We start from the raw sequence: 229,926 nt of genomic DNA, 5'->3' as shown, positions 1-229,926 counted from the left end.
CGCAAAGCTGGCGGTGTCGACAGTGGCTGGTGCCTCGAACAGTTCGATCAGGCGTTGACGCTCGGCCTCGGCCAGGCTTGGGTGGAACAGCAGCTGGCTGTGCTGTTGCTGGTGATCGCTGATCAGCGCCCAGGCATACAGGCCAAGGCTGGCATCGGCCAGGCCCAGATCGTCGACGGCAACGCTGGGCAGGTGCTCCAGGCGTCGGCCGAAATCGTAGCTCAAATAACCGATCAGACCACCGGCAAACGGTAATTCGACGCCATCGGGTACCTGCGCCCGGCCCAGTTGCGTCAGGCTGTCACGCAGGCGCTGCAGGTAAGCGCTGCCGCTTTCATCCACCGTCGGTGCCAGGGTCTGCAGCGGCCAGGCGCTGAGCAGGTCAAAGCGACCGCGTTCGGCCGTCGGTCGGGCGCTGTCGAGCAGCACGGCTCCGGGCGCCTTGCGGATGCGCGCAAAGTAGGCCGCGGGATCGGCCTGGTAGGGCAGGGGGTGGAGCGTACAGGTCGGCATGCAAGTAACAGCTATGAATGCGGGGAGGCGATTGTAGTCCTCTGTAGGAAATGCTCCTAGCGCTGACTACGACATTGAGTCTCCAGCCTGCGCCAGCCGGACCGGCTGACGCAGACAGGATGTGCACTCAGCTCGGCACGTGGCCGAACAGCTCCTGGGCGAAGCGTACGCGTTCTTCGACGCTCTCCTGGCGGCCGTCTTTGGCCAGTTGCTCCAGGTGCGCCTCCACCGCGTGGGTGCGCAGGGTCAGGCCGCAGTCGTTGGCGATCTGGATGTTCAGGCCGGGGCGGGCGTTGAGCTCGAGGATCAACGGGCCCTTGTCCTGGTCCAGGACCATGTCGACCCCGATGTAACCCAGGCCGCACAGCTCGTAGCAGCCGGCGGCAAGCTTCATGAAGCCGTCCCAGTTCGGCAGTTGCACGCCGTCCACCGCGTTGGTGGTGTCCGGGTGCTTGCTGATGATGTTGTTCAGCCAGGTGCCGCGCAGGGTCACGCCAGTGGCCAGGTCGACGCCGACACCGATGGCGCCCTGGTGCAGGTTGGCCTTGCCGCCGGACTGGCGGGTCGGCAGGCGCAGCATGGCCATTACCGGGTAGCCCATCAGCACGATGATACGGATGTCCGGCACGCCTTCGTAGCTGATGCTCTTGAAGATCTGGTCCGGGGTGACCCGGTACTCGATCAGCGCGCGGTCGCGGTGGCCGCCCAGGGAGTACAGGCCGGTGAGGATGCTGGAGATCTGGTGCTCGATTTCCTCGTGGCTGATGATCTTGCCCGAGACCGTGCGATAACGGTCTTCGAAGCGATCGGCAACCACCAGGATGCCGTCACCACCGGCACCCTGGGCAGGCTTGACGACAAAGTCGCTGCGCCCGCCGATGATTTCCCCGAGCTTGTCGATCTCTTTCTCGGTGGAGATGATCCCGTACATTTCCGGCACATGGATGCCGGCCCGGATCGCACGCTCCTTGGTGATGATCTTGTCGTCGACGATCGGGTACAAATGGCGCTTGTTGTACTTGAGGACGTAGTCCGCATTGCGCCGGTTGATACCCATGATGCCCCGGGCCTCCAGGGCTTTCCAGGTTTTCCAGAGACCGAACATCAGGCGTCAGCCTTCACGAAAGCCTTGAAGCGCACCAGCTCCGTCAGGCGGTAGCCGCGGTAGCGACCCATTGCCAGCATGAAGCCCACCAGAATCAACAGTACCGCCGGGAAGGTGAAGACGAAGTACACCAGCTCCGGCACGCTCATCAGCAGGTGTGCCAGGGAGGCGGCGAACAGGGTGCCGATCGCCACTTTCATGGCATGGCCACCGCCGCGTTCTTCCCAGGTGATCGACAGGCGTTCGATGGTCATGGTCAGGATCACCATCGGGAACAGCGCTACCGACAGGCCGCGTTCCAGGCCCAGCTTGTGGCTGAACAGGCTGATGGCGGCAATCAGCACCACGACGAAGGTCAGGACCACCGACAGGCGCGGCAGCATCTGCAATTTAAGGTGCTCGAGGTAGGAGCGTAGCGACAGGCCGAGCGCGGTGATCACCGTGAACAGGATGATGCCGAAGCCCAGCTGGGTTTCGCGGAAGGCCAGGGCGATCAGCACCGGGGTGAAGGTACCCAGGGTCTGGATGCCGATCAGGTTGCGCAGCACCAGGATCACCAGTACGCCGATCGGGATCATCACCATGATCATGAAGGTCTGCTGGGTCTGCAGCGGCAGACCGTACAGCGAGTATTCGAGGAAGTCGGCGTCGGTGTTCTCGTCGGTCAGCTTGGCCAGGCGAATGGCGTTCATTTCGCTGTTGTTGAGGCTGAAGCTGACGTTGGCTTTCTTGCCGCCATCGACGGTGATCAGGTTGTCATCACCGGTCCACCACAGCAGGCGGTCGGCCGGCAGGCCTTGCTCGCCGGTGTCCGGGTTGAAGTACAGCCAGTCGGTGCCGTTGAAGCTGCGCAGCCACAGTTCAGGGGTTTGCGGCTGGTCGGCGACCAGGCGGATGGTGTGCACCTTCTCGACCGGTACGTGGGCGATCGACAGCAGCAGGTCGATGACCTTGGCCTTGTTCAGCGACGAGGTGTCGCCGGCCAGCAGCAGCTTGACGTTGTCGTCGTTGAGGTTGTTGACCCGCTTGATGGTTTCGCCGACGAAGGTCTCGACGTCAGCCGAATGCTGGCGGATTGGCGCCATCAGGGCTTCGGCGGCGACTTTTTCCGGGCCTTCGACCGCCAGGCTGTCGCGGAAGGTCGGGCCCTTGATCTTGGCCTTTTCGGTGCTATAGCGCTTGGTCAGCACCAGGCGGTAGTAGAGGGTCTGGTTGCCGTTGGCGCGGCGTGCCGACCAGGTCACCTTGCGGTTGCCGTCGACGCGGTTGACGCTGACGCCGTAGTTATTGGAGATGAAGCTCTCGTTGAGGCTCACGTAGTCGCGGCTCAGCGGGGGGACGAACATCTGGACCTTGACCGGGTCCTTGGGGCTGGCGACGAACTCGACCTTGGCGTCGATGTTCCACAGGTCATCGGTTTCATCCTCGGTCACCGGAATGCCGAGAAAGAAGATCTGATAGGCCGTGACCAGGATGCCCAGTAGCACCAGGACGGTAATCAGGACTTTCAGATGGAGGGTAAGAGAGCGCATCAGGATTACTCTGCGGTATGAGCGTCAGTGGCGCAGGCGGGTTTGCCGGCAGCGTATTTAAGGCTTGGGTCGACCAGCGCGTCGAAGTGCTTGAGGGCCTCGGAGCCGATCAGCAGCGGATACTGGAACGCGCTGCGGTCGGTCAGGTTCACTTCGATGCTGCGCAGGGCCGTACCCATGCAGATGTTCATGGCAATCACCGGGCGGGCGGTATAGGCCTTGCCTTCGTCCGGGTCGTAGTCACCGGCGCGTCGCTTGATCTTGCTGACGCGGGCCAGTGGTCGTTCTATCGGATGCGAGTGGGCAGCGTCAATTGCCAGGTAGAAGCGCACCCAGGACTCACCGTTGCGCTTGAAGCGCTTGATGTCGCGGGCACTGAGCGAGGCGGTCTTGGCCCCGGTGTCGAGTTTGGCCGCCACTTCCAGGTCGATATCGGCCAGGCGGGCGTATTCATTAAGGCCGTACACGGTCTTTTCCGCAGCCTGGCCCAGGGCCGGCAACAGACAGAGGCTGAACAACAGGGGGAGGGGCGTAAGTCTCATAAATCCTGGCGCGGTGCTGTGCGATGTTCGGGTCAAGGCCACTGGCAGTACTGCGCAAGCTTCCTCGTTTACCTGCCACCTGCATAAACAGATGACAGACACACTATTCGTGCCCCGTCGGGAGGCGCGGCATTCTATCACGCTGGTGTGCTGGCGCCAGCGGCTGCACTCAGACAACAACCGGGACCTTGAAGTTCGTTCTTAGACGATTGTCGACAATATTCATTTTGTCTTTGACTATGGGTGTCTATTTGGCTAGTTTTGCCCTCATTGATTTATGAGGTGTCAACAATATGCTGGACACAGCCCAAGCCCCCGGCACAGTGGCAGACGACAGCGAAACCCTCTCGGAAAACGTCTTCCGGCGTATCCAGGCGGCCATCGTCAAAGGCGAGATCGCCCCCGGCAGCAAGATCTCCGAGCCTGAGCTGGCGCGCACCTACGGCATCAGCCGCGGGCCGCTGCGCGAGGCGATCCATCGCCTGGAAGGCCAGCGCCTGCTGGTGCGCGTGCCGCATGTCGGGGCGCGGGTGGTGTCGCTCAGCCATGCCGAACTGATCGAACTGTACGAAATCCGCGAGTCCCTCGAAGGCATGGCCTGCCGCCTGGCCGCCGAGCGTATGAGCGTAGCCGAGATCGACGAGCTGCGCCGGGTGCTCGACACCCACGAGCGCGACGCCACCTTCCAGGCCGGCCTTGGCTATTACCAGCAGGAAGGCGATTTCGACTTCCATTACCGGATCATCCAGGGCAGCGGCAACCGCACCCTGGTGCAGATGCTCTGCGGCGAGCTGTATCAACTGGTGCGCATGTACCGCATCCAGTTCTCCGCCACGCCCAACCGGCCACGCCAGGCGTTCGCCGAACACCACCGGATTCTCGATGCCATCGCCGACCGTGACGGTGAACTGGCCGAGCTCTTGATGCGCCGCCACATCGGCGCCTCCAAACGCAACATCGAGCGTCACTATCTGGACGCTTCCAGCCCACGAGGTGAGTCATGAGTCAGAAAAGCAGTCCCGGCCAGCGCTTTCGCGATGCAGTTGCCGCCGAACACCCGCTGCAGGTGGTCGGTGCCATCAACGCCAACCACGCGCTGCTGGCCCAGCGCGCCGGTTTCAAGGCCATCTACCTGTCCGGTGGCGGCGTGGCCGCAGGCTCCCTGGGCCTGCCTGACCTGGGCATCAGTGGCCTGGATGACGTACTGACCGACGTACGGCGCATCACCGACGTCTGCGACCTGCCGCTGCTGGTGGACGTGGATACCGGTTTTGGTTCCTCGGCGTTCAACGTCGCGCGTACCGTCAAGTCGATGATCAAGTTCGGCGCCGCGGCCATTCATATCGAAGACCAGGTCGGCGCCAAGCGTTGCGGCCACCGCCCGAACAAGGAGATCGTCTCCCAGCAGGAGATGGTCGACCGCATCAAGGCCGCGGTTGACGCCCGTACTGACGACAGTTTCGTGATCATGGCGCGTACCGACGCCCTGGCCGTCGAAGGCCTGGAAGCGGCCCTGGACCGCGCCGCTGCCTGCATCGAAGCTGGTGCCGACATGGTCTTCCCGGAAGCCATCACCGAGCTTTCGATGTACAAGACCTTCGCCGACCGGGTCAAAGCCCCGATCCTGGCCAACATCACCGAGTTCGGTGCCACGCCGCTGTACACCACCGAAGAACTGGCGTCGGTCGATGTCTCGCTGGTGCTCTACCCGCTGTCGGCCTTCCGCGCCATGAACAAGGCTGCCGAAAACGTCTACACCGCGCTGCGTCGCGACGGCACGCAGAAGAACGTCATCGATACCATGCAGACGCGCATGGAGCTGTACGACGCCATCAACTACCACGTGTTCGAGCAGAAGCTCGATGCACTGTTCGCCCAGAAAAAGGGCTGAGGTCCTCTGTAGGCGCGGGCTTGCCCCGCGATCAGCCTGAGATTCCATAACAAATTCAAGAAAGGAGAAAGACAATGGCCGAAGCAAAAGTACTCAGTGGTGCCGGCCTGCGTGGTCAAGTGGCCGGGCAAACCGCACTGTCGACCGTGGGCCAGGCCGGTGCCGGCCTGACCTATCGTGGTTACGACGTGCGCGACCTGGCCGAGCACGCGCTGTTTGAAGAAGTCGCCTACCTGCTGCTGTACGGTGAGCTGCCGAGCAAGGCGCAGCTGGCCCAGTACCAGCAAAAGCTGAAAACCCTGCGTGACCTGCCGCAGGCGCTCAAAGAAGTGCTTGAGCGCATCCCGGCAAGCGCCCACCCGATGGACGTGATGCGTACCGGTTGTTCGGTGCTCGGCACCCTGGAGCCGGAGCTGACCTTCGAGCAGCAGCACGACAAGACCGATCGCCTGCTGGCGCTGTTCCCGGCGGTAATGTGCTACTGGTACCGCTTCACCCACGATGGCGTGCGCATCGACTGCAGCAGCGATGAAGACACCATTGGCGGCCACTTCCTGCACCTGCTGCATGACAAGAAGCCGAGCGCGCTGCACGTCAAGGTGATGAACGTCTCGCTGATCCTCTACGCCGAGCACGAGTTCAACGCCTCGACCTTCACCGCCCGGGTTTGCGCCTCGACCCTGTCTGACCTGTACTCCTGCGTCACGGCCGCCATCGGCTCGCTGCGCGGCCCGCTGCACGGCGGCGCCAACGAAGCGGCGATGGAGCTGATCGAGCGCTTCCAGAGCCCGCAGGAAGCGGTGACCGAGCTGCTGCAGATGCTGGCGCGCAAGGACAAGATCATGGGCTTCGGCCATGCCATCTACAAAGAGTCCGACCCGCGTAACGAAGTGATCAAGGCCTGGTCGAAGAAGCTTGCCGATGAGGTGGGCGACACTGTGCTGTACCCGGTGTCCGAAGCCATCGACAAGACCATGTGGGAGCAGAAGAAGCTGTTCCCCAACGCCGACTTCTACCATGCCTCGGCGTACCACTTCATGGGCATCCCGACCAAGCTGTTCACCCCGATCTTCGTCTGCTCGCGCCTGACCGGCTGGGCGGCGCATGTATTCGAGCAGCGTGCCAACAACCGCATCATCCGCCCGAGCGCCGAGTACACCGGCGTCGAACAGCGCAAGTTCGTGCCAATCGAACAACGCTGAGACTAGGCCGAGCTGCAAGCTTGAAGCGCCAAGCTGCAAGTAACAGCAGGGATGTGCCCCGGCAGTAAATGCTGACGCACCACTCATCTGCTTTGCTTGCCGCTAGTGGCTTGGGGCTTGTAGCTGGCTTTCGACCTTACCGTGATTGAGTCCCTGTGCCATGAATAGTGAATTTCGCAAGAACCTGCCGGGCACTGGCCTGGATTATTTCGACGCCCGCGCGGCCGTCGATGCGATCAAGCCCGGCGCCTATGACCGTCTTCCTTATACCTCGCGCGTCCTGGCGGAAAACCTCGTGCGCCGCTGCGACCCGGCCAGCCTCAATGCCTCGCTGGGCCAGTTGATCGAGCGCAAGCGCGACCTCGACTTCCCCTGGTTCCCGGCCCGCGTGGTGTGCCACGACATTCTCGGCCAGACCGCGCTGGTGGACCTGGCCGGCCTGCGCGACGCCATCGCCGACGGTGGCGGTGACCCGGCCCAGGTCAACCCGGTGGTACCGGTGCAACTGATCGTCGACCACTCCCTGGCAGTGGAATGCGGTGGTTTCGACCCGCAGGCGTTCGAGAAGAACCGCGCCATCGAAGACCGCCGCAACGAAGACCGCTTCCACTTCATCAACTGGACCAAGAAGGCGTTCAAGAACGTCGACGTGATCCAGCCGGGCAACGGCATCATGCACCAGATCAACCTGGAGAAGATGTCGCCGGTGATTCACGCCGAGCGCGGCGTGGCCTACCCGGACACCTGCGTCGGCACCGACAGCCACACCCCGCACGTCGATGCCCTGGGCGTGATCGCCATCGGCGTCGGCGGCCTCGAAGCCGAGAACGTCATGCTCGGCCGCGCGTCGTGGATGCGCCTGCCGGAAATCGTCGGCGTCGAGCTCTCGGGCAAGCCGCAGCCGGGCATCACCGCCACCGACGTGGTACTGGCCCTGACCGAATTCCTGCGCAAGGAAAAAGTCGTTGGCGCCTACCTGGAATTCTACGGCGAAGGCGCCCGCGCCCTGACCCTGGGCGACCGTGCAACGATCTCCAACATGGCCCCGGAATACGGCGCCACCGCGGCGATGTTCTCCATCGACCAGCAGACCATCGACTACCTCAAGCTCACCGGCCGTGAAGACGCGCAGGTCAAGCTGGTGGAAACCTACGCCAAGGTCGCAGGCCTGTGGTCCGACAGCCTGGCCAATGCCGAGTACGAGCGGGTGCTGCGCTTCGACCTGTCCAGCGTGGTGCGCAACATGGCCGGGCCGTCCAACCCGCACGCCCGGGTCGCCACCAGCGACCTGGCGAGCAAGGGCATCGCCGGCCAGTGGGAGGAAGTGCCGGGGCAAATGCCCGATGGCGCGGTGATCATCGCCGCCATCACCAGCTGCACCAACACCAGCAACCCGCGCAACGTGATTGCCGCCGGTTTGCTCGCACGCAACGCCAACAAGCTTGGCCTGGTGCGCAAGCCGTGGGTGAAGTCGTCGCTGGCACCGGGCTCGAAAACCGTGGCCCTGTACCTGAAAGAGGCGGGCCTGGATGACGAGCTGGAGCAGCTCGGTTTTGGCATCGTCGCCTTTGCCTGCACCACCTGCAACGGCATGTCCGGCGCCCTTGATCCGGCCATCCAGCAAGAGATCATCGACCGCGACCTGTACGCCACCGCCGTGCTCTCGGGCAACCGCAACTTCGACGGCCGCATCCACCCGTACGCCAAGCAGGCGTTCCTGGCATCGCCGCCGCTGGTGGTGGCCTATGCGATTGCCGGCACCATCCGTTTCGACATCGAGAAAGACGTGCTGGGCGTGGTCGACGGCAAGGAAATCCGCCTGAAAGACATCTGGCCAAGCGACGAAGAGATCGACGCGGTGGTCAAGGCGGCGGTCAAGCCCGAGCAGTTCCGCCAGGTCTACATCCCGATGTTCGCCGTGCAGGAAGACACCGGGCCCAAGGTCACCCCGCTGTACGACTGGCGCCCGATGAGCACCTACATCCGTCGCCCGCCGTACTGGGAAGGCGCGCTGGCCGGCGAGCGCACGCTCAAGGGCATGCGTCCGTTGGCGGTGCTGCCGGATAACATCACCACCGACCACCTGTCGCCGTCCAACGCCATCATGCTCGACAGCGCCGCCGGTGAGTACCTGGCGAAAATGGGCTTGCCGGAGGAAGACTTCAACTCCTACGCAACGCACCGCGGCGACCACCTGACCGCGCAGCGCGCAACGTTCGCCAACCCGAAACTGTTCAACGAAATGGTCCAGGAAGGCGGTAAGGTCAAGCAGGGTTCGCTGGCGCGTATCGAGCCGGAAGGCAAGGTCACGCGCATGTGGGAGGCGATCGAAACCTACATGCAGCGCAAGCAGCCGCTGATCATCGTCGCCGGCGCCGACTACGGCCAGGGCTCGTCCCGTGACTGGGCGGCCAAGGGCGTGCGCCTGGCCGGTGTCGAGGCCATCGTGGCCGAGGGTTTCGAGCGTATCCACCGCACCAACCTGGTGGGCATGGGCGTGTTGCCGCTGGAGTTCAAGCCGGGCGCCAACCGCAAGACCCTGGGCATCGACGGCACCGAGACCTTCGACGTGCTCGGCGAGCGGACCCCGCGGGCGACCCTGACCCTGGTCATCACCCGGGCCAACGGTGAGCGCGTCGAGGTGCCGGTGACCTGCCGCCTGGATACCGCCGAAGAAGTGTCGATCTACGAAGCGGGCGGGGTGCTGCAGCGCTTTGCCCAGGACTTCCTTGAATCGGCGGCCGTTTGAGGTAGGGCCTCATCGCGGGTCAAGCCCGCTCCCACAGTTCAGTGGGAGCGGGCTTGACCCGCGATAGCTCCCCCAAAGCACTCACAGGACAACTCAACCATGGCTCACGTACCCCAGATCAAAATCCCCGCCACCTACATCCGTGGCGGCACCAGCAAGGGCGTGTTCTTCCGCCTCGACGACCTGCCCGAAAGCGCGCAGATCCCGGGCCCCGCCCGTGACGCGCTGCTGCTGCGGGTGATCGGCAGCCCCGACCCCTACGGCAAGCAGATCGACGGCATGGGCGGTGCGACGTCCAGCACCAGCAAAACCGTGATCCTTTCGCGCAGCATCAAACCCGAGCACGATGTCGACTACCTGTTCGGCCAGGTCTCGATCGACACCGCGTTCGTTGACTGGAGCGGCAACTGCGGCAACCTCTCGGCGGCAGTCGGCTCGTTCGCCATCAGCGCCGGCCTGGTCGACAGCAGCCGCATCCCGCACGACGGCGTGGCCGTGGTGCGCATCTGGCAGGCCAATATCGGCAAGACCATCATTGCTCACGTACCGATCACTCACGGCGAAGTCCAGGAAACCGGCGACTTCGAACTGGACGGCGTGACCTTCCCGGCCGCCGAGGTGCAGCTCGAATTCATGGACCCGGCCGCCGATGAAGACGGCGAGGGCGGCTCGATGTTCCCCACCGGCAACCTGGTCGACGACCTGGTGGTACCCGGTGTCGGTACGCTGAAGGCCACGCTGATCAATGCCGGCATCCCGACCATCTTCATCCAGGCCGAGGCCCTCGGTTACACCGGCACCGAGTTGCAGGACGCGATCAACAGCGACCCGCAAGCCCTGGCCCGGTTCGAGACCATCCGTGCCTATGGCGCGGTGCGCATGGGCCTGATCGAGCATGTCGACGAAGCCGCCAAGCGCCAGCACACCCCGAAAGTCGCCTTCGTCGCGCCACCGGCGGCTTATCAGTCATCCAGCGGTAAAGCCGTGGCCGCCGGCGACGTTGATCTATTGGTACGGGCACTGTCCATGGGCAAGTTGCACCACGCCATGATGGGCACCGCCGCGGTCGCCATCGGTACTGCCGCGGCAGTGCCCGGCACCCTGGTCAACCTCGCCGCCGGTGGTGGTGAGCGCAGCGCCGTACGTTTCGGTCACCCCTCGGGCACCCTGCGCGTTGGCGCCGAAGCCCGCCAGGTGAACGGCGAGTGGACTGTCACCAAAGCAATCATGAGCCGTAGCGCTCGCGTACTGATGGAGGGCTGGGTACGGGTACCCGGTGATGCCTTCTAACCAGTAGCGGCGCTTGGCTCCCTGTTACCGACGTCAACAGAGAGAAATGAAATGAGTGCCAACGTTGATCTGAACAACCGACCCGACTACGACCGGGTGCTGCAGGATATCGCTGACTATGTCCTGGAGTTCAAGGTCGAATCGCCGGAGGCGCTGGACACGGCGCGCAACTGCCTGATGGACACCCTGGGCTGTGGCCTGCTGGCGTTGCGCTTCCCGGAGTGCACCAAGCACCTGGGGCCGCTGGTGGAGGGGAGCGTGGTGCCGTTCGGCGCGCGGGTGCCGGGTACCAGCTACCGCCTGGACCCGGTGAAAGCGGCCTGGGACATCGGTTGCATCGTCCGTTGGCTCGACTACAACGACACCTGGCTGGCCGCCGAGTGGGGGCATCCCTCGGACAACCTCGGCGGTATCCTGGCCGTGGCCGATCACCTGTCGCAAAAACGTGTGGCCAATGGCGAAGCGCCCTTGAGCATGCGCGTGGTGCTTGAGGCGATGATCATGGCCCATGAGATCCAGGGCGTGATTGCCTTGGAAAACTCCTTCAACCGCGTCGGCCTCGACCATGTGCTGCTGGTCAAGGTCGCCTCGACAGCCGTGTGCGCCAAACTCATGGGCGCCAATCGCGAACAGCTTCTTGCGGCGCTTTCCCATGCCTTTGTCGACGGCCAGGCCCTGCGAACCTACCGTCATGCGCCGAATGCCGGCTCGCGCAAGTCCTGGGCGGCGGGCGATGCTTCCAGCCGTGGCGTGCGCCTGGCCGATATCGCCCTGCGTGGCGAGATGGGTATTCCCGGGGTGCTGAGTGCGCCGCAGTGGGGCTTTTATGATGTGTTGTTCAGTCATACCAACAAGGATCTGGCGCTCAAGCCTGAAGACAAGCGCGCCTTCAGCCTGACGCAAAAATACGCCAGTTACGTGATGGAAAACGTGCTGTTCAAGATCAGCTTCCCTGCCGAATTCCATGCCCAGACCGCTTGCGAAGCGGCGGTGATCCTGCACCCGCAGGTGCGCAACCGTCTGCATGACATCGAGCGCATCGTCATTACCACCCATGAGTCGGCAATCCGCATCATCTCCAAGGTCGGCACCCTGGCCAATGCCGCCGACCGCGATCACTGCATCCAGTACATGACCGCCGTGCCGCTGATTTTCGGCAACCTGGTGGCCGAGCAGTACGAAGATGATTTCCATGCCGCGCACCCGATCATCGACCGCCTGCGCGAGAAGATGGAGATCGTCGAAGAGCCGCGCTTTACCCGTGAATACCTGGAGGCCGACAAGCGTTCGATCGCCAATGCCGTGCAGGTGTTTTTCAATGACGGTTCGAGCACCGAGCAGGTGGTGGTGGAGTACCCGATTGGCCATCGTCGCCGTCGGGCCGAGGGGATTCCATTGCTGGAAGAGAAGTTCAAGGCCAACCTGGCGACGCGTTTTACCGGGCAGCGCAGCGCCGAGATCTTTGCCTTGTGCAAAGAGCAGGCGGCGCTTGAGGCGACGGCGGTGCAGCGGTTTGTGGATTTGTTCGTGATCTGAGGGCCTCATCGCTGGCAAGCCAGCTCCCACAGTGGTCCTGTGCATACAGTACCTGTGGGAGCTGGCTTGCCAGCGATGCTTTTCAAAGGGCAATAAAAAGCCCCGCCAATTGGCGGGGCTTTTTTTCACGCTAAGTCAGCTTACGCTTGAACAACCGGGATCTTGGCGTTCGCAGCCGCTTCACGGAACTCGGCGATCTGGTCGAAGCTCAGGTAGCGGTAAACGTCGGCAGCCATGCTGTCGATGTTCTTCGCGTACTCCATGTACTCTTCGACGGTTGGCAGCTTGCCCAGGATCGAGGCAACAGCGGCCAGCTCGGCAGAGGCCAGGTAGACGTTGGCGCCATCGCCCAGACGGTTCGGGAAGTTACGGGTCGAAGTCGACACAACGGTCGAGTTCGCTGCAACACGTGCCTGGTTACCCATGCACAGCGAGCAGCCCGGCATTTCCATGCGCGCGCCAGCCTTGCCGTAGATGCCGTAGTAGCCTTCTTCGGTCAGCTGGTGAGCGTCCATCTTGGTTGGCGGCGACAGCCACAGACGGGTCGGGATCGAGCCTTTGACCTTGTCCAGCAGCTTGCCGGCAGCGCGGAAGTGACCGATGTTGGTCATGCACGAACCGATGAACACTTCGTCGATCTTCTCGCCCTGTACGGAGGAGAGCAGACGGGCGTCGTCCGGGTCGTTCGGGGCGCAGAGCACAGGCTCTTTGACGTCGGCCAGGTCGATCTCGATGATCTCGGCGTATTCGGCGTCCTTGTCGGCAGCCAGCAGCTGCGGGTTGGCCAGCCAGGCTTCCATCGCTTGCGCGCGGCGTTCCATGGTGCGGGCATCGCCGTAGCCTTCGCTGATCATCCAGCGCAGCAGGGTGATGTTCGACTTCAGGTACTCGGCAACGGCTTTTTCTGGCAGCTTGATGGTGCAACCGGCGGCCGAACGTTCAGCCGAGGCGTCGGACAGTTCGAACGCTTGCTCGACGGTCAGCTCGTCCAGGCCTTCGATTTCCAGGATGCGGCCGGAGAAGGCGTTGATCTTGCCTTTCTTCTCGACGGTCAGCAGGCCTTTCTGGATGCCGTAGTAAGGGATGGCGTGGACCAGGTCACGCAGGGTGATGCCGGGTTGCAGTTTGCCCTTGAAGCGCACCAGTACCGACTCCGGCATGTCCAGCGGCATGACGCCGGTGGCAGCGGCGAAGGCGACCAGGCCGGAACCGGCCGGGAACGAGATGCCGATCGGGAAGCGGGTGTGCGAGTCACCACCGGTACCGACGGTGTCCGGCAGCAGCATGCGGTTCAGCCAGCTGTGGATGATGCCGTCGCCTGGACGCAGGGACACGCCGCCACGGGTGCGGATGAAATCCGGCAGGGTGTGGTGGGTGGTGACGTCGATCGGCTTCGGATAGGCCGCGGTGTGGCAGAACGACTGCATGACCAGGTCGGCGGAGAAGCCCAGGCACGCCAGGTCTTTCAGCTCGTCACGGGTCATCGGGCCAGTGGTGTCCTGGGAGCCGACGGTGGTCATCTTCGGTTCGCAGTAGGTGCCTGGACGCACGCCTTTGCCTTCCGGCAGGCCGCAGGCCTTGCCGACCATCTTCTGGGCCAGGGTGTAGCCCTTGCCGGTGTCGACAGGTGCTTCAGGCAGCTTGAACAGGTTGGTTGGGCCCAGGCCCAGCTCGGCGCGGGCTTTCTCGGTCAGGCCACGGCCGACGATCAGCGGGATACGGCCGCCAGCGCGGACTTCGTCGAGCAGCACCGGGGTCTTCAGTTCGAAGGTGGTGATGACGTCTTCGCTGCCGTGCTTGCAGACTTTGCCCGCGTGCGGGTAGACGTCGATGACGTCACCCATGTTCAGGTTCGACACGTCGAACTCGATCGGCAGGGCGCCGGCGTCTTCCATGGTGTTGTAGAAGATCGGGGCGATTTTCGAGCCGAAGCAGAAGCCGCCAGCGCGCTTGTTCGGTACGTACGGGATGTCGTCGCCGAAGAACCACAGCACCGAGTTGGTCGCGGATTTACGCGAGGAACCGGTACCGACCACGTCACCGACGTAGGCCACCGGGAAGCCCTTGGCTTTGACTTCTTCGATCTGCTTGAGCGGGCCGATGGCGCCTTGTTGCTCAGGCACGATGCCGTCACGGGCCATTTTCAGCATGGCCAGGGCGTGCAGCGGGATGTCAGGGCGCGACCAGGCGTCCGGGGCAGGGGACAGATCGTCGGTGTTGGTTTCGCCAGGGACCTTGAACACGGTCAGGCTGTACTTGTCAGCGATGGCTGGCTTGCTGGTGAACCACTCACCGGCGGCCCAGGATTCCAGCACGGCCTTGGCGTGGGCATTGCCCGCCTTGGCTTTTTCGGCGACGTCGTGGAAGGCATCGAACATCAGCAGGGTGTGCTTGAGCTGTTCGGCGGCGACGGCGGCCAGTTCGGCGTTGTCCAGCAGCTCGACCATGGTGGCGATGTTGTAGCCGCCCTGCATGGTGCCCAGCAGCTCAACGGCGCGCTTCTTGTCGATCAGCGGCGAGTTGGCTTCGCCCTTGGCGATGGCGGAAAGGAAACCGGCCTTGACGTAGGCGGCTTCGTCCACTCCTGGTGGAACGCGGTTGGTGATCAGGTCGACGAGGACTGCTTCTTCGCCAGCAGGGGGATTCTTCAGCAGCTCGACCAGGCCTGCGGTTTGTTCGGCGTTAAGCGGCTGGGGCACGATACCCTGGGCGGCACGCTCTTCGATGTGTTTGCGGTAGGCTTCAAGCACAGTTATTACCCTCATCAGTGGTCCCAAATGGGTGTCCGGGACGCTCATCCAGAAATTCCGGCACCCGTGCGCAATACGGCTTCTTGGGCCGCGTAGCCAGGGTTGCAGGAAATCCTTACAGAAGCTGCTTTCAAAGTTTTACGCCTGTAGAACGGAGGCTGATGAGGGCTGGCGCGGGACATGCGCGAAGCGAATATCCCGGGCCAACGCCGTTCTACCGGATGAACTGTGCTCGTGACGCTTTGAAAACAGCTTCTAACGGACATTGCTGCCTTAAAAAGGCCGGGTGATTCTACGGTAAAAAGTCGATAAAGGTAAGGCGCGCTGGATGACTTTAGCGGGTGACCCTCGTTAGACAAAGGGCTAACATGGCAGCCTGTTCCACCGCCAAGCTGTCGATTTTTTCATGTCCAATCAGTCAATTAAAACGCCTTGCGTCGGCCTCTGTTCCACGGTTTACGGGGACTTGGTGTGCCGTGGCTGCAAGCGTTTTCACCATGAAGTGATCAACTGGAACGGCTACAACGAAGATGAAAAGCGAGCGGTGTGGCTGCGCCTGGAGCAATTGCTGGTGCAGGTCATGGTGGCCAAACTTGAAGTCTTTGATGCCACGCGCCTGCGCCAGCAACTGGAACAGCGCAAGATCCGCTTCGTGCCGCACCAGTCCGAATATTGCTGGGCGTATCAATTGATTGCCCGCGGGGCGCGGGTGATCCGTGAGCTGGACGCTTACGGCATGGTGTTGTTGCCGGAGTTTCGTGACTGGGAGCTGCCCGAGTTGCGCGATGCCATTGATCGGGAATTCTTCTTGCTGTCCGAAGCCCATTACCAGCGCTATATCGCGCCGGGGTTTCTCAAGGATGCCTTGGGCTAAAAGCCGGGGCTGCTTTGCAGCCCATCGCTGGCAAGCCAGCTCCCACAAGATCAGTGCATGCAGTCCCTGTGGGAGCTGGCTTGCCAGCGATGAGGCCCTCAGCCTCTGGCCAGTTCCGTCAGGTGCACCTTCACTTCCTCGGTCTTGAGCACCAGCACATCACACTCCAGCGCATCGAGCACCACTTCGGCGGTGTTGCCGATCAGCGCCCCGGAAATCCCGGTACGGGCCACTGTGCCAATCACCGTCACCACTGCACCGTACTTGCTCGCCGTAAAGGGAATCAGCACATCCGCGGGCCCTTCGGCCACATGCAGGCGCTCGTCCTTGATGTCGAACTCGGCCTGGAACGCTGCGCATTCCTCGCGGTACTTGCGCTCGATGGTGTCCTTGAGCTGGTACACCGGGTCTGCCGCTGACAGCATCGGCGACGGATGGGCGCTGATCACATGCAGCTCGCCCTTGGCCAGGCTGGCGATCGCGTAGCCATGATCGATGATGCTGGTGTGCAGCAGGCGATGGGCCTCGTCGTGGTTACCGACGTCCACGGCGGCAAGAATCACCCCGCCGGTCCAGGGCCGCTCGCTCTTGACCATCAGCACCGCGCACGGGCACTGGCGCAGCAGCTTCCAGTCGCTGGGGGTGAGCAGGGCGCGCTTGAGCGGGTTGTCCGGGCGATGCTCCTTGATCACCAGGTCGCAGCCTTCGGCCTGCTGCACATCGATGATCGACTCGTGCAGGGTGTCATGCCAGGCCTGCTCGTGGGTCACATTGTCATAGCCGTCATCATGCAGTTGGCTGGCCAGCAGACTGAGCAGGGCGCCATGGTCCTGTTTCTTGTCGCACATCAGCAGGTGCAGGCGCGCACCGGTGACGCCGGCGATCAGTTTGGCCCGGGTCAGCGCCTGGCTGTGGGCGTGCTCGGGATCCAGTACCACCAGGATGCTGCGTACTTCTTGCATGAGCGTGAACTCCCTTCATAAATGGCGGCCAATGCCTGACTATAGTCGGCGCCAACGGCAACGGGCGTTGATATGTATCAAGCATAGTTCACTGGTGATCGGCGCTACTGCCGGTATAATCGCCGGTCTTGCCGTTTGCCCTGCCTGTTTGTGAGCCTATGTCCCTTATTCCCGAAATCGAAGCCTTCCTTGGTTGCCCTACTCCTGACGCCTGGGTCCAGGCGGCGCTTGCCGACCAGGAAACCCTGCTGATCGATCACAAGAACTGCGAGTTCAAGGCCGCCAGCACTGCGCTGAGCCTGATGGCCAAGTACAACACGCACCTGGACCTGATCAACATGATGTCGCGCCTGGCCCGTGAAGAGCTGGTGCACCACGAGCAGGTGTTGCGCCTGATGAAGCGGCGCAAGATTGCCCTGCGCCCGTTGTCGGCCGGGCGCTATGCCTCGGGCCTGCGCCGGGTGGTGCGCACCCATGAGCCAGTGAAGCTGGTCGACACCCTGGTGGTCGGTGCCTTTATCGAAGCGCGCAGTTGCGAGCGCTTTGCCGCGCTGGTGCCGCACCTGGACGAAGAACTGGGCAAGTTCTACCACGGCCTGCTCAACAGCGAGGCACGGCATTATCAGGGTTATCTCAAGCTTGCCCATCAATACGGCGATGGCGCAGATATCGAGCGGGTGGTGGAGAAGGTCAGGGCGGTCGAGGCCGACCTGATCAGCAGCCCGGATGAAGAGTTCCGCTTTCATAGCGGCGTGCCGGTCTGATTAATCACTTCTTTTGAATGCCTGATCGCGGGGCAAGCCCGCTCCTACAGTGTGGGAGCGGGCTTGCCCCGCGATTGCCTTCTATCGACAAAATAATAAGCTAGCTAATTAATGCCTTGACGTTAGCTGCCTAAGCAGTAACATTATGTAACTTACTGCCTAAGCAGGTATCTGTGTCCATGCAGCACTACACCCCGGAAAACTTCCAGAACTGCACCCTCGGCATGCTTCTGGGCCGCACCGCGCTGGTCAAAGACCGCATCCTCGACAGCCATATGCAGCCCCATGGCGTGACCGCCGCGCAGTTCAAGGTGCTGATCATCGTCGCCCAGTACGGCGTCGACACCCCGGCCGAGCTGTGCCGCTACCTGTCGGTGGACAGCGGTTCGATGACGCGCATGCTCGACCGCCTCGAACAGAAAGACCTGATCGTGCGCCGCCGTTGCCCTGACGACCGTCGGCAGATTCGCCTGGGGCTGAGCGAGGAGGGCCAGAAACTGGCCGACCGCTTGCCAGAGATTGGCGCTGCAGCGATGAACGAACTGCTGGGCGTGCTCGATCCCGGCGAGCTGACCACCCTCGAAGCGATTCTGAGCAAGGTGCTGCTGGCCTCCGGCGACACTCTGGCGGCCATGCGCCTAGGCGCCAAGTAAGCGCCCATTTCACCCATTCACTCAGCCAAGGTATTAGCAATGGCCACTACTTCTTCTGCGCACGACACCACGCAGGACCTCAACAACCAGCGCAAGCGCAAGACCTGGCTGTTGGCCCTGGCGTTGCTGATCGTCGTCGCCGGCGCTGGCGTCTGGGCCTGGCACGAGCTTTACGGGCGCTGGAGCGAAGAGACCGACGATGCCTATGTCAACGGCAACGTGGTGGAGATCACCCCGCTGGTCACCGGCACCGTGGTCAGCATCGGCGCTGACGATGGCGACCTGGTCCACGAAGGCCAGATGCTGCTCGAATTCGACCCGAGCGATGCCGAGGTCGGCCTGCAGGCCGCCGAGGCAAAGCTTGCGCGTGCGGTGCGCCAGGTGCGTGGCCTGTACAGCAACGTCGATGGCAAGAAGGCCCAGGTGGCCGCGCGCCAGGCCGAGCTGAAAAAAGCTCAGGAGAACTTCAATCGGCGCCAAACCCTGGCCGCCGGTGGGGCGATCTCCAAGGAAGAACTGTCCCACGCCCGCGACGACCTGTCTTCGGCGCAAAGCGCCTTGAATGATGCTAAACAGCAACTCAACACCACCACCGCGCTGGTCGATGACACCGTGGTGTCGTCGCACCCCGAGGTGATGGCCGCCGCCGCTGAATTGCGCCAGGCCTATCTGAACCACGCCCGCACCACGCTGGTGGCGCCAGTCACAGGCTACGTGGCCAAGCGCACCGTGCAATTGGGCCAGCGCCTGCAGCCGGGTATCGCGACCATGGCGGTAATCCCCCTGGATCAACTGTGGATCGATGCCAACTTCAAGGAAACCCAGCTGCGCAACATGCGTATCGGCCAGCCGGTAGACATCGTTGCCGACCTGTATGGCAGTGAGGTGAAGTACAACGGCAGCATCGACAGCCTCGGCGCCGGGACCGGCAGCGCCTTTGCCCTGCTGCCGGCGCAGAACGCCACCGGCAACTGGATCAAGATCGTCCAGCGGGTACCGGTGCGTATTCATATCAATGCCGAGCAACTGGCCAAGCACCCGCTGCGCATCGGCCTGTCGACCCAGGTCGAGGTCGACCTGCACGACCAGAGCGGCCCGGTCCTGGCCCAGCAGCCGCCGCAGAAGGCTTCGTTCGCCACCCAGGTGTACGACCGTCAGTTGGTCGAGGCCGATACCCTGATCACCAAGCTGATCCATGACAACAGTGCAGGCTCCAGCAAGACGGCGCAGCGATGAGCGGCAATCAGGCTTCCTTTACGCCGCCGAGCCTGTTGTTGACCACCATCGGCCTGTCGCTGGCGACCTTCATGCAGGTGCTCGACACCACCATCGCCAACGTGGCGTTGCCGACCATTTCCGGCAACCTCGGCGTGAGCTCGGAGCAGGGCACCTGGGTCATCACCTCGTTCGCGGTGAGCAACGCCATTGCCTTGCCGCTGACCGGCTGGTTGAGCCGGCGCTTTGGCGAGGTCAAGCTGTTCATCTGGGCCACGCTGCTGTTCGTGCTGGCCTCGTTCCTGTGTGGCATCGCCCAGTCGATGCCCGAGCTGGTCGGCTTTCGCGTGCTTCAGGGCATCGTTGCCGGGCCGCTGTACCCGATGACCCAGACCCTGCTGATTGCGGTCTATCCGCCGGCCAAACGCGGCATGGCCCTGGCGCTATTGGCGATGGTCACGGTGGTGGCGCCGATTGCCGGGCCGATTCTGGGTGGCTGGATCACTGACAGCTACAGCTGGCCGTGGATCTTCTTCATCAATGTGCCGATCGGCCTGTTCGCCGCTGCCGTGGTGCGCCAGCAGATGCGCAGCCGCCCGGTCAGCACCAGCCGTCAGCCAATGGACTACATCGGCCTGCTGAGCCTGATCATCGGCGTCGGTGCCTTGCAGATCGTGCTCGACAAGGGCAATGACCTGGACTGGTTCGAGTCGAATTTCATCATCATCGGCAGCCTGATCTCGCTGGTGTTCCTGGCGGTGTTCATTATCTGGGAGCTGACCGACAAGCACCCGGTGGTCAACCTGCGCCTGTTTGTGCACCGCAACTTTCGCATCGGCACCATCGTGCTGGTCGGCGGCTATGCCGGGTTCTTCGGCATCAACCTGATCCTGCCGCAGTGGCTGCAGACGCAGATGGGCTACACCGCCACCTGGGCGGGCCTGGCGGTGGCACCCATCGGCTTGTTGCCGGTATTGATGTCGCCGTTTGTCGGCAAGTACGCACACAGGTTCGACCTGCGTTTGCTCGCCGGGCTGGCGTTCCTGGCGATTGGTACCAGTTGCTTCATGCGCGCCGGCTTTACCAACGAAGTGGACTTCCAGCACATCGCCCTGGTGCAACTGTTCATGGGCATCGGCGTGGCGCTGTTCTTCATGCCGACCTTGAGCATCCTGCTCTCCGACCTGCCGCCGCAGCAGATTGCCGACGGCTCGGGGCTGGCGACTTTCCTGCGGACCCTGGGCGGCAGTTTTGCCGCGTCGTTGACCACCTGGATCTGGATTCGCCGGGCGGACCAGCACCATGCCTACCTGAGCGAGAACATCAGCACCTTTGACCCGGCCACCCGTGAGGCGTTGAACCAGCTGGGCGGGGCGAGCGGGCAGTCGTATGCGCAGCTGGAGCGGATGCTCAGCAGCCAGGCGTACATGATGTCGACGGTGGATTACTTCACCCTGATGGGGTGGATTTTCGCTGGCCTGGTTCTGCTGGTATGGCTGGCCAAGCCGCCGTTCGCGGCCAAGGCCGGGCCGGCGTCGGCGGGGCACTGAAGAAAAGCATCGCTGGCAAGCCAGCTCCCACAGGTCAGGTGTTGTGCCTGTGGGAGCTGGCTTGCCAGCGATCGGGCCTATCAGGGAAAAGCAAAAGGCTGCAGTTGAAACCCTTGCTCATCCACCTGCAACGCCCAGCCTTGCCGGTCCCAATCGCCCAGCACGATACGCCGCGCCGGTTGATCGCCGACCACCAGCTTGTGAATCGCCGGTCGATGGGTATGGCCATGCACCAGGGTGCGCACGCCAAACTGCTGCATGATCCGTGGCACTTCCTCCGCGGTCACATCGACAATGTCGTTGGCCTTCATCCGCGTCTGCGCCCGGCTTTCGCTACGCAACTTGCGCGCAAGCTTCTGGCGGGTGCTCAGCGGCAGGTGCCGGAGAATCCACAGGCTTAGCGGGTTGCGCAGGTAACGGCGCATTTTCATGTAGGCCAGGTCGCGGGTGCACAGGCTGTCGCCGTGCATCAGCAACACCGGCTCACCACCCATCTCGACCACACTGGGGTCCGCCAGCAGGGTGCAGCCCGCGGCCTTGCAAAAAGCCTGGCCGAGCAGGAAGTCGCGGTTGCCGTGCATCAGGAAGACCTGCGTGCCGCTGTCGCTCAGGGCGCGCAGGGCCTGGCAGATCGAGGTCTGGAAGGGCGTCATGGCGTCGTCGCCGATCCATGCCTCGAAGAAGTCGCCGAGGATGTACAGCGCCTCGGCGTGCCGCGCACGACCGTCGAGCAGATCAACAAACGCCCGGGTAATGTCCGGGCGTTCTTCTTGCAGGTGCAGATCAGAGATCAGCAGTATCACTCAATGATCTCGGCTTTCTCGATGATCACGTCGTCCTTCGGCACGTCCTGGTGACCGGACTTGGAACCGGTGGCAACGGCTTCGATCTTGTCGACGATGTCCTGGCCTTCGGTCACTTTACCGAACACCGCGTAGCCCCAGCCCTGCACGTTCTTGCCGCTGTGGTTGAGGAAATCGTTGTTCGAGGCGTTGATGAAGAACTGCGCCGAGGCCGAATGCGGCTCCATGGTACGGGCCATGGCGATGCTGTACTTGTCGTTCTTCAGGCCGTTGTCAGCTTCGTTCTGGATGCTGGCGCGGGTTTTCTTCTGGCTCATGCCTGGCTCGAAACCGCCGCCCTGAATCATGAAGCCCTTGATCACACGGTGGAACACGGTGTTGTCGTAGTGGCCTTCTTTCACGTATTGAACGAAGTTCTCGACGGTTTTCGGGGCTTTTTCGGCATCCAGTTGCAGGACGATGTCGCCGTGGTTGGTGCTCAGTTTGACTTTGGACATGCTGAAATTCGCTCTTTTCAAGGCATTGGAAATTGTTCGCGCAGTATCGCGATACACACCTGACGTACAGTCTACAGCCCGCGATACGTGATTCGCGGCAGTTTTTTTGCATTCGCCGGCGAATATCGCGCCAGTTTGTCGGCGCGATGCTGTCGGCAGCTCGACCGCTTCGGCTATGATAAGCGCTTTGATTCAGTCGGCCTACCCAGGCCGTGCACCCCGTATTCAAGGATCCTATGAGCAAGCCCACTGCCGACACCGCTCCCAACGCCGCTGCCAAAGGCGCTCCCGCCATCCCTGCGAACTTCCTGCGTCCGATCGTGCAGGCAGACCTGGACTCGGGCAAGCACAGCAGCATCGTCACCCGTTTCCCGCCAGAGCCCAACGGTTACCTGCACATCGGTCATGCCAAGTCGATCTGTGTGAACTTCGGCCTGGCCCAGGAGTTCGGTGGGGCCTGTCACCTGCGTTTCGATGACACCAACCCGGCCAAAGAGGACCAGGAGTACATCGATGCGATCCAGAGCGACGTCAAGTGGCTGGGCTTCGAGTGGACCGGCCCGGTGCGCTACGCCTCGCAATACTTCGACCAGCTGCACGCCTGGGCGGTCGAGCTGATCAAGGCCGGCAAGGCCTACGTCTGCGACCTGACCCCGGAGCAGGCCAAGGAATACCGTGGCAACCTGACCACCCCAGGCAAGAACAGCCCGTTCCGCGAGCGTTCGGTCGAAGACAACCTCGACCTGTTCGCGCGCATGAAGGCCGGCGAGTTCAAGGACGGCGAGCGCGTCCTGCGGGCCAAGATCGACATGGCCTCGCCGAACATGAACCTGCGCGACCCGATCCTCTATCGCATCCGTCATGCCCACCACCACCAGACCGGTGACACCTGGTGCATCTACCCCAACTATGACTTCACCCACGGTCAGTCGGACGCCATCGAAGGCATCACCCACTCGATCTGCACCCTGGAGTTCGAAGGCCATCGCCCGCTGTACGAATGGTTCCTCGACAACCTGCCGGTGCCGGCCAAGCCGCGCCAGTACGAGTTCAGCCGCCTGAACCTGAACTACACCATCACCAGCAAGCGCAAGCTCAAGCAACTGGTCGACGAGCAGCACGTCCACGGTTGGGACGACCCGCGCATGTCGACCCTGTCGGGCTTCCGTCGCCGCGGTTACACCCCGGCCTCGATCCGCAATTTCTGCGAAATGATCGGTACCAACCGCTCTGACGGCGTGGTCGACATGTCGATGCTCGAATTCAGCATCCGCGACGACCTCGATCGCACCGCGCCCCGCGCCATGTGCGTGCTGCGCCCGCTGAAAGTAGTCATCACCAACTACCCCGAAGGCCAGGTCGAGAACCTCGAGCTGCCGCGCCACCCGAAAGAAGACATGGGCGTGCGCGCGCTGCCATTTGCCCGCGAGATCTACATCGATCGCGACGACTTCATGGAAGAGCCGCCAAAGGGCTACAAGCGCCTGGAGCCGGCCGGTGAAGTGCGCTTGCGCGGCAGCTACGTGATCCGCGCCGACGAGGCCATCAAGGATGCCGACGGCAACATCGTCGAACTGCGCTGCTCGTATGACCCGGACACCCTGGGCAAGAACCCCGAAGGCCGCAAGGTCAAGGGCGTGATCCACTGGGTGCCGGCCGCTGCCAGCGTCGAATGCGAAGTGCGCCTGTACGATCGCCTGTTCCGCTCGGCCAACCCCGAGAAGACCGAAGATGGCGGCAACTTCCTTGACAACATCAATCCTGATTCGCTGCAGGTGCTGACCGGTTGTCGTGCGGAACCTTCCCTGGGCCAGGCCCAGCCAGAAGACCGCTTCCAGTTCGAGCGCGAAGGCTATTTCTGCGCCGACCTGAAAGACTCCCAGCCGGGTCGCCCGGTGTTCAACCGCACCGTGACCCTGCGCGATTCGTGGGGCAGCTAAGGAACTCTCGTGCTTACCATCTACAACACGCTCAGCAAGACCAAGGAAGTCTTCAAACCGCTTGAAGGCAACAAGGTTCGGATGTACGTCTGCGGCATGACCGTCTACGACTTCTGCCACCTGGGCCACGGGCGCAGCATGGTCGCCTTTGACCTGGTGACCCGCTGGCTGCGTTACAGCGGCTACGACCTGACCTACGTGCGCAACATCACCGACATCGATGACAAGATCATCAACCGGGCCAACGACAACGGCGAATCCTTCGACGCCCTGACCGCCCGCATGATCGACGCGATGCACGAAGACGAGCGCCGCCTGAACATCCTGCCACCGGACCAGGAGCCGCGTGCCACCGACCATATCGCCGGCATGCACGCGATGATCCAGACCCTGATCGACAAGGGTTATGCCTACGCGCCGGGCAACGGCGACGTGTACTACCGGGTCGGCAAGTTCGTCGGCTACGGCAAGCTGTCGCGCAAGAAGATCGAAGACCTGCGCATCGGTGCCCGCATCGAGGTCGACGAAGCCAAGCAGGACCCGCTCGACTTCGTCCTCTGGAAGGGCGTCAAGCCGGGCGAGCCGAGCTGGGAGTCGCCGTGGGGCCCGGGCCGTCCGGGCTGGCACATCGAGTGCTCGGTGATGTCCACCTGCTGCCTGGGCGAGAGCTTCGACATCCACGGCGGTGGCAACGACCTGGAGTTCCCGCACCACGAGAACGAAATCGCCCAGAGCGAGGCCGCGACCGGCAAGCAGTACGCCAACTCATGGATGCATTGCGGCATGATTCGCATCAATGGCGAGAAGATGTCCAAGTCCTTGAACAACTTCTTCACCATTCGCGACGTGCTCGACAAGTATCACCCGGAGGTGGTGCGCTACCTGCTGGTGTCGAGCCACTACCGCAGCTCGATCAACTACTCCGAAGACAGCCTGCGCGAGTCCAAGGGTGCCCTGGAGCGCTTCTACCACGCCCTGCGTGGCCTGCCGCGGGTGGCGGCTGAAGGTGGCGAGGAGTACGTCGAGCGTTTCACCGTGGCGATGAACGACGACTTCGGCACCCCCGAAGCCTGCGCCGTGCTGTTCGACCTGGTGCGCGAGATCAACCGCCTGCGCGAGAGCGACCCACAGGCCGCTGCTGGCCTGGCCGGTCGTCTGCGCGAGCTGGGTGACTTGCTCGGTGTGCTGCAACTGGACGCCGATGACTTCCTGCGTGCCGGTGCCGAAGGCAAGGTTGATGCCGCCGAGGTTGAAGCCCTGATCCAGGCGCGCCTGCAAGCGCGCGCCGACAAGAACTGGGCCGAATCCGACCGCATCCGCGACCAGCTGACCGCCATGGGCGTGGTGCTGGAAGACGGCAAGGGCGGCACGACCTGGCGCTTGGCTGACTAAGCAATCGCGGGGCAAGCCCGCTCCCACAGAAGACTGCAATCCTCTGTGGGAGCGGGCTTGCCCCGCGATGAGCCCCTAACTGACGACACCCGTCCTGCAGTGCAACACCAGTTTCGCCCCACCCAGCTCACTCCCTCCCACCTCCAGCTCAAAGCCGTGCAGGTCGACGATCGCTGCAACGATCGACAAGCCCAGCCCGAACCCCGGGTGACGCTGGCCTTCTTCACTGCGATAAAAGCGCTTCAACACCGCCCCGCGTTCATCCTCGGGAATCCCCGGGCCGCTGTCGTGCACCTCGATATGCACACCCTTGGCATCGCTCAGTGCACGCATCAGCACCTGACCCTGCACCGGGGTGAACTTGATGGCATTGCCCACCAGGTTGGCCAGCGCCTCGAACAGCAACTCGCGGTCACCGTGCAGTGCCGGTAGTTGTTCAGGCATGTCCAGCGTCAGGTCAATCTCGCCGTCTTCGGCCAGCGGCAGGTAGAAGTCATGCAGCTCCTGCAGCAGCCCATGGGGATCAAGCTCGACGAAGCCGGCGCGGCGCTGGCGGTCTTCCAGCTCACTGATGCGCAGCAAGCCGCGAAAACGCGCCATCAAGGTATCGGTTTCGCCAATGGCCTGTTCCAGCGCCTCGGCCTGCGGTGAATCATCGCCGGCCTGCTGGCGAATCCGGTAGAGCTGGGCGCGCAGACGGGTCAGTGGGGTGCGCAGGTCGTGGGCGATGTTGTCACACACGCCTTTGACTTCATGCATCAGGCGCTCGATGCGGTCGAGCATGGCGTTGACGATGGCCGCCAGCATGTCCAGTTCGTCGCGCCGCGCCGACAGCGGCAGGCGCCGGGTCAGGTCGCCGGCGACGATCTGCTCGGCGCTGGCCTGGATCGCGCGGATCCGCTTGAGTGGCCGGCGGCGCAGCAGGTACCAGCCGGCGATGCCGGGGATGATGGTCAGCGACAGGCCCCAGAGCAGGGCATGAAGGATGATGCGGGTGACCACGAACAGCGAGCCGTTGTCGCGCACCAGCACCAGCCAGCGGCCATCGCGGACCTTGATCGCCACCGCGTCGCAGCTGTCGCGGGGCAGGTGCGGTTCGTCGGCATCCAGGCAGCGGCTCAGTTCATGAATCTTGCCGTCCAGGCCCAGCTCGGGCGGGATCTGGCGGATCTGCCCGCCGAGCGGATTGAACTGCCCATCGAACAGCCCATAGGCATCGAAGCTGCGCTCCTCGAACGCCTGGCTGGCAATCAGCGCGTCATCGAGTTGCTTGCCGCTCATGTGCGCGAACAGGTGCTGGCGCTGCAGCAAGGAATGGCGGGTGAGCTTGTTCAGGTAGCCCGAGACCTCGAAGTACAGCACCCCCATGAGGATGCTGCTCCAGGCCACGAACAGGAAGCTGTACAGCGCCAGCAGGCGGCTGGTGGACGAGCTCCAGCCCTTAGACGGGTTCGGCAATGGCATAGCCCGATCCCCGCACGGTGCGAATCAGCGGTGTCTGGCCAGCGGCGTCGATCTTCTTGCGCAAGCGTCCGATGTGCACGTCGATCAGGTTGGTGCCCGGGTCGAAGTGGTAGCCCCAGACTTCCTCGAAAATCATCATCCGGGTAATCACCTGGCCGGCGTGGCGCATGAGGAATTCCAGCAACTTGTACTCGGTGGGCAGCAGGTTGAGGGTCTGATCGCCGCGCTTGGCCTCGTGGCTGATCAGGTCCAGCTCAAGGTCGGCGACCTGCAGGCGGGTCTGTGCCAGGGGCACGCTGTTGCGCCGCAACAACACCTCGACGCGGGCGGCCATTTCATCGGACGCGAACGGCTTGGTCAGGTAGTCGTCACCGCCGGCGCGCAGGCCGCGGACCCGTTCGTCGACATCCGAGAGGGCGCTGATCATCAGGATCGGCGTGGCAATCTTCAGGGTGCGCAGGGTGGTGACGATAGTCAGGCCATCGACCTCCGGGAGCATCCGGTCCAGGGTGATCAGGTCGTAACCGCCGGCAATGGCCTTGGCCAGGCCTTCACGGCCGTTGTTGGCCCATTCCACTTCCAGGCCATGGCTGGAAAGCTCGGCGACGATCTCCTGGGCGGTGACAGCGTCGTCTTCGATAGTCAGTACGCGGGGCATGCTTTTACCTGGGCGGCGGGTAGAGACCTGATTGTGCCAAAGAATAGGCGGTGCCCGGGTTAAAGAAAAATTCATCTAGGGGAGAGGGGCACAATGGGCCGGCATGCACCGACCCCTGTGGGCGCCGGCCTTGCCGGCGATGGGCCGCAGCGCGGCCCCTATTGCAGGTCAGGCGACTTTCACAACCCAGCCCGCCGGGCCTTCGATGTCGCCGCTCTGGATGCCGGTCAGCTCGTTGTAGAGCTTCTGGGTGACCGGGCCGACTTCGCTTTCGCTGTAGAACACATGCAGCTTGTCGCCGTACTGGATGCCGCCGATTGGGGTGATCACCGCAGCGGTACCGCAAGCGCCAGCCTCGACGAAGCGGGCGAGGTTGTTGATTTCCACGTCGCCCTCGATGACCTTCAGGCCCAGGCGCGATTGCGCCAGTTCCATCAGCGACAGGCGGGTGATGCCTGGCAGTACCGAAGCCGATTTCGGCGTCACGAACTCGTTGTTGGCGGTGATGCCGAAGAAGTTGGCCGAGCCGACTTCCTCGATCTTGGTGTGGGTCAGCGGGTCAAGGTAGATGCAGTCGGCAAAGCCGGCTTGCTTGGCCTTGTAGCCCGGTTGCAGGCTGGCCGCGTAGTTGCCGCCCACCTTGGCAGCGCCGGTGCCTTGTGGCGCGGCGCGGTCGTAGTCGGAAATCAGGAACTTGTGCGGGGTCATGCCGCCCTTGAAGTACGAGCCGACCGGGATGGCGAAGATCGAGAAGATGAACTCCGGCGCGGTCCGCACGCCAATGTTGTCACCCACGCCGATGACGAACGGTCGCAGGTACAGCGCACCCTTGCCGTACGGCGGAATGAAACGCTCGTTGGCCTTGACCACCTGCTTGCAGGCGTCGATGAACTGTTCGGTCGGCACCTGCGGCATCAGCAGGCGGTCGCAGCTGCGCTGCATGCGCAGGGCGTTCTGGTCCGGGCGGAACAGGTTGATCGAGCCGTCCTTGCAGCGGTAGGCCTTCATCCCCTCGAAGCATTGCTGGCCATAATGCAGCGCGGTCGAGCCTTCGCTGATGTGCAGCTGGTTGTCTTCGGTCAGGGTGCCCTTGTCCCACTCGCCGTTACGGAAATAGGACAGGTAGCGCTTGTCGGTCTTGATGTAGTCGAAGCCCAGCTTGTCCCAGTTAATGCTTTCGTTACTCATGGCACCCTCGATTCGGTTGCAGATGCCTGCTGGAGCAGGCGGTTCTTATTGCGCACTCGGCCACGATAATACATCCCGTGCAGATCGGGAACGCCCAGTCATAGATTGGACCATGGTCGCAGTGAAAATCTTTGACGCTGCCTGTTGCAACAGGCGTTGACCGTTCCTCGGTCCGGGCGCATTATCGAAGTATGAAGCTTTGCCTGCTGACCTCGTCGCGTACCACTACCACCGCCATACGCGGGGCGGGTACGGCTGTTTAACCTTAAGGCAGCAGGTAATCCAAGGCCCCGCCAGCAATGGACGGGGCCTTGTCTTTTCTCCGTCCTGGCTGGCCAATCACGCAGAGATGAAGATGCAAGCAAAACGCGCACTGCTGGTCCTGGATATGCAAGTGGGCTTGTTCCATGGCCCCGAACAACCCTGGCAGGGTGATCGGGTACTGAACAAGGTCAACACCCTGATTGGCGCTGCCCACGCTGCCCAGGCGCCGGTTTTTGCGGTTCGCCACACCGGCCCGCAAGGGTCGCCGATCGCCGCAGGCAGCCCCGCGTGGCAGTTGCTGCCCGCGCTGGCGGTCGATCCTGCCCGCGACATCGTGTTCGATAAAACCCGCCCCAGTGCCTTCTTGGCCACCTCGCTGGCGGATCAGCTACGCGAGGCCGGCATTGATGAGCTGGTCATCGTCGGCCTCAAAACCCAGTACTGCGTTGACACCAACTGCCGGGTTGCCCGCGAGCTGGGCTTCAACGTGGTGCTGGTCAGCGATGCCCACACCTGCATGGACACCCCCGGCTTGTCGGCCGAGGCGATCATCGCCCACCACAACCTGACCCTGGGCGGCGCCTTTGCCCGCCTGCAATCAACCGCAGACGTGCAGTTCTGAGCCTTCGCCCAACTGCAGGTAGCCGTCCAGTGCCAGTTGCCGCAGGAGCACCTGGTCGTGGGACGCTACCAGCAAGGTCCCGCGATACTGGCGCAGCATGGCTTCCAGGGCGGCGAGGGAGGGCAGGTCGAGGTGGTTGCTCGGCTTGTCGAGCAGCAATTGCGCAGGTACAGAGCCATTCAGTCCAGGTGGTCAAACCTGCGACGCCTGAAGAATAGGCTGGAGCCAGCACCTGAGATGAGCAATGACACTAGCCAAATGTCCAGTTCGTACCAGTACTTGTCAGGAAATGCGAAGAGACCATATGTACCTGCCCCCCAAAGCGAAATCCCTAACCACTTTCTTATCGGGTAGGGTTTCAGGCAGTGGTCTATCGCTGATATCAGGATCATTGCGTAGCACATTTGTGTAATTACAGACATGGCGTATGTTCTGCTCAGGCCCAGAGGTCGGGATTGAATCGATGACGTCTGAAGAACAGCTCCAGCCCACCGACAACTGCAAAGAGTGAAACGAGTTGCAAGTCAAAGCCAAGCCAATGGCTTTCGGTCAGTGTCAATCTGCCAAGCAAGCCGCCACCCAAGAAAGCCAGGCCGAGCCATTTTCGTGGCCTGGACGGCTTGACCAGACGGTCTATCAGGATGAAAAGCGCCAGGACGAGGAGGAGTTGATTGAACTCTGACATGTTCTTTTCAGCCTTGATTCTCGATGATCATTGAGGAAGCTGAACGTTGGGGGCCGATGCCGCCACTGACCGACGCTTGAAGGCTGACGATTACATCTCCGGCATGGTGGGTGGGTATGCGGTTTTTAATGAAGTCACCTGCTTCGGTGTTTGTGGCTTTTCCAATCAATGGATTGATCAGCCAGCTGGCGAAGCCGGCAAAGGCCCCGGCTACAGTAGTGCTCACAGTTTGTCGCTGGCTGTTCAACCTATCAGCCTGCTGACGGCTCAGCGCTCGAGAAATAGCGACTTTCATCTCGCAGGCACGATTGCCGGCCTGCATTCTGTCGTAGAGCGCCACGAGCATTGTACTGACCTCGTAGTGCGCCCCCTTCGCTTCACTGATATGCAACTCGCGCAGCCGGGCGCGATGATTCGGCAGGACGACGAGCTGCGAGACGTGGAAAACGATGCCGAAGTTTCCGGCGTACTCATAGGTCTTTTCGATCTGCACAACAACCTTCCCTGTGTAATACGCGCCAGGCGCACCTTATCGACGTGCAGGGAAAGATGCCCAAATCAACTTCGGGCGTATGTCATATTACTCCGGCATGAAGGTAGGGCCGATCCTAAATTAGCGATCAGCCCCTGGAAAATCTCAGCCGGCCTGCTCAAGCCGACGGCGTTTGAGGAGCAGTCCCACACCCAGGATGACGGTGTATCGAAGATATTCGCTCATTCGTCCGGTTGAAACTTACGGCGTCCGATGATCAGGGTCATACCTGCCGAGAATACGAGCAAAGGCGCTAGGGGCAGATCCATTGCCTCCCAATAAGTGCCACCCGGTGTAAACAGTAAAGTAATGCCGGCAGCGCATAGGAAAAGTCCTAGCCATTTACGAATTAAATAGGGTTTTAGGCAATGATCCAGAAATGCAATGAGGATCAATGCGTAACATAGCTGCGTAACTTCAGACATGGTGTGTGCTCTGCTCAGGCATCTTCTTCGTGGCGGTTGCGCCTGAAAAACAACTCAAGTCCTCCGACAATTGCAAAAAGCGAAACCAGATGCAGGTCAAAATCGCCCCAGTAACTTTTTTCGCTCAGCGTGACGCTACCCAGCAGGCCGCCCAGCAATAACATCAGGCTTAACCATTTTCGCTCCACCGGCCCCTGTGATGCAGATGGCGATGAATTCGATATCCAGTGAACCTGCCCGGGCTGGAAGCAGGTAGCTGGTGATCATGCCGACGCCAAACAATACGACGCCACAGCGTTTTCTTAGCCGATAAGGCCTGAAGAAGAAATACAGGAGGTAAAATACAGCCAGAAGGATGGTGTATTGAAGATATTCACTCATTCGTCTGGTTGAAACTTGCGGCGTCCCTTGACTAGAGTCAAACCCGCGAAGAGTACGAACAAAGGGCCTTGTGGCAGATTCAACTCATGCCAATAGAGGCCGCCCGGCACAAACAGCAACGTAATGGCGGCCGTCACCAGCGCCAGCCCCAGCCATTTGCGGAGTAAATAGGGTTTCAGGCAATGATCCATAAATGCAATCAGGATCAGCGCGTAGCACAGTTGGGTAACGTCTGACATGGGCTGTACTCAAGCGTCCTCATCGAATCGGTTACGCCTGAAGAACAACTCCAAGCCACCAAGAATTGCAAAAAGTGCAATCAGGTGCAGGTCAATTCCGAGCCAGTAGATACCTTCCAACGTGAATCTACCAAGTAGGCCTCCCAGCAATAACGTCAGGCTTAGCCATTTTCGGAGTGTGCTGGATTTGAGCAGGCGCTCGATCACAACAAAGAGGAAGAAGGCGAGGAATAGTTGGCTGAATTCTGCCATGGCGTCTTCAGCCTTGATTCTTGATGATCATTGAGGAAGCCGATCGTTGGGGGCCGATACCCCCACTGACGGATGCCTGGATGCTGACAATTATGTCGCCGGAATGATAAATCGGCAGGTGTGGTTCGGTGAGAGAGGCAGCGGCGGATCCAACGAGGGATCCGAAAACAGGCGTTAGGAGCAGAGTGGCGGCGCCCCCAAAGTAACCTCCGATGACAGCGATAACGTCAATGCGCTGGCTGTTCAACCTATCAGCCTGCTGACGGCTCAGCGCTCGAGAAATAGCGACTTTCATCTCGCAGGCACGATTGCCGGCCTGCATTCTGTCGTAGAGCGCCACGAGCATTGTGTTGACCTCGTAGTGCGCCCCCTTCGCTTCACTGATATGCAACTCGCGCAGCCGGGCGCGATGATCCGGCAGGACGACGAGCTGCGAGACGTGGAAAACGATGCCGAAGTGACCGGCGTACTCATAGGTTCTTTGTATCTGCACAACAACCTTCCCTGTGTAATACAGACGCGCCACGCGCACCTCATCGACAAGCAGGGAAAGATGCCCAAAACAACTTTGGGTGTATGTCGTACCACTCCTACAAGACAGTAGGGCTGATCCCAAATTAGCGATCAGCCCCCTACAAAACCTCAGCCAACCTGCTCAAACCGACGGCGTTTGCGGAGCAGTCTCACTCAGGTCTTGATGATCATGGTCGAAATGGTTCGTTGCGGGCCGATCCCGCCATTGACTTGGGCGTCAATGCTGACCAGCACATCGCCGGCATGGTAGGTCGGCAGGATTTCATTGGCGTAGGTACGCACGGCGGCACCCACGGGCACACCTACAAAGGAGGAGGCCACGCTGGTAGTGGCGGCGGTGAAGGCCGAGGCGCAGGCGTTGACGACCGTGGTGCGCTGAGCGTTGAGGGTGTCGCCCTGTTGCCGGGTCAGCGGCTTGGAGATTGCGATCTTCATCACGCACGGCAGGTTCTTGGCCAGCATCTTGTCGTAGACCTCGACAACCTTGCTGTTAACCTCGTAGTGGGCGCTTTTCGCTTCGCCAAAATGCAGCTCGCGCAGGCGTCCGCGTTCGCTGTCGGTGAGGGTGATCTGCGAGACGTTGAAGACGATCCCGTGTTGGCCCATGTATTGGAAAGTCCCTTCGAACTTCATTGCACGCATCCTTTCGAGGCAAAGGCGGCGATTTTGTACAAGGATCGCCGTGGGTGCAAATCATTCCGTAAAGGTTGTGATCAACTCGTGGCTTCGAAGGCCGGGTGATAGCTGACCTGGGCCTGCGGCCACTGGCCGCTGTGGCTCAGGGCCTGGAAATACTCGGGTGGTACGCCCGGCAGCTGCAACTGCGGGTGCGCCTCGAAACCGAAGCGTGCGTAGTAGCCTGGATCGCCCAGCACCACGCAACCGTTGGCGCCCAATCCTTGCAGGGCCTGCAGCGCCGCGCGCATCAACTGGCTGCCGATGCCCTGGCCGTGGCGCTCGGGCGCCACCGAGATCGGGCCCAGGCCATACCAGCCGGTGCTGCCGTCAGACAGGGTCACCGGCGACAAGGCCACATGGCCGATGATGTGCCCGGCGACTTCAGCCACCAGCGACACCGACAATTGCTCGGCGCGGCGCAGGGCGTTGACGATGAAATGTTCGGTGTGGCTTGAGTGGGGTGCCTGCTCGAAGGCTGCAGCGGTCAGTTGTTCGGTGGCCAGGGCGTCGGCCGGGGTTTCGGGGCGCAGGATCATGGCGTTCTCGGGGTGTGGGTCAGTATTGGCAGCCAGGCGACGGGTGTCTTCGTCGATCAGTGCGCGCAGGTTCTGGGACAGTGGGCTGCTGCTGGTGTACTTGCGCCCGTAAGATTGCGCCACGCCGAACAGCTGCGCGGCATGCGCTTGCTTGATGCAGCAGACGCCAGCGACGCCGAGCTGAGCGGGTTGTAGCGGGGTATCGTGCATGGCGAAGTTTGCCAGCCAAAGCGTGGGGGCTGCAAATCGGGGGGGCAGCCTGCCTGAGTCGCCTGGTTTGCGACCGCTTCGCGGTCCATCGCCGGCAAGCCAGCCCCCACAAGGAATGGTGCATGCCGATCCAATGTGGGAGCCGGCTTGCCGGCGATGGGCCGCGTCAGCGGCCCCAGGGTTCACTTCACCGTCTGCAGGCGCAGATCATTGTAGTAGAAGGTGTTCTTGTCGATGCTGGCGCTGAAGAAGTAGCCGTAGTCTTCCAGGTAGAACAGGTGATTGACGCGTTTGTCCTCGTCACCCTGCACGCTGCAGTCCAGCGCCTTGGCGCTGCCGCTCAAGCTGGCGTTGAGGGTGCTGGCCGGCAGTTGCTGTTGCACCGTGCACTCGGTGATCTTCAGGTCCTTGCCGTACTGGCCGATCACGTTGTTGTTGGTCGCACCTTGCTGTGAATAGCTGAGCTTGCTGCCCACCGCCATGGTCTTCCAGTCGCCCTTGAAACTCAGGCTGGTCAGCGCACTGCTTTCGCTCATGCCGGTGAAGTCGGTCTTGCTCACCAGCGGGATCAATCCGCGCCAGGTGATCTTTTGCGCCTCATAGCCCTTGCCGCGCAGGATCACCATCAATTGCTGGCTATTGGCATCAACCGACAGGAACTGCTCCTCGCGCATGGGCGAGGTCTTGCCTTTTATGGTCGAGGTGCCGACGGCGTCCAGGTACGTGAGCGGCTGTGCCGGCTTGGGCAGTTGCAGGCGCTCGAGGGCGACCATCACCGATGGGCTGACCGGCGGCAACACGGCCGTGACGATCGGTGCCTTGAAGCGCGGGCTGAATGGCGCCAGTTGCGCGACTTTATCCGGCGTGGCGCAGGCCAGGGCGAACAGCGCCTGGTAGTCGGCGTTGCTGTCGGCCACAGGCTCGGGCTTGGGCAGTGACGGGACCATGCCGTCGGTGACCCGGTTGTTGGCATCGACATCGTAGCCGGCCAGCAGGGTGTAGGTACCGGCGCTGCAGTTGAAGCGGTGATGCTCACGCTTTTGCGCGTAGGGCGCGTTGTACGGCAGGTCGAGGAGGATGCTCGGCTGGTCGAAGGCAGCCCACAGGCTGACGTCGTTGCCCATTTTGTTGATGCTGTTGCGATCGACCAGCACCCATGGCTCACCATCTTCACCTTTAAGCTTGCGCCAGTCGGGCTTTGCTTGGGTCTTGCAGGCCCCGGCGAAGCTTGGGTTGTTCATCAGGATGGCATGGAAGCGATCAGGCATCGGCTGCGGCGGGGCGTAGCCGCTGGGGTTCTTGAAGTACGCGCGCTGGTCGGCATCCAGGTACATGATCGCCACGTTCGGCTCAGCGCAGGAGGCTTCGAGCTGGAAGCTGCGATCAGTCAAGCCGTTGTTGGCCGGTACGTTAACCTGGAAACTCAGCACATCGCCTTCACGAAACAGGCTGTAGGTCGACAGCGGCTGGGCGAGCATGGTGCCGATGTACTGGTCGAGGCTTTCCTTGGAGGGCGTCGCGCAGCCGGCGAGGACGGCGGCGGACAGGGCGGTGAGGATCAGGCGTTGCACAACAGTCTCCGGTGAGTCCATTCAGGATGGCAGCATTGTATCGAATCGTGCCGCCGGTGCCTTGGGCAATTCGCGTTTGTGCCGGGTCTTGTCGTAGGCATTGATGATGATGGCTGCGACCGCGTCATCGACGTTTTCACCCTGCAGGAAGGCATCGATCTGCCCGTAGCTGACACCATGTACCTGCTCGTCGGCCAGGCCCGGGCGCAGTTCTTCGAGGTCGGCGGTCGGCACCTTGTGCACCAGGTGTTCAGGTGCCCCCAGCGCGGCGGCAATGGCCCGCACCTGGCCCTTGCACAGTCCGCTCAGGGGGGCCAGGTCGCAGGCGCCGTCGCCGAATTTGGTGAAGAAGCCCATCACCGCTTCGGCGCCATGGTCGGTGCCGATCACCAGGCCATTGCGGGCGTTGGCCAGGGTGTACTGGGCCAGCATGCGCAGGCGCGCCTTGACGTTGCCGAGGACGAAATCCCGTTGCCCGTCAGCGAGCTCGGCCAGTTGCGGCAGTTGCCCGGCAAGGCCGTTGACGCCGTCTGCAATGTTCACCGTGATGCACTCATCGGCGCCGACAAAGGCCAGCGCCGCCTGGGCATCGGGCTCGTCATGCTGGGTGTTGTGCGGCAGGCGCATGGCGATGAAGCGATAGCCGCCGTCGGCTTGTTCGGCGCGCAATTGCTCGACCGCCAACTGCGCCAGGCGCCCGGCGGTTGACGAGTCGACGCCGCCGCTGATGCCCAGCACCAACACCTTCAAGCGCGCATCGAACAGGGTCTGCTTGATGAAATCGATGCGCTGGCGGATCTCGTTCTGTACTGCCGCGTTATCTGCGAAGGGCGCCACCACGCCCAGGGCCTTGGCAATCTCGATCTGACGACTGTTCATGTGCTTCTCCTTTACTGGCCTTCAACCTTGAACACGTGCTTGAGGTAGCTGACGAAGTTCTCGTCACGGCATTGGGTCTTGCCTGGGCTGTCGGAGATCTTCGCCACCGGCGCGCCGTTGCAGGCGGTCATCTTGATCACGATGTTCATCGGCTCAACGCCGGGAATGTCGCAGGTCAGGTTGGTGCCGATGCCGAAGCTGACGTTGATTCGTGGGCTGAGCTCGCGGTACAGGTGCAGGGTCTTGGCAAAGTTCAGGCCATCGGAGAACACCAGGGTCTTGCTCTTCGGGTCGATGCCGAGTTTCTCGTAGTGGGCGATGGCCTTGTTGGCCCACAGCAGCGGATCACCAGAGTCGTGGCGCAGGCCGTCGAACAGCTTGGCAAAGTACAGGTCGCAGTCCTTGAGGAAGGCATCCATGCCGATGCAGTCGGTCAGGGCGATACCCAGCAGGCCGCGGTATTCCTTGACCCAGCACTCCAGTGCCGCGACCTGGCTGTCGATCAGCCGCGGGCCCAGTTGCTGGTGGGCCATGAACCACTCGTGGGCCATGGTGCCGATCGGCTTGATGTCCAGTTCGCGCGCCAGGTGCACGTTGCTGGTGCCGACAAAACGCCCCGGGAAGTCCTGCTTGAGGGTGTGCACCACGTGCTCCTGGACCCGGTAGGAGAAGCGCCGACGGGTACCGAAATCAGCCAGTTGCAGGCCGGCCAGTTCCGCAGGCGACGCTTCGGCCTTGAGCCAGTCGAGTTTTTCGTACAGGCGCTCACCCACTTGTTCCATCACCACTTCACGGTAGCGGTAGCGGTTACGCACTTCGGAGACGATCGCCAGCAGCGGGATCTCGTAGAGGATCACGTGCAGCCAGGGCCCGCGCAGGCGGATCGCCAGTTGCCCGGCATCATCGACGCCAACGTGCACGTAGCGCAGGTTGAAGCGGAACAGGCTGAGGAAGCGGATGAAGTCCGGCTTGATGAAAGGAATGCGCCCCAGGTACGCCAGTTGGTCCTGAGTGATCGAGACCTCGGCCAGCTGTTCGATCTGGTAGCGGATCTCGGCCAGGTACGGGGTCAGGTCTTCACTGTTGCGGCAGCGAAATTCCCATTCAACCTCGGCGTTGGGGTAGTTGTGCAGCACCGCCTGCATCATGGTGATCTTGTAGAAGTCGGTGTCCAGCAGGTTCTGGATGATGCTTGGGCCGAAGACGCTCTCGCTCATGTTCATGCTCCCTTGAATGCGTTCAGTTGCTGGTCGAGGCTGGCGAGGTCGGCGCAGGCGATCACGCCCTGGCCGGTCATCTCGGCCATGGCCGCTGCGGCGCCCTGGGCGGAAATCGCCCGGCATGCCGGTTGGTAGATAAACACCTGAAACCCTGCGGCCTGCAGTTGCAGGGCGGTGTTCTTGACGCAGAAATCCAGGGCCAGGCCGCCAACGATCACCGCTTGCACGCCTTGCACCTTGAGGTACTCGATGACCCCGGTGGAGCGGCGGTTGGCCAGGTCGTGGTAGCAGGCGCCGTAGGGGTGCAGGTCGGGTTCGATGCCTTTCCAGACGAAGAAGTCGTAGTCGATCGGCGCGGGCAGGCCGGCCAGCAGCTCGAAGCCCGGCGTGCCCGGCACGCAGTGGCTGACCCAGGTCAGGTCGGCGTTGGCCATGTCCAGTGGCTGCAGCATCTCGGCGTGACTACCCACCACCCAGGCGGCTTTCGGCGTGTGGGCATCCTTGCTGCCGATGCGCAGGCTGGCGCGCTTGGCCATGGCGTTGAGTGCCGGGGCGATCTCGGCGCCGCCGGGGACTGGCAACTCGGAGGGGGCGTTGTCGGTGAAGCCGTTTTGGGCGTCGACATCGAAGCTGGCGATTTTCATGGGGTGGCTCCTGCACTGGGTGTGGACACATAATTCACTAGGTGTAATATGTATGTCAACCGCTTTTTCTTTTTCAGAAGCAACCACGGTGGATATAGTATGCATAGTGAAATATATGAGTCGGGCCCGGTGCGGTTTCGTCTGGCCGTGTACGGTGGTGCTTTCGACCCACCGCACCCCGGCCACCTGAGCGTGATCACCCGGGCGCTGGAGTGGGCCGATCAGGTGGTCGTGGTGCCCAGTTACCGGCATGCCTATGGCAAGCGCATGGTTGACTTCGACCTGCGTTGTCGTTGGTTGCAGCGGCTGATCGAGCGGCTCGGGAGCGAGCGGGTCAGTTGCTCGGCCGTGGAGCGTGAGCTGGGCGGCGAGGGCGGGGCGGTGTACAGCTATGACCTGCTGTGCGCGTTGAGCAAGCGCAGCGGTATTGCCCGCGCTGATATCGCCCTGGTCATCGGCGAGGATAACCAGGCCAATGTTGCTGGCTTTTATCGAGGCCAGGAACTGCTGGACGACTTCGGCCTGCTGGTGGCCGAGGAGCAACTGGGCGTGCACAGCTCGGCCATCCGCGCCGGCCTGCGCAATGGCCAGGCGTTGCCGGCAGCCTGGTGCCTGCCCGACATCGTTGAAGAGTTTGAGGTGTATAGGAGTCCACAGTGAGTGCTGCAGAAGTACTGGCCAGCGTCGACATCGTCGCGTTGCGCCTGAACCCCGAGAGCAAGCAGCTGGAAGTGCTGTTGTACCGGCGTGAGCGTGCGCCCCACGAAGGTGAATGGGCGCTGCCGGGGGTGATCGTCAACGGCCGCACCCCGGACAACACCCTGGCGGCGGCGGCTGACCGGGCGATGAGCGAAAAAGCCCGGATCCTGCCGCGTCACCTGGAGCAGGTGGGCACCGAAGGCAATGCCTTTCGCGACCCGCGTGGCTGGTCGATGAGCACCTACTACCTGGCCTTGCTTGGCCCGGACGTCGAGGCCGGCATTGAGCAGCTGTGCTTTGTCGAGGTCGCCAGCGTCATCGGGCGCAAGCGGGTGCTGCCGTTCGACCATAACCTGCTGGTGCAACTGGCGTGCGAGCGCCTGGCGTCCAAGGCGGTTTATACCAACCTGCCGCTGTACCTGGCGCCCGAGCGCTTCACCGTGCTCGATGCACTCAACGCCGTGCAGGCCTGCCTCGGTCACCCGGTCAACAACACCTCCCTGCGCAAGCGCCTGGAGCGCATGAAGGAGGAGGGCTGGATTCGCGACACCGGCGACAAGAATTTCCCGAAAATGGGCCGGCCCCAGCAACTGTTCGAACACACGCCGAAAGCCGAGACGCCCTTCGTGTTTGACCGTAGTCTGTTGCCCGAGCGCTCGGGCACCTGAGCAAAACATAAAAAGGACTGCACATGCCGAACCTGGAATGGCTTGAACACCACATGCAGCACTGCGACACCTTCGCCGAGCGGCTGTATCGGCAGTTCAGCTACGAGTACGCCGATATTTCGCTGGAAGCATGGCAGCGAGAGTTCGCCGAGGGCCAGCGCAACGGTGACTGGCAATGCCTGGTTGCGCTCGATCAAGGACGCTTGCTCGGTGGCGCTGCGCTGGCCCGCGATGACCTGCCCGGGCGCCCGGAGCTAGGGCCCTGGCTCGCTTGTGTGCTGGTCGAGCCGCAGGCTCGCGGGCAGGGTCTGGCGGAAAAACTGATTGAAGGGATTTGTCAGCGAGCCCGGGAGCGCGGCGTGGCCACCTTGTACCTGCACACCCATGACCAGAGCGCGTACTACGCCAAACGCGGCTGGAGCGTGCGCGAGCGGTTCGAGGCCTGGGGCAAGGAGCAGTGGTTGATGTCGCGGGAGTTGCTCGGCCAGTAGGCCCTCGGGGTTGCCTTGCAACCCATCGCTGGCAAGGCCAGCTCCCACAGGTTTGCCGCTGTTCTCAGGAAAGGTGCAGGGCCTGTGGGAGCTGGCTTGCCAGCGATGAGGCCTTCAAGTCAGCAGGTAGCGGCCCTGAGAGTCTTTAAGTGGTTGCGCAATCTTCAGCGCCTGCTCGACCGCCTTCAGCTCCCGACCTTCCAGCTTGCGCCGGCCAAACGAATAGAAAGCCCCGCCCGGGTCGACATGCGCCGAGAACAGCCCGACAACCTCATCGCCTGTCACCTCGAGTATCAGCTCCATATGCGCTTCGAACGGCGTGCAGGCATTCAGATAGGTCAGCCCATCGACCACCGCGCTGGCACTCCAGCAGGCTTCCTCCAGGGCAAAGATCTGTCCCACCTCGCCACCGACTTGCTGCAGTGCCCAGGCGCCCTGATCGCGGGGCAGGGACCTGAGCATTGGCAGTAGCCGCTCACTGCCAAGGATGTCGAGTTCATAGGTGTCGCCCATGCTGCTGAGCACGAGCGCAGTCAGCAAGTAGCTCAGGGCAATTTCCGAAGGCTGTTCGCTCCAGCCATTGACGGCAGACACCGGAGGGCACCAGAGCAGTTGCACGGTATCGCCAGCCTGCACCGTGTCGCGCTTGTCGAACCGCGCCCAGGCCTTTTCGCCGGCGTTGGGCACAATGGCCTGCAGGTCGATGGTCGCTGCGCTGTAGTCGAGGCCGGGCACATTGCACCAGCCTAGGGGCCAACAGGTTTTCAGTGTTGCAGGCATGGGATGGGTGTTCTGGTGTGCCAGGGGTAGTGCCGATGCTAATGAGTGGTTAGCATAGATGTCCACCTCGCAAGGATCGCAGATGAACCTCCTGAAAAAGCTACTCGACTCATTTAAACGACCAGCGCCCCAGGAAGATTCGCCAATCGCGCAAGCCGAAGATGCCAACCAGGCCGCGAGGCTTGCCGGTGAAGCCTGCCTGGATCGTCACTGGAGCAGCGTCGGTAGCGTGGAACGGGATGTCCTGGCCTACCTCATCAGCCCGAGTTTTTCCGGCGGCCCGCACTGGCCCTCGACCCGTCAGGCCTATCGGGTAGTGCGCCGTGGCGACTCAATTATCCTGGCGACCGAAGGCTTGTCCGACCCCTTCGATGATGCCCAGGGGCAAGGCAATGGTTTCGAGATGGAGTTGTTCGTCGAAACGCCGGACATCCCGGAACATGCCCGTGGACCTTTGGGCGAAGTCGACCCGTTCAAGCGCAGCTGGGCATTCGAGTTGATCGAGAACATCGCCCAAACCGTGGCCGATGCCGGTGGTATCACCCAGCAGTTGGCAAGGTACGGTGCGTTGTCCCTGGAACTGCCCGGCTTCAGCCAGTCGCACCACATCAGCGGCCAGCTCCCCGAGCATTTCGTGACCGAGGACGACTGCATCGGTGTGCTGCTGGGCGGCCCGGCGCCGGATTTCCCGACCCGTCTGGAGGGCATGCCGCTGTCGCCGGTGACCCTGGTGCCGGTGGTGTTGATCACCGCGGCCGAGCTTGAATACATCCGCGCAGGTGGCGGCGAGGCCCGTGGCGATCTGGTCAGCCGCTTGCAGGCGGCCGGTGTGGGGCATGTCAGCAGCCTGCAGCGCGCCAGCGTGGTGTGATGCAATAGCTGGAGTAATGATTTACGGCGCCACTAGAATATGTCGACGCATGCGCTACTTGGTTTCAGGTTTGGGGGGGCTGTTCTTGAGGAGCAGATCAATGAGAGCCATGGAGAGGCTTAGCATTTCTTCGACAAAAGTCAGCACTTCATTTTGGTGGTCTTCGGGGGCGTCGAACTGCAGGGCCGCGACCAAGGTCGAGTGTGCAGACGAGGTGGAAAGGCTGCGGTACTTGCTGTGATATAAGAATTCTAGGCCTGCTGTTTTCGACATCTCGTGCAAACTGGCGCCTTGATATTTTTCTTCCTTTGTGGCGGTTAAATAATCACTTAAATCACTTGCGTTTTCTTTGGTGAGGGTGCTGGAGGATAAGGCGTCGTTGTGTATTGCATCGGCCTGCTTTCTAAGCTCTTTACTTAAATTATTGATTAGTTTGTCCAGTGTTTCAGGTTTTTTTACCAAGGCCCCGAGGTGGAATAAGTTTTCCAAGGCGAGTCGTGTCGTGGCCATTGCCTCATTTTCAAAGCCTTCACGCATCAGCAGCAGGGCGGCATTACAATTGCTGATAAGTTGTTTCCAGAAGGCAATGATCAATTGCTCGGATCTTCCATTGAGTCGGCTGCTTGTAGTAGTTAAGAGCCTATTTGAGTCGCTAAGTAACTCGTTAATTTTTTTGGTGCGCTGCTCTTTTGTAAGGGGGGCGTGCTCAATGCTCATCTAAAGATCCTTGCAGGTAGCTGTTGAAATTTCTATCGTCCGTGATGGCTATATAGAGTAGTAAGTCGAAGGAATTTAACCAAATACCGCCCTCTGCCAATGCTCCTCGCTAACAATCGCAATCCCTCCCCCAGCCTCCCTGATCTCCACGGCCTTCTTGATCTTCGTACCATAACTACTGTGCAGCCATTGCTCGTTCCCGACACTCCCGACCACCAGGAAGTGCACCTTTTTGCTCACCGAGCCGCCAATCAAGCCTCCGCGATCTAGCACAAGGGCCTCACACTCCTTACGTGGCCCATAGGCCATGGCGCCAGTAAAAAGGTACACCCTATCTGGCCAGTCGAGGGCAGGTGCTGGATCATTAAGGGGGAGTGTGGTGGGCGCAGTAAAAGGGCGAGGACTATTACTGGGGGCACCGGTAAATTGCTGGAGTATCTCCAACAATTCCGTCGACTCGTCGGCATCCAGAATTCCATCGCTGAGCATATTGGCCAGGCGTCGGTAGAGCAGGTTGATCACTGGATCATCCAGGTGTGCCAGATGTTGCTCGATCCAGTTTTTTAGAAACTCAGCCTCTCGCTGGTTGATGGTGTTATCTGCAGTGAGCCCTGCGGCAATGCCGAGTAAGGCGTCCGCCGAGCGTCGGTCGATACGGGCCTGGTGGTAGAAACGACTGTTTTCGAATTCCTGATGCAAGTCGACCATGATGCAAGCTTCCTTACTCTTCGTTTTCAACCTGTGAGTTGTAGTATTTGCTTTGCTCGGGTGTGAAAGTCACGACCATCCCTGTACGGCTGCAGCTAATCGTCAGTTCCGCTGTGGTATCGATTTGCAGGTCGTCACCGCGTAAACCTTGCCAGTGAGCCAGATACTTGAGCGAGCCGAACTTCTCGAGTTTCTTCAAGGTGCGTTCGACACCACCTTTCCAGCCCAGCACGGGGAGCTCACCGGCGATGCAGCGCCGGGCAATGTCGGGATGTTTGAGGGCTCGTTCACGACCAGCCTCCCAGCAGCGGATCAGACCTTGGTCAGGGCCCTGCCAGGTATCGGACCAACCGAGAGTGGGGCGTAGAGCTGCGTGGATGGGGCGATGGACAATCGTGTTCATTTAGCCTCCCTGGCTGGTGATAGTCGTATTGAGTTACGCAGTCCTGCTGATTGGATGCTACTAAGTGGCCAGTATTGATGTCCAGCCCAGAGAGTCGGGGCTTGATAGTTCATCGTTGGGTAGGTCTTTGGAGGTTTGTGGGAGCTGGCCTTGCCAGCGATGGGCCGCACCTGCGGCCCCAAAACCAGGCACTTGCGTCCCCCTGGATTGTTACCTGGCTGCCTTGCGCTCCAAGGCTTGTGCCTCGATCCCATCAAGCAAGGCATCCACCAGTCCCTTGGCCATCTCGACCGAGTGCAGTGTCGCCCAAATCGTTCCACGGGCGTCGGCATCAACCTTGTCGCATGCCTGCATGCCAGTGTCATGGGCGCAACGCAAATACATCGACGCATGCACCAACGCGTCATGCGCCTCGATACCGGCGCGTACAGAAAACAACGGGGGATGACCTGCAGCACAAGCCCCGAAAGGCGTGTCGGCAGTGTGAGGAAGGGCGCCGGCTGGCGGTGGATCAGGAACGATCTTGATCATGCTGCATCTCCTATATCAGCCAGGAAACTGCCAGCATCCGCTTGCACACGAATGGGTGGCAGCTGTGCGCAGGTGTGCAAGACCGAGGATATAGGACCCGGCAGACCCGAAGGCCTCCCACGCACAGCCACCATAAAACTATTCCTCGGGCGCAAAGACGCGCCGGGAAGGTCTCAAGGTACTGATTGCTCCACATCGTTCGGGCTTGCACACCCGGTCGCTGAATTGGCAGCGACTGAAGGAGGGTAACGGGGTTGGGGTGGGTATTCAAGCGTGGTGTCGACCAGGGTTGATGCATTGTCTGTGGGAGCGGGCTTGACCCGCGATGTCGCCGTACAGCCAACACACCAGGCATTGCCTGAGATACGAGCGCTACGCGCTCGATCACTGGCAAGTCCAGCTCCCACAGGATTTGCGCTGCTCTCTAGATCAAGCACCCTGGCGGCGCATGGTCAGGATCGCCGCACCAAAGCAGATAAACGTCGAGCCCACCACCCGGCTGACCCACCTGGAAAACTCAGGCCGGGTCAGTACGCCCTTGGCCCGCGAGGCCAGGGCGGCATACAGGCTCAAGGAGGTCAGCGACAAGGCCATGAAAATCGCGGTGAGGATCAGGAACTGCGGCAGCAGCGCAGCGCTCTGGTCGATGAATTGCGGGAACAGGGCGGTAAAGAACATCGTTGCCTTGGGGTTGGTGGCGGCGGTGAGGAAGGCCGACTTGTACAGCTTCAAGCGCGATGGCTTGACCGCTGCCTGGCCCGCCGCAACGTCGCTCGCCAGCATCGGGCTCTTTTTCATCAGCTGCTTGGCACCGAGATAGAACAGGTAGCCGGCGCCAAGAATTTTCACTGCGTTGAACAGCCACTCGGAGCTGGCGAGCAGCGCGCCGAGGCCGAGCATGGCCGCCGCCGACAGGCAGAACAGCCCGCTGGCATTGCCCAACGAGGACCACACCGCATATCGCGGCCCATAGGCCAGGCTGTTGTTGATCGCCATCAAGGTGGCGGGTCCGGGGCTGGCGATGGCAATCGCGGCAACCAGGGTGAAGGCGAGAAGTGCGTGAAGATCCATTTTCAGGCTCTGGAGGGTTGGACAGGCGGTAAATGTAACAGGATCAGCGACCGTGCTGCTCGGCAAACCACTGCATTACCACCGCGCACGCCGGATGCCCAGCCCCTGCGGCCTGCAGGCACAACGAATAGACACCGCCGGTTTTCAGCGGCTGGCCGAACGGCATGGAACTGAGCGCCAGCCTTACCCGGCCGATGACTGACGCCGAGTTCAGTGCCATCGCCCGCCTGAGCACGCGGCTGTGGACCAAGCTCAAGTCCAATACCTGAAACCAGGGCGCTACCGCGCGCGGACTAATTTGTCGGGCCTGTCGCTCGTTCTCTAGAACGCCAGCGTACGCCACGCGCGTGACGGGCCCAATCAATCCAGGAGACAGGCAATGACATCCGTATTCGACCGCGACGACATCGTGTTCCAGGTAGTGGTCAACCACGAAGAGCAGTATTCCATCTGGCCCGACTACAAGGCGATCCCGGCGGGCTGGCGTAGCGTCGGCAAGAGCGGCCTGAAGCAGGAGTGCCTGGCATACATCGACGAAGTCTGGACCGACATGCGTCCGTTGAGCCTGCGCCAGAAGATGGCCGAAACCGCTGCGGCGCAGTAAGGGGCACCTGTGTCTGCATTGACCCTGTTGTGCCTGCCGTACTCGGGTGCCAGTGCCATGGTCTACAGCCGCTGGCGGCGCAAGCTGCCGGCCTGGCTGAACCTGCGCCCGGTGGAGCTGCCCGGGCGTGGCGCGCGCCTGGGCGAGGCGCTGTTGACCGACATGCAGGTGCTGGCGCGCCAGCTTGCCCATGAGCAGCGCCTGGCCGCCAGCCAGCCCTATGCCTTGCTCGGGCACAGCCTGGGGGCCTTGCTGGCCTTCGAGCTGGCCCACGAACTGCAGGCCCTGGGCTGCCCGCCACCGGTGGCACTGTTTGCCTGCGGCACGGCTGCGCCAACCCGCCGCGAAGATTACGACGGCGGCAACTGGCGCGAGCCCAAAAGCGATGAGGTACTGATCGACGAGCTGCGCACGCTGCAGGGTACACCGGAAGAGGTGCTGGCCAACCAGGAGCTGATGAGCCTGACCCTGCCGGTGCTGCGTGCCGATTTCATGCTGTGCGGGCGTTATGTGTATCGCCAGCGTGGGCCCTTGCGTTGCCCAGTGCATGTGTTGGGCGGGGAGGCCGACAAGGCCAGCGAAGCGCAATTGCTGGCCTGGCGCGAGGAAACGCTCGGCGACTTCTCGCTGGACATTTTCCCTGGCGGCCACTTCTTCATCCATGAGCATGAAGAGCGGGTGCTCGGCGTGCTCAGCGCCGCCCTGGAACCTCATCGCCTGTCGGCTTGAACATTGACGCAGCGACGGCGAATGGGCGAGCCTTGGGGTTTAGCCAGAGCACAGGTGCACGCGATGTTGATCAAGCCGAACCAGGCCAGCCTGCTGGTCATCGATGTTCAGGAAAAACTCATTGGCGCGGTGAGCGACCCGGCCGGCACCCTGGCGCGCACCCGCTGGTTGTTGGCGGCGACCGCTACCCTGGGCCTGCCAACGGTATTTTCCGAGCAGTATCCCAAGGGGCTGGGGCCGACCGTGGCGCAGCTCAAGGAGGCCTCGCCGGCGGCTCAGGTGGTCGAGAAGCTGCACTTCTCCTGCGTCGCTGCCCAGTGCCTGCCGGCATCGCTGCTGGCCCGCGAGCAGGTGATCGTCTGTGGCATGGAAACCCATATCTGCGTGCTGCAAACCGTGCTCGACCTGCTGGAACTGGGCAAGCAGGTATTCGTGGTCGAGGACGCCTGTGATTGTCGCGGCGCCCACAACCGCGATGCTGGCATTGCCCGCATGCGTGCCGCCGGGGCGCAGATCGTCACCCGCGAGATGGTCATTTTCGAGTTGCTCGGCAGCTCGGCCCACGAACAGTTCCGCGCTGTCAGCAAGACCTACATGGTTGGCGAGCAGCCGTGAGCGTCGGGCTCGGGCACTGGCCAGTGGTGTTGTGCGCGGCGCTGCATTAAAGTGCGCGCCACTTCATTGCTTACAGGATGTTCAGATGAAACCGCGTGCACTGCTGACTATCGGCTCGACCCTGACCCTGGTCTGCCTGCCGTTGTTCGCCCAGGCCCAGGCCACTGTCGCCCAGGTCTTCAACGGTGAAATGCTCGGCACCAACCTCAAGTACTTCGAGTCGGTCGCAGGCATCGCCCGCACCAGCTTAGGCGACAAGCACACCTACAAGGTGCAGGGCTGCGAGATCACTGCCGACGCTACCGGTGGCAGCATCAACGACCTGCGCCTGGAGCTGTCGCCGACCTGCAAGGCCGACCTCAGCTCGTTCATCGGCACCTTCGCCCCGCCAGCCAACCAGCCGCTGACCTTTGCCGCGCTGCATGAGTCTACCGGTGGCCCGCTGGAGTTCTATGCCGACTGCCTGGAAATGTGTGGCAACGCCGCCGATCCGTCGGTGTATGCCCTGTGGGAAGGGCCGCGTGCGGTCGGCTTCACCCAGGTCCTGGCCGAAGTCATGCTCACCGACGACGCGGCCATCGCTGCCTCGAACACATGGGCGGACGAGATGAAGAAGCACAAGGGCGAAGACTTTGTCATGGAAACCAAATACAACTGCGAACGCAGTTTCGACCCGGTCGCCTTGCAGAGCTTCAAACCGGTGGCGATCACCGCGGTGACCATCGGCACGCAACTGAGCAAACCAGGCTGCTGATTGCAGTCGTGCCCGACCGCCGCTACTGTGCAGCTGTTGCCAGATGTGGCGGGAGAGCCCATGCAAGTACCCGGTTGGCTGGTGGTTATCAGCGTGCTGTTAACGGTTCAGGGCTGCGTCACCCAGCGTGAAGCGCCTGAGCAGGCCCCGGCCAAGGTGCGCGCACAGATCGTGCGCCTGCTGCCGGCCAGCACCAAGGACCGTGAAGGCTGGGCGCGGGATATCCAGAGCGCCTTCGCCGCACAGAAGATCAGCGCCAGCAAGAGCAACCTGTGCGCGGTGCTGGCGGTCACCGAACAGGAATCGACCTTCCAGGCCGACCCGAAAGTGCCGGGCCTGGGCCGCATCGCCCGGCAAGAGATCGACCGCCGCGCGGCCAGCCTGCACATCCCCAAACTACTGATCGACGCCACCCTGCAAACCCGCTCGCCGACCGGCAAAACCTACGGCCAGCGCCTGGATGCGGTGCGAAGCGAAAAAGAACTCAGCGACCTGTTTGATCAATTGATCGGCGCCTTGCCCATGGGCAAGACCCTGCTCGGAGGTTTGAACCCGGTGCGTACCGGTGGGCCGATGCAGGTGAGCATCGACTTTGCCGAACAGCATGCCCAGGGCTACCCCTACACTTATGGCGGGACCATCCGCCAGGAAGTCTTCAGCCGCCGTGGCGGCCTGTATTTTGGCATCGCTCACCTGCTCGGCTACCCCACCCACTATGATCGCCCGCTCTATCGTTTTGGCGACTTCAATGCCGGCTGGTACGCCAGTCGCAACGCGGCGTTCCAGAGTGCCTTGAGCCGCGCCACGGGCGTGCAGCTGGCCCTGGACGGCGACCTGATCGCGCCGGGGGCGATCATGCCGGGTACCACCGAAAAGGCAGCAAGGCGCCTGGGGGTGAAGCTGGATTTGCGCAACGTCAGCATCCGCGACCAGCTGGAGAAGGGCGACAGCCTGGCGTTCGAAGACACCCGCTTGTACAAGGGTGTCTATGCCCTGGCCGATGGCACGGCGGGCAGGGCCGTGCCGCGGGCGCAGCTACCGGGCATTGAACTGAAGAGCCCGAAGATCACCCGCAAACTGACCACGGCCTGGTTTGCCAAGCGGGTGGATGAGCGCTATCAGCGCTGCATGAAACGTTGAGTCGGTGGTGAAGCAATCGCTGGCAAGCCAGCTCCCACAGGTCTTGCATACACCCTGAGAACACTGCAATACCTGTGGGAGCGGGCTTGACCCGCGATGAGGCCCTCAGCTGCTACCCGCCAGCAACGCCCCCACCACCTGCTCGACACTGGCCTTCAGCCCCGCCAGCGAATCCTGCGCATCGGTCTCCACCACCAGCAGTTTGGCCCCGGACGCGGCGATCACCTCGGCCACTTCCTTGCTTGGCTGCTTGTGATGCAGCACCAGCGCCACGTCCTGGCCCTTGAGTTCATCGCCCAGACGCTTGAGCGCCGCCGCATCCCACTGGTCATCGGCCACCTGCGGGTGATCGATCAGGTCCAGGTTCAAGCCGCTGACCAAGTAATCCAGGCGATCCGAGAGGTTGACCACGCTGAGGTTGTCCGCTTCGGCCAGCCGCGCTTCGCTGCCGGCGCTGAGCTCCAGCAGTTGGCGCTTGAGGGCCGCCAGGTTGCCCTGGATTTTCGGCTGGTCCGCCGGGCTCAAGCGCCCCAGGTCGTTGGCCAGGACATCGGCCATGCGCCCAAGGTTGCTCGGGTTGAGCCAGGGGTAGCCGGCAAAGGCATTGCTGCCCTGCACGGCGATGCCCGGCAGGGCGCCATCCACCGGGCGCGCGGCGTCGATTTCGACGATGCGGATATTGCTGCGCCGGGCCACCGGGTACAGCGGATCGTCGCTCCAGATCGAGCGCAGGCCGATCACCGCATCGGCGCCGCCGGCCGCTTTTTGCAGGCTGGCGCCACCACGGCCGCTGAAGTACGACGGTTGGCGCGAGGCCGGAATATTCGCTGGCGCTGCCCGTTGCAGTTTCACCGAGGTGCCGTCGAGCAGGGCGCTGGCCAGGCTGTGGGTCACCGGCAGCGACGCCAGGACGGTAACCCCGGCCGCTGCTTGCTTGGCCGCTGCCGGGGCGCTCTGGGCCAGGCTCAGGGTGGGCAGGCCGGCGAGCGCCAGGGCCAGGCACAGGTGCTGGAGTTTGAAGGTCATGCCGGGTTTCCTTGCAGGCGTGGAACAAGGCCGCGGGCGAGGGCGGCGAGGGCGAAGCAGCAGCCGGCGACGAGGATGATCGCCGCACCCGAAGGCACCGGCAGGTCGAAGACGATCGGCAGCAGAATGCCCACCAGGGTGCTCAGGGTGGCGATCAGCACCGAGGCCCAGAAAAAGCCCTTGAGCGACTGGCTGATCAGGCGCGCCGCGGCTGCCGGGATCACCAGCAGGGCGCCGACCAGGATCGCGCCGATGACTTTCACCGCTGCTACGGTGACCAGGGTCACCAGTACCACGAACAGGTAGTCCAGGCGTTTCACCGCGACGCCGCGTACCGCTGCCAGTTGCGGGTTGAAGCTGGCCAGCATGATGCGGTTGTACAACGGCAAGGCCAGGGCCAGCACCAGGCTGGCGACGATGCCGAGCACCAGCAGGTCCTGGCCACTGACGGTCAGCACCGAGCCGAACAGCACGTTCTCGAGGATATGAACGTTGATCTTGCCGGCCAGCATCAGCAGCAGGCTGGCGCCCAGGGCCAGCGACACCGAGAGGAACACGCCGATCAGGGTGTCGGGCGACAGCCCGGTGCGGTTGCGCAAAAAGTTCAGCAGGATGCCGAACAACAGGCAGTAGCCGAACAGGCTGCCATAGGGGCCGGTGTAGGGCTCGCCAAGCAAAATGCCGATGGCCACCCCAGTCAGCGCCGCATGGCCGACGGCTTCGGAGAAGAAGGCAAAGCGCTTGACCACCACCAGGGTGCCGAGGCCGCCGAGCACCGGGCCGATCATCAGGCCGGCGAGCAGGGCATTGACCACAAAGCCATAGGCCAGGGCTTCTGGCAGGTAACCGGCGGTAGCCCAGCCCTGGATCAGCAGGCGAAATTCTTCGTAGTTCATCAGGCGGTGCTCTCGCTGCGCGGGTGAATGGAGAACAGGCTGAGCAGGCGCTCCGGGGTCAGCGCCTGGGTTGGCGGCGCGTCGAACAGCACCCGGCGGCTGAGGCCGGTGACGCGGTCGGCCAGGCGCGCCACGGCTTGCAGGTCATGCTCGATCCACAGCACCGTGGTGCCGGCGGCGCGCCAGTCGTGCAGCAGGCGTTCGAATACCTGGATACCGGCTTCGTCCAGCGCCGACATCGGCTCGTCGAGCACCAGCAATTGCGGCGCCGGGATCAGCCCCTGGGCCAGCAGCACGCGCTGGCGCTCGCCACCGGAGAGGGCGCCCATGCGCCGCTTGCGCTTGTCGAGCATGCCGACCCGCTGCAGCGCGGCATCGATGGCCGGCGCCACCTTGCGTGACAGGCCAAGAAACGCCGGGCGACGCTGGCACATGGCGGCCATGAAGTCATCGACGGTCATCGGCAGGCCACGGTCGAACTCCAGGGCCTGGGGCACGTAGCCGATGATCTGCTCGTCGCCGGGCCAGGTCAGGGTCAACTGGCCCTGGTGCGGCATCTGCCCGAGCAGGGTCTTGATCAGCGAGCTCTTGCCACCGCCGTTGGGGCCGACCAGCGCATGCACGCTGCCGGCGGTGACGTTGAAGCTGACCTTGTCGAGGATCCGCGTGCGGCCCAGGGTCAGGTCGACCTCGGCAAAGGCGATGTCCGGCCCGCAGGCGCGGTTGAGCAGCGGCTGGGCCACGGTCATGCCTGGGACTCCTTGATCGCCCGCACCACGGTGTCGAGGTTGCGCTTCATCTCGACTTCGTACTTCTCCTTGCTGTAGTCGCCGTAGGAGATGTGCGTCAGTGGGTAGATCTTCACCCCCGATTCGCGCTGGATGGTTTCGACATAGGCCGAGGGGAAGTCCATCTCCGAGAAGATCACCTTCACGTCCAGGGCCTTGAGCTGGTCGATGGTCTTTTTCAGCTGGCTGGGGCTGGGTTCGATGCCGTGGGCCGGCTCCACCACTGCAGTGACTTCCAGGCCGAACTCGCGCACCAGGTAGTCGTAGGCGGCGTGGATGGTCGCCACGCGAAACTCCGCGCCCGGCGCTTCGGTGACCTGGGCCAGGGCTTCGGCGCGCAGCTTGCGCAGGCGCTTGGCATAGGCGCGGGCGTTCTGGCTGTAGTACTTGGCGTTGTCCGGGTCGAGCTTGCCCAGCTCGCGGGCGATGTTGTTCACCTGGGCGATGCTGGCGCTGATCGACAGGAAGGTGTGCGGGTTGACCACCTTGCCGGCGCCGCGCGCGGCCACGCCGGTAGCGGCCAGCAGCGGCACGTTGCTGTTGGATTCGATGGTGGTGATGTTGGGTTTTTCGCTGGCGGCGATCATCCGGTCGGCAAAATCATCATGGCCAACGCCGTTGAGCACGATCACGTCCAGGGTGCCGATGCGCTTGATGTCCTCGGCGCGCGGCTCGTAGGCGTGGGGGTTGAAGCCGGCCGGAATCAGCGGCACCACCTCGGCCTTGTCACCGACGATGTTGCTCACGTAGCTGTAGTACGGGTGCAGGGTGATGCCGATGCGCAGCGGCTTGCCGGTATCGGCCAGGGCCAGGGCGGGCAGGGCGCAGGCGAGGAACACACTGAGAAGGCGACGGGCGAGGGTGGCGCGAAACATGGGGCGTCCTTGTGTCAATGACGATGCTGGCGGGTGACGCCGGCGTCGTAGTGGGCGGCGATCTGTTGCCAGCCGGCGGCGATCAGGGCGGCCTGGCTGAAGTCGGCAGGCACGCTGGCGCTGGCGCTGCGCTGCAACCAGACGTCAGCGGCGCCGTCCTCGGCTTCGGGCACCAGCAGGAGGAAACTGCCGGCCACCTCGCGGGCCTGGCTCAGGCCCAGGTAGGCGCGCGGCGCCAGCAGCTGCCACTGGTGCTGGCCGCGGCTGGCGGCGCTGGCGTCGGCCACGAAGGGCGGGAAGCCTTCCTCGGCCAGGACCTCGACGGCCAGCAGTTGCGGCTCGTCTTCGCGGCGCGCCTGGATCTCGTCGAACGCCACCCGCAAGTCGGCGTACACCCCTTGTTCGGCGGCATTGAGGTCGCGGCGGGCATCCAGCTGATGGGCTTCGATGCTGACCTCGTCAAGGCGTTCGCCGCGCAGGGCAACGATGCCGGCGGCCACGGCCAGAATCAGCAGGCTGACCAGCAGCACGTAAAGGGTTTCATGCCCGGCGCCGGCCGGGCGCACTACCTGGACGCGGCTCATTGCTCGATATCTGCGTAGTCGATTTCCACCACGTGGCCGGGGCCGGCGTCGAACAGCACGTAGAACTCGCCGTCCGGGCGCTTGAAGGTCAGCTTCGAGTCATCGCCAAGCTTGCCGGGCACCAGGATCGATTCGTCATAGCCGATCACATCGAGGGTCACCCCCGGCGCGCCGCTGCCATCGGAAAAACCGCCGGTGCACTGGATCTGGCCGCCGTCGACGGCCTTGCATTCGCACATCGGGTTGTGTGCCAACGCCTGGCCGGCAGCGCCGAGCAGCAGCAAGGGCAGGAGCTGCTTACGAAATTTCATCATTTGCCTCCTTGTTTGTTCAGCCAGGCAACGGTAGCCGGCGAGGCCTTGCTCAACGGCACGGCGGCCTGGTGCATGCTGCCGTCCCAGCCTTCGAGGGTGATCCAGAGCTCGGCGTCCGCACGGGTCTTGAGCGGGATCGGCAGGCCGGTGCTCATGCGGTACGGGGTGCCGAAGAAGATCGTCCCGGCGGCGCGCAGGCTGCGCGGCTTGCCGATGCGCAGGTAAGCGGCCTTGACCTCGGCGATGCAGGCCTGGCACAGGGCGATATTGAACGCCTTGAAGTAACCGGCAGGGCCATCGGCGCGCGGTGCCTCGTCGCGCAATTCGGCCAGTTGCACGCTCCACGGGCCGACCTTGACCTCGCCGAGCTCACGCTCGCCCAGGCCGCTGTCACCGCGAAACATCGCGGCGTCGGCAAAATACTTGGGCATGAAGCCAAGCGGGATCAGCAACAGCAGGATGTTCAGGTGAAAGCGCCATTTGTGCCAGAAGCGGCTCAACGGGCTTTGCGGCATAACGGCTGCCTTGCTCATAGGCTCGCCTCCGTGACGGTATCGGTAGCGGTGGTGGCCTGCTTGCGCGGCTTGCGCTCGCGCTTGAGGGCAGCGGCGGTGGCCTGGGCGGTGCGCTTGGTCCAGATCAGCAGGCCGCTCAACACCATCATCGACAGCACCAGGCCGAAGAAGGCCCAGATCAGCTTGATGGTCAGGCCGCCGAAGTCACCGGTGTGCAGCGGTCGCATGGATTCGGTAACGAACTCCAGGGTCGAGCGGTCGTCGATCAGGAACTGCGACTCGATCTTGCTGTTGTACGGGTTGACGTTGACCGTCTGGAACATCAGCGGGTACCAGCCGCGCCCGCCCAGGTAGAGGTGGGCATAGGCGTTGCCGGGCAGGGAGATGAAGCTGACGTCCAGGCCGGCGATCTGCTCCTTGGCGATGCGCGTGGCGTCATCCAGGCTGATGCGCGGGGCAGGTGTGCCGGCTTCGGTGCGTGGCACGTCTTCGCGGGCAATCACTGGCACCACCGGCTCGGTGGAGATCGTGACGTGGTTGTCGGCCAGGATCGCCTGGATCAGGAACCAGGTGCCAGTGATGGAAATCACCGCAATGAACCAGATCGACCAGATGCCGCTCAGGCGGTGGAAGTCGCCCCAGAAGATCCGCGCGCCATGGTTAAAGCGCAATGTCGGCTTGAAGAAGCCCTTCCAGAACCGTTTATAGACCACAAGCCCGGTGACCAGCGAGGCCAGCATCGGCAGGCCGAGCAGCGACACCAGGTACCAGCCCCAGCTGTAGCCGTTGCTGAACGGCACCAGCCACCAGCCGTGCAAGGCACGGGTGAAGGCCTCAAAGTTGAACGATGGGCTCTTGCCCTGGATCGCCCCGGTGTAGGGGTTGACGTACAGGGTCGGCGCGCTGCCATCGGGGAAGGTCACCGCCGCGGTCAGTGCAAAGTGCGAACCATCCGGCTGGCTGATAAAGCGCACCGCCATGTCCGGTTCGGCCTTGTGCAGGGCATCGAGCACCTGCTGGAAGCTCAGCCGCTCGGCGTCGCCATCGGGCTTGCTGGCGCGCACATCGGGGTTGGCCAGCCAGACGATTTCCTGGCTGACCACCGCCAGGGTGCCGGTAACGCAGACGATCAGGACGAAGAACCAGATCGGCAGGGCAAGCCAGCTATGGACCAGGAACCACAGTCTGGATTTGGACTTTTTCGGTTTTTGGGACATTGCAGGTGTCTTTTCAGAGAAATTGAGGTCGAGCCGATGCTCAGCCTTGGGACTGCAATAGATAAGACGAACGAGAATCGTAAAACCCGCAGGGTTAGTTGAAAGCAAATGTTTCAGAGGCACCGGGGGATCTGGCCAGTTGCGCTTAATTTTCCTTCGCAGTCATCCGTTTTTCTTGAATTACCGGGCCTGCGGGCTCGTTGTTCCTCTGGATGGATGAAAGTCGATGAATGCCGAAGATGCTCGCAAGCTTGCCCGCCGATTCATAGAGTTGCCGCTGGAAAAGCGCCGGATCTTCCTCGAAAGCCTTCGCCGCGAGGGTGTCGACTTTGCCCAGTTTCCGATTCCGGCGCAGATTGCAACGGCCGATCAGGGAAGCCTTTCGTATGCGCAACAGCGCATGTGGTTGCTCTGGCAACTGGAGCCCGGCAGTGGCGCCTACAACCTGCCCAGCGCCGTGCGCCTCAACGGTGCCCTCAACATCCAGGCGCTGGAAGCGGCCTTCGCCGGCCTGCTGGCGCGTCACGAAACCCTGCGCACCGCGTTCATCCAGGGGGCGGATGACCTGCCGCAGCGGGTGCCGGTGACGCAGGCGCTGCAGATTGCCCGGCACGATGTCAGCGACCAGCCTGAAGACCAGCGCGAAGCCTGGGTACGGGCCGAAGCCGAGCGCCAGGCCCTGTTGCCGTTTGACCTGGCCCAGGGGCCACTGCTGCGGGTGAGCCTGGTGCGTATGGGCGAGCAGGCGCATGTGTTGCTGCTGGTCATGCACCACATCGTCGCCGACGGCTGGTCGATGAACGTGCTGATCGACGAATTCATTCGCCGTTACGACGCTGCCGACCGTGGCCAGGCGCTGGAACTGCCGGCCTTGCCGATTCAGTACAGTGACTATGCCCTGTGGCAGCGGCGCTGGCTGGAGGCGGGTGAGCAGGCCCGGCAACTGGACTACTGGCGCGCCCAGTTGGGTGATGAACACCCGGTGCTGGCGCTGGCGCTGGATTATCCGCGTCCGCCACGGCCCAGCCAGGTCGGCGCCCGTCATGAATTCAGTGTGCCGCCAGTGCTGGCCGAGCAACTGCGCGGCGCCGCCCGCCAGCACAACATCACCCTGTTCATGCTGTTGCTGGGCGGCTTCGGGCTCTTGCTGCAGCGCTACAGCGGCCAGGACGACATCCGCATTGGCGTGCCCATCGCCAATCGCAATCGCAGTGAGGTCGAGGGCCTGATCGGCTTCTTCGTCAACACCCAGGTGCTGCGCCTGCAGTTCGACCCCAGTGCCGCCGTCAGTACCTTGCTGCAACAGATCAAGGGCACGGCGCTGGGGGCGCAGGCCCATCAGGAATTGCCGTTCGAGCAATTGGTCGAGGGCCTGCGCGTAGAACGCGACAGTGGCCACAATCCGCTGTTCCAGGTGATGTACAACCATCAGCCGCAAGTCGCCGACCTGAGCGCCGTGCATAGCGCTGGCGGCCTGCAGTTGCAGGCGCTGGAGTGGACCAGCCGGACCACCCGCTTTGACCTCACCCTGGACACCTTCGAGCGCGGCGGGCAACTGCATGCGGCCTTCACCTACCGCAGTGAACTGTTCGCCCCGGCCACCATCGCGCGCATGGCCGAACACTGGCTGAACCTGCTGACGGCGATGGTCCAGGCGCCGCAGCTGGCGCTCGGCGAATTGCCGATGCTCTCGGCGCAGGCCCGCGAGGCGGTGCTCCAGCAGTCGGGCCCGAGCCCGACGGTGAGCGATGCGCGGTTGTGCATCCACCAGTTGATCGAGCGCCAAGCCGTTGCCTGGCCGCAGCGCACCGCGGTGACCTTTGCCGGGCGCAGCCTGAGCTATCAGCAGCTCAACGCCCGGGCCAACCAGCTGGCCCGCCATCTGCAGGCCCAGGGCGTAGGCCCGGATGTGCTGGTGGGGATTGCCGTTGAGCGCTCGCTGGAGATGATCGTCGGCCTGCTGGCCATCCTCAAGGCCGGTGGGGCCTATGTGCCGTTCGATCCGCAGTATCCGCGCGAGCGCCTGGCCTACCTGCTGCAAGACAGCCAGGTGAGCCTGCTGTTGACCCAGCAGGCCCTGCTTGAGCGCTTGCCGGCGCTGGACACGCTGCAGGTGCTGCTGCTCGATGGCGAGCAGGCATCGACCAGCGCATACCGTGACGATGACCTGCAGCTGGCGCTGGACCCCGAGCACCTGGCGTATGTGATTTACACCTCCGGCTCTACCGGACAGGCCAAAGGCGTGACCCTGGCCCATCGCTCGCTGGTCAACTATGTCCAGGGCATCTTGCAGACCCTGCCGCTGGCCGGGGCGCAAAGCATGGCGGTGGTCTCGACCATTGCGGCCGACCTGGGCCACACCACCCTGTTTGGCGCGCTGTGCTCCGGTTGCACCCTGCATGTGCTCGACCTTGACCTGACCCTGGATGCCGAGCGTTTTGCCGCCTACATGGCGCGCGAGCAGATTGATGTGCTGAAAATCGTCCCCTCGCATATCGAGGCGTTGCTCAGCGACAGCCACCGTGGTGCCGGGTTGCCGCGCCAATGCCTGGTGCTGGGCGGTGAAGCGGCCTCGCCGGCCTTGCTTGAACGCATTGCCGCCTGGGCGCCGGCGTGCCAGGTGATCAACCACTATGGCCCGACCGAGTCGACCGTGGGCGCGCTGACGGCGCCGATCGAGCCGAGCCCGGGCAGCGTCCCGGCGTTGGGCCGGCCATTACCGAACCTGTGCGCACGGGTGCTGGACGGCAACCTGCAGGTGCTGCCGGCGGGCGTCAATGGCGAGCTGTTGCTCGGCGGCGCCGGCCTGGCCCGCGGTTATCACCGGCGCCCAGGGCTGACCGCCGAACGTTTTGTTCCCGATCCCCATGGCCAGGCCGGGCAGCGCCTGTATCGCACCGGTGACCTGACCAGCTACCGCGACGACGGGCAGATTCGTTTCCACGGGCGTATAGACCATCAGGTGAAAATTCGCGGCTACCGCATCGAGCTCGATGAAATCAGCGCCTGCCTGCGGCGCCAGGTGGCGGTCAGGGACGCCGTCACCCGCCTGGCCACTGTCGGCGGCCAGGCGCAGATCGTCGCCTATCTGGTGCTGGACGAGTCCCAGGCCAACAGCGGCGAACATGCCTTTACCGCACAGCTGCAGCAGCGCCTGGGCGAGGTGCTGCCGGAGTACATGCTGCCGGCCCATTACGTCGTGCTGGCGGCGCTGCCGCTGACCTTGAACGGCAAGCTCGACTTGCGCGCCCTGGCGGCCATCGAGTTGCAGGCGCGGCAGGTGCCCTACCAGGCACCGCAGAACGCCGTGCAGGAACAGCTGGCACAGATCTGGGCACAGGTGCTGGAGGTCGAGCGGGTAGGGCTGCAGGACAATTTCTTCAACCTTGGCGGTCATTCGTTGCTGGCCACGCAGATTATTTCCCGGGTGCGCCGGCTACTGCAGGTCGATGTGCCGCTGCGCAGCCTGTTCGAGAGCGCAACGCTTGCCGAATTTGCCCGCCAGGTGCAACAGGCCGGCACCGCCAGCAGCCGCCCGGCGTTGCAGCGGGTGTCGCCAGGGCAGCCGTTGCCGGCGTCGTTCGCACAGCAGCGGCAGTGGTTGTTGTGGACCCTGGAACCGCAAAGCCAGGCATACCACACGCCGATTGTGGTGCAGTTGCGGGGGCAACTGGAGCGTACCGCCCTGGAGCAGACCTTTGCCGCCCTGGTGGCTCGGCACGAGGCCTTCCGCACCCGTTTCAGCCAGCAGCAAGGGACCCTGTACCAGATGGTCGACGCCGATGATCCGCTCATTGTGCGCTGGGAGCGCCTGGAACAGGCGGACAGCGCGCAGATCCAGGCCAGCGTCGGCGCCGAGATCGCCACGCTGTTTGACCTGGAGCGTGGCCCGCTGCTGCGGGTCAAGGTGCTGGAAGTGGCGGCCGAGCACTTCATCCTGGTGGTGACCCTGCACCACATCATCTCTGACGGTTGGTCGATGGGCGTGCTGGGGCGTGAGTTCGCCGCCCTGTATGGCGCCTTCCAGCGCCAGCAGCCGCTGAGCCTGGCACCGCTGGCGGTGCAGTACGGCGACTATGCGCACTGGCAGCGCCGCTGGCTCGAAGGCGGTGAGCTGGCGCGTCAGCTGGACTACTGGCGTGGGCAACTGGGCAGCGAGCACCCGGTGCTGGAGCTGGCCACCGACCATCCGCGCCAGGCCGGCCAGCACTACCGGGAAGGGCGGGTCGAGCTGCACTTGCCGGTGGAGCTCGAACAGCGCATCCGCCAGTTGGCACGGCGCAACAACCTGACCCTGTTCCAGGTGTTCATTGCTTCGTTTGCCCTGCTGCTGCAGCGCTACAGCGGCCAGGACGATATCCGCATCGGCATGCCGATCAGCAACCGCAACGCCGAAGAGCTCGAAGGCCTGGTGGGCTTCTTCGTCAATACCCTGGTGATGCGCCTGCCGTTGGCGGCGCAGGCTTCGGTCAATGCCCTGCTGGCGCAGGCGCGCGATACCGCGCTGGCAGCCCAGGCCCATCAGGACCTGCCGTTCGACAAATTGGTCGAGGCGCTCAACCCGCAGCGTAGCCTGCAGCACAACCCGTTGTTTCAGGTGATGTACAACCACCTCAACACCGTCGGTGCCGCAGCTGCGGGCAACAGCCTGCCGCACTTGAGCGCGCAGGAAATGCTGCTGCCTGGCGGCATGGCGCAGTTCGAGCTGACCCTGGAAACCCTGGAAACCGATCATGGCATCCAGGCGGCCTTCATCTATGCCGCCGAGCTGTTCAATGCCGCGACCATCGAAAGCATGGCCCGGCACTGGCAGAACCTGTTGCGGGCCATGGTCGAGCAGCCTGAGCAGGCCATCGGCCAACTGCGCGTGCAGGATGACCGGCAATGGCAGGCGTTGCTCGCCGGTGCCTGCGGCCAGGCGCCGGCAGTGCATGCCGAATCGCTGGTCGAGCTGTTTGCCGCGCGTGTGCAACAGCAGCCCGAGGCGCTGGCACTGATCGAGGGCGAGCAGCGCTTGAGCTATGCCGAGCTGGATCGGCGCAGCAATCAATTGGCCCGTCATCTGCGCGCCGCCGGGGTGGGCCCGGAGGTGCGCGTGGGGCTGCTCGCCGAGCGCGGCATGGCGCTGGTGACCGCGCTGCTGGCGATCTTCAAGGCGGGCGGTGCCTATGTGCCGCTGGACCCACAGTATCCGCCCGAGCGCTTGAACTACATGCTCGAGGACAGTGGCGTGCAGTTGCTGCTCGGCCATCGGCAACTGCTCGATGGCTTGAGGCTGGACAGCACCTGCCGGCACCTGGTGCTGGAAGACCCGCTGGGCAGTGGCTCGAGCGAGGCGCTGGAGCACGCGCAGGTCTCGGCGCAAAGCCTGGCCTATGTCATCTACACCTCCGGCTCGACCGGCCAGCCCAAGGGGGTGGCGGTCGAGCATGGCGCCCTGGCCATGCATTGCCAGGCAGCGGCAGCGCGTTATGCACTGAGCGCCGAAGATCGCCTGCTGCAGTTTGCCTCGGTGAGTTTCGATGCGGCCGCCGAGCAGATCTTCATGCCGCTGATCCAGGGTGCGGCGCTGCTGGTCGGCGACGTGACTCACTGGAGCTATGAAGCGCTGTTGGCCCAGGTTCAAGCGCATGGCTTGAGTGTCCTCGACCTGCCGCCCAGCTACCTTACCGGCATCATCGCGGCCGCCGCCCCGGGCAGCCCGGCGCTGAACGTGCGTGCCTGCATTCTCGGCGGGGAAGCCTGGAGCCAGCAGCAAGTGGCGGCGCTTGAGCACTTGCGCGGCGTGCAGCTGTACAACGCCTACGGCCCCACCGAGGCGCTGATCAGCCCGTTGATCTGGGCCTGCGAGCCCTCGGGTGAAGCGGCGCCGTATGCGCCGATCGGGACCCCGGTGGGGGCACGCTCGGCCTATCTGCTCGATGCCCAGCTCAACCCGGTGCCTGGGGGCGTGGTTGGCGAGCTTTATCTGGGGGGCGAGGGCTTGGCCCGTGGCTACCTGCAGCGCCCGGGGCTGACTGCGCAGCAGTTCGTGCCGGACCCGTTCGGGGCCTCCGGTGCGCGCCTGTACCGCAGCGGCGACCTGGGCCGTCAGCGCGCCGACGGGGTCATCGAGTACCTTGGCCGTATCGACCACCAAGTGAAGATTCGCGGCCTGCGCATCGAGCTGGGCGAGATCGAGGCGCGCCTGCGTGCGCACCGTCAGGTAAGTGCCGTGGCGGTACTTGCCCAGCCTGGCGCCCAGGGGCCGCAACTGGTGGCCTATGTCGTCGCGCCCGGGGCTGACCAGGGGTTGCAGGAGCTGCTCAAGGCGCACCTGCGCACCCGCCTGCCGGAGCACATGCTGCCGGTGCACTGGCTGCTGCTCGAGCAATTGCCGCTGAACGCCAACGGCAAGCTCGATCGCCAGGCCTTGCCGCTGCCGCAGGTAGCGGCACAGGCTGCGTTCCAGGCGCCGCGCAATGCCATGGAAAGGCAGCTGGCCGCCATTTGGGCCGAGGTGCTCAAGCGTGAACAGGTGGGCGTGCAGGACAACTTCTTCGAGCTGGGTGGCGATTCGATCATCTCCATCCAGGTGGTCAGCCGTGCCCGCCAGGCCGGCATCCACTTCAGCGCCAAAGCGCTGTTCCAGTACCAGACGGTCCAGGGTGTGGCCGCTGTCGCCCGGCGCGGCGAGGCACCCGCAGCGCTTGCCCGCGGCGAGGTCAGTGGCGAGCAGATCCTGCTGCCGATTCAGCAGGCGTTTTTCGCCGAGGCCATCGCCGAGCGCCAGCACTGGAACCAGTCGGTGTTGCTCGAGCCCCAGCAGCACCTGGACCCGCAACACCTGGAGCAGGCCTTGCAAGCCTTGGTCAAGCACCATGATGCACTGCGCTTGAGCTTTGTCGAATCAGCCGAGGGCTGGTCGGCGCACTATCGCCAGGCGCCGTTGCCCGGCTTGCTGGTTCAAGCCCGGGTGCAGGACAGCGCCGGGTTGACCCGCGTGTGCGATGAGCTCCAGCGCAGCCTCGACCTGGCCCAGGGGCCGTTGCTGCGCGGCCTGTTGGCGACCCTGGCCGATGGCAGTCAGCGACTGTTCCTGGCCATTCACCACCTGGTGGTGGACGGGGTGTCCTGGCGCATCCTGTTTGAAGACCTGCAGAGCGTTTACCGGCAATTGCACGCTGGCCAGGCCGTTGCATTGGCGGCACGCACCAGCGCCTATCAGGGCTGGGCCGAGCACCTGCAACGCCTGGCTGACAGCCCGCAACTGCGCGATGAACTGGCGTTCTGGCAGGCCCAGGGTCAAGGCGCAGGCGGGCCGTTGCCCGGCAGCCGATCGCTGGCGCCTGCGCTCAACCGCCATGCGCACACGCTGTACAGCCGCCTGGATGCGGCAACCACCCGCCAGTTACTGCAACAAGCGCCCCAGGCGTACCGGACCCAGGTCAACGACCTGCTGTTGACGGCGCTGGCGCAGGTGATCTGCCGCTGGACCGGTGAACCCAGCCTGCATATCCAGCTCGAAGGCCATGGCCGTGAAGAGCTGTTCGAAGGCCTGGACCTGAGCCGCACCGTGGGCTGGTTCACCAGCCTGTTCCCGTTGCGCCTGACGCCCCGGACCGAGGTGGGGGCGTCGCTCAAGGCAATCAAGGAACAACTGCGTGCGGTGCCGAACAAGGGCATCGGTTACGGCGTGCTGCGTTACCTCGCCGACCCGGCTACCCGCCAGCAACTGGCGGCATTGCCCGGCGCGCCGATCATCTTCAACTACCTGGGGCAGTTCGACGGCAGCTTTGCCGACGCTCAGGCCTTGCTGCGTCCGGCCGGCGACAGCGGTAGCCGCGACCAGAGCCCGGATGCGCCGCTGGGTGCGCCGTTGACCCTCAATGGCCAGGTCTATGAAGGCCGGTTGAGCCTGGGCTGGACCTTCAGTACCGAGGTATTCGAGCCTGCGTTGATCGCCCGTCTGGCCGAGGACTACAGCGCCGCCCTGCAAGCGCTGATCGAGCACTGCTGCGCCCCGCAACAGGGCGGCCTGACCCCCTCGGATGTGGCGCTGGCGGCCTTGGACCAGGCGCAACTCGACAGCCTGCCATTGGTGCCGGGCGAGATCGACGACCTCTATCCACTGTCGCCGATGCAGCAGGGCATGTTGTTCCATGCGCTGTATGCCCAAGGCAACGGGGACTACGTCAACCAGATGCAGGTCGAGGTGCGCGGGCTGGAGGTTGCCCGCTTCCGCCAGGCCTGGAAGCAGACCCTGCAGGCCCATGACATCCTGCGCAGCGGGTTTATCTGGCAGGGCGAACTGCCCCAGCCGCTGCAGTTTGTGCGCAAGCAGGTCGAGTTGCCTTTCGCCGAGTTCGACTGGCGCGGGCGTGCCGACCTGGACCAGGCGGTACAGGCCCTGGCGCGCAGTGACCGCGAGCAGGGGTTTGACCTGCAGCAGGCGCCGTTGCTGCGCCTGAGCCTGGTGCGCTGCGACAACGATCGTTACCAGTTCATCTACACCAACCACCATATCCTCATGGACGGCTGGAGCTATGCGCAGTTGCTCGGCGAGGTGCTCGAACGCTACCACGGCCATACCCCGTTGGCGGCGGCCGGGCGTTACCGTGACTACATTGCCTGGTTGCAGGCGCAAGACGCCGCGGCCAGCGCAGGGTTCTGGCAGCAGCACCTGGCCGGGCTGGAAGCGCCGACGCACCTGGCACCGGCATTGGCCGCCTATGGTCAGGTAAGCGAGGCGGGCGGGCGTGCCACCTATGCGCAGAGCCTCGACCGCTCAGGCACCGAGGCCCTGGTAAGCTTTGCCCGGGCCAGTAAAGTCACCGTCAACACCCTGGTGCAAGCGGCCTGGCTGTTGCTGCTGCAACGCTACACCGGCCAGGCCAGCGTAGCCTTCGGCGCCACGGTGGCCGGGCGCCCGGCCCAGGTGCCCGGCGCCGACCGGCAGATCGGCCTGTTCATCAACACCTTGCCGGTGATCGCCAACCCGCAGCCGTTCTTGACCGTTGGCCAGTGGCTGCAGCAAGTGCAGGCGTTGAGCCTGGCCATGGGTGAGCATGAAGCGACGCCGCTGTTCGAAATCCAGCGTTGGGCGGGGTTGGGCGGTGAGGCGTTGTTCGACAGCCTGCTGGTGTTCGAGAACTATCCGGTCGCCGAGGCCTTGCAGCGCCAGGCCGACAGCGGCCTGCAGTTCGGCCCGCTGCGCAGCCACGAGCAGACGCACTACCCGCTGGCCTTGGCTGTGGAACTGGGAGAGTCGCTGCACCTGGGCTTCGACTATGCCGCCGGCCAGTTCAGCGCGCAGGCGGTGCAGCGCCTGGCGGCGCATGTGCTCAACCTGTTGGAGCAGTTCATGGCTGGCAGCGATGTTCGCCTCGGCGAGATCGCCTTGCCGCTGGCCGCTGAACGTGCCCAGGCACATCAGCGCAACCTGCAGCAAGGGCCAGGCGATTACCCGCTGGTGCATCAGCGCATTGCCCAGTGGGCTGTGCAACAGCCGCAACAACCGGCGGTGCTGCAAGGCGAGCGGGTCCTGAGCTTCGCCGCGTTGGAGCGCCGTGCCAACCAACTGGCGCATGCCCTGGTCGCCCGTGGCGTAGGCCCGGAAGTACGGGTAGCGGTGGGCCTGGGCCGCGACGAAGCGATGCTGGTGGCGCTGCTGGCGGTGCTCAAGGCCGGTGGCGCCTATGTGCCACTGGATATCAATTACCCGGCCGAGCGCCTGGCCTACCTGCTCGAAGACAGTGCCGCGGCCTTGCTGCTCAGCGACTCCCGCCTGGCCTGGGAGGTGTCACTGCCGGCGCAGCTGGAGGTGCTGCTCCTGGACCGCCTGTGCCTGGACGACTGGCCGCAACAGGCGCCGGTGGTCGCGATCGAGCCGGACAACCTGGCCTACATCATCTACACCTCCGGCTCTACCGGTCAGCCCAAGGGCGTTGCCGTGGCCCACGGGCCGCTGGCCATGCACTGCGCGCGGATCGGCGAGCGCTACGGCATGAGCGCCAGCGATTGCGAGCTGCTGTTCATGTCGTTTGCCTTCGACGGCGCTCACGAACGCTGGCTGACCACCCTGACCCACGGCGGGCGCGTGCTGTTGCGTGACGACAGCCTGTGGACCCCGGAACAGACCTTTGAGGCGTTGCACCGCCACGGGGTGACGGTGGCGGCATTCCCGCCGGTGTACCTGCAGCAATTGGCCGAGCTGGCCGAGCGCCGCGGCAACCCGCCAGCGGTGCGCATCTATTGCTTTGGTGGCGACGCTGTGGCGCAGGCCAGTTTCGAACTGGCGCGGCGGGCGCTCAAACCCGAGTTCATCATCAATGGCTATGGCCCGACTGAAACCGTGGTCACCCCGCTGATCTGGAAAGCGGCGGCGAGCGACACCTGTGGTGCGGCGTACGCGCCGATTGGCAGCCGGGTCGGCGAGCGTAGCGTGCAGGTACTCGATGCTGCATTGAACCTGTTGCCCGATGGCCTGGCGGGTGAGTTGTACCTGGGGGGCTATGGGGTGGCGCGTGGCTACCTGAACCGTCCGGGGCTGACGGCTGAGCGTTTCGTGCCCGACCCGAGCGGCAGCATTGGCGGGCGCCTGTATCGTTCCGGCGATCTGGTGCGCCAGCGCGTCAGCGGCATCGTCGATTGCCTGGGGCGCATCGACCACCAGGTCAAGGTGCGCGGTTTCCGTATCGAACTGGGCGAAATCGAAGCCTGCCTGCAAGCCCAGCCAGGGGTTGCCGAGGCGGTGGTGGTGGCCCGTGACGGCGCCCATGGCAAGACCCTGGTCGGTTACCTGGTCGCCAGCCGCGACGGCCTGGCCGAGGCGCCTGCAACCTGGCTCAGCGCACTCAAGGCGCAGCTGCAAAGCCAGCTGCCGGCGTACATGGTGCCGAGCCAGCTGATGCAGCTCGAACAGTTGCCCGTGACCCCCAACGGCAAGCTTGACCGCAAGGCCTTGCCCGCACCCCAGGCGCTGCACGGCAGTGAAGCCTACCAGGCCCCGGCAAGCGACCTGCAACGCCGCCTGGCGACGATCTGGCAGCAGGTGCTCAAGGTCGAGCGGGTCGGTCTGCTGGATAACTTCTTCGAATTGGGCGGGCACTCGCTGCTGGCCACCCAGGCCACCGCCCAGGCGCAGTTGGAGCTTGGCGCGGACCTGGCCCTGGAGCTGATTTTCAAGGCCCGCAGCCTGGCGGAGTACGCCGAGGCCGTGGCCGCGTGCATGACATCGAATCGAGAGGAAGACCTGAGCGACATGTTTGACTTTCTCAACGAACTGGAGGCGAACTGACATGGCTGGAATGGACAATACGCAGCTGGTGCAGCGCTTCATCAAGCTGCCTGCGCAGCAGCGCCGGCTGTTCCTGGAAAAACTCGCCGGCAAGGGCATGAGCCTGGCGCAACTGCCGATCCCGGTCAGCCGCCTTGAACACGGCGACCTGCCGCTGTCCTACGCCCAGCAGCGCCAGTGGTTCCTCTGGCAACTGGACCGGCACAGCAGTGCCTACCATATTCCGGCCGCCTTGCACCTGCACGGCGCGCTCGACAGCCAGGCCCTGCAGCGCAGCCTCACGGCCCTGGTCGCGCGTCACGAAAGCCTGCGCACCACCTTCGAGCAACAGGCCGAGCACGCCGTCCAGCGGGTACAGGCACACGCCGAACTGGCGCTGGAGCTGCACAGTGTTGAGGCGCCGGCCCAGGCCCCGGCGCGCCAGGCGCTGATCGATGCTTTTGTCGACAGCACCCTGCAACAGCCCTTTGACCTGCAGCACGGGCCGCTGCTGCGTGCGCGCTTGCTGCGCCTGGACGAGCAGGAGCATGTGCTGGTGCTGGCGCTGCACCACATCGTCGCCGATGGCTGGTCGATGCAGGTGCTGGTGCAAGAACTGGTGGCGCTGTACCTGGGCTTCAGCCAGGGCCAGCCGGCCTCGCTGCCGGCGCTGCCGATCCAGTACGCCGACTATGCGCTGTGGCAGCGTTGCTGGATGGAGGCCGGCGAGCGCGAGCGGCAACTGGCGTACTGGACCGCACACCTGGGTGATGAGCAGGCCTTGCTGGAGCTGCCCCACGACCGCCCGCGCCCGGCACAAAGCAGCTACCGTGGCGGGCGCTGGCAGATTGACCTGCCGCCTGAATTGCTCAGTGGCCTGCGGCGTACCTGCCAGCGTGAAGGGGTGACCCTGTTCATGCTGCTGCTGGCATCGTTCCAACTGCTGCTGCACCGCTACAGCGGCCAGCAGCAGATCCGCGTCGGGGTGCCGGTGGCCAACCGCAACCGCGCCGAAACCAAGGGCTTGATCGGCTTTTTCGTCAACACCCAGGTGCTCAAGGCCGAGGTGCACGGGCGCGAGACGCTGAGCGCGTTCATGCAACAGGTCAAACACACCGCGCTCGCCGCCCAGGCCTACCAGGACCTGCCGTACGAGCAACTGGTCGAAGCCCTGCAGCCGGAGCGCAGCTTGAGCTTCAATCCGTTGTTCCAGGTGATGTTCAACCACCAGGTCGACGCCGGGCAGGGCGCCAGTGCTGCCGGGCTTGCCGGCAGTTTGCGCATCGAGGCGCTGAACTGGGACAGCCATGCCTCGCCCTTTGACCTCAACCTCGACACCTTCGAGGAGGGGGAGCGTCTGTGGGCATCGCTGACCTACGCCCTGGACCTGTTCGATGCAACTACCATCGAACGCATGGCCGGCCATTGGCAGGTGCTGTTGCAGGCGTTCGCCGGTGATACCCGGCAGCGCCTGGAGGCCATTGCCCTGGACGCCGAGCCCGCCTGCGCGCCGGGCCTGGCAGAGCAGGCGCCGGGTGAACTGCTGTTGCCGATGTTGCGTGCCCAACTGCAACGCCAGCCCGACGCGCTGGCGTTGATCGTCGCCGGGCAGTCGTACAGCCACGGCGAACTTGAGGCGCGCAGCAACCGCCTGGCCTGGCAACTGCGCGAGGCCGGCATTGGCGCGCAAAGCCTGGTGGGCCTGGTGCTGGAGCGCAGCCTGGAGATGGTCGTGGCGCAACTGGCGGTGCTCAAGGCCGGTGCGGCCTATGTGCCGCTGGCCCCGGATTACCCGCGCGAGCGCCTGCAGTACATGATCGACGACAGCGGCATGCAGCTGTTGCTCAGCCACGCCGCACTCAGCGCCCGCCTGGGGACACTGTCGGCGCCACGTACGCTGCTGCTCGACGAGCAGGCCCTGGGCGTACCGGCCAGCGACCCGGGAGCGCCCGCGCTGGTGCTGCACCCGCACAGCCTGGCCTATGTGATCTACACCTCCGGTTCCACCGGTCAGCCCAAAGGCGTTGCCATTCGCCACGGCGGCTTGGCCAACCACATGCAGTGGATGATGCGCGCCTATCCGCTGCAGGCCGATGACCGGGTGCTGCAAAAGACTGCCTGCAGTTTCGATGCCTCGGTCTGGGAGTTCTGGCTGCCGCTGCTGTGCGGCGCGCCGTTGGTGCTGGCACCGGCCGAGCTGAACGAGGACCTGACCCAGTTGTGGCCACTGGTGGCCGAGCAGCGCATCAGCGTGTTGCAACTGGCACCCTCGCTGCTGCAAGGGCTGCTCAGTTCGTTGCAGCCTGGGCAACTGGCGTCGCTGCGGCTGTTGTTCGTCGGCGGCGAGGCGCTCAAGGCCAGCCTGGTAAAACAGTTGGCGCAGCACTGGCAGGGCCGCGTGATCAACCTCTATGGCCCGACCGAATCGACCATCGATGCCAGCAGCCATGAGCTGACCGGGCAGGAGCCCGAGGACATCATCCGCATCGGCGCACCGATCAGCAACGTCAGTGCCCAGGTGCTGGACGCCAACCTGCTGCGCTGCCCACAGGGCGGCCTGGGTGAGCTGTACCTGGGAGGCGCCTCGCTGGCCAGCGGTTACCACCGCCGGCCCGGGCTGACCGCCGAGCGTTTCATCCCCGACCCTTACGGTGCCCCTGGCGCGCGCCTGTACCGCAGTGGCGACCTGGTGCGCCGCCGGGCGCAGGCTGAGCTGCATTATGTCGGGCGTATCGACCATCAGCTCAAGCTGCGCGGCCTGCGTATCGAACTGGGTGAAATCGAGGCCTGCCTGCAGGCCCAGGCCGGCGTGCGCGAAGCGGTGGTGCTGGCCCAGGAGGGGCCGCGCGGGCCGCAACTGGTCGGCTACGTGGTGGCCGAGGGAGAGGTCCAGGTGCACGCCCTGCGCGAAGCGCTCGCCGCTCGCCTGCCGGCGCACATGGTGCCGAGCCACCTGCTGCGGTTGGCGCAACTGCCCTTGACGGTCAACGGCAAACTGGATCGCAAGGCGTTGCCGCTGCCTGAAAACGAGGCGGGCAGCACAACCTTCAGCGCGCCTCAGGGCGATCTTGAGCAAGCTATCGCGCAGATCTGGGCGCAGGTGCTCAAGCGTGAACAGATCGGGCGTCAGGACAATTTCTTCGAACTGGGCGGTGACTCGATCGTCTCCATCCAGGTGGTCAGCCGCGCGCGTCAGGCCGGTATTCATTTCAGCCCCAAAGACCTGTTCCAGTACCAGACCGTGCAAAGCCTGGCCACGGTGGCCAGCTTCACCAGCCACGCGTTGCAGGTCGAGCAGGGCCCGGCCAGCGGCGAGCTGGCGTTGTTGCCGATTCAACGGCAGTTCTTCGACAGCCCGGTGGCCGAGCGTCATCACTGGAACCAGTCGGTGTTGCTGGCGCCGCGTCAGGTGCTTGAGCCACAACGCCTTGAACAGGCATTGCAGGTGCTGGTGGCGCATCACGATGCGCTGCGCCAACGCTTCGTGCACGGCCCACAGGGCTGGCGTGCCGATCACTGCGCGGCAGTCGGCGAGGGCCTGGTGTGGCAGCGTCGCGCCGCCTCGGCAGAGCAATTGCTGAGCCTGTGCGAGCAGGCCCAGCGCAGCCTCGACCTCGGTGCCGGGCCTTTGCTCCGGGCCTTGTTGGTGGATCTGGACGAGGGTGGCCAGCGCCTGCTGCTGGTGGTCCATCACCTGGTGGTCGACGGTGTTTCCTGGCGAATTCTGTTCGAAGACCTGCAAGCCGTTTATGCCCAACTGGCCGCTGGCCAGGCCGCGCAACTGCCGCCGCGCACCAGTGCCGTGCAGGCCTGGGCCGGGCGCTTGCAGCAGTACGCCAGCAGTGCCGACAGTGCTGGCGCCGCGGCGTACTGGACGGGCCTGAGCGCTAGCGCCGGCGAGGACCTGCCCTGCGACAACCGCAACGCCAGCTTGAGCAAGGATCAGGCCTGCAGTGTGCGCAGCCGTCTCGACGCACCGCACACGCGTGCCTTGCTGCAACAGGCACCGGCTGCCTACCGCACGCAGATCAACGACCTGCTGTTGACTGCCCTGGCGCAGGTGATCTGCCAGTGGAGCGGCCAGGCCTCGACCTGGGTCCAGCTTGAGGGGCATGGCCGCGAGGCGCTGTTCGAGGACATCGACCTGACCCGTACGGTCGGTTGGTTCACCACGGCGTTCCCGGCCTGCCTGACCCCAGGCAACAACATCGGCGCCTCGATCAAGGCGATCAAGGAGCAGTTGCGGGCGATCCCCAACAAGGGCCTGGATTTTGGCGTGCTGCACGCCTACGGCAGTGCCGAGCAGCGCCAGGCGCTGGCCCGCCTGCCGACGCCGCGCATTACCTTCAACTACCTGGGCCAGTTTGACGCCAGCTTCGATGACCCGCACGCCTTGTTCGCCCCGGCCAGTGAAGCGTCCGGGGCCGAGCAGGGCGACCAGGCACCGCTGGGTAACTGGTTGAGCATCAACGGCCAGGTGTATGGCGGTGAGCTGACCCTGGACTGGACCTTCAGCCAGGCCATGTTCGCCCCGGCCACGGTGCAGCGCCTGGCGGATGCCCTGAGCCAGCAACTGGTGCAACTGGTCGAGCATTGCCTGGCACCCGGCAACGGCGCGGTAACGCCGTCGGACTTCCCCCTGGCGGCACTCAGCCAGGCGCAGCTCGATCGCCTGCCATTGGCGCCAGGGCAGATGGCCGATATCTACCCGCTGTCGCCGATGCAGCAGGGCATGTTGTTCCACGCCCTGAATGCGCAAACCTGCGGTGACAACATCAATCAGCTGCGGGTGCAGGTCCAGGGCCTGGACGTCGAGCGTTTCCGTCACGCCTGGCAGGCCACGCTGGATGCCCATGACAGCCTGCGCAGCCAGTTTCACTGGCAAGGCGATTTCGCTGCGCCGGTGCAGGTGGTGGTGCGCGATGTGCCGCTGGCGTTTGCCAGCATCGACCTGCGCGGGGCACCGCACGGTGCCACGGCGCTGGACGACCTCGCGGCCCAGGAACGCAACGCCGGCTTTGCCCTCGACAGCGCGCCATTGCTGCGCCTGAGCCTGATCCGTCGCGACGAGCAGACGCATGAGATGATCTTCACCAGCCACCACATCCTGATGGACGGCTGGAGCAATGCACAGCTGCTGGCGGAGGTACTGCAGCGCTACGCCGGTGAAACAGTGGACGCGCCGATCGGCCGCTACCGCGACTACATCGGCTGGCTGCAGGGGCGCGACGGCGTTGCCTGCCAGGCGTTCTGGCGCCAGCAGTTGCAACACTTCGACGGCCCGACCCTGCTGAGCCAGGCCATCGCCCGCAAGCCCGCTCAGGCCGCAGTGGGCAGCGCTCAGCACCAGCAGGCCCTGAGCATCGGGCAGACCCAGCGCCTGCACGCATTTGCCAGGGCGCAGAAGGTCACCCTCAATACCCTGGTGCAGGGCGCCTGGTCATTGCTGCTGCAGCATTACAGCGGCCAGGACAATGTCACCTTCGGCGCCACCGTGTCCGGGCGTCCGGCCGAGCTCAAGGGCATCGAGCGGCAGATCGGCCTGTTCATCAACAGCCTGCCGGTCATCGGCGGCGCGCGGGCGCAGCAATCGTTGCAGCACTGGCTGCAGGCCCTGCAGGCGCACAACCTCAACCTGCGCGAGCAGGAGCATACGCCGCTGTACGAGATCCAGCGCTGGGCCGGGCACAGCGGTCAGCCGCTGTTCGATACCTTGCTGGTGTTCGAGAACTACCCGGTGGCCCAGGCCCTGGAGCAGGGTGCGCCGGCCGGCTTGCGCTTTGGCGAGGTGATCGGCCATGAGCAGAACGGCTTCCCGCTGACCCTGCTGGTGGATGCCGGCGAGCAGCTGAGCGTGACGTTCAAATACACCTGCGCCGATTTCGACGCCTCGGCGGTGCAGCGCCTGGGGGCGCAACTGCACCAACTGCTGCTGCAACTGGGCGACTGCCAGGGGCATGAGGCGGTCGCCAGCCTCAGCCTGTTCAGCGCCGAGGCGCGCGCTCAGCAGGTTGCCCAGGGCGCGGGAGAGCTGGCCGACTATCCGCTGCAGTGCAGCATCCAGCAGTTGATCGAGGCCCAGGTACAGCGCACGCCCCAGGCACCGGCCCTGGTGTATGGCGGACAGAGCCTGAGCTACGCCCAGCTCAATGCCCGCGCCAACCGCCTGGCCTGGGCGTTGATCGGCCAAGGGGTTGGGCCGGATGTGCTGGTGGGGATTGCCGCCGAGCGTTCGCTGGAGATGGTCATTGGCCTGCTGGCGATCCTCAAGGCCGGCGGCGCCTATGTGCCACTGGACCCGGACTACCCGCGCGAGCGCCTGGCGCATATGTTCGCGGACAGCGGCATCGAACTGCTGCTGACCCAGTCCTGGTTGCTCGATGGCCTGCCGCCGACCCCGGGGCTGCGCACGCTGCTGCTCGACCAGGCGCACACGGTCGCCAGCCGCGAAGACGATCCGCAGGTGGCGGTGCAGGGCGAGCACCTGGCCTATGTGATCTACACCTCCGGCTCCACCGGCAAACCCAAGGGGGCGGGCAACCGCCACAGTGCCCTGGTCAATCGCCTGTGCTGGATGCAGCAAGCCTATGGCCTGGATGCCAGCGACGCGGTGCTGCAGAAAACCCCGTTCAGTTTCGACGTGTCGGTCTGGGAGTTCTTCTGGCCGCTGATGACCGGCGCGCGCCTGGTGGTTGCCGCGCCGGGCGATCACCGCGACCCGGACCGCCTGATCGAGTTGATCGAGCGTGAGGGCATCAGCACCTTGCACTTCGTCCCGTCGATGCTCCAGGTGTTCCTCCAGGCACCGCAGGTTGCCTGCTGCACCGGCTTGTCGCGGATCATCTGCAGTGGCGAGGCGCTGCCGGTCGAAGCCCAGCAGCAGGTGTTCGCCAAGCTGCCGGCGGCCGCTCTGTTCAACCTCTACGGGCCGACCGAAGCGGCCATCGACGTGACCCACTGGCAGTGTGTCGATGACGGCCGTACCAGCGTGCCGATCGGCCACGCCATCGCCAACCTGCGCACCTACATCCTCGATGGCAACCTTGAGCCGGTTGCCGAGGGTGTGCTGGGCGAGCTGTACCTGGCCGGTGCCGGCCTGGCGCGCGGTTACCACCGTCGCCCGGGGCTGACCGCCGAGCGCTTCCCGCTCGACCCGTTCGTGCCAGGCCAGCGCATGTACCGCACCGGTGACCTGGCACGCTTTGGCGCCGACGGCGCAATCGAGTATGCCGGGCGTATCGACCATCAGGTCAAGATCCGCGGGCTGCGCATCGAGCTGGGGGAAATCGAGGCGCGGCTGCTGGAACACCCGGCGATACGCGAAGCGGTGGTGGTCGCCCGCGAGGCGGTCGGCGGCACGCAACTGGTGGCCTACCTGGTTGCCGAAGGCCAGGCCAGTGCCGAGGCCATCGCCGGCTTGCGCGAGTTCCTGCGTCAGGTCCTGCCTGAACATATGCTGCCCAGCCACCTGGTGGCCTTGAGTGAAATGCCGCTGAGCCCCAACGGCAAGCTCGACCGCCGGCAATTGCCCGCGCCGCCAAGCCTGAGCGCTCAGGCGCTGCATCGGGCACCGCAGTCGGCGCTGCAGCAGCAGGTGGCGGCGACCTGGCAAGCGGTGCTGGGCACGGAGCAGGTAGGCCTGGACGACAACTTCTTCCAGTTGGGCGGCCATTCGTTGATGGCCACCCAGGTGGTGATGCGCCTGCGCGACCAACTGGCCCTGGAGGTGCCGCTCAAGCTGCTGTTCGAAGCCGAGCACCTGGAGGCCTTCTGTGCCCAGGTCCAGGCCTTGCAGGACGCGCTTTCGCCGCTACAGGACGAGTTGACTAAATCCCTGGAGGCTCTCAAACGTCTATCTGCCGAAGATCTTGAGAAACTGCTTTCCTGACAAGGGGTCGTGGCGTGCAAAAGTTAATAGAGTCTGTGGGGGCGCTTTCCTCGAAAGAGCGCAAAGCGCTGGCTGTCCTGCTGAAACAGAAAGGGATCAACCTGTTCGGGATCGCTCCTGTGTTCCAGCGTGCCGAGGACGAGCCGCTCCTGCTTTCCTATGCCCAGCAACGCCAGTGGTTTCTCTGGCAGCTGGAGCCGCACAGCCCGGCGTACAACATCCCGCTGGCGATCCGCTTGCAGGGTCGCCTGGACGTTGGTGCCCTGCAGCGCAGCCTGGATGCGCTGGTTGCCCGCCACGAAAGCCTGCGCACGCTGTTCATCGAAACGCCGGACGGGGTCAGGCAGCAGATACAGGCGCCGTCTGGCCTGGCGCTGGCGCGCCAGACCTTGCCCGGCGCAGTGGAGGCCGAGGCCGGGATTCAGGCGTTTCTGGCCGGGCAGGGCGCTCAGGGTTTCGACCTGGCCCGTGGGCCGTTGCTGCGGGCCGCCTTGTTGCAGGTCGAACACGAGCAGCACGTCCTCAGCCTGGTCCAGCACCACATCATCTCCGACGCCTGGTCGTTGCAACTGATGGTCCAGGAGCTGATGCAAACCTATGCCGCCTACAGCCAGGGCCGGGAGCCAAGCCTGCCGGCCTTGCCGGTGCAATATGCCGATTACGCGTTGTGGCAACGGCAGTGGATGGACAACGGCGAACGCGAGCGTCAGTTGGCCTACTGGAGCGAGCAATTGCAGGGGCCGCTTGAAGTCCTGCAGTTGCCGCTCGACCGCCCGCGCCAGGCCGAACGCAGCTATGCCGGCGCCAGCCTGGATGCCGCGCTGGACGCCGGCCTGGGCGAGCAGCTCAAGGCCCTTGCCGCGCGCCAAGGGATGACGGTGTTCGTGCTGATGCTGGCGGCGTTCCAGGCCCTGCTGCAGCGCTTGAGCGGCCAGCAGGAGATCCGTGTCGGGGTGCCGATCGCCAACCGCGGGCGGCCTGAGACCGAGCGCCTGATTGGCTTCTTCGTCAACACCCAGGTGATGAAGGCACAGGTTTGCGGTGAGCAGCGCTTCAGCGAACTGCTTGCCCAGGTGCGCGAGGCGGCCCTGCAGGCCCAGACTTACCAGGACCTGCCCTTCGAGCAGTTGCTCGACGTGCTCAAGGCCGAACGCAGCCTGAGCCATTCGGCGTTGTTCCAGGTGATGTTCAATCATCAGCGCGAGGAGCCTGGCAGTGCCTCGCCAGCCCTGGCCGGTTTGCACATGACGCCACTGGTGCAACCGCTGACCACCAGCAAGTTCGACCTGACCCTCAATACCCTGGAGCATCCGGGCGGGATCGAGGCGACCTTTGTCTACGCCAGCGACCTGTTCGATGCCTGCAGCATCGAGGCCATTGCCGGGCAGTGGCGAGGGCTGTTGCAGGCCATCGTTGACGACGTCCAGGTGCGCATCGAGGACCTGCCGCTGCTGTCGGCCACTGAGCAGCAGCGCCTGGCCGCGCTTGGCCAGGGGCCGCAATGCAGGTTTGCCGCCAGCAGCGTGCTGGCGCTGTTCGAGCAGCAGTTGGCGGCCACGCCAGAGCGCCTGGCAACGGTGTGTGCGACGCAGCAATTGAGCTACGCCGAACTCGATCAGCAGGCCGGGCGCCTGGCCGCCCACCTGCGGGCATTGGGCGTGGGCCGCGAATCGCGGGTGGCGATTGCCCTGGAGCGCAGTTCGGCACTGGTCGTGGCGATCCTGGCGGTGTTCAAGGCCGGGGCCAGCTACTTGCCGCTGGACCCGCAAGCTGCTTCTGATCGCCTGCGCACGCTGCTTGAGGACAGTGGCGCCCAGGTGCTGCTCTGCGATTCGGCGGTGCAGGCCGACATGCCGCGGGTAGCGGGTCAGGTGCTGGTCTGTGTCGACCGCCCCGGCGCTGAAGCGCTCGCCAGTGGCGAACGGCTGCACACGCTGCCGCTGGCCGAGAGCTGCGCCTATGTCATCTACACCTCCGGCTCCACCGGGCAGCCCAAAGGGGTGATGGTCAGCCATGGCGCCCTGGCCAACTATGTCCAGGGCCTGTTGCAACGCCTGCCGCTGGAGCAGGCGCAGAGCATGGCGATGGTCTCCACGGTCGCCGCCGACCTCGGCCACACCGTGTTGTTCGGCGCGCTGTGCTCGGGGCGGACTCTGCATCTGTTCGACCCGCACACGGCGATGGACGCCCAGGCCATGGCCGGGGCCATGCAGCGCCAGCAGGTCGATGTGCTGAAGATTGTGCCTTCGCACCTGGCGGCGTTGATGGCCTCGGCCCAGGCCGCCGAGGTGTTGCCGCGCCGCCTGCTGGTGCTCGGTGGCGAAGCCTGTCCGCCGGCGCTGCTCGCGCGCGTGCGGCAACTGGCGCCGCAGTGCCGGGTGTTCAACCACTATGGGCCGACCGAATCCACTGTCGGTGTGCTCGCCGGGCCGCTCGAGGCCGCGCCGGTCAGCCTCGGCCAGCCCTTGGCCAATACCCGCGTGCGGGTGCTCGACCCCAGCCTGCAGGTGGTGGCGGACGGCGGCACGGGCGAGCTGTACATCGGTGGCCAAGGCCTGGCGCGCGGCTACCTCGGGCAACCGGGGCTGACCGCCGAGCGCTTTGTCCCCGACCCCTTCAGCAGCAACGGCGAGCGCTTGTACCGCAGTGGCGATGGCGTGCGCCTGAGCGCCGGACAGTGGCACTATCAGGGACGCATCGACGATCAACTGAAAGTTCGCGGTTTTCGCGTCGAGCCCGGCGAGGTCGCTGCGTGCCTGCGCAGCCTGGATGGCGTGGAGCAGGCGGTGGTCGTCGGCCACGCCAGTGAGCGCGGCCAGCAACTGCTCGGTTATGTGGTCAGCCGTATCGGCAGCACGGCCGAGGTGGCGGCCGCCTTGCTGGGCGAACTGCGCGCACGCTTGCCGGACTACATGGTCCCGGCGCAGTTGATCCTGCTGCAGCAGCTGCCCCTGACCGCCAACGGCAAGCTCGACCGCAAGGCGCTACCGGCGCCCGCCCAGCAGGCGGCGAGCGATGCCTACAGTGCACCGCAAGGCGAGCTGGAACAGCAACTGGCGGCAATCTGGGAGGACGTGCTCAAGGTCCCGCGGGTTGGCCGACAGGACAATTTCTTCGAGCTGGGCGGCGACTCGATCATCTCCATCCAGGTGGTCAGCCGCGCGCGTGAAGCGGGTATCCGCTTTACCCCCAAGGACCTGTTCCAGCACCAGAGCGTGCAACGCCTGGCCAGGGTTGCCAGTGCCGGTGCGGCCCAGGCGCCCAGTGCGAGCGGGCCGGTCGAGGGCCGTCTGACCCTGCTGCCGATCCAGCAGATGTTCTTCGAGAACGAGGTGGTCGACCGTCATCACTGGAACCAGTCGGTGCTGCTTGCCCCGCGCACGCCGTTGTCCGCGCCGGCCCTGGCGGCGGCCTTGCAGGCCTTGCTGAGGCAACACGATGCCTTGCGCCTGCGCTTTAGCCAGACACCTGACGGCTGGCTCGCCGAGCACCACCCCGGCGCGGGCGCTGACGAGCTGTTGTGGCAGCGCAACACCTGCCTTGAGCAGCTGCCGGCGATCTGCGAGCAGGCCCAGCGCAGCCTCGACCTGGCCCATGGGCCGTTGCTGCGGGCGGTGCTGTTGAGCCTCGAAGATGGCCAGCAGCGCTTGCTGCTGGTGGTGCACCACCTGGTGGTCGATGGCGTTTCCTGGCGCATCCTGCTGGAAGACCTGCAGAGCGCCTACGGGCAATTGGCCGCCGGCCAGGCTTTGAGCCTGCCGGGCAAAACCTGTTCGGCCCAACACTGGGCCGAACGCCTGCAGGCGCGCGCGGGCAGCGCCGCGTTGCAGGCCGAACTCGGCTATTGGCAGGCGCAGGCGGCGGTTCACGACCTGCCGGTGCGCGATGCCCGTTGCCCGTTGTTGCAACGTGATGCCCGGACCGTCTACAGCCGTCTGGACAACGCCGCCACCCAGCGTTTGTTGCAACAGGCGCCCGCCGCGTACCGCACGCGCATCAACGAGCTGCTGCTGACTGCCCTGGCCCGGGTGATCTGCCGCTGGAGCGGGCAGCCAAGTACCCAGGTGGTACTGGAAGGCCATGGCCGCGAAGAGCTGTTTGCCGATCTCGACCTGACCCGCAGTGTCGGCTGGTTCACCAGCAAGTACCCACTGGCGCTGACGCCGGCGCCTGGCCTGGCCGAGGCGATCAAGGCGATCAAGGAGCAGGTCCGGGCGGTGCCCGATAACGGCATCGGCTATGGCCTGCTGCGTTACCTGGGCGATAGCACGGCGCGCCAGGCGCTGGGCCAGCGGCCGTTGCCGCGCATCACCTTCAACTACCTGGGGCAGTTCGACAACAGCTTCGACGGCCAGAGCGACGATGCGCTGTTTACCGTGGCCCGTGAAGCCTCGGGCAGCGAGCGCGCCGAGCTGGCCGAGCTGGGCAACTGGCTGACCCTCAATGGCCAGGTGTACCAAGGGCGGCTGAGCATCGGCTGGATCTTCAGCCCGCAGATGTTCGACAGCCAGGTCGTCGAAGGCTTGGCCGCCGACTATGCCAGCGAACTGCAGGCGCTGATCGAGCACTGTTGCCATGAGGCCAGCGGCGGCCTGACCCCGGCGGACTTCCCCCTGGCCGGGCTGACCCAGGCCCAGCTCGACGGCCTGCCGGTGCCGGCGCGCGAGGTGGCCGATATCTACCCGTTGTCGCCGATGCAACAGGGCATGCTGTTCCACTCCCTGGAAGCCGACGAGGCCGGCTTGTACATCAACCAGACCAGCGTCGCGGTGCAGGGGCTTGAGCTTGAGCGCTTCGTTGCGGCCTGGGACCTGGCAGTGGCCAACCACGACGTGTTGCGTAGCGGGTTCTGGAACGCCAGCCACCTGGCCCAACTGCTGCAGGTGGTGAGCAAGCAGGCGCCGTCCGTGGTGCGTGTGCTCGACTGGCGTGGCCAGGCGGTAGCCAGCGACGCCATCGAGATGCTGGTGCACGCCGATTGCCGCGAGGGCTTCGACCTGCTGCGCGCGCCGCTGATGCGGGTCACCCTGGTGCGCCTTGACGATCAGCGTTGCCACCTGATCTGGACCCGTCACCACATTCTCATGGACGGCTGGAGCAGCTCACGCCTGCTCGCAGAGGTGTTCCAGGCCTACCATGGGCGTCCGGTGCAAGTGCAAGGGCGCTACGGCGACTACATTGCCTGGCTGCAGCAACAGGATGACCAACAAGCCCTGGAGCAGTTCTGGCGCCAGCAGTTGCGCGACCTGGGCGAGGTCACCGAGCTTGCGGCCTGCACCTGGCCGCGCCCTGCGGCCCAGTTGCACGGCCACGATGCGCTCTACCTGGATTGGGATGCTGCCCGCACCCGCCAGTTGCGCAACGCCGCCCAGCAGTTGCGGGTCACCGCCAACACCCTGGTGCAGGCCGCCTGGTTGCTGCTGTTGCAGCGCTACACCGGCCAGCAGAGCGTCTGTTTCGGCGCGACGGTGGCCGGGCGCCCGGCCAGCCTGCCTCAGGCCGGCGAGATGCTCGGGCTGTTCATCAACACCTTGCCGATCCTGCAAAGCCTGCGGCCAGACCAGCGCGTCGGCGACTGGCTGGAGCAACTGCAGGCCTACAACCTGGACGTGCGTGACCACGAGCATGCATCGCTTGCCGACATCCAGCGCTGGGCCGGGCACAGTGGCCGCAGCCTGTTCGACAGCATCATCGTGTTCGAGAACTACCCGGTCGACGAGCGCCTGCGGGAGGTCGGCCAGGGCTCGTTGCAGTTTGGCGCCACCAGCGGTCGCGATGTCACCAACTACCCGATGGACCTGGCGGTCAATCTGGGCGAAACCCTGAGCATCGAGTTCCTCTACCTGCGCAACCGCTTCAGCGCCGACAGCGTGGTGCAGATCCGCGCCGGTTTCGAGACGCTGTTGCAAGCCTTGCTGGAGCAGCCGCAGGCGACCCTCGGCAGCCTGGCCATGCTCGATGCCGGCGGCCTGCAGGCGTTGGCCGCGGCCAACCCGGTGCTGCCAGCAGAGCCCCAGGCGCCGAGCCTGCTCGAGCGGGTCCAGGCCCATTCCGCAAGCCAGGGCGATGCGCCGGCGGTGGTCTGCGCCGGGCAGCAGTTGAGTTATGCCGAACTCGAAGCGCAGGCCAATGCCCTGGCGCACTGCCTGCGTGCCCAGGGCGTAGGGCCGGAAGTGCGCGTAGGGGTTGCGTTGAACCGTTCGGTGCAGATGATCGTGGCCCTGTACGCCGTGCACAAGACCGGCGCCGCCTACGTACCGCTGGATATCGACTACCCGCAGGAGCGCCTGCAATGGATCGTCGAAGACTCGGCCATGAAGGTACTGCTGACCCATAGCCGGGTGCTGGCGCGCCTGCCGCAGACCACTCAGGCGCAGGTGCTGAGCCTCGACACCCTGGCACTGGATCAGTACCCGCAAACAGCGCCGTCGGTGCACATCGAGGCAGAGCATCTGGCGTACCTGATCTACACCTCCGGGTCCACCGGCAAGCCCAAGGGCGTTGCCGTGGCGCGCGGGCCGCTGGCCATGCATTGCCAGGCGATCGGCGCGCTGTACCAGATGACCCCGGCAACCCGCGAACTGCTGTTCATGTCGTTCGCTTTCGACGGTGCCCAGGAGCGCTGGTGGTCGACGCTGTTGGCCGGCGGTTGCCTGGTGCTGCGTGACGACAGCCTGTGGACCGCCGAAGAAACCTGGGCGGTGCTGCATGAGCAAGGCATCAGCATTGCCTGCTTCCCGCCGGCCTACCTCAAGCAGATCGCCGAGTATGGCCAGGGCCAGGACAACCCGCCGCCGGTGGACATCTACTGCTTTGGCGGCGATGCCGTCGCCGAGGCCAACTTCGACCTGGTCCAGCGCACCCTGCGCCCGCGGATGATCACCAACGGCTATGGCCCGACCGAAACCGTGGTCACCCCGATGCTTTGGCGCGCCGCCGCCGGGGCCCGCTGCGAAGCGGCCTATGCGCCGATCGGCGAGCGTGTCGGCAACCGCAGCCTGTATGTCCTCGATGCCCAGCTCAACCCCTTGCCCGACGGCGTCGCCGGCGAGTTGTACATCGGCGGCGAAGGCTTGGCGCGCGGCTATCACCAGCGCCCGGGGCTGACCGCCGAGCGCTTCATTGCCAGCCCGTTCGAGGCCGGCGGGCGCCTGTACCGCTCCGGTGACCTGGTACGCCGCCGCGCCGACGGGGTGATCGACTACCTGGGACGCCTGGATCATCAGGTGAAGATTCGCGGCTTTCGCATCGAGCTGGGTGAAATCGAAGCCCGTCTGCGCGCTCAGGCCGGGGTGCGCGAGGCCGTGGTGGTGGCCCGCGACAGCGAGGCGGGCAAACGCCTGATCGCTTATGTGGTGGCCACGGCGCAGGGGCTGCAGGTCGAGCAGTTGCGCAGTGCCCTGCAGGGCGAACTGCCCGATTACATGGTGCCCGCGCAGATCCTTGAACTTCAGGCCATGCCGCTCAACCCCAGTGGCAAGCTCGATCGCCTGGCCTTGCCCGACCCGGACTTCAAGGGCAAGGCGTATGTCGCCCCGCGCAACGCCCTGGAACGCCTGCTGGCGGCTATCTGGGAGGAGGTGCTGGAGCTTGAACAGGTCGGTGCCACGGACAACTTCTTCGAGCTCGGCGGCGATTCGCTGCGCACCCTCAAGGTGTTGAGCAAGGTGCGCCAGCAAGCACCGGCCGGCTTTGAACTGAAGCTGCGCGACATGCTGGCCAAGCCAACCATCGCTCAGTTGTCGGGTTATGAGGAGCAGGCAGGCGAGCTTGACCCGGTGCTGGCGCTCAATGGCGCCACGCAGCCAGGCCCGGCGCTGTTCTGCCTGCACGCAGGCTTCGGCACGGTGTTCGACTACGAACCGTTGGCGCGGCGCCTGCAAGGACAGTGCAGGGTGTATGGCCTGCAATGCCGAATGCTCCTGGACCGTGACTGGGAGGATGACTCGCTGGAGTCGATGGCCATCGATTACGCCCAGTACATTCGCCAGAAACAGGCACAAGGTCCGTACCGTCTGTTGGGCTGGTCGCTGGGGGGCACCCTGGCGGTGCTGGTCGCCGCAGAGCTGGAAAAACAAGGGCAGACGGTGAGCTTCCTGGGCCTGGTCGACAGTTTTATTCCGCGGCGCGATCCGTTGGCGCAAGCGGATGACTGGCGTGACGACCTGCCGGCGTTTCTGGCCCAGACCGCCAATCTGCGGGTCGAACCTGGCCAACTGCCGAGTGACGAGCCTGACCAGGTGCAGCTCAGCGCCTTGTTGGCCGCGCTGCAGCCGGCTACGCCGGCCCAGGCCAGCCGCTTCGAAGCCGATGAACTGGCCCGTGCCTTCCAGGTGGGCTTGCGCCTGAAGGCCCTGTCCCGGCACGTGCAACCATTGCCGCGCAGCGCCTGTGCGGCACAGGTGTGGTGGCGCGCTGAACTGCCGGTTGAGCTGCTCGAGGCCTATGAAGCGAGCCTGCACGTGCAGGCCGCAGGGCAGCGTATCGACGCCGGTCACTACGACATCCTGGCCAACAGCGAGCTGCTTGCCCAGCTGCAGCGGCACGTGTTGCGGGCTGAAACGCTGGTCGATTGAACCCGGGGCGGGGCCGTCCGGCCCCGCCTTTTTTCCTATTATTCTGTCTGGATGCTTCCATGTCCTTGCACCCTGATCTTTCTGCCTTTCTGGAGCTTGCCGAGTTCGGTCGCCTGACCGGCAAAAGCCAGCCCCTGCACGCCTTGCCGCTGGCCAAGGCGCGTGCCGATTTCGAGGCCACTTCGCAGATCCTTGACCCCAACCCGCCGGGCGAGCTGCAGGTCAGCGCCCTGCAGTTGCCGACCCGCGACGGTAGCGAGATTGCCGCGCGGCTCTATCGCCGCAGCGCCAGCGCCGGTAAAGCCTTGCCGGTGATGCTCTATTTTCATGGCGGTGGCTATGTGGTCGGTAGCCTCGATTCCCATGATTCGGTGTGCCGCCGCCTGGCGCTCAGCGGTGAGTTCGCGGTGTTGGCCCCGGCCTACCGGCTGGCACCGGAACACCGTTTCCCAACTGCCGTGGAGGATGCCGCCGACAGCCTGGCAGCGCTCGTCGAGCAGGCCGGCGCCCTGCACCTGGACAGCGCTAAAGTGGTGCTGGCCGGTGACAGCGCCGGGGCGACCCTGGCCACGGTGCTGGCGGCGATGGCCGCGTCCGGGGCGTTGCCAGCGGCACTGCGGCCGGTGGCGCAATTGCTGTTCTATCCGGTGACCGACATCAGCCAGCTGCGGGCCTCCCATCAGCGTTATGCCGAAGGCTACCTGCTGGAGTCGGCCACCCTGGAGTGGTTTTACCAGCACTACGCGCGCACGCCAGTCGACCGTCTCGACTGGCGCGCCTCGCCGCTGCTTGGCAGCGCCATTGCCCAGGTGCCGGCCTACGTGGCGCTGGCCGGCTACGACCCGCTGCATGATGAAGGCCTGGCCTATGCCCAGTGGTTGCAGGCGGCGGGTACCGAGGTGACTTTGAGTGTCGAAGCCGGTCTGTCCCATGACTTCTTGCGCATGGGCGGCATCGTCGCCCAGGTGGAGCAGGTCTACGCACAGGCATCGGCCTGGCTTGGCCAGGTGCTCGAACGCTGAGGCCCGAACAGCAAAACGCCGCCCCGGCAAAGGTCGCTCCCAGGAGCCTGACCTTTGCCGGGGCGGCGTTTGTGTGCAGGACGATCAGAACTCGTACTTGGTGCTCACCAGGAAGCTGCGCGGTTCACCGTAGGAGCCGCTGTAGAAGTTGTCATCCAGGGAGCTGATGTACTTCTTGTCGAACAGGTTGTTGACGGTGGCAGTGGTCGACCACTTGGGCGTCAGCTGATAGCGGGCCATCAGGTTGAAGGTCGCGTAGTCGCCTTGCTTGGCCTTGGCCGGCGCACTCAGTTGCCAGGAGTCGACAGTAAAGTGAATGCCGCTCTGCCAGTTCATGCCACCACCGACGGTCAGGCGATCCAGCTCGCCGGGCAAGCGGTAGGTGGTCCAGAGTTTGAACAGGTCGGTCGGGACGATGGTCTTGACCCGCTCGCCGTCATGGTCCTTGACCACCGCATGGGTATAGCTGGCGGCGATGTTCCAGTCCGGCATGATCTCGCCGTTGACTTCCAGGTCGATGCCCTTGGTCTTGGTTTTTTCCGCCTTGTAGGCGGTGATCAGGTCGTTGCTGGGCAGGGTGCCGTCTGGGATCGCATCGTTGTCCAGCTTGACCTCGAACAGGGCCAGCGCGGTGTTCAGGCGGCCGCCGAAGTATTCGCTTTTCAGGCCGATCTCGTAGTTGTCGCCTTCACGTGGGTCGAGCAACTTGCCGTCGCGGGAGCGGTAGGGCTGCGGCTTGAAAATGCTGGTGTAGCTGGCATACACCGAGTGGATGTCGTTGAGGTCGTAGACCACGCCGGCATACGGGGTGACTTCGCCGCTGACCTTGACCGAGTCATCGGTATTGTTGCGCACCATTTTCGGGACGTTGTAGTGCAGCATGGCGTCGTACTTGTAGTTGCTGACCCGCGCCCCGAGGATCACCGAGAGGTCGTCGGTGGGCTTGAGGCGGGTGGCCAGGTAGGCGCCGTTCTGCCGCTGCTTGAGGTTGTCGTCTTCGCGGTTCATGGTGTAGGTCGGGTTGGGCGCATAGTTGTCCCAGGTCCAGATGTTCACCGGCTTGCCGCTGACGCCGTTGTCGCTGCCGCCATCGGCGGTCGGGTGGCCGAAACCGTTGCGGCGGTTTTCGTAGTCCTGGTAGTTGAAGCCGACCACCAGCTCGTGGGTGCGCCCGCCCAGCTCGAAGGGGCCGGACAGCATGATGTCGAGGCCGCGCTGTTCCTGGGTGTTGTCGCCCTTGGTGGCGGTGTATTTCAGGTCTTTGCCGGTGTCGGCATTGACGAAGCCGGTGGAGGTGCCGACGATGATCGAGTTGTAGTCGCGGGTGCCGTACAGCGAGTTGGCGGCGACCTTGAGGGTCCAGTCGTGGGCCAGTTTCTGTTCGATCGAGGCAAAGGCGTTGACTGTCTCCTGGCGGTTGGTGCTGTTGCGGCTGGCACCGTTGGCCGAGCGCTGCATGTGCACGCGGTTGCCCTTGTTGTCGACGATCGGCAGGCCGGTGGTGGAGAAGCCGCGCGGGTCGCTGTTGAGGTAATCGACGCCGACGGTGAGCAGGGTGCTGTCGGTCAGGTCGGCCTCGACGATCCCGTAGAGGATGGTCTTTTCCTGCTGCAGGTGGTCGGTAAAGCTGTTGCCTTGCTGGTAGGCGGCCACCGCGCGGCCGCGCAGCTTGCCGTTTTCGGTCAGCGGGCCGGAGACGTCCACTTCACTGCGGTACAGGTCCCAGGAGCCGAGGCCGCCGCTGACATAACCCTTGAAGGTGTCGGTGGGGCGCTTGCGCACCAGGTTGATGGTCCCGGACGGGTCACCGGCACCGGACATCAGGCCGGTGGCGCCGCGAACCACTTCAATCCGGTCATAGATGGCCATGTCCGACAGCGCCTGGGGCAGGGCCTGGCTGAAGGCGAAGGAAGTGGTGGGCAGGCCGTCGTACTGGTAGTTGTCGATGGCCAGGCCGCGCGAGTACACATACAAGCGGTCACTGCCCGGGCTCTGTACGTTGATGCCGGCCGTCTGTTCCAGCACCTGGCCGATGCTGCGCAGGTTCTGGTCGTCGATGCGCTGGCGGGTCATGACGCTGACCGACTGCGGCGTTTCGCGCAGGCTCAGGTTGAGCTTGGTGGCGGTGTTGGTCGAGCCTGTGGTGTAGGAACCTGTGCCTTCAGTGGTGCCCCCCAGCCCGGTGGCACCAATGGTCGTCGCCCCCAGTTCGACCGAGCTCGACGAGCCGCGGCCGGTGACGGTCAGGGTATCGCCCTGCAGGCTGTAGTTGAGGTTCGTGCCGCCGAGCAGGATACCAATCGCCGCTTCCGGCTGCAGGCGCCCTTGCACCGGCGCACCACGCAGGTTCATCACATCGTCAGGGCTGAACAACAGCTGCACGTTGGCCTGCTGGCCGAAGCTCTGCAAGGCGCTGGACAGCGGTTGCGCCGGAATGTCGAAGGCCACTTCCCGTGCCTGCACCTGGGCAGCCAGCGGCAGGGCCAGTGCCAGGCCGAGGGTGGTGGAAACAATGCGCGGTTTGAGCAGCCGGCGCATCATCAGCGCTTTGGCTAGAGGTGAAAGGGCGTGTGCTGGCATGGTGTGCTCTTGGCAGGGTGGCTACTTGATTGATAATGATTTCTATTACTGGGGATGAGACGTTCGTAGGCCCGCAAACCGGAAAATTATTTTCGGCCGCGGGCTTTTTCAGTGCGAAGGGATCAGGCCAGTTGCGGTTCGCTGACGACGCTGCCGGCGTTCATGCGCACCAGCTGGTCGGCGACGTCGAAGTAGCGATCGTCGTGGGAGATGACAATGATGGTCTTGCCCAGGCGTTTGAGGTCCGGGAGCAATTCGGTGTAGAAGATCCGCCGGAAGGTCGGGTCCTGGTCGGCGGCCCACTCGTCGAACACCAGTACCGGGCGTTCTTCGAGCCAGGCATTGAGCAGGGCCAGGCGTTTGCGTTGCCCGGTCGACAGGTCGGTGGTGCTGAACACCCCGTCGCGGACACTGACTTTGTGGTCGATTTCCAGGCGCCGCAGGTAGCGGTCGGCGTCGGCGGGAATCTGCGTGTCACCCTGGACCACATCGTCGAACAGGTAGTAGTCGGCAAAGATGGTGGTGAACAACTGCCGATAATCGTCGCGGGTTTCGGCCACCACCGGCGTGCCGTTGAGCACGATGCTGCCACCTTGTGGCGCGTACAGGCCCAGCAGCAACTTGATCAGGGTGGTCTTGCCGCAGCCGTTTTCACCGACGATGAAAATGATCTCGCCCTGTTCGATGCGCAGGTTCACCGGCCCCAGCCGGAACGGCTCGAAGCCCTCCACGCGGGGGAAGGTGTAGGTCACATCGGTCAGTTCCAGGCTGTTTACCGCAGGCGCTGGCGCGCCGTTGTCGCTGAGCAGCAGGTGAGCCTCGGGTGAGGAGAACTGCTGCGACAGTTCGGCGATGCGCCGAAACGCAATCTGCGCGCGGCTGACGATCGGCAAGGTGCTGACCAGGTGATCGAGCGGGCCTTTCATGTACAGCAGCACCAGCACGAAGCCGCTCATCGCCGCCTTGTTGTCGCTCGGCCATAACGACTGCATGGCCAGGGCCAGGCCGATGACCACGAAGAACAGCATCGAGCCGAAGCTCTTGGCGATCACGAAGGTGTTGATCGAGCGGATCTGCGTGGCGCAGATCCGTTCGGCGGTGCCCTGGATGCCCTGGACGAACATGCGCTGGCGCCGTGGGCGGTGGATGCGCAGTTCCTTGGCCCCTTCGGCGATGGCGTGGTAGTGCTTTTGCAGTTCGTCCTCGGCTTCACGCGCCGCTTCAAAGCCTTTCAGGCCGCGTGCGCGGGCGATGAATTGCACGGCGGTGCCCAGGGCAATGGCCAGCAGGATCAGCAGGAACATCGGCCACGACAGCATCGCCAGGTAGCCCAGGCAGCCGAGCACCACGGTCAGGGAAATCGCCAGCGGGGCAAAGGCGAAGGCAAAATCGCTGATGGTGTCGACGTCATGGGTGAGCACCGGAATCAAGCGGTGGCTGCGGTATCGCTCGATCTGGTCGATGGGCGCGGCGAGCACCTTCTCGCCCAGTGTCTTGCGCAGTTTGGCGATGATGTGCTGACCGACGTGGTTGGTGCCGATGTCGGAGCAGATGGTGCTGAGCAGCGCCAGCAGGCACAACCCGGCAAAACCCAGGACAACGCCCTGGGTCAGGCCGCTGTCGCTGTGCAGGGCGCTGTTGATGGTCGCCAGCAGCGTGGTGACGCTGATGCCGCCGACCATGCCCAGGGCGATGGACATCGCCACCAGCGGCCAGAACGGTTTGAGCAGGCCGAACAGGTCGCGAACGGCGCTGCGGGATGGACGGGTCATTGACGTCTCTCGCTTCAGGCGTTGATGAGGTCGGCGGCCAGCGGGCTCTCGCGCAGGGTGCGCGGCGTGTCCTGCGCGTGGTACAGCGCCTGGCTGATCTCGTCGGCGCGCGCCGGCAGTACTGACAGCAGGGTGTCGCTCAGGCCGTGGGAGGCCTCACAGAAACCTTGCAGGTAGATGCCCGCTTTCAGGCGTGGATCGCTCAGGGCGCGGTAATGGCGATCGACCTGGAAGTCCTGCAGGTACTCCTGCAGCGGCGCCAGCAGCTCGCGGTGCGAGCGGCGCTCGTAGCCGGTGGCCAGAATCACCGCGTCATACCGGTGGGTCTGATCCTTGCCGGTGGCGTGATCGCGCAGGGTCAGTTCGATGCCCTGGTCGGTGGCCGAGACCGCTTCCACTTCACGGCGGCAGAGTACCGAGTGGCGGAACTGGTGCGCGACTTTCTGCCGGTAGAGGATGCCGTAGATGCGCTCGATCAGGTCGACGTCAACCACCGAGTAGTTGGTGTTGTGGTATTGCTCGATGAGTTTTTCGCGGTCCTGGGGTTGTTGCTCGAACACAAGGTCCGTGTAGGCCGGGGCGAAGATCTCGTTGACGAACGGGCTGTCATCGGCAGGCTTGAGGGCCGAGGAGCGCAGGATCATGTCGACCTTCACCGACGGGAAGCTGTCGTTGAGGTCGATGAAGGCCTCGGCCGCGCTTTGTCCGGAGCCGATGATGGCGATGCGCATGGCCTGGCCCTGGGCGCACGGCAGCTGTTCGAGCGCCGCCAGGTACTGGGAGTGGTGGAACACCCGCGGGTCTTGCTTGAACGGTGCGAAAAGCTTGGGAATACGTGGCGAGCCACCGCTGCCGACCACCACCGAGCGGGTCAGGCGGCTGTGCTCGCGGCCCTGGCTGTCACGCGAGACCAGCTTGAGCAGGTCGATGGCGTCGCCGTTGAAGTGCGGCTCGATGCGCACCACTTCTTCACCGTAGACGGCCTGGTCGGCAAAGTGCTCGGCAACCCAGCGCAGGTAGTCGTTGAACTCCAGGCGGCAGGGATAGAAGGTGCCCAGGTTGATGAAGTCGACCAGGCGCCCTTGCTTGTGCAGGTAGTTGACGAAGCTGTAGGGGCTGGTGGGGTTGCGCAGCGAGACCAGGTCCTTGAGGAAGGAAATCTGCAGCTCGCTCTGGGTGGCCAGGGTGTTGCCGTGCCAGCGGTAGTCCTGCTGCTTGTCGATAAACAGTGCCTTGAGTGCCTGGCCGCTGCTTTGCGCGCGCTCCTGCAGGGCAATGGCCAGGGCCAGGTTGGAAGGGCCGAAGCCCACGCTGATCAGATCGTGGAGGGTATCGTGCGAAGTCGTCTGGCTCATGTCGTCGATTCCTTGAAGGAGAAATTCGGGGCGGGTGCGATGGCAAGCAGGCCCCGCTGCGGTCGATGGCAGCGGGGGATCTACCGTTTGAAACGAGTGGATAGACGGGGAATTTAGCGCGCGGCCCGGTGGCTTCCGGGCCATGCGCCAGGCATCAGAGTTCGCGGGCTACGCGCAGGCCAAGCCAGTCGCCGCGGATATCGGCCGGGCGATCATTGCGATTGCCGGAGCGGGAAAAGATCGGTGCCTCGCCCCAGTCGTTACCGCGAATGTGGCGGGTGGTGCAGCCAGGTTCCACCCAGGCGCTGCCGTCGCTGGGGGCGCCGACATAGTTTTCGTGCCAGCAGTCGGCAACCCACTCGTAGACATTGCCGTGCATGTCGTAGACGCCAAAGGCGTTGGCCGGGTAGCTGCCCACCGGCGAGCTGAAGCTGAAGCCGTCACGCGGGCCGTAGGTGTTGGCGTTGCGGGTGATCTGATAGTCGGCGCCAGGGTCCATGGCAAAGGGGAACGGCCCGCTGCTGCCGGCGCGGGCGGCGTATTCGCGCTCTGCCTCGCTGACCATGCGGTAGTGCTTGCCGGTCTTTTTCGACAGCCACTCAGTGTAGGCCTGGACATCGTGGTAGCTCATGCACACCGCCGGCTGGCGTGGCTTTTGTTCATAGCGCGGTGTGCTCGCCTTGCATTCGCGGCCGGGGCGGGTGTCGCCGTCGGCAATCACCACGCCGGACTCACGCAGGTAGGCGTCCCACTCGCCAGCGGTCACCTGAAAGCGGCTGATGGCGAAGGGTTTGGCGAACGTCACGGTGTGCAGCGGGCCTTCATCGGGCTGGCGCCCGACTTCGTCATCGGGGGTGCCCATCTGATAACTGCCGGCGGGTAGCACGACCATTTCCGGGCAGGCTGCCTTGCAATCGCGAAACACCGTACCCGGTGTCTGGGCGTTGGCGGCCTGGGCACTCGATAAGCCAAGTGCGGTGAGCAGGGCGGCCAGGGAGAGGCGGTACATCAAGGGTGCGGACATGAGCGAGCCTTTTCAGAGTTTCTTGATCAGGAGGGCCATGGCCCGGTCGATTTCCTGCTCGTTGTTGAGCAGCCCCGGGGCCATGCGCAGCACTGGGCCGGCGTCGCGGTCGACGGCGTCGACGACGATGCGGTTGCTGGTGAGGTAATTGGCCAGGGCGTCGGGGTCCTGGCCCTTGACCCGAATGAAGGTGAAGCCGGCCGAGTGTTCGCGGCTGAGCGGGGTCACCAGCTCGATGGCCTTGTGTTCGAGCAGGCGCTGCTTGAGGTAATCGTTGAGCTGGTGGATACGCGCCTGAACCTCGGCCTTGCCCAGTTGCAGGTGCAGTTCGAAGGCCTTGCCCAGTGCCCAGCGGTGCTCGAAGGCGTGGTAGCCGCCCGGGGTCATGATGGTGGCAAAGTCCTCATCCTCGGAGAACGTGGCAAAGGTTGGCACCAGGTTGCTCATCTGCTCGGAGGCGGCGCAGATGATCCCGGTGCCGCGCGGGCCGAACATCCACTTGTGGGTGCCGGAAATGAAATAGTCGCAGTTGAAATCGGCAAAGTTGGCGTCCTCCACGCCGAAGCCGTGCACGCCGTCCACCACGTAGAGAATGCGCCGGTCTTCGTCACGGTCGCGATTGTGCTGGCGCACCAGTTCGCCGATTTGGCCAATGGGCAATTTCACCCCGCTGCCGGAGTGCACCCAGGTCATGCCCAGCACCCGGGTGTTGGCGTTGATGGCCTGGTCGAGGGTGCTCAGCACCTGGTCGGTGGAAATCTCCCGTGGCTGCTGGAACAGCCGCAGCTTGCGCACCTGGGTGCCCTCATGACGCTGGCGGAACGCCAGGGCTTTGCGGGTCGCATAGTGTTCGTGCTCGGTGGTGAGAATTTCCTGGCCGGGGGCGACTTTGAGGCGGCCATAGATCATTCCCAGGCCTTCGGTGGTGCTGCCGGTCAGGGCGATCTGCCGCGGGCGTACCGCCAGGTAACGGGCTGCCCAGTCGCGCACCTCACCTTCGCGCTGCCATTCGATCTGGGTTTCCCAGTCAACCCAGTGCGCCGGGTTGCGGTCGATCTCGGCGCGGTAGTAGTCGATGGCCTCCTGCACCGGGCGCGGGTGGGCGGTGACCAGAAAGTTGGCGAAGTGCGCATAGGCCGGGTCCAGGGGAAACAGCTGGCGCAGGTTGTGCCATTTGTCCTTGCCGCTCAGTGGCGCCGGCGCGGCTGCCAGGGCCTGGGGCAACAGCGGCAGGCTGGCGGCGAGCAGGCCGGCCTGCTTGAGAAAGGTGCGACGGTCAGTCATGTCTAAAGCTGCCTGGATTCAAGGAGTAGAGGTGCTGGCAATGGGGCGGGCGGCTCGTTGCACCTGGTCCCAGACCCGCAGGAAATTGCCGCTCCAGAGCTTGGCGATGTCGGCTTCGGAGTAACCGCGGCTGAGCAGCTCGGCCGTCACGTTGCGGATCTCGCTGACATCCTTCCAGCCCTCCAGGCCGCCACCGTCGTTGAAGTCGGAACTGATACCGACATGGTCGATGCCCATCTTCTTCACCGCGTAGTCGATGGCGTCGCCGTAGTCCTTGAGGGTGGCCTTGGGTTCCTGCTCGACAATGTCGTACAAGCTGCCGGCGTACTCGCCAAAGCGTGCCTGCGGCCAGATGGCGATAACCGCATCGCCGGGCATCAGGGCATTGGCCAGCCCTTGCAGCGGTTGCAGGCCAAAGCGCGCGCGCAGGGTTTCGAGTTTGTCCAGGCTCGGCTTGCTCAGGGGCTTGAGGTAGGTGCCGAAAGCCACCACCTGCAGCACGCCGCCGCTGTCCTTGATCAGTTGCATTTCCTTGTCGCTGAGGTTGCGCGGGATGTCCACCAGTGCGCGCGGCGCCGAATGCGAGGCAACCATGGGCGTGCGGCTGAGGCGGGCGACGTCTTCCAGGGCCAGGGTCGACATCTGCGAGACATCGATGATTACCCCCAGGTCGTTCAGGCGCTTGACGGCTTGTTCGCCCAGCTCGGACAGGCCGCCCAGGGCATCGGGGGTGTCGTTGAAAAACGGCAGCGGTCGCGAGGAGTCGGCCCAGTCGTTGTTGGCCACATAGCTGAAGCCGAACATGCGCATGCCGCGCTTGGCCCACAGGTCCAGTTGCGACAGGTCGTGGCCCAGCGGGTAGGCGTTGAGCATGCTGATGAAAATGGCGAACTTGCCTTCGCCATTGAGGCGGCGCAGGTCATCCGGGGTATAGGCGATGCCGACCTGATTGGGGAAGTCGCGGACCATGTTGCTGATGATTTTGTAGCGCACTTCCTGCTGGTTGCGTGCTTCGTCGACAAACCCCGGGGTTGGCCGATGCGGGGCATTGGGGCCGTTCCACAGCTCCGGCCAGCCAAAGATGGTCAGCGCCGCGCCCGAGAGCCGGCCCTTGCCGGCCTTGACCAGGTCGAACTGGCCGGGACCGTCCTTGTCGAATTCGTTACCCTCGTTACCGAACTTGAGCGGCACGGTGATGTGGCTGTCGAACGTCAGCATGTGCTCATGCAGGGCATTGGCCTGCTCGACGATCGGGCGCGGGTAGCCGGCCGCCTGCTTGTAGTACAGGTAACCGGCTGCGGCCGCGCCCAGTGCCACCGCCAGGGCGAGCGGCAGGCCGATGTACAGGGCTTTGCGGGAACGGGTCTTGGTCTTGGTCATTGCCATCTCGACACTGGGCTGATCGGAACGGCTTGCCCGGTGCACTGGCGTGCCGGGGGCAAAGCACGGGTATCAGGAGGGACGAATGGCGCTTGGGCAAATTTATCCAGGCGCCGGTCTGGCTCAAGTTTCTGCGTGTACGGTCGATAGCCGGGCTAACCCCAATACCATCAGGATGATAGAAACATGGCAGGTTTTAGCGCCGTCTCAATCAACGGGACCCCTTTGAACAGCGGCATCGGCACAGGCATCACCATCACCGGGCAGGAAAAAACGGCCGGGTTGGAGGCGCAGGGTGCGGTCAACGTTGACATGTCCAAGGTGCGTGATAGCGGCAAGGCCGAAGAAGCCAAGGAAAGCGCCAGCGAGGGTGAAGAGCCGGCACACATCAAGCAAATGCGCGAGATGATCAAGAAGCTGCAAAAGCAATTGGCCGAGCAGCAGAAGCGTTTGCAGGAAGTCATGTCCAGGGACATGGAACCTACCCTCAAGGCTGCGGCCGTTACTGCCGCGCAGTCGGCGGTGGGCGCGACCATGGCGGCGATCGCAAGCGCCACGGCGGCACTGCTCAAGGCGCTGACCGAAGCCGGTGGCAGCAGTTCGGGCTCGCTGGTCAGTACCAACGCCTGAGCCATAAAAAGGGTTCTTCATGCGATCCCGGGGACGATGATTTTGGGGTTGGGGCGAGATGTTGAGGTTGTGGGCTTATCCATTCGTTGTGGTGCTGCGGCTGGCCCCTTCCGCCTTTACGGCGGCCTACTTTTCTCTTGGGAAGAAGTAGGCAAAACCGCTTGCTCCTGCATACGGCCCTACGCTGCGCTTCGGGTCCCCTCGCTACGGCGCCCTCCGGGGCATCGCGGCCTACGACTTGCTACGCAAAGTCTACGTCTCGCGTCTTCGGCTAACGCCGAAGGTGCTGCGCACTGCCCCTACAGGCACCTCCGCTCGGCCTCCTGAAGTCGCTTTTCGCGGCGCCTGGAAGTACGTGCATGAAGATCAAGATCAGCATCAAGATGAAGCAGGTCGGTCCTCGCTTCGGCGTCAGTTTGGCTACGCCATAATCTGCTTTCGCAGATACGTTAGTGCAGGCGCCGCCCGTAACTTCGCGACTTCAGGAGGCTGAGCGTAGGTGTCTGGAGGGGGCTGGTGCGCAGCACCCTTCGGCCCAAGCCGAAGTCGCGAGACGTAGACTTGGCGTAGCAAGTCGTAGGCCGCGATGCCCCTGGAAGGCACCGAAGCGAAGGAACCCGAAGCGCAGCGTAGGGCCGTATGCGGGAGCGAGCGGTTTTGGTTCCTTTTGCCAAGAACAAAAGGGACCCGCCGTAAAGGCGGAAGGGGCCAGCAGCGGCGCCACATAGAATGGATAAGCTCGCAGCCTCAACAACCCAAACCAACCCAAGGATCATAGCCCCCAGGCTCCCGTGAAGAACCACACAAAAGGGCCTGTACATACACAGGCCCTTTTCTGTTCAGTCAGCCAACTGACGGTCCTGGCTGCGCTCGGACTTGTAGCGCATGGCCACCGCCGGAGCCGGCTTGGTGCTGCCGGTCTCCAGCCACTGGCGCATGCGGCTGGCGTCGGCAAAGTGGGTGTACTTGCCGAAGGCATCGAGAATCACCATGGCCACCGGGCGGTTGTCCATCTTGGTCAACAGCACCAGGCAGTGGCCGGCATCATTGGTGAAGCCGGTCTTGGTCAGCTTGATGTCCCAATTGCTCTTGTTGACCAGGTGGTCGGTGTTGCGAAAGCCCAGGGTGTAGTTGGGCTTGCGAAACGCCACGGTCTGCTCGCGGGTAGTGCTCAACTGGCTCAGCAGCGGGTAGTTGCGCGCGGCCATCAGCAGCTTGCTGAGGTCACGGGCGGTGGACACGTTGTTGATCGACAGGCCAGTGGGTTCCACGTAGCGGGTATGGCTCATGCCTAGCACCTTGGCCTTGGCATTCATCGCCTTGATGAACGCGTTGTAGCCACCCGGGTAGTTGTGCGCCAGGGTCGAGGCGGCGCGGTTTTCCGATGACATCAGGGTGATCAGCAGCATGTCCTTGCGGTTGAGCTGGCTGCCCAGCTTGACCCGCGAGTACACCCCTTTCATTTCCTTGTTCTGGGCGATGGTGACCGTGAGCATCTCGTCCATGTTCTGCTTGGCGTCGAGCACCACCATGCCGGTCATCAGCTTGGTCACCGAGGCGATGGGGACAACCCGGTCGGGGTTGTTGGCGTAGAGCACCTTGTTGGTTTGCAGGTCGATCAGCAGGGCACTGCCAGAGGCCAGGCGCAATTTCGCCGGATCGCGTTGTTGCTGGGCCGGGGGTTGAGCAGCAGCGGTCGACGTGACAGTCGCAGTACCTGTGAGCAACAGGAGCAGGCTAAGAATCGAAAGGGAAGTTTTCACGTTGAGGCTCACTAAAAGTTGTTATGTCGTTGGCTGTGCAAGGGTTTTCCCCCAAAAAACCGCTGCATTCTGGAGTATGGCTCAGATCCTGTCGATTGCCCTGCATCCGTTGGACGGAACATGAAAAAGATTTAATCGTGTACCCATTTTGTACCCATTTAGCTGACTTTCCAGCTGGCTCAATTTCGATCAGTCATTAGCTGAAATCGATCAAGGTCCTGGAGACGGATGCCGGTGATTTCAGACTGACTCGGGTCGCGATATCCGATGATTTTCTTATGCTGATCGTCCATGGTGAATCCTCGGGTTGCGCGCCACGATATGATGCAGTAATGAACCGGACAGCAGGTACTGCTAGGCTCGCCACTCATGTGACTAACGATTTACATCACCAAAGGAATGGAAATGATCTTCGACTGGCACGCTGGCCCCATTACACGCACCACCCCGCTGGATAAAAACTACCGCAATACGCAGAAAGTCCGGCAGTTCCTCACCGGCGAATGCGGGGCGTCGTTCACGTTCGATTGAGCATTCATGGCCTGGATTAAAAGTGGCGAGCCCTTGACGATGGGTGAAGTGGCGGATGAGTGGACTCGCACTCACCGTTGATCTGAGGGGCACATTTCAGGGTCTCGTCAACCTTGTCATCATGCTGCCTGCTGCGTTGGCGGCTATCAGCGCCACTGCACAGGCAGCCAATGAGAACAGCGTAAAAGCGCCCATTACATGCAAGTAAGGAAGTACGTGATTCCATGCTCGAGCTACCCCCAAGAAAGCGGCAAATAGCCAGCCGCTCATAGAGAGAGCACCCAAAAGAGCAAGGCGAGTGCGGGCAGAGTTGTGTAGCAAGACAAAAGGAGTTTTTTGCAGCAGTGGGAAACCCATCCGGTGCAACAAAGCGCCATTGAGACTAAGCAGCGCGACAACGCTCACCTTGGCCCAGAGCTTTTGATTGAGCAGATACGCGCTCCCCTCATAGAGGTAACCCTGGAGCACCAGCAGCATGCCGCTTCCCCACAGTGCCAGTAATGCGAGCGTGACGATTTTTTGAGTCTCTTCAAGATACTCACGTTGCACCTGGCTCAACACATCCTTGCGCCAGCGCCATAGCTTTTGATCAGCCTGTAACACCCTCCCCAGAGCAATACAGGTGGCAATCAGATGACCATACACGAGTAGCATTTTGAGCATTACCTGGACCTTATTTTTATGTGGGCAATGCACTCCCTCGCACCCTTTATGTGAAACTAAATGATACATATTATTGCTTGCATCAACAAGTTGCCGGCCCAGCCGCCCATCTGGATCCGTTTGCTTTCAGCCAGCGCTTGCCAAGCTGACGGGGCTGGATCTACCCGTCAGCTTCTTTCTCTCGGTGCGCATTTGTTACAGTCGTGACCTTCTTTGGTCAACCGGACGACCTCTTCATGATCGCCAACATCGAGTTCACCAGCAGCCCCACCGAACAGCGCGGGCTGTACCGGTATCTGGCTGGATACTTTCAGCTTCCAGGCGCCGGCGTTTTACCGCACGCTCGGTTTTACGGTTTTTGGTGAGCTCGCCGACTATCCGCCGGGGCATACCCGCTACTTCATGCGAAAGCTGCTCTGAGACCGGTGAAAAACGATCATTGGCGGCCCAGAATCCGATCCATCACCCAGTCGGTCTTCAGCGCTTGTGCTGCGACTGCCGGGTGCCTGGCCGTACCGCGAATATGCGCATTCATGCCCAGTACGTGATGCCACTGGATATGCTCGGGGTTGGCGATCTGCAGGCTGAGCTGTTCGTCGGCGTCCAGGCGCACCGGGTACTCGTCGAACACTGAAAAACCGATCCGGCCTTTGCTGCCGATGATCTCGACACGGTCCTCGCGGCGGTCGGCGACGAAGTTCCAGCAGCCCGTGCCCAACGCGCCATTGGCGAAACGCCAGCTGGCAGCCACGGCGTCTTCGGCGGCATACAGGCCGGCCTGGCGGGCGCTGCAGCCGGTGACGTCGACGATGTCGCCGAGCAGGTACTGGAACAGGTCCAGGCCATGGCTGGCGAGGTCGGCGAAGTAACCGCCACCGGCAATCTGCGGATCGGTGCGCCAGTTGGCGCTGCCGTTGCGGTCGGCGTCGGTGGCTGGCTTGGTCAGGGTCCAGCTCAGGTGCCGGACCTCGCCAATGCGCTGGTCTTGCAGCCATTGGCGAACTTGCTGGAAGCGCGGCAATGAACGTCGGTAATAGGAGACGAACAGATGCCGCCCGGCGTCGACGAAGGCCTGTTGCATCTGCCGGCTGCTGGCGGCATTGAGCGACATCGGTTTCTCCACGCAGCAGTGCTTGCCGGCCGCTGCGACCTGCAGGCTGTAGGCGCAGTGGCTGTCGGGTGGGGTGGCAATGTACACCGCGTCGATCTGCGGGTCGGCAATCAACTGCGCCGCATCGCTGTAAACCTTGGCGATGCCATGGCGCGTGGCATAGTCCTGGGCGGCGGCGGGGCGCCGGCCCATCACCGCCACCAGCGCCGACCCCGGCGCCTTGTAGAAGGCCGGGCCACTCTTGCGTTCGGCAACGCTGCCGCAACCGATCATTCCCCAGTTGATTACCTTCATGACGACGTCCCTATTGCGTGCCTGTTCATTCAGCCTCGGGCGATGATAACAATCCCCGGCAAACGGATCGACCGCGCATAAAAAGCCCCGCCAAAGGGCGGGGCAAGGGGCTGTGCGGAGCAACGCACGATAAAACCTTGGCGGCCCTCAGGCCTGCAGGCCAGGGCCTTCCAGCCGGTCGGCGAGGGCCTGGGCGGCGGGCAGTGAGGTCAAGGGCCCGGAGATTGGTTCGCCATTGCGCACCAGATACCAGCAGGCCAGCAGGCCCAGCTCCCTGAGCGAGGCGGGGACAGCGCTGCCGATGACGGACATGATGTTGATAGGGGCCATGGGGGAGTCCTCCCGTGAATCATGGGCCTACCTTAACGGCCAGTGCGCAGCGGTTGAAATCAACGCGCTCGATAGTGATCATCAGCGGTATTTCTTCACCAGCGCGGCGGCCCGTAATACACCGGCGGCGGCCCATAGTAACGCTCGCGGTAATAGGGCGGCGGTACCGGCACGTAGCGCTCGACCACCGGGTACGGCTGGTAATAGACCGGTGGCGGTGGCTGCATGTAGACCGGAGGCGGCCCGTAGTACACCGGTTGGCGTTCGACATAGACCGTGCGGTCGCGGCCGCCGTAGAACGCCGAACCCACCACGGCACCGACCACCGCCGCTCCAATCAGCGGCGCCACCCGGTAATGGCCACCACCACCGCCATGGGCGGCTGCCTGCCCGCTGGCGGCCAGGGCACCAACCAGCAGGGCGATTATCGGAACATGACGGTTCATAGCCATTCCTCACAGAACGACCCCGACGCCGGGGATACTTATAAGACTGCGGGAATTGCGAAAATCACACAGCTTTTGAGTAAAGGTTATGTAAGCGCCGATCAGCGGTCGGCGGCGAACGTGGGCATAATGCCGGATCGCTCGAAGGGGAGAACTCAATGGCTGTTGTTCCAGGCAAAGACACCGTGCTGTGCATCTCGCTGGCCGGGCGTCCGGGCACTTTTGGTGTGCGTTTTCATAACCATCTGTATCAGCAGATGGGGCTGGATTATTACTACAAGGCCATGACCACCCAGGACCTGCCGGCGGCGGTCGGCGGCATTCGTGCCCTGGGCATTCGTGGCTGCGGTGTATCGATGCCGTACAAGGAAGCCTGCATGGCCCTGGTCGATGAAATCGACCCGTCGGCGGCGGCGATCGAGTCGATCAATACCATCGTCAACACCGACGGTCACCTCAAGGCCTACAACACCGATTACCTGGCCGTGCGCCGATTGCTCGAGCAGCACCAGGTCGACCCTTCTACCGCCTTCGCCTTGCGCGGCAGCGGCGGCATGGCCAAGGCGGTGGCCAGTGCCTTGCGTGATGCGGGCTTTACCCAGGGCATCATCGTCGCCCGCAATGAGCAGGCCGGGCGGCAGTTGGCCGACAGTTGCGGTTATCGCTGGCAGGCGACGCTGGGTGACCTGTGCCCGCCGATGCTGGTGAATGTCACGCCGATTGGCATGGCCGGTGGTGTCGAGGCCGACCAGCTGGCATTTACCCCCGAGGCAATTGCGGCGGCGCAGCGGGTGTTCGATGTGGTGGCGATGCCGGCGTTGACGCCATTGATCGTCGAGGCCCAGCGCTTGGGCAAACCGGTGATTACCGGGCTTGAGGTCATTGCCTTGCAGGCGCTGGAGCAGTTTGTGCTGTACACCGGGGTGCGGCCCACGGCGGAGCAGGTGGCGCGGGCGGTGGCGTTTGCCCGCGGGTAGCGCGTAGGCCCCATCGCCGGCAAGGCCGGCTCCCACAGTGGATCCGTGTACACCAAACCCTGCGGGAGCTGGTTTGCCACAATGGATCTGTTGGCACCGAACCCTGTGGGAGCTGGCTTTGCCAGCGATGGGCTGCAAAGCAGCCCCCCGGGTTTACTCGAACTGCGCCAAGCGCTCTTCCAGCGCCGCAATCCGCGCTTCCAGCGCTTCGATCCGCTCCAGTGACACCGCGCCACCGGCCGAGCGCTCCGGCCCTTGCTGGCGCGCCGCCAGAATCGCTTCAATCTCGGCCGGATCCCCCAGCGCATGGGTGTAACGATCCTCACGCTGCCCGGCCTGGCGCGGCAAGTGCAGGGCGAAACCGCGGGCGATCAAGCGTTCAAGCTGGTGCACGACCTGCTCGGCATCTTCGAACTCATGCATGCGGTTGCTGCGGGTCAGCAGTTCGTTAACGGTCTGCGGCCCGCGCAGGAACATCAGCCCGAGCAGGGTCACCTGCGCCGGCACCAGCTCCAGGGCCTTGTCCACGCGCTGCTCCCAGCGGTCGGCGCGGCTGCCCATCTGCAGGCGGGTCAGGCCCTGGCCTTCCAGTGCGCGCAGGGCCTGGCCGACCTGGCCCTGGCTGAGGTTCATCACCGGCTCCCGGCTGGTCTTCTGGTTGCAGGCCAGGACCAGGGCGTTGAGGGTCAGCGGGTAGGTTTCCGGGCTGGTGGCCTGTTTTTCGATCAGCGAACCGAGCACGCGGATTTCGCTGCTGCTGAAACGCGCGTCGGAAGAGGTTTGGTGTTCGGCGGACATGGCCCTGTCTCTATGCGAAGAAAGGCCTCTAGCCTAGGTGCGCAACAGGGTAAAACACAAGCAGCCGGTGCAGGACGCACCGGCTGCTGTTCAGGCTCAGGCGGCCTGGCGTTCCTCGGCCAGGCAGGCCGCGGCGGTAAACAAGACGTCGGTGGAGGAGTTCAGCGCGGTTTCCGCCGAGTCCTGAAGCACACCGATGATGAAGCCGACGGCCACCACCTGCATGGCGATCTCGCTAGGGATACCGAACAGGCTGCAGGCCAGCGGGATCAGCAGCAGCGAACCACCGGCCACACCCGAAGCGCCACAGGCGCAGACGGCGGCGACGACGCTGAGCAGGATCGCGGTCGGGATGTCGACGGCAATGCCCAGGGTGTGCACGGCGGCCAGGGTCAGCACGGTGATGGTGATTGCCGCACCGGCCATGTTGATGGTCGCGCCCAGCGGGATGGACACCGAGTAGGTGTCTTCGTGCAGGCCGAGTTTTTCGCTCAGGGCCATGTTCACCGGAATGTTGGCTGCCGAGCTGCGGGTAAAGAAGGCCGTGATGCCGCTTTCACGCAGGCACAGCAGCACCAGCGGGAAAGGGTTGCGGCGGATCTTCCAGAACACGATGATCGGGTTGATCACCAGCGCCACGAACAGCATGCAGCCGATCAGCACCGCCAGCAGGTGCAGGTAACCAAGCAGGGCGTCGAGCCCGGATTGTGCCAGGGTCGAGGCGACCAGGCCGAAAATCCCCAGCGGCGCGAAACGAATCACCACGCGCACGATCAAGGTCACCCCGTTGGACAGGTCGGCGACCACCGTCCGCGTGGTTTCCCCGGCATGCCGAATGGCCACGCCGAGGCCGATGGCCCAGGCCAGGATGCCGATGAAGTTGGCGTTCATCAGCGCGCTCACCGGGTTATCGACCACGCTCAGCAGCAGGCTTTGCAGCACTTCGGCGATACCGCCGGGTGCGCTCAGGGCGACGTCCGAGGTGTTCAGCGCGAGGCTTGAGGGGAAGGCCATGCTGGCAATTACCGCGACCACGGCAGCGGCGAAGGTGCCGAACAGGTACAACACCAGGATCGGACGAATATGGGTTTCAGTGCCGTGACGATGGTTGGCGATCGAGGCCATGACCAGGATGAACACCAGGACCGGCGCCACCGCCTTGAGGGCGGAGACGAAGACCTTGCCGACAAAACCGAGGCTTGCTGCGGTGGCGGGGGCGAACATGGCCAGGGCAATGCCGGCGACGAGGCCGATCATGATCTGGACCACCAGGCTGGTGCGGTTCAACAGGTTTAGAACAGGGGTCATGGCAGGTGTTTCTCTGTTTTGTTCAGGGGCGGCGGGCGAACCACGGCGCTGGAGCATGGGGCACCTGGCAGGGCAGGGCCGAGAAAAAGGGCGCGACTTTAGCACAGCAGGGCACATTTGGTATTTGCGCTGTGTCAGACGGTAGGACGGGCGTGTAGTATGCGCGCCCTTTACAAACGGCCTTGGCCGTTTTTGTTCAGCTGCGGAGTGTAGATGTTATTGCCCATCCTGTTGCTGGCTGCGGCCGGCTTCACTGTGTTGACCACCGAGTTTGTCATCGTCGGCCTGCTGCCGGGCATTGCCCGCGACCTTGAGGTCAGCGTGTCTCAGGCGGGCCTGCTGGTGACCCTGTTCGCCTTCACCGTGGCCTGCTTTGGCCCGTTCCTCACCGCCTGGGCGGCGCGATTCGAGCGCAAGCGGCTGTTTGTTGGCATTTTGCTGGTGTTCGCGGCGTCCAACGCCCTGGCAGCCATCGCTGACAACCTCTATGTGATGGGCGTGGCGCGCCTGATCCCGGCACTGGGTTTGCCGGTGTTCTGGGCCCTGGCCAGTGAGACGGCGGTGGATATCGTCGGCCCGGCCTATGCCGGCCGGGCCATCTCCAAGATCAGCTTTGGCGTGGTCTGCGCCACGGTGTTCGGCATTCCGGTCGGCACCCTGATCGGCGATGCCCTGGGGTGGCGCGCGGCCTTTGCGGTGCTGGCGCTGCTGGCCCTGGCCAAGGCCTTGCTGCTGTACGTCTACCTGCCGCGCACGCCCCGGCACAACCAGGCCACTTCACTGCTTGGCCAGTTCGGCATCCTGCGCAGCCGCCTGCTGCAAGGCCATGTGCTGCTCTCGGTGCTGGTGTTCAGCGGCATGTTCACCGCCTACACCTACCTGGCCGACATGCTCGAGCGCCTGGCCGGCTTTGACGGCGCGCTGGTCGGCTGGTGCCTGATGGGCTTTGGTGCGGTCGGCTTGATCGGCAACAGCCTGGGTGGTCGCGCGGTCGATCGGCATCCGTTGAAAGCCTCGGCTGCTTTCTGTGCCCTGATGATGGTCGGCATGATTGCCGTGGTCCCGGCGATCCATACGGTGTACGGGTTGGGCCTGGCGCTGGGGATCTGGGGCATGACCCAGGCGGCGCTGTTCCTGGTCAGCCATGTGCGGTTGATCAAGGCCGCGCCCCAGGCCCCGGCCTTTGCCGCATCGCTGAACATCGCCGGAGCCAACCTGGGCATCGGCCTGGGCGCGGTGATTGGCGGGCGGGTGATCGACACCCTGGGCCTGGCCAACCTCGGTTATGCCGCCGCCATCCTTATTGGCTTGTCGGTGCTGCTGGCGCTGGGGCTGACGAGCCCGCGCCTGCAGCCGGCTACCAATTGAACAACTGGCGCCGGGCGCCTTCGGTGATGGCGACGATGCCCGGGTGCTTGACCTTGCGCTCCACCGAGATGGCATAGAAGGATTCGTTGACCGCGTCGGTCTGGCCGATCAGTTCGACGCCATACTGCTTGCACACCTCGTCGGCAATCACGCTGGGGGCGATGAAAATGCCGCTGCCGGATTGGCCGAAAGCCTGCATCAAGGCGCTGTCGTCGAACTCGCCGACGATCCGCGGCTGCAGTTGCTGTTCGGCGAACCAGCGCAGCAGACGGCTGCGCACCACGGTTTCCTGGCCGGGGATCAGCAGCGGCGCGTGTTGCAGGCAGGCCGGGAAGGTACGCCCGTACTGTTCGGCCAGTGCGGGCGTGGCAAAAAAACTGATCCCGCATTCACCGAGCTTCTGGCTGTAGCCCTTGATGTCCAGGTGGCTGGGCATCGGGCTGTCGGAAATCACCAGGTCCAGGCGCTGGATCGCCAGGTCCGCCAGCAAGCGCTCGAGTTTGTCTTCACGGCAGCTCAGGCGCAGGGCGTCCTCCATGTCCATGGTCGGCGCCAGCAGGCGATAGACGATGGACTTGGGCACCACATCGGCCACGCCAACCCGGAACAGGATCTGCTGTTCATCCGGCCGGGCCCGCAGCATCGCCTCCAGCTCACCGCCAATCTGGAACATCTGTTCGGCGTAGGCCAGGGTTTGCCGGCCGCTCTCGGTCAGTTCCAGCTGGCGCCCGACCCGGCGAAACAACTCGATGCCATAGGTTTGTTCGAGCAGGGTGATCTGCCCGCTGATGGTTTGCGGGGTCAGGTTCAGTTGCTCGCAGGCGCGCACGATGCTGCCGGTCTTGGCCACCACCCAGAAGTAATGCAGTTGGCGGTAATTGAGCATGCCGATTCCCGATTCGTAAAAACCGAAGTATAACCGCTGAAAATACGAATTTTCCTGATGTATTCGTCTCTTTAGAATCCCTTGCCATCACGGTGCCCCTGAATGAGCACCGATCAATTGCACGGAGATCCACAGATGCTGCACGTCAAATCCATCGGTACACCCCTGGTGTTGCTGCTGGCCCTGCTGGCCATGAGCGGTTGCGAGCAGGCGGAAAAGTCCGCCCAGCAGATGCTCAACCAGGCGGCGGAGTCGGCCAAGGAGGCCATCGACAAAACCAACGAAGCCGCCCAGCAGGCCCTGAGCGAAGCCACCGGCTCCGAAGGCAGCGACAAGGCCGGCAAACCCGAGCGCGACGCCAGCGCCCAGGACATCTGACCCACCCCTTACCCCGATGCAGGATTTGATTCATGGAATACTTGTTGGAACTCGCTGCAAGCCCGACTGCCTGGGTCGCCCTGGCCACCCTGGTGGCCATGGAGATCGTCCTCGGTATCGACAACCTGATCTTCATCTCGATCCTGACCAACAAGTTGCCTGAGGCCTACCGCTCCAAGGCGCGGCGCATTGGTATCAGCATGGCGCTGGTGATGCGCCTGGGCCTGCTCAGCACCGTGGCCTGGATTGTCCAGCTCACCGAGCCGGTGGTCGATGTGTTCGGCCATACCTTCTCCTGGAAGGACATGATCCTCGTCGCCGGTGGCCTGTTCCTGCTGTGGAAAGCGACCAAGGAAATCCACGAGAGCGTCGACCCGCGTGCCCAGGCTGAAGCCAAGGCGTCTTCGACCATCACCCTGGGCTTTGCCGCAGCGATCGGTCAGATCCTGGTGCTGGACATCGTCTTCTCGATCGACAGCATCATCACCGCCGTGGGCATGACCGAGCACCTGCCGATCATGATCATCGCCGTGATCAGTGCCGTGATCGTGATGCTGGTGGCCGCCGACCCGCTGGCCAAGTTCATCAACGACAACCCGACCGTGGTAATGCTGGCCCTGGGCTTCTTGATCATGATCGGCATGACCCTGATCGCCGAAGGTTTCGGTGCTCACGTGCCTAAGGGTTATGTGTATGCGGCGATGGCCTTCTCGACGGCGATCGAAGTGCTGAACATCATGTCGCGCCGGGCGCGCTTGAAGCGCGAGGCTACTGAAGCTTAATAATTGCTGAAGTAGAAACTGTGGGAGCCGGCCTTGCCGGCGATGGGATCAGCGCGGTGCTTGTGACTGCGCGGTGTCCGCATCGCTGGCAAGCCAGCTCCCACAGTGCGTTATGCCAGCTATGAATCTAATGCGCCCCGGCATGCCGGCGACTACGCCGCACCGGCACCGCGTCTTTGCCTTCAGGCTGAATACGATGGTGCGGATGGTGACGCCGGGCGATGCGCAACACTCCCCAGAGCATGGCGGCAGCGACGCTCAACCAGGCGCCGACCAGCATCAGGATTGCCATTGTCAGGCTCATGTCTGCCTCCTCACGTCCGCGCCAAGGCAACAAGGCTCGCCACGCGGACACCTGTTCAGTCTAGCCCTTTGCATGTTGCAGGCTATTGACCGATGGTCTAGCCGCTTGGGCCGCTTTGTTCTAAGCCTGTGTCGGGCTATACCCCGGACGCTGGCCAGCCTATGATCAGCGCTCAGGGCCGGGCAGTGGCTGCCGGCCGTCATCGAGCGAGTGTTCATGCCTCCACTGACTTCCCTAATCGGCTTCACCCCACGGCGCCTGCTGGCCGCCTGCGCGGTGAGCCTGGCCCTGGCCGGTTGCGCCAGCCAGCCGCCGTCCCAGCTTAAAAGCCTGCCGCAACGGGTCGAGATCGGCTCGGTACCGTTCTACCGTGGCGAAGCCAACCAGAGTGCGTCGATGGCCTTGGCGGCATTGCTGTCGCAACAGGGCGTGCGTATCACCCCGGGGCTGCTCGACAAACCGTTGGGCCTGCCGCACAACATCGACAAGCTTGAAGACTCGATCCAGCGGGTTGGCCGCGAGTACGGCATGGTCGTTTATCCGCTCGACCCACGCCTGGACGCCTTGCTGGCGCAAGTGGCGGTGGGCAATCCGGTGTTGCTGCGTTTTCAGGAGGGTTCGGCGTTCTGGAGCGAGCCGCGCTATGCCTTGCTGGTCGGCTACGACCGCTACAAGCAGCGGGTGTTGTTGCGGGCGGGGACGAACCGGCGCCTGCTGATGGAATTCGATGACTTCGAATCAGCCTGGCAGAAGCAGGGGAGTTGGGCGGTGCTGCTCCAGCAACCGGGCCAGTTGCCTGCCCAGGTTGACCGTCAGCGCTGGCTGAAAGCGGCCAATGACCTGGCCCAGGCGGGCCAGGAACAAGCGGCCCGGCAGGCCGTCAGCGCCCTGGGGCAATGACGGCGCAGGCCGGGTCGGGCGGGGGAGCTTAGAAGCCCAGGCGGTCGCGCAGGCTGTAGTACCAGGCGCCCAGGGCGCTGAACGGCACGCGCAGCAGTTGGCCACCCGGGAACGGGTAGTGCGGCAGCTCGGCGAAGGCGTCGAAACGCTCGGCCTGGCCACGCAGGGCTTCGGCCAGCACCTTGCCCGCCAGGTGGGTGTAGGTGACGCCGTGGCCACTGCAACCCTGGGAGTAATAGATGTTGTCGCCCAGGCGGCCCACTTGCGGCAGGCGCGACAGGGTCAGCAGGAAGTTGCCGGTCCAGGCGTAGTCGATCTTCACGTCCTTGAGCTGCGGGAAAGCCTTGAGCATTTTCGGGCGGATGATCGCTTCGATGTTGGCCGGGTCACGGGCGCCGTACACCACGCCACCGCCGAAGATCAGGCGCTTGTCGCCGGTCAGGCGGTAGTAGTCGAGCAGGTAGTTGCAGTCTTCGACGCAGTAGTCTTGCGGCAGCAGGCTGCGCGCCAGGTCTTCGCCCAGTGGCTCAGTGGTGATCACCTGGGTGCCGCACGGCATCGACTTGGCCGCCAGTTCCGGCACCAGGCCGCCGAGGTAGGCGTTACCGGCAACGATGATGAACTTGGCGCGCACTTTACCTTGTGGGGTGTGCACCACCGGGTTGGCGCCGCGCTCGATGCGGATGGCGGGCGATTGTTCGTAGATCTTGCCGCCCAGCGACTCGACTGCGGCGGCTTCGCCCAGGGCCAGGTTCAGCGGGTGGATGTGGCCGCCGCTCATGTCGAGCATGCCGCCGATGTACTGGTCGCAGTCGACTACTTCACGGATGCGCTTCTGGTCCATCAGTTCCAGCTGGGTGTGGCCGAAGCGTTCCCACAGGCGCTTTTGCGATTCCAGGTGGCCCATCTGCTTGGCGGTCAGGGCGGCGAATACGCCACCGTCTTTGAGGTCGCACTGAATGTTGTATTTGGCCACGCGCTCACGGATGATGCGCCCGCCCTCGAACGCCATGTGGCCCAGCAGTTGCGCCTGCTTGGGGCCGACGGTACGTTCGATGACGTCGATGTCGCGGCTATAGCTGTTGACGATCTGGCCGCCGTTGCGGCCCGAGGCGCCGAAACCGACCTTGGCGGCTTCGAGCACGGTAACCTTGAAACCGCTCTCAAGCAGGAACAGGGCGCTGGACAAGCCGGTGTAGCCGGCACCGATCACGCAGACATCGGTCTGTACCTCTTCCTGCAGCGCCGGGCGCGGCGGAACCGGATTGGCCGATGCGGCGTAGTAGGACTGAGGGTAGGGGGTATTGGCCATGCTGCGAAACCTCTGTTTTATATTTTTTACGACTGTACCGATGCTATCAATAATAATAAACACCCGCTAGTCGTGTGTTGAAAATCCTTTACCCCGGGTTTTCGCAAATACTTTTGTTATTCAGTGGCTTAGCGTTAAAAAAAGAGTTGACACTGTTCGTCGATTGCGTAGAATGCGCCCCACAGCAGGCACATAGCTCAGTTGGTTAGAGCACCACCTTGACATGGTGGGGGTCGTTGGTTCGAGTCCAATTGTGCCTACCAAATCAAATCCGCCCCTGCTGGCGGTACACAAAAAAGGCGATCCGCAAGGGTCGCCTTTTTTGTTTCTGGGCAATTTTGCCTGGCAAAGCAAAGCTGCTGATTTTTTTATGAAATTTCGCTTTACGAAGGTTAAAGACCTGCGTATTATGCGCCCCACAGCAGGCACATAGCTCAGTTGGTTAGAGCACCACCTTGACATGGTGGGGGTCGTTGGTTCGAATCCAATTGTGCCTACCAAATAAATCCACACTGCTGTGTGGTAACAAAAAGGGCGATCCGCAAGGGTCGCCCTTTTTGCATTTCAGCTGTAGGAGCGGGCTTGCCCCGCGATAGGGCCCTAAAGGCCAGCCAAGAATGCTAAAATCCGCCGCTTGCATTCAGGAGATAGACGCGTGCGCAAAGTGGCGGTGGTAATGGCGGTGCTGGCTCTGGCCGGTTGCGAGAACGAAGTCGAAGGCGTGCACAAGCAGGTGGCCGAACACCTGCAGAACCCCAAGACAGCCAAGTTCGCCAACGTGCGAATCGACCAGCAAGGCACCATTTGCGGCCAGGTGCGCGGCAAAGACGACGCCGGCGCCTTTGTGCCGTACCGCAGCTACGTAGCCCTCAAGCAGGCCAGCGGCTATGAAATCATCATCGCCGAGCAGGGCAGCAACCTGCGTATCCGTGAGCAGTGCGGCGGTGCCGACCTGCAGCGCGCCGCCGATGCTGCGGCCGACCAGCCTGCGCCACAAGGCTGGGATGTCGAGATCGTCCAAGGTGCGAACATGGGCGCCCTGAGTGACATGACCGCACGCCTGATCGAAAAACAGATCCCGTCCTCGGTGGTCTACCGCAACGGCAAGCCGGTGGTGCTGCTCGGCCCTTATCCGGACAAGGCTCAAGCTGAGGCTCAGCAAGCCGATGTCATGGCGCGCCTGGGCACCGACTCGATCGTCATCCAGCACGACGCCCCGCGCTAGCCAGCGGCTTCAAGCGCCTCGTACACTGGCGGCTCATACGCAAGGAGAGCCGTCATGAGTGATTCATCCGCCGCCATTACCCTGCAGCGTTGTACCGAACAGCATGTCGAGGGCCTGACCGCGCTGTACAACGACCCGCGGGTGGCGCGCCAGGTGCTGCAGATGCCTTACCAGTCAGCAGAGATCTGGCGCAAGCGACTGAGCCTGGACAACGAACGGATGCTGTTTCTGGTGGCGCTGCACCAGGGCGAAGTCATCGGCAGTTGTTCGCTGGAACAATACGCCCGCATCCGCCGTGCCCACTGTGGCGGGATCGGCATGGGCGTGGCGCCCGCCTGGCAAGGCCAGGGTGTCGGCAGCCGGCTGCTTGAGGCGGTGCTGGAGGTGGCCGACAACTGGATGGGCCTGCAGCGGGTCGAGTTGACCGTGTACACCGACAATCAACCGGCGCTTGCCTTGTACAAGCGCTTCGGCTTTGCGGTGGAAGGTCAATTGATTGACTATGCTATGCGTGACGGTGAGTTGATCGATGTTTACAGCATGGCGCGTCTGCGACGACATCAATGCTGAGCAGGAGGGCCATATGTCTACGCTGGAGCGGGCCATTGCGGTGGCGGCGAGGGCACATGAGGGGCAGCACGACAAAGGCGGGGCAGCTTATATCCTGCATCCGTTGCGGGTGATGCTCAGGGTCTCGACGCCCGAGCAGCGCATTGTCGCGGTGCTCCACGACGTGCTCGAGGATTCGCCGATGACGCTCTCGGACCTGGCCCGCGAAGGCTTTGCCCTGAAGATTCTCGCTGCGGTGCAGGCGCTAAGCCGGCGCGATGACGAAAGCTACGAGGCGTTCGTTGTGCGTGTCGGTGATGATCCGCTGGCGCGTGTGGTCAAGCTGGCCGATCTTGCCGACAACAGCGACCTGTCGCGCATTGCCGTTCCCGGCCCCGACGACATCGCCCGTCTGGCCCGTTACCAGCAGGCCAGCGCCTACCTGCAGGCGCTGGCCTGAGCCTCAACCGCAAGCGCTGAGGTTCACCGGGCCGACGAACTCGTTGCCGTGGCCCATCACACAGGCCACCCGTTGGTTGCGCTGGCGTTCCCAGGGCTGCGGCGGGTAGGTCTTGTTCCAGGCTTCGTACAGCTGGCGGTCCTGTTTGGACAGCTTGAGGCTGTACTGCTTGCTCATATAGAAGTAGGTGCGCGCGATCATCCCGCGAATCGACGGCCGCGGCATGACCTTCTTGGCCTTGAAGTCCACCTGGGTCAGGCACGAACCGTATTGCCCGCGCTGCTCGGGCAGCCAGCCGAAGCTGAAGTTGCTGCGATCGCCATTGACCTCGCCAATGCTCGGCACCAGGTTGTGCAGGTCGGCCTCGGCGCGCTGGTAGACCTTGTCGTTGCGCGAGCAGTTCTTGCGCCCGCCGCTTTGCCAGCACTGGCGCTGATGGCCGATCTGCCAGGCGGGGACGATATGCTCCCATTCGATGCGCGAGGCGCGGTTGGCATTTTTGCGCGGCACATAACCGCAGGCCTGCAAATCGACCTTGTTACCGGTGTACTTGCAGCCGCAGTAGAACTCGGTGGACTGCGGAGCATACAGGCGCCAGGCGACCTTCTTGGCTTCGCTGAAGGTACGTGGTGCATCGGCGTGGGCGGTGGTGACACTGAACAACAGGCAAGCTACTGCAAAAAACGGAAATCTCATGCGCTTTCAATCTTCCTTCGGCACAACCCAGAAAATCTGCACGCCACCGTCGTCGCGGTAGGCGAGGGTGACGTTGTCGTTCTCGGCGATTTCCTCGAGCAGGGTCGCCCAGTCTTCAGGCGATTCGTGCTCCAGGCGGAAGATCAGCGCGGCGCGGGCTTTTTGCGCGGTGGGGGCGTTGATGATTTTCTGGATGCGGATGCCCAGTTGCTCGTAACTGCTGGCAGGGGAGGAAGTGGTGGCCACGAAGCGTTCCTTTTTTAGCTGTATGTGCATACAGTATTTTACTGTAAGCAATTTCGCAACAGCTCGTCGGTGAAAGAGCGCATGTGACCGCAAACCGCGCGGTTTGCTGCGGTCTGTTTAAAGTATTTTTTGCGAGGGTAGGGGAGGCAGGCTTGCCCGTCCTACAGGGCGGGCAAGCGCTTTGGGGGGACTGGATCAGTATTCCCAGAAGATCCGCTGCAGCTCTTTGCTGTCTTGGGTCTTGGTCAGGGCGACCATGGCCAGGATGCGGGCTTTTTGCGGGTTCAGGTCGTGAGCGACGACGTAGTCGTTCTTGTCGTCAGGCTGTTCGGCGTTGCGCAGCACGAAGCCGCCAGCATTGACGTGGGACGAGCGAATGATCTGCACGCCTTGTTTGCGCAGTTCCTGCAGGGTAGGCGCTACGCGGGACGATACCGAGCCATTGCCGGTGCCAGCGTGGATGATTGCCTTGGCGCCATTTTGTGCCAGCGACTTGTAGGCGGTATCAGTGACGTTGCCATAGCCGTAGGCGATGTCCACGGCAGGCAGGCTGCTGATTTTCTTGATGTCGAATTCCGAATCGGCGGTGTGACGCTTGGCCGGCAGGCGGAACCAGTAGGATTTACCTTCCACGACCATGCCCAGCGGGCCCCATTGGCTCTTGAAGGCTTCGGTCTTGATGTTCACGGCCTTGCTGACATCACGGCCCGACTGAATCTCGTCGTTCATGGTGACCAGCACGCCTTTGCCGCGCGAATCCTTGTTGCTGGCAACGGCCACGGCGTTGTACAGGTTGAGCATGCCGTCAGCCGACATGGCGGTACCTGGGCGCATGGAGCCGACCACGACGATTGGCTTGTCGGTTTTTTCGACCAGGTTGAGGAAGTAGGCGGTCTCTTCCAGGGTATCGGTACCGTGGGTGATGACGATGCCGTCGACGTCCTTGCTCTCGGCCAGTTCCGCAACGCGCTTGCCCAGTTGCAGCAGGTTTTCGTTGCTGATGCTTTCGGAAGCGATCTGCAGCACTTGTTCGCCGCGCACGTTAGCCAGGGTGGCCAGTTCCGGAACGCCGGCGATCAGCTTGTCGACACCGACTTTGGCGGCCTGGTAGGTCGCGCTGTTGGCGGTGCTGGCGCCGGCGCCGGCAATGGTGCCGCCGGTGGCGAGGATCACCACGTTGGCGAGTTTCTGTTGGTTTTCGACTTCCTTGGCGTTGACGCCTGCGGGCATTAACAGCAGCAGGGCCATAGCGCCCGGAACGAAGGAATTAAGCGCAGCTTTCATCGTTGATTTCTCTTCTGGCTGGAGTTTGCTGTGTAACGCGCTCAAGGGAGCAGGTTTCATACCAGAACTGCCGCTCGTCGGTTTTCATCTTGATTCTATTGATTTTCATGGGCTTAGAAGAGTCGGTGATGCGCGGACGGAGCATTTTCCTATTCGGAATTCCGAATATTGTGTACAAGAGGTGTTCGGTTTTCCGGTTGTTTTTAGGATAATTCCTACGAGCACTGACCAGGTGGTCTCCGGCAGCGAATTTGACAAAACCGGGTGACGTTCTCATAGTGAGTTAAAGCAAACGTTTGCGACCCGATAAAAATCATAAGATCCGGAGTAAACCCATGAAGCTGCCCTTTGCTGGACGCCTGCTGGCGCTCGCCGTTCTGTCCTCGCTGACCCTCGCCACCCCCTTTTCCCAAGCCCTGGCCGACGAAGCCAAGCCCAAAGTCGCGCTGGTGATGAAGTCGCTGGCCAACGAATTCTTCCTGACCATGGAAGACGGCGCCAAGGCCTACCAGAAAGACCACGCCACTGAATTCGAACTGGTATCCAACGGCATCAAGGACGAGACCGATGCCGGCAACCAGATCCGTATCGTCGAGCAGATGATCGTCTCCGGGGTCAATGCCCTGGTCATCGCCCCGGCCGACTCCAAGGCCCTGGTGCCGGTGGTGAAAAAGGCCATGGACGCTGGCATCACCGTGATCAACATCGACAACCGCCTCGACCCCGAGGTGCTCAAGAGCAAGAACCTCAGCGTGCCGTTCGTAGGCCCCGACAACCGCAAGGGCGCACGCCTGGTCGGTGAATACCTGGCCAAGCAGAAGCTCAAGGCCGGTGACCAGGTCGCCATCATCGAGGGCGTCTCGACCACCACCAACGCCCAGCAGCGCACCGCCGGCTTCAAGGATGCGATGCAAGCGGCGCAGATCAAGGTCGTCTCGGTGCAGTCGGGCGACTGGGAAATTGCCAAGGGCAATGCCGTCGCCGCCGCCATGCTCAACGCCAATCCTGACCTCAAAGCCCTGCTGGCCGGCAACGACAGCATGGCCCTCGGTGCGGTTTCCGCGGTGCGCGCAGCGGGCAAGGCCGGCCAGGTGCAGGTAGTCGGTTACGACAACATCAACGCCATCAAGCCGATGCTCAAGGATGGCCGCGTGCTCGCCACCGCCGACCAGTACGCCGCCAAGCAGGCAGTGTTCGGCATCGAGGCGGCACTGAAGATGCTCAAGGGCGAAAAAACCGACGTCGACGCCGACAACGTCATCCAGACGCCGGTCGAGCTGGTCACCCACTAAGTAGTCGCATGATGGGCGTCCGCCGTGCGGCGGGCGCCAGGAGAACAGGCAATGTCAGCGACTGCGGATGTCGTACTTTCAGTCAGCGCGATCGGCAAGACCTACGCCCAGCCGGTGCTCGGCGATATCGACCTGAGCCTGCGCCGGGGCGAAGTGCTGGCCCTGACTGGCGAAAATGGCGCGGGCAAGAGCACCCTGTCGAAGATCATCGGCGGCCTCGAAGTGCCCACCACCGGGCAGATGCTCTATCAGGGCCAGCCTTACCAACCGGGCAGCCGCGCCGCCGCCGAGCGGCTGGGCGTGCGCATGGTCATGCAGGAACTCAACCTGCTGCCAACCCTGACCGTGGCCGAGAACCTGTTTCTCGACAATTTGCCCGGGCGTGCCGGCTGGATCAACCGCAAGCGCCTGCGCCAGCTGGCGGTGGCGGCCATGGCCCAGGTCGGCCTGGACGCCATCGACCCGGATACCCCGGTCGGCGAGCTGGGCATCGGCCATCAGCAGATGGTCGAGATCGCCCGCAACCTGATCGGCGACTGCCATGTGCTGATCTTCGACGAGCCCACGGCGATGCTTACCGCCCGCGAGGTGGAGCTGCTGTTCAGCCAGATCGAGCGCTTGCAGCAGCGCGGCGTCGCCATCATTTATATCTCCCATCGCCTTGAAGAACTCAAGCGCATCGCCCAGCGCATTGCCGTGCTGCGCGATGGCAAGCTGGTGTGTGTCGAGCCGATGCAGCGTTACAACAGCGAGCAACTGGTCAACCTGATGGTCGGCCGCGAGCTGGGCGAACATATCGACCTGGGCGTGCGCAACATCGGCGCGCCGATCCTCAAGGTCAACGGCCTGACCCGCAGCGGCAAGGTCAAGGATGTCTCGTTCGAGGTGCGCAGCGGCGAGATTTTCGGTATCTCCGGCCTGATCGGTGCCGGGCGCACTGAGCTGCTGCGGCTGATCTACGGCGCCGACCGCGCCGACAGCGGCAGCATCGAGCTGGGCAGCCCGTTGCGCCCGGTGCGGGTCGACTCGCCTGTGGCTGCGGTGCGCCAGGGCATTGCCCTGATCACCGAAGACCGCAAGGGCGAAGGCCTGCTGTTGAGCCAGTCGATCAGTGCCAATATCGCCCTGGGCAACCTGCCGGCGATTTCCCGCGCGGGCGTGGTCGACAAAGGTGCCGAGCGCGAACTGGCCGAACGGCAGATCGCCGCCATGCGCATCCGCAGTTCCAGCCCCGAGCAGGTGGTCGGCGAGTTGTCGGGCGGCAACCAGCAGAAGGTGGTGATCGGCCGCTGGCTGGAGCGCGACTGTTCAGTGCTGCTGTTCGACGAACCGACCCGCGGCATCGACGTGGGCGCCAAGTTCGACATCTACGGCCTCTTGGCCGAACTGGCGCGCCAGGGCAAGGCGCTGGTGGTGGTGTCCAGCGACCTGCGCGAGCTGATGCTGATCTGCGACCGCATTGGCGTGCTCAGCGCCGGGCGCCTGATCGACACCTTCGAGCGCGACAGCTGGACCCAGGACCAATTACTGGCCGCGGCCTTTGCCGGCTATCAGAAACGTGATGCGTTGCTGCATGAAGCGGCGCCCAGGACAACCCCATGAAAACCACGCAACTGGACACCGCCGCCCCGAGCGCCAAGCGCAGCGGCACCTACTTTGGCCTGGGTACCTACCTGGGCCTGGCCGGCGCCTTGCTGGCGATGATCGTACTGTTCTCGTTTTTGAGTAGTCACTTTCTGTCGTATGCCACCTTCAGCACCCTGGCCAACCAGATTCCCGATCTGATGGTGCTGGCGGTGGGCATGACCTTCGTGCTGATCATCGGCGGCATCGACCTGTCGGTGGGCTCGGTGCTGGCCCTGGCCGGGTCGGCGGTCAGCGTGGCGATGCTCGGCTGGGGCTGGAGCGTGATGCCCGCGGCCCTGCTCGGCATGGCGGTGGCGGCGCTGGCCGGCAGCATCACCGGTTCGATCACCGTGGTCTGGCGCATCCCGTCGTTCATTGTTTCCCTCGGCGTGCTGGAAATGGCCCGGGGCATGGCCTATCAATTGACCGATTCGCGCACCGCCTACATCGGTGATGCCTTTGCCTGGCTGTCCAACCCCCTGGCCTTTGGCGTGTCGCCGTCGTTCCTGATTGCCTTGCTGGTAATCATCCTCGCCCAACTGGTACTCACGCGCACGGTGTTCGGCCGCTACCTGATCGGTATTGGCACCAACGAAGAAGCAGTGCGCCTGGCCGGTATCGATCCGCGCCCCTACAAGATCCTGGTGTTCTCGTTGATGGGCCTGCTCGCGGGCCTCGCCGCGCTGTTCCAGATTTCCCGCCTGGAGGCCGCCGACCCCAATGCCGGCTCCGGCTTGGAACTGCAGGTGATCGCCGCGGTGGTGATCGGCGGCACCAGCCTGATGGGCGGGCGCGGTTCGGTGATCAGCACCTTTTTCGGCGTGCTGATCATCTCGGTGCTGGCCGCAGGCCTGGCGCAGATCGGCGCCTCGGAACCGACCAAGCGCATCATCACCGGGGCGGTGATCGTCATCGCCGTGGTCCTCGACACTTACCGCAGCCGGCGCGCGCGCAGGCGGAACTGAAACAATGGCTACCATCAAAGATGTCGCGGCACTGGCGGGGATTTCCTACACCACCGTGTCCCATGTACTGAACAAGACCCGCCCGGTCAGTGAGCCGGTGCGCCTCAAGGTCGAGGCGGCCATTGCCGAGCTCGACTACGTGCCCAGCGCCGTGGCCCGCTCGCTCAAGGCGCGCAGCACCGCAACCATCGGCCTGCTGGTGCCCAACAGCGTCAACCCGTACTTCGCCGAACTGGCCCGGGGGATCGAGGACGGCTGCGAGCGCAACGGCTACTGCGTGATCCTCTGCAACTCCGACGACAACCCGCAAAAGCAGCGCAGCTATCTGCGCGTGCTGCTGGAAAAGCGCATTGACGGCCTGATCGTCGCCTCGGTCGGCGAAGACCGCGACCTGCTCGACAGCCTGGCCAGCGTGCGCACGCCGATGGTCATCGTCGACCGTGCCCTGGAGGGCGTGGCCGCCGACCTGGTACGCATCGACCATGAGCAGGGTGCTTACCTGGCCACCCGGCACCTGCTGGACCTGGGCCATCGCGACATCGCCTGCATCGGCGGCCCGGCCAGCACCAGCGTTGCCCAGTTGCGCCTGGCCGGTTTCCATCGGGCGCTGGCCGAGGCCGGCGTTACTCCACGTCAGGACTGGCTGCTGAGCAGCGATTTCACCAGCCTCGGCGGTTATGCTGCGGCGGCGCTGCTGCTCGAAGGCGAGCGGCCGACGGCGATCTTCGCTGGCAACGACATGATCGGCATCGGTGTATTGCGCGCCGCTGCCGAACGCAACATCTGCGTGCCCAGCGAGCTGTCGGTGATCGGCTTCGACGATATCCAGATCAGCCAGTACGTGTTCCCGGCGTTGACCACCGTCGGCCAGTCGATCCGCGAGCTCGGTGAAAACGCCGCCGAACTGCTGCTGCGGCGTATTGCCGAACCGCTGCGCGGCGCGCCGGAGCAGCGCATTGTCGCGCCGAGCATCGTCCTGCGTGAGTCGACTGCGCCGCGCCCCGACCTTTTCAATGATTACCGCTGAGAACGAGCCCGCACATGCACGCCAATGTAGTAGTGGTAGGTAGCCTGAACATGGACCTGGTAACGCGCGCCCAGCGCTTGCCGCGCGGCGGCGAAACCCTGGTGGGTGAAACCTTCGTCACGGTGCCCGGTGGCAAGGGGGCCAACCAGGCGGTGGCGGCGGCGCGCCTGGGGGCGCAGGTGGCGATGGTCGGCTGCGTCGGTGACGATGCCTATGGCCAGCAATTGCGTCAGGCCCTGGCCGATGAACAGATCGACTGCCAGGCGGTGGGCGTTGCTGCCGGTGTGTCCAGTGGCGTGGCGCTGATCGTGGTGGATGCCGCCAGCCAGAACGCCATCGTCATCATTGCCGGTGGTAACGGCCAGTTGCTGCCCGAGTCAGTGCAGCGTTTTGATGCCTTGCTGCAACACGCCGACGTGATCATCTGCCAGTTGGAAGTGCCCATGGCGACCGTCGCCTACACCCTTGAGCGGGGCAGGGCGCTGGGTAAAACCGTGATCCTCAATCCGGCGCCCGCCAGCGGCCCGCTGCCGGCCGAATGGTTTGCCAGCATTGACTACCTGATCCCCAATGAAAGCGAAGCCGAGGCCCTGAGCGGTGTGCCGGTCACTGACCTGGAAAGCGCCAAGGTTGCCGCCACGCGCTTGTTGGCATTGGGTGTGGGCAAGGTGATCGTTACCCTGGGGGCCCAGGGTGCGTTGTTTGCCGATGGCCAGGCGTTCAGGCATTTCTCCGCGCCGGTGGTGCAACCCGTGGACACCACGGCGGCCGGCGACACCTTTGTTGGCGGTTTCGCCGCGGCCCTGGCGCGCGGCGAAGAGGAGGGCGCAGCCATCGCCTTCGGCCAGCGCGCGGCGGCGCTGTCGGTCACCCGCGCCGGTGCGCAGCCTTCGATTCCACACCTTGCCGAGCTGCAGCCATGAAGAAGACTCCGTTGCTCAACATCGCCTTGTCGCGCCTGGTCGCCTCCCTTGGCCATGGTGACATCCTGCTGATCGGCGACGCCGGCCTGCCGGTGCCGCCGGGGGTGGAACTGATCGACCTGGCGTTGACGCCGGGTGTTCCTGATTTCGCCAGCACCCTGCGGGTGGTGCTGAGTGAAATGCAGGTCGAAAGCCACGTGCTGGCGAACGAAATCCTCCAGCATCAGCCGCCGGGCCTGGCAACGGTCGAACAGTTGGCGGCCCAGGGCGAGTTGGGCGCCCGGCGCTTGCTCAGCCATGACGAGTTCAAGCAGTTGAGCCGCAGTGCCCGCGCTATCGTACGCACCGGTGAGTGCCAGCCCTACAGCAACATCGCGCTGGTTGCCGGGGTGACCTTCTAGCGCTTTTCCCTCTGACCATAAGGACGTGTCTTATGTTGAGCTGTGCCAAACGATTGCTCCAAGGAGTACTGCTGATGTCCATGCTGTCGGCTGGCGCCCAAGCCGCGCCCATTGACCTGATTATTGATACCGACCCTGGCGCCGATGATGTGGTGGCGCTGTTCCTGGCCATGGCTTCGCCTGATGAGCTGAAAATCCGCGCCATCACCACCGTGGCGGGCAACGTGCGCCTGGAAAAGACCTCGCGCAATGCCCGCCTGGCCCGGGAGTGGGCCGGGCGCGAAGAGATTCCGGTGTATGCGGGGGCGCCCAGGCCGCTGCTGCGCACGCCGATCTACGCCGCCGACATCCACGGTGAAGAAGGTTTGCCCGGTGTCACGGTCAGCGAGCCGCAGAAGGGGCTGGCCAACGGCAATGCGGTGCGCTACCTGATCGACACCTTGAGCAGCGCCAAGCCGCACAGCATCACCGTGGCCATGCTCGGGCCGCAGACCAACCTGGCCCTGGCGCTGATCGAGGCGCCAGAAATCGTCAACGGCATCAAGGAAGTGGTGGTCATGGGCGGTGCCCACTTCAACGGCGGCAATATCACCCCGGTGGCCGAGTTCAACCTGTTCGCCGACCCCCATGCTGCCGAAGTGGTGCTCAAGAGTGGGGTCAAGCTGACCTACCTGCCGCTGGACGTCACCCACAAGGTGCTGACCAGTGAGGCCCGGCTGAAACAGATCGCCAGCCTGAACAATGCGGCCAGCAAGCGCGTGGTGGATATTCTCAACGCCTACGTCAAGGCCGACATGAAGCACTATGGCATCCCAGGTGGGCCGGTGCATGACACCACGGTAATCGCTTACCTGCTTAAGCCCGAACTGTTCACGGGGCGCCAGGTATTCATGCAGGTCGACAGCCGTGATGGGCCGACCTTTGGCCAGACCATCACTGACTGGTACGGGGCCTTGAAGCAGCCGGCGAACGTCACCTGGATCGCCGACGGCGATGCCCAGGGCTTTTTCGACCTGCTCAGTAGCCGCCTGGCGCGTCTGCCGTAGCCGTATGGGCGTAACGTTCGAAGACCTGGTCGATGTAGCTGCGTGCGCCGTCGTGGCCCAGGTCTTTGACCAGCAGGTCGACCGCGATCAGCATCAACTCCTCGGCGCTGGCCGGGCTGTAGGCGCTCTGGCCCTCGGGCCATTTGACCTTGATGTCGGCATCGATGGTGTGGCTTGTCATGATCAATCTCGAAAGAAAACTGCGCGCGCTGTCGGTTCAAATGCCGGGCCCTGGCGTTTGAAGGGGAGGCTGGCCTGCGCTCCGCCGATGTTTGCAGTAAATCATGGGCGCCACCTGCCGCGCACTGCGACTTAGGCATAAGCACAGGGTCGTGGCAAACTAACGGTGTTTTAGCTTGCCGGGACAGCGCAGTGCAGATCGATTTGACCAACCCCAACGACTTTACCCTCGACAACGTGCGGGCCCTGCTGGTGGCCGGAAATGGCGCGGTACACAATCAGCTGCGGGTCAGTCGCGCCGGCATTGCCTGGTTGTCCCAGGTCACCGGTGGCCGTGAGCTGGACGGCCTGGCCTTTCGTCTGGAAACCTGGGCTGCGGGCTCCGGTTGCGTCGGCCCGCAAGTGGCCGACGACGAGCGCTGGATACGGCAGGTGTACAACGCCCTGAAGAATAACTGGCCGAAACCTGCCAGTGATTACATCGATCTGTATTGAGATCGTGCAAAATCCGGTCACGATTGCACTTGGCCCTGAGCGCTCTGGCTCGGGCACAATGGCCCGGTTTTGCAACGAAAAACCAGGAGTGCTGTCACATAGGCAGCATTCAAGTATTTAAGGAGGATTCATGTTCCGCACGCGTGCATCATTGGCAAGCCTGTTGGCTGTCGCCGTACTGGCAGGTTGCAGCAGCACGGGTGGCTCTTCGTCGAAGGCCCCGGAAGACGTTGCCGCCAATACCGATGGCCGTTGCCAGGCCAGCGGCGCCGAGTTCGCCATCGGCAAGCCGGCCACCCCCGAGTTGCTCGAGCAGGCGCGCAAAGCCAGCGGCTCGCAACTGGCCCGTGTGCTCAAGCCTCACGACGTCATGACCCTGGAGTACCGCTCCGAGCGCCTGAACCTCAACGCCGACGAAAAAGGCGTGGTTACCCGCGTGAACTGCGGCTAACACGGTCTCTGTGGGAGCAACTGTCTGTGGTGGGAGCGGGCTTGCCCCGCGATGAGGCAGTGCGGCTGACACATCAGGTGGCGCCTGGATTACGGTCGCTTCGCGCCCGATCGCGGGGCAAGCCCGCTCCCACAGAGAAACGCCCTTCAGCCCCAAAATACAGGCACAAAAAAACCCGCCACAAGGACGGGTTTTTTTATTCGGTCAGATCTTACTCTGGACGAACTTGTGCAGCCTGCATGCCCTTCTGGCCTTTTTCGGCAACGAAGGAGACAGTCTGGCCTTCCTTCAGGCTTTTGAAACCGTCGGTTTCGATAGCCTTGAAGTGAACGAACAGGTCGTCGCCGCCACCTTGTGGAGTGATGAAGCCGAAGCCTTTCTCATCGTTGAACCATTTTACGGTGCCGGTTTGGCGATTAGACATGGGTGTATCTCCAGGAAACATGATTTTCAGTAGTGCGGTGTTGCCGAGGCCAACAGGGTGCACGCCGACCATCATAGTCTAATTATGGGCTTGTAGCCCCTTTTACCTTCGCAGAATGCTGATCTGGAGCAAATTAGCGATGGATAACTGGCGAAAGGCCCTATTTTTTCGGGCCGCAGACCGCTGCAATATTTTTTTGCGCGCGTTCCATTACCGCTGCATCTACGCCATCCTGCAAGGTATCCAGGTCCTTGATCTCCTTGTCGCTGAGATTTTTTTCGAGCACGTCTCCGGCGCATTTGCAGTGCTGTTCGGCTTTATCCTGTGCCAGGCCTTGCTTCTGCGCCTGCGTTACGCAGGTCGTCTGGTAGTTGGCGGGTAGCTTGCCAGCATGGGCTCCCAGCGGCAGCAGCAGGGCAGATGCAGTCGCCAGGGCCAGAAGAGACTGAAGTCGCATAACCAACACTCCTTGGGGTCGAGTCTCACAAGAGTAGGACGCTTCTCAAACTCTGAGCGGAAAAAATCCGCGCAAGTTCACCGCCAAGGCATATTTTCCGAATATTTCTGCCCAGCCGGTCAATCTGCCCGCAATCGCCCGAAAGCTTTGTGCTAGCATGCGTGGCTTGAGCTCGCCGCCGGCTTTTTCTTGCAGCTTGCGGCTTGCAGCTCCCAACTGTTTTTTTACTATTCCAGTCACTCTGGTTCGTTCCCTGGCAGGCCTTCGGGCTTCTGCCACTGTGAGGCAGGCTTTGCTTGTGCAAAGACAGGGGCGGATCGCGTACTGGCTCATCCCAACCCACGTGACCTTTGGTAGGGGTCACCACTAGGAGAGGAGGCGCCATGCCCATTATTACTCTTCCCGATGGCAGTCAACGTTCATTCGACAAGGCAGTTTCGGTTGCCGAAGTCGCCGCATCCATTGGTGCGGGCCTCGCTAAAGCCACCGTCGCCGGCAAGGTCGACGGCAAGCTGGTCGACGCCTGCGACCTGATCGAAAACGATGCCAGCCTGCAAATCATCACGCCCAAGGACGAAGAGGGGCTGGAGATCATCCGTCACTCGTGCGCCCACCTGGTCGGCCACGCGGTCAAGCAGCTGTACCCGACTGCGCGCATGGTCATCGGTCCGGTCATCGACGAAGGCTTCTATTACGACATCGCCTACGAGCGTCCTTTCACGCCCGAAGACATGGCGGCGATCGAGCAGCGCATGCAGCAGCTGATCGACACCGAATACGACGTCATCAAGAAGGTCACGCCGCGCGCCGAAGTGATCGACGTGTTCAAGGCCCGCGGCGAAGACTACAAGCTGCGCCTGGTCGAGGACATGCCGGATGAACAGGCCATGGGCCTGTACTACCACGAAGAATACGTCGACATGTGCCGCGGCCCGCACGTGCCGAACACCCGTTTCCTGAAATCCTTCAAGCTGACCAAGCTGTCCGGCGCCTACTGGCGCGGCGACGCTAAAAACGAGCAGCTGCAGCGCGTGTACGGCACCGCCTGGGCCGACAAGAAGCAGCTGGCTGCTTACATTCAGCGCATCGAAGAAGCCGAAAAACGCGACCACCGCAAGATCGGCAAGCGCCTGGGCCTGTTCCACCTCCAGGAAGAAGCGCCGGGCATGGTGTTCTGGCACCCGAACGGCTGGACCCTGTACCAGGTACTGGAACAGTACATGCGCAAGGTGCAGCGCGAGAACGGCTACCTGGAGATCAAGACTCCGCAGGTTGTTGACCGTTCGCTGTGGGAAAAGTCTGGCCACTGGGCCAACTACGCCGACAACATGTTCACCACCCAGTCGGAAAACCGCGACTACGCCATCAAGCCGATGAACTGCCCATGCCACGTGCAGGTGTTCAACCAGGGCCTGAAGAGCTACCGCGAGCTGCCGCTGCGTCTGGCCGAGTTCGGTGCCTGCCACCGTAACGAGCCGTCGGGTGCGCTGCACGGCATCATGCGTGTACGTGGCTTCACCCAGGACGACGCGCACATCTTCTGCACCGAAGAGCAGATGCAGTCCGAATCCGCCGCGTTCATCAAGCTGACCATGGATGTCTACGCCGACTTCGGCTTCAAGGACATCGAAATGAAGCTCTCGACCCGCCCTGAAAAGCGCGTCGGTTCCGATGAGCTGTGGGATCGCGCCGAAGCCGCACTGGCCGCCGCCCTCGACAGCGCCGGCCTGCCGTACGACCTGCAGCCGGGCGAAGGTGCCTTCTACGGGCCGAAGATCGAGTTCTCGCTGAAGGATTGCCTGGGTCGCGTGTGGCAGTGTGGTACCCTGCAGCTCGACTTCAACCTGCCGATCCGTCTGGGCGCCGAATTCGTCTCCGAAGACAACGGCCGCAAGCATCCGGTGATGCTGCACCGTGCAATCCTCGGTTCGTTCGAGCGTTTCGTCGGAATTCTCATCGAGCATTACGAAGGTGCATTCCCGGCCTGGCTCGCGCCAACCCAGGCGGTGATCATGAATATCACCGACAAGCAGGCCGAATTCGCCCAGAATGTTGAAAAAACTCTCAATGAAAGCGGGTTCCGTGCCAAGTCCGACTTGAGAAATGAGAAAATCGGCTTTAAAATCCGCGAGCATACTTTGCTCAAGGTCCCTTACCTTTTGGTTATAGGGGATCGCGAAGTCGAAACGCAAACCGTCGCTGTGCGTACTCGTGAAGGCGCTGACCTGGGCTCGATGCCCGTCGCTCAATTCGCTGAATTCCTCGCTCAAGCGGTTTCCCGGCGTGGTCGCCAAGAATCGGAGTAATTACTATTAAGCGTGAAATGAGAAACGATAAACGAGCTGCACCGAAGGCCCCGATCAACGAGAATATCTCGGCACGCGAGGTTCGGTTAATTGGCGCTGACGGCGAGCAGATTGGCATCGTCTCGATTGATGAAGCGCTTCGTATCGCTGAAGAAGCGAAGCTGGACCTGGTAGAGATCTCTGCCGACGCAGTACCGCCTGTCTGCAAAGTCATGGACTACGGCAAGCACCTCTTCGAAAAGAAGAAGCAAGCCAACGAGGCCAAGAAGAATCAGAAGCAGGTCCAGATTAAAGAAATCAAGTTTCGTCCAGGGACGGAGGAGGGGGATTACCAGGTAAAACTACGCAACCTGGTACGTTTCCTGAGTGATGGGGACAGGGCCAAGATTTCCTTGAGATTTCGCGGTCGTGAGATGGCCCACCAGGAGCTGGGTATGGAACTGTTGAAGCGGGTCGAAACTGACCTTTTGGAATACGGTTCCGTCGAACAGCATCCTAAGATGGAAGGACGCCAGCTGATCATGGTCATCGCACCCAAGAAAAAGAAATAACCACCAGGGCACGGCAGGCCTTGCGGTTATGTTTATCAACTGAATGCGGAGTATCCGAACATGCCAAAAATGAAAACCAAAAGCGGTGCAGCGAAGCGTTTCTTGAAAACCGCTTCGGGCTTCAAGCACAAGCACGCTTTCAAGAGCCACATCCTGACCAAAATGTCGACCAAGCGTAAGCGTCAACTGCGTGGTAGCAGCCTGCTGCACCCGTCGGACGTTGCAAAAGTCGAGCGCATGCTGCGCGTACGTTAATTTCGGTCAAAGATTAGAGGAAGTTACTCATGGCTCGTGTAAAGCGTGGCGTCATCGCTCGTAAGCGTCACAAGAAAATTCTGAAACTGGCTAAAGGCTACTACGGCGCTCGCTCGCGCGTATTCCGTGTTGCCAAGCAAGCGGTCATCAAGGCAGGCCAATACGCCTACCGCGACCGTCGTCAGAAAAAACGTCAGTTCCGCGCTCTGTGGATCGCTCGTATCAACGCTGGTGCGCGTATCAACGGTCTGTCCTACAGCCGCCTGATCGCTGGCCTGAAAAAAGCGTCGATCGAAATCGACCGCAAGGTTCTGGCCGATCTGGCAGTGAACGAAAAAGCGGCGTTTGCTGCGATTGTCGAGAAAGCTAAAGCCTCGCTGGCTTAAGTACCCCCGACAATCACCCGGTGTCATTTCCGGCACCTGGTGTTAAACGTCTTAATAGGGGAAGAGCCTGCGCTCTTCCCCTATTTCGTATCTGGAGTCTGTACATGGAAAACCTGGACGCGCTGGTCTCCCAAGCCCTGGAGGCCGTGGAACGCGCTGAAGACATCAATGCCCTGGAACAGATCCGGGTGCACTTCCTTGGCAAGAAAGGCGAACTGACCCAGGTGATGAAGACCCTGGGCAATCTGCCTGCCGAAGAGCGGCCAAAGGTTGGCGCGCTGATCAACGACGCCAAGGAACGCGTCACCGAGGTCCTCAACGCGTGCAAGGCGGCGTTTGAAGAGGCCGAGCTCAGCGCCCGTCTGGCTGCCGAGTGCATTGATGTAACCCTGCCGGGCCGTGGCCAGACCTCCGGTGGTCTGCATCCGATCACCCGTACCCTGGAACGCATCGAGCAGTTCTTCACCCACATCGGCTACGGCATCGCCGAAGGCCCTGAGGTCGAAGACGACTACCACAACTTCGAAGCGCTCAACATTCCCGGCCACCACCCGGCCCGGGCAATGCACGACACCTTCTATTTCAATGCCAACATGCTGCTGCGTACCCACACCTCGCCGGTGCAGGTGCGGACCATGGAGTCCACTCAGCCGCCAATCCGCATTGTCTGCCCGGGCCGCGTTTACCGCTGCGACTCGGACCTGACCCACTCGCCGATGTTCCACCAGGTCGAAGGCCTGCTGATCGATCGCGACATCAATTTTGCCGACCTCAAAGGCACCATCGAAGAATTCCTGCGGGTGTTCTTCGAAAAAGAACTGGCGGTGCGTTTCCGTCCGTCGTTCTTCCCCTTCACCGAGCCATCGGCTGAAGTCGATATCCAGTGCGTGATGTGCAGCGGCAAAGGCTGCCGTGTGTGCAAGCAAACTGGCTGGCTGGAAGTCATGGGCTGCGGCATGGTTCACCCCAACGTGCTGCGCATGTCGGGCATCGACCCCGAAGAGTTCCAGGGCTTTGCCTTCGGCATGGGCGCTGAGCGCCTGGCCATGCTGCGTTACGGCGTCAACGATTTGCGCCTGTTCTTCGACAACGACTTGCGGTTCCTTGCGCAATTTCGCTAGGTCGCGCACCCGTAACGAATCTTTCAGGAGAGCAGGATGAAATTCAGTGAAAAGTGGCTGCGCGGTTGGGTCAACCCGCAGGTATCCCGTGACGATCTGGTCGCCCGTCTGTCGATGGCCGGCCTTGAGGTCGACAGCGTCACCCCGGCCGCCGGCCAGTTCAGCGGCATCATTGTCGGTGAGGTGCTGAGCACCGAACAGCACCCCGATGCCGACAAGCTGCGCGTGTGCCAGGTCAGCAGTGGCAGCGAGACCTTCCAGGTAGTGTGCGGCGCGCCTAACGTGCGCCCTGGCCTGAAGATCCCCTTCGCCATGATCGGCGCCGAACTGCCGGGCGACTTCAAGATCAAGAAGGCCAAGCTGCGTGGCGTTGAATCCAACGGCATGCTCTGCTCGGCCGCCGAGCTGCAGATCAGCGAAGAAAACGACGGCCTGCTGGAGCTGGCTGCCGACGCCCCGGTTGGCGAAGACATTCGCGTGTACCTGGACCTGGACGACGCCAGCATCGAGATCGGCCTGACCCCGAACCGTGGCGACTGCCTGTCTGTAGCTGGCCTGGCGCGTGACGTGGGTGCCTTGTACGACGTACCGGTTGCCCGCCTGCAAGTGCCGGCCGTTGCCGCCGCCCACGACGAAGTGCGTCCGGTTGAAGTGCTGGCGCCAGCGGCCTGCCCACGCTACCTGGGCCGCGTTATCCGTAACGTCGACCTGTCCAGGCCGACTCCGCTGTGGATGGTCGAGCGTCTGCGTCGCTCCGACGTGCGCAGCATCGACGCTGCCGTCGACATCACCAACTACGTGATGCTCGAACTCGGCCAGCCGATGCACGCCTTCGATCTCGCCGAAATCAACGGCGGCATCCGCGTGCGCATGGCGGAAGAGGGCGAGAAGCTGGTATTGCTGGACGGCCAGGAAGTTACCCTGCGTCCCGACACCCTGGTGATCGCCGACCACAGCCGCGCCCTGGCCATTGCCGGCGTAATGGGTGGCGAGCACAGTGGCGTTGCCGCTGGCACCCGCGACCTCTTCCTCGAGAGCGCCTTCTTCGAGCCGATCTCCGTTGCTGGCAAGGCACGCTCCTACGGCCTGCACACCGATGCCTCGCACCGCTACGAGCGTGGCGTCGACTCGCAACTGGCGCGCGAAGCCATCGAGCGCGCAACCGCTCTGCTGCTGGAGATCGTTGGCGGCGAAGCGGGCCCGGTAATCGACGTGACCAGCGAAGCGCACCTGCCCAAGGTCGCACCGATCACCCTGCGCGCCGAGCGCCTGAGCCAGATGCTGGGCATGGAAATGGCCAGCGCCGACGTCGAGCAACTGCTCAACGGCCTGGGCCTGAAAACCACCGCCGGCGAAGGGCAGTGGCAGGTCGAAGTACCTAGCCATCGCTTCGACATCAGCCTGGAAGTCGACCTGATCGAAGAGCTGGCGCGCCTGTACGGCTACAACCGCCTGCCGGTACGTTACCCGCAAGCGCGCCTGGCCCCGCAGGCCAAGGCCGAAGCGCGTGGCGACCTGCCAGCGCTGCGCCGCCTGCTGGTGGCCCGTGGTTACCAGGAAGCCATCACCTACAGCTTCATCGACCCGAAACTGTTCGAACTGTTCAGCCCGGGCGTCGAGCCGCTGCTGCTGGCCAACCCGATCTCCAGCGACATGGCGGCCATGCGTGCCTCCCTGTGGCCGGGCCTGGTCAAGTCGCTGCAGCACAACCTCAACCGTCAGCAAGACCGTGTGCGCCTGTTCGAAAGCGGCCTGCGCTTCGTCGGCCAGCTGGGCGACCTCGAGCAGCAGCCAATGCTCGCCGGTGTCGTCTGCGGCAGCCGCCTGCCGGAAGGCTGGGCAAACGGTCGCGACAGCATCGACTTCTTCGACGTCAAGGCTGATGTCGAGGCGCTGCTGGGCTTCTCCGGCTCGCTGGCCGAGTTCAGCTTCGTGCCAGGCAAACACCCGGCGCTGCACCCGGGCCAGACGGCACGCATCGAGCGTGACGGTCGCGAAGTCGGCTACCTGGGTGCCATCCACCCTGAGCTGGCCAAGACCCTGGGCCTGGACCGTCCGGTGTACGTCTTCGAGCTGGTCCTGGGTGAAGTGGCCGAAGGCCGCCTGCCGAAGTTCAGCGAGCTGTCGAAATTCCCGGAAGTGCGTCGTGACCTGGCCTTGGTCGCAGGACGTGATGTTGCTTCGAGCTCGGTGCTTGAAGTAATTCGTGACAATGCAGGCGAATGGCTCACGGACCTCAGGCTGTTTGATGTTTATCAGGGTAAAGGCATTGATCCTGATAGAAAAAGCCTGGCCGTCGGCTTGACCTGGCAGCATCCATCGCGCACTCTTAATGATGAAGAGGTGAATACCGCGACGCAGAACATCCTCACCTCGCTCGAACAAAGGTTGAACACCACGTTAAGGAAATAGCGTATGGGTGCTCTGACGAAAGCTGAGATGGCCGAACGGCTGTACGAGGAGCTGGGCCTGAACAAACGCGAGGCCAAGGAATTGGTCGAGCTGTTCTTTGAGGAAATCAGGCACGCTCTTGAAGACAACGAGCAGGTCAAATTGTCCGGATTCGGCAATTTCGACCTGCGCGACAAGCGCCAGCGGCCGGGCCGTAACCCCAAAACCGGGGAAGAAATCCCGATCACGGCACGTCGGGTTGTCACCTTTCGTCCAGGGCAGAAGTTGAAAGCCCGAGTTGAGGCCTATGCTGGAACCAAGTCATAACGACGAGCTTCCGCCGATTCCAGGCAAACGCTACTTCACCATTGGTGAAGTGAGCGAGCTTTGCGCGGTAAAACCGCACGTGCTCCGCTACTGGGAGCAGGAATTCCCGCAACTCAACCCGGTAAAGCGCCGCGGTAACCGGCGGTACTATCAGCGCCAAGACGTGCTGATGATCCGCCAGATCCGCGCGCTGCTGTACGACCAAGGCTTCACCATCGGCGGGGCGCGCCTGCGCCTCTCTGGCGATGAAGCCAAGGACGACACCACCCAGTACAAGCAACTGATCCGGCAGATGATTGTCGAGTTGGAAGACGTCTTGGTGGTGCTGAAGAAGTAACCTTTATCGGGCCCTGAATTTTGGAAAAAATGCTTCCATAATTCAAAAGGTTAGGGTACATTCTTCAACGTTCTCAGCAACCAGGGGAACATGCTTCAAGCCCAGTCGGGGCGTAGCGCAGCCCGGTAGCGCACTTGCATGGGGTGCAAGGGGTCGAGTGTTCGAATCACTCCGTCCCGACCATTATTTACTGAGTAAAATCAGGCACTTAAGCCGGTTATCTAAACCGGCTTTTTTGTGTCCGCGCAAAACATGCGCAAAACTCGCGCAAAACTATCCGGCGAAATCGCCGATATCCAGGTCAGCTTCGACCTCGGACCACACCACATCTTCGTGCCCTTTCTGGTAGTTCCTGGTCATGCCTTCGGTAGCGTGGGCGCCTCTGCGGTGCTGGCCGAGCTGCCTGCGCTGCGTCAGCGCCTGCTCCGTGATCCAGACGCCGCCGTTGCCTTGGGCGGCCTGTCCACCGTTGGCCAATTGCTCGACTGGTACAGCGACCGCATGAGCCGCGACCGCTCGCTGTCGGCCAAGCGCAAGACCGGCGCCAAGTCGGCCATTGCGTGCCACCTGAAACCACGGCTGGCCGATCTGCCGATTCGGGCCGTGTCGGCACCTGAGTTGGACAAGCTGCTGATGTGGCCCGCGCAGGAGGTGTTGTCGCTGTCCTACGTGCGCCAACTGTTCGGCCTGCTGGTCGTCGCGTTCCGCCAGGCTCATAAGCTGGGACTGATCGATACCAACCCCATGGCCGCACTGAAGTTCGTCGACTTCACCAAGGCCCGGATCATGCCCAAGCCGGCCCGGCTGCGTGGCGTGCACCTGGTCGAGCTGGTGCCCATGCTGGCCGGCCTGTTCGACAGCGAACCCGGCGAGGCCATGCTTGCACTGATGATGCTGTGCCATGGCACCCGGGTGGGGGAGACCCGTCTGGCGCGCTGGTCCGATATCTCGATGGCCGACAGCGAGTGGTTCATTCCGGCCGAGCACACCAAGACCCGCACCGAGCACCGGCTGCCGCTGACTGCCCAGACTAAGGCCATGCTGAGCCGGTACCGCGCCGCCCAGACCGCCCAGGGCTATGAGGGCATCTACCTGTTCCCGTCGCGGCGTGGCCGGGCCCTGAGCGAGGGTCAGGCCAGTGCCGTGTTCAGTCGCCTGGGCCAGGGTGAGTGGACCAGCCATGACCTGCGCAAGGTCGCCCGCACTGCCTGGACTGACCTGGGCATCGACGGCCACATCGGCGAGATGCTGCTGAACCACTCGCTGGGCAAAATCGCCTCGACCTACATCAACACCCAGGCCCGGGAGCAGCGTCTGGCCGCACTGGAGAAGTGGCACGCCTGGTTAGATGAACGCGGATTCAACGCGGTTCACAACCTGACAGGCGCCCAATATGAAGATTCGCAAAACCCTGTGCAGCCCTTGAGCGACGTGGCCTGCAAGGCAATTCCGAAAATTGTTAATAGCGAGGTTTCAAAAGAATGATCAAGAGCCACGGACCGGCCTTTCGTAAGCAGGCGGTGGACCTGGCTCAGTGCCCGGCGTGCCGTGGCAGAGCCGTGATCAAGGGCGTGTTCCATGACCTGGCCTGCGTGCAGTGCAACGCCTCGGGTTGGGTGGTAGCTGCGACGGGGGAAGCGATGCCAGTGGATGAGCTAGTCACCCAATTGAGCCTGCGCCTGCAGGCCGCACAGCGACAGATTAACGAATTGAAACAACCTCGGGCCGTAGGGCCGGAGGCGATTTATCAGGAAGGCAACCGGCTGGGCGCCGGGGGCATTAATTACACAGGGGATTGAGATAATGATGATTCGAAAGCCAGCTGGTAGGCCGCTGGGAGATACAGAGTATTTGTTGGAGCAATGGGGGTGGTGGCGGATGGATGGAGCAGGATTGCCGAGCTGCATTTCACCGTCTTTTGCATTAATGCGGGAAGCTACGCCACAACCATCGGCGTGTAAGGACTATTGCATTACTGATGACTGGGCGATTGCCATTGACAGTGCAGTTGCCAAGCTATCTCGCCGGGATCAGCAGATGGGGGATGTATTATGGCTCTACTATGGAGCGAAATGGCCCATGGTGCGAGTTGGTAAGCACTACCACATAAGTGAGGGAAAGGCTCGGGAGCTGGTTCGTGCGGGCGCTGCATGGATTGACTGCGCTGTCGTAGATCTACGAGAGTCTGCGTAACTCTGACTCAGTTTAGCGGCATGTAGGGTACGTGATTGATACTGCTTCTCCATGTTTTGAGTGGTGGGAATGCTCGCTCATTATTGTTTTGCGCTATATGCAATATAGCAATTAACCTTAGCTCTTAATCGCTTGACAGTACAGGGATCTCACCTAGCATCTTCCTATATGGCTGAGTAGGTCCAGTGCATCTGGAGGAAGGTAGCATGGTGATCAAATTAATCCCCTGCGTCGCTATGCCAATCTTAATGGTGAGTTTCGCTTTGCATGCACAGACCATTTTTCCTAAAGATGATGATTTGCATGCTATTAAAGATGCATGTGGAGCCGGAAGCATTGAGTCTGTATCAGCAAAGACTCAAGTGGATGCAGCGATCAAAAACTGGAAGCAGGCATCTGTTGATGCGGAGGTGAAAGCCGCGAAACAGAATTTAACCGGTGCTCTTGGTAACTTGAAGGGTGACGAGCATGTCGAAGGTGTTTTTAAAGTATACGTAGCATGTTTGAAAGATACGATCCAGCAGTTTATGGATGATGCAAACAAAAAGGCTCCGGATGTCACTGCAGTTGGCAGTGCGACTATTGTTCGTAACGCATTTTCCTCAGACCAAGAGGCTGAAGACGAAGGATGTAAGCGTGCGACGAAGAATGCCATTGTAAATGCGAAAGATGAGTGCAGTACCAACGAGGTAAAAGTCATTGGGAAAGAGTGTCCTGCTGAAACAGGAGGTGTTAGGACGTACACCTCAAGGATAAATGTAAAGTGCGTGGGGAGTGATCATGTTGCGAGCGAGTCAAGTTAACATTGGGCTGATCTTCGCGTTATTGATTTTTTTTGTTTTTGCTGGCCAAGCGAATGCTAGTTGCCGGGTCGATGATATGGTTAGGCTCTATAAGCAGGGGAGCGGAAAAGCTGCTATTGGAGAGGCCTGTGAAGACGAAGTCGATGATGCGCCAAAGTGTGACTTTGATAAGGTTGTTTCGAAGGTGTTCAAAAAGCAGAGCGCATGGTCAATAGTAGATGATTGCAAGGAGTGTGAAAATCCCAAGTGTTTTACTCAGGTTGGTGAGTGTGACATGGTTCAGATGAAGAAGAACGCTAAGGAAGGAGATAGCTGCGGATGCTTTACTCCGGGTGGCGTCATTCCGGGAGATTTGGTCTGTGACTAATGTTTTTTTACGATTTAAAGAAATATCATTAGATAGTTTTCCGCGCGGAATAGATGTGTTTTCATAGCAGCGTGTATTGCTGTGAACGCAGCGAGACGCTTCCCAAAGCCCTGCCATTTGAGCAGGGCTTTTTCTTTTTTACTCCCTGCAACGGGAGGTATTGAGATGCCGAACATGCCTGAGAAGGATCCTGGCCTGTGGGCCGCTCTGATTGCCTGGGTGATCGCCCATCAGCCGCAGCTCTACGCTGCCGGTCTGTCAGTTGTCATCGCTGCGCTCCGCGTTGTATACGGCGGCGGAACTCGCCGACAGATGTTCTTGGAGGGCGCTTTGTGCGGCCTCATCACCCTGGCTCTGGTGCCGCTGCTCGAATGGTTGGGCTTACCTCAGGGCATGGCCACCTTCGCCGGCGGCGCCGTCGGCTTCATGGGGGTAGAGAAGCTGCGCGGCTACTCCGATCTATTCCTATCGCGCAAGGCTCAGGGGTAACGCATGCCTCTCCCAGACACAGGCAAAAAACCGAAGCCTTATGGCTACCGCTGGCAGCAGGCCCGCGAAGGCTGGTTACGCAGCCATCCGTTGTGCACTCGATGCCATAAAGAAGGTCTCGTAAAGCCCGCCACTGTTGTTGACCACATCAAGCCACACCGCGGTGATATGTCCCTGTTCTGGGATCGCAGCAATTGGCAATCGCTATGCACCAACTGCCACAGCTCCTACAAGCAGCGTTTGGAGAAGTCAGGGCGTGAGGTTGGCTGCGACGTCTGCGGTAGGCCGCTGGACCCACGGCACCACTGGAATCGCCCCTCCTGAGCCCTCACAGGCCCAGTCAAGCGCTCTTGCCAGGGGTAGGGGGGGTAAAAAGTTTTTGGCGAAGCCTTTCCTGACCGTTCGCCCCCCTCTTTGTGCAAAGCCGCGAAATGAAATGTTTTTTTTTGAGAGCAAAAAATGGCTGGGAGACGACCCACTCCGACGGAGCTGAAGCTTGTCAGAGGGAATCCTGGTAAGCGTCCGATCATCCAGCGCTTTCAGCAGGTCGTCACGCTTCACCAGGTAGTCATCACCAATGACAAAGGCCGTTAGCTTGTCAGGCCCCGCTAGCCGCTGGCCTGAATGCACCTCCATGGCGTATTGGGTCGCAGGATCCTCAACCGAAGAACTCCGCGAACTCGTCTTCTTTTGGCTCATCGTCTTTCACTTGGACCTTGGATCGAGCGGCCGGAGTCAGGCCGAACTCGACCAGGTAACTTTTAAAACGACGGTCGACGTCGGCCAGCATGGCAACTGCCGGGTTCGCCTTGAGTACCAGCTCACCTTGGGTGCTGGTGGTTTCGTAGGTGCGCCCCTGTGCATCGACCAGGTCGCGCAGGGCAAGAATTTCGGCGTAGCAATCACAGAGCCGCTCCAGCGCGAAGCCATCGGCTTCAGTGAGCACCCCCATGCGATCCAGCAGAACTGTGAGGCGTCCCCATGCGACCTGGCCTTCACTGCTCAAATGTCCTGGCGCGCTGGGGATACGCTTCGCAGGCTTGGGTTCGTTCTTGTTGAGCCGAGACTTCAAGCTCGACGTTACCTGGCGCTGGCCCGGCCAGGACACCGAAATCCCGGTGCGCCAGGGTGACTACTGCCAAGTGCGTATTGGTGATGACCTGGTGCTATCGGGCTGGATTTACAGCACACCGGTTAGCTACGACAGCAAGTCGGTCAATCGGGCCATTGCCGGCCGCTCGGTGACGTCTGATCTGGTCGACTGCTCGGCGATTAACAAGCCCGGACAATGGCGCGGGCAGAGCGTGCAAAAGATCGTCCAAGCCCTGGCCGAACCCTACGGGGTGCAGGTGCTGAGCCAGGCCGCCGAAACCACGAAGTTGGCCGATCACAGCATCGAGCCGGGAGAAACAGTGTTCGAGTCGATTGACCGCCTGTTGACGCTTTCCCGGCTGCTCTCGACCGACAATGCCCGCGGCCGATTGGTGATCATTCGTCCGGGGAGCGCCGGCCGCGCGGTTGACCGCCTGGAGCTGGGGCAAAACATCCTGACCGGCTCGGCCGCCCTGGACTTTTCCGGGGTGTTTTCTGAATACCGGGTGACGGGCCAGCGCTCGGGCACCGATGAGGAATTCGGCGAAAAGGCCTCGGAGGTGCGGGCGTCGGTCACTGATCCGCGCGCCACGCGTAAGCGGGTGCTGTTGATCCACGAAAGCGGCCAGATGACGCCGACGCTCGCCGAGGCGCGGGCCAACTGGGAGCGCGGCAACCGCATGGGCAAGGCGCTGACCCTGCAATACAAGGTGCAGGGGTGGCGGCAGTCCAACGGCGCGCTATGGCTGCCCAACATGGTCGTGCGGGTGGTCGATGGCCTGATCGGCATCGACCGCGACATGCTGATCAGCGAAATCGAATACAGCCTGGACGAGAATGGCACGGTAGCCAACATCACCGTAGGCCCGCCGGATGCCTTCGACCCCGAACCGAAAGACCCGCACAAAGCCCGCAAACTGAAGAAGGGCGGCAAGGCGGACAACTTCGAATACCTGATCCCCGCTGACTGGAAGCCTGGCACATGAGTGGATTTAAAAACTTCCTGGCCCGGGGCGTGCTGTCGCTGGTGAACGCCGGCAGCAAGATGCAGGGCCTGCAAATGCGGCTGACTGCTGATGAAGTGAAAGACGGCATGGAGCACTTCGAAACCTACGGCCTGACCTCAAATCCCCACCCTGGCGCGGAGGCCCTGGCGGCCTTTCTGAACGGCGACCGCTCGCATGGGGTGGTGATTAGTGTGTCCGACCGGCGCTTTCGCCTGCTGGGGCTCAAAAGCGGCGAGGTGGCGTTGTACACCGACGAAGGCGACTACCTGCACTTCAAGCGAGGTCGTGTGATCGAGGTCAGCACGCTGACCCTCAAGGTCAAGGCGGAAACGGCGGTCGAGTTCGACACGCCGGTCATTCGCACCACGGGACGCATCGAATCTGCCGGCGACCAGATCGCCGCCGGCGTGAGCACGTCCCTGCACGTTCACGAAGGCTCGGACAAAAAGCCGGTACCGGAGGGCTGACATGGCATTGCTCAATGACGACGCGTGCGAACCCGCACCGCCCTGGTGTTTGCCGACTTGTTCAAGCGCGTTGAGCAGCGAGCGGGAGACCTGGCGGCAGATGCTGATCAAAGCCGGAGCAGGGGAGTGACGTGTGAGCAGGCCTATGATGGACTCGGGGGATGATGCTAGGAGGGCAGCCTTCAGAGCGAAGTTGCGATTGCCAGGGCCAGCTGTTCATCGGTCATGTGCGGCTGGCCATAGGCCGAGTGGTAGTACCGAACTGCTTGCTCAAATTGAGCGCCACGAATCTCGCCATCTGAGCCGATGAACGCAAGCGCGTCAGCCTTTGCCGATTTCATATTCGCAGGGCCATAGACCGTTAGTGCAGTGGTTCCGCTAACAACAAGGAGGGGAACAATCGTCGTGATGAACATCGCTTTTTCGATTGGATCATTATTCTCGTGCGCCACAACTGTAGTGCTGGCCAATGCCAGTAAGATCACACCCAGTGTTTTCATTGAATCCATTCCTGACTACTTCCTACCATCTGGTTGAAGGGCGCAACCATAGCAGGGAAAAGGGAGGGCTGACACAAGAAGCCCGGGCTTGGAGGGGAGGCTTGTCAGTGATCAGCCGTTGTTTGCCGCATCACCACCAGTGGGCTTGGTCATGGCCCTATCAGTTCCGCTCCGCGATTCCTGACGTTGCCGAGGGCGGTGTTTACCTTAAACCACTCGAAGGCCTCGGCCGGCTCTCCCTGGTTGAGTGCCATCTGCTCAACCTGCTCGCTCGGCATTCCCGTCGCCATCCACTCCAATGCTCAAGCAACCCAGGCTAGCCTTCGCGATCACCTCGCTACGTCTGATCTCCGGCTGTCCGTCCTGCTCGCCGCCCCAGCCCAGGGTAGTGGCTGTGGGGTGCCAGCCACCACCGGTGTCGGCAGCGTGGTTCATGGAGTCGCGCGAGGCGAACTTGACCCAGCGGCTGCTCAACGAATTGTCGCCATTACCGATGCCGGTGACCAAGGATTGATTGCCCTGCGAGCGTGCCAGGCCTACGCACGAGGCATCGGGAAGTAAGCAGTAAAGAGACTGCTTTCGACCCAAAGCGGGCTTTCGCGAAGGGCAGCAATCGGCCAATAGCTGCCACAGATCAAAGGCTGGGCCAGGCCGATTAGCGTCCCTCTAGACACCTGCCTATTCGATTCAAATAGACCAAGTCGTCAAATAGTTGCTCACCAATGCAGAAGGCATCGGCGTGCCGTTCTTCAAGCACAAAACCGCATTTTTCTAACACACGACATGACCCGATATTTCCATCGGTAACGACGCCCTTGAGTGCATCCAAACAAAGAACATCTCGGGCATAGCTGATCACTGCTTGTAGAGATTCAGAACCATACCCTTTGCCTTGAAATTGCGGGAGCAACATATAGCCGACTTCAGCTGTCGAGCCGGTCGGCTCTGCCAGCTTCAGACCTGTCACACCGATAGCTTCCTGGATATGTGGATCGAACATGACAAGGCATAGCCAGTGCGTTGAGCCGGGCAACCACAGGGGCAGCCTTGACTCGAACCTTTCGCGGACTTCGGATTGAGTTTGTGTATCGCAGACGTATCGGGTGACACGCTGATCGCCGTGCAGCGCGAGGAACAGCGGCCAGTCATCTTCGATTATCTGCCTCATGTTTAAACGCTCACTGTGCAGCTCCACCGCGCCAATCTCCCTATCTAGTCGGCCCAAGAGGTAATCAATCAGTTTTTCGCCTGTTGATGATCGCTTTCTGCATGCCTTGAATGACGGCTATGGGTCGAAAGCAGCCGGTCATGAGTGACCGCTATCACCCGGAGCGGACCAAGTCAATGGAGCGCATCATCAACTGGTATCGGTTAGAATCCGCAGCTTATTTCAACAATGCTTGCTACAAACAAGGAAATTCCATGACAAGGATGGCTGCTGTTTTCACTTTACTGAGTTGCATGGCGTCGGCCTCGGCATTGGCGGCGTCTGATTGTCCGTTTCCGCAGGGAGTGCAGGCATCCATCGGTGCGTCGAAGGAAGCTATTGCGGCCAGGCAAGCGGGCGTTGCCAAGGATGATCTGCTCACCAGGATTTCCCCCACAGCCAACGGGCAGATGTCCAAGATGCTAAAGAGCATCGTCGACGAGGTTTACGATTATCCAGCACTGCTGCCCGAGGTGTATGCCGCCTTCCGGTTCGAGCACTGCTTTGTTTCGCAGCAGCACGCCGAACAGGTGGCGGCTATGAAGTTTGCCGATGCCTACCCGCTGCTGAAGAAATGCGAACAGCTCGACCCGGAAGGGGCTCGACCGCCTTGTGCAATGCGTGTAGTGCATACGTTGACCGGAATTCCCGAGTAAACGATCCGTTAATTTGCTCGCGGGAATGCATGCTGTGTTGCTGCGTCCTGAAATCGAGAGCGAGAGATCGTCTCCATCCTTGTCCGCATCGAATGTCCGCTTCTGGCCGGAAGGTGACACTGGTAGTCGTCGCTGATCTGATCGATCCGTAGCGAAACCCAGATGGTTGTAGACCTATACTGCTTTGACCAAATGATAGGAGCAGCAGAATGTGAAGAAGACCTTGGCGGGAGTTATTGAGGCTGGTGAGCCGTTGATTCGGCAGGCTATCGATGCACAGCGGCGCTACCAAGCTGCCCAGGACGCCGGTGAGCCAGCAAAGGAAATCGAGCGCCTGCGGCTGGAGGCTGAGTCGCTGTACCAGACAGTCACTGAGTACCAGCTGAGGTCGCTCGGCGGGCCTGCACGCTCACTACATTGAGCGTCATGCACGTCTGATGAGCGAGGACTCATAAGTAACTCATAACGAAGGACGCCTCGCTATTAGCCGTTCCAGGTCTTACACCCAAGTCATTCTTGTCTCCGTTCCGGTCATTCATTCCATGCATGGGAGCTCCCATAAGCCGCCGCTCGATAAATTGAGAACGGGGACTTGCGGAGGGCACGATGATATTGTGGCAGCGGGAACAAGCCTGTTCGCTATGAGGGAAAGAATGATTGAAACAGACCGGTTGAAGCTCAGGGATTGGCGAGAGGCGGATAAGCCCCTGCTGTGCGTAATCCATGCTGATCCTGAGGTAATGCAGTTCCTCGGGGGCACGAAGACTGCGTCTGAGACCTGCGATGTAGTTGACCAACTGACGCGGCTTTCTGAAGGCGGCGAGCCAACTTTCTGGGCTGCCGAACGTATCGATGATGGCTCGTTGATCGGCGCAGTTGGCCTGCATTGGCTCGGAGATGATTTTCCATTCGGTCCGGCTTTAGAGGTGGGTTGGCGACTTGGTCGCGACTATTGGGGCAAGGGTTATGCGACCGAAGCAGCTCGCGCGGCTCTCGATTATGCATTTAGCACCTTGGATGTGCCCCGCGTTTACGCTTTTACCGCATTGGCGAACAAGCGTTCTGAAATTGTAATGCAGCGGCTGGGGATGACGAGAGTTGAGGGCGGCGAATTCCTTCATCCCGATTATCCTCCGACCGACGCGAGCGCGATGCACATGCTGTATGTTGCCGAAAAGACGTTATGGATGTCGAATAGCTAGCATCACGGTGAGCGCAATGGAAAACCTCGCGGACAAGATTCAGCAGGCAGAGGCGTTCATGTGCGAGGTGCTTGCCGCTGTACGCCGGTATTACGAAGCGAAGGGCCTGCTTCCGCCGGATGAGGTCGAGCGCCTGCGGCTTGAGGCTGAATCGCTTTACCAAGCTGTCACCGAGTACCAGTTGCGGTCGCTTGGTGGGCCTGCGCGAACGCTGCATTAAGCGCTAACCCTTCGGCGGCATTGCACCCCAGGTGATCGGGCAGCCACCAATACGTCGATTCTTCAGTTCGGTGTTTTCTACAAGGGCATCGGACAACTCCCAGGTCATGCGCTCGATCCTAGTGTTCAGCTTGGTGATCTCGGCGGCCTGGGCCTGGTGGATGGCCACCAGCTTCTCGATGTTGTCCCGGGCCCGGTCGAGCTCATGCCGCAACTGCTCGCACTCGGCTTCGACCAGGCGCGCATGCTGGCGCAACATTTGAACAGGCGAGGGCATGCCCAGCGCGAAGCTGTCGTCTTCGATGATCACGGTGCAGGCCTATCGATACTGTTTGGATATACAGTAATCGAGGTAGGTTAATTCTGACCAGCCCAGGGTGACGAGCTGCAGGGGAGAGGGGATTGTGATTGGTCGGCAGGACGCCGGAGAAGGGTACTTTTGCTGTCTAATACTGCTGGCGTAAACGGCCTATTTGCTCGCCGAAAACCGTCGAAAATGGCGAATGCATATTAGACACCTGCAATGCATACGCCACGTATTTCAAGGCCTAGAGCTGATCTTTACCCATACTGCTGCAATAGCGAAAGGAGGATCAGCTAATCATGGGAATTTGCGTGTTAAGGAAAATCCACGCGGCATATGTGAAGCACCCCATTCCTGTGGCGAACGCTAGCAATCCCAGTAGACCTGCGCCCCACATTCCCCAATCCCACAACTTTGATGGGTCTCCTTCGTCGGGGTCGGGCTTCCCGTTCTTCCAGGCCTCCATCTGTCGACCGACGATTTCGCCAAAGACGTAGTCGCGCCCGAGGAGCAGGGTCAGTACTACTCCAAACAAGATTATTGCCGCAGTCAGGAATACCCAGGCGAGCTGAACGGGAATGACGGTGGTCACGGGAAAGACGACCTTCGCGGAAAAGAAATTTGCGCATACAGCCAGGGCGCCCCCGCTGAGAAGGAGCAAGGTTTTAACCAGGTCTTGAGCTCTAGCAACAACCTTTTCCTGTGATTCGTTATGCCGATCGATGTGGCTGTTCACATCCGTGTGGGGGGGCGTGCTCATGATTTAACCCTGATAATTTGTGGTGGCGTCCTATCATCTGATGGTACTGATTTAGGCCCAAAAACTGAACTGGCGACGGCGTTAGCCTGCGCAAAACCATCCGTCCAGACCGCGTGTTTCCGTTTGCAAAACCACGAAAAAACCGATGCTGTGGCGGTCAGGCTTTGGGTTGAATGTTAGTAAAATCAGAGACTTACTGTCCTTTCGCCCGCTGCATGGGGTGCAAGGGGTCGAGTGTTCGAATCACTCCGTCCCGACCATTATTTAGAACGACTAAGCCACCTTCGGGTGGCTTTGTTGTTTCTGGGGTAGGGCACTTTTGGTTGAATTGGCCTTGTTCAATATCCCGATCTTCTGCTCAGAATAGTTAGTGCTGGTCCTCGTGAAGCAGTGGCTCACATCGTATTTGTCGCCTCTATCAACTGGTAAGCCCGGCTTCCGAGTTGTGGCTGCTGGTGCTCCCGTTCTTGAGATTAACCTTAATGAAAGGCCTGAGGTGCTTGGGCATCAATGTGCCGGGGTAATCTGAACAGATATCGCAATCCATTGATTTTAAAGTGATATTTCTGTTTGTTTTTTCTTGTGGAATGCCATTTGGAATGCCGATAGGATTTGCTTGGTACCTTGGGGCGTCATGATGGGGGGCTATTGCTAAGTCGTTCCTTTACCACTTACCTGGAGATCGGACTGGCTGATACGCGTAGTGCGCGACAACAGACCAGGCCACTGATTCTCCAGGGGCATCGGTCGCACAACAGACAGGCCGAATGGTTGGCTACAGGGCCATGGTGATCGCGTTGCGTCAGATGTTGTTCACCTTTGTTCGCACTGTAGCTCCGCAAGGCGGAGTGGAGCGAATTCGATCTGGAACGGGCCGAATAGCGAATTCCGGCTGAGCGTATGAAGATGTGAGAGTCGCACATCGTCCCGTTCTCCAGGCAGATGGCCGAGTTGCTGTGTGAACTGAGCACCCATACAGGTGGTCATCGGCTATTTTTTCCGAACTATCGCAAGCCAAACGAATTCATGATCGCCACAACGCTGAATTGGGCACTTGGGCACATGGGCTTCAATGGTAAGGACAGCATAAGCTTTTCAGCCTATGGCTTTCGTGCGACAGCTTCGACCATGTTGAACGAAACGGGATATCGCGCAGCCGTGATCAATCGTCAGTTGGCACATGCCAAGAGAAACAAAGCTCGTGCAAACTAAAATCAGGCTGAATATAGTGAAGGACAACGCCAGATGATGAAGGCGTGGTCTGACGAAATTGATGCTTGAATTATGGTGGTGGATGATCCTGATTTGTTTTTTAAATAATTTTCTTTTATTGATATCGCAAGGCTGTTTACTGGATTTCTGACAGCCTTGCTAGTAATTAAGATGCTTCGGCAAGGTGTTTTTGGCGGAGAATGAATAGATCAAGCTGCCTGTGCAAAATTTAGCTGTCGATCAGTTGTTTCAGTCTTGTTGGGATGTAAATTCCTTTCTCTTCTTCCAGTTTGAGCAGTATCTCTAGCACTTGAGTTCGCTTCAGATCATGTTTGTCGGCTAGCTTGTCAAGGCGCTTAATGGCTTTGTCGGATAGGATGAAATTGTGTTGCTTTTTGCCAGTCATTTTGGCGCGATATTTATTTTGGCTCCATCGTTTCTTGATGGAGCTCATAAGTAGTGCTTTGTCTGATGCATTGATAAATGGTGAATCAAGTAAAATAATTAAATCGTCCTTATCTTGCGGTTGGCTTTGGAGATAGGTCAAGGGTGAGTGTTTGACTTTGATTATTTCCCATGCCGTATTCAGTTTTTCTTTCTCATCTGGGCCATCGAACCATTTAAATAGGTCGTCTGATTTTGTATGGGTTTCCCATTCGGATCTTATTTGGTTGATTGTTGCTGACTTTTGAATGTTGTCTGTTTGCCATGTGTCAATTGCTGCAATGGTTAGATCTCTGTCGGCTAGAATTTCGGGGCCGTTTGTGTAGGTTATTCCATTTTTTTCGGTCAGTTTTCTAATTATGAAAGCGTTCTGTCTTTTGTTGTTTGTTATCCACTGAAAGCTCTGCTCGGGCAAGAGGTTGGTGCTCTTTTGGTACTCGATTGATTGTTTTAGTCCTGGCTGGTTGATGATGACTTCCGCCATTCGATCACGCATGCCTGGGCTTCCTAATTCCCCTAGGTTTATATTTTGAAAGTTTTCCCTTATGAGAAACCATAGCCAGGTAGCAAATCGTCTGTCGGCATTGAGGCTATTAAATATCTTTTGAAGTTTATCGTTGAAACGGACTGCCATGTCTGTGGTTCGCCTGGTAGGTGGTGGAAGGATTGTAGTAAATCTCTAGTAGATCCATAGTGGAAAAATAGTCGATTTTTAGCTGTTTTTTAGCGAAATCCTATGGCTTTTCTAGAATAGAAAATTAGCTAATGTGTCAGTATACATGGGGTTTTAATGAGGTAAAGCTTGCTGTGAGAGGGGCCTTATTCTCCCAAAGCATGTGAGGCTGTCGGAGCCGCCTCTTGCAAGTGGAATGGGCTGCGGGCGGTGTTGGCTTCGGGGGGTGGTAGAAAGGTGCGCCTACAAATCAGGAGAGTGCTCGGTCGTTTATCTACTTACACAACTCCATTGGTTTGGTTGAGTTTGTACCTCGTTATTTTTCTGTGACTGCATAGTCGGGGTTGTGGGTGCAGGATCAAAAGTTGAAGTCTGTTTTTTCGGGTGGGCTGATCATCAAGTAAAGAATTACGAGGAAGCCAGATCTGATGAGTAAAATTAGGAGCTCATCATGAAAATAATTCGACTGCAGCAGGTGATGGAAATGACAGGCCTTGGGCGCTCGACGGTTTACAAGTATGTTTCCGGTAACTGGTTCCCGAAGCCGATCCCCTTGGGAGGGCGGAGTGTTGGGTGGCTGGAGAGTGAGGTTAAGGAATGGATCTTGGATCGAATTGAGGAGCGCGACACGCAAGGAATCGTTTCGGTTTGATCTTAAAGTTCTCTATGGTTTTAGATGAGGTGCTACGGCCAGGTTAGCTGGTCGTGGCAATTTTTTTCCAGAGTTTATTTTTGGAGTTTTGCATGGTTTTTATTGGATGTCTTCCCGGTGGTGATAGGCATTTTTCTTATTGGGTCTATCGGTATTGGTAGTATGCTTTATTATTTGTGTATCAGGTGTCATTGTGTTTGGGTATGTGTTAGTGATGAATTGCAGGAATCCGTGGGATGCCTGAATGATGTGCATCGCAGATGCGTCGTAAAAAACTACTCATTGCTAGAAGTTTATGAAACTAGCACCGGAGTGTTTGAAAATGCAGCGTCTTCCTCAAAACCGAAATCTGATTATTCATGATGCAAGCAGCTATTTGGGATTCCCTATTCAAGTCGATAAAGGGCCTTTTGTTCAACAGTATCTGGAAAGACTTCACAGTACTACAGAGAGGGCTGTTCAGCAGTATTCACGTGTTTTCGCATTTAGGGTTGATCTGAGGTTTCCTACAGGCGTTGATCTGCCTGAAAGCTATTACACGAATCAGGTAATTGATCGATTTGTTGAATCGTTTAAGGCCAAGATACGGCACAATCGTCGAATAGCACGAATGGAGAACAAGAGTGCGCATGACAGTAATGTGCGGTGCGTCTGGAGCAGGGAGGTGGGGCAGCATGGAAGACCCCACTATCACATGGCCTTCCTGCTGAACTTCGATGCGTTCAATGCCCTTGGAAAATTCGAGGCCGGAAGAGACAACATGTTCAATCGTCTTGAGGGGGCATGGGCCAGTGCCCTGGGACTACCAGTTGAAGCGGTCAGGGGGCTGGTCGAGATACCGACCAATCCAACCTACTGTCTACGTCGGAATGACCCGCAGAGCCAGGCTGACTTTTTCTACAGGACCAGCTACCTCTGCAAGGTAGCCACCAAGGTTTATGGGGATGGCCAGCATGGCTTCGGTGCGAGCCGGCTGTGACAGCCCTTTGCAATGCCTTTCGTGCTGATAACCAATAGCATCTGTACTCTCCTCGCTCAAAAGAGATTCAGGCGAGGGAGCAAGATCAGCGCTATCAGGCAACTCAGCAAGTGATCGAAGTCGCCCTCTACGTGGGTACCGTGCTTGATTGCTACGCCCGTACCTGTTTGGTCAGGATTGTATGAGGCCGATGAAGGCCTCGGTCAGTTGCCCAAACTGCAGAAAGCGTGGAGAGCGGCTTTACCCACGCCGTGCCAATGGATAAGGTGATGTATTTTGCATCATAGCAGGCGGTAGTATCCCAGGGATGGCCAATCTACAGTGTTCTCTGCGATCACGAATGCCGTTTCCAGCCCTGGACTTCGCACCTGTACTCAATTGAATTTAGTGCTTCGGGCTTTCGAAAGCGCGAAGCCCATAGGTGTTTGCTCATTCGTCGTCATCGGCTAGATGAAGACGGTGTTAAGGGGTTAAGAATGACTGCAATGGCGGAAGGCAGCAGCTACCGTGATATCCCGCAACCAGGTCAGCTTGTCGAAGTTAGACGCCGGCAGTGGGTGGTGGCTGAGGTGGACGCTTCCAAATTAGGCAGCGTGCAGCAGCACGCTGTCACGCTAGCTTCCATTGATGAGGATGCCCTAGGTGAAGAGCTCCAGGTGATTTGGGAAATTGAGCCAGGTGCGCATGTCATTGAGCGTGCTGGTTTGCCAGCCATCACCGGACAGGACGACTCCTGCACTCTGGAGGCTTTTCTCGATGCCGTGCGTTGGGGGGCTGCTACGAATGCTGATCGCGGCTTCCTCCAGGCACCGTTTCGCAGTGGTGTAAGTCTGCAAGACTTCCAGCTGGATCCCCTGGTTCGTGCAATCGACATGGCTCGCGTCAATCTGCTGATCGCCGACGATGTAGGTCTGGGCAAGACCATCGAAGCCGGCTTGGTCATTCAGGAAATGCTCCTGCGTCATCGTGCTCGAACTGTGCTGATCGTCTGCCCCGCGTCACTGCAAGAAAAGTGGCGTGTCGAGATGATGGAAAAGTTTGGTCTGGAATTTCGTATCGTCGACAGCACTTACATCAAGGAGATGCGGCGCGAGCGTGGAATACATGCTAATCCTTGGACCTCGTTCCCGCATCTGATCACGTCGATGGATTGGGCTAAGGCCGGTGATGGTTTGCGTGCATTCCGCGATATCCTGCCGACGCATGTCAGCTATCCGCGTAAGTTCGATATGTTGGTCGTCGACGAGGCGCACAACGTCGCGCCGTCAGCGAGCGCTCAATACGCGATCGAAAGCCAGCGTACTCGTTTCATCCGCACCATAGCCCCGCATTTTCAGCACCATCTGTTTCTGACTGCGACGCCACATAACGGCTACACCGAGTCCTTCACTTCGCTGTTGGAGCTGCTCGATGATCAGCGGTTCGCCCGCAATATCATGCCGGAGCAGAAGCAGCTGTCTCAGGTGATGATCCGCCGCCTCAAGAGCGAAATCACTGACAAGGACGGGAATCTGATTTACGCACAGCGCAAGCTCGAAGCATTGCCCGTCTACTACACCGCAAAAGAAAGAGAAGTCCATCGCAAGCTTCAAGAATTCTGTGCCAGCAGAGAATGCGCGGATGACGAGTTGGGTGGTGGGACCGGTGCGTCCTTCGTCAACCAACTGCTACGGAAACGCTTGTTCTCGTCGCCGGCTGCTTTCGCGTCGACCCTGGAAAAGCATGTCGCGACGCTGGAAAACGACGGAACTAGCAAAAGACGAACGGATTTGTCCGAGCGAATTTTGCTCAAGGCTATACAGCGTGCCGAAGAGGATTACGCCAACGACTCAGACGTCGAAATTGCGCAGCAAGAGGCTGTCGAGGAAGCCACGCGCTACTCACGCCCGTTGAACGCAGAGGAGCGTATCCTGCTCGATGAGCTCAGGCACTGGGCTCAGCAGGCGATGAATCAAGCCGACTCCAAGGCCAAAGCGTTGCTTGATTGGATCAATCGGCATTTGAAGACCGATGGATCCTGGAATGATAAACGAGTGATTCTCTTCACCGAGTACCGCACCACGCTCGACTGGCTACATCAGATTCTGGCGACTAATGATTTGGGTGGCGATCGCCTGATGATCTTGCATGGCGGCATGGATCACGACGATCGAGAACAAGTGAAGGCGGCATTCCAGGCCGCTCCAGACATTTCCCCCGTGCGCATCCTGCTGGCCACCGACGCTGCTTCCGAAGGTATCGACCTGCAGAACCACTGTAACTACCTCATTCACTTGGAAATCCCGTACAACCCCAACGTCATGGAGCAGCGCAACGGTCGTATCGACCGCCATGGCCAGCGTGAGAAAGAGGTGGTGATTTGGCATCCGGTCGATGCTCGGCAAGACCAGGATACTGTCGGTGGCCATCAGGACGATATCCTGCGCGCCTTGCGTAAGCTCGATTCCATGCGTGTCGATATGGGCAGCGTGAACCCCGTAATCGCACCGCAGATGTCTGGACTCATCGAAGGGGCGCTACGTGATCTGGATACCCGTTTGGCGGATGCGAGGATTGCCCAGACCCGCCGATTCGTCAGAGCTGAAAAAGACCTCGCTAACCGAATAGCGAAGCTACATGAGAAGTTGGTCGAGACTAGGGAGGACTTCCACCTCTCTCCTGAGCACATCCTGAAGGCGGTCGAAACCGGCTTGGCGTTGGCCGAGAAACCGGCTCTCAAGCCGCTGACGCTGGCGGGGATCGCGCCGGGTAAAGTCTTCGAGCTGCCGCCCCTAGGAGGTGCCTGGGAGCGGTGCCGCGAAGGGCTGGAGCATCCATTCACCGGCAAGTCACGCCCGGTGACATTCGATCATGAAGTCGCCAATGGGCGAGACGACCTGGTGCTCATCCATCTCAATCATCGTTTGGTGCAGATGTGTCTGCGTTTGCTGCGTGCCGAGGTTTGGGCGCAGGAAGACAACAAGCGCTTGCACCGAGTGACGGTGCGAGCGTTGCCTGACGATCATCTCGAGGCCCCGGCGGTTGTGGTCGTGTCGCGCTTGGTGATCACTGGCGGCAATCACCATCGTCTACATGAGGAACTGACGTTGGCTGGGGGCTATCTGCGCGAACAGGGCTTCAAGCGCGAAGAGGGCGTCGCCCGCGTACAGGGCTGGTTGGACGACGCGCAGCCGTGTCGGGTCGATGATTCGCTCTTTGTCATGTTGCGCTCTCGCTTCGCCACTGCGGAAGAGGCGATCCAGCAATCCCTCGGAGCACGTTCACGCAATCGTCTCGAATATTTGGGCAACACCCTGGAAACCCGCAAGAACAAAGAAAAAGAAGACATTTTCGCCGTGCTGGATGAGCTGGATAGCGCCATTCGCAGGGAGCTGGGTAAGGACGAGTTGCCTGAGCAGTTTTCTTTGTTCAGTGAAGATGAGCGCACCCAGGTTCGTCGTGACAACTCCGCCCTGCAAGCACGTCTCGCGCGGATTCCTGCGGAGCGGGAAGAGGAGGCCGGTGCCATCGAAGCTCGTTATGCCGAACCGCAGGATCGCACCTTCCCGGTAGCCGTCATTTTCATCGTACCTGTATCGCTAGCCCAGGGAGGCCGCGTATGAACCCCCTCGATATTCACGATGAATGGTTGTCGCTGATTGAGGTCTCCGGTCCTTTCCTCGCCACGCCGGTACTGAAACGAATCTTCTCCACTGGTCTACCTGCTGTCGAACCTCGCATTCGACAGTACCTGCGGCAAGCTTATGACGAATGGTGCGAGGCGCGTGACAACGACGATCCCAGATTCACCGAACTGCATCGCGCCTGGATTCACGAGGTGCTTGCCCGCGGCCTGGAATACGACGAGAACGATAGCGGTGAGCTTCTACTACGAGGTGAGCGTATTCCTTCTGAGCTGCGCGTCACTCTGCCGGAACATGGTGTCACTTTGGAACCTGACTATGCGTTGGTCTCAGGCTGCAAAAGTCAGCTGCTCGTGCAAATCTATTCTGCGGGCACGGATCTCCAGGCAGCACTGAAATTGGATGGCTGGTCCGCTAGTCCAGCCGAGCGCATGGAGCGGCTCTGCCGGGCCAGCGGCTGTCGCCTTGGTTTGGTCACCGATGGTGAGCGCTGGATGCTAGTCGATGCTCTTGTTGGCGCTGTTTCGACCTTCGCAAGTTGGTATGCACGCCTCTGGGGGCAGGAGCGGCTGACGCTGCAGGCCTTTCTCACCCTATTGGGTATCCGGCGCTTCTTCGGGCCAGACGATGAGTCCTTACCCTCAATGCTGGACGAGTCTCTTCAGTATCAGGAGGAGGTCACCGATGCCTTGGGTGAACAAGTCCGCCGGGCGGTCGAGGTGTTGATCCAGGCACTGGGTAAGGAAGACCGTGAACGGTCAGGAGCGCTGCTGCAAGGTGTCGAGCCGACCGAGCTCTACGAAGCGGGTCTGACCATCATGATGCGTCTGGTGTTCCTGCTGTCGGCCGAGGAGCGGGGGCTCTTGCTGATGGGAGAGGAGGCGTACGAAAGCAACTACGCCATCTCCACTCTGCGTATGCAGCTGCGCCAGGAAGCCGAGGAGGTGCTGGAGCGGCGCAACGATGCATGGTCACGGTTACTAGCGACATTTCGCGCAGTGTACGGCGGCATTGAGCATGAAATGCTGCGCCTTCCAGCGCTGGGTGGTTCGCTGTTCGACCCTGATCGTTTCCCTTTCCTCGAAGGGCGCTCTAAGGGCTCCGATTGGAAGATCGACTCCGCGCGACCACTACCGATAGATAACCGCACCGTGCTGCTCCTGCTGGAGGCGATCCAGCAGTACGAGGGGCGTACGCTTTCCTACCGAGCGCTGGACGTTGAGCAGATCGGTTACGTCTACGAAGGCTTGCTGGAGCGGACTGTCGTACGAACCGAACGGGTGACAGTGGAGCTGGCCGGTGGCAAGGGGGCAAAGAAGACCCTCTATGTTTTGGAGGAGCTCGAAGCTCTGCTCCAGCAGGGGGACGAGGTGTTGGCCGAGGCGCTCTCCGGTGCCGATGCGATCAAGCGTGGAGGAGGAGCGATCCGCAAGGATCTCGAGCGTTCGGTCGATGCTGTCCAGGCCAACCGTCTGCTCACCGCGTGCGCTGGAGACGAAGGCCTGCGTGATCGTACGCTGCCATTCATCAACCTGCTGCGTACCGATCCTTGGGGTTACCCGCTGATTTATCCTGAGGGGGCATTCATCGTCACCACGGGCAGCGATCGGCGCGAGACGGGAACGCACTACACGCCGAAATCGCTCACCGAAACCATTGTCGACGAGACGTTGACGCCGATCGTCTACACGGGGCCGTCAGAGGGAGCTCCACGTGAACAATGGGTGCTGAAACCACCCTCCGAACTGCTGAACCTGAAGATCTGCGATCCATCTATGGGCTCGGGCGCCTTCCTGGTGCAAGTCTGCCGCTGGTTGGCTGAGCGACTGATTGATGCATGGTCGAAAGTTGAAGGCAGTGGAAAAACAGTGAGTGTGGACGGCGAAGTTCTGGAAGCGCCGAATGCCAAGGACTCGTTGCCCTTGGATGCTGAGTCACGCACGGTGATCGCTCGCCGTCTTATCGCTGAACGTTGCCTATATGGCGTGGACATTAATCCGATGGCGGTGGAACTCGCCAAGCTCTCCATCTGGCTGGTTACGATGGCCAAGAACAGGCCGTTCGGTTTCCTAGACCACAACCTGCGTTGTGGCGATAGCTTGTTGGGTATCCACCGACTGGAGCAGCTAACCGAGCTTTCGATGAGGCCCGGCGGTAAAGGGCAGCAGCCTCTGTTTGGAAAGAACATCGAAAAGGCCGTCCAAGCAGCGATCGAACTACGCCAACGACTGCGCGAGATGCCGATACGCGACATTCATGATGTTGAGGCGATGGAGCGACTTGATGCTGACGCGCGTAGAAAACTGGAAGTAGCGGAAAACATTGCCAACGCATTCATCGGTGAGGTTCTCGCCTCCGATGGCAACGTATCTGCGCTAGCGAGTGGACTGGCATTTCTTGCCGTTCAGGCCGGAGAAGCCGTTGAAGGAGACACCGAGTCAACCCAATCCATCGCGACGCGTGCGGGAATCACCTTAGCCTCTGGTTTATCGATTGGAATGGCAGCCCGCCGCCCGTTCCACTGGCCATTGGAGTTCCCTGAAGTGTTCATGATTGGACGGCCAGGTTTTGATGCTTTCGTGGGGAACCCTCCGTTTTTGGGTAACCGCCTATGGAAGTCATCAATGGGCGAGAAGCTCCAGTGGCAGTGCCAGATGATTCTTGGTACATCGCCTGGAAAGATCGACCTGAGCATCGTCTTCCATAGGCGAGTCGTCGATCTGCTCTGCCCGAATGGCTGCTATGGCCTACTGGCAACGAGCAACATCGCTGAAGGAAGTGCGGTCGCCGTTGGACTCGGGGCCATCGTTCAGAGCGGCGACATCTATTTCTCCAGAAAAGGCATGCCTTGGCCTGGTACGGCCTCAGTCGTTGTCGCAGTAGTCTGTTTCTTCAAAGGGCGTTGGGCCGCTCCATGTGATTCAGAGGGGCATGCTTGCAAACGCATTGGTGCACGTTTGGAGCCTGAGGCTACGGATGTGTGGATACCTAAAGAGCTTCCTGATCCGCTATTCAGCTTCGAGGGGGTAAATAACAGTAAGGGGATGGCTTTTGTTCTCACCGCTGACTCCCCATGGTTCGAACGCCTAACGAACGAGCAGAATAGTCTTCTCCGGCCATACATCACCGGAGACGACATAACCAGTTATGCGCTTCGGATAACCGACCGATGGGCGCTGGACATCGCTGATAAAAAGCTAGAGGAGATTGAAGAGAACTGGCCAATTGCTTTCCAGTTTCTGATCCAGGAGGTTCAGCCAACCCGAACGCCAGAGACGTTGAAGAGTTATAAGGGACTCTATGGCCGCTGGTGGCAATTCTGGAACCATCGAGCTGATCTCATGCGCAAGCTGCGCAAACAGGGGCACTTCATTGCATTTGCCAAGGTCACCAAATACCCATTTTGCTTGATGGCACCTGCTGAATGGATCTACACAAACAAAATCCTGCTTATTGGTGCTGACAGAGATGACCTTTTCGTAATTTGCTTGAGCTCGTTCTTCCGAAATTGGCTCTATGCATTCTCCGTTCGTAGCTTGGGAGCAGACACCAATACGCTCACGCTTTCTATTCGAGAGGCTGTTTCGACTTTCGCCCTACCGAATGAGATGGTATCGCTTGCCGGTCGAGTCCATGCAACTCGTTTTCAAGACGTTCTCGTCGCGTGGAGCGATCAGAATCAGTGTGGTTTAACTGACGCACTGAACGCTGTGAACACGCCCAGCTGCAACGATCCAGCCATCTGTGAACTGCGCCAGATCATGGCTGCAATAGACGTCGAAGTTGCGCAGGCTTATGGCTGGGATGATCTTGATATTCCCTACGATTTCCGGGAGTTCAGTGGCGGTTCTGCAAGGGATTCGTGGCGCTGGGCGCTTTCGGAAGACCTAACAGCGGAGTTGATGCATCGGCTCACAGAGCTGAACCGACATCGCTTTGGTGAGCTCTCGCAAGCACCAGCGAATGCTCCCAGTCCAGCCAAACGAGGGCGTCGTTCGAAAGCTGCTTCATCCGTGCGCCTGGATGATTTGTTCGCCGGAGACAACGTATGAGCGACCAGCGTTACTCCGCCGACCTGATTTTCACGGTGCAAGACTTCGCAGAGTGCAGCTGGAAAAACGCTCTGGCCAATGAAGAGCGCGAAGGCTATGGAGGAAGAAAATGACGAATGAAGTCGTACCGAGGTTTGAGATGACCGTCGACCTCAACGTCCTTGAGCATCTCGGCATCAACCTCTACAGCAACATCGCCGCCGTTCTGACCGAAGCGGTGGCCAATGCATGGGACGCGGATGCATCGAGCGTGCAGATTCGCGTCGCTCCTAACAATGAGTGGATCGAGATCGAAGATGACGGCATCGGCATGTCTGTCGATGACCTGAACGGTAAGTACCTGCGCGTCGGCTATCGCCGCCGCGATGAGGATACGGAGCATGGATGCAAGACGGCGAAAGGGCGGCCTGTGATGGGGCGCAAGGGATTAGGCAAATTGTCTTTGTTCTCTATCGCCAACGTCATCGAAGTGCAGTCTGCCAAGGATGGGGATGCGCATGGCTTCCGCATGAGCGTGCCGGGCATCCAGCAGGCTGTGCAGGAAAAGCGCGCATATCACCCTGAGCGCCTGGAGAGCGGCACGCTCACGGCGACGCGAGGCACGAAAATCGTGTTGCGCGACATCAAGCGTCAGCGGCTTGGCAAAGGCGTCACTGCGTTACGGAAGCGTCTTGCCCGGCGTTTCTCGATCATTGGGCAAGCTCATGGCTTCGAGATCAAGATCGACGGCCAGCCCATCACGGCCGCTGATCGAGGCGACTTGCCCAAGGTCCAGTTCCTTTGGACGTTCGAGGGTTACGAGCCAGAAGCCAGTACGGTTTCCCATATCTTGGAGCGCGAATCGCTGCCAGCTCGGTTCGAGGCATGGGATCCGTCGTGGCGTGTGAGCGGTTGGCTTGGCACAGCACGTAAGCCCAAAGACCTCGACGACGATGAGGCGGGGAACCTGAATGGCATCGTAGTCTTCGCACGAGGCCGCTTGATCCAGGAAAACGTCATCGATCGACTGAATGACGGGAGGCTTTATACGAAGTACCTCACCGGTCAGATCGAGGCGGATTTTCTCGATGCGGATGATCGCCCTGATATTGCCACCAGCGACCGCCAGCGTGTGCAGGAAGATGATGAGCGTTACGTCCAGTTGATCGCTTTTCTCAAATCCCGCTTGGGGCAGCTCGAAAAACGCTGGAGCGAGTGGCGGAGAAAACACGAGGTCAAGGAGGCCCAAGAGACATCACCCGCCCTTGCAGAATGGCTGGAGTCTCTCCCCGCAGGTTACAGGAACAGTGCTGAAACGCTGATCTCCAAGCTGAGTGCTCTGCCGGTCGATGACGAGGATGACCGCAAACTCATGTATCGGCACGGCATCCTGGCATTCGAGCGAATGAAGCTGCGTGGGTCGACCGAGGAGTTCGTAACGAGCATCGAAAGTGCCGACAGGCTCTTGGCTGTGCTCGCTGACCGGGACTCTCTCGAAGCCTCGCTCTATCGGGACATCGTGAAATCCCGTCTGGATGCGATTCGAGACTTTCAAAACATCATCGACGAAGACGCGAAGGAGAGGGTGCTCCAGAAATACCTGTTCGACCATCTCTGGTTACTGGATCCCGCATGGGAGCGGGCCACGGGTAGTTCGATCATGGAGTCGCGCCTGATGACGGAGGGCGTGCTGATTGAAGACATGACCGAGAAAGAGCGCTTGGGCCGTGTCGATATCGCCTACCGCACCAATGCTGGCAAGCACGTCATCGTCGAACTGAAGAAGGTGGGTCGCAAGATGGGATTACTCGAGTTGGTCGAGCAGGGGCAGACCTATGTCGACAAACTGACGAAGATCTTGCGTGAGCAGAATCAGACCAGCCCGGATATCGAGGTGATCTTCGTGCTTGGGAAGACCGTAGCCGAAGAGGCGTCCAACCCGGACCGACTCAAGTCGTCAATGACATCGATCTCGCCAGGTAGTCGCATCGTTCATTACGACACCCTGATTCGTGGAGCGCAGGAAGGGTACTCGGCCTATATCAACCAGAGTAGGTCGCTCGACAAGCTGGAAGATATCGTGAATAGGATTTGAAGAGTGAGCATGGAAGAGATGCTGCAGAACAGCGCCCCAGAGGCATGGATAGTCGTCGATCGCGGCTTGATGCGTGACGCTCGTCTGGCCGACAAGGTCGTCTATCTAAAAGGAAGCCATCCCGCTTTGCGCGAGGGGGCCTGGGTACTGGTTTTGAACCCAGCCGGTGGCATCGTGCGTGTCGGCCATGTCTTGCGTATCCGAGTCGATGCGGAAGGCACTTGGCTGTACTTCGACAAGGTCAAGGCGGTCGAGCCAGTGGTAGGGATCGGCAGCATCGGTTTGCTGCCTCCGACCGCAGGCAGTGTCGTACGTGCACCCTGGACAGATTTCGCAGAGGCTATCCCTCGTGCGCTGGGTATCACTCTCGCCGACATTCCGCTGATCGAGAACGAGGCTTACGTTCGTGAGCTTTTACAGTTCGCGATCATGGACGACCTTCTAGGGCCAGCCGGTGGGCCGGAAGAGCTCATCGTCGATATGAGCGTTCGCGATCGGTACCTCGTCGGTAAGCTCGCGCCGATGGAAAACGCCGAACGCGGTGAGGATATGGCTCCCCCGGAAAAGAACGAGGAAGACGAGCCTGCTGATCTTCAGCCGAAGGCACAGTCGAGCAAAGTAGACTCTCCCCAAAAAACGGGTGGCGGAGACTCCGAAGCCGAGGAAGAGGTGGATACCGCTTCGAACCAGTCGCTCGCACCGTCGAGTTTGGGCTTCACTTTTTGCGTCGATGGCGATGCGGAAAGTCTTGAGGTGGTAGTGAGTTGGGGGCGCTACGAGCGCTTCGAGTCCGATGATACGGCTCATGCCAAGGTGGTCAAGAAGGTGGTCCGTGACGCCGAAGGCCGGGTGATCAAGACCACCGAGCAAGTTCTCAAAGCCAAAGTCTGGCGGCGTAAGCCCTCCGGTGGAACCTTCCAGCTGGCGCTGAAGGATGGAGTGATCTCTCCGGTCACCCCTGATTCTGCCTGCCCAGAAGTGATCATCCAGGGTACGGTGCGTTCACCCAACGAGAAGGGTGAACGATTGATCACGCTCTTCCTGGTGAATGGTCAAACGGAGCCTGATGAGAATCGCGATACCGCTTGGGTGTTCCAGCCAGAAATCCTCGTACGAGCCAATGACAAAAAATCGTTGAAAGATATATTCCGCCGCCGCCCAGCATTGGAAGCCGATGCTGGCGCTGCGGACGATGACGATTTACGCGAGCGCTTGGCGCTGGAGATGATCTATCGCGATCGGGTCGAGTTCGCAGTAGGGCACGGCGTTGCAGTGCATGCAGTGGCTGGTCCAGATGTGGCAAGGGCGGTGGAGCTGCGCACTGCGGTGATGCCGCAATACGAGGTGCCGGTCACCGAAACGCCGGGTTTGGATCCGCAGGATCGGCCAGCGATGCGCAGATTGGTCGACGAAGGTCTGCTGGACATGAAGCGACTGGCAGAGCTGGAGAAAGACCAGCTCGTCACTGCGCTCGGGATACTGACCGAGGACTATGCAGCATGGATCGAAGATCAGCGGGCGCGCACCGATAGGGATGTGGCGGGCTATGTGCAGCAGGCCGATGAGGCGCTTAGCCACTGCGAGTCGATCCTGATTCGTCTGCGCGAGGGCGTGGAGTTATTGGGTTCGGAGGAAAAAGCCTTGGCGGCTTTCCGCTTCGCTAACCGAGCGATGGCGATTCAGCGGGTCCATAGCGCGTTCGCGTTGCAGCGCCGTCGCGGGCGCGTTGTGGCGCTGACGGAGTTCGATGTGCCGAAGAACCGCTCTTGGCGCCCCTTCCAGTTGGCTTTCCTGCTGCTGTCCATTCCTGGGCTGACCGATCCTAAGCATACGGATCGCACTCAGCCTCTGCAGGCCTATGCGGATTTGCTCTGGTTCCCTACTGGAGGTGGTAAGACTGAGGCATACCTTGGGGTGGCTGCATTCACAATGGCGATCCGCCGTTTACAAGGGAATTTGGGGGGCTACGATTCGTCTCGCGGGCTCGCAGTGATCATGCGCTACACCCTGCGGTTGCTGACTTTGCAGCAGTTCCAGCGGGCTACCGCGTTGATCTGTGCGATGGAACATATTCGTCGGGAAGCATTGTCGGCAGGTGATAAGTCCCTTGGTGAGAGCGCATTCACCATCGGCCTTTGGGTCGGTAACAAGGTGACGCCTGGCACTACCGAGGATAGCCATAAGTTCATCGAGGCCATTCGTACCCCAGGGCGAAACCCCACTGGAATGGCTTCGCCGGCGCAGCTGACAGGTTGCCCATGGTGCGGAACCGAGATCGACCCGAAGAGGGATATCGAGGTCGACAAGATATCAGGGCGTACGACGATCTATTGCGGCGACAAGCTGAGCACCTGTGACTTCTCTCGTGGTCGTTCGAGCAAGCAGGTACACCCTGGTTTGCCGGTGATGGTCGTGGACGAGGAGATTTACCATCGCCCGCCGTCGATGATGATCGCCACGGTGGACAAGTTCGCCATGATGGCGTGGCGTGGGCAGGTACGGAACCTCTTCGGCCGGGTATCAAAGGAGTGTTCCCGCCATGGATTGCTTTGGCCAGGCTCGGATTGCAATACCGGTCATAGGGCTGTTGCCGGTAGGGCTGCTGCTTCGGTCAAGGCTATTTCTCCGGTGCGGCCTCCGGATCTGATCATCCAGGACGAGTTCCACCTGATCAGCGGTCCCTTGGGAACCATGGTGGGCCTCTACGAGAGCACGGTCGATGAGCTGTGCACGTGGCAGTTCGATGGCGATGCTATTCGGCCGAAGGTGATCGCCTCCACCGCTACAGTTCGCAAGGCGCAGCAGCAGGTCAACAACGTCTTCATGCGTCAGGTCTCGGTGTTCCCGCCCCATGGCTTAGACGTCGAGGACAACTTCTTCTCGGTGCAGCGGCCCATCGAGCAAAAGCCAGGACGGCGTTATCTGGGAATCTGCTCTCCGGGCAGCTCACGGCCGGCGATGTTGATCCGTGTCTACACGGCAGCGCTGACTGCCGCTCAAGCACTATTCGATCGATTCGGCAAAGCTGCCGATCCTTACATGACCATGGTGGGCTACTTCAACTCATTGCGCGAGCTGGGAGGCATGAAGCGTCTAGCCGAGGACGATGTGCAGACCCGTGCGTACCGTGTCCAAATGAGCATGGTGCAGCGGCCTGGCCTGGCCCAGCGCAGCGTCATGAATATCCGTGAACTGACTTCCCGGGTTTCCAACCAGGACATCCCCAAGTATCTCGATCAGCTCGAAGTGATGTTCAAGTCCGAATGGGATCCTGAGCTAGGTAGGTACGTGACCAAGTGGGAGGAGGGCGATGCACGTGCCATCGACATCGTTTTGGCGACCAACATGCTGTCGGTCGGCGTCGACGTCAATCGGTTGGGCATCATGGCCGTCAACGGTCAGCCGAAAGGAACGGCGGAATATATTCAGGCAACCAGTCGTGTCGGCCGACAATTCCCTGGGTTGGTCTGTACCGTACTGACATGGGCTCGCCCACGCGATCTTTCGCATTACGAGACCTTCGAGCATTACCACGCGACGTTCTACAAGCACGTCGAGGCGCAATCGGTCACTCCGTTCTCGCCGCGTGCGATGGATCGAGGTCTGACCGGGGCGATGCTGTCGCTGATCCGTGGCAAGAGCGATCGCTTCGCTCCGAACGAGGGGGCGCAGAGTCTCAAGCAACCTAATCAGGTGGAAATGCTGGATGCGATGAAGGTGCTCGAAACGCGTGCCGACAACATCGCGGAGGCCCCTGCGAAGAAGCTCGCTAGCGGCATGCTCAAGCAGCGGGCGGATCAGTGGGTGAATGAGGTGATGCAGGGCAATCGTATCTTGGCGTACGAGAAGCGTGGGCCTGAGAAGGATCTGACCTATGCCTTGATCAAGGCACCTGGAACGCATACGTGGGATAACTGGACGGTGCCCATGTCGATGCGCGAGGTCGAACCTGGCGTTCGCTTGGTCATGAACTCAGCGAAGATCAAAGACGATATTCAATGGAAGCCTCGCCCCGCGGCGGCTGATAAGGACGAATGAAGATGGCGCACGAAAAGACTCCCGTTGGCTCGGTACGGCCCAGCCAACTGCTATGGACCTATGGTCCAGGTGCCCTCATCGATTTGCCGAATCTGTCGGTCGTGACTTCAGGTATCGACATCTGGGAGAGGGATCGATGCAACCTGGTGATTGAAAATCGCCTGCTCGCCGCGGTGCAGAAAGCGCTTGGTCCTCAGGTCGAATCACTACGAATGCCGCCTATCAGCAAGAGCGAGTCGAATGACACGAGCTCTGCGGAGGCTAATGTCGGTGTGCCGGTAAGGCCGTTCCCTCGTTGGTTGCGCTGTGTGAAATGCGGGCTGCTCTCGCCTTACGACAGCGGGTTGTTCGAGTTGAAGGAAGGGTATCGCCGCCCTGAGGCGACTCGTTTCGTGCATCAGGGCTGTCGCGGTTCGAAGGGCGATCAGCCTGCGAAGGATGCCGATGCTGTTCCCGCACGTTTCCTTTTGGCTTGCAAGAATGGGCATCTGGATGATTTTCCTTGGCAGTGGTTCGTCCACAGCGGCCCCAACGATTGCAAAGGCACGCTGCGTTTCTTCGAGAGTGGCGCATCCCTTCAGACCGAGAACCTATGGGTCAAATGCGATACTTGCGGCGCGGCGCGGAACATGGCTCATGCCTTCGGACAGCTCGGTAAGGAGAACCTGCCGGGCTGTCGTGGACGGCATCCTCATTTGGATCAGTTCGATCCGGATTGCGATGCCGAGCCGCGGGCCGTCCTATTGGGGGCTACCAATAGCTGGTTTCCGGTCTCCTTGTCGGCGTTGGCGATACCTCAGGCAAAAGATGGTCTAGCGCAGCTATTGGAAGATGGTTGGAGCTTCTTCAGCGATCTGGAGTCGCTCGATGAGGTTCCTCTGACCATCAAGCTATTGAAAAAGACTGGCTCATTGCCTGGAATTGACCAATATTCCGCAGCAGCCATTTGGGCGGGCATCGAGGCTCACCGCTCAGCAGATGGCGAGAGTGTCACCGAGGCTGATATCAAAGGCCCCGAGTGGCGGGTGCTGATCGCCCCGGTGCCGGTGAATGACTATCCGCATTTCTTGTCCGAGGCAGTTGCCGTTCCTCAGGGCTACCAAGGCAAGATCGCCAGGGTATTGTTGTTGAAGCGTCTGCGCGAGGTGAACGCTTTGCTCGGCTTCACGCGAGTCGAGGCGCCTGACGACTCCGGTAGCGTTGGAGTTGGACCGATTCAGGCACCACTGTCACGTACGAAGCCCGATTGGGTCCCCGCGAATCAGGTGCACGGTGAGGGTATCTTCATTCAGTTCGACGAGCAGGCGATAGCTGAGTGGGAGCAGATAGCTGACGTGCAGGCCGCCGACATGAAATTGCGCGGGGGGCACAAAGGTTGGCGAAACTCCCGCCGTCTCTGTCCTCCGGAAGACGGTTATCCAGGTGCTCGTTACGTGATGCTGCACACTCTGGCGCATCTTCTGATCCGCGAGTTGGCGTTGGAGTGCGGATACAACGCAGCCAGTATCAGAGAGCGGATCTATGCCGAGTTGAATGAGGATGGCAACCAGTGCGGCTTCATCATCTACACAGCCGCTGCGGACTCCGATGGTACCTTGGGTGGATTGGTCGAGCTGGGCAAGCCCGAAAACTTGGAGCGCCTACTGGTTCAGGCTTTGCGGCGTGCGCGCATTTGCTCCTCTGACCCTCTGTGCGCGGAGCATGATCCCCGGAAAGACCGTAGTTTGCATGCAGCGGCATGCCATGCTTGCTCCTTTGTCGCGGAGACATCGTGCGAGCGTGGCAACCGTTATCTTGACCGGGCGATGGTCGTGCCGACTTTCGAGAATGCCAAAGCGGCATTCTTTCCGGATGCTTGAGATGCGAGAGCTACTCGCAGCGGTGTCCGAGTTGGTTTCCATAGTCTCCTATGACCGCGTAGCAGCTTTGGCGGCGAAGATCAGAGGAATGCAGGTCGCGAGGGCCGGTAATCTGAGGGTGGGGGCGCTGTCCGCGAAGGCCGACAACGCGCTCAGAGAGCTGGTCGATGGCTGGAAAGCGTCGACCATCAGTGGCGAGACGTTGGCTGCCATGCTCATGGCCGCTGCGCATGCGTTTCGTCATGCCGAGGGTCGGCAGAGGGTCGAGCTGGTGTGGACTGGGCCGACGACCGAACTCGTTCCTGCTCGGCGAACCGAGCAGGCTTTGATACAAGTGATCGATGCTGCTCAGCAGCGGTTGTTCATCACCAGTTACGTCGCTTACGACATAGAGTTGGTAGCTAGAGCTCTGAAGTCAGCGGCAGTGCGGGGTGTGAGGATCGAATTTCTGATGGAGCTCTCGAGCGCGCAGGGTGGCAAGGTTAGCATCGACCCTATCGGGAAGCTGAAGAAGATCGTTCCCGATGCGCTGTTTTACGTCTGGAAAGACAAAGATGCTGCTTTCGTCAATGGCAGCGTGCACGCGAAGGTCGCGGTGGCGGACGGGGCATATTGCTTCATCACCAGTGCCAATCTGACGGGGTATGCGATGGATCAGAATATGGAGGCTGGGGTATTGATATCTGGCGCTCCCTTACCCGAGCAACTTCATCGACATCTGGAGGCTTTGGCGATGACGGGAGTGGTCGTTCCTATCGATGGTCAGGGGGATGGCTAGTGTCGCGAAGCGACATCATGCGGGCGGTCAAGCGTGCCCATACAAAGCCAGAGATTATCGTGCGCCAAGCGTTGCATGCTCTTGGGCTCCGATTTCGTCTGCATCGTCGTGATCTTCCTGGTTCGCCGGACATAGTCCTGCCTAGACTCCGGACGGTAGACTTCGTGCATGGGTGTTTCTGGCACCGGCATCCTGCTTGTCGCTACGCGACCACACCTAAGAGCAGGCAGGAGTACTGGCTGCCCAAGTTCGAAGCGAATGTAGAGCGTGACGCGCGTAAGGAAGCCCAATTGCGAGAATTGGGCTGGCGTGTGGTGGTGATATGGGAGTGTGAAACGAAAAGCCTAGAGGCGTTGGAGGCACGACTCAGGCTTGAATTCGACGTTCCGCTTGGCGAGCCGCCTCATAAGCCCTAACGTGTTGTACAAGGCTTTCTCCGATCACTTCCCCCAGTCGCACCGGAACCGCATTTCCGATCATACGACCCACGGCTTTAAAGGTGATCCGTTCTGGTTCCATGAACGCGTAGTCCCTAGGAAAGGACTGTAGGATCGCTGCTTCACGCAGAGATAGCGCGCGAGCCTGCTCAGGGTGGCCGAAACGACCATTCCCGAAACCGTAGCAGAGGGTAGTCATCGTCGGGCTAGGGCGATCTGCGCGCATGCGTCCGTAGACGCTCGGATACGTTTTGCCGCTCGCTTTGCGATGACATTCGGCGACCAGCTCTGGCGGCCAATCTTTCCAGGTTCCGCCTGGCCTGGAGTGAATGATACGGCGCATGTTGATCGGGGTGAGTGTTGCTGCCCTGTGAAGTGGATCGTTCGGGTCGCATTCTCCGGCGGCTAGGCGAGGCAGTGCGCCGATGACGTCCTCGACATTGACCGGGGCGTTCAAGTGTGTAGGTGGGATGATGCTTATTGGCATCCCCAGTTTGGAGGCGAGCAGTACATGTCGGCGGCGCTGTTGCGGCAAACCGTAGTCGACGCAGGCTACGCGCCCATCCCATATTTCGTAATCTTGATCCCGGAGGCTCTGCACAAAGTCGTGGTAGACCTCGTGCTTGGTGACATCAGGGACGTTCTCCATGGTTACCAGGTGAGGCTCGGTTTCTTCGATGAGGCGGCTGAAATGATAGAGCAGCGGCCACTTGCGATCGTTGCGGGTATCTTTGCCTTGGTTGTAGGTCGAGAACGGCTGGCAGGGCGCGCAACCGGCCAGCAATCTGTATCGGCCAGGGCGATACCAGGCCAGCAGCTCTTCGGCCGTCACTTCCTTCACATCTTTGGTGACGAAGGCAGCCTGGTTGTTCTCTTGGTAGGCGTACGCACATTGGCCTTCGATGTCATACCCGGCATGTACCGTAATACCGGTGTTTCGCATGCCAGCGGTAAGGCCGCCAGCGCCACAGAAAAGGTCAACAGCATCGATCATGGGATTAGGCCCTCCTAACGGAAGGTATTCTAGCTGGAACTTGTATAAAGATCGAGCACGATAATTAGGTTAGTTGTAAGCGTCCGACGAACTCACCTTCCGAAGCTCTTATCCGAAACCATTCAAGGCTCAGGTCGTTCAGGAATACCTGCAACCCGGAGCATCCGTTTCCAGCGTCGCCATCCGTCACGGCATCAACGCCAACGTCATTCGCAAATGGATGCCTCTTTTCCGAGATCAGGTCGTAACCTCGGCGCCGGCATTCGTTCAAGTAACAGCTGCACCCAAACGATCAGCCGAAGCGTTGGCAATCATCAAGCTGTCTGTGGCCGGTCAAGCGATCATAGTGAAATGGTCCGCTTCAGATCCTGAAGGCTGCGCGCTTTTTATTCGGGCTGTTGCTTGATGATCCGCATCACGCTTACTTTTTGGGCGACGGAATGGGCTGTAATGCTCAAGTATCTATATAGAGGGCCGATAGGGACTAGCATCTACCCCCTGATGCCGCTACGCCGCAGTGCCACGCTTAGCACATTCATTTGTATTGCTTAGACGGCCACTGGCCGGCGCTTGTGCCGAAGCTCGCATGCTGCGGCCCCTTGATGATCGAACGAGGAAACCACAGTGACCCTGCAGTCCCCGGAAGCCCTACTTGAACACCTGAACAATGCCTTACGCCATCTACGTGGCGCCTGCACTGTCTTGGACAGTGATGACATTGACAGCAAGCTGTTGGCCGTGATGCGCCGTTTGCTGCTGGCCCAGGTACTGGGCGACACCTGGGTGGTGGCGGTGGGCGGCTCCCAAGGGGCGGGCAAAACCACGCTGATGGCCAGCCTGTACGGTTTGCTTGATACCGAGCAAAAGTGGCTTGAGGGCAACGAAGGGCGCGGTGAGAAAATGCCCGTATTGGTCCTCGAACAAGACGGCGTGAAGCAGGCGCAAGGCTTCGTGCGCCGCCTGGTGCAGAATGAGAGCGCAGCAGGCTACAGGCTGCAGGATGTGCAGGTTGAAGTGGCTGACTTTCAAAAGGCGATTAGCGACCCAAACGCTGAGGACCTGCTGCCGGTGCTGCGGGTGCCGCGGTGTTACTTCAACCGTGACAACCAGGCTTGGCTACTGCTGCCGGGCTACGAGCGACAGGACCGTGAAAACCGTGCCTGGCAAGAGCTGATGCGCCAGGCCATGATCGCCGCCGCCGGCTGCATTGTGGTCACTGACGAAACCCGCATGGCCAACCAACAGCAGGTCGAGATCGTCAAAGACATGCTGGCAGGTGAACTGGCCGGTGTGTACCCCTACGTGGTGGTTACCAAAACCGAGTCCAGCCAGGGCGATGACGCCAAGCGCCAGGAACTGCGCAACAGTGCACAGACCACGTTTCAAGTGGCGCCAGAGCGTGCCGAGACGCACATCATCCTCACCGGTACTGACGACTCCGATTACATTACGCAGTGGCTGCCGCAGCTTGAGCGCGCGCTGTACGGCCTCAACTTCACCGGGCAGGCCAACCGCCATCTGCAGATGAGTGACTTGTCCGAGTTGCTGGGCAAAGACCTTACGCGTGTGCTCGGCTTGATCAGTGGTAAGGCGCAGTTGTACTTCAACAATGACACCAGTTCCGAGGGTGCGCGGGTGCTGGAGCTGGTACTGAGCGAGTTCGACGATGCGGCGCAGGCCCTGCGTGAAGAGCACCTCAAACAGGTCAATGAAGTGGTGGGCCATGCGCTGGACCGTGCCAGCAAAAAACTCGACGAAGCTCTCAAGAACGACCACGAAGGTTTCAAGAACTGGCTATCAAACGTGTTCGACACCACCAGTGAAACCAGAATAAAAATGAAGGCGGTGGTCACCAACGCCTGGGCTGATGGCGCCGCACCACTGTTCACCCAGTATTCGGGGGAGTTAGAAAAACTGACGGCCAAACGCTTGGGCCGAGACGCCACAGTACCTGCCGCGGGGGCCGCAAAACCGTTGCTGGCGGCAGCGCCGTCACGTGCGCTGAAGCAGGTCGGCTATATGCACAGCTCTGGGGAAATGGTGCGTTTTAACGCGCTGACGCCTGACGCCACCCACGATGTTCGGCAACTGCTGAGTGATCCTGTGCAGGATAGCAATGCCGTCTCGCAGCCGTTCAGCAAGGCGCTGAGCAAAAGCGTGAAGCTGATCCCGGCACTCTCGCTGGAATACACCCGCCTGGTCTATGCGCTACCCGAGGTGGTAGGGCTCAAGGATGGCCTAGTGCTGGCCGATGCTGTACCGGCTGGCAATCTGGTTGAGGACGGCGTGCAAAGCCTAGGTGCAGGCGTTGAGCTGGGTAAAACCGCGATCAAGTCTTTGGCAGCAGTGATGGCGGTGGATGTGGTCAGCGATGGCAAGGCCGACATCCTCAACACCCTGCTTGGCAACACCCAGATCACCAGTGCTGACCCAGGCGCCACCCTGCCTATAGTACCGCCTTCGCCGCACCCGGCGGCGATTGCAGCGACTGCCGTCGTTGCTGCGGCGTACCTGACCACGGTTGCAGTGACGCGGCTACGTTCGTTCGAGAAAGCCGCCAGCGCCCAGGCGCACACCATGCTGCATGGTGTTCACGATGCCCATGTCGAGCACCTGCGTGTGCAGTTCGATCAGACTATGGCGGTGGCCCGGGCGCGCATCGTCGACTCGATACGCGCACGCTACAAGATGGACGAATCCTTGATGCTCAAGGATCGCCTAGCGTGCGCGCTAACCACGGTGAAATCACTGGCCGGCGACCTGCGCCATGACCTTGATGCCTCGGCCACCGGCCTGAACGTGCTCGCGGCCGGGCGCGGTGCTTGAGATGGCGCCTGAGCGCGCGCCCAACCTGGCTGTGGCGCACTGGCATGGCTTGAGAGTAGAGCATCCGCAGTGGGCCCTACGCGCTTATGCCCGGCTGGTGAGCACCCTTAGCCCGCAGGTGCAGCAGCGCTTGCAGGTCAAGGAGGCTGAGGCCGAGCCTTACGTGGTGGTGTTCGGCAAAACCCAGGTTGGCAAAACCACGCTGCTGCTCGACCTTATGGGGGTTGCCCCGACGCAGATGGCCAGGGTATCGACAGTGTTACGCGGTGGCCGCGAGGCCGGCCAGTCGGCGACAGCCACCACCATGGAGTACTGCCGCTCTGCCAGCGAGCAGTGGGGCCTGGGGTGCCAGGGCGAGCCTAAGTGGTTTGCCAGTGACCAGGCCATAGCTGAGGAACTGGGCGGTTTGCGTGCGCGCATGGAGGCCGGCCAGTTGCACACTGGCACTGCGCCCTGGGTAGTGCACATCCCACGGGGCTGCTTTGTGGCCGACGCTAAAGGTCCGGGGGTACGCATGCTCGACCTTCCGGGAGACAAACCGTCCAACGAGCAAGAGCAGCGGCACGTGCATCTGATGGCCAAAACCTACTTGCCGTTTGCAGACTTGATTCTGCTGGTGGGCCGCGGTGATGACTTAAGCTTTTTGCGTGCCGGCGAACTTGCGCTGCCGGGCATCGAAGACTGGCAGGCCATGCCCTACCGGTTTCGGATCGTGACCACCTACTCGTATTTTGCCAAATCGGCGAAGGACTTTTTGCGCGAGCACCCCGGTGCCGGCACAGCGCAGGTACGCCAACGGCTGTTAAACGAGGCACAACGTTTCGGCGCATTCAGCGAATCGGCGCGGCAGGAGCGGTTGTTCTTCCCGCTTGAGTTCGGCAATAGCTGGCAGAACACCGCCAAGGATGACCCCCTGCTGCACAAGCGCATGGCGCCCATCATTACTGGCCTGCGCGATGAGCTGCTGGCACAGATCCGCAGCAATACTACTCCCATGGGGCGCATGCTCGGCACGCTCCAGGCGCACATTAGCGTGCGCTACATTCAGCAGCAGAAAACCTGCGCGGTTGAGCAAGCGCTCAATGTGCTGGCTACTCGCCGGGACGCATCGGAAACCGAGGTAAAAAGCTGGGCAGTACTGAGTGCATCATCTACAGCGCATTTTAAGGAGATACGCGACGTCATGGGCACACAGCCATGCCAGCAAGGCATTGCGGCCATCGACGCAGCGGCCGAGGCCTTGCAGGAAGACCCTGAAGAACACTACTGGCCGAAAGCCGGTAGTGTAGAGGACGACCGTGAAACCCTTTACACGTTGATCAGGGACTACCGCCGGGTACTGGCAGCCCTGCGCTTGGAGGTTTCACCAAATAGCATCCCTCCCAACTTTTGGCGGCAGGTGCGCAAGCAGTTCAACGAACCGCCGACGCGCGCCATCGACAGTGCGCTGGATGCTGCCTTTGGGTGGGTGCGCGGCGTACTCAACGGCTATTGGTTCGACACCTACCTGTCATCTGACAATTACCAGAAGGACCGAAAGCGCGTACGTGCGGCCGGCGCCGAGGCCCTGGAGCTGTTGGTCGGTCTATGGAAAAACCAGTGGCTCGAAGCCCTTATGGGTACCGAGCGTGCATTTACTGAAGCCGCCAGGGCCGCTCAGGCCCAGGCCGCTGCGCACAAACAGGAAGCTGAGCGCGCACTGCAACGCCACCGCTTTATTACCCAGGCCATCGCCGAAAACGCCACAGAGCTTGAGCGTATTGCTCAGGATTCCAAGGATGATCTTGAGCGCTGCGAGCGCTACGTTGGGCTTCTGAAAGAGGAGTACGGCACTGAGCTTTGCCATCGCTACACCACGGCGCTGGCCGAGGTCGAGCCGGTCGATGCGTTGCTGGGGCTGTTGTCCTGCGTTGCGTTGCGCCATCAGTACGCTGAGCTCATGCAGGTGTGCGGACCCGCGGCAACCTGAGCCTGCCAACATTCACTGTTTTTTTAGAGTACCCATCGTGAGCGACCAAACCCAGGAAAAAGAAAATAGCCTTGCCGAGTTGATGGTCAGGATCTTAAAAGAGCCGCTCAAGCCGCTGGATGAGTCGGTCAAAGGCTTGAAGGGTGAGCTGGCCGACATCAAAGAAGAGATTGAACACACAAAAAACTCCGTCGTCAGCGGTGTTGTCGACGTGCTGAACAAGCACGAGCGCAACGCTAAAAACCGGGACGAAGAAACGCTGGAGGTCCTTCGCACCAGCCTCTCTGAGCAAGCACTGGCGTTGGCTGCTATGCCTGGGCTCGTGAGCGACGCGCTGGCGGGTACCGTAACCAGTCTGCACGAGCAGCTTAATAAGCAGCAGGCAAGCTTGGCCGCCATATTGGCACAGTGGCAAACCCATGCGAGCGCCGCCCATACTGAGCAGGCCGCGAGCATAAACACCGCCGTCGCCGGCATCAGCCAGCGCCTTGAACAGCAGCAAAAAAGCGCCCAGGCTGCGCAGCTAGCACTGCTCGGCGCCCTGAAGAGCGCTGCCGAGCACTCACAATCGGCCATGGCTAAAACCCAACAAGACGGCCAAACGCTGCGCGAGGCATTTGCCACCGCCCAAGCCGAGGTACTTGGCGCCTTGCACCAGCAGGCCGCGGTGTTCAGTACCCGCCTCGACCAGAGCCAGGCTAAGGTACGCCAGCTAACCGTCATCATCGGGGTGTTTTTCGGTTCGATGATAGCGTACGTAGTGTACGACCTGTTGGGCCGGGTCTAGCGGAGCGATCACGGCGTTGGATCGGTCGCGGTAGGGACGGCAGCTACCTGCAGCCCCCCGCACAAATCCGTACATGCGGAAGTACCGCATTAAGTGTAAGGGGCAGGTTCGGAAGGTGTGTTCACCGGCCCCTTACGGTTAGTTATCATATCGCGTGCTTGGGGTTAGCTTACAACGTGTACTTCTTAGCGCCTGAACCTGCTCCATATTCGGCCATGTGCTCTTGGGGTGGATGAGGGTTGTCAGGCGGAATGCCGCTGGATTGCGACAAAAAATAAACGATAGGAAGCCATCCCGATGGTCGCCCTGGCATCAGCCAAGGGCAGTCCATCGGACGGTGTGAGCTATAGGGGTTACAGGTAACCTCGTTCGGCCAACGACACACAACCTTCATGGCCAACCACCACATGATCCAATATGTGGGTGCCGACCATGTTCAGAGCATTCTTGAGGGTGGTGGTCAGGGTCCGATCGGCTTGGCTTGGTTCTGGGTCTCCGGAGGGGTGATTGTGCACCATAATTATGGCCGCAGCGTTGTGCTCCAAGGCGATCTTGACCACTTCTCGTGGGTACACGCTAGCCCCATCCAGCGTACCTCTGAACAGTTCTCTAAAACCTATGACCCGATGTTTGGAGTCGAGCAGCAGCAGGGCAAAGACTTCATGCTCGTGGTACTGCAGCAGTGTTTGCAGGTGACTGAAGACCTGCTTCGGCTCAGTCAAAGCCCGGCCTTTAGACAAACGGCTCATGGCCAGTTGTTGTGCCATCCGTAGGATGTCGGCCTCGGTGACGGGTGATTCCATGACGTAGGTGCCACTTGCCTCACCGGCTTTGAGCTTGTGATATTTCATGACGGCATTCCTGTACGAATGAGGGGTAGGCTGGAGAGGTTGAGCAGAGCGTTACTTAACGGAAGGCCTAATGCTGTGCACGGTAGCTTGAGCCTCCAGCTTCTGAGCCAGTGAGGGCTTTGAGGGTACTGTCGGTTGTGGCTCTGCGTTGTTGGGCTGTGTTTCATCAGCAGGGAAGAACTCCTCGACAATGGCGCCGGTGTCTTCCTCGCTGTCTTCAAAAGCGCCATTGTTAAAACCCTGCCGGGCTGCGCGATCTAAGGCGCTCTGGTCAAAGCCCGAGGCTTGCCGGGTTTCCCCCAGTTGCTTGGCGGCCAATAGGGCGTCCTCTAAACTCAGTCCACTGCGCACCGTGATATCGACGTAGAAGATCGGCGTGCCGTGGCTCTGACGGGTGGATTTGCCACGCAGACGCAGCTCCAACGGCAGGCAGGCCAGGCGATTGCCAGAGATGGCTTGCAGGTAATGCAGGCGCGCTGCCAGGGTGCGGATGCTGTTGAAGCCAGTGGTTCGGAAGACAAAACTGCCCAGTGGGGCGTCATCACCAATCATCACGTTCAGCCGGCCGTAAGGCTTGCAGGCATTGCCTTGGGCTAGTGGACAGTCATCGGGTGAAGGGCAGGGCAGCGATTGGATGCCGTCCTTGGTCAAACGCTTGCAAGTTTCACCATTGCCGACGCACAACGGCCTGCCGGTGGTACGGTCGAACAGACTGTAGTCCGCACGAAAGTTGAGGTCTGGTTCGTTGAACAACAAGCGGATCGGAATGCTGCGCAGCTTGCCGTCCTGGCCATTGCGCAGCTCCTCATTGAGTGGGTGCATCAGCCAGCCGTCGCGGCTCTGGACTTGTGAAGTGATGGTGAACTGATCGTCCTTCTCCGGCTGGCGCTTGCCGTTTTTCTCGACGACCTTGCCGATAGAAATGCGCCCGAGTACCGGCGGGGTGATGGCTAAACCTTTGAGCATGGCGGTTATCCTTGATCTGAAAATAAAAAAGCCACCGGGACGTGAGCGGTCCAGGTGGCTAGGGTAAGCGGGCTGTTTCAGCCGATCAGGAAGCGACGAGTGCCTACTTTGGTCCTGGGGTAGCGAGCTTGCAGGTAGGGCTTGTCTTTGAGCATCTGTTCGGTATCCAGACCAATGCTGTCCTTGGATCTCTTCCAGCTGATGTAGCCCTCGGCAAACTCTGCACGGGTGGCTTCCCCCATGGCCTGCTGCAGAACCTGCTTGAGCCGCGCTTCACGTGTCTCCTGCTGGGCAATGTTCTGGCGAACAGACTTGAGTTCCACGAAGGTGCTGGCCAGCTCTGTGTGCTGGCTGAAGTCCAGGGTTTGTCCGTTATCCTCGGGGTAGAGGCAGCGCAAAGCCGCTTCCGAAGATGCTGTGCCATCGGCCGGTGGCGGGGTGTCACTGACGACGTAATCCCAGAACAGTCGTTCCAGGTCAATCAGCCGCGCAATCAATGCCTCGTCGCGTGCGATGCGATGGATTTCCAGTTGGTGGCCACCGAGCAGCACCGCCACATCAGCAGCCTGCTTGCCAGTGACCGCGAGCTGGTGCATGACTTGCAATTGCACGTACTCGGGCACGCCTTCTTTCCAGAGGCGTGCCCCGTTTATGCCGGCCGTCTTGCATTCGAGGATTTGCACCTCTGGGGCGCCGATCACCTCGCGGTCGATATTGGCGAGCATCCAGGGCAGCGCCGGATCGGGATGCTGTAGCAGCGCGTTGATCCGTCGAACCTTGTGCTGGCTGCGCTTGCTGTAGTGCCAGGCCACGATGGGCTCCAGCACATTGCCCCAGTACAACGGGCTTTCCTCATCCTGAGGATCGGCCTTGGGCATGCTGGCATCGCGGCCAGTCTTCTCCAGCCACAGCTCCAGCTGCGACTTGTACGGATTAAGCCCCACCGCAGCGGCGGCGTCCGAACTGCCGATGCCCTGCTTGCGTATCTGCAGCCAGTCTTCGCGGGGCAGCTCTTTGGTGCTGACCAGGCGCAGGGCAGGGCGGGCTTTGCGGGTTCTGCCATTCAATGACGTTGCTTTCATCGTATTCACCTGCAGACATAAAAACGCCCGACCAGCACAAGGCTGACCGGGCGCAAGGGTTGATGTGAGTGAGAGTTAGGCGGCGAGTTGCAGCGCGGCATCCAGGGCGCGTTGCTTGATCTGCGCCCCCTGACCAAACCAGGCCGAGTCCAGGCGGTACTCGTTGCTGCGAGCACGGCGTTTGTGGTCAACATACTCGGTCACGGCATTGAGCAGGCCCCAGGCGGTGCCGCGTGCCGAGTCGAGCTGACTGCCACGACCACGCCCTTCGTACAACTCCTGCACCTTACGCAGGGCTCGCTCATTGGGCAGCACCTCCGGCAGAGCGCCGGTCGGTGTTGTTTCGCACAGCACGTTCATGAAGAAACCCAGTGCCTCATGCCATTGCACTTTGCGTTCAGCCAGTGCTCGCATGCGGTACATGAACTCATCCCATTGTGAGACGGCGATGCCGAGTTGCTTCTTCACCGCCTTGGGATCGAAGCGAGTGTTGTGTGGCACCTTGATCGCCCTGCTGGTGCCGTCCAGGGCGATGGTCAGGGTGTTGTTGCAGACCACGCGCACGGTGGTCGGCGTTGCTGTGGTGGCCAGGGTGCCGTCGCAGGATGTCGCCAGCAGCAAATAGCCGTTCACCTGGTCATTGCCCTTGAGTGCCGCGCCTTGCCCGGTACGCGCCAGCGCCCAGAACTTGCGTCCACCCTTGAGCACGCCAGCCGTTTCCAGCTCGTAACCGGAGGCCTCGGTGAGGTCGCGATAAAACTCCAACACTTCACGCGGCTGCACCGTGTGGTAGCGCTGGGAGACCACCGACAGCGGTGCTTTGGTGTCAGAACGGTAGAGCACTTTCTGTTCCGGGAAGGAGTGGATAGTGCCAAGGTGACCGGCAGTATCCGACTTGAAGTGCACTGTGCTTTCCTGAATCTGCCAGTCCATGCCGGCCTCACGTTGCCAGACCTCGATAGGCTGTTTACGAGGGAGTTGATTGCCCAGACCGTGCCACGGAGTAGTGCCGGCGTAGGCCATGGTTTCAATGAGATGAGCCATAGGAATGATTCCTTGCGAATGAGTTGGAATGAGCGTCCATTCATCAACCTCCGACGCGTGTTAACGACGGCTTAGTGGTTGACGCTGAAGCTGTAACCGCACTCCTGGCATTGGTAGTTGTGAAGCACCTTGTCATCGATCTGCTCCCCCAGCGTGGCACCGGCTATCCCGCCTGCCACTCCGCCAAACAGCCCACCGAGAAGAGCCCCAGCAATACCACCAATGGCGATTCCTACCGGCCCGCCGACAACACCAAGCACCGCACCGACTTCAGCACCCGATAGGGCGCCAGCGGCTCCACTGGCCGCACCGCCCGCGGCACCAATCAAGCCGCCTGCTTGTTTACCGATATTTTTAGTGATGACACGTCCAAAGTTACAGCTTGGGCAAGGGGTATACATGTGCAGATCCTCTCAAGTGATGAGCGTGCCGAGGTAGAAACTGGCACGCCAAATCCCCCTGCAGCAGTCGATACTGCGGGGCGTTCATTGAGGTGATATAGGTTTGAAATATTTTTGGATCCAATATCGATTAATCTAGCGCTTTTGACGTAACCGGATATTGGTCCCTCAGGCTTTGAGAAGGGCGAGTAAGGTTGATAACGAAATTATGAAGAACTGGGCCGCTGGCAATCATGAGCGAAAACTGCTCTAGGTGAGCCCAAGCACATGGGTCACCATCGGCAACCCTGTGAGGTAACGTAATGTCCGTAGCCCGCTTTCGCGAGGAACTGACGCTGGGTCAACGTATCGAGACGACTTTTTTATCTTGATTTTCTGTGATCGCTGACACCGACAGGTTGCCTGTAGCAGCTTCCTGAATATGGTTGCTCCACCACGCCATCAGAGGGCGTCTGCGTTCTATGTAATCTGCTCGGTTGTACGCGCTACGTACCTCGTCTTTATCGACGTGGGCAAGTGCAACCTCGATCAATTCAGGATCCCAGCCGTGCTCGTTGAGGATGGTGCTCGCCATAGAGCGCATGCCATGGCTTACCAAGCGCCCTTCGAAACCCATGCGCTTTAGCGCCATGTTAGCGGTCTGACTGTTGCAGTGCGTGCGGGGGTTCCGGTCTGCGGGGAACACAAATTCCCGATGTCCGCTGTATGGCTTGATCGCTTCCAGGAGCGCGAGAGCCTGCTCCGTGAGCGGGACAATGTGCGCGCGGCGCTTCTTCATGCGCTCCGCAGGAATCGTCCAGATCTTCTTCTCGATATCAATATCTGCCCAGCGGGTGGTTGCTGCCTCGACTGGCCGGGTTATGGTGTGGAGCTGCCACTCGATCAGGCAGCGGGTTGTTCTTTTTATGCTGGCATTGGCGATTGCCACCATGAGCTCTTTCAGCTCATCGGGGGGTAGAGCCGCCATGTTTTTCTTTTTCGGTTTCTTGAAGACGGAGCGGATACCGCTGAGCGGGTTCGCGTGAATCAGTCCCGAGTTGACCCCGTAGGTCATGATCTCGTTGAGCCGCTGCGTCAGTCGCTTCACGGTTTCAAGGCTACCCTTGGTTTCGAGTGGTCGGAGCAGATTGATGACTTGCGGTGCGCTGATGGCTGAGATCGGTGTGGAGCCCAAGTCCGGGAATATGTGCAATGTTAGCGAGCGCCAGATGTCCTCAGCGTAGGCCGGCGTCACAGCATCCTTCTTCAGTTCATACCAGGACGTCGCCACATTCTGAAGTGTGTGCTCAGTCGCAGCTTGTTTAGCTTGCAGCACAGCATCCCGTTTCTCTTTAGGGTCGATGCCGTGGGCAAGTGCTTCCCTCGCTTCAACGGAACCTTTGCGTGCTTGCGCCAACGAGACTTCGGGGAAGGTTCCCAGTCCCATGTTGATCCGCTTCTTCGTCACAGGGTGTCGGTAATTGAAGTTCCATAGCTTAGAGCCATTGCTTCTCACTCGCATTTGAAGTCCGCCGCCATCAAATAGGACGTAGTCCTTTTCAGCAGGCTTGGCAGATTTGACTTTGAGTTCAGAGAGACGGGTAGCTTGTGCGCACATTGGCATTCCAGACTTGATTTTGGCATTCCAAAAATTAGCACCTACGGGCTTGGAATGCCATTTGGAATGCCAAAAGGCGTAGCTGATCATGGACGTCCGTGGACGCCTATGGCCTTGAATGCCGCGTATTCTCTGGCTTTCAGGCACAAAAAAAGACGTCCGTGGACGTCTTTAGATGTTAATGTGGTGGAGCCGGGGGGATTTGAACCCCCGTCTCACCCTTGTTCAATATTGGTTTCCTCAGGGGCTGGTCGAGCACATTGAGTCCGAGATACTAAGCAAACCAACCATTGTCCCCTTGAAGCCTGAGATTCTATGGTTGCAGATCTTTTGCCTTGTCAATTGATTTTGATTGCGGGCAAAAAGGACCGTGTAGATCAATGGAGCGGAGTTTACTCGATCTGGAAAACGCCCCCTACGCAAAACTAAATCGCTTGCGGTGCTTCTCAAGGTAGTGGCGATTGCCCTCACTCAAGGTGGGAATCGATGTGTACTGGTCCAGTCCCAAAATCTTGTGTTCCTCCACTGCCAACTCGTCGCTGATCAGCAGTTGCCCATCCTCACCAAAAGAAATCAACCCACAGTCGAAGAGTCGATCAATGTGGGTGGCCAGCAGCAGTCCGTTGTCTGTATCCAGCCGGGCTTTGTTGTCGGCTAAGGCCCAAGCCTGAATGTGCGAGGCGACTAGTAGGTTGGGATTTTTTAGCCCGGTCAACGCACACTTTTTCTCCCAGCGTTTGAGCAGCCCTGTTCGAAACGCGCCTTGGCCAACTCGAGCCTTTACGAGCGCTTCTCGAGTCGTAACGGAAGGGCTTTTTCCTGGCGATCCGGCATCTATGAGCTGGTCTTCGTAGTCAGCAACAACCTCGGCTTGTTCCAACAAATATAGCGCAGCATCGGCAGGCAACTGCGCCATGTAGATCTGATTCACACTGCCTTTGTTGTTGAACAACGATGGCTCTGTGCGGGCATCGAATTGCGCCTGGTAGGTGGGTGCAATGTCGTCGCTGCGTAAGAGGTGCTTGAGGTCGGTGAGGGTGATATCGACTCGGTGCCCTTGGTTGCTCCACTCGTTGAATGAGCGAGTTGGAGGGCGTTCGGCTTGATAGGCATCGCCTTCGGCTTTAGCAATCGCACGTAGGTAGTTGTCGTGCTAACAGAAGATCAAGTCTCCGGCTTTAACTTTACCGACGTTGTCCCAGTGGCGACGGGTTTGTACCTTGCCGGCTTGTGTACGCGAACTCAGTGGGGCCCAGAGAAAATTGCCGGCCCTGGCCTCCTTGTGCGTTGTACCTAGGTTCACCCAGAAAAATTGCATCTCGCGTCCTTACAGGTCTGGCATATCGCCAGCAACCATACCGCGAGATCCTACGAAAATGAAGGATTGGTCCTACTTGTTGTTACCAAATTAAGCGCAGGAAGTAGGTCCTCTGGTCAAGTCCTGACCTTGTCCACCCTGTCTGCATCAGGCACGGAAATCGTTGGGGATCTTCGTGCCTGATGGAGCACTTAGCTAAAGGCGCAATTACAGGTGGAAATCGCCCGCAGCCTCCGGCTGGTACAGCACTTTCCTGATCCCGATCCGGCGGGTGCGGTCAGAAACTCGCCAGTCGATGGCGTCCCCCTCCTGATAGCCCAGGATGGCGGCGCCGATGTCGGAGCACACGGAGTACTTTCCGGCGCTGCTGTCCGCGTCTTCAGGGTAGACCAGGGCCACTTCGATCTCTTCGTCGTCCAGCTGCAGCAAGGCCCTGGAGTTCATCGTGACGACATTGCGCGCCACCTGCTGCGGCGTGACGACAATGGCGCGCTCAAGTTCATGTTCGAGTTCAACAACCGCCGGGCCTTGCTCGAGCGCGATCAGGCTCTCGAGCCTGGCCTTGTCGATTTCGGTGATGTAGATCTCAGTGGAGTCGGCCACGGCACCTTCGCGCAAGAACTGCAGATAGCGCGCCGCCGTCATGGAAAATGACTTCAATGTCGGCGTTTCGCTTTCAAGCAGAAAGCCGCTGCGCACAAAGGCTTTCAGCGAGCGGGAGTTGTCGGGGTGGATCTTGGCGATGAGCTTCTCGGCGCGCATGTCGAGAAAGGCCAGTTTCATGCCTTCACGGATCGTGCGGGCGCCAAGGTTTCGGCCCCATTTGTCGCTGTCTCCGATGACCAGGACGATCTCGCAATTCGGGCCGGTCTTGATGAGACGGACAAAGCCCACCGGGGCATCATGCCGGTCGTAGGCCATGAAGAATCGGCCGCCCCGGTTGAATAGATGGGTCAGGATCGGCAATTGGGTCCGATCGATAACTTGCTCGATGGAGCGGGAAACATGACGCGAATCGCTCAAGTAGCAGGTAACGCGCTCATCTTCCAACCAATCCATGAGCGTCAGTGCGTGTGCCCGAGTAATTTCCGGGCACAGCGAAATGAAAGGCTTGTTCATCTTCACCACAGTTATTTGGAAAGAATGAAAGCCCTTCATGGCTATGGCCATGACGGTTCTTTCGGCAACCGGCCATTTTATGGCAAAACATTAGTGAATGGCGAACGGCCTGAGCACTCTGGCAGGCTTTGGCCGTTCTTTTCGATGACCTTGCTGATGAACATCCGCCCCCATCAAATTCTTCAGAATTTCCTGATTCCCTGTAGTCCATTTCCCAATCATACTCCCACCGCCTTCAAGCCATTGCAGTGGTTCCTTCAGCGCTCTAGTCTCCGCCAGTCGTTGCTAATTCAACGACCGGTTTTGACAGACCGAATTCAAAGTGAATCCGCATGTGCACGCGTTATGGCGGCTGTACGTGGGGCACCTTCGTGTGCGCCGGGTTTTCCTTTGCTTTGCCGGTCTGTCAACCCGCGTATAGCTGCCACCTTTTGTTTGACAGCAGGCGTGTGGCGGCTCCCTAAAGCAAAGGAGTTCGCTATGTTAAAAATCGTCCCCGACCCACCCCTCAACCCCAACCAATCCCTCGAAGACCTCCTGGTCCAGACCTCCGAATACCTGGTCTGCGCCCTGACCATCGCCCAGCAAACCGTCCTGCTCCATCCCAGACCTCCCGGCCAGGTCCTCACCTTGGCGACCATGCACGAAATCGAACACGCCCGCGCTCTGGTCGAAGTGGCCTTGAGCAAGGTGCAGTCACGCCACTGAGCTGCCAATAAGCGGGCGCCCACGTTGCTGACGAAACCGCTCAGCAACGCGGGCTAGCGATTTCAGCAGGGAGACCTATCAATGGATGAGGATTTGAATCCAGCTACCACCTCTAAGACAGCCGGCATCGCTTCCTTCGGTAACGGCGAAAGTGGACACTCCACACAAAGACTGTTCCGCGTCGAACCCGGCCACAGTGCGGCGTTCGCTCTGGAGCAGTCGGCCGTGTTGATGGGCTGCGTGCATCGGCTGACCCTGCAGGCCGGGATCGAGCACGACGCTGCGTTGGTCTGGGCGGCGCATTACCTCAGCGGGATGGCCAAGGCGCTGGTGGAGGATGTGGCGCACGGAATGGGCGCTGAGCAGTAGTCAGTGGCTCAACGCTGAAGCGCTCCAGCGTGGCACTCCACCACGCTGGCCCCTCGCGCTCATCAAACAGTCGTATTGCCCGCCGGGCTCAGCACCACCTGCTGCTGCGTCGGCAACAGCTGCATCACATCGCAGAACAACGAGCGGCCTTGCCAGTCGTTGCGATCACCAATCACATATAGGCGCCGCTTGGCGCGGGTAGCGGCGACATTCAACAGGTTCGGCTCGGACACGGCCCAGTCGCGGGCGCCAGGGCTTTCGGTGTTGCCGCCCAGCACCAGGATGATCACCGCGGCTTCCTTGCCTTGCATGGTGTGGATGGTGCCGAAGACGATTTTGCGTGGCAAAAAGCTGCTCAGCCGTTGGCGCACATCCTGGAAGGGGGTGATCACGGCGATGCTGTCTTCAGGTACACCATCGGCCTTGAGGCTGGCCAACAGCTGTTTGAGGGCGATGCCTTCGTTGCGTACCCAGTTGCCGGAGGAGGGGCCGCTGGCCTGAATCCAGCCGGTCAACAGGCTGGCGCGGGTTTCTTTTTCTGCCGAGGGGGCGAGGGTGCCGTAGACCATGGCGTTGTCGTAGGCGATGCGGTTGGCCAGGGTGAACATCGGCCGGTCACAGCGACGATGCACCACCAGCGGCAAACCCACCCAGCACTTCTGGCCACGCGGGCCGGCCATTTTGCCCCAGTGGGTGGCTTGGTCTGCCAAGGTTTGTGCGGACTGGCGGTTGGGCAGCCAATGGGCATCGACCTGGTAGCGACAGCGCATGTGTTCCAGCACCGCGTCGGAGACGGTGACAATCGGTTTGAGCTGCAGCGGATCGCCCACCAGCACGGCCCGGCGTGCGCGCCACAAGGCGCCGACGGCGGCTTGCGGAGTGGCCTGGCCGGCTTCGTCGACCAGCAACCAGCCGATCTCGCCGCAACCGAGGCTGCCGAACGAGCGGGCAAAGGATGCGAAGGTGCTGCTGAGCACCGGGACGGCCATGAACAACGAAGCCCAGGCTGAACGCACGAGCTCGCGCGACACGCCCTGGTAGCGCCCGCCGGTGAGTACGCTGGTGATGAAGTACAGGTTGGCGGTCAGGCGTTTGGCTTCGATCTGGAAGAAGGTGCGGTGCAGGCTCAGGGCTTCGATGAACACCTTGGCGCGGGCTTGGCGCCAGTTTTCAAGGACCCAGGGCTCAAGCAGCTCGATGGCATCACCGCGGCCGATCTCGCCGGTGTCCAGCCAGGCCAACAGGTGCGCGGCCTGGCCTTCCTCGGCGAGGCGTCGGGCGTTGTCAATCTGCAAGGTGGCGTGCTGGTAGAGGGCGGCAAGCGCTTGCTCGTCGCTTGCCAGTTGCTTGTTCACTTCCATCACCTGTGCAACCAGGCGCTGCACCTGACGCTGGGCAGTGTCAAACGCGTCCTTGGCCAGGGCATGGCTGGCGTCGAGCAAGCGCTGCTGCGCCGACCAGGCGCGGTGGGACGCCCAGCAACTGCATAGGTTGGCCCAGAAGCCGGGCTTGGTTTTCAGGTGGGCTTGCAGGGCCTGGAGCTGGGTTTCGAGTGTGCTCCGTGCAGGCGTCAGGGTCTTGGTTTCCTGGGCACTTTGTTCGCTTTCCAGGCCTTGGCGTTTGGCCAAGTGGCCCAGGCGTTGCTGTTCCTTCTCGGCGATTCGGGTTTTGGCGCTGATCACTGCCTTGATCAGGTCGATGATCGCGCAGGCGCGGGCTCGCAGCGCTTGCTCGTTGCGCTTGGCTTCGTTGTACTGCTGCACGGCGGCCTGCCAGGTGCTTGGGCGTTCCTCGGGCGATACTGCGGCGCTCATCAACCAGCCAAGGAAGCCCTTTGGCACTTGCGCCGGCTCTGCAGCATCGGCCACAGGCGCTTCGTTGGCCTGTTCGTGCTCAGTGTTGTCAAGGTCTTCGTCCTGGGCCAGGGCATCGAGCTCCTCAAGGTCAACCTGGGCTGCGGCGTCTGCCATGGGCTTTGTCGGTTTGGCCGGCTGCTCACCATAAAAGAAGCGTTTGACGAACTGGGTGCGTTTGGCTTTGCTGCCCAGCGCGGCAGAAATCATGCCCCATGCCGGCTTGCCACTGGTGAGCTCACCGAGGTGACTGAAGTACTCCGCTTCGGGCAGCCACGAGGGGTCGATCTTGTCGCGTTGCGGCAGCTCCAAGGTGACATTCTCGACTGCACCGTTGTTGGAGGAGGCCACCACCATTTCGAAGCCGAACAACTCAGGCACCAGCCGGTAGGCTGCACGCTCGCGGCCACTGTCATTGGCCGTTTCGCGACCGTCCTTGACGAAGGCATCAGAGGCCCGGTTGAACGACGCCAGTACATCGGCGCGCTGAGTCACCACGGCGGCAATCAGGTCGCGCAGCAGGGTAGTTTTGCCGGTGCCAGGCGGGCCATTGACGCCCAGTACACCGGAGGCGTCAGACAGTGTCTGCAAGATGCTGTTGACCGCCACCTGTTGCGAGTGCACCAGACCCAGGTGCCGTTCCGCGGGCCAGCAGCCGGGGGCGTAGCGGGAAGGGGACAGGCGATCAATCAGCGCCAGGGAGGCTTGTGGAGTATCCAGGTGCAGGCGGTTACCGGCGTCATGTTGCTGAAGGTAGTGCGCCAACGGTTGGCTGATCGTGCCCCGGGCTACTGCCTCGGCCACATCGGCCAGGTCGCCCAGCAGGAAACTGTTGAGCGGATCGTCCTCCTGCTCGGGTTTCTTCGGGTCGATGGGGGCCGAGCGAAACCGGTGGCGTCGTTGGTTCAGGTCACCGAAAAAGCCATCGAGGCCGAGACTTTGGCGTACATAGTCAGTCATTCGCTCAAGGCTGTCGGCCGTTACCACGCCACCCAACAGCATATTGGCCTGCTCACGGGCGCGGTCCTGGGCGTCGTCGAAACCACGGGTCCAGTCTTCACCGGCGATGGCGCACCCCACGAACCAGGCCTCGCTGGAGAGCACCAGGCTGTCGGCAATCATTACCCCGTCGGCACTGAACTTCAGCGCAAACAGAGCCGACTCGCGGCGCTGCGGCTCCTTGTAACCCTGGTCGGCACCGTAGAGCGCTTCCAATTGCTTGGCGACATCGAGGTTGTCGTACAGGTGAGCATAGAGGGTGTGGCTCCAGACGCGTTTTTTCGGCAGCGTCTGCGTGCTCAATACACTGGCCGGCATCCAGGGCAGTACCCGGGCCGTGGCGGGGATGTCGTGGTAATAAGGCTGATAGTCGTCGTCGCGCTTTTTCAGCTTCGGGACCGATTGCGGTTGCAGCAGTTCAACCGCATGCCAGTACCGCACAATGCTTTGCTGGTTCATCAACGTCCTTGAGAGCAATAGCTGCTCGATTGTCCTGGCTGCCAATAGCATGGGCAGCGGGGTCACCGGCCATGTGGGGCCGGTCACCGTTGCATATCGTGAGGTCAGTCCTGCGCTTGGTCTTCAAGCAGGCGCAGCAACAGCGGCGCGATATCCAGGGTGCCTTTATCGTTAGCTTCCAGCAACTCCAGGTTCAGCAGCCAGTGCTTTTTCCCACGGCTCACTAGCTGAATCACCCCGAGGTCCTCAAGGATGGCAGCCAGGCGGCTCGACTCCGGCACCCGCTGTTGCCGGTTGATTGCATGGTAGTAAGCGGTACCGATGCCTTCTTCGCTGGTGCCGGCCGGCACACCGTCGGCACTGTTGGCCAGGGGGAACTTCCCGCGGCCGAACTGCCGCCACAGGTAGTTGAGGGTATCGTTGACCACCTGCAGCGGGTAGCGGGTGATGCTCTTGCCGTGGGTCTCGAAGCCCTGACCGGTCACGCGGTAGTGAAAAGGCTTGCGATGGCTGGGCGTCCAGCATTCGACCCATCCCGCTGTTGGCGCGGGCATCGCGCTTTGTCACTCATGCGGTTCTGGTACTGATGAGTGAAGGTGGCGTTGTCCAGGTTGGCGCTCATCCATGCAATGAAGGCATCGAGCAGGGGCTGGGCCATGGCGGTTTCCTTGTAGGGCGGCTTGGGCGTGCTGGGGGCGGGATTTTGGGCTAATCGTCCAGTAGTGGCAATGTAGTACTATCGGCAAAGGTTCGAACAAGGATGCCGACGATTGAAGTTCACTAGCAATATCGTGCCGCTGATAAAAACGCAGCTGCAAAACGACAAGGTCGATCTGAAGATTTTCTCGCCCTATCTGACCGGTTCGGCAGCGCTGGAGATTGCCCAACTGGGTAAAAGTGCCAAGGTCTATACGCTGGTCAATGTGCAGGTGCTTGCGTCGGGTGCCTCCAGTTACAGTGCCATCAAAGCCCTCCTGAAGAAAAAGATCCCGGTTTACTACCTGCCCAATCTTCACGCGAAGATGGTCGTCGCCAAGGACCGCTTTGTGACCTTGGGCAGCCAGAATTTTACCGAGGGCGGGGCGACTGCGAACCTTGAAACCAACGTTCGCGTTCGCGGGGTCAGCAAGGGCGTTGAGGCGCTGGTGGCGAAGATGGAGCGTAAGGCCACCTTGTTGACGCCGGGCTTTCTGGAGTCGGTTAACAATGCTGCGCAGGCGCTGGTTGGCAAATACGATGCGCTGCGCAAGCAGGCCGAAGAACTGGATCGCGACTTGATTGCTGCCGAGAAATCGCGCGCAAGTGCGCAACGCGGCGAGCGGGCAATCGATGCCGAGGTTCGCTCGGAGTTGGCCAAGCGGCCGCAGTCCAATCCCAGAAAGTGCACCATCGTTTCTCGCTACGATGAAAAAAACGCCAAGCTTCAACATTCGTTGAAAGGCGAAGAGCTGTTGAGCTGGTCCATCGGCAAGGCCCCCCACGAGCTCAAGCCTCAGCACCGCTATTTGTGTATATCCGGTGCCGGGAAGCTCGGCTGGGTCAGGGTGAACAGAACGGTGTACTCGTTCATCGAAAACCAGATCGATATGGAACGAGGCGAAATCAGAGGCCAGGTGCACTGGGAGGTTGGCGTTGATGCAACCGAGCAGGCGTGCAAGGCGAGGAGGGGCGGGTACAACTTGCGTGTGGCAGTTGCTGACCACCAGGGTAAGGAGCTGTGCCATGTGTTCATGCGCTACAACACCGAAGACCTTGATATCGATCCTGCCGTCTTGCTCAGAAGCACAGACACGCCCAAAGCGCCGATTGCCGAGCGACGCAAGGCAGCCGAATGGATCAACGCCAATACCGAGAGCTTCAAGGAGGATATCAAGCGGATTATCACGACACCGTTCAAGTTCCAGGAAAAACTGACCGGCGATCGAGCGGACAAGTTCTTCGGCGGTGATGGAACTTCGCACCTGCTCTGCCTGGTCGAACTGAGCTCAAACGTAGCGTTGCGGGTGATTGACCCGGTGGAAACAACGGCGGGGTAATACGTCTACAAGAGCCTCAATGGTTTCTTCCTACAAGGCATTGTTTTTATTCTTGTTTTGAGTGTGTAGGACGACATACCCGGCAAAAATACGCTTCTGAAACGTTGATTTTTAGCTGCTAAAACTAGGCCGCTCAAGCGCCTGCAACCTTCGGGTTTGCGGGCGCTTTCACGTTTCAGGAGACCCCATGAACGACTCAAGGATGAGCGGGCTTGGCGCGAGCCCGTCGCAGTACTTTGCGCGCCAGCGGATTGAGAGCCTGGTCAATGTGCCGAGGTTGTTCGCAGCGATCGACGCCGACCCCGGGATCGTCGGGGCAGGGGTGGTGTACATCGATGCGGACTACAACGTGGTGACGTTGCGGGCGTTTCGGCCGATTTGCAGTGTGTTGCCCAAGCGGGTGGTGTTGCAGGAGGTGAAGCGGTATTTGACGCCTGAGCAGTACGCCCTGGAATTGCAGCACAATGTTCGGCAAGCACGGATGGTGGAGGAAGTCGCGAATGCGAGATCTGCCTGCGGGAGTGCTATTTTCGGCGTTGTTGCGATTGTAAGTGGTGGTTTGATTGCCCCCTTTACCGGGCCGGTGGGGGTCACACTTTCTGTCATTGGGGCTGCTGCTGTAGTAGCTGGTGTTAGCCAGTGTGGTTTCGGCTTGTTCAGGGTTTATTCGGAGCGCCATCATCCTGAGAGAAACGATTGGCTCGATGAGCAGCTCTGGTACCAAGTGTTGACACCGCTTTTGGACGCTATTTCCTTTCTGGGGGCTGCGGCCTCGTTAACCAATGTGTTCCGATCCCTGCAGGTGCGCAAAATTGCTACAAAAAATAGCTGGTTCGATCTCGGCAGGGCTTTAAGCCGACAGCAACGCAGTGCCCTCATGAAAGAGGTTCTCTCCATCAAGCATCCATCATTGACGGCCAAGCAACTCAAGCTTCAGCAAAAACTCGGTGTATTACCAAAGCGATACACGCCCACTGAAATCAGGAACTCGACCATTGCCTCGATCAGGGATTCACTAGGCGCCGTTATAAGCGTTGCAGGTAGCAATGCAGTTCAAAGTATCGCTTTCAGTTTGGTAGAGGAGACGGAAGAATGATTAGCATCGATCAATTGCCGGCCTTTATACGTCGATACTATCCCGTGCTGTGGACCGGATTTTTCCTCGCAGTTATATCCCTCACCTGCGCATCCATTCGCGCTGGAGAGACCATCTTCGCAGGCAACCCCGCCGAGCCCGGATACATCGTCGCTTTTATCATGCTGGGCTCATTCACCCTCGGCATCGGCCAATTCGTCGTAATCCGCGGCTATTCAGCCGGGAACCGGGCAGTGGTTGGGCTGTTGCTCGTTTGCCTGATTACCGGCGTGGTGACCTATCCCTTTTCTCACGATGCACTCCTGGCAGTGGTTTCAGTGATCGCCCCCTTGTTGTCGTTGCTGGCGTATAACAGCCGCCGTTATCGGGAGATGAGCAAAACCCTGTCGGATATCCGGCGCAATCACTTCAAGTCTGTGTCTGGCAAACGATAAAATCGAACCCCACCCACAAAGGTTCACGGATGAATCACCAAGAAGAAATCAATGCCTGCCTACGACGCAATTTCCCGCTCCTGACCTTGAGCTGGTTGCTCGCGGTTGCTTCCCTCATGAGCCTGATGCTCGTGATTAACGGCACACACTCACTGAGCTCCATGAGTTCATCCGACATCCTGCGCAACGTGAAAAACGGCGTGGTTATACCGACCATGCTGCACCTCTTGCTGGTGTGGGGGAGCACTCGGTTGATCTGGTGGCTGGCGGCGTTGCTGGTGTGTTGCTTGCTGGTCACTTTGGGGTTGTATACCCAGCGCCCACCTGGCGTGATTTATTACCTGGCGCTTTTCAGTCCACTGGCTGGCCTGCTGGTGCTCAACGGCAAGGGTTATCGGCGGATATATGCAAGGTTCGTCGAGATCAGCAAGGCTCCGCGAACCAAGCGCTTGCCGGGGGAGCCTGTGGATGTGCTGCGGTATCCGGGGATGGCGGCATTCTTAAGGCGTTACATGGGCCGCTTCTGCGCTGCTTTTTTCTTGACCATGGCCTCCATTGCGCTGGCAACGGTGCAGGTGGAGTACGCCTATTTTGCCCAGCATCTCGAGAACATGGGGTATCTGGTGATTGTGATTCTGGTCGGGGCGGCTGTGTGTAGCTCAGGCGCTGGCCTGATCGCCAACGGTTTTGCCTGGGGAGTGTGGTGTCTCGTCGCGGTTGCGGTGACGAGTCTGCTCATGGCCATCGCAAGTGTTGCAGCCGGAATCCATCCGTTGTTTACAACTTCGTCAATTGCGCTGCCGTTGGTGGCGCTGGTTTTGCTGAACAGTCATCACCATCGGCAGTTTTGTAAGCGCTTTGCGGTGGTTCGTCGGTTGCGGTTGCGTAAGGCTGGCAGGTGATCAGGGCGGTGTGCGATTGGTGGCCTAGCGCATCTGGAACAGCTCTTGATGGAAGTCGTTCGGCTTCAGCCCATGGGCCACCAGGTCTTCGCGCAGGGACTGCCCCAGGTCCGCTGGCCCGCAGTACCAGATACTCGCTTCCTGCCAATCGGCAATTTCCTTGCGCAGGCGTTCGCCGCTCAGCCGGCCATCCTGGCCTGACACCAATAGGTGCAAGCGCACGCCCGCAGCCGCCACGTCGGCCCGCAAGTTATCGATGACGTCGGGCGAATACACGCTGCAGGGATGAAACAGGTCAATACGGTGTTGCCGGTCAGGCTCCAGCGCCAGCTGCTTTAACCGGGCCACAAAGGGTGTGATGCCAATGCCGGCACCGATCCAGATCTGCCGCGGCTTTTGGTCTTCGAAGGTGAAGCAACCGTAAGGGCCTTCTATCGTCACTCGGTCGCCTTCTTTCAGGCGCGTTGGCAGTCGGCGGGTGTGATCGCCCAGCCCTTTGGTAATAAAGCGCAGCTGCGCGGCCTGCGGTTCCCAGGCAGAGGCGATGGTGTAAGGGTGCGGCCCCTCGGACTCCGATGAGGTCACGAAGGCGAACTGTCCGGCCTGGTGCCCAGGCCAGCCCCCTTGCAGGGCGATATGGGTTTCCAGCAGGTTCGCCTCTGGGTAGTGGATCAGGGTCCGGATTTGGCCCTGGACCTTGCGCTGCTTGCCGATGCGCTTGAACAACGCCTGCAACGCCGCCAGCGTGCCGCCGATCAGCAGCAGGGCGGTAACGATGCCGATAGGTTGCAGCCAGTACTCGAACTTGAGCAGCACCACGGTGTGGAACACCAGCACCAGATAGAGTGCCGCCAGAACAGTGTGAGTCTTGGCAAACCAGTGGTACGGGAAACGCTTGATCAGGGCCAGTATGATCAGCACCCCGATGACGTAGAACGTCCATTCCCCAAGGGTTTCGGCCAGGCCGCGCTGGCTGCGCAGCGCCTGCTCGATTGCGCCCAGTTCTGGCGCCACACCGCCGCCCTTGGCCGGCTTGGTCAGCCAGCCCCAGCCGACGGCCCACTTGGTGCCCTTGGCCCAGACCCAGTGCACGCTACCGAACACCAGTGCGCTGATGCCGAGCCATTTGTGCAGGCGATACATCTTGTCCAGCCCGCCAAGCAGGGGCTCCGGACGGCGCGGGCGCACGGCGAGCATTATTGCCACGCTCATGGCCGCTATCGCGATCACGCCGGTGTATTGCACCAATACAGTACGCAGCGAGAAATAGCTCAGTGGGGTCGGCAGGAAGGTATCTGCCAGCGCCCATAGCACGGTTAACCCTATGAACAACGACCACAACGCTATCTTGATGCGCTTCAACTTGGCTCTCCACTGTGAATCCTGGAGACATTCTCAGCCTTCAGCGGGCAGGGTAGGGATGAACGTTCTGGTTAACCGGTTAAATGTTGATGCAGATCAACTGGTTGGGGAGTTAACGACAGGCTTGGTCAAGAACGTGACTCATTACGCCCTCGGCGAAGGTGCAGGGCACCCGTCGCCGGTGCTTTGCTGCGCCAAGGCAAGACTGATAGCATTCGGCCACTTTCTGCGGAGGCGGTGCTGTGGCGCGTTCTATTTCCGGGCGGTTGGGGTTGGCCCTGGTACTGGTGTTGGCGGCGTCCACGGCGTTGGCGGCCAATACGCCGTGCTCCGGGCGCAAGGGTGGGATTGCCGGCTGTGATGGCGACCTGTTTTTGTGCAATGACGGGTCGATCAGTGGTTCGAAGAAGAGCTGTACCGCGTACATGGGCGGCAGCGCCGCGCGGCCTTCGCTGCAGCCGCTGCGCGGGGCGAGCGAGGGCTGTGGTTGTGGCTCCGGGTCGTTTTGTACCGGGCCGCGGGGTGGGGTTTACTGCCTGACGCCCAGTGGCAAAAAGAGTTATCGGCGGCGGTGAGGGTGGTTGAATAGGCTGGGATTTTGGCTGGCTGTACCGGCCTCATCGCGGGTCAAGCCCGCTCCCACAGGTCGTATGCCAATCTTGGAAGTTGTGGGAGCGGGATTCAGGCAACGCTGAATGCGCTGGCTGTACTGGCCTCATCGCTGGCAAGCCAGCTCCCACAGGTCATGTGTCAACCGAGAGGGCGCCGTCGTACTTGTGGGAGCTGGACTTGCCAGCGATCGAGCGCAAAGCGGTCGCAGGCGCTATTGCCCCCGCCGCCCATGCTTGACCAGCAACTTCTCCAGCTTCTCCCACAACGCCGCCTCGGTACTGAACGCGACGTTGAAGCGCATCCACCCGGTCGCCTGTGAGTCGACCATGAACAACTGCCCAGGGCCGAGCATGATGCCTTGCGCCAGCGCGTCATCGACCAGCGCCGCGCTGTCGGCGATGGCCGGGTGGCGGGTCCACAGGTACATGCCTTCGTCACCTTCGATAAAACGCTCGAAACCCAGCCGGGTGAGGTGTTCGCTGACCTGCTGCTGCGCCTCGGCCAGGCGCTGGCGCAGGCGCTTGAGGTGTTTGCGCCAGCGCCCATCGGTGATGGCGGCGTACACCACCCGTTCCATCACCTGCGAGGTGGTCAGGCCGGAGCGCATTTTCAGTTGCAGCAGTTGCTGCATCAATGCCGGGTTGGCCAGCATGAAGCCGACCCGCACGTTCGGCGAGATGCTCTTCGAGTAGCTGCCGACGTACACCACCTGCTGCAAATGATCGAGGCTGGTCAGGCACGGCAGCGGCTCGTTGATCATGTCAGCGTAGAGGTTGTTCTCCACCAGGCGAAAGCTGTGGCGCGCCGCCAGTTGCAGCAGGCGGTGCAGTTGCGCCAGCGGCGTGCGCGAGGCGGTCGGGCTGTGCAGGTGCGGCTGGGTGAAGAACACCGTCGGGCGGTGGTGTTCGAGCAGGCGCTCCAGGTGGTCGAGGTCGTAGCCATTCGGGGTGCGCGGTACGCCCAGCAAGGTGGCGCCCTGAAAGCGCAGGATGCTCATCAGGTTGGGGTAGCCGGGGTCGTCCACCAGCACCACGTCACCGGGGCGCACCAGGGTACGCACGGCCAGGTCCAGGGCCTGGCTGGCGCCGTGGGTGAGCATCAGCTGGTTGGGGTTGGCGACGATGCGCAGGTCCTGCTGCAGGTTCTGCGCGGTCAGGGTGCGCAGCTCCAGCAGGCCCATGGGGTCGCCGTAACCGCTCAGTTCCAGCACGCTGCTGGCGACCTGGCGCATGCCCCGGCGCAGGCCGTCTTCGAACATCCAGTCGTTGGGCAGCCAGCCGCAACCGGGCTTGAACTCAAGCTGACGGCTTTCGAAGATCTGCTGCAGGTACCACTCGGAGTTGAATTCCGGCTTGCCCGGCGCCGGTTCCTTGGTCTGGTTTTCGATCAGCTCCACGGCCGCACGGTTGACGAAGAACCCGGCATTGCCACGGCTGACCAGCAAACCCTGGGCGACCAGGCGGTCGTAGGCCTCGACCACGGTGAAGGTGCTGACCGAGTAGGTGGCGGCGAAGGCGCGGATCGAGGGGACCTTGGCACCGGGTTTGAGGGTCTGGTTCTCGATCAACTCACGCAGCCCGTTGATGATCTGGTTGACCAGCGGGGGCGATGCGTCGGCTCGTAATTCAAGCATGGGGAAGCTGTGCCTTCAGGTGTGCGTAACGCCGGGCGCCTGCAGGAAATCGCGGTGTACTGCATCGGCGGCCTGTACAGTGCAGTGGATTTTTCATCGCGCTGTGCATGGCTCTATGTGTCGGACATTTTTACATTAGGGGTCTGTTACCGCTAGCTAAAGCACGTTGAAGCAGTATGAATAATCACAATGACACTGATGCTTTCACCCTTGGGCGCCGCCCAACCGCTCCTTGCGCACAGATGGCACTGATCCGCCATCGCGCCATTGCACCGTTCAATCCGACCAGAGGCACTCCGCTGGCCCCGTGAGCACCGTCGCCGACCCGGTCAACTGGGCCGGGCGATGTCGGCTGCCCGCACTTTCACACGTTTGAATGGGTGAGACCGCTGTAGCAGGCGGTCCCACGAGTTTCCTTGCATAAAAAGAACACGAGGTAGCTACTGATGGACGCAACATCCACTTCCACTTCCACTGCGAAGGTGGAGCACGAGAGCAAGCTCAGCGCTTCGCTCAAGTCTCGCCACCTGACCATGATGTCGATCGCCGGGGTCATCGGCGGCGCATTGTTCGTCGGCTCCGGCAGTGTGATTCACAGCGCCGGCCCCGCGGCCATTCTGGCCTACCTGGCTGGCGGCATCCTGGTGGTGCTGATCATGCGCATGCTCGGTGAAATGGCGACTTCGTCGCCCGACACCGGCTCGTTCTCCACCTATGCCGAGCGCGCCATCGGCCGCTGGGCGGGTTTCACCATCGGCTGGTTGTACTGGTGGTTCTGGGTCATTTTGATGGCCTGGGAAGCCTACGTCGCGGGCAAGATCCTGCACGGCTGGTTCCCCTCGGTCAGCGTCAACGTCTTCGTCCTGGCCACCACCCTGGTGCTGATCAGCGTCAACTTCTTCAACGTCAAGCACTACGGTGAGTTCGAGTTCTGGTTCGCCTTGATAAAGGTCGTGGCGATCATCTGTTTCCTTGTGGTGTGCGGGTTGGCGGTGGTCAACCTCTGGCCCACAGGCGAGGTCCATGGCCTGAGCAACCTCACCGCGCAAGGTTTCATGCCCAATGGCATTGAGACGGTGGTCGTCGCCATGCTCGGGGTGATGTTCGCCTTCCTCGGCGCGGAAATCGTCACCATCGCTGCCGCCGAGTCGAAGAACCCGTCCGAGCAGATCGTCAAGGCGACCAACTCGGTGGTCTGGCGGGTGTGCCTGTTTTACGTCGGCTCGATCTTCCTGATCGTCGCCCTGGTGCCGTGGAATGACCCGCTGATGGGCACCTCGGGCTATGGCTCGTACCGCCGGACCCTGGAGCTGCTGGGCATCCCGGGTGCCGAGTTGGTGATGAACTTCGTGGTCCTGACCTCGGTGAGCAGCTGCCTGATCTCCGCGCACTACACCGCGTCGCGCATGCTGTTCTCGCTGTCGACCCGTGGCGATGCGCCGTCGTTCTTCAAGATCACCCGTGCCGGTACCGGCGTGCCGGTGTTCTCGATCATCGGTTCCTGCTCGGTGGCGGTGTTCGTGGCGCTGATCAACTTCAGCGAAACCCTGCGCCCGAAAGACGTGCTCGATGTGCTGATGAACACCACCGGCATGATTGCCTTGCTGGTGTACCTGGTGATCGCCTTCTCGCAACTGAAGATGCGCCGCAAGCTGGAAGCCGAAGGCAAGCCGATCCGCCTGAAAATGTGGCTGTTCCCGTGGCTGACCTACCTGGTGATTGTGTTCATCATCGGCTGCCTGGTGACCATGGCCTTTGTGCCGGACTACCAGGTGCTGGTGTTCTCCACCGGTGCGGCGGCGATTGTCGTGGCCTTGATGGGCGCGGTGTTGCACGTGCGGGCGGCGAAAAAAGCCCTGTCCTGAAGCATCTGATCGCGGGTCAAGCCCGCTCCCACAAAATCTGTGGGAGCGGGCTTGACCCGCGATGAGGCCCGCAAACAACCCGCAAAATCTCCCCGGTCCTGTCCGCGCAGGACCTGCTCAGGGCGTTGCGCCGCCCTGGCGCTCGGCCACTGCACGCAAGGTGCGCAAGGAGATGGTCGGCGCATCGAGGACGAACTGGTTGGCCAGCCACGAGGGGATGTCCCCGGCCGGATCGGCCTGCAGTTCATAGGTCACTTCGGTGAGGTGTTCGCCTTTGGGCACCAGGGTCCAGAGCCCCTTGAGCTGGCGCACGCGGATCTGCCCCGGCACATGCTTGACCATGCCGGGCACCGCCTTGAGGTGACGCACCAGGCTACCGTCGTCGCGGCGCTCGCTGTGCACCAGGATCACCATGTCGCGGGTGCTGGCCGGCCAGGGCAGGGCGGTGGTCAGGTAGACCCAGGTGCGGTCGCCCTCGACCTTGAGCAGGCGCATGTCGGCGCAGCCATACAGCCATTTGCAGGCGACCCGCAGGTTTTCCTGCAAATCGCTCAGGGTGCGCACGCTGGCTTTGATCAGGGCAACGCCGCGAAACTGCTGGTACTGCGAACCTGGCACCTCGCTGAGGTAGACCTTGATACCGTCTTCGTCCTGGGCCAGATGCCAGCGTTCAGCGGCACCGGCCCAGGTGCTGAGGGTCAGCAGCAGGCACAGAACAAGGCGACGGCTCATGAACAGGCTCCAGCGGCTGGGCGACTGTTCAGAGCATAGTGCCTGGCATCAAATCCGGACGAGCCGGCCTTTGTGCTCAGGCGCCAAGCGGTCACCGCGGCCAAACAGCTTGTGGCGCAAGGTGCCGTCCTCATACGCGGTGCGGTAGCGGCCACGGCGCTGCAGCTCGGGCACCACCTGCTCGACCACCGCTTGCAGGTCGTCCGGTACCACTGCATAGGTGAGGTTGAAACCGTCGATACCGGTGCTGTCGAGCCAGTCTTCCAACTGGTCGGCAATGTGCGCGGGCGAGCCGAGCAAGACCGGGCCGCGGCCGCCGAGGCTGACGAACTCGGCGGCTTCGCGCACGGTCCAGCGCCGCTTCGGGTCGGCCTTGGTGAACACCGCCAGGGCGGTGCGGCCGGCGTCGTTGTCGATGTATTCGATCAACGAATCGGGGTCGACGCCTGCGAAATCGATGCCGGTCCAGCCCGACAGCAGGGTCAGCGCCGCCTCGACGTCCACGTACTGGCGGTACTCCTGCAGTTTGGCTTCGGCAGCCTGGCGATCTTCGCCAACAATCAACAGGGCCTGGGCGTAGATCAGCACGTCCTGTTCAGGCCGCCCGGCTTCACGGCTGGCCTTGCGAATCGCCTCGACGTAGCCGCGCAGCGCCGTTTGCGTGGGGGCGCTGATGAATACGCATTCGGCATGATCGGCGGCAAAGCGCAGGCCCCGTGGCGAAGCGCCGGCCTGGAACAGTACCGGCGTGCGCTGCGGCGAGGGCTGGCTGAGGTGAATGCCGGGCACCTGGAAGTGCTCGCCCTGGTGGTTGATCGGGTGCACCCGGGCCGGGTCGAGGAACTGGCCGCTGGCGCGATCCTGCACCAGCGCATCGTCGTCCCAGCTTTTTTCCCAGAGCTTGTACAGCACCTGCAGGTATTCTTCGGCCAGCTCATAGCGTTCGTCGTGGCCCAGTTGCCGGGCCAGGCCGAGGTTGCGTGCGGCGCTGTCGAGGTAGCCGGTGACGATGTTCCAGCCCACCCGGCCGGCGCTCAGGTGATCGAGCGTGGACATGCGCCGGGCGAAGGGATAGGGGTGCTCGTAGGTCAGTGAAAAGGTCACGCCAAAACCCAGGTGCTCGGTGACCCCGGCCATGGCCGGGACGATCAGCAGCGGGTCGTTGACCGGCACCTGCACGCCGCCGCGCAGGGCACCGTCGGCGCTGCCCTGGTACACGTCATAGATGCCCAGCACATCAGCGATGAACAGCGCATCGAACAGCCCGCGTTCGAGCAGGCGGGCAAGGTCGGTCCAGTAGTCCAGGCGATTGAAATCGACGCTGGTGTTGCGCGGATGGCGCCACAGCCCGGGGGACTGGTGGGTGGCGGCGTTCATGCTGAAGGCGTTGAAGCGGATGGTCTTGGACATGGGCTGTACTCAAGGCAGGACCGACACCGGGTAGACCGCGTCGGCCACCTTCAGCGGCTTGGGGATCAGGCCCAGGCCCTGGAAGGTGTCGGCAAGCTTCTGCTGCTCGGCGGTGATCTGCGCGTCGATGGCCACGGCGTTGTAGTTGCGCCGCTCGCTGGCCACCTGCAGCACGTCGGCGCCGATACCCAGTTGCGGCGCCAGCAGGGCGGCGACTTCGTCGGGCTGCTGGTTGGCCCAGCTGCTGACCTTGGCCAGCTCGCTGAAGAAGGTTTTCAGCAGCGCGCGGTTGTTGTCGGCAAAGGCCGCCGACGACAGGTAGAAGGTGCGGTTGTTGGACAGCCCGCTGCCGTCACGCAGGTTCTTCAGGCCCGGTTGTTTTTCCGCGGCGGCGAGGAAGGGGTCCCACAGGGTCACGGCCTGGACGCTACCCGACTGCAGTGCGGCCACGGCGTCGGCGGCGTTGTTGACGTAGGCCGGGGTGATGTCCTTGTAGCTCAGGCCGGCGTCCTGCAGGGCCACGGCCAGCAGGTACTGGGCGTTCCAGCCGCGGCCGGTGGCCACGCGCTGGCCCTTGAGGGCGGCGACGCTGGCGATCTTGTCCTGCTCGCGCACCACCAGGCCGATGCCTTTGGGGTAGGGCTGTTCGGCGGCCAGGTAGACCACCGGTTTGCCGGCGGCCTGGGCGAACACCGAGGGCGCGTCGGCGGCGTGGCCAAGGTCGATGGCGCCGGTGCTCAAGGCTTCGAGCAGTTGTGGGCCGGCGGCAAATTCGTACCAGCTGACGCTCACCCCTTGCGGTGCCAGGGCTTTTTCCAGGGCGCCGCTGCCTTTGAGGATGTTGATGCTGTTGAACTTCTGGTAGCCGATGCGCAGGGTCTTGCTCGCTTCGGCATGGGCCAGCGGGCCGGGCAGTAGCAGCGCGGCAAAGGCGGCAAACAGGCCGCCGGCGAGCAGGCGGCGCAGGGGGGAATGGGGCGTGTGCGACATGGGCGGACTCCTGGGATTCAAGGGCAAGGCATGCCCGAAAAAATAAGGAGCCCGCGCAGGCCCTTCAATTTGTTTATTCCAAATTGTTAGATTGTTTTGTTATTTTTATATCCTTTTGTTGTGGGAGCGGGCTTGCCCCGCGATAGCGGTCTGTCAGTCACATCGCAATCGCGGGGCAAGCCCGCTCCTACAGGGTTAAAACTGCCATTGCACGCCCAGCGAGTAGCCGGCCTGATTACCCTCGCTATGGGCAAAGCGGCTGTTCACTTCGGCAAACACGCCCAACTGCTCGGTGAACATCAACTGCGCACCCAATTGCGCACGGCCAAAGTCCTTGTCGACGCTGCCCATGTCGGCCACCCGCACGCGGCCGTCGGCATGGCTGGTCAGGTCGATTTCATCCAGGCGGCCATCGGCCAGTTCGCGCACCCAGCGCACGCTGGCGTAGGGTTGCAGGGCCATGTTCGCGCCCAGGCCGACGCTGCCATGCAGGCGCCAGCCGAGGCTGGCTTCGAGGGCGTCGTAGTTCTGCTGCTCGTAGCCCAGGGCGGTGCGCAGGTTGTCGTCTTCGCTGAAGTCGTCGATGCGGTAATGCATGTAGTCCAGGCCGGCGACCGGGCCGGTTTTCAAGGCGCCGAAGCTGAAGTCGTAGCCGCCGTCCACCCGTGCGCCCCAGAACCACGCCGAGGTGTCGCCGCTCAGGCGCTGGTCGAGCAACACCGGGCCATTGTTGGCCTGGATGTACACCGAACGCTTGCTATCGAAGCGGGTGTGCCCGGCGCTCAGCTCGCCGGCCAGCCATTGCGGGCCGCCGTCGTTGAGCAGGGCGAACAGCCCGGCTTGCCAGGCATCGCCTTCGATGCGTCCGCCATGCTCGAGCGAATCGCGGCTGCGCTGAAAGCTCAGGCTGGCACCGACGGTCAGGGCTTCGTTGAGGCGGTAGTCAGCGACGCCATAGACCCCCACCCGTTTCGACTCCGGGTTGCCCGGCGCATCGAAGCCGCTGTCGGGCGAGACTTCGCCTTCGACACCCACTTCACCGTCAACACTGCCGACCGCCCGTGACGCATCCAGCAGGCTCAGCCATCGGCGGTCATGCAGGCGGGTCAGGGCCTGGTGCTGGCGTTGCAACTGGTCTTCCATCTGCCGCGCCATGGCCCCGCCGGAAGCCGTGGAGGCGAGCAGGTCGGCGTTGGTCAGTTCCAGCACCAGGCGGGTCAGCAGCCGCGAGAAGTCGCGCAGGCGCTGGTCGATGCGCTCCTGGCCGAAAGCATGGGTCAGCACCTGCTGGTTGTCCTCGGCCGGGTCGTGCCAGGTCGAGCCGCCGGGGATCGCCGGGTTGCCGGTCTGCTCGTAGCCGTCCAGCTCACCCAGCTCCCAGTTGGTCGCCTCGATGAACAGCACCGGTACGTTGAGGCCCTTGAAGCTTTCGCCGTCGCTGCAGCAGCCGGTGCCGGCCGGGTACTCGGGGTTGAGGCCAGGGTTGGTGAACAGCGGGATGTTCATCTCCTGGGCGATGCGCAGCAACTGGTCGCGGTAGGCACCCAGGGCCGGGTTGGCGACGCTGTTGCTGGCGGCGTGGGCGTACATCTTGTCGCCGGTGATCAGGCTGTCGAGGTTGATCATGCCCAGCAGGTTGGCGCGCTGGCTGTCGCTCAATGACGCGACATAGGCACGCGAACCGCGCAGGCCTTCTTCCTCGGCACCAAAACCGACCACTTCCAGGCCGTTCTCCAGGGCCACACCGCCGAGGTTGCGGGCGATTTCGGTGAGCACCGCGGCGCCCGAGGCATTGTCGTCCAGGCCTTGCAGGGTGGGGCGGCCGAAATAGGTGTCGTAGTGGGCGCCGAGCACCACGTAAGTGCTGTTCTGGCCCGGGGCCGAAGCGATGACGTTCTGCGAGCTGCGGTTGCCGGCCCAGGTGAAGTCCTGGCGGCGGGTCTGGTAGCCGAAGCCCAGTTGCGATTGCATCAGTGCGGTAGCACCTTCGAAACTGGCGGTACCACGGTAACGCCCGGGGTAGTCGTTGATCAGACGGTCCAGGGTCTGCCCGGCAAACTCCCCATACTCATAGGCGCTGGCGCCTGACGACAACATTGCGCAACCCAGGCTTACAGCGACTGCTAACGGTTTGAACACGGCACTTTTCCTTATGTGTCGTTACGAAAGGCGCATCATAGGATGCGTCGCCTCGCAGTAAGCAGGATGTGTACCGTTTTGTGACTGATGTAGGAAATTAGCAGCATGAAGGTTCAGATAAAGCCCGCACTTGAGAGTGAAAAAGCCCACTTCGAGGCGATGCTTCCGGGGTATTTGCGCGAACTCGGAGTTGAAGGGGAATACCCTTATTTACCGCTCTACTGGCAGGAGCCAGGGCGTTTTGCCTACCTGCTGCTGGTTGAGGGCGACATCGCAGGGTTCGCCCTGGTTCGCCAGCAGCAAGAGCTCACGGAGTACGAATTGGCCGAGTTCTATGTCGCCAGTGACTATCGCTTGGCGGGGGTTGGCCATGCCGCCGCGCAGGCGTTGTTCGCGTTGCACAGCGGCCGATGGGAGCTATCGGTCTTGGCGGATAACCTCGCCGGCCTGCGCTTCTGGCCAAAGGTTCTGCCGGCGGGGGCACAGGTGCAAACCATTGAAACGCCCGAAGGGGTGCGATACCTCCAGTTCGAGTTTGTCAGTGTCTAGCTGCCCAGCGTTGCCAGTAACACCGCGATCGCCACCTGGCAGGCGTTGCCGAGTGTTCTTGCCACTGCCTGCGACAACAGGCCGCACCCCGTAAATACTGGGATACAGACGTACGGGGCGCTGCGCGCTGGAACCTGCGTCCACCGCCATGACAAAATGCGAAGGTTTCTCGACATGCCCTCTATCCAGGGGCTGGCACCTTCCCAAAAGGATGGTTACATGACTGATTTACTGACCCGGCGCCAGGTTGTTGCCGGGATCAGCCTGCTGGGCCTCGGCGCCCTTGCAGGTTGCGACCCCCGTTCCGGTGGCGCGCTGGACTTCAAATACGGCAAGGACATGAGCAACAAGATCCTCGGCCGTTCGTTCAAGCTCAAGGATACCCAAGGCAACGTCCGTACCCTGTCGAGTTTCTGGGGTTCGATGCCGATGGTGTTCTTCGGGTTCACCCAGTGCCCGGCGGTGTGCCCGACCACCCTGGCGCGCGCAGCGCAGATCAAGAAGCTGATGGGCCGCGACGCAGGCTTCTTGCAGGTGGTGTTCATCAGCCTCGACCCCGAGCGCGATACCCCCGAAGTGCTCGACGCCTACGTCAAGGCCTTCGATCCGTCGTTCGTGGCGCTGTCCGGCACCCTCGAAGAAACCGCGGCGGCAGCCCGGGAGTTCGGTGTGTTCTATGAGAAGGTGCCAGCCGGCGATACCTATACCATCTCGCACACCTCGACCAGCTACGTCTTCGATTCCCGCGGCCAGTTGCGCCTGGGGCTGTCCCATTCGCTCAATGCAAAAGAGTGCGCAGAAGACCTGCTCACTGTCATGGAGGTGTGTTAATGCTTCGCAACCCTGTCAAACGTACCCTGGCCGCGTTGGCCCTGATTGGCCTGGCCTTGCCGGCCGTGGCGCAAACCACCGTCAGCGACGCCTGGGCACGCGCCACCGTGGCGCACCAGCAGTCCAGCGGTGCCTTCATGACCCTCACCGCCAGCACCGACAGCAAGCTGATCAGCGTGGCCTCGCCGGTGGCCAAGATCGTGCAGGTGCACCAGATGACCATGGACAACGACGTGATGAAGATGGGCGAGGTCGACAGCGTCGCGCTGCCGGCCGGCAAGGCGGTGACCCTGGACCCCAACGGCTATCACGTGATGCTCATGCAACTGAACCAGCAGCTCAAGGAAGGCGAGCAGGTACCGCTGACCCTGGTGGTCGAGGATGCCAAGGGCGTCAAGCAGACCATTGAAGTCAAGGCGCCGGTGCGGGCGCTGAATGCTGAAGCCATGTCGGGCCACCAGCACATGCATTGATCGCCGCCACGCGGTCGACAACAAGCCAGGCTGCAGTCAAGGACGGCAGCCTGGCTTTTTTGTGCGTGGCGTCAAAATATTTAAAACGTAATAGTATTTAGTTCTCAATTACAAATCGTTACCATTTGCGCTTCTTTACAATCCTTACAAAAAAAGGAACGCATGGTGGCTCTTTCGCGCATTCACCCGGCCTCTCTCTCCGTGCTCAGCGTGCTGGTCGCTCCAGCGCTGCACGCCGAACCCCTGGCTATTCCGGCAACCTCGGTCAACAGCAACTATGAAGAACAGAGCTACAAGGCCAGCGAAAGCCGGAGTGCTCTGAAAATCGACGCGCCGCTGCGTGACATCCCGCAAACCGTCAACGTCGTGCCAGCGAGCGTGATCAAGGATCAGGGCGCGCAGTCGATGGAGGACGTGCTCAAGAACGTGCCGGGAATTGGCTTGTCCAACGGCGACGGCCAGCGCGACCAGGTGACGATTCGCGGTTTCAGTGCCATTGGCGACATGTATGTCGATGGCATGCGTGACGACGCCCTGTATTACCGCGATCTGTCCAATGTCGAGCGGGTCGAGGTGGTCAAGGGCCCGGCGGCCGTGCTCTATGGCCGCGGCTCCTCTGGCGGCCTGATCAACAGCGTGAGCAAGAAACCCACCTTCAGCCCGGTGCAGGAAGTGGGCGTCAGCTTCGACAGCGAGGGCAAGCGCCGTACCCAGTTCGATACCGGCTGGGCCGACCAGCAGCAGGGTGATAAGGCCTTTCGTCTGACCGGCGCCCTGGAAGACAGCGACACCTTCCGTGACGATGGCTACATCGACCGCAAGGCCCTGGCACCCTCGGCCTATTTCAAGCTGTCCGATGACCTGGAACTGAACCTGGGCGCGACCTACCTGTACGACAAGCGCCTGATCGACTTCGGCATTCCGGCCTTGGGCAACCGCCCGGTCGATGTCGACCGCGACAAGCGCTTCGGCGCCGCCGACCCGGATGACGATTACGCCCGCAGCGAGGTGTTTTCCTTCAGCGCCGGTGTCGACTACCGGATCAATGACAACTTCACCTTGAGCAATACCAGCCGTTACTACCACTACGACCTGGACCGCAACAACACCTTGGCGGACTCCAGTCCGACCCGCTTCGTCACCGCCGCCAATGGTGAACTGCTGGTCAAACTCAACCGCGGCAACGTGCAACGCAGTGAAGACGGCTGGTTCAACCAGACCGAGCTCAAGCAGCAGGCGCTGCTGGCCGGCATGAACCACAACCTGTTGTACGGTGTGGAGCTCGGCCGGCAGGTCAAGGACCAGAGCGTGTTCAGCCAGAACAACGTGGCCCAGGTCCCGGTGTTCCGTGACGGCCTGGTCGATGTGCCGTTCCAGGCCAACCGCCAGACCGCCAAGGGCACCACCACCCAGGACATCGCAGGTTTCTACGTACAGGACCTGATTGAGCTGGCGCCGCAGTGGAAGGCCCTGCTCGGGGTGCGTTACGACGTGTTTGACCAGGAGTACGCCGACGACCTGAGCGGCACCGAGCTGTCGCGCACCGACACCACCTGGAGCCCGCGCATCGGCCTGGTCTACCAGCCGGACGCGATCCAGTCCTACTACGTGTCGGTCAGCCGCTCCTACCAGCCGTCGTCGGAGGTCTTCGCCCTCAGTGCCGGCAACCAGGGCCTGGAACCGGAAGAGACCACCAACTACGAAATCGGCGCCAAGTGGGACTTGCTCGACAGCCGCCTGGCGGTGACCGCGGCCTTGTTCCGCCTGGAACGTACCAACATGAAAACCACCAACCCGGCCAACCCGGCGCAGTTGGTGCTGGCCGGTGAGCAGCGTACCGACGGTTTCGAAGCGACCGTGAGCGGGCAACTGACGGACAAGTGGCAAGTCTATGGCGGCTTTGCCTTCCTCGATGCCGAAATCATCAAGTCCACCAACCGCACCAATGGTGTGGCCAACGAAGGCCAGACCCCGACCCTGACCCCGCGCACCAGCGCCAACCTGTGGCTGGTACGCTCGTTGACCGAGCACTGGCGTGTGGGCATGGGCGCCAACTATGTGGATGAGCGTTACACCGCGCTGGACAACGTCGTGGTGATGCCGTCCTACACCACCGTGGACGCTGCACTGCTGTACAACCAGCCGAAGTGGGACATGGCCCTGCGCCTGCGTAACGTCTTTGACCGCGACTACTACTCCTCGGCCCACGGCTCAGTGGACCTGATCACCCCCGGGGCGCCTCGGACCCTGGAACTGAGCACCAACTACCGCTTCTGATACCCGTGCCGGGGCAACGCAGCAGCGGCTGCGTTGCCCCGTTTCAACGCTGGCGCCGCCGGCCGGTGAGCATCGACAGCGGCAGGTTTTCCTTCAGCCGCCAGCTCTCGAACAGCGCCGCGGCAATGTGCAGGCACACCAGCGCCAGCAGGGTGTCGGCCATCAACTCATGGATATCCCGCAGGCCGTCTTCACCCCAGAAGTAATAGATCTCTTCCATCATGAAGCCGCTGACTCCAAGGCCGGCCATCAGCAGCAACATCAGTACCATCACCAGGGCGCCCAACGGCGAATGCCCGAGGCGGTGGTAGTTTGCGCCGCGGTACAACGCCTGCAGATGCCACTTCAATCGCGTTGGCGTCGGCCAGAAGTCCGCCCAGCGCGCTGCCGGGCTGCCGATAAAGCCCCATACGCTACGTAGCAGCACGATCGCCAGGCCGTAATAGCCCAGCCAGCGGTGCCAGCCATCGCCTTCTTCGGTGAAAAAATAACCGCCGATAAACACCAGCACCAACGACCAGTGGCACACGCGCACCACCGGGTCCCAAAGGCGCAGGTTATCGCCGCTCACCTCAGTCGATCTCTTCTTTCACTTTTTTGCCGGTCACCGGATCGAAGTAGATCTCGACCTTCTTGCCTTCTTTGTTCTTGCCATAGATCTCGTAGCAGTTGCCGTCGGTGACCTTGAATTTCTTGATCTCATAGCCCTGTTTTTTCAGTTCTTCCTGGAAGTTGTTCTGGTCCTGCCATTGCACCTTGTCGGCGGTGCTGCATTCGGTCTTGGCCAGAACGGCGGGGCTTACGACGAGCAATGAGACCAGTAGAAGCTGACGCATGACGAGTCCTCGGGTTGTCGAAAGGGGCTGCCCGATTGAGCTTATGTCAGGGTTGGCGACTTCGCTAGCGCCTCGTCCAGCAGCTCGATCCAGTGCCGCACCGGCGTGCGTCCGGCGCCGTCGAGGTGGGTCTGGCAGCCGATATTGGCGGTGACGATCAGGTCCGGCTGGCCGCTTTCCAGGGCATCGAGCCTGTTGTCGCGCAGTTGCCTGGCCAACGCCGGCTGGGTCAGCGAATAGGTGCCGGCCGAGCCGCAGCACAGGTGGCCGTCGGGTACGTTGCTGAGGGTAAAGCCCAGGCGCGAGAGCAGGGCCTCGACGCTGCCGCCAAGCTTCTGCGCATGCTGCAAGGTGCACGGGCAGTGCACCGCCAGCACCAGGCTGCTGTGGCAGGCCAACGGCTCCAGGGGTTCGGCGCCGATGACCTCGACCAGGTCCCTGGCCAGTTCGCTGACCCGCCGAGCTTTGCCGGCGTACTGCGCATCGCCCTGCAACAGCGTGGCGTACTCCTTGACGAAGGCCCCGCAGCCGCTGGCCGTCTGCACGATGGCTTCGGCACCGGCCTCGATCGCCGGCCACCAGGCATCGATGTTGCGGCGGGCGCGCGCAAGGCCGCTGGCTTGTGCATCCAGGTGATAGTCGACAGCACCGCAGCAGCCGGCTAGCGGCGCCGGGGTGACGCTGATGCCCAGGCGATCGAGCACCCGTGCGGTGGCGGCGTTGGTGTTGGGCGACAGGCTCGGCTGCACGCAGCCTTCGAGCAGCAGTACGCGCCGGGCATGGCGGGGCTGTGGACGGGGTTGCGCGGGGGGCACCGAGCGCGGCAGCTTGGCCTTGAGCGGCGCCGGCAGCAGGCTGTCGATGCTGCGCCCCAGTTGCACCAGGCGCTTGAAGGCCTGCGGGTGGCTGGCCAGGCTGCGCAGGCCGCGGCGCAAGGCGCGTTGCAGGGGCGGGCGAGGCACGGCCTGATCGACCACGGCGCGGCCGATATCCAGCAGGTTGTGGTAATCGACCCCGGACGGGCAGGTGGTTTCGCAGTTGCGGCACGACAGGCAACGGTCCAGGTGCAGTTGGGTCTTGGCGCTGGCGGGGTGGCCTTCCAGCACCTGCTTGATCAGGTAGATCCGCCCGCGCGGGCCATCGAGCTCGTCGCCCAGCAATTGATAGGTCGGGCAGGTGGCATTGCAGAAGCCGCAGTGCACGCAGGTGCGCAGGATGCTCTCGGCTTCTTCGGCGCGGGCCAGGCGTTTGGCGGCATCGCTCAAAGTGGTTTGCATGGTTCAGACCTGTGCGTACATCCGCCCGGGGTTGAAGATCCCTTGCGGGTCGAGGCGCTGTTTGAGTTGCTGGTGGTAGCGCAGCAAGGCGCCGGGCAGCGGCTGGAACGGGCTGTCGCTGGCGCTGTAGCAGGTGGCATGGCCACCCAGGCGGCTGGCGGCGCTGCGAATGGTCTCGGCTGGCGCCGGGGATTTCAGCCAGCGCTGGGCACCGGCCCAGTCCAGCAGTTGCTCGCCGGGCAGTTCCAGCGCCGCGCTGTTGTTGGGCAAGGACAGGCGCCACAGCGGGCGCGGGTCGGCGAAAAAAGCCAGGCGGCGGTTGTTCAGGTCCTGCCACCAGCTGGCCTGGAAGTGCTCGCCGCCAAGCCGCTCGCGGGCGGCCTTGACCGAGCCTTCGCCACCCTCGAGGCGCAGGCGCAACACCGTGCCGTCATGGCAGGCGGCGCTGATCGGGATCGGTTGCTGGCCCCACTGCGCCAGTTTCAGCAGGGCCTGTTGCGGGTCGAGGTGCAGGGCGATGTGCGCTTCGCAGCGCGGTTTGGGCAGCACTTTCAGCGACACTTCGGTGATCAGCCCCAGGCAGCCGAAACTGCCGGCCATCAAGCGCGACAGGTCGTAACCGGCGACGTTCTTCATCACCTCGCCGCCAAAGCGCAGGTGCACGCCCAGGCCGCTGATCACCCGGGTACCGAGCACATAATCGCGCACCGAGCCCGCCCACGGCCGGCGTGGCCCGGACAACCCGGCGGCGACCATGCCGCCGAGGGTGGCACCGTCGGCGCTGTGCGGCGGCTCGCATGCCAGCATCTGCCCGGCGGCTTCCAGCGCCGCCGACAGCTCACCCAGGGGCGTACCGGCGCGGGCGGTGATCACCAGCTCGGTCGGGTCGTAGTTGACGATGCCGCGGTGGTCGCGGGTATCGAGCGTAACGCCTGCAACCGGGCGGCCGAGAAAGGCCTTGCTGGCGCCGCCACGGATCTGCAACGGCGTGCCTGCGGCGCGGGCCTGGTTGACCTGCTCCAGCAGTGCCTGGCTGGCATCGTTGTTGTGGGCCGGCATCAGAACCGCTCCAGGTCGGGGAAGGGCAACTGGCCGGCGTGCACGTGCAGAGCGCCGAACTCGGCGCAGCGGTGCAGGGTGGGGATGTTCTTGCCGGGGTTGAGCAGGCCATGGGGGTCGAAGGCCGCCTTGACCGCATGGAACAGGGTCAGCTCGTCGCTGCTGAACTGCGCGCACATCTGGTTGATCTTCTCGCGGCCCACGCCATGTTCGCCGGTGATGCTGCCGCCGACGCTCACGCACAGTTCGAGGATTTCCCCGCCAAAGGCTTCGGCCCGCTCCAGCTCGCCCGGCTGGTTGGCGTCGAACAGGATCAGTGGGTGCATGTTGCCGTCGCCGGCATGAAAGACGTTGGCCACCCGCAGGTCGTACTTGTGCGCAAGCGCAGCGATGCACTGCAGTACATGGGGCAGCTCGCGGCGCGGGATGGTGCCGTCCATGCAGTAGTAATCGGCCGAAATCCGCCCCACCGCCGGGAAGGCATTCTTGCGCCCGGCCCAGAATTTCACCCGCTCCACTTCGTCACGGGCCTGGCGCACCTCGGTGGCGCCGGCCTGCTCCAGCAGGGTACGCACGCGGTCGCAGTCGTCGTGCACATCGGCTTCGACGCCATCGAGTTCGCACAGCAAAATCGCTTCGGCCGCCACCGGGTAGCCGGCGTGAATGAAGTCTTCGGCGGCGCGGATGGCCAGATTGTCCATCATCTCCAGGCCTGCGGGAATGATCCCGGCGGCGATGATGTCGCCGACCGCACGGCCGGCCTTGGCCACCGAGTCGAAGGCCGCCAGCAGCACCTTGGCCACCTGCGGCTTGGGCAGCAGCTTGACCGTCACTTCGGTGATGATCCCGAGCATGCCTTCGGAGCCGGTGAACAGCGCCAGCAGGTCAAACCCGGGGGCGTCGAGGCTGTCGGCGCCGAGGGTCAGGCATTCGCCTTCGACGGTGAGGATCTCGACCTTGAGCAGGTTGTGCACGGTCAGGCCGTACTTCAGGCAATGCACGCCACCGGCATTCTCGGCGACGTTGCCGCCGATCGAGCAGGCGATCTGTGACGACGGGTCGGGCGCGTAGTACAGGCCAAAGGGCGCGGCGGCCTGGGAAATCGCCAGGTTGCGCACCCCGGGCTGCACCCGCGCGGTACGGGCGGCCGGGTCGATGGCGAGGATCTTGTTGAAGCGCGCCATCACCAGCAGCACGCCTTTTGCCAGCGGCAAGGCACCGCCCGACAGGCCGGTGCCGGCACCGCGCGCGACCACCGGCACCTTGCGCTCGAAACACAGTTTGAGGACGCCCTGGACCTGCGCGAGGGTATGCGGCAATACCACCAGCATCGGCGTGCAGCGGTAGGCCGAGAGGCCATCGCATTCGTAGGGCTTGAGGTCTTCCTCGGCGTGGAGGATATCGAGGTCGGGCAGTTGTGCCTGCAAGGCCTGCAGCAGCGCCGGTTTGTCGACTGCGGGCAGGGCGCCATCGACGCGTTCGTCGTAAAGGATATTCATTGACGGCTAATCACCGGTATCTGCCCGAACCTGCGGGAAATCAAAGATAGGAGCCGCGCCGGGCACCGGCGACCCTGGGTCTTGAAAGGATGACGCGCCTGCTGCCCGCCACTAGCCTCTGCGGGCTAGCGGAAACGGGGCAGTGGGCGTTCAACGCTCAGCGAGGTGAGGGTTTTTCTGACCAGCTGATCGTCGGCTTCGACGGCCTTGAGGGTGTCGCGGATCTTGCCGGCCACAGGCACATCACCCTGGCGGTCGATCCAGTCGGCAATCTCCTTGCACGCCGAAGCGAGCCGGGCCTGGCGCTGGTTGATCAGGTTAAGGGCGGTGGTGATCTCTTTATCGGACATGAGGGAATCCTCCATCTGCGCGAATAAAGTGTAGCAGCGCAGAAAAATCCTGCGCTGGGACCTCAGCCGGCCAGGCGCTCGCGCACGCGCATCAACGCATAGCCGAGCAGGTTCAGGCCTTGCCACTGGCGTGGGTCAGGCGCTTGCGGCGCCTTGGCGTCCAGGCCGATGCCCCAGATGCGGTCCACGGGGCTTGCCTCGACCAGCACCTGGCCGTCGGTGGACAGCAGAAACGTGCGCAGCCCCGGGTGCTGTTCGAACTTGAGCAGGTTGGCCTGCTCGACGATCGCCGAACGCTCGGCAACCCAGGCTGCCTCGTCGTACCCGGCAACTTCACGGCCGAGCTTCTTGGCCTCAGCGGGCGTGCGCGCGGCGAGGATTTTCTCCAGGGTGGCCTGGTCGTCGAACAGCCGCGCCTTGCCGGCCATCATGTAGTGCTCGGCGCTGGGGTAGTGCAGGTGCTGTTCCTTGAACCCGGCCTCGAACCACTGGCTGAAGCAGCTTTTGTCCGGCTTGCCCTCGACTTTTTGCCGGTGGCCCCAGAAGTACAGGTACTGCGGCGCAAGCCCCTGGTCGATAGCGGCGATCAGGCTGGCGTTGTCGAGGATGTTGGCCAGCGCGGCGGGCGTTGAAGTCATACGGAGTCTTCCATGAACGAATCGGGCCATGGTACTCCAGGCCTGCGCGGTTGTGACAGCCTCGGTGCTGACGTACTATCCTTGCCAGCAAGCGATACCCCGCATACTTATAAACCTTTCCTCAGCGCACACGCTTCACTCAGGCCCGACCGGCATGAGTGTCTGGCGCTGGGCGCGTTTTCGTCCCCGGCAACCGCAAACGACTCGGAGCAAGGCTTTACTCATGAATACATCCGTGGATGCGCGAACCGGCAGTTGGCTGAGTGTCATCGCCCTGGCCCTGGCGGCCTTCATTTTCAACACCACCGAATTCGTCCCGGTGGCGCTGCTCAGCGACATCGGCCGCAGCTTCGAGATGTCCACCGCCCAGGTCGGGCTGATGCTGACCATCTACGCCTGGGTGGTGGCCCTGGCCTCGCTGCCAATGATGCTGCTGACGCGCAACATCGAGCGGCGCACGTTGCTGATCATCGTCTTTGCCCTGTTCATCCTCAGCCACTTGCTCTCGGGGGTGGCGCAGAGCTTTGCCATGCTGCTGGTCAGCCGTATCGGCATCGCCCTGGCCCATGCGGTGTTCTGGGCCATTACCGCTTCGCTGGCAGTGCGCGTGGCGCCGCCGGGGCAACAGGCCAAGGCCCTGGGCTTGCTGGCCACTGGCACCACCCTGGCGATGGTCATGGGGATTCCACTGGGGCGGGTGGTCGGCGAGGCGCTGGGCTGGCGCACCACCTTCCTGGCGATTGCCGGGGTGGCGCTGGCGACCTTGCTGTGCCTGGTCAAATCCTTGCCGTTGCTGCCCAGCCAGAACTCCGGCTCGCTGCGCAGCGTGCCGGTGCTGTTCAAGCGCCCGGCGCTGGTCACCGTGTATGTGCTGGTGGCGCTGGTGATTGCCGCGCAGTTCACCGCTTACAGCTACATCGAGCCGTTCGCGTTGAATGTGGCGCAGATCGGCGCAGAGCTGACCACCGTGCTGCTGTTGCTGTTCGGCGGCGCCGGGGTGTTTGGGTCGGTGCTGTTCAGCCACTACAGCGAGCGCTTCCCGCAGGGCTTTCTGCTCGGTGCGATCGCCATGCTGGCGACCTGTCTGCTGCTGTTGTTGCCGTTGTCTGGCGATTTCAGCCTGCTGGGCACCTTGAGCGTGTTCTGGGGTGTTGCGATCATGTGCTTCAGCCTGGCGTTGCAGTCCAGGGTGCTGAGCCTGGCCTCGGACGCCACCGACGTGGCCATGGCCATGTTCTCCGGCATCTACAACATCGGCATTGGCGCCGGGGCCTTGATCGGCAGCCTGGTCAGCGTGCACATGGGCCTGGGCAACATCGGTTTTGTCGGGGGCGCGCTGGCCCTGGCAGGGTTGCTGTTGTGCGTGGTGACGACTTACCGTTTTGCCCGGGCTGAGGTGGCGTGACGAGGGGGCTGCTAGCTCCCACACGGACTGCGCGAAACCTGTGGGAGCTGGCTTGCCAGCGATCGAGCGCGCAGCGGTCGCCAAATGGTTTCCCTCAATCGCGAATCTTCAGCAGCCCATCGCACTTCAGGCAACGCACCTTCTTCAGCTTGTGCACTTCGCTAAAGCCGACCCGGCGTGACAGCGCGGTCCCGGCCTCGTCCTTGTACAGGTGCAGCATCGCCGCGTTGCACAGCGGGCAGCGCACCAGCATCGCCAGCGGGAAGCTCAGCAAGCACAGGCCGAGAATCACCAGAATGCAGGTCGCGGTAATGCTCTTCGGCATCCAGTCGAACACCGTCAGCGCCATCAGGGGCGCGCCGATATAGATGCTGAGATCATTGATGTAGATGTTCAGAAACGCCACGTGGCGGTAGTCGAGTTGCGGCATGTCAGTTCATCGCATCATGGGGCAGCAGGACGGTGTCGACCGCCATGTCCACCGGCAAGGTGACAATGGCAACCACCGGGCAGACGACGGTTACCCAGCAGAGCACAGTGGCGTAGGCGTCGTAGCCGGTCTGATTGTGCGAGGTCAGTAGCTCGACGTTGGTCTGGGTGCCTTTGTAGTAATCGTGGTTGTTGTAGCCACTGATGCCACGGGCGAGAAAGGTGCCGCAACTGGCCAGGGTCAGGGTCGAGGCCAGGAGCAAAAACGTGAAGATTCTAATGGTGCCATTCCTTAGCAGGTAGAGACGCGAGACAAGCGCGCATTCTCGCACATCACCACTAGTATCCGCGCAACCCGCGCGCGGCGAAGTAATCTTCCAGCACCTCTGGCCCGGCACCGACCTGGGCCAGTGCCACATAGCTGTCCGGGCGTATCAGGTACACGCCTTCTTGCTGCAACCCGGCCGCTTCATGAGCCTCGCGCCACTCGAACACCTCCAGCGGCATGCCGCGCTCGCTGCACCAGGCCACCAGGCTGCCGTTGGCGGCGCCATACACCTGTACCTGCCAGCACATCCGCGCCAGCCCGGCAAAGTTGTCGTGCCTGCCGTCGCTGACCCAGGGCATGCGTTCGCCGCCATGCACCTGACCGGCGCTGCCGACGCTCAAGGGCATGTCGCGATAGTTCAGGGTGATCTGCGACACCGTACGGAACAAAAATGCCCGCGCCGCCTTGAACGCCGCTACCCGCGGCAGCAGCAACGGCGCCAGGCGCGTACGCAGCAGGGCGGCCAGGCGGCCGTCGGCGGTGATGAAGTTGAACACCTGGTCGGTGGTCGACACCAGCCGCCGGGCGAAGGCGCTGCGCTCGATTTCATAGGTGCCGAGCAGGGCGTCGTTGGCGGTGCCTTGCAACACGGCTGCCAGCTTCCAGGCCAGGTTGATGGCATCGCCGATACCGGTGTTCATGCCCTGGCCACCGGCCGGGCTGTGCACGTGGGCCGCGTCACCGAGCAGGAAGGCGCGCTCGCGGCCAAACTGCTCGGCCACCCGGTGGTGCACGCGGTAGGTGGAGAACCAGTTGACCTGATGAATCTCGACCTTCAGGTGCTCCATGGCCCGCTTGCTGACGTCTTCGAAGCGCAGGTCCCGTGGGTGTTCGGCGCGCTCGTCGCGCACCGTGCCGATCAACCGCGCGCGGCCATTGCCAGCCAGTGGGAACACGGCGAGAAAATCTGCCTCGTCCAGGTCCACATGCAGCTCGCCATTGAAGGCCGGCCCCGCGCCGTCGACATCGGCAACATAAAATACTTGCTGGTAGGTGCCGCCGGGAAAGCCGATGCCCAGCACCTTGCGCACCGTCGAGCGGGCACCGTCGCAACCGGCCAGGTAGTCGGCGTGGCAAACGTGCTCCTCACCCTCGGCATTGCGTAGCCGGGCAGTGACGCCGTCGCTGTCCTGGCTGAAACCGAGCAGTTCGGTTTGCCGTTCGACTTCCACCGCAAAGCGCTGCAAGCGTTCGATCAGCAGCCGTTCATGCTGGTCCTGCGGGTAGATGTGCAGGAACGGGTAGGGCGTAAGGTCGGCGCCAATGGCACTGAACGGCAAGCGTGCGGCGGCTTCGCCCTTGACCCACAGGTTGGCCGCCGGCACCTGGTGACCCTGCTCGATGATCGCCTCGGTCAGGTCCAGCTGGCGATACAGCTCCAGGGTCCGGGCCTGTACCGCCAAGGCCCGGGAGGTGGTGCCGGGGGCGGCGGTCTTGTCGATGATCCGTACCTTGATGCCCAGCTTGCTCAGCCACAGCGCCAGCACCAACCCGGTGGGGCCGGCGCCGATAATCAGTACGTCACAGCGGTTCATCGCAGGCGCTCCTCAGCGCTGAGTGAACGCCAGGTTCAGGCCCAGGCCGGCAAAAGAGGCAGCAAAACTGCGGCGCAGCCAGTTCTGCACCCGCGGCGATTCAATCACCGCGCGGCGAAACAGGTTGGCCAGCAGACCGTACAACACAAACACCACGAAGGTCATGAGCATGAACACCGCGCTCAGGCTGAGCATCTGCCCGGTCACCGAGCCCCCCTCGGCACGGATGAACTGTGGCAGGAAGGCGAGGAAGAAAATCGTCAGTTTCGGGTTGAGGATGTTCAACAGGCAGGCCCGCAGGATCAGGCTGCCAGCGCTGCCGACTGCGGTGTTACGGTCGACTGCAAAGGCCGAGCGGTCGCGCCAGGTGGCGTAGGCCAGGTACAACAGGTAGGCGACACCCGCGAACTTCAGGCCCTGGAAGGCCAGGGCGCTGGTGTGCAGGATGGCCGACAGGCCAAGGATCGAGGCCAGCAGGTGCGGGATAATCCCCGCCGTGCAGCCCAGCGCTGTATAGAGGCTGGCGCGCTTGCCGGCCACCAGGGCGGTGGAGAGGGTCAGGATCACGCCGCTGCCGGGAATCAGCACGACGATCAATGAAGTAATGAGAAAATCCAGGCTCGGCATTGCGACAGGCTCCATCTTGTCAGGGTTGGTTGAAGACCTGTTTACAGGCGTCCACTGCTTAGTTCAAGTGTAAAGCCGCTGGCAGGATTTGCTCGCCGGTCGTCGGCGCCTGGCTGGTGAACCTGGGTTATCTGGATTATCCTTGATTAAAGGTATTCGATCTCATCATCAGGAGGTTCCATGAGCCGTGCTACGGATCAGCGTCCGGCGGTTAGCGCCCTGGCCGGGTCCCCCAAAGCCCTGCGCAAGCGCCTGAGCCACCAGCAAGCCGAGCAGGTGGTGGCCGTGGCCCTGGCCGATGCCAGCCCGGGGGAGGCCGATGCCATTGCCGCCACCTTCGCCAGCGTTGCCGAATTGGTCAAAAGCCTGATGGGCCGGCAACAGCAGCACACCCTCGAATCCATCGTCGAAGCCCTGGTACCCAAGGCGCCGCCAACGCCCAATGCGCTCAAAGAGGCGGCGATGCTGGCCCAGGCGCGCACCGCAGTGCTGGAGAGCGGCGATTGGCTGACCGCCGCGCAGATCGCCGGGCTGGCCGGCTTCAGCCTGAGCAACCCCAGCGCCCAGCCGAACAAGTGGAAGCGCGAAGGGGCGATCTTCGCCCTGCGCCACCATGGCGTGGATTATTTCCCGGCCTATGGCCTGGACGCCGCTTACCGGCCGCTCAAGGCCATGGCCCCGGTGCTTGCACGTTTTGCCCAGGCCAAGGACAGCTGGGGCCTGGCGTATTGGTTCATGTCGGCCAACAGCTTTCTCGGTGGCAAGCGCCCGCTCGATGTCATCAGCCGTGCCCCGGAGCAGGTGCTGGCCGCCGCCGACGACGAGCTGCAGGGCGTCGCCCATGGGTGATACACCGGCACCTGCCGGTGTATTGCAACTGTCGACCCTGACCTGGGCCCAGGGTACGCCGATCCATCGGCTGCACCTGGAGAGTTACGGCCCCGGCCAGTTCAACCCCGGGCTCAAGGGCAATGCCCGTTTCAGCCCGATCCGGGACGCCCGTGGCCAGCCGATCCCGACCTTGTACGGTGGCACCAGCTTCGACTGTGCGGCAATGGAAACGGTGTTCCACGACGTGCCCTTTGCCGCCGGGCTCAAGACCTTTGACAAGGGCAAGTTGCAGGGGCAGCTGCATTCGGTGCTGCGCAGCGCGCAGGACCTGCTGCTGGTGGACCTGGGCAGCAAGGCCCTGCGCAAGCTCGGGGTGCCGCGCAACCAGTTGATCGATACCGAGAAGGACCAGTACCCGCAGACCCGCTTGTGGGCCGAGGCGATTCACCGGCAGAGCCCTGAGGTGCAGGGCCTGTGCTGGACCTCACGGCAGGATGACAGTGCGCGGGCGATGATGCTGTTTGGCGATCGGCTGGCGGGCAAAATGCTCAAGCCCCAGGGCCAATCGCGCAGCGTGCTGCAGGACAGCGGGGCTTACGCCGAGCTGTTGCACCTGGCCGAGCAGATCGGTGTGCTGCTGGTCGCCGGGCGCATGGGTTGATTACTCGGCTTTGCCGCGCACGATGCGTCCGCCCTTGATCTCGTCGGCGTAGGCCTTGAGCTTGTCGGAGTCTTTGTACAGGCGGTTCATCAGGTGCAGCACGGCAACTACGTCAACGCCGTCGATGCGCTCGGCCAGTTTGCTGATTTCACCGGCGGTGCGTTCCAGGTTGCTGGCGACGGTTTTAAGGTCGCGCTTGAGTTCGGCGGAGGATTTCTTGATGCCCATGGGGAGTCTCTTGGTGGGGTCGTGCTTGTGAGAGGGCTGCTGTGCAGCCCATCGCTGGCAAGCCAGCTCCCACAGGGGCCGGTGTATGCACTCTGTGGGAGCTGGCTTGCCAGCGATGCTGTCAGCCGGGAAACAAGAACGGGCTGACACCACTGCGCCCATACCCCTCACGCTCCACTTCGGCGTCCAGCGCCAGGGAGGCCAGGTCATCGGCCAGCACTTCCTGGTCGCGGTCCTTTTCCGGGTACAACACTTTCAGGTAGCTGTGACAGTCGTTGCAGCTCTCGGCCTTGATCGGCGCATCCTGCCGTTCCAGCGACCAATAGTCCAGGGCGCCGGTGGCTTCGCAGTTGCTGCATTTTACCCGAACCATGTGCCAGCGGCTTTCGCACAGGCTGCAATGCAGGTAACGCAGCCCGGCCTGGGCGCCAGTCATGATCACGCTGGCCACCGGCGCGCTGGCGCATACCGGGCAATGCTGGCGCTGCTCGCCCAGGGAGGACTTGGCCGAGGCCGGCAGGGCGTTGGCCAGCTGGGTGAAGTACAACGACAGTGCGCTCCAGAGGAACAGCGCCTGGCCGCTGTCGACCTGGTCGTAGTCACCGGCGAGCAAGGCGCTGGCGAGGTCTTCCAGTTGCGCTGCCGAGTAGCCGCGCAAGAGCTCCAGGGTACCGCGAACCGTCGGGTTGGCATCGCTGTAGAGCGCATCGATCAAAGCACTGAGCAACTGCTGCCAGTAAGCGTCGCGTGGGTACTCGCGGCTCGCCAGCGGCGCCCGGCCGTTGGCCAGGCGTGCAGCCAGCCCGGATGCCAGCGCTTCAGGCAACGGCAGCGTTTCAAGCAGCTGTTGCTGAGCCTCGGCGATGCCGGCACAAAAGCCCAGGTAATCGCCCATGGCATGGCCGTCGGCCAACTGCCGCAGGCGCACCGCGCGTTGGCGGTAGCGGTCCTTGAGCGACGGCAGCAGCACCGCGACGATCTCGTTGACGCCACCGCTGGGCGTCTGCACCGGGGTCATCTGGATGCTGTTCATTTCTCGCTCCCGGCCTTGCTCTGCTTGCCGCTCAGTTGACGGTACCAGCGGTCATGGTGGGTCTTGGCCCAGCTGCGGCTGACGTAGCCGGTGACCATGCCACGGATCGAGCCCTTGACCCAGAATGCAAGATAAGCGTGACCGATGATCAGCAGAATCAGGCTGATGCCGGCCAGCGCATGCACCAGCAGGCCGATGCGGATGGTCGGGATGCTGAACAGCGGGGCGAAGTACGGCCGCCAGATCACCACGCCGCTGAGCAGCAACAGGCTGATCAGGCCCATGATTCCCCAGAACAGGATCTTCTGCCCGGCGTTGTACTTGCCGATGTTCAGCACCGGCTCATGCTTGCCGGCCAGTACCTGCTTGAGGTTCTTGAACCACTGCAGGTCTTCGCGCTCCGGCAGGTTGTAGCGCACGAAGCGCACGAACAGGAACATCAGCAGCAAGAACACCAGCACGCCGAAAAACGGGTGAAGGATGCGCGCCAGCTGCGGGGTGCCGAATACCGCATTGAGGCCGTTGAGTGACGGGAAGAACCACGACAGCCCCGACAGCGCCACGGCGAAGAAGCAGATCACCATGAACCAGTGGCTGGCACGCTCGATGAAGCGCGTGCGCAGGATCAGTTTGTCCTTGTTCATGCGTGGGTATCCTCTTCGATCTTCTGGTCCTGTTCGTCGACTTCATTGGGGCCGACGCCGATGTAGTGGAACAGGGTGCCGGCCAGGGTGGCGAAGAACGCCGCCGCGGCCACCGGTTTCATCCAGCCTTTCCAGCCCTGGATGGCATTGCTGATGCGCGGGTCGGTGGGCAGCTTGTGGTACAGCTGCGGTTTGTCGGCATGCTGCAGCACGTACACCACGTGGGTGCCGCCGACGCCCTGCGGGTCATAGATGCCGGCACCGGCAAAGCCGCGGCCCTGCAGCTCGGTGACCCGCTCGCTGGCCTGGTGCAGCATGTCCTGTTTGCTGCCGAAGTTGATCGCGCCGGTCGGGCAGGTCTTGACGCAGGCAGGCTCCTGGCCGACCGAGACGCGGTCGACACACAGCGTGCACTTGTAGGCCTTGTTGTCTTTCTGGCTGATGCGCGGCACATCGAACGGGCAGCCGGCGATGCAGTAGCCGCAGCCGATGCAGTGCTCGGACTGGAAATCCACGATGCCGTTGGCGTACTGGATGATCGCCCCCGGTTGCGGGCAGGCTTTCAGGCAGCCGGGGTCGGCGCAGTGCATGCAGCCGTCCTTGCGGATCAGCCACTCGAGCTTGCCGCTTTCGTCTTCGACTTCATCGAAGCGCATCAGCGTCCAGGTTTCGGCGGACAGGTCGGCCGGGTTGTCGTATACGCCAACGTTGTGGCCGACCTCATCACGCAGGTCGTTCCATTCGTTGCACGCCACTTGGCAAGCCTTGCAGCCGATGCAGATGCTCACGTCGATCAGCTTGGCCACTTCGGCCTGGTGATCGCGGGTGTGCGGCGCCGGGGTCAGCACATTGGTGGCCGAGCGGCGGACGATGTCTTGGGATTGCATGGACATGGTATTCGCCCTCAGACCTTTTCAATGTTCACGAGAAACGCCTTGTACTCCGGCGTATGGGTGTTCGACTCGCCGATGCCCGGGGTCAGGGTGTTGGCCAGAAAGCCCTTGCGCGTGCTGCCCTCGTAACCCCAGTGGCAGGGGATGCCGATGGTGTCGACATCCTGGCCGTCGACCGCCAGGCGGCGGATGCGCTTGGTCACCACGGCCTTGGCCTTGATGTAGCCACGCTTGGTGCTGACCTTGACCAGGTCACCCTGGACGATGCCTTTGTCGGCGGCCAGCTTCTCGCCGATCTCGATGAACTGCTCGGGCTGGACGATGGCGTTCAGCCGCGCGTGCTTGGTCCAGTGGCGGAACAACTCGGTGATCGAGTAGGTGGTCGCCACGTAGGGAAACTCTTCGCGCTTGCCCATGCGCTGGCGATCGCTTTCATACAGCCGCGCGGTCGGGCTGTAGGTCACGTTCGGGTGCAGCGGGTTGCTCGCCAGCGGGCTTTCGGTCGGTTCGTAGTGCTCGGGGAACGGCCCGTCGTTCATGGCGCCGACTGAGAACAGCCGGCCCAGGCCTTCAGGCAGCATGATGAACGGGTTGACCTTGCCCCCAGGGGCGGCGGTGACGGCAAAGTCGGGCACGTCGACACCGCTCCAGCGCACGCCGTCCCAGCCGATCAGCTTGCGTTTCGGGTCCCACGGCTTGCCCTGCGGGTCGGCCGAGGCGCGGTTGTAAAGAATGCGCCGGTTCTGCGGCCAGGCCCAGGCCCAGCCCGGGGTGCAACCCAGGCCGCTGTCGGCGTTGTCGCGACGGGCCATCTGGTTGCCTTGTTCGGTCCAGGAGCCGGCGAAGATCCAGTTGAAGCACTGGGTGCTGCCGTCGTCGCGCAGTTGCGAGAAGTCGCTGAGCAACTGGCCCTTGCGCAGGATCAGGTTGCCTTGCTCGTCGTGCAGATCGGCGAGGGCGCGGCCGTTGGATTCCTTGGCCACTTCTTCGGGCTTGGGGTCCAGCGGGTCGGCGTAGTCCCAGGCCATGTTGAGGATCGGTGCCGGGTTGGCGCCGCCTTCCTTTTCGTACAGCTCGCGGATCTTCAGGAACAGGTGGCCGAGGATCTTGCCGTCGTGCCAGGCCTCCCCGGGTGGCGCAGCGCCCGCCCAGTGCCATTGCAGCCAGCGTCCGGAGTTGACGATCGAGCCGTCTTCCTCGGCGAAGCACGAGGAGGGCAAGCGGAACACTTCGGTCTGGATCGCGGCGCTATCGACGTCATGCTGCTCGCCGTGGTTCTGCCAGAAGCTCGAGGTCTCGGTGGCCAGCGGGTCGATGATCACCAGGAACTTGAGCTTGGCCAGCGCCGCCTGGGCCTTGTTCTTGTCGGGGAACGCCGCCACCGGGTTGAAGCCCTGGGCGATGTAGCCGTTGACCTTGCCCTCGTACATGCGGTTGCTGAAGTTGAGCACGTCGTAGCTGTCGTCCCACTTGGGCAGCCAGTCGTAGCCCCAGTCGTTGTCCTTGGTGGCCTTGTCGCCCCAGAGGCTTTTCATCAGGCTGATGAAGAATTTCGGCGTGTGTTTGTAGTAGTTGACCTGGTCCTCCAGCAGCGCTGTCGGCGTCGTCTGCTTGAGGTAGGTGGCAAGCGTAGTCTGCTCGTCGGACGGCAGGTTCATGTAGCCGGGCAGGCGCAGCGACAGCAGGCCCAGGTCGGTGTAGCCCTGGATGTTGGAGTGGCCGCGCAGGGCGTTGACCCCGCCACCGGCCATGCCGATGTTGCCCAGCAGCAGCTGGATCATGCCCGAGCCACGGATCATCTGCGCGCCGTTGGTGTGGTGGGTCCAGCCCAGGGCGTAGAGGAAGGTCGCGGTCTTGTCCGGGGCAGAGGTTTCGCCAAGGATCGCGCAGATATTGAGGAAGTCGTCCTTGGGCGTACCGCAGACGTTGGTGACCATCTCCGGGGTGTAGCGGCTGACGTGGGCCTTGAGCAGGTTCCACACGCAGCGTGGGTGCTGCAGGGTCAGGTCGCGCTTGGCGTAGCCTTTTTCGTCGAGCTCGTAGGTCCAGGAACTGCGGTCGTAGCTGCGTTTTTTCGTGTCATAGCCACTGAACAGGCCGTCGTCGAAGTGGTAGTCCGCGCGCACGATCAGGCTGGCGTTGGTGTAGTGGCGCACGTACTCGTGCTGGATCTTGTCGTGGCTGATCAGGTAGTTGACCACGCCCATCAGGAAGGTCACGTCGGAGCCTGCGCGGATCGGCGAGTAGATGTCGGCCACCGCGGCGCTGCGGTTGAAGCGCGGGTCGACGACGATGACCTTGGCGCCGTTGCGGATCTTCGCCTCGATCACCCACTTGAAGCCCACCGGGTGCGCCTCGGCCGGGTTGCCGCCCATGATCAGCACGACGTTGGCGTTCTTGATGTCGACCCAGTTGTTGGTCATGGCGCCACGGCCAAAGGTCGGCGCCAGGGCCGAAACGGTCGGCGCGTGGCAGACCCGGGCCTGGCTGTCGGTGCCGAGGATGCCCAGGGCGCGGGTGAAGCGCTGGTCCAGCGAGCCGGTTTCGCTGCTGGCCGCCGACGAGCAGAGCATGCCGGTGCTGAGCCAGCGGTTGACCGTGGTGCCCTTGGCGTTCTTCTCGATGAAGTTGGCGTCGCGGTCGTCCTTCATCAGCCGGGCGATGCGCTCGATGGCGTGATCCCAGCTGATGCGCTGCCATTTGTCCGAGCCCGGCGCGCGGTATTCGGGGTAGAGCAGGCGCTGTTCGCTGTGCACGTAGTCGACCAGGCCGGCGCCCTTGGGGCACAGCGAGCCACGGCTGACCGGATGATCAGGGTCGCCTTCGATATGGAAGATGCGCGCCTTGGCGTTCTTGGCACCGTCGCCAAGGCTGTACATGAGAATCCCGCAACCGACCGAGCAATAGGTGCAGTTGTTGCGGGTTTCCTTGGCGCGCAGCAGCTTGTACTGGCGCGACTGGGTCGCCTGGGCCACGCCCGGGGCAAAGCCCAGGCTCGCACAGGTGGCGGTGGCGACGCCGGCGGTACAGAGCTTGAAAAACTGTCGTCTGCCAAGTCCCATGGGTATCTCCTCATTCTTATCGGCTGCACAAAGCTGCGGGCATAGGCATGCCCGGCAACAAGGCGTCGCAAGCGCGGTTGGCTGGGGTAAAAAGCACGGTGTGTCGCAAGTCCCTGTCTGTTGCAGGGTTTTGAGCGGACGTATGCGCGCTAGTGTATTCCCGTACGGAATGTGGGACTAATCGACCTTGTTGATAGGTCTATCGACGGGATCTATCAAGGCTTGGAGCATGATCAACTGTTCGCCAGGCAACAGCAGTTGCACAGATACCCGAAATTCGAACAATTGTTTAAACCGCAGGAGCCGCTCAAGCGCAGGGATTACAAGGGTTTTACCGGTTGGCACGGTCACTGCAACAGCTCCCTTCGAGATTGACTATACCAATAGAAACTCGCCTATTTTTTAATCAGGTGGGGAGCAATACCTTGAATTTCGTGCCTCGGGCAACATCCGTTTTATTCAATTCTTCGACCAAAGTAGTAGGCAAGGACTGGACACTGGCCAGCGTCGGCGCCGCACTGTTGAGCCTGGCGCCGCTGGCCCAGGCCGAAGACGCCACACAGACTGAAAAACGCCTGGAGACGGTCACCGTCCAGGCGGCCAAAGCCACCCCGGTGCAAGCGGCGCAGGCGCAACTGGACGAGATCCCCGGCGGTACCGGGCTGGTTCAGCAGGCCGAGGTGGAGAAGGGCCGTTCGGCCACCCTGGAAGACACCCTGGCCTATCAACCGGGGGTGTATGCCCAGGCCGCCGGTGGCAACGATGCGATCAAGATTTCCATCCGTGGTTCGGGTGCCAACACCTCGCCGGGCTATTTCCGCGAAGGCACCAAGTTCCTCTTCGACGGCCTGGCCCTGACCGGCGCCGGCGGCACGCCTTATGAGTTGCTCGACACCCAGGGCTTGAGCTACACCGAAGTGCTGCGCGGCGCCAACGCTTTCGAGTACGGCGCCTTGTCGCTGGGCGGGGCGATCAACTTCGTCACCCACTCTGGCCTCACTGCGCCAGGCAACCGCATCAAGGTCGAAGGCGGCAGTTTCGGCTGGCAGAAGCAGACCCTCAGCACCGGTGGCGTGGCCGGCAACGCCGACTACTTCATCAGCGTCGACAATTCCAAGCGCGACGGTTACCAGGACTTCACCTTCACCAAGGCCAAGGGCGTGGTGACCAACTTCGGCTACCGCTTCAACCCCAAGCTGGAAACCCGCCTGTACATCCGCTACCGCGAGGAGTACCACGAGAACGCCGGGGCCCTGACCCTGGCGCAGCTGAAAAAGAATTCCTCGCAGACCAACCCCAGCACCCGCGCCACTCGTGGCGACTCGACCAAGGAAGGCTCGACCTGGGTCGGCAGCAAAACCACCTACACCTTCGACGACGACTCGACCCTGGTGGCTGGGCTGGTCTATCACAACTACCCGCAGATCCTCAGCAAGAAGAGCACGGTCAACCCCAACTACTGGGACTGGCGCGACATCAACTACTCGCTCAAGTACACCCGCAGCGACCAGCTGTTCGGCCTGCCGAGCACCACCAGCGTCGGCTGGAGCAGCACCCAGCACATCCGCTCCGGGGTGCGCACCTACAGCGGTGACAAGGACCTGGGCAGGTTGCAGAAGCAGGTCGAGTACGACGGCTCGTTCGACCATGTGTTGTCGCTGGGCAACGACCTCGGCCTGACCGACAACCTGTACCTGTCCACGGGCCTCTCGGCCATCGAGGTCAAGCGCAACGTCGATGTCAACTTCAGCGACCGGCCCAACACCAGCGGCATCCCCAGCCACTACCGTTATGACGAGTGGAAACTGGCGCCACGGGTCGGTCTGCGTTATTACCTGACCCCGGACGTGCAGGTGTTCGGCAACGTCAGCCGCTCCATCGACCCGCCCAGCTCCTGGTCCAGTTCCGGCTCGGGGGTGACCACCAACTTCGCCAAGACCCTGGTGCCACAAAGCGCCAACACCGTTGAGCTGGGTATTCGCGGGCGCTCGGAGATCTTCGACGCCAGCCTGACCCTGTACAAATCCTGGATCAAGGACGAACTGCTCAACGTCGAAATCCTCCCGGCCACCAACACCGCGGCTGCCGTGGTCTCGACCTCCAACGCCAGCCCGACCATCCACCAGGGCATTGAGGCGGGGCTGACCACCAAGCTCTGGCAGCGCGATAACGGCGATGTGCTGAGCTGGCGCCAGGCCTACACCCTCAACGACTTCCACTACCGCAACGACCCGCTGTTCGCCAAGAACGAGCTGCCGGGCCTGCCCAAGCACATCTACCAGGGCGAGCTGTTCTACCAGTACGCCAATGGCTTTTACGCCGGGGTCAACGTGCGCTCGGCATCGAGCACGGCGGTGGACTACGCCAACAGCTTCTACGCCCCGTCCTACACCCTGTGGGGCGCACGCCTGGGCTACGACGCGCCGAACAAGACCTGGCAGGTGTACCTGGACCTGAAGAACCTCACCGACAAGGACTACGTCACCGCCCTGGTGCCCAGCTACGACGCCAAGGGCCAGGACACCGCTTCGCTGTATCCGGGTGATGGCTTCGGCGCCTACACCGGGATTGCCTACAACTTCTGAGCCAGGGGCGGGTGCCGTTCGTGCGGCACCTGCAGGAGAACCGCATGAGAGTAATCGCAAGGCTGGGTGGCCCCGCCGTGCTCGGCGCGCTGCTGGCCCTGGGCGCCTGCAAGCCGGTGGAGCCGGCGCCGGGGCAGGGCAGCGGCGGCATCGACGGCACGCTGCACAACGGCACCCTGAGCTATGCCGCGCAAGACTATTACGAGGCCGCCCCGGGCAAGCCCGGCGGTACCTTGCGGGTGTCCACGGCCTCGGACACCACGACCCTCGACGTGCATTCGATTTCCCACGGCAATGTGCAGTGGCTGGGGCGCATCCTGTTTGATTGCCTGCTGTACCAGGACGAGCAGGGCAATATCTCGCCGTGGCTGGCCAAGTCCTGGAAGATCTCCGACGACGGCAAGACCTACACCTTTCATCTGCGCGATGACGTGACCTTCAGCGATGGCGAAAAATTCAACGCCCGCGCCCTGCAGGTCAACCTCGAACACATGCGCGACCCGGCGACCAAGTCGCCGCTGGCTGCCGCCTATATCGCCCCCTACGTGGATGGGCGCATCGTCGATGAGTACACCTTCGAAGCGCACCTGCGCGAGCCTTATTCGCCGTTTCTCGATGTGCTGGCGCAATCCTGGCTGAGCATGATCTCGCCACGGCAGATCCTCGAAGCGCCGAAGACCATCGCCGAACACCCGATCGGCTCCGGGCCCTTCGTGCTGGAAAGCTACACCCGCGACCAGGGCGCCAACTTCGTCAAGCGCAAGGGCTACAACTGGGCTCCCGCAGTGACCCGGCACCAGGGCGAGGCCTACCTCGACCGCCTGGAACTGAGCATCGTCCCCGAACCGATGATCCGCTTCAGTACCCTGGAAGCCGGCCAGTCAGACTTTACCGTCGATGCCCCGACCCAGAACGCCCGGGCCATTCGCGCCAACCCGGACTTGCAGATGCGCAGCCGTATCCGTAAGGCCAACCCGTTTCGCAGCCTGACCTTCAACGTCGAGCGTTTCCCCTTCGATGACGTCCAGGTACGCCGCGCCGTGGCCAAGGCCATCGACCGCGACGGCCTGGCCTGGATCACCGGTTTTGGCGAGTACCTGGCCAAGGGTGATTTTCTCGCCGCCAACACCCGCTACTACGACCCGGCATTCAAGGACGTGCTGGCCTATGACGTGGCCGAGGCCAACCGCATTCTCGACCAGGCCGGCTGGAGCGAGCGCGACGGCCAGGGCTACCGGGTCAAGCACGGCCAGCGCCTGGCCGCGCATTTGCTGACCTACGAAACCGCCGCCTACCCCAGCAGCATCGCCGTGGCCATCCAGGCCGACCTGAAGAAGATCGGCCTGCAGATCGACATCGACCTGCTGCCCCTGGCCCAGGTCACCCAGCGCCGGTACGCCAGCGACTTCCAGCTGATCGGCGGCGGCTACTGGCACACCAACACCCCCGATGGCCTGTACATCCTCTACCACAGCCAGGCGATCAGCACTGCCAAGCTGATCGGCCAGAACGCCGGGCGTTTTCGCGATGCCGAGCTCGACCGGGTGCTCAGCGCCGCACGCCAGACCACCGACCCGGTCGAGCTGAGCGACCTCTACCGCATCGCCCAGCAGCGCCTGGCGCAGACCATCCCGGCGGTGCCGGTGTTCGAAAGCCATGTGCTGCTGGCTTACCGCAAGCAGGTCAAGGGCCTGATTTTCGACACCTCGCACAACACCCCGTTGTTCACCAGCGTGTGGCTCGACCCGGAGGGCAAATGACTACTTTGCAGCGATTGGCCTGGCGCCTGTTGGCCGGCATCGGCGTGCTCTGGGGCGCGGCGACCCTGACGTTCCTGGCCATCAACCTCAGTGCCGGCGACCCGGCCCTGGCAATTCTCGGCGGCCCCGACGCCATGCCCAGCGCCGAGCTGATCGCCCAGGTGCGCGCCGAGTACGGCCTCGATCAACCGTTGTGGGTGCAGTACGGCCAGTACCTGGCGCGCCTGGCCCAGGGCGACCTCGGTGAGTCGTACCGCCTGCGCATTCCGGTGCTGCAGGTGATCGGCAGCCAGTTGGGCGCCACGCTGCAGCTGTCGCTGGCCGCAGCCTTGCTGTCGATCCTCCTCGCGGTGAGCTGCGCGGTGCTCACCGCCAACCGCCCGCGCTGGGTGCGCGCGCTGGTGTCCGGCAGCGAACTGGTGCTGTCGTCGGCGCCATCGTTCGTGATCGGCATCGTGCTGTTGCTGCTGTTCTCGTTCGGCTGGCACCTGCTGCCACCGTCCGGCTCCAACAGCTGGCAGGCGCTGATCTTGCCGAGCCTGGCCCTGGCCCTGCCGGTTGCCGCGGTGCTGACCCAGGTACTGCGCCAGGAACTCGAGGACATCCTCGAACAGCCCTTTATCGCCATGGCCCGGGCGCGCGGCATGTCCGAGACCGGCGTGCGCCTCAAGCACGCCTTGCGCCATGCCCTGGTGCCGCTGGTGACGCTGTCCGGTTTTGTCTTTGCCAGCCTGCTGGGCGGTGCGGTGATCATCGAAATGCTGTTCGCCCGCCAGGGCATCGGCCGGCTGATGCTCAATGCCGCCATCACCAAGGACATGCCGTTGCTGCTGGGGATCACCCTGCTGGCGGCGGCGATTTATGGGGTCGTCAACGTTCTCGTCGACCTGATCAACCACTGGGTCGACCCGCGCAGCAAAAGCGTATGAACCCGCATTTCAAGGACCAGCCATGAGTGCCCATGAGTTGCCAACACCCCTGGCCGCGAACCCCGCAAGCCAGGACTATGCCCACCTGCAGGCGCGTTTTTCCGCGGTTTTTGCCCGCATCGCCGAAGGCGCGGTAGACCGCGAGCAGCAGCGCACACTGGCCCATGAGCCGGTGGCCTGGCTGCGCGAGGCGGGCTTCGGCGCCCTGCGCGTGCCCCAGGCGTTGAACGGCGCGCAGGTCAGCCTGCCGGTGCTGTTTCGTCTGTTGATCGAGCTCGCCGAGGCCGATTCCAACCTGCCGCAGATCTTCCGCGCCCACTTCGGTTTTGTCGAAGGCCGGTTGGCCAGCGCTGACGTCGCTTCGCAACGCCACTGGCTGACCAAGGTGGCGGCGGGGCAGTTGTGGGGCGCGGCCATGGCCGAACGTACCGACACCACCGGCAATTCGGTGCGGCTCACGGCTGCCGACCCGCAGGCGCCGCACGCTGGCTGGTTGCTAGAAGGCGAGAAGTACTACTGCACCGGCGCCATCTATGCCGACTGGGTGGCGGCGGTGGCCATGCTCGACGAGGATTTTGTCAGCGTAGTGGTTTCGACCACGGCACCGGGGGTCAGCCTTGAGGATGACTGGGACGGTTTCGGCCAGCGCCTGAGCGGCAGCGGCACCACCCGCTTTGCCGCGGTCGCGGTGCCGCCGGCGCAGGTGTTGCGCCGCTTCAAGCCCGGCGAGCTGCGCGCTGAGTCCTACTTGTCAGCCTTTTACCAGCTGTACCACCTGGCGACCCTGGCCGGTATTGCCCGTGCGGTGCAGCGGGATGCCGTCGACTTCGTCCAGGGCCGCACCCGCGCCTTTGGCGTGCCTGGCCAGTCCAGCCCCAAGGACGACCCGCTGGTGCAGCGGGTGATCGGCCGCCTGTCGAGCCTGGCCTATGCCGCCCAAGCCCTGGTGCTGGATGTCGCCCAGGTGCTGCAGACGGTGCACGAAGCCGAGCTCGACGGCACGGTCGGCGAAGACCACTACGTCGAGGCCGATATCCGCACCTACCAGGCCCAGCAGGTGGTGCTGGAGCAGGTGCTCGAAGCCACCACCTTGCTGTTTGAAGTCGGCGGCGCCTCGGCCACCAGCCAGGCCCGGCGCCTCGACCGGCATTGGCGCAACGCCCGCACCCTGGCCTCGCACAACCCGGCGATCTACCGCGAGCGGGCGCTGGGCAACTACTACCTCAATGGCGTCAGCCCAAGTGCCGCCTGGCGCCAGTTGCACGAACAGGACAACGCCGCCCGCGACGAAGCCAGCGCGGTTTGACCCCCACTCAAGGAATTGCCATGAGCCAGCCCGCACAACACATGAGCATCGGCATGAACATCCTCGGTTTCGGCGCCCACGCCGGCGCCTGGCGCCAGGCCGAGGTGCCGGCCAATGCCTACCTCGACCACCAGTACTACAGCAACATCGCGCGCATCGCCGAACGCGGTAAGCTCGATGCGATTTTCCTCGCCGACGGCCCGGCGCTGCTGGGCGATATTGCCGAGCACCCGGCCGGGCGCCTGGAGCCGACCGTGCTGCTCACCGCCGTGGCCCTGGCCACCCGCCACATCGGCGTGATCGCCACCGCCTCGAGCACTTACAACGACCCCTATAACCTGGCCCGGCGTTTCAGCTCGCTGGACCATATCAGCGGCGGCCGCGCGGCCTGGAACGTGGTCACCAATGCCGGCGACGCGGCGGCGCAGAACTTCGGCCTGGCCGGCGCGCCGCGCCATGTTGACCGTTACGCCCGTGCCGATGGGTTCATCGACGTCACCCTCAAGTTGTGGGACAGCTGGGAAGATGACGCGGTGATTGGCGACGCCCGCCGTGGGCGCTTTGCCGACCCGGCCAAGGTGCATGCGATCAACTTTGTCGGCGAGCACTTTTCGGTCAAGGGCCCGCTGAACCTGCCGCGCTCGCCCCAGGGCCGGCCGGTGCTGGTCCAGGCCGGGTCCTCCGAAGGTGGCAAGGCCCTCGGCTCGCGCTATGCCGATGCGATCTTCACCACCCAGACCACCCTGGTCGACGGCCAGGCCTTCTACCAGGAAATGAAGCAGCGCGCCCGCCAGTGGGGGCGCAACCCCGAGCACCTGAAAATCATGCCGGGGTTGTCGACGGTGATTGGCAGCAGCGAGGCCGAGGCCCAGGCGCGCTTCGACGAACTCAATGCCTGGTACGGCGAAGAGGGGCTGATCAATCAGGTGGCGGCGCGGGTGGGTCTTGCGGTCAACGAGCTGGAACTGGATGCGCCCTTGCCCTGGGAGCGGATCGGCCCGGTGGCGGAATTCGAGCGCGGCTCCCACGGTTTTCTCGAAGCCCAGTTGAACCTGGCGCGGCGCGAGCACCTGACCCTCCGTGAGCTGTCGCGGCGCATCCTGGTCGGCCACCGGCTGATCGTCGGCACCCCGGAACAGGTCGCCGACACCCTCGAACACTGGTTTCGCGCCGGTGCCGCCGACGGCTTCAACATCATGCCGGACATGTTCCCCTCGGGTGTCGAGGTGTTCGTCGACGAGGTGGTGCCGCTGCTGCAAAAGCGCGGGGTGTTCCGCCACGAATACCAGGGCAGCACCCTGCGCGACCACCTCGGCCTGCCGTACCCGGCCAGCCAGTACCAGCGCGCCGCCGAAGCGGTGTGAGCCTGGCCACCGGCAGAGCCGCAATCCTGCCCTTTAACGTTCAGCCCAAGGAGGTGCCCGATGGCGCCGATCAATTCAACGGCGGCGGTGCTGCCGGCCAACGGCCTGATCCAGGCCCAGGCGCGCTTCGTCAGGCCTCGACAGTTGGCCCTGCGCCCGGGGCTGGTACTGGCCGCGCTGTTTGTCGCGCTGCTGGTGCTGGCGGCGCTGCAGCCAGGTTGGCTGGTGTCCGCCGACCCGCTCGAGGCCAGCGCCCGCCAGGCATTCCAGCCACCGAGCAGCCTGCACTGGCTGGGCACTGATGAGAACGGCCGCGACATCCTCGCGCGGCTGGTGCATGCCGTGCGCCCGTCGCTGGTGCTGGGCCTGAGCGCCACGGCCCTGGGGTTGTTGCTCGGCACCGTGCTGGGCTTGCTGGCCGGGCTCGGGCCCCGGCTGGTCGACGGCGTGGTGATGCGCCTGGTCGATGTGCTGCTGGCCTTTCCCGACCTGCTGCTGGCACTGGTGATCATCACCTTTTTTGGCCAGGGCGCGCTCAACACCATCATCGCCGTGGGTATCGCCAGCGTGCCGCGTTATGCGCGCCTGGTGCGTGCGCAAACCCTGGTGGTGCGCAATGCCGGCTATGTCGAGGCGGCCACCACCCTCGGCCTGCCTCGGCGTCAGGTGATCTGGCGGCATGTGCTGCCCAATGCGATCAAGCCGATCTTGATACTCGCCACCATCGGCATCGGCAGCACCATCGTCGCCGGGGCCGCCTTGAGTTTTCTCGGCTTTGGCGCGCCACCGCCAGAGCCGGAGTGGGGCGGCATGCTCGCCATCGGCCGCAACTACCTGGCCAACGCCTGGTGGCTGGTGGCCTGGCCGGCACTGGCCATCACCCTCACCGTAGTCTCGATCACCGCCATCGGCCGCGAACTGCTGCGCCGCAACGAAGGTAAACGCCTATGAATGCTGTTATCCAACACCCCGCGCCACTGATTGAGGTCAGCGACCTGCAGGTGCGCTTCGGCCAGGGCGTGCCGGTGCTCAAGGGCATCAGCTTCAGCCTGCAGCAGGGCGAATGCCTGGCGCTGGTGGGCGAGTCCGGCTCGGGCAAGAGCGTCACTTCGCGCACCCTGGCCGGGCTCACCGGTGCCCATGCGCAGCTGCAGGCCAGCCGCCTGGCCTTCGCCGGGCAGGACCTGCGTCAGTTAGACGAGCGTGCCTGGCGCCGGGTGCGCGGTGCGCAGATCGGTTTTGTCATGCAGGACGCCCTGGGTTCACTCGACCCCCTGCGTCCGGTCGGCAAGGAGATTGCCGAACCCTTGCAGTTGCACAGCGACCTGAACCGCGCACAGCGCCAGGCGCGCGTGCTTGAACTGCTGCGCGCGGTCGGCGTGCCGGAGCCTGAGCTGCGCGCCCGCCAATACCCCTGGCAGCTTTCCGGCGGCTTGCGTCAGCGTGCCTTGATCGCCTCGGCCATCGCCTGCAACCCGCGCCTGCTGATTGCCGATGAGCCGACCACGGCGCTGGACGCCACGGTCCAGGCCCAGGTCTTGAGCCTGCTCGAATCCCTGCGTGGCGACAGTACCGCGATGCTGATCGTCAGCCATGACCTGGCGGTGGTCTCGCGCTTGGCCAACCGGGTGGCGGTGATGCACAACGGCGTAATCGTCGAGCAGGGCAGTGTCGAGGCGGTGCTGCAAGACCCGCAGCACCCCTATACCCAGTACCTGCTCAAGGCTGGCGCCGCCGTGCATTTTCGCCGGCCGCAGGCGCCGGCGTTGGCGGCGGTCGCACCTGCGGTGGTGGAACGCAGCGCGCCGCTGTTGCAGGTGCAGCAGGTGAGCAAGGCCTTCAAGGGCCCGGACGGCACCTGGCGCACCGTGGTCGATCAGGTTTCGCTGCAACTGCACAAGGGCCGCACCTTGGGCATCGTCGGCGAGTCGGGCTCGGGCAAGACCACCCTCACCAGGATGATCCTCGGCCTGGAAACCCCCGACAGCGGCGAGATCCAGATCAAGGGCCGGCCCTGGTTGCGCCTCGATGACCAGGAGAAACGCCAGTTGCGCCGCAGCATCCAGGTGGTGTTCCAGGACCCGCTGAGCTCCTTCGACCCGCGCTACACCGTGCAGCGCGTGCTGTTCGAGGCGCTGCAAGTGGCCGGGCACCTGCGCGCGCAGTGGCGCCAGCAGGCCGTCGAGCTGCTGACCTTGGTGCGCCTCGACCCCAGCCTGCTGGAGCGCCGCCCGATCGAGCTGTCTGGCGGCCAACGGCAACGCATCGCCATCGCCCGCGCCCTGGCCGCGCAGCCGCAGATTTTGGTGTGCGACGAGCCGGTGTCGGCGTTGGATGTGTCGGTGCAGGCGCAGATTCTCGAGCTGCTCGACGACCTCAAGCAGCGCCTGGGCCTGGCCTGCCTGTTCATCTCCCACGACCTGGGGGTGATCAACCATGTCAGCGACCAGGTGCTGGTGATGAAAGACGGCGTGGCGGTGGAAAGCGGCGCCGTGCGCGATGTCTTCGACCGTCCGCAACACCCCTATACCCGTGCCTTGCTCGATGCCATCCCGCACCTGGAAAGCGGCCGTCGAGTCAGTTTCGAATTTCTCCGCCTGGCGATCTGATCGCCTGATCCGCACAAGGAAAGTCCATGCCTGGTTTATCCGCAGTACCCCGTGTTGAGCAGCGCAACCTCGACGACCTCAAGGGCAATACCGAAAACCTCTTGGCGCTGATTGCCGCCGGCGCCGCGCAACGTGAACGCGAGCGCCAGCTGCCCTATGAAGCGGTCCGCCAGATTGCCCAGGCCGGGCTCTACACCTGCCGTATTCCGCAGGCGTACGGCGGCCCGGGTGGCAGTGTCAGCGATGTGATCGGCCTGCTGCTGCGCATCGCTTCGGTGGACTCCAACGTTGCCCAGGCGTTGCGTCCGGGCTTCGGCTTTGTCGAGGGCTTGTTGTCTTCGACCGCCGACGGTGCCGAAGCCGAGCGCCAGCGCTGGTTCGCCCGCTACCTGCAAGGCGCGGTGCTGGGCAATGCCGGTTGGGAAGTGGGTGGCGCCAATGGCGCGATCAGCGCGCGCATCGTGCGCGAGGGTGAGCATTACCGCGCCAGCGGCAGCAAGTACTACAGCACCGGCGCCCTGTACGCCGACTGGGTCAGCGCCGTGGCCCTGGATGAAAACGATCAGCCGGTGTCGTTCGTGCTGCCGCGCGAGCGCCAGGGCCTGGAATTGCTCGACGATTTCGACGCCATGGGCCAGCGCCTGACGGCCAGCGGCACCACGCGCCTGAACGATGTGCTGGTGTACGCCGACGAGATTCGCACGCGCACCGTGGAGGAGGGCAAGCGCACCATCGTCACGCCGTTCTTGCAGTTGTTTCTGGCCACGGTGCAGGCTGGCATCGCCCGCAATGCCCTGGACGATGCCAGCCGCTTTGCCCGTGAGCACGCGCGGCCGATCAAGCACAGCAGCGCCACGCGCTCGATGGATGACCCGTACGTGCAGCTCAGCGTTGGTGAAATCGCTGCCCGCGCCTTTACCGCCGAGGCCGTGGTGCTGCGCGCTGCGGCGTCGATCGACCGCGCCTGGGACGCCGGCCTTGACCCGCAACAGGTCGACCAGGCCGCCATCGACGTTGCCCAGGCCCAGTACATTGCTGCCGAATCGGCGCTCAAGGCCGCCGAATTGCTGTTTGACGTCGGCGGCGCCTCGACCACCGGCCGCAGCCACAACCTCGACCGCCACTGGCGCAACGCGCGCACGGTCGCCAACCATAACCCTCGGTACTGGAAGGCCGCGGCGGTCGGCGCC

Annotated in this window: 202 protein-coding genes, 3 tRNA genes and 8 pseudogenes (2 of these 213 cut by a window edge); 110 read left to right on the top strand and 103 right to left on the bottom strand. The window is 62.1% G+C overall.

The window, feature by feature from the left end; all coding sequences use genetic code 11:
- The 4 genes from pabB to rloA form a co-directional block, all read right to left on the bottom strand.
- On the bottom strand, positions 1-513 hold the 5' portion of the coding sequence (gene pabB, locus KHO53_RS01325) for an aminodeoxychorismate synthase component I (RefSeq protein ID WP_213569881.1). 831 nt of this gene lie to the left of the window's left edge; only the first 513 of its 1,344 coding nucleotides appear in the window; it begins with the start codon at positions 511-513; its stop codon lies beyond the left edge, outside the window.
- A gap of 127 nt (positions 514-640) precedes the next feature.
- Complete coding sequence (locus KHO53_RS01320; protein WP_010222530.1) at positions 641-1,618, bottom strand: alpha-L-glutamate ligase-like protein; 978 nt, start codon at positions 1,616-1,618, stop codon at positions 641-643.
- The gene (gene rloB / locus KHO53_RS01315; protein ID WP_010222529.1) at positions 1,618-3,150 is read right to left on the bottom strand and encodes an osmotic stress tolerance membrane protein RloB; all 1,533 of its coding nucleotides are present in this window, start codon (positions 3,148-3,150) and stop codon (positions 1,618-1,620) included. The genes KHO53_RS01320 and rloB overlap by 1 nt, the downstream gene beginning before the upstream one ends.
- Before the next feature lie 5 nt (positions 3,151-3,155).
- A complete protein-coding gene (gene rloA / locus KHO53_RS01310) occupies positions 3,156-3,692 on the bottom strand; it encodes a retropepsin-like aspartic peptidase RloA (protein ID WP_026001282.1) in 537 nt (178 codons plus the stop codon).
- Between the two features lie 293 nt (positions 3,693-3,985).
- Here rloA and KHO53_RS01305 point away from each other — a divergent pair, with 293 nt between their 5' ends.
- The 6 genes from KHO53_RS01305 to prpD all read left to right on the top strand — a co-directional run bounded on the left by KHO53_RS01305 (position 3,986) and on the right by prpD (position 12,360).
- Positions 3,986-4,696 (top strand): GntR family transcriptional regulator, encoded by a 711-nt coding sequence (locus tag KHO53_RS01305; protein WP_010222527.1) that lies wholly within the window; start codon positions 3,986-3,988, stop codon positions 4,694-4,696.
- Positions 4,693-5,583 (top strand): methylisocitrate lyase, encoded by an 891-nt coding sequence (gene prpB, locus KHO53_RS01300; RefSeq protein WP_010222526.1) that lies wholly within the window; start codon positions 4,693-4,695, stop codon positions 5,581-5,583. Before KHO53_RS01305 ends, prpB begins: the two co-directional genes overlap by 4 nt.
- 74 nt (positions 5,584-5,657) lie before the next feature.
- A complete protein-coding gene (gene prpC / locus KHO53_RS01295; RefSeq protein ID WP_010222525.1) occupies positions 5,658-6,785 on the top strand; it encodes a bifunctional 2-methylcitrate synthase/citrate synthase in 1,128 nt (375 codons plus the stop codon).
- Between the two features lie 160 nt (positions 6,786-6,945).
- Entirely contained in the window at positions 6,946-9,534 is a 2,589-nt protein-coding gene (gene acnD / locus KHO53_RS01290; RefSeq protein ID WP_036996357.1) for a Fe/S-dependent 2-methylisocitrate dehydratase AcnD, read from the top strand.
- 99 nt (positions 9,535-9,633) lie between these two features.
- Positions 9,634-10,824 (top strand): 2-methylaconitate cis-trans isomerase PrpF, encoded by a 1,191-nt coding sequence (gene prpF / locus KHO53_RS01285; RefSeq protein WP_010222523.1) that lies wholly within the window; start codon positions 9,634-9,636, stop codon positions 10,822-10,824.
- 51 nt (positions 10,825-10,875) lie between these two features.
- Entirely contained in the window at positions 10,876-12,360 is a 1,485-nt protein-coding gene (gene prpD / locus KHO53_RS01280; RefSeq protein WP_213569880.1) for a 2-methylcitrate dehydratase, read from the top strand.
- 140 nt (positions 12,361-12,500) lie between these two features.
- On the opposite strand, the gene acnB is transcribed toward prpD, so the two are convergent.
- Positions 12,501-15,110 carry a bifunctional aconitate hydratase 2/2-methylisocitrate dehydratase gene (acnB, locus tag KHO53_RS01275; protein WP_010222521.1) on the bottom strand — a complete coding sequence of 870 codons (2,610 nt, stop codon included), beginning with the start codon at positions 15,108-15,110 and terminating at the stop codon, positions 12,501-12,503.
- 406 nt (positions 15,111-15,516) lie between these two features.
- Here acnB and KHO53_RS01270 point away from each other — a divergent pair, with 406 nt between their 5' ends.
- A complete protein-coding gene (locus tag KHO53_RS01270; RefSeq protein WP_010222520.1) occupies positions 15,517-15,984 on the top strand; it encodes a DUF1289 domain-containing protein in 468 nt (155 codons plus the stop codon).
- Between the two features lie 98 nt (positions 15,985-16,082).
- On the opposite strand, the gene KHO53_RS01265 is transcribed toward KHO53_RS01270, so the two are convergent.
- Entirely contained in the window at positions 16,083-16,946 is an 864-nt protein-coding gene (locus KHO53_RS01265) for a universal stress protein (RefSeq protein ID WP_036996349.1), read from the bottom strand.
- A gap of 158 nt (positions 16,947-17,104) precedes the next feature.
- On the opposite strand from KHO53_RS01265, the gene KHO53_RS01260 reads away from it, so the two are divergent.
- The 4 genes from KHO53_RS01260 (at position 17,105) to KHO53_RS01245 (ending at position 21,128) form a co-directional block, all read left to right on the top strand.
- The gene (locus KHO53_RS01260) at positions 17,105-17,710 is read left to right on the top strand and encodes a MiaE family protein (RefSeq protein ID WP_213569879.1); all 606 of its coding nucleotides are present in this window, start codon (positions 17,105-17,107) and stop codon (positions 17,708-17,710) included.
- A 179-nt stretch (positions 17,711-17,889) separates the two neighbouring features.
- A complete protein-coding gene (locus tag KHO53_RS01255; protein ID WP_010222517.1) occupies positions 17,890-18,363 on the top strand; it encodes a MarR family winged helix-turn-helix transcriptional regulator in 474 nt (157 codons plus the stop codon).
- 39 nt (positions 18,364-18,402) lie between these two features.
- Complete coding sequence (locus tag KHO53_RS01250; protein WP_010222516.1) at positions 18,403-19,599, top strand: HlyD family secretion protein; 1,197 nt, start codon at positions 18,403-18,405, stop codon at positions 19,597-19,599.
- On the top strand, positions 19,596-21,128 hold the full coding sequence (locus KHO53_RS01245) for a DHA2 family efflux MFS transporter permease subunit (protein ID WP_100782390.1): 1,533 nt from the start codon (positions 19,596-19,598) through the stop codon (positions 21,126-21,128). Before KHO53_RS01250 ends, KHO53_RS01245 begins: the two co-directional genes overlap by 4 nt.
- Before the next feature lie 80 nt (positions 21,129-21,208).
- Here KHO53_RS01245 and lpxH read toward each other — a convergent pair whose 3' ends face one another.
- Both lpxH and KHO53_RS01235 read right to left on the bottom strand, forming a co-directional pair.
- Positions 21,209-21,931 (bottom strand): UDP-2,3-diacylglucosamine diphosphatase, encoded by a 723-nt coding sequence (gene lpxH, locus KHO53_RS01240; protein WP_036996340.1) that lies wholly within the window; start codon positions 21,929-21,931, stop codon positions 21,209-21,211.
- The gene (locus tag KHO53_RS01235) at positions 21,928-22,428 is read right to left on the bottom strand and encodes a peptidylprolyl isomerase (protein ID WP_010222512.1); all 501 of its coding nucleotides are present in this window, start codon (positions 22,426-22,428) and stop codon (positions 21,928-21,930) included. Before KHO53_RS01235 ends, lpxH begins: the two co-directional genes overlap by 4 nt.
- Before the next feature lie 236 nt (positions 22,429-22,664).
- Between KHO53_RS01235 and KHO53_RS01230 the strand changes: the two genes are divergently transcribed.
- Complete coding sequence (locus KHO53_RS01230; protein WP_213569878.1) at positions 22,665-24,368, top strand: glutamine--tRNA ligase/YqeY domain fusion protein; 1,704 nt, start codon at positions 22,665-22,667, stop codon at positions 24,366-24,368.
- A gap of 9 nt (positions 24,369-24,377) precedes the next feature.
- Positions 24,378-25,760 carry a cysteine--tRNA ligase gene (gene cysS / locus KHO53_RS01225; protein ID WP_010222510.1) on the top strand — a complete coding sequence of 461 codons (1,383 nt, stop codon included), beginning with the start codon at positions 24,378-24,380 and terminating at the stop codon, positions 25,758-25,760.
- Between the two features lie 75 nt (positions 25,761-25,835).
- Here the strand turns inward: cysS and KHO53_RS01220 are convergent, their stop codons facing one another.
- From KHO53_RS01220 to KHO53_RS01210, 3 genes are all read right to left on the bottom strand, one after another.
- The gene (locus KHO53_RS01220; protein ID WP_213569877.1) at positions 25,836-27,224 is read right to left on the bottom strand and encodes a sensor histidine kinase; all 1,389 of its coding nucleotides are present in this window, start codon (positions 27,222-27,224) and stop codon (positions 25,836-25,838) included.
- Positions 27,202-27,882: a response regulator transcription factor gene (locus tag KHO53_RS01215; RefSeq protein ID WP_010222508.1), complete on the bottom strand. Its 681-nt coding sequence runs from the start codon at positions 27,880-27,882 to the stop codon at positions 27,202-27,204. The genes KHO53_RS01220 and KHO53_RS01215 overlap by 23 nt, the downstream gene beginning before the upstream one ends.
- Positions 27,883-28,050: 168 nt before the next feature.
- The gene (locus tag KHO53_RS01210) at positions 28,051-29,070 is read right to left on the bottom strand and encodes a branched-chain amino acid aminotransferase (RefSeq protein ID WP_010222507.1); all 1,020 of its coding nucleotides are present in this window, start codon (positions 29,068-29,070) and stop codon (positions 28,051-28,053) included.
- Between the two features lie 355 nt (positions 29,071-29,425).
- Between KHO53_RS01210 and KHO53_RS01205 the strand changes: the two genes are divergently transcribed.
- Positions 29,426-29,956, top strand: a complete 531-nt coding sequence (locus tag KHO53_RS01205; protein ID WP_213569876.1) for a cysteine hydrolase family protein — start codon at positions 29,426-29,428, stop codon at positions 29,954-29,956.
- Here KHO53_RS01205 and KHO53_RS01200 read toward each other — a convergent pair.
- From KHO53_RS01200 to KHO53_RS01135, 14 genes are all read right to left on the bottom strand, one after another.
- Positions 29,933-30,115, bottom strand: coding sequence for a P-loop NTPase family protein (locus KHO53_RS01200; RefSeq protein ID WP_036996334.1), 183 nt, complete (start codon positions 30,113-30,115; stop codon positions 29,933-29,935). The two genes, KHO53_RS01205 and KHO53_RS01200, sit on opposite strands and share 24 nt — an antisense overlap.
- A gap of 277 nt (positions 30,116-30,392) precedes the next feature.
- Positions 30,393-30,641, bottom strand: coding sequence for a hypothetical protein (locus KHO53_RS01195; protein WP_213569875.1), 249 nt, complete (start codon positions 30,639-30,641; stop codon positions 30,393-30,395).
- Positions 30,642-30,648: 7 nt separating this feature from the next.
- On the bottom strand, positions 30,649-31,134 hold the full coding sequence (locus tag KHO53_RS01190; protein ID WP_213569874.1) for a hypothetical protein: 486 nt from the start codon (positions 31,132-31,134) through the stop codon (positions 30,649-30,651).
- Positions 31,135-31,355: 221 nt separating this feature from the next.
- On the bottom strand, positions 31,356-31,598 hold the full coding sequence (locus KHO53_RS01185; RefSeq protein ID WP_145997611.1) for a hypothetical protein: 243 nt from the start codon (positions 31,596-31,598) through the stop codon (positions 31,356-31,358).
- A 14-nt stretch (positions 31,599-31,612) separates the two neighbouring features.
- Positions 31,613-31,762: a hypothetical protein gene (locus tag KHO53_RS01180; RefSeq protein WP_213569873.1), complete on the bottom strand. Its 150-nt coding sequence runs from the start codon at positions 31,760-31,762 to the stop codon at positions 31,613-31,615.
- A gap of 213 nt (positions 31,763-31,975) precedes the next feature.
- Positions 31,976-32,218: a hypothetical protein gene (locus KHO53_RS01175; RefSeq protein ID WP_159388933.1), complete on the bottom strand. Its 243-nt coding sequence runs from the start codon at positions 32,216-32,218 to the stop codon at positions 31,976-31,978.
- A gap of 9 nt (positions 32,219-32,227) precedes the next feature.
- Entirely contained in the window at positions 32,228-32,470 is a 243-nt protein-coding gene (locus KHO53_RS01170) for a hypothetical protein (protein ID WP_159388932.1), read from the bottom strand.
- A 7-nt stretch (positions 32,471-32,477) separates the two neighbouring features.
- On the bottom strand, positions 32,478-32,996 hold the full coding sequence (locus tag KHO53_RS01165) for a hypothetical protein (RefSeq protein ID WP_258701902.1): 519 nt from the start codon (positions 32,994-32,996) through the stop codon (positions 32,478-32,480).
- Between the two features lie 161 nt (positions 32,997-33,157).
- Positions 33,158-33,637, bottom strand: coding sequence for a hypothetical protein (locus KHO53_RS01160; RefSeq protein ID WP_010222501.1), 480 nt, complete (start codon positions 33,635-33,637; stop codon positions 33,158-33,160).
- A gap of 80 nt (positions 33,638-33,717) precedes the next feature.
- A complete protein-coding gene (locus KHO53_RS01155) occupies positions 33,718-34,218 on the bottom strand; it encodes a GNAT family N-acetyltransferase (RefSeq protein WP_249684365.1) in 501 nt (166 codons plus the stop codon).
- Positions 34,219-34,610: 392 nt separating this feature from the next.
- Positions 34,611-35,999 carry a hypothetical protein gene (locus KHO53_RS01150; protein ID WP_213569871.1) on the bottom strand — a complete coding sequence of 463 codons (1,389 nt, stop codon included), beginning with the start codon at positions 35,997-35,999 and terminating at the stop codon, positions 34,611-34,613.
- Positions 36,000-36,020: 21 nt separating this feature from the next.
- Complete coding sequence (gene nadE, locus KHO53_RS01145) at positions 36,021-36,878, bottom strand: NAD(+) synthase (RefSeq protein WP_213569870.1); 858 nt, start codon at positions 36,876-36,878, stop codon at positions 36,021-36,023.
- An 11-nt stretch (positions 36,879-36,889) separates the two neighbouring features.
- Positions 36,890-38,095, bottom strand: a complete 1,206-nt coding sequence (gene pncB, locus KHO53_RS01140; RefSeq protein ID WP_010222497.1) for a nicotinate phosphoribosyltransferase — start codon at positions 38,093-38,095, stop codon at positions 36,890-36,892.
- 2 nt (positions 38,096-38,097) lie between these two features.
- Complete coding sequence (locus KHO53_RS01135; protein ID WP_213569869.1) at positions 38,098-38,742, bottom strand: isochorismatase family protein; 645 nt, start codon at positions 38,740-38,742, stop codon at positions 38,098-38,100.
- Between the two features lie 99 nt (positions 38,743-38,841).
- Between KHO53_RS01135 and KHO53_RS01130 the strand changes: the two genes are divergently transcribed.
- Genes KHO53_RS01130 through KHO53_RS01120 form a run of 3 tightly spaced genes read left to right on the top strand, consistent with a single transcriptional unit; the run spans position 38,842 to position 40,600 of the window.
- Complete coding sequence (locus tag KHO53_RS01130) at positions 38,842-39,402, top strand: adenylyltransferase/cytidyltransferase family protein (protein ID WP_010222495.1); 561 nt, start codon at positions 38,842-38,844, stop codon at positions 39,400-39,402.
- Positions 39,399-40,109, top strand: coding sequence for an NUDIX domain-containing protein (locus KHO53_RS01125; protein WP_100782397.1), 711 nt, complete (start codon positions 39,399-39,401; stop codon positions 40,107-40,109). Before KHO53_RS01130 ends, KHO53_RS01125 begins: the two co-directional genes overlap by 4 nt.
- A 23-nt stretch (positions 40,110-40,132) precedes the next feature.
- Positions 40,133-40,600 (top strand): GNAT family N-acetyltransferase, encoded by a 468-nt coding sequence (locus KHO53_RS01120; RefSeq protein ID WP_036996316.1) that lies wholly within the window; start codon positions 40,133-40,135, stop codon positions 40,598-40,600.
- 114 nt (positions 40,601-40,714) lie between these two features.
- On the opposite strand, the gene KHO53_RS01115 is transcribed toward KHO53_RS01120, so the two are convergent.
- The gene (locus KHO53_RS01115; RefSeq protein WP_213569868.1) at positions 40,715-41,335 is read right to left on the bottom strand and encodes a hypothetical protein; all 621 of its coding nucleotides are present in this window, start codon (positions 41,333-41,335) and stop codon (positions 40,715-40,717) included.
- Between the two features lie 127 nt (positions 41,336-41,462).
- On the opposite strand from KHO53_RS01115, the gene KHO53_RS01110 reads away from it, so the two are divergent.
- Entirely contained in the window at positions 41,463-42,251 is a 789-nt protein-coding gene (locus KHO53_RS01110; protein WP_213569867.1) for a suppressor of fused domain protein, read from the top strand.
- A gap of 54 nt (positions 42,252-42,305) precedes the next feature.
- On the opposite strand, the gene KHO53_RS01105 is transcribed toward KHO53_RS01110, so the two are convergent.
- From KHO53_RS01105 to KHO53_RS01080, 6 genes and pseudogenes are all read right to left on the bottom strand, one after another.
- Entirely contained in the window at positions 42,306-42,968 is a 663-nt protein-coding gene (locus KHO53_RS01105) for a DUF5677 domain-containing protein (RefSeq protein ID WP_213569866.1), read from the bottom strand.
- A 75-nt stretch (positions 42,969-43,043) separates the two neighbouring features.
- Positions 43,044-43,676: a BRCT domain-containing protein gene (locus KHO53_RS01100; RefSeq protein WP_036996310.1), complete on the bottom strand. Its 633-nt coding sequence runs from the start codon at positions 43,674-43,676 to the stop codon at positions 43,044-43,046.
- Positions 43,677-43,689: 13 nt separating this feature from the next.
- On the bottom strand, positions 43,690-44,079 hold the full coding sequence (locus KHO53_RS01095) for a hypothetical protein (RefSeq protein ID WP_036996308.1): 390 nt from the start codon (positions 44,077-44,079) through the stop codon (positions 43,690-43,692).
- A 210-nt stretch (positions 44,080-44,289) separates the two neighbouring features.
- On the bottom strand, positions 44,290-44,610 hold the full coding sequence (locus KHO53_RS01090) for a DUF6124 family protein (protein WP_036996306.1): 321 nt from the start codon (positions 44,608-44,610) through the stop codon (positions 44,290-44,292).
- A gap of 429 nt (positions 44,611-45,039) precedes the next feature.
- The gene (locus KHO53_RS01085) at positions 45,040-45,681 is read right to left on the bottom strand and encodes a LysE family translocator (RefSeq protein WP_010222490.1); all 642 of its coding nucleotides are present in this window, start codon (positions 45,679-45,681) and stop codon (positions 45,040-45,042) included.
- Positions 45,682-45,724: 43 nt separating this feature from the next.
- Positions 45,725-45,847: pseudogene (locus KHO53_RS01080) on the bottom strand (LysR family transcriptional regulator); the annotation flags it as partial.
- Between the two features lie 213 nt (positions 45,848-46,060).
- Here KHO53_RS01080 and KHO53_RS01075 point away from each other — a divergent pair.
- The 5 genes from KHO53_RS01075 (at position 46,061) to KHO53_RS01055 (ending at position 49,523) form a co-directional block, all read left to right on the top strand.
- Positions 46,061-46,285 carry an MbtH family protein gene (locus KHO53_RS01075; RefSeq protein ID WP_010222487.1) on the top strand — a complete coding sequence of 75 codons (225 nt, stop codon included), beginning with the start codon at positions 46,061-46,063 and terminating at the stop codon, positions 46,283-46,285.
- Between the two features lie 9 nt (positions 46,286-46,294).
- On the top strand, positions 46,295-47,014 hold the full coding sequence (locus KHO53_RS01070) for a thioesterase II family protein (protein WP_100782399.1): 720 nt from the start codon (positions 46,295-46,297) through the stop codon (positions 47,012-47,014).
- A 63-nt stretch (positions 47,015-47,077) separates the two neighbouring features.
- The gene (locus KHO53_RS01065) at positions 47,078-47,629 is read left to right on the top strand and encodes a hydrolase (RefSeq protein ID WP_213569865.1); all 552 of its coding nucleotides are present in this window, start codon (positions 47,078-47,080) and stop codon (positions 47,627-47,629) included.
- A gap of 85 nt (positions 47,630-47,714) precedes the next feature.
- A complete protein-coding gene (locus KHO53_RS01060) occupies positions 47,715-48,383 on the top strand; it encodes a hypothetical protein (RefSeq protein ID WP_036996299.1) in 669 nt (222 codons plus the stop codon).
- 60 nt (positions 48,384-48,443) lie between these two features.
- Positions 48,444-49,523, top strand: a complete 1,080-nt coding sequence (locus KHO53_RS01055; protein WP_213569864.1) for a DUF1615 domain-containing protein — start codon at positions 48,444-48,446, stop codon at positions 49,521-49,523.
- A gap of 105 nt (positions 49,524-49,628) precedes the next feature.
- Here KHO53_RS01055 and KHO53_RS01050 read toward each other — a convergent pair whose 3' ends face one another.
- Genes KHO53_RS01050 through KHO53_RS01015 form a run of 8 tightly spaced genes read right to left on the bottom strand, consistent with a single transcriptional unit; the run spans position 49,629 to position 55,738 of the window.
- The gene (locus KHO53_RS01050) at positions 49,629-50,549 is read right to left on the bottom strand and encodes a metal ABC transporter solute-binding protein, Zn/Mn family (protein ID WP_213569863.1); all 921 of its coding nucleotides are present in this window, start codon (positions 50,547-50,549) and stop codon (positions 49,629-49,631) included.
- A complete protein-coding gene (locus KHO53_RS01045; RefSeq protein WP_010222479.1) occupies positions 50,546-51,445 on the bottom strand; it encodes a metal ABC transporter permease in 900 nt (299 codons plus the stop codon). Before KHO53_RS01045 ends, KHO53_RS01050 begins: the two co-directional genes overlap by 4 nt.
- Positions 51,445-52,194, bottom strand: a complete 750-nt coding sequence (locus KHO53_RS01040; RefSeq protein ID WP_213569862.1) for a metal ABC transporter ATP-binding protein — start codon at positions 52,192-52,194, stop codon at positions 51,445-51,447. Before KHO53_RS01040 ends, KHO53_RS01045 begins: the two co-directional genes overlap by 1 nt.
- Positions 52,191-53,108: a metal ABC transporter substrate-binding protein gene (locus KHO53_RS01035; RefSeq protein ID WP_010222476.1), complete on the bottom strand. Its 918-nt coding sequence runs from the start codon at positions 53,106-53,108 to the stop codon at positions 52,191-52,193. The genes KHO53_RS01040 and KHO53_RS01035 overlap by 4 nt, the downstream gene beginning before the upstream one ends.
- A 14-nt stretch (positions 53,109-53,122) precedes the next feature.
- Positions 53,123-53,692 (bottom strand): DUF6162 family protein, encoded by a 570-nt coding sequence (locus tag KHO53_RS01030; RefSeq protein ID WP_159388921.1) that lies wholly within the window; start codon positions 53,690-53,692, stop codon positions 53,123-53,125.
- On the bottom strand, positions 53,689-54,006 hold the full coding sequence (locus KHO53_RS01025) for a hypothetical protein (RefSeq protein WP_193384792.1): 318 nt from the start codon (positions 54,004-54,006) through the stop codon (positions 53,689-53,691). The genes KHO53_RS01030 and KHO53_RS01025 overlap by 4 nt, the downstream gene beginning before the upstream one ends.
- A complete protein-coding gene (locus KHO53_RS01020; protein ID WP_010222472.1) occupies positions 54,003-54,539 on the bottom strand; it encodes a PA2404 family protein in 537 nt (178 codons plus the stop codon). The genes KHO53_RS01025 and KHO53_RS01020 overlap by 4 nt, the downstream gene beginning before the upstream one ends.
- Entirely contained in the window at positions 54,536-55,738 is a 1,203-nt protein-coding gene (locus tag KHO53_RS01015; protein ID WP_213569861.1) for a PepSY-associated TM helix domain-containing protein, read from the bottom strand. The genes KHO53_RS01020 and KHO53_RS01015 overlap by 4 nt, the downstream gene beginning before the upstream one ends.
- A 226-nt stretch (positions 55,739-55,964) precedes the next feature.
- On the opposite strand from KHO53_RS01015, the gene KHO53_RS01010 reads away from it, so the two are divergent.
- The 4 genes from KHO53_RS01010 to KHO53_RS00995 are packed head-to-tail and all read left to right on the top strand — an operon-like array spanning position 55,965 to position 84,481.
- Positions 55,965-67,016, top strand: coding sequence for a non-ribosomal peptide synthetase (locus KHO53_RS01010; protein WP_213569860.1), 11,052 nt, complete (start codon positions 55,965-55,967; stop codon positions 67,014-67,016).
- A 1-nt stretch (position 67,017) separates the two neighbouring features.
- The gene (locus tag KHO53_RS01005; RefSeq protein WP_213569859.1) at positions 67,018-74,883 is read left to right on the top strand and encodes a non-ribosomal peptide synthetase; all 7,866 of its coding nucleotides are present in this window, start codon (positions 67,018-67,020) and stop codon (positions 74,881-74,883) included.
- Between the two features lie 14 nt (positions 74,884-74,897).
- Positions 74,898-83,459 (top strand): non-ribosomal peptide synthetase, encoded by an 8,562-nt coding sequence (locus tag KHO53_RS01000; protein ID WP_213569858.1) that lies wholly within the window; start codon positions 74,898-74,900, stop codon positions 83,457-83,459.
- A gap of 59 nt (positions 83,460-83,518) precedes the next feature.
- Positions 83,519-84,481, top strand: a complete 963-nt coding sequence (locus KHO53_RS00995) for an alpha/beta hydrolase (protein ID WP_213569857.1) — start codon at positions 83,519-83,521, stop codon at positions 84,479-84,481.
- A gap of 84 nt (positions 84,482-84,565) precedes the next feature.
- On the opposite strand, the gene KHO53_RS00990 is transcribed toward KHO53_RS00995, so the two are convergent.
- The 6 genes from KHO53_RS00990 to pvdM form a co-directional block, all read right to left on the bottom strand.
- Complete coding sequence (locus KHO53_RS00990; RefSeq protein ID WP_249684219.1) at positions 84,566-87,061, bottom strand: TonB-dependent siderophore receptor; 2,496 nt, start codon at positions 87,059-87,061, stop codon at positions 84,566-84,568.
- A 122-nt stretch (positions 87,062-87,183) separates the two neighbouring features.
- A complete protein-coding gene (locus KHO53_RS00985) occupies positions 87,184-88,833 on the bottom strand; it encodes a cyclic peptide export ABC transporter (RefSeq protein ID WP_036996283.1) in 1,650 nt (549 codons plus the stop codon).
- A gap of 14 nt (positions 88,834-88,847) precedes the next feature.
- Positions 88,848-90,188 carry a lysine N(6)-hydroxylase/L-ornithine N(5)-oxygenase family protein gene (locus tag KHO53_RS00980; RefSeq protein WP_213569856.1) on the bottom strand — a complete coding sequence of 447 codons (1,341 nt, stop codon included), beginning with the start codon at positions 90,186-90,188 and terminating at the stop codon, positions 88,848-88,850.
- A gap of 154 nt (positions 90,189-90,342) precedes the next feature.
- Positions 90,343-91,197, bottom strand: coding sequence for a dihydropyoverdine dehydrogenase (gene pvdO, locus KHO53_RS00975; RefSeq protein ID WP_213570597.1), 855 nt, complete (start codon positions 91,195-91,197; stop codon positions 90,343-90,345).
- Between the two features lie 27 nt (positions 91,198-91,224).
- Positions 91,225-92,496 carry a pyoverdine-tailoring periplasmic protein PvdN gene (gene pvdN, locus KHO53_RS00970; RefSeq protein WP_010222458.1) on the bottom strand — a complete coding sequence of 424 codons (1,272 nt, stop codon included), beginning with the start codon at positions 92,494-92,496 and terminating at the stop codon, positions 91,225-91,227.
- 18 nt (positions 92,497-92,514) lie between these two features.
- On the bottom strand, positions 92,515-93,876 hold the full coding sequence (pvdM, locus tag KHO53_RS00965; protein ID WP_010222457.1) for a pyoverdine-tailoring dipeptidase-like protein PvdM: 1,362 nt from the start codon (positions 93,874-93,876) through the stop codon (positions 92,515-92,517).
- A gap of 186 nt (positions 93,877-94,062) precedes the next feature.
- On the opposite strand from pvdM, the gene KHO53_RS00960 reads away from it, so the two are divergent.
- Positions 94,063-94,506, top strand: a complete 444-nt coding sequence (locus KHO53_RS00960; RefSeq protein ID WP_010222456.1) for a hypothetical protein — start codon at positions 94,063-94,065, stop codon at positions 94,504-94,506.
- 839 nt (positions 94,507-95,345) lie between these two features.
- Here the strand turns inward: KHO53_RS00960 and pbpG are convergent.
- The gene (gene pbpG / locus KHO53_RS00955; protein WP_026001274.1) at positions 95,346-96,269 is read right to left on the bottom strand and encodes a D-alanyl-D-alanine endopeptidase; all 924 of its coding nucleotides are present in this window, start codon (positions 96,267-96,269) and stop codon (positions 95,346-95,348) included.
- Between the two features lie 405 nt (positions 96,270-96,674).
- Between pbpG and KHO53_RS00950 the strand changes: the two are divergent.
- A pseudogene (locus tag KHO53_RS00950) lies at positions 96,675-96,881 on the top strand (DUF6434 domain-containing protein).
- Between the two features lie 15 nt (positions 96,882-96,896).
- Here the strand turns inward: KHO53_RS00950 and KHO53_RS00945 are convergent.
- Entirely contained in the window at positions 96,897-97,463 is a 567-nt protein-coding gene (locus tag KHO53_RS00945) for a hypothetical protein (RefSeq protein ID WP_010222453.1), read from the bottom strand.
- 282 nt (positions 97,464-97,745) lie between these two features.
- Here KHO53_RS00945 and KHO53_RS25550 point away from each other — a divergent pair.
- A pseudogene (locus tag KHO53_RS25550) lies at positions 97,746-97,883 on the top strand (N-acetyltransferase); the annotation flags it as partial.
- A gap of 16 nt (positions 97,884-97,899) precedes the next feature.
- On the opposite strand, the gene KHO53_RS00940 reads toward KHO53_RS25550, so the two are convergent.
- From KHO53_RS00940 to KHO53_RS00930, 3 genes are all read right to left on the bottom strand, one after another.
- Positions 97,900-98,868, bottom strand: coding sequence for a Gfo/Idh/MocA family protein (locus tag KHO53_RS00940; RefSeq protein WP_100782415.1), 969 nt, complete (start codon positions 98,866-98,868; stop codon positions 97,900-97,902).
- A gap of 147 nt (positions 98,869-99,015) precedes the next feature.
- Entirely contained in the window at positions 99,016-99,198 is a 183-nt protein-coding gene (locus tag KHO53_RS00935) for a hypothetical protein (protein ID WP_010222451.1), read from the bottom strand.
- A 95-nt stretch (positions 99,199-99,293) separates the two neighbouring features.
- The gene (locus KHO53_RS00930; protein WP_010222450.1) at positions 99,294-99,644 is read right to left on the bottom strand and encodes a hypothetical protein; all 351 of its coding nucleotides are present in this window, start codon (positions 99,642-99,644) and stop codon (positions 99,294-99,296) included.
- A 158-nt stretch (positions 99,645-99,802) separates the two neighbouring features.
- On the opposite strand from KHO53_RS00930, the gene KHO53_RS00925 reads away from it, so the two are divergent.
- Positions 99,803-100,621 (top strand): shikimate 5-dehydrogenase, encoded by an 819-nt coding sequence (locus KHO53_RS00925; protein ID WP_100782416.1) that lies wholly within the window; start codon positions 99,803-99,805, stop codon positions 100,619-100,621.
- A 153-nt stretch (positions 100,622-100,774) separates the two neighbouring features.
- On the opposite strand, the gene KHO53_RS00920 is transcribed toward KHO53_RS00925, so the two are convergent.
- Positions 100,775-101,419, bottom strand: coding sequence for a YceH family protein (locus tag KHO53_RS00920; RefSeq protein WP_036996277.1), 645 nt, complete (start codon positions 101,417-101,419; stop codon positions 100,775-100,777).
- 96 nt (positions 101,420-101,515) lie between these two features.
- Entirely contained in the window at positions 101,516-102,727 is a 1,212-nt protein-coding gene (gene sstT / locus KHO53_RS00915) for a serine/threonine transporter SstT (protein WP_010222446.1), read from the bottom strand.
- A 213-nt stretch (positions 102,728-102,940) separates the two neighbouring features.
- Here sstT and KHO53_RS00910 point away from each other — a divergent pair, with 213 nt between their 5' ends.
- Complete coding sequence (locus KHO53_RS00910; protein ID WP_036996275.1) at positions 102,941-104,095, top strand: MFS transporter; 1,155 nt, start codon at positions 102,941-102,943, stop codon at positions 104,093-104,095.
- Here KHO53_RS00910 and nhaR read toward each other — a convergent pair.
- Complete coding sequence (gene nhaR / locus KHO53_RS00905) at positions 104,085-104,981, bottom strand: transcriptional activator NhaR (protein WP_010222444.1); 897 nt, start codon at positions 104,979-104,981, stop codon at positions 104,085-104,087. The genes KHO53_RS00910 and nhaR overlap by 11 nt on opposite strands.
- Before the next feature lie 135 nt (positions 104,982-105,116).
- On the opposite strand from nhaR, the gene KHO53_RS00900 reads away from it, so the two are divergent.
- Positions 105,117-105,359 carry a hypothetical protein gene (locus tag KHO53_RS00900; RefSeq protein WP_010222442.1) on the top strand — a complete coding sequence of 81 codons (243 nt, stop codon included), beginning with the start codon at positions 105,117-105,119 and terminating at the stop codon, positions 105,357-105,359.
- Between the two features lie 32 nt (positions 105,360-105,391).
- Entirely contained in the window at positions 105,392-106,141 is a 750-nt protein-coding gene (locus KHO53_RS00895) for a TerC family protein (protein ID WP_010222440.1), read from the top strand.
- A gap of 127 nt (positions 106,142-106,268) precedes the next feature.
- Here the strand turns inward: KHO53_RS00895 and KHO53_RS00890 are convergent, their stop codons facing one another.
- Positions 106,269-106,445 (bottom strand): hypothetical protein, encoded by a 177-nt coding sequence (locus tag KHO53_RS00890; protein ID WP_010222439.1) that lies wholly within the window; start codon positions 106,443-106,445, stop codon positions 106,269-106,271.
- Between the two features lie 161 nt (positions 106,446-106,606).
- Here KHO53_RS00890 and KHO53_RS00885 point away from each other — a divergent pair.
- A pseudogene (locus KHO53_RS00885) lies at positions 106,607-107,345 on the top strand (peptidase C39 family protein).
- Positions 107,346-107,373: 28 nt separating this feature from the next.
- On the opposite strand, the gene KHO53_RS00880 reads toward KHO53_RS00885, so the two are convergent.
- Positions 107,374-108,657, bottom strand: coding sequence for an NAD(P)/FAD-dependent oxidoreductase (locus KHO53_RS00880; RefSeq protein WP_010222437.1), 1,284 nt, complete (start codon positions 108,655-108,657; stop codon positions 107,374-107,376).
- Positions 108,658-108,843: 186 nt separating this feature from the next.
- On the opposite strand from KHO53_RS00880, the gene KHO53_RS00875 reads away from it, so the two are divergent.
- The 5 genes from KHO53_RS00875 to KHO53_RS00855 all read left to right on the top strand — a co-directional run bounded on the left by KHO53_RS00875 (position 108,844) and on the right by KHO53_RS00855 (position 110,891).
- Positions 108,844-108,920: transfer RNA gene (locus KHO53_RS00875), tRNA-Val, on the top strand.
- Between the two features lie 160 nt (positions 108,921-109,080).
- Positions 109,081-109,157 (top strand) — tRNA-Val (locus tag KHO53_RS00870).
- Between the two features lie 155 nt (positions 109,158-109,312).
- The gene (locus tag KHO53_RS00865) at positions 109,313-109,882 is read left to right on the top strand and encodes an SPOR domain-containing protein (RefSeq protein ID WP_100782418.1); all 570 of its coding nucleotides are present in this window, start codon (positions 109,313-109,315) and stop codon (positions 109,880-109,882) included.
- A gap of 54 nt (positions 109,883-109,936) precedes the next feature.
- Entirely contained in the window at positions 109,937-110,452 is a 516-nt protein-coding gene (locus KHO53_RS00860; protein ID WP_010222435.1) for a GNAT family N-acetyltransferase, read from the top strand.
- 13 nt (positions 110,453-110,465) lie between these two features.
- On the top strand, positions 110,466-110,891 hold the full coding sequence (locus tag KHO53_RS00855; RefSeq protein WP_010222434.1) for a bifunctional (p)ppGpp synthetase/guanosine-3',5'-bis(diphosphate) 3'-pyrophosphohydrolase: 426 nt from the start codon (positions 110,466-110,468) through the stop codon (positions 110,889-110,891).
- A 3-nt stretch (positions 110,892-110,894) separates the two neighbouring features.
- On the opposite strand, the gene KHO53_RS00850 is transcribed toward KHO53_RS00855, so the two are convergent.
- The 3 genes from KHO53_RS00850 to KHO53_RS00840 all read right to left on the bottom strand — a co-directional run bounded on the left by KHO53_RS00850 (position 110,895) and on the right by KHO53_RS00840 (position 113,117).
- On the bottom strand, positions 110,895-111,587 hold the full coding sequence (locus KHO53_RS00850; protein WP_159388910.1) for an endonuclease: 693 nt from the start codon (positions 111,585-111,587) through the stop codon (positions 110,895-110,897).
- 6 nt (positions 111,588-111,593) lie between these two features.
- Complete coding sequence (locus KHO53_RS00845; RefSeq protein WP_213569854.1) at positions 111,594-111,863, bottom strand: DUF1654 domain-containing protein; 270 nt, start codon at positions 111,861-111,863, stop codon at positions 111,594-111,596.
- A 165-nt stretch (positions 111,864-112,028) separates the two neighbouring features.
- Positions 112,029-113,117: an asparaginase gene (locus KHO53_RS00840; protein WP_010222430.1), complete on the bottom strand. Its 1,089-nt coding sequence runs from the start codon at positions 113,115-113,117 to the stop codon at positions 112,029-112,031.
- Positions 113,118-113,452: 335 nt separating this feature from the next.
- Here KHO53_RS00840 and KHO53_RS00835 point away from each other — a divergent pair, with 335 nt between their 5' ends.
- The 7 genes from KHO53_RS00835 (at position 113,453) to KHO53_RS00805 (ending at position 120,397) form a co-directional block, all read left to right on the top strand.
- Positions 113,453-114,409, top strand: a complete 957-nt coding sequence (locus tag KHO53_RS00835; RefSeq protein ID WP_213569853.1) for a sugar ABC transporter substrate-binding protein — start codon at positions 113,453-113,455, stop codon at positions 114,407-114,409.
- A gap of 51 nt (positions 114,410-114,460) precedes the next feature.
- On the top strand, positions 114,461-116,011 hold the full coding sequence (locus KHO53_RS00830; protein WP_213569852.1) for a sugar ABC transporter ATP-binding protein: 1,551 nt from the start codon (positions 114,461-114,463) through the stop codon (positions 116,009-116,011).
- Positions 116,008-117,000 (top strand): ABC transporter permease, encoded by a 993-nt coding sequence (locus KHO53_RS00825; RefSeq protein ID WP_213569851.1) that lies wholly within the window; start codon positions 116,008-116,010, stop codon positions 116,998-117,000. The genes KHO53_RS00830 and KHO53_RS00825 overlap by 4 nt, the downstream gene beginning before the upstream one ends.
- Before the next feature lie 4 nt (positions 117,001-117,004).
- Positions 117,005-118,027, top strand: coding sequence for a LacI family DNA-binding transcriptional regulator (locus KHO53_RS00820; protein WP_010222426.1), 1,023 nt, complete (start codon positions 117,005-117,007; stop codon positions 118,025-118,027).
- Positions 118,028-118,041: 14 nt separating this feature from the next.
- A complete protein-coding gene (gene rbsK / locus KHO53_RS00815) occupies positions 118,042-118,950 on the top strand; it encodes a ribokinase (protein ID WP_213569850.1) in 909 nt (302 codons plus the stop codon).
- The gene (gene rbsD, locus KHO53_RS00810) at positions 118,947-119,351 is read left to right on the top strand and encodes a D-ribose pyranase (RefSeq protein ID WP_100782422.1); all 405 of its coding nucleotides are present in this window, start codon (positions 118,947-118,949) and stop codon (positions 119,349-119,351) included. The genes rbsK and rbsD overlap by 4 nt, the downstream gene beginning before the upstream one ends.
- 74 nt (positions 119,352-119,425) lie before the next feature.
- A complete protein-coding gene (locus KHO53_RS00805; protein ID WP_374045212.1) occupies positions 119,426-120,397 on the top strand; it encodes a nucleoside hydrolase in 972 nt (323 codons plus the stop codon).
- Here KHO53_RS00805 and KHO53_RS00800 read toward each other — a convergent pair.
- A complete protein-coding gene (locus KHO53_RS00800; RefSeq protein ID WP_010222421.1) occupies positions 120,369-120,578 on the bottom strand; it encodes a hypothetical protein in 210 nt (69 codons plus the stop codon). The genes KHO53_RS00805 and KHO53_RS00800 overlap by 29 nt on opposite strands.
- Before the next feature lie 191 nt (positions 120,579-120,769).
- Between KHO53_RS00800 and KHO53_RS00795 the strand changes: the two genes are divergently transcribed.
- Positions 120,770-121,072: a hypothetical protein gene (locus tag KHO53_RS00795; RefSeq protein WP_010222420.1), complete on the top strand. Its 303-nt coding sequence runs from the start codon at positions 120,770-120,772 to the stop codon at positions 121,070-121,072.
- Positions 121,073-121,202: 130 nt separating this feature from the next.
- Entirely contained in the window at positions 121,203-121,523 is a 321-nt protein-coding gene (locus tag KHO53_RS00790; RefSeq protein ID WP_010222419.1) for an I78 family peptidase inhibitor, read from the top strand.
- Between the two features lie 211 nt (positions 121,524-121,734).
- Here KHO53_RS00790 and KHO53_RS00785 read toward each other — a convergent pair whose 3' ends face one another.
- The 3 genes from KHO53_RS00785 to KHO53_RS00775 all read right to left on the bottom strand — a co-directional run bounded on the left by KHO53_RS00785 (position 121,735) and on the right by KHO53_RS00775 (position 122,644).
- Positions 121,735-121,947, bottom strand: a complete 213-nt coding sequence (locus tag KHO53_RS00785) for a cold-shock protein (RefSeq protein WP_007956027.1) — start codon at positions 121,945-121,947, stop codon at positions 121,735-121,737.
- Positions 121,948-122,107: 160 nt separating this feature from the next.
- Complete coding sequence (locus KHO53_RS00780; RefSeq protein ID WP_213569849.1) at positions 122,108-122,404, bottom strand: hypothetical protein; 297 nt, start codon at positions 122,402-122,404, stop codon at positions 122,108-122,110.
- 45 nt (positions 122,405-122,449) lie between these two features.
- Positions 122,450-122,644, bottom strand: a complete 195-nt coding sequence (locus tag KHO53_RS00775) for a hypothetical protein (RefSeq protein WP_145959287.1) — start codon at positions 122,642-122,644, stop codon at positions 122,450-122,452.
- Positions 122,645-122,787: 143 nt separating this feature from the next.
- Here KHO53_RS00775 and thrS point away from each other — a divergent pair, with 143 nt between their 5' ends.
- The 16 genes from thrS (at position 122,788) to KHO53_RS00695 (ending at position 134,254) form a co-directional block, all read left to right on the top strand.
- On the top strand, positions 122,788-124,710 hold the full coding sequence (gene thrS, locus KHO53_RS00770) for a threonine--tRNA ligase (protein ID WP_010222416.1): 1,923 nt from the start codon (positions 122,788-122,790) through the stop codon (positions 124,708-124,710).
- Complete coding sequence (gene infC, locus KHO53_RS00765; protein ID WP_174242331.1) at positions 124,710-125,261, top strand: translation initiation factor IF-3; 552 nt, start codon at positions 124,710-124,712, stop codon at positions 125,259-125,261. Before thrS ends, infC begins: the two co-directional genes overlap by 1 nt.
- A gap of 60 nt (positions 125,262-125,321) precedes the next feature.
- Positions 125,322-125,516, top strand: a complete 195-nt coding sequence (rpmI, locus tag KHO53_RS00760) for a 50S ribosomal protein L35 (protein ID WP_009394045.1) — start codon at positions 125,322-125,324, stop codon at positions 125,514-125,516.
- A gap of 29 nt (positions 125,517-125,545) precedes the next feature.
- Entirely contained in the window at positions 125,546-125,902 is a 357-nt protein-coding gene (gene rplT, locus KHO53_RS00755; RefSeq protein ID WP_010222414.1) for a 50S ribosomal protein L20, read from the top strand.
- 104 nt (positions 125,903-126,006) lie between these two features.
- A complete protein-coding gene (pheS, locus tag KHO53_RS00750) occupies positions 126,007-127,023 on the top strand; it encodes a phenylalanine--tRNA ligase subunit alpha (RefSeq protein WP_213569848.1) in 1,017 nt (338 codons plus the stop codon).
- 36 nt (positions 127,024-127,059) lie between these two features.
- Complete coding sequence (gene pheT / locus KHO53_RS00745) at positions 127,060-129,435, top strand: phenylalanine--tRNA ligase subunit beta (RefSeq protein WP_213569847.1); 2,376 nt, start codon at positions 127,060-127,062, stop codon at positions 129,433-129,435.
- A gap of 3 nt (positions 129,436-129,438) precedes the next feature.
- On the top strand, positions 129,439-129,741 hold the full coding sequence (ihfA, locus tag KHO53_RS00740; protein WP_002553164.1) for an integration host factor subunit alpha: 303 nt from the start codon (positions 129,439-129,441) through the stop codon (positions 129,739-129,741).
- On the top strand, positions 129,722-130,078 hold the full coding sequence (locus KHO53_RS00735) for a MerR family transcriptional regulator (RefSeq protein ID WP_010222411.1): 357 nt from the start codon (positions 129,722-129,724) through the stop codon (positions 130,076-130,078). Before ihfA ends, KHO53_RS00735 begins: the two co-directional genes overlap by 20 nt.
- 106 nt (positions 130,079-130,184) lie before the next feature.
- Positions 130,185-130,261: transfer RNA gene (locus KHO53_RS00730), tRNA-Pro, on the top strand.
- Between the two features lie 69 nt (positions 130,262-130,330).
- Positions 130,331-131,563 carry a tyrosine-type recombinase/integrase gene (locus KHO53_RS00725; protein ID WP_249684216.1) on the top strand — a complete coding sequence of 411 codons (1,233 nt, stop codon included), beginning with the start codon at positions 130,331-130,333 and terminating at the stop codon, positions 131,561-131,563.
- The gene (locus KHO53_RS00720; RefSeq protein ID WP_213569846.1) at positions 131,560-131,877 is read left to right on the top strand and encodes a hypothetical protein; all 318 of its coding nucleotides are present in this window, start codon (positions 131,560-131,562) and stop codon (positions 131,875-131,877) included. The genes KHO53_RS00725 and KHO53_RS00720 overlap by 4 nt, the downstream gene beginning before the upstream one ends.
- Positions 131,878-131,881: 4 nt before the next feature.
- Positions 131,882-132,271, top strand: a complete 390-nt coding sequence (locus KHO53_RS00715; protein ID WP_177329181.1) for an antiterminator Q family protein — start codon at positions 131,882-131,884, stop codon at positions 132,269-132,271.
- A gap of 206 nt (positions 132,272-132,477) precedes the next feature.
- A complete protein-coding gene (locus KHO53_RS00710; RefSeq protein ID WP_213569845.1) occupies positions 132,478-133,074 on the top strand; it encodes a hypothetical protein in 597 nt (198 codons plus the stop codon).
- Positions 133,052-133,441 carry a hypothetical protein gene (locus KHO53_RS00705; protein WP_213569844.1) on the top strand — a complete coding sequence of 130 codons (390 nt, stop codon included), beginning with the start codon at positions 133,052-133,054 and terminating at the stop codon, positions 133,439-133,441. Before KHO53_RS00710 ends, KHO53_RS00705 begins: the two co-directional genes overlap by 23 nt.
- Positions 133,442-133,606: 165 nt before the next feature.
- On the top strand, positions 133,607-133,930 hold the full coding sequence (locus KHO53_RS00700) for a phage holin, lambda family (RefSeq protein ID WP_213569843.1): 324 nt from the start codon (positions 133,607-133,609) through the stop codon (positions 133,928-133,930).
- A gap of 3 nt (positions 133,931-133,933) precedes the next feature.
- A complete protein-coding gene (locus tag KHO53_RS00695; protein WP_213569842.1) occupies positions 133,934-134,254 on the top strand; it encodes an HNH endonuclease in 321 nt (106 codons plus the stop codon).
- A 334-nt stretch (positions 134,255-134,588) separates the two neighbouring features.
- Here the strand turns inward: KHO53_RS00695 and KHO53_RS00690 are convergent, their stop codons facing one another.
- On the bottom strand, positions 134,589-135,002 hold the full coding sequence (locus KHO53_RS00690) for a phage terminase small subunit P27 family (protein WP_249684214.1): 414 nt from the start codon (positions 135,000-135,002) through the stop codon (positions 134,589-134,591).
- Between KHO53_RS00690 and KHO53_RS00685 the strand changes: the two genes are divergently transcribed.
- The 3 genes and pseudogenes from KHO53_RS00685 to KHO53_RS00675 all read left to right on the top strand — a co-directional run.
- On the top strand, positions 134,986-136,008 hold the full coding sequence (locus KHO53_RS00685) for a phage baseplate assembly protein (protein WP_213569841.1): 1,023 nt from the start codon (positions 134,986-134,988) through the stop codon (positions 136,006-136,008). The genes KHO53_RS00690 and KHO53_RS00685 overlap by 17 nt on opposite strands.
- Positions 136,005-136,496 (top strand): phage baseplate assembly protein V, encoded by a 492-nt coding sequence (locus KHO53_RS00680; protein WP_038995182.1) that lies wholly within the window; start codon positions 136,005-136,007, stop codon positions 136,494-136,496. Before KHO53_RS00685 ends, KHO53_RS00680 begins: the two co-directional genes overlap by 4 nt.
- A gap of 33 nt (positions 136,497-136,529) precedes the next feature.
- Positions 136,530-136,661 (top strand): annotated as a pseudogene (locus KHO53_RS00675) (DUF2514 family protein); the annotation flags it as partial.
- Positions 136,662-136,678: 17 nt separating this feature from the next.
- Here KHO53_RS00675 and KHO53_RS00670 read toward each other — a convergent pair.
- Entirely contained in the window at positions 136,679-136,996 is a 318-nt protein-coding gene (locus KHO53_RS00670) for a DUF2388 domain-containing protein (RefSeq protein ID WP_349628456.1), read from the bottom strand.
- A gap of 149 nt (positions 136,997-137,145) precedes the next feature.
- Positions 137,146-137,298: pseudogene (locus tag KHO53_RS25545) on the bottom strand (DUF159 family protein); the annotation flags it as partial.
- Between KHO53_RS25545 and KHO53_RS25540 the strand changes: the two are divergent.
- Positions 137,291-137,557, top strand: a pseudogene (locus KHO53_RS25540) (lysis system spanin subunit); the annotation flags it as partial. The pseudogenes KHO53_RS25545 and KHO53_RS25540 sit on opposite strands and share 8 nt — an antisense overlap.
- Before the next feature lie 94 nt (positions 137,558-137,651).
- Here the strand turns inward: KHO53_RS25540 and KHO53_RS00665 are convergent.
- A complete protein-coding gene (locus KHO53_RS00665) occupies positions 137,652-138,191 on the bottom strand; it encodes a GNAT family N-acetyltransferase (RefSeq protein ID WP_349628455.1) in 540 nt (179 codons plus the stop codon).
- A gap of 113 nt (positions 138,192-138,304) precedes the next feature.
- Between KHO53_RS00665 and KHO53_RS00660 the strand changes: the two genes are divergently transcribed.
- From KHO53_RS00660 to KHO53_RS00645, 4 genes are all read left to right on the top strand, one after another.
- A complete protein-coding gene (locus KHO53_RS00660; protein WP_213569839.1) occupies positions 138,305-138,859 on the top strand; it encodes a hypothetical protein in 555 nt (184 codons plus the stop codon).
- Positions 138,860-139,070: 211 nt separating this feature from the next.
- Entirely contained in the window at positions 139,071-139,280 is a 210-nt protein-coding gene (locus KHO53_RS00655; RefSeq protein ID WP_213569838.1) for a hypothetical protein, read from the top strand.
- A 232-nt stretch (positions 139,281-139,512) separates the two neighbouring features.
- Positions 139,513-140,061, top strand: a complete 549-nt coding sequence (locus KHO53_RS00650) for a GNAT family N-acetyltransferase (RefSeq protein WP_213569837.1) — start codon at positions 139,513-139,515, stop codon at positions 140,059-140,061.
- Between the two features lie 16 nt (positions 140,062-140,077).
- Entirely contained in the window at positions 140,078-140,281 is a 204-nt protein-coding gene (locus KHO53_RS00645) for a hypothetical protein (RefSeq protein WP_213569836.1), read from the top strand.
- Positions 140,282-140,284: 3 nt separating this feature from the next.
- Here KHO53_RS00645 and KHO53_RS00640 read toward each other — a convergent pair whose 3' ends face one another.
- Both KHO53_RS00640 and KHO53_RS00635 read right to left on the bottom strand, forming a co-directional pair.
- Complete coding sequence (locus KHO53_RS00640) at positions 140,285-140,590, bottom strand: hypothetical protein (RefSeq protein ID WP_213569835.1); 306 nt, start codon at positions 140,588-140,590, stop codon at positions 140,285-140,287.
- A 283-nt stretch (positions 140,591-140,873) separates the two neighbouring features.
- The gene (locus KHO53_RS00635) at positions 140,874-141,344 is read right to left on the bottom strand and encodes a hypothetical protein (RefSeq protein ID WP_213569834.1); all 471 of its coding nucleotides are present in this window, start codon (positions 141,342-141,344) and stop codon (positions 140,874-140,876) included.
- A gap of 942 nt (positions 141,345-142,286) precedes the next feature.
- On the opposite strand from KHO53_RS00635, the gene KHO53_RS00630 reads away from it, so the two are divergent.
- Positions 142,287-142,556, top strand: a complete 270-nt coding sequence (locus tag KHO53_RS00630) for a site-specific integrase (RefSeq protein WP_213569833.1) — start codon at positions 142,287-142,289, stop codon at positions 142,554-142,556.
- Positions 142,557-142,785: 229 nt separating this feature from the next.
- Here KHO53_RS00630 and KHO53_RS00625 read toward each other — a convergent pair whose 3' ends face one another.
- Entirely contained in the window at positions 142,786-143,634 is an 849-nt protein-coding gene (locus KHO53_RS00625) for a hypothetical protein (RefSeq protein ID WP_249684210.1), read from the bottom strand.
- Between the two features lie 490 nt (positions 143,635-144,124).
- Between KHO53_RS00625 and KHO53_RS00620 the strand changes: the two genes are divergently transcribed.
- From KHO53_RS00620 to KHO53_RS00580, 9 genes are all read left to right on the top strand, one after another.
- The gene (locus KHO53_RS00620) at positions 144,125-144,325 is read left to right on the top strand and encodes a helix-turn-helix transcriptional regulator (protein ID WP_060493989.1); all 201 of its coding nucleotides are present in this window, start codon (positions 144,125-144,127) and stop codon (positions 144,323-144,325) included.
- Positions 144,326-144,647: 322 nt separating this feature from the next.
- Positions 144,648-145,304, top strand: a complete 657-nt coding sequence (locus KHO53_RS00615; RefSeq protein WP_122048473.1) for an inovirus Gp2 family protein — start codon at positions 144,648-144,650, stop codon at positions 145,302-145,304.
- Between the two features lie 476 nt (positions 145,305-145,780).
- Positions 145,781-148,906, top strand: a complete 3,126-nt coding sequence (drmD, locus tag KHO53_RS00610; RefSeq protein WP_213569832.1) for a DISARM system SNF2-like helicase DrmD — start codon at positions 145,781-145,783, stop codon at positions 148,904-148,906.
- Positions 148,903-152,979, top strand: a complete 4,077-nt coding sequence (locus KHO53_RS00605; protein ID WP_213569831.1) for an Eco57I restriction-modification methylase domain-containing protein — start codon at positions 148,903-148,905, stop codon at positions 152,977-152,979. Before drmD ends, KHO53_RS00605 begins: the two co-directional genes overlap by 4 nt.
- A gap of 109 nt (positions 152,980-153,088) precedes the next feature.
- A complete protein-coding gene (locus KHO53_RS00600; protein ID WP_213569830.1) occupies positions 153,089-155,053 on the top strand; it encodes a BbrUII/HgiDII family restriction enzyme in 1,965 nt (654 codons plus the stop codon).
- Between the two features lie 9 nt (positions 155,054-155,062).
- Positions 155,063-159,091 (top strand): DISARM system helicase DrmA, encoded by a 4,029-nt coding sequence (drmA, locus tag KHO53_RS00595; protein WP_213569829.1) that lies wholly within the window; start codon positions 155,063-155,065, stop codon positions 159,089-159,091.
- 2 nt (positions 159,092-159,093) lie between these two features.
- The gene (drmB, locus tag KHO53_RS00590) at positions 159,094-160,950 is read left to right on the top strand and encodes an MrfA Zn-binding domain-containing protein (protein WP_213569828.1); all 1,857 of its coding nucleotides are present in this window, start codon (positions 159,094-159,096) and stop codon (positions 160,948-160,950) included.
- A gap of 1 nt (position 160,951) precedes the next feature.
- Positions 160,952-161,728, top strand: coding sequence for a DISARM system phospholipase D-like protein DrmC (drmC, locus tag KHO53_RS00585; protein ID WP_060493984.1), 777 nt, complete (start codon positions 160,952-160,954; stop codon positions 161,726-161,728).
- The gene (locus KHO53_RS00580; RefSeq protein WP_349628454.1) at positions 161,728-162,144 is read left to right on the top strand and encodes a very short patch repair endonuclease; all 417 of its coding nucleotides are present in this window, start codon (positions 161,728-161,730) and stop codon (positions 162,142-162,144) included. Before drmC ends, KHO53_RS00580 begins: the two co-directional genes overlap by 1 nt.
- On the opposite strand, the gene KHO53_RS00575 is transcribed toward KHO53_RS00580, so the two are convergent.
- Positions 162,095-163,159, bottom strand: coding sequence for a DNA cytosine methyltransferase (locus tag KHO53_RS00575; protein WP_060493983.1), 1,065 nt, complete (start codon positions 163,157-163,159; stop codon positions 162,095-162,097). The two genes, KHO53_RS00580 and KHO53_RS00575, sit on opposite strands and share 50 nt — an antisense overlap.
- A 112-nt stretch (positions 163,160-163,271) precedes the next feature.
- Between KHO53_RS00575 and KHO53_RS25865 the strand changes: the two are divergent.
- The 4 genes and pseudogenes from KHO53_RS25865 to KHO53_RS00555 all read left to right on the top strand — a co-directional run.
- Positions 163,272-163,565: pseudogene (locus KHO53_RS25865) on the top strand (transposase); the annotation flags it as partial.
- Between the two features lie 218 nt (positions 163,566-163,783).
- Entirely contained in the window at positions 163,784-165,985 is a 2,202-nt protein-coding gene (locus tag KHO53_RS00565) for a sugar kinase (protein ID WP_213569826.1), read from the top strand.
- A 1-nt stretch (position 165,986) separates the two neighbouring features.
- Positions 165,987-167,954 carry a GTPase family protein gene (locus tag KHO53_RS00560; protein WP_249684208.1) on the top strand — a complete coding sequence of 656 codons (1,968 nt, stop codon included), beginning with the start codon at positions 165,987-165,989 and terminating at the stop codon, positions 167,952-167,954.
- A 37-nt stretch (positions 167,955-167,991) separates the two neighbouring features.
- Complete coding sequence (locus KHO53_RS00555) at positions 167,992-168,741, top strand: hypothetical protein (RefSeq protein ID WP_213569825.1); 750 nt, start codon at positions 167,992-167,994, stop codon at positions 168,739-168,741.
- A gap of 353 nt (positions 168,742-169,094) precedes the next feature.
- Here the strand turns inward: KHO53_RS00555 and radC are convergent, their stop codons facing one another.
- The 8 genes from radC to KHO53_RS00515 form a co-directional block, all read right to left on the bottom strand.
- A complete protein-coding gene (gene radC, locus KHO53_RS00550; protein ID WP_122048467.1) occupies positions 169,095-169,592 on the bottom strand; it encodes a RadC family protein in 498 nt (165 codons plus the stop codon).
- Positions 169,593-169,643: 51 nt separating this feature from the next.
- Positions 169,644-170,558 (bottom strand): recombination directionality factor, encoded by a 915-nt coding sequence (locus tag KHO53_RS00545; protein ID WP_213569824.1) that lies wholly within the window; start codon positions 170,556-170,558, stop codon positions 169,644-169,646.
- Positions 170,559-170,635: 77 nt separating this feature from the next.
- Positions 170,636-171,640 (bottom strand): YqaJ viral recombinase family nuclease, encoded by a 1,005-nt coding sequence (locus KHO53_RS00540; RefSeq protein WP_213569823.1) that lies wholly within the window; start codon positions 171,638-171,640, stop codon positions 170,636-170,638.
- 75 nt (positions 171,641-171,715) lie between these two features.
- Positions 171,716-172,684, bottom strand: a complete 969-nt coding sequence (locus KHO53_RS00535; protein WP_213569822.1) for a DUF932 domain-containing protein — start codon at positions 172,682-172,684, stop codon at positions 171,716-171,718.
- Between the two features lie 71 nt (positions 172,685-172,755).
- Entirely contained in the window at positions 172,756-173,085 is a 330-nt protein-coding gene (locus KHO53_RS00530) for a hypothetical protein (protein ID WP_213569821.1), read from the bottom strand.
- 340 nt (positions 173,086-173,425) lie between these two features.
- Positions 173,426-174,682 (bottom strand): integrase domain-containing protein, encoded by a 1,257-nt coding sequence (locus tag KHO53_RS00525; RefSeq protein ID WP_213570592.1) that lies wholly within the window; start codon positions 174,680-174,682, stop codon positions 173,426-173,428.
- Positions 174,683-175,097: 415 nt separating this feature from the next.
- Positions 175,098-175,634 carry an HNH endonuclease gene (locus KHO53_RS00520; protein ID WP_213569820.1) on the bottom strand — a complete coding sequence of 179 codons (537 nt, stop codon included), beginning with the start codon at positions 175,632-175,634 and terminating at the stop codon, positions 175,098-175,100.
- 573 nt (positions 175,635-176,207) lie between these two features.
- On the bottom strand, positions 176,208-177,170 hold the full coding sequence (locus KHO53_RS00515) for a bifunctional GNAT family N-acetyltransferase/nucleoside diphosphate kinase regulator (RefSeq protein ID WP_213569819.1): 963 nt from the start codon (positions 177,168-177,170) through the stop codon (positions 176,208-176,210).
- Between the two features lie 429 nt (positions 177,171-177,599).
- Between KHO53_RS00515 and KHO53_RS00510 the strand changes: the two genes are divergently transcribed.
- Together KHO53_RS00510 and KHO53_RS00505 are read left to right on the top strand one after the other, a co-directional pair.
- Positions 177,600-177,827 (top strand): hypothetical protein, encoded by a 228-nt coding sequence (locus KHO53_RS00510; RefSeq protein ID WP_213569818.1) that lies wholly within the window; start codon positions 177,600-177,602, stop codon positions 177,825-177,827.
- Positions 177,828-177,908: 81 nt separating this feature from the next.
- Complete coding sequence (locus KHO53_RS00505) at positions 177,909-178,196, top strand: DUF3077 domain-containing protein (RefSeq protein ID WP_213569817.1); 288 nt, start codon at positions 177,909-177,911, stop codon at positions 178,194-178,196.
- Positions 178,197-178,258: 62 nt separating this feature from the next.
- Here KHO53_RS00505 and KHO53_RS00500 read toward each other — a convergent pair whose 3' ends face one another.
- Entirely contained in the window at positions 178,259-181,507 is a 3,249-nt protein-coding gene (locus KHO53_RS00500; protein WP_213569816.1) for a DEAD/DEAH box helicase, read from the bottom strand.
- 104 nt (positions 181,508-181,611) lie between these two features.
- On the bottom strand, positions 181,612-182,061 hold the full coding sequence (locus KHO53_RS00495; protein ID WP_213569815.1) for a hypothetical protein: 450 nt from the start codon (positions 182,059-182,061) through the stop codon (positions 181,612-181,614).
- Positions 182,062-182,277: 216 nt separating this feature from the next.
- Between KHO53_RS00495 and KHO53_RS00490 the strand changes: the two genes are divergently transcribed.
- The 4 genes from KHO53_RS00490 to KHO53_RS00475 all read left to right on the top strand — a co-directional run bounded on the left by KHO53_RS00490 (position 182,278) and on the right by KHO53_RS00475 (position 185,975).
- Positions 182,278-183,543 carry a phospholipase D-like domain-containing protein gene (locus KHO53_RS00490; protein WP_213569814.1) on the top strand — a complete coding sequence of 422 codons (1,266 nt, stop codon included), beginning with the start codon at positions 182,278-182,280 and terminating at the stop codon, positions 183,541-183,543.
- Between the two features lie 187 nt (positions 183,544-183,730).
- Positions 183,731-184,639 (top strand): NAD synthetase, encoded by a 909-nt coding sequence (locus tag KHO53_RS00485; RefSeq protein WP_213569813.1) that lies wholly within the window; start codon positions 183,731-183,733, stop codon positions 184,637-184,639.
- Positions 184,636-185,073, top strand: a complete 438-nt coding sequence (locus KHO53_RS00480) for a hypothetical protein (protein WP_213569812.1) — start codon at positions 184,636-184,638, stop codon at positions 185,071-185,073. Before KHO53_RS00485 ends, KHO53_RS00480 begins: the two co-directional genes overlap by 4 nt.
- A 29-nt stretch (positions 185,074-185,102) precedes the next feature.
- A complete protein-coding gene (locus tag KHO53_RS00475) occupies positions 185,103-185,975 on the top strand; it encodes a hypothetical protein (protein WP_213569811.1) in 873 nt (290 codons plus the stop codon).
- A 24-nt stretch (positions 185,976-185,999) separates the two neighbouring features.
- On the opposite strand, the gene KHO53_RS00470 is transcribed toward KHO53_RS00475, so the two are convergent.
- Positions 186,000-187,337 (bottom strand): ferredoxin reductase family protein, encoded by a 1,338-nt coding sequence (locus KHO53_RS00470; RefSeq protein WP_010222389.1) that lies wholly within the window; start codon positions 187,335-187,337, stop codon positions 186,000-186,002.
- Between the two features lie 242 nt (positions 187,338-187,579).
- Between KHO53_RS00470 and KHO53_RS00465 the strand changes: the two genes are divergently transcribed.
- Positions 187,580-187,912 (top strand): YdcA family protein, encoded by a 333-nt coding sequence (locus KHO53_RS00465; RefSeq protein ID WP_148276790.1) that lies wholly within the window; start codon positions 187,580-187,582, stop codon positions 187,910-187,912.
- Between the two features lie 248 nt (positions 187,913-188,160).
- On the opposite strand, the gene KHO53_RS00460 is transcribed toward KHO53_RS00465, so the two are convergent.
- On the bottom strand, positions 188,161-189,582 hold the full coding sequence (locus KHO53_RS00460; RefSeq protein WP_213569810.1) for an aminotransferase-like domain-containing protein: 1,422 nt from the start codon (positions 189,580-189,582) through the stop codon (positions 188,161-188,163).
- Between the two features lie 446 nt (positions 189,583-190,028).
- Here KHO53_RS00460 and KHO53_RS00455 point away from each other — a divergent pair, with 446 nt between their 5' ends.
- On the top strand, positions 190,029-191,447 hold the full coding sequence (locus KHO53_RS00455) for an amino acid permease (protein WP_026001269.1): 1,419 nt from the start codon (positions 190,029-190,031) through the stop codon (positions 191,445-191,447).
- Between the two features lie 117 nt (positions 191,448-191,564).
- On the opposite strand, the gene KHO53_RS00450 is transcribed toward KHO53_RS00455, so the two are convergent.
- From KHO53_RS00450 to KHO53_RS00435, 4 genes are all read right to left on the bottom strand, one after another.
- Positions 191,565-192,179 carry an START domain-containing protein gene (locus tag KHO53_RS00450; RefSeq protein ID WP_010222383.1) on the bottom strand — a complete coding sequence of 205 codons (615 nt, stop codon included), beginning with the start codon at positions 192,177-192,179 and terminating at the stop codon, positions 191,565-191,567.
- 48 nt (positions 192,180-192,227) lie between these two features.
- Positions 192,228-193,589 (bottom strand): LLM class flavin-dependent oxidoreductase, encoded by a 1,362-nt coding sequence (locus KHO53_RS00445; RefSeq protein WP_213569809.1) that lies wholly within the window; start codon positions 193,587-193,589, stop codon positions 192,228-192,230.
- Positions 193,590-193,598: 9 nt separating this feature from the next.
- Entirely contained in the window at positions 193,599-194,579 is a 981-nt protein-coding gene (locus KHO53_RS00440) for an aliphatic sulfonate ABC transporter substrate-binding protein (RefSeq protein ID WP_213569808.1), read from the bottom strand.
- A gap of 195 nt (positions 194,580-194,774) precedes the next feature.
- Positions 194,775-196,718, bottom strand: coding sequence for an autotransporter outer membrane beta-barrel domain-containing protein (locus KHO53_RS00435; RefSeq protein ID WP_213569807.1), 1,944 nt, complete (start codon positions 196,716-196,718; stop codon positions 194,775-194,777).
- 105 nt (positions 196,719-196,823) lie between these two features.
- On the opposite strand from KHO53_RS00435, the gene KHO53_RS00430 reads away from it, so the two are divergent.
- The 4 genes from KHO53_RS00430 (at position 196,824) to KHO53_RS00415 (ending at position 200,848) form a co-directional block, all read left to right on the top strand.
- The gene (locus KHO53_RS00430) at positions 196,824-197,267 is read left to right on the top strand and encodes a GNAT family N-acetyltransferase (RefSeq protein WP_010222379.1); all 444 of its coding nucleotides are present in this window, start codon (positions 196,824-196,826) and stop codon (positions 197,265-197,267) included.
- Positions 197,268-197,486: 219 nt separating this feature from the next.
- Complete coding sequence (locus KHO53_RS00425; RefSeq protein WP_036996237.1) at positions 197,487-198,098, top strand: SCO family protein; 612 nt, start codon at positions 197,487-197,489, stop codon at positions 198,096-198,098.
- Positions 198,098-198,571: a copper chaperone PCu(A)C gene (locus tag KHO53_RS00420; protein ID WP_010222377.1), complete on the top strand. Its 474-nt coding sequence runs from the start codon at positions 198,098-198,100 to the stop codon at positions 198,569-198,571. The genes KHO53_RS00425 and KHO53_RS00420 overlap by 1 nt, the downstream gene beginning before the upstream one ends.
- Before the next feature lie 162 nt (positions 198,572-198,733).
- The gene (locus KHO53_RS00415) at positions 198,734-200,848 is read left to right on the top strand and encodes a TonB-dependent receptor (protein ID WP_213569806.1); all 2,115 of its coding nucleotides are present in this window, start codon (positions 198,734-198,736) and stop codon (positions 200,846-200,848) included.
- Between the two features lie 43 nt (positions 200,849-200,891).
- Here the strand turns inward: KHO53_RS00415 and KHO53_RS00410 are convergent, their stop codons facing one another.
- The 7 genes from KHO53_RS00410 to ybiA all read right to left on the bottom strand — a co-directional run bounded on the left by KHO53_RS00410 (position 200,892) and on the right by ybiA (position 206,507).
- Positions 200,892-201,419, bottom strand: a complete 528-nt coding sequence (locus KHO53_RS00410; RefSeq protein WP_100782441.1) for a cytochrome b/b6 domain-containing protein — start codon at positions 201,417-201,419, stop codon at positions 200,892-200,894.
- A gap of 1 nt (position 201,420) precedes the next feature.
- Entirely contained in the window at positions 201,421-201,684 is a 264-nt protein-coding gene (locus tag KHO53_RS00405; protein ID WP_036996232.1) for a PepSY domain-containing protein, read from the bottom strand.
- 41 nt (positions 201,685-201,725) lie between these two features.
- The gene (gene glcF / locus KHO53_RS00400; RefSeq protein WP_213569805.1) at positions 201,726-202,961 is read right to left on the bottom strand and encodes a glycolate oxidase subunit GlcF; all 1,236 of its coding nucleotides are present in this window, start codon (positions 202,959-202,961) and stop codon (positions 201,726-201,728) included.
- 3 nt (positions 202,962-202,964) lie between these two features.
- Positions 202,965-204,020: a glycolate oxidase subunit GlcE gene (gene glcE, locus KHO53_RS00395; RefSeq protein WP_213569804.1), complete on the bottom strand. Its 1,056-nt coding sequence runs from the start codon at positions 204,018-204,020 to the stop codon at positions 202,965-202,967.
- On the bottom strand, positions 204,020-205,519 hold the full coding sequence (gene glcD / locus KHO53_RS00390) for a glycolate oxidase subunit GlcD (protein WP_213569803.1): 1,500 nt from the start codon (positions 205,517-205,519) through the stop codon (positions 204,020-204,022). Before glcD ends, glcE begins: the two co-directional genes overlap by 1 nt.
- A 125-nt stretch (positions 205,520-205,644) precedes the next feature.
- Positions 205,645-205,869, bottom strand: a complete 225-nt coding sequence (locus tag KHO53_RS00385) for a hypothetical protein (protein ID WP_010222367.1) — start codon at positions 205,867-205,869, stop codon at positions 205,645-205,647.
- 62 nt (positions 205,870-205,931) lie between these two features.
- Entirely contained in the window at positions 205,932-206,507 is a 576-nt protein-coding gene (gene ybiA, locus KHO53_RS00380) for a riboflavin biosynthesis intermediates N-glycosidase (protein ID WP_100782445.1), read from the bottom strand.
- A 223-nt stretch (positions 206,508-206,730) separates the two neighbouring features.
- On the opposite strand from ybiA, the gene KHO53_RS00375 reads away from it, so the two are divergent.
- Positions 206,731-207,912, top strand: coding sequence for a sugar transporter (locus KHO53_RS00375; RefSeq protein WP_100782446.1), 1,182 nt, complete (start codon positions 206,731-206,733; stop codon positions 207,910-207,912).
- Between the two features lie 94 nt (positions 207,913-208,006).
- On the opposite strand, the gene KHO53_RS00370 is transcribed toward KHO53_RS00375, so the two are convergent.
- The 4 genes from KHO53_RS00370 to KHO53_RS00355 all read right to left on the bottom strand — a co-directional run bounded on the left by KHO53_RS00370 (position 208,007) and on the right by KHO53_RS00355 (position 210,831).
- The gene (locus KHO53_RS00370; RefSeq protein ID WP_010222364.1) at positions 208,007-208,342 is read right to left on the bottom strand and encodes a hypothetical protein; all 336 of its coding nucleotides are present in this window, start codon (positions 208,340-208,342) and stop codon (positions 208,007-208,009) included.
- A 1-nt stretch (position 208,343) separates the two neighbouring features.
- Positions 208,344-208,604: a YceK/YidQ family lipoprotein gene (locus KHO53_RS00365; RefSeq protein ID WP_010222363.1), complete on the bottom strand. Its 261-nt coding sequence runs from the start codon at positions 208,602-208,604 to the stop codon at positions 208,344-208,346.
- Between the two features lie 76 nt (positions 208,605-208,680).
- Positions 208,681-210,204, bottom strand: coding sequence for an FAD-dependent oxidoreductase (locus tag KHO53_RS00360; protein WP_213569802.1), 1,524 nt, complete (start codon positions 210,202-210,204; stop codon positions 208,681-208,683).
- Between the two features lie 12 nt (positions 210,205-210,216).
- The gene (locus KHO53_RS00355; RefSeq protein WP_036996220.1) at positions 210,217-210,831 is read right to left on the bottom strand and encodes a LysE family translocator; all 615 of its coding nucleotides are present in this window, start codon (positions 210,829-210,831) and stop codon (positions 210,217-210,219) included.
- Positions 210,832-211,011: 180 nt separating this feature from the next.
- On the opposite strand from KHO53_RS00355, the gene KHO53_RS00350 reads away from it, so the two are divergent.
- Together KHO53_RS00350 and KHO53_RS00345 are read left to right on the top strand one after the other, a co-directional pair.
- Positions 211,012-211,680: a hypothetical protein gene (locus KHO53_RS00350; protein WP_010222360.1), complete on the top strand. Its 669-nt coding sequence runs from the start codon at positions 211,012-211,014 to the stop codon at positions 211,678-211,680.
- Positions 211,673-212,323, top strand: a complete 651-nt coding sequence (locus KHO53_RS00345) for an RES family NAD+ phosphorylase (protein WP_010222359.1) — start codon at positions 211,673-211,675, stop codon at positions 212,321-212,323. The genes KHO53_RS00350 and KHO53_RS00345 overlap by 8 nt, the downstream gene beginning before the upstream one ends.
- Here KHO53_RS00345 and KHO53_RS00340 read toward each other — a convergent pair whose 3' ends face one another.
- The 5 genes from KHO53_RS00340 to fdnG form a co-directional block, all read right to left on the bottom strand.
- Positions 212,324-212,551 (bottom strand): hypothetical protein, encoded by a 228-nt coding sequence (locus tag KHO53_RS00340; RefSeq protein WP_010222358.1) that lies wholly within the window; start codon positions 212,549-212,551, stop codon positions 212,324-212,326.
- A 121-nt stretch (positions 212,552-212,672) separates the two neighbouring features.
- Positions 212,673-213,584: a formate dehydrogenase accessory protein FdhE gene (gene fdhE / locus KHO53_RS00335; protein ID WP_213569801.1), complete on the bottom strand. Its 912-nt coding sequence runs from the start codon at positions 213,582-213,584 to the stop codon at positions 212,673-212,675.
- On the bottom strand, positions 213,581-214,228 hold the full coding sequence (locus tag KHO53_RS00330) for a formate dehydrogenase subunit gamma (RefSeq protein ID WP_010222356.1): 648 nt from the start codon (positions 214,226-214,228) through the stop codon (positions 213,581-213,583). Before KHO53_RS00330 ends, fdhE begins: the two co-directional genes overlap by 4 nt.
- Complete coding sequence (gene fdxH, locus KHO53_RS00325) at positions 214,225-215,115, bottom strand: formate dehydrogenase subunit beta (RefSeq protein ID WP_269467564.1); 891 nt, start codon at positions 215,113-215,115, stop codon at positions 214,225-214,227. Before fdxH ends, KHO53_RS00330 begins: the two co-directional genes overlap by 4 nt.
- A 17-nt stretch (positions 215,116-215,132) precedes the next feature.
- Positions 215,133-218,183 (bottom strand): formate dehydrogenase-N subunit alpha, encoded by a 3,051-nt coding sequence (fdnG, locus tag KHO53_RS00320; protein ID WP_213569800.1) that lies wholly within the window; start codon positions 218,181-218,183, stop codon positions 215,133-215,135.
- Between the two features lie 497 nt (positions 218,184-218,680).
- Between fdnG and KHO53_RS00315 the strand changes: the two genes are divergently transcribed.
- The 8 genes in view from KHO53_RS00315 to KHO53_RS00280 are tightly spaced (at most 60 nt apart) and all read left to right on the top strand, a layout consistent with a single transcriptional unit that may run on beyond the window.
- The gene (locus tag KHO53_RS00315; RefSeq protein ID WP_010222353.1) at positions 218,681-220,768 is read left to right on the top strand and encodes a TonB-dependent receptor family protein; all 2,088 of its coding nucleotides are present in this window, start codon (positions 218,681-218,683) and stop codon (positions 220,766-220,768) included.
- A gap of 44 nt (positions 220,769-220,812) precedes the next feature.
- Positions 220,813-222,528 carry an ABC transporter substrate-binding protein gene (locus tag KHO53_RS00310; RefSeq protein ID WP_213569799.1) on the top strand — a complete coding sequence of 572 codons (1,716 nt, stop codon included), beginning with the start codon at positions 220,813-220,815 and terminating at the stop codon, positions 222,526-222,528.
- A complete protein-coding gene (locus KHO53_RS00305; protein ID WP_213569798.1) occupies positions 222,525-223,457 on the top strand; it encodes an ABC transporter permease in 933 nt (310 codons plus the stop codon). The genes KHO53_RS00310 and KHO53_RS00305 overlap by 4 nt, the downstream gene beginning before the upstream one ends.
- A gap of 22 nt (positions 223,458-223,479) precedes the next feature.
- On the top strand, positions 223,480-224,763 hold the full coding sequence (locus tag KHO53_RS00300) for an acyl-CoA dehydrogenase family protein (RefSeq protein WP_213569797.1): 1,284 nt from the start codon (positions 223,480-223,482) through the stop codon (positions 224,761-224,763).
- A gap of 20 nt (positions 224,764-224,783) precedes the next feature.
- On the top strand, positions 224,784-226,127 hold the full coding sequence (locus tag KHO53_RS00295; protein ID WP_213569796.1) for an LLM class flavin-dependent oxidoreductase: 1,344 nt from the start codon (positions 224,784-224,786) through the stop codon (positions 226,125-226,127).
- A gap of 60 nt (positions 226,128-226,187) precedes the next feature.
- Complete coding sequence (locus tag KHO53_RS00290) at positions 226,188-227,078, top strand: ABC transporter permease (RefSeq protein ID WP_010222348.1); 891 nt, start codon at positions 226,188-226,190, stop codon at positions 227,076-227,078.
- Complete coding sequence (locus tag KHO53_RS00285; RefSeq protein ID WP_010222347.1) at positions 227,075-228,736, top strand: dipeptide ABC transporter ATP-binding protein; 1,662 nt, start codon at positions 227,075-227,077, stop codon at positions 228,734-228,736. Before KHO53_RS00290 ends, KHO53_RS00285 begins: the two co-directional genes overlap by 4 nt.
- A 26-nt stretch (positions 228,737-228,762) precedes the next feature.
- Positions 228,763-229,926, top strand: the 5' portion of a protein-coding gene (locus tag KHO53_RS00280; protein WP_213569795.1) for an acyl-CoA dehydrogenase family protein. The gene runs 45 nt beyond the window's last position; 1,164 of the gene's 1,209 nt are visible here — the first part of the coding sequence; the start codon lies at positions 228,763-228,765; its stop codon lies beyond the right edge, outside the window.

It is taken from the genome of Pseudomonas sp. RC2C2, from assembly GCF_018390435.1.
Classification (GTDB): domain Bacteria; phylum Pseudomonadota; class Gammaproteobacteria; order Pseudomonadales; family Pseudomonadaceae; genus Aquipseudomonas; species Aquipseudomonas donghuensis.
The sequence above is the reverse complement of the archived record's forward strand: the minus strand, read 5'-3'. Positions and strand labels throughout refer to the sequence as shown.

Bases quoted from the DNA above. Each gene is read 5' to 3' on its own strand.
- KHO53_RS01320 (WP_010222530.1), bottom strand. From the start codon at position 1,618: ATGTTCGGTCTCTGGAAAACCTGGAAAGCCCTGGAGGCCCGGGGCATC.
- rloB (WP_010222529.1), bottom strand. From the start codon at position 3,150: ATGCGCTCTCTTACCCTCCATCTGAAAGTCCTGATTACCGTCCTGGTG.
- rloA (WP_026001282.1), bottom strand. From the start codon at position 3,692: ATGAGACTTACGCCCCTCCCCCTGTTGTTCAGCCTCTGTCTGTTGCCG.
- KHO53_RS01305 (WP_010222527.1), top strand. From the start codon at position 3,986: ATGCTGGACACAGCCCAAGCCCCCGGCACAGTGGCAGACGACAGCGAA.
- prpB (WP_010222526.1), top strand. From the start codon at position 4,693: ATGAGTCAGAAAAGCAGTCCCGGCCAGCGCTTTCGCGATGCAGTTGCC.
- prpC (WP_010222525.1), top strand. From the start codon at position 5,658: ATGGCCGAAGCAAAAGTACTCAGTGGTGCCGGCCTGCGTGGTCAAGTG.
- acnD (WP_036996357.1), top strand. From the start codon at position 6,946: ATGAATAGTGAATTTCGCAAGAACCTGCCGGGCACTGGCCTGGATTAT.
- prpF (WP_010222523.1), top strand. From the start codon at position 9,634: ATGGCTCACGTACCCCAGATCAAAATCCCCGCCACCTACATCCGTGGC.
- prpD (WP_213569880.1), top strand. From the start codon at position 10,876: ATGAGTGCCAACGTTGATCTGAACAACCGACCCGACTACGACCGGGTG.
- KHO53_RS01270 (WP_010222520.1), top strand. From the start codon at position 15,517: ATGTCCAATCAGTCAATTAAAACGCCTTGCGTCGGCCTCTGTTCCACG.
- KHO53_RS01265 (WP_036996349.1), bottom strand. From the start codon at position 16,946: ATGCAAGAAGTACGCAGCATCCTGGTGGTACTGGATCCCGAGCACGCC.
- KHO53_RS01260 (WP_213569879.1), top strand. From the start codon at position 17,105: ATGTCCCTTATTCCCGAAATCGAAGCCTTCCTTGGTTGCCCTACTCCT.
- KHO53_RS01255 (WP_010222517.1), top strand. From the start codon at position 17,890: ATGCAGCACTACACCCCGGAAAACTTCCAGAACTGCACCCTCGGCATG.
- KHO53_RS01250 (WP_010222516.1), top strand. From the start codon at position 18,403: ATGGCCACTACTTCTTCTGCGCACGACACCACGCAGGACCTCAACAAC.
- KHO53_RS01245 (WP_100782390.1), top strand. From the start codon at position 19,596: ATGAGCGGCAATCAGGCTTCCTTTACGCCGCCGAGCCTGTTGTTGACC.
- KHO53_RS01235 (WP_010222512.1), bottom strand. From the start codon at position 22,428: ATGTCCAAAGTCAAACTGAGCACCAACCACGGCGACATCGTCCTGCAA.
- KHO53_RS01230 (WP_213569878.1), top strand. From the start codon at position 22,665: ATGAGCAAGCCCACTGCCGACACCGCTCCCAACGCCGCTGCCAAAGGC.
- KHO53_RS01220 (WP_213569877.1), bottom strand. From the start codon at position 27,224: ATGCCATTGCCGAACCCGTCTAAGGGCTGGAGCTCGTCCACCAGCCGC.
- KHO53_RS01215 (WP_010222508.1), bottom strand. From the start codon at position 27,882: ATGCCCCGCGTACTGACTATCGAAGACGACGCTGTCACCGCCCAGGAG.
- KHO53_RS01210 (WP_010222507.1), bottom strand. From the start codon at position 29,070: ATGAGTAACGAAAGCATTAACTGGGACAAGCTGGGCTTCGACTACATC.
- KHO53_RS01205 (WP_213569876.1), top strand. From the start codon at position 29,426: ATGCAAGCAAAACGCGCACTGCTGGTCCTGGATATGCAAGTGGGCTTG.
- KHO53_RS01195 (WP_213569875.1), bottom strand. From the start codon at position 30,641: ATGTCAGAGTTCAATCAACTCCTCCTCGTCCTGGCGCTTTTCATCCTG.
- KHO53_RS01185 (WP_145997611.1), bottom strand. From the start codon at position 31,598: ATGTCTGAAGTTACGCAGCTATGTTACGCATTGATCCTCATTGCATTT.
- KHO53_RS01180 (WP_213569873.1), bottom strand. From the start codon at position 31,762: ATGTTATTGCTGGGCGGCCTGCTGGGTAGCGTCACGCTGAGCGAAAAA.
- KHO53_RS01175 (WP_159388933.1), bottom strand. From the start codon at position 32,218: ATGTCAGACGTTACCCAACTGTGCTACGCGCTGATCCTGATTGCATTT.
- KHO53_RS01170 (WP_159388932.1), bottom strand. From the start codon at position 32,470: ATGGCAGAATTCAGCCAACTATTCCTCGCCTTCTTCCTCTTTGTTGTG.
- KHO53_RS01160 (WP_010222501.1), bottom strand. From the start codon at position 33,637: ATGAAGTTCGAAGGGACTTTCCAATACATGGGCCAACACGGGATCGTC.
- KHO53_RS01155 (WP_249684365.1), bottom strand. From the start codon at position 34,218: ATGATCCTGCGCCCCGAAACCCCGGCCGACGCCCTGGCCACCGAACAA.
- nadE (WP_213569870.1), bottom strand. From the start codon at position 36,878: ATGAACAGTCGTCAGATCGAGATTGCCAAGGCCCTGGGCGTGGTGGCG.
- pncB (WP_010222497.1), bottom strand. From the start codon at position 38,095: ATGAGCGAGAGCGTCTTCGGCCCAAGCATCATCCAGAACCTGCTGGAC.
- KHO53_RS01135 (WP_213569869.1), bottom strand. From the start codon at position 38,742: ATGAAAATCGCCAGCTTCGATGTCGACGCCCAAAACGGCTTCACCGAC.
- KHO53_RS01130 (WP_010222495.1), top strand. From the start codon at position 38,842: ATGCATAGTGAAATATATGAGTCGGGCCCGGTGCGGTTTCGTCTGGCC.
- KHO53_RS01120 (WP_036996316.1), top strand. From the start codon at position 40,133: ATGCCGAACCTGGAATGGCTTGAACACCACATGCAGCACTGCGACACC.
- KHO53_RS01110 (WP_213569867.1), top strand. From the start codon at position 41,463: ATGAACCTCCTGAAAAAGCTACTCGACTCATTTAAACGACCAGCGCCC.
- KHO53_RS01105 (WP_213569866.1), bottom strand. From the start codon at position 42,968: ATGAGCATTGAGCACGCCCCCCTTACAAAAGAGCAGCGCACCAAAAAA.
- KHO53_RS01100 (WP_036996310.1), bottom strand. From the start codon at position 43,676: ATGGTCGACTTGCATCAGGAATTCGAAAACAGTCGTTTCTACCACCAG.
- KHO53_RS01095 (WP_036996308.1), bottom strand. From the start codon at position 44,079: ATGAACACGATTGTCCATCGCCCCATCCACGCAGCTCTACGCCCCACT.
- KHO53_RS01090 (WP_036996306.1), bottom strand. From the start codon at position 44,610: ATGATCAAGATCGTTCCTGATCCACCGCCAGCCGGCGCCCTTCCTCAC.
- KHO53_RS01085 (WP_010222490.1), bottom strand. From the start codon at position 45,681: ATGGATCTTCACGCACTTCTCGCCTTCACCCTGGTTGCCGCGATTGCC.
- KHO53_RS01075 (WP_010222487.1), top strand. From the start codon at position 46,061: ATGACATCCGTATTCGACCGCGACGACATCGTGTTCCAGGTAGTGGTC.
- KHO53_RS01065 (WP_213569865.1), top strand. From the start codon at position 47,078: ATGTTGATCAAGCCGAACCAGGCCAGCCTGCTGGTCATCGATGTTCAG.
- KHO53_RS01060 (WP_036996299.1), top strand. From the start codon at position 47,715: ATGAAACCGCGTGCACTGCTGACTATCGGCTCGACCCTGACCCTGGTC.
- KHO53_RS01055 (WP_213569864.1), top strand. From the start codon at position 48,444: ATGCAAGTACCCGGTTGGCTGGTGGTTATCAGCGTGCTGTTAACGGTT.
- KHO53_RS01050 (WP_213569863.1), bottom strand. From the start codon at position 50,549: ATGACCTTCAAACTCCAGCACCTGTGCCTGGCCCTGGCGCTCGCCGGC.
- KHO53_RS01045 (WP_010222479.1), bottom strand. From the start codon at position 51,445: ATGAACTACGAAGAATTTCGCCTGCTGATCCAGGGCTGGGCTACCGCC.
- KHO53_RS01040 (WP_213569862.1), bottom strand. From the start codon at position 52,194: ATGACCGTGGCCCAGCCGCTGCTCAACCGCGCCTGCGGGCCGGACATC.
- KHO53_RS01035 (WP_010222476.1), bottom strand. From the start codon at position 53,108: ATGTTTCGCGCCACCCTCGCCCGTCGCCTTCTCAGTGTGTTCCTCGCC.
- KHO53_RS01030 (WP_159388921.1), bottom strand. From the start codon at position 53,692: ATGAGCCGCGTCCAGGTAGTGCGCCCGGCCGGCGCCGGGCATGAAACC.
- KHO53_RS01025 (WP_193384792.1), bottom strand. From the start codon at position 54,006: ATGATGAAATTTCGTAAGCAGCTCCTGCCCTTGCTGCTGCTCGGCGCT.
- KHO53_RS01020 (WP_010222472.1), bottom strand. From the start codon at position 54,539: ATGAGCAAGGCAGCCGTTATGCCGCAAAGCCCGTTGAGCCGCTTCTGG.
- KHO53_RS01015 (WP_213569861.1), bottom strand. From the start codon at position 55,738: ATGTCCCAAAAACCGAAAAAGTCCAAATCCAGACTGTGGTTCCTGGTC.
- KHO53_RS01010 (WP_213569860.1), top strand. From the start codon at position 55,965: ATGAATGCCGAAGATGCTCGCAAGCTTGCCCGCCGATTCATAGAGTTG.
- KHO53_RS01005 (WP_213569859.1), top strand. From the start codon at position 67,018: ATGGCTGGAATGGACAATACGCAGCTGGTGCAGCGCTTCATCAAGCTG.
- KHO53_RS00995 (WP_213569857.1), top strand. From the start codon at position 83,519: ATGTCCTTGCACCCTGATCTTTCTGCCTTTCTGGAGCTTGCCGAGTTC.
- KHO53_RS00990 (WP_249684219.1), bottom strand. From the start codon at position 87,061: ATGCCAGCACACGCCCTTTCACCTCTAGCCAAAGCGCTGATGATGCGC.
- KHO53_RS00985 (WP_036996283.1), bottom strand. From the start codon at position 88,833: ATGACCCGTCCATCCCGCAGCGCCGTTCGCGACCTGTTCGGCCTGCTC.
- KHO53_RS00980 (WP_213569856.1), bottom strand. From the start codon at position 90,188: ATGAGCCAGACGACTTCGCACGATACCCTCCACGATCTGATCAGCGTG.
- pvdO (WP_213570597.1), bottom strand. From the start codon at position 91,197: ATGTACCGCCTCTCCCTGGCCGCCCTGCTCACCGCACTTGGCTTATCG.
- pvdN (WP_010222458.1), bottom strand. From the start codon at position 92,496: ATGACTGACCGTCGCACCTTTCTCAAGCAGGCCGGCCTGCTCGCCGCC.
- pvdM (WP_010222457.1), bottom strand. From the start codon at position 93,876: ATGACCAAGACCAAGACCCGTTCCCGCAAAGCCCTGTACATCGGCCTG.
- KHO53_RS00960 (WP_010222456.1), top strand. From the start codon at position 94,063: ATGGCAGGTTTTAGCGCCGTCTCAATCAACGGGACCCCTTTGAACAGC.
- KHO53_RS00945 (WP_010222453.1), bottom strand. From the start codon at position 97,463: ATGCTCAAAATGCTACTCGTGTATGGTCATCTGATTGCCACCTGTATT.
- KHO53_RS00940 (WP_100782415.1), bottom strand. From the start codon at position 98,868: ATGAAGGTAATCAACTGGGGAATGATCGGTTGCGGCAGCGTTGCCGAA.
- KHO53_RS00935 (WP_010222451.1), bottom strand. From the start codon at position 99,198: ATGGCCCCTATCAACATCATGTCCGTCATCGGCAGCGCTGTCCCCGCC.
- KHO53_RS00930 (WP_010222450.1), bottom strand. From the start codon at position 99,644: ATGAACCGTCATGTTCCGATAATCGCCCTGCTGGTTGGTGCCCTGGCC.
- KHO53_RS00925 (WP_100782416.1), top strand. From the start codon at position 99,803: ATGGCTGTTGTTCCAGGCAAAGACACCGTGCTGTGCATCTCGCTGGCC.
- KHO53_RS00920 (WP_036996277.1), bottom strand. From the start codon at position 101,419: ATGTCCGCCGAACACCAAACCTCTTCCGACGCGCGTTTCAGCAGCAGC.
- sstT (WP_010222446.1), bottom strand. From the start codon at position 102,727: ATGACCCCTGTTCTAAACCTGTTGAACCGCACCAGCCTGGTGGTCCAG.
- KHO53_RS00910 (WP_036996275.1), top strand. From the start codon at position 102,941: ATGTTATTGCCCATCCTGTTGCTGGCTGCGGCCGGCTTCACTGTGTTG.
- nhaR (WP_010222444.1), bottom strand. From the start codon at position 104,981: ATGCTCAATTACCGCCAACTGCATTACTTCTGGGTGGTGGCCAAGACC.
- KHO53_RS00900 (WP_010222442.1), top strand. From the start codon at position 105,117: ATGCTGCACGTCAAATCCATCGGTACACCCCTGGTGTTGCTGCTGGCC.
- KHO53_RS00895 (WP_010222440.1), top strand. From the start codon at position 105,392: ATGGAATACTTGTTGGAACTCGCTGCAAGCCCGACTGCCTGGGTCGCC.
- KHO53_RS00890 (WP_010222439.1), bottom strand. From the start codon at position 106,445: ATGAGCCTGACAATGGCAATCCTGATGCTGGTCGGCGCCTGGTTGAGC.
- KHO53_RS00880 (WP_010222437.1), bottom strand. From the start codon at position 108,657: ATGGCCAATACCCCCTACCCTCAGTCCTACTACGCCGCATCGGCCAAT.
- KHO53_RS00860 (WP_010222435.1), top strand. From the start codon at position 109,937: ATGAGTGATTCATCCGCCGCCATTACCCTGCAGCGTTGTACCGAACAG.
- KHO53_RS00855 (WP_010222434.1), top strand. From the start codon at position 110,466: ATGTCTACGCTGGAGCGGGCCATTGCGGTGGCGGCGAGGGCACATGAG.
- KHO53_RS00850 (WP_159388910.1), bottom strand. From the start codon at position 111,587: ATGAGATTTCCGTTTTTTGCAGTAGCTTGCCTGTTGTTCAGTGTCACC.
- KHO53_RS00845 (WP_213569854.1), bottom strand. From the start codon at position 111,863: ATGCACATACAGCTAAAAAAGGAACGCTTCGTGGCCACCACTTCCTCC.
- KHO53_RS00840 (WP_010222430.1), bottom strand. From the start codon at position 113,117: ATGAAAGCTGCGCTTAATTCCTTCGTTCCGGGCGCTATGGCCCTGCTG.
- KHO53_RS00835 (WP_213569853.1), top strand. From the start codon at position 113,453: ATGAAGCTGCCCTTTGCTGGACGCCTGCTGGCGCTCGCCGTTCTGTCC.
- KHO53_RS00830 (WP_213569852.1), top strand. From the start codon at position 114,461: ATGTCAGCGACTGCGGATGTCGTACTTTCAGTCAGCGCGATCGGCAAG.
- KHO53_RS00825 (WP_213569851.1), top strand. From the start codon at position 116,008: ATGAAAACCACGCAACTGGACACCGCCGCCCCGAGCGCCAAGCGCAGC.
- KHO53_RS00820 (WP_010222426.1), top strand. From the start codon at position 117,005: ATGGCTACCATCAAAGATGTCGCGGCACTGGCGGGGATTTCCTACACC.
- rbsK (WP_213569850.1), top strand. From the start codon at position 118,042: ATGCACGCCAATGTAGTAGTGGTAGGTAGCCTGAACATGGACCTGGTA.
- rbsD (WP_100782422.1), top strand. From the start codon at position 118,947: ATGAAGAAGACTCCGTTGCTCAACATCGCCTTGTCGCGCCTGGTCGCC.
- KHO53_RS00805 (WP_374045212.1), top strand. From the start codon at position 119,426: ATGTCCATGCTGTCGGCTGGCGCCCAAGCCGCGCCCATTGACCTGATT.
- KHO53_RS00800 (WP_010222421.1), bottom strand. From the start codon at position 120,578: ATGACAAGCCACACCATCGATGCCGACATCAAGGTCAAATGGCCCGAG.
- KHO53_RS00790 (WP_010222419.1), top strand. From the start codon at position 121,203: ATGTTCCGCACGCGTGCATCATTGGCAAGCCTGTTGGCTGTCGCCGTA.
- KHO53_RS00785 (WP_007956027.1), bottom strand. From the start codon at position 121,947: ATGTCTAATCGCCAAACCGGCACCGTAAAATGGTTCAACGATGAGAAA.
- KHO53_RS00780 (WP_213569849.1), bottom strand. From the start codon at position 122,404: ATGCGACTTCAGTCTCTTCTGGCCCTGGCGACTGCATCTGCCCTGCTG.
- thrS (WP_010222416.1), top strand. From the start codon at position 122,788: ATGCCCATTATTACTCTTCCCGATGGCAGTCAACGTTCATTCGACAAG.
- rpmI (WP_009394045.1), top strand. From the start codon at position 125,322: ATGCCAAAAATGAAAACCAAAAGCGGTGCAGCGAAGCGTTTCTTGAAA.
- rplT (WP_010222414.1), top strand. From the start codon at position 125,546: ATGGCTCGTGTAAAGCGTGGCGTCATCGCTCGTAAGCGTCACAAGAAA.
- pheS (WP_213569848.1), top strand. From the start codon at position 126,007: ATGGAAAACCTGGACGCGCTGGTCTCCCAAGCCCTGGAGGCCGTGGAA.
- pheT (WP_213569847.1), top strand. From the start codon at position 127,060: ATGAAATTCAGTGAAAAGTGGCTGCGCGGTTGGGTCAACCCGCAGGTA.
- ihfA (WP_002553164.1), top strand. From the start codon at position 129,439: ATGGGTGCTCTGACGAAAGCTGAGATGGCCGAACGGCTGTACGAGGAG.
- KHO53_RS00735 (WP_010222411.1), top strand. From the start codon at position 129,722: ATGCTGGAACCAAGTCATAACGACGAGCTTCCGCCGATTCCAGGCAAA.
- KHO53_RS00725 (WP_249684216.1), top strand. From the start codon at position 130,331: ATGCGCAAAACTCGCGCAAAACTATCCGGCGAAATCGCCGATATCCAG.
- KHO53_RS00720 (WP_213569846.1), top strand. From the start codon at position 131,560: ATGATCAAGAGCCACGGACCGGCCTTTCGTAAGCAGGCGGTGGACCTG.
- KHO53_RS00715 (WP_177329181.1), top strand. From the start codon at position 131,882: ATGATGATTCGAAAGCCAGCTGGTAGGCCGCTGGGAGATACAGAGTAT.
- KHO53_RS00710 (WP_213569845.1), top strand. From the start codon at position 132,478: ATGGTGATCAAATTAATCCCCTGCGTCGCTATGCCAATCTTAATGGTG.
- KHO53_RS00705 (WP_213569844.1), top strand. From the start codon at position 133,052: ATGTTGCGAGCGAGTCAAGTTAACATTGGGCTGATCTTCGCGTTATTG.
- KHO53_RS00700 (WP_213569843.1), top strand. From the start codon at position 133,607: ATGCCGAACATGCCTGAGAAGGATCCTGGCCTGTGGGCCGCTCTGATT.
- KHO53_RS00695 (WP_213569842.1), top strand. From the start codon at position 133,934: ATGCCTCTCCCAGACACAGGCAAAAAACCGAAGCCTTATGGCTACCGC.
- KHO53_RS00680 (WP_038995182.1), top strand. From the start codon at position 136,005: ATGAGTGGATTTAAAAACTTCCTGGCCCGGGGCGTGCTGTCGCTGGTG.
- KHO53_RS00670 (WP_349628456.1), bottom strand. From the start codon at position 136,996: ATGAAAACACTGGGTGTGATCTTACTGGCATTGGCCAGCACTACAGTT.
- KHO53_RS00660 (WP_213569839.1), top strand. From the start codon at position 138,305: ATGAGTGACCGCTATCACCCGGAGCGGACCAAGTCAATGGAGCGCATC.
- KHO53_RS00650 (WP_213569837.1), top strand. From the start codon at position 139,513: ATGATTGAAACAGACCGGTTGAAGCTCAGGGATTGGCGAGAGGCGGAT.
- KHO53_RS00645 (WP_213569836.1), top strand. From the start codon at position 140,078: ATGGAAAACCTCGCGGACAAGATTCAGCAGGCAGAGGCGTTCATGTGC.
- KHO53_RS00635 (WP_213569834.1), bottom strand. From the start codon at position 141,344: ATGAGCACGCCCCCCCACACGGATGTGAACAGCCACATCGATCGGCAT.
- KHO53_RS00630 (WP_213569833.1), top strand. From the start codon at position 142,287: ATGGCCGAGTTGCTGTGTGAACTGAGCACCCATACAGGTGGTCATCGG.
- KHO53_RS00625 (WP_249684210.1), bottom strand. From the start codon at position 143,634: ATGGCAGTCCGTTTCAACGATAAACTTCAAAAGATATTTAATAGCCTC.
- KHO53_RS00620 (WP_060493989.1), top strand. From the start codon at position 144,125: ATGAAAATAATTCGACTGCAGCAGGTGATGGAAATGACAGGCCTTGGG.
- KHO53_RS00615 (WP_122048473.1), top strand. From the start codon at position 144,648: ATGCAGCGTCTTCCTCAAAACCGAAATCTGATTATTCATGATGCAAGC.
- drmD (WP_213569832.1), top strand. From the start codon at position 145,781: ATGACTGCAATGGCGGAAGGCAGCAGCTACCGTGATATCCCGCAACCA.
- KHO53_RS00605 (WP_213569831.1), top strand. From the start codon at position 148,903: ATGAACCCCCTCGATATTCACGATGAATGGTTGTCGCTGATTGAGGTC.
- KHO53_RS00600 (WP_213569830.1), top strand. From the start codon at position 153,089: ATGACGAATGAAGTCGTACCGAGGTTTGAGATGACCGTCGACCTCAAC.
- drmA (WP_213569829.1), top strand. From the start codon at position 155,063: ATGGAAGAGATGCTGCAGAACAGCGCCCCAGAGGCATGGATAGTCGTC.
- drmB (WP_213569828.1), top strand. From the start codon at position 159,094: ATGGCGCACGAAAAGACTCCCGTTGGCTCGGTACGGCCCAGCCAACTG.
- drmC (WP_060493984.1), top strand. From the start codon at position 160,952: ATGCGAGAGCTACTCGCAGCGGTGTCCGAGTTGGTTTCCATAGTCTCC.
- KHO53_RS00575 (WP_060493983.1), bottom strand. From the start codon at position 163,159: ATGATCGATGCTGTTGACCTTTTCTGTGGCGCTGGCGGCCTTACCGCT.
- KHO53_RS00560 (WP_249684208.1), top strand. From the start codon at position 165,987: ATGGCGCCTGAGCGCGCGCCCAACCTGGCTGTGGCGCACTGGCATGGC.
- radC (WP_122048467.1), bottom strand. From the start codon at position 169,592: ATGAAATATCACAAGCTCAAAGCCGGTGAGGCAAGTGGCACCTACGTC.
- KHO53_RS00545 (WP_213569824.1), bottom strand. From the start codon at position 170,558: ATGCTCAAAGGTTTAGCCATCACCCCGCCGGTACTCGGGCGCATTTCT.
- KHO53_RS00540 (WP_213569823.1), bottom strand. From the start codon at position 171,640: ATGAAAGCAACGTCATTGAATGGCAGAACCCGCAAAGCCCGCCCTGCC.
- KHO53_RS00535 (WP_213569822.1), bottom strand. From the start codon at position 172,684: ATGGCTCATCTCATTGAAACCATGGCCTACGCCGGCACTACTCCGTGG.
- KHO53_RS00530 (WP_213569821.1), bottom strand. From the start codon at position 173,085: ATGTATACCCCTTGCCCAAGCTGTAACTTTGGACGTGTCATCACTAAA.
- KHO53_RS00525 (WP_213570592.1), bottom strand. From the start codon at position 174,682: ATGTGCGCACAAGCTACCCGTCTCTCTGAACTCAAAGTCAAATCTGCC.
- KHO53_RS00515 (WP_213569819.1), bottom strand. From the start codon at position 177,170: ATGGCCATAGCCATGAAGGGCTTTCATTCTTTCCAAATAACTGTGGTG.
- KHO53_RS00510 (WP_213569818.1), top strand. From the start codon at position 177,600: ATGTTAAAAATCGTCCCCGACCCACCCCTCAACCCCAACCAATCCCTC.
- KHO53_RS00505 (WP_213569817.1), top strand. From the start codon at position 177,909: ATGGATGAGGATTTGAATCCAGCTACCACCTCTAAGACAGCCGGCATC.
- KHO53_RS00500 (WP_213569816.1), bottom strand. From the start codon at position 181,507: ATGAACCAGCAAAGCATTGTGCGGTACTGGCATGCGGTTGAACTGCTG.
- KHO53_RS00495 (WP_213569815.1), bottom strand. From the start codon at position 182,061: ATGCCCGCGCCAACAGCGGGATGGGTCGAATGCTGGACGCCCAGCCAT.
- KHO53_RS00485 (WP_213569813.1), top strand. From the start codon at position 183,731: ATGAACGACTCAAGGATGAGCGGGCTTGGCGCGAGCCCGTCGCAGTAC.
- KHO53_RS00480 (WP_213569812.1), top strand. From the start codon at position 184,636: ATGATTAGCATCGATCAATTGCCGGCCTTTATACGTCGATACTATCCC.
- KHO53_RS00475 (WP_213569811.1), top strand. From the start codon at position 185,103: ATGAATCACCAAGAAGAAATCAATGCCTGCCTACGACGCAATTTCCCG.
- KHO53_RS00460 (WP_213569810.1), bottom strand. From the start codon at position 189,582: ATGCTTGAATTACGAGCCGACGCATCGCCCCCGCTGGTCAACCAGATC.
- KHO53_RS00455 (WP_026001269.1), top strand. From the start codon at position 190,029: ATGGACGCAACATCCACTTCCACTTCCACTGCGAAGGTGGAGCACGAG.
- KHO53_RS00450 (WP_010222383.1), bottom strand. From the start codon at position 192,179: ATGAGCCGTCGCCTTGTTCTGTGCCTGCTGCTGACCCTCAGCACCTGG.
- KHO53_RS00445 (WP_213569809.1), bottom strand. From the start codon at position 193,589: ATGTCCAAGACCATCCGCTTCAACGCCTTCAGCATGAACGCCGCCACC.
- KHO53_RS00440 (WP_213569808.1), bottom strand. From the start codon at position 194,579: ATGTCGCACACGCCCCATTCCCCCCTGCGCCGCCTGCTCGCCGGCGGC.
- KHO53_RS00430 (WP_010222379.1), top strand. From the start codon at position 196,824: ATGAAGGTTCAGATAAAGCCCGCACTTGAGAGTGAAAAAGCCCACTTC.
- KHO53_RS00425 (WP_036996237.1), top strand. From the start codon at position 197,487: ATGACTGATTTACTGACCCGGCGCCAGGTTGTTGCCGGGATCAGCCTG.
- KHO53_RS00420 (WP_010222377.1), top strand. From the start codon at position 198,098: ATGCTTCGCAACCCTGTCAAACGTACCCTGGCCGCGTTGGCCCTGATT.
- KHO53_RS00415 (WP_213569806.1), top strand. From the start codon at position 198,734: ATGGTGGCTCTTTCGCGCATTCACCCGGCCTCTCTCTCCGTGCTCAGC.
- KHO53_RS00405 (WP_036996232.1), bottom strand. From the start codon at position 201,684: ATGCGTCAGCTTCTACTGGTCTCATTGCTCGTCGTAAGCCCCGCCGTT.
- glcF (WP_213569805.1), bottom strand. From the start codon at position 202,961: ATGCAAACCACTTTGAGCGATGCCGCCAAACGCCTGGCCCGCGCCGAA.
- glcE (WP_213569804.1), bottom strand. From the start codon at position 204,020: ATGCCGGCCCACAACAACGATGCCAGCCAGGCACTGCTGGAGCAGGTC.
- glcD (WP_213569803.1), bottom strand. From the start codon at position 205,519: ATGAATATCCTTTACGACGAACGCGTCGATGGCGCCCTGCCCGCAGTC.
- KHO53_RS00385 (WP_010222367.1), bottom strand. From the start codon at position 205,869: ATGTCCGATAAAGAGATCACCACCGCCCTTAACCTGATCAACCAGCGC.
- ybiA (WP_100782445.1), bottom strand. From the start codon at position 206,507: ATGACTTCAACGCCCGCCGCGCTGGCCAACATCCTCGACAACGCCAGC.
- KHO53_RS00375 (WP_100782446.1), top strand. From the start codon at position 206,731: ATGAATACATCCGTGGATGCGCGAACCGGCAGTTGGCTGAGTGTCATC.
- KHO53_RS00370 (WP_010222364.1), bottom strand. From the start codon at position 208,342: ATGCCGCAACTCGACTACCGCCACGTGGCGTTTCTGAACATCTACATC.
- KHO53_RS00360 (WP_213569802.1), bottom strand. From the start codon at position 210,204: ATGAACCGCTGTGACGTACTGATTATCGGCGCCGGCCCCACCGGGTTG.
- KHO53_RS00355 (WP_036996220.1), bottom strand. From the start codon at position 210,831: ATGCCGAGCCTGGATTTTCTCATTACTTCATTGATCGTCGTGCTGATT.
- KHO53_RS00350 (WP_010222360.1), top strand. From the start codon at position 211,012: ATGAGCCGTGCTACGGATCAGCGTCCGGCGGTTAGCGCCCTGGCCGGG.
- KHO53_RS00345 (WP_010222359.1), top strand. From the start codon at position 211,673: ATGGGTGATACACCGGCACCTGCCGGTGTATTGCAACTGTCGACCCTG.
- KHO53_RS00340 (WP_010222358.1), bottom strand. From the start codon at position 212,551: ATGGGCATCAAGAAATCCTCCGCCGAACTCAAGCGCGACCTTAAAACC.
- fdhE (WP_213569801.1), bottom strand. From the start codon at position 213,584: ATGAACAGCATCCAGATGACCCCGGTGCAGACGCCCAGCGGTGGCGTC.
- KHO53_RS00330 (WP_010222356.1), bottom strand. From the start codon at position 214,228: ATGAACAAGGACAAACTGATCCTGCGCACGCGCTTCATCGAGCGTGCC.
- fdxH (WP_269467564.1), bottom strand. From the start codon at position 215,115: ATGCAATCCCAAGACATCGTCCGCCGCTCGGCCACCAATGTGCTGACC.
- fdnG (WP_213569800.1), bottom strand. From the start codon at position 218,183: ATGGGACTTGGCAGACGACAGTTTTTCAAGCTCTGTACCGCCGGCGTC.
- KHO53_RS00310 (WP_213569799.1), top strand. From the start codon at position 220,813: ATGAGAGTAATCGCAAGGCTGGGTGGCCCCGCCGTGCTCGGCGCGCTG.
- KHO53_RS00305 (WP_213569798.1), top strand. From the start codon at position 222,525: ATGACTACTTTGCAGCGATTGGCCTGGCGCCTGTTGGCCGGCATCGGC.
- KHO53_RS00300 (WP_213569797.1), top strand. From the start codon at position 223,480: ATGAGTGCCCATGAGTTGCCAACACCCCTGGCCGCGAACCCCGCAAGC.
- KHO53_RS00295 (WP_213569796.1), top strand. From the start codon at position 224,784: ATGAGCCAGCCCGCACAACACATGAGCATCGGCATGAACATCCTCGGT.
- KHO53_RS00290 (WP_010222348.1), top strand. From the start codon at position 226,188: ATGGCGCCGATCAATTCAACGGCGGCGGTGCTGCCGGCCAACGGCCTG.
- KHO53_RS00285 (WP_010222347.1), top strand. From the start codon at position 227,075: ATGAATGCTGTTATCCAACACCCCGCGCCACTGATTGAGGTCAGCGAC.